Source organism: Bacillus sp. R45 (genome assembly GCF_021729365.1).
Classification (GTDB): Bacteria; Bacillota; Bacilli; order Bacillales; family Bacillaceae; genus Bacillus; species Bacillus velezensis.
The window spans coordinates 1,359,874-1,590,559 of sequence record NZ_CP091421.1; the positions used below are offsets into that span (position 1 = coordinate 1,359,874).

The following is a 230,686-nucleotide window of genomic DNA, read 5'->3' on the forward strand; positions in this document are numbered from 1 at the left end:
ACATAAAGAAGAGACATTAAAGGAAGTAGGGGATTTCTATGAAATCAATTGGTGTAGTAAGAAAAGTAGACGAACTCGGGCGTATTGTCATGCCGATTGAATTGCGAAGAGCATTGGATATCGCTATTAAAGATAGTATTGAATTTTTCGTTGACGGAGACAAAATTGTCTTAAAAAAATACAAGCCGCACGGCATTTGCTTAATGACCGGGGAAATTACCCCCGAAAATCAGGAGTACGGCAACGGCAAAATTATTTTAAGTCCTGAAGGAGCGAAAATGCTGCTTGAGGAAATCGAAGAAGCGTTAAAAGATAGATCATAATCAGCAAAAAGGGCGGGGCATCATTCCGTCCTTTTATTATGAACTTGTGCAAAAACTCACGGGAAAAGTAAGCGAACCTGCTCAATTAATTGGGAATAGTTATCATTTTTTAGTCAATAATGCAGTCAACAATGTTACAATATATGTAGAAATGTTAGCGGCAGGTGGGACTATGGGAAAATATCAAGCGCGTATCATTTCCTTAATCTTGGCAATGATTTTTATTATGTTTTGGGATTATTTATTTTATATGATTGAACGGAATCCGATTAACTGGCCCGTTGACATCACCTTTACCGCCGTCACATTAATCAGCGTCTGGCTGCTGGCTTATTATGTGGACAATAAAAAGCAGCTGCTGGCGGAGCTGAAGGACAGCGAGCAGAAAGCAAAGGCGCTTTCAGATGAGAAAAACCGGATCATGGACAATCTGCAGGAAATCGTTTTTCAGACGGATTCACAAGGGAATATTACATATTTGAATCAGGCCTGGACGACGATTACGGGCCACTCCATCAGCGAATGTATGGGCACGATGTATAATGATTATTTTATAAAAGAAAAACATATCATTGATTATATTATCTCCCAAATCAAGCAGCAGTCCCCGTCAGGAATGTTTACGGCCAAATATATTAAAAGAGACGGCACGATCTTTTGGGGAGAAGTCCATTATAAGCTGTATTATGACCGCAGACAGAAATTTGTCGGAAGCCTGGGGACGATGTCTGATATCAGTGAACGGAAAAAAGCGGTCGACGAGCTTCTGGAAACGAACGAACGCCTTGCCATGCAATCTCAAAAGCTGGCCATTGCCGGGGAGCTTGCGGCAGGAATCGCCCATGAAGTAAGAAATCCTTTAACGTCAGTCAGCGGCTTTCTCCAGCTGATGAAAGCCCAGTATCCGGAAAGAACGGATTATTTCGATATTATTTTTTCGGAGATTAAAAGGATTGATCTCGTGCTGGGGGAGCTGCTTCTGCTCGCCAAGCCGCAGACCGTGACGTTTACCGCTCATCATCTCAACCATATTTTAAGGCAGGTGGCGACGCTTCTTGACACGAACGCGGTGCTGTCGAACACTGTGATTGAGAAGGATTTCAGGCAGACTGAGTCCTGTATGGTCAACGGGGACGAAAACCAGCTGAAACAGGTATTTATCAATATTATTAAAAATGCGATTGAAGCGATGCCTGACGGCGGGAATATTCATATTTATACAGAACGGGATGAAGAATACGCGGTGATCAGCATACAGGATGAAGGAAACGGCATGTCGAAAGAAAAGCTTGAAAATATCGGGAAACCGTTTTTCTCCACAAAAGATCAGGGAACGGGTCTCGGGCTTCCGATTTGTTTACGAATTCTGAAGGAGCATAATGGTAAACTTAACATTAAGAGCAAAAATGGAGAAGGCAGTACGTTTCAGGTGATTCTGCCGTTAGAAGCGGCTGCTGTCCAAAAGGAGGAAAAATAACTTGCTTCTTTTTGTATACGGTTTGTTACGGAAGCGTGAAGAAAACCATGAACTGCTGAAAGGTGCTCCGTGTGTGTGCGAGCAGGCCGCGATAAACGGTGTGCTGTACGAAACGGATAAAGGTCAGCCTGCGGCGTCTTTAGCAGAAACAGCTTTTGTGTACGGGGAATTGTATGAAACAGATCATCAGATGATCCGTAAGCTGGATATGTATTATGCTGATTTTGACCGGAAAGAGGTTGCCGTGACGACGGATGCCGGGAATAAAACCGCCTTCGCATATGTCGTAAAGCACGGCCAGTGTGCCTCATTCAGCCGTATCAAAAGCGGAGACTGGAAAGAATATCGTTTTATGAAACGGGAGGATGACAGTCCGGTTTATTATTTCGCTTACGGCTCCTGTATGGACAATGCCCGGTTTAAACAGGCGGGGGTCGACCACTTCTTTGCCGAGCCGGTCGGAGGGGCGGTTGTTGAAGGGTATTCGACGAGATTCACGTTAAGGCGTCCTGACGGTTCCAGAGCCGATCTTGTTGAAGACGGGGGACGAACTGAAGGCGTGCTGTACAAGCTCCCGTTTGAAGCGGCAACCTATCTGTACAAAAGAGAAGGTGTTGATAATCACACATACCGTCCCGCGTTCATAGAAGTGTGTGCCGGCGGCCGTGTATACAGAGGCGTCCTGACGTTTCTGGTTCTTGATAAAGCTGAGGAAATTGCGCCTCCGGGTCACTATCAGGAAGAAATCGAACGCGGAGCGGACCTGTATTTATCACCCGCCTTTTCAGAAAAGCTTAAACGCTATATGAACTCATTGCCGAAAATGTGATACTATTCCTATTAGAGATATTGTTTAAAGGAGTACTGTTATGAGAAAAGAGTTTGCCGTTATCGGTCTCGGACGCTTCGGCGGAAGTATTTGCAAAGCATTAAGTGAAGAAGGCCTTGAGGTCATGGCGATGGATATTGATGAAGATAAAGTAAATGAATACGCCAAAATCGCATCACACGCGGTCATCGGCGATTCAACCGATGAATCGGTGCTGAAAAACTTGGGGCTGCGCAACTTTGACCACGTCATTGTGGCAATCGGCGAAAATATACAGGCGAGCATTTTAACGACGCTGATCTTAAAGGAACTCGGCGTGAACACGATCACGGTTAAAGCGCAGAACGATTATCATGAGAAAGTACTTGCGAAAATCGGGGCCGATCACATCGTCCACCCTGAACGTGACATGGCAAAACGCATCGCCCACAACATCGTATCAAATAATGTGCTTGATTATTTGGAGCTGTCCGACGAACACAGCATTGTGGAGATCGTGGCCAACAGCAGGCTTGCGGGCAACACACTGCTTGATCTGGACATCCGGGCGAAGTACGGCATTAATATCGTGGCCATCAAGAGAGAAAAAGAAGTGATCGTATCTCCGCTGGCGACTGAAATGATCCAAAAAGAAGATATTCTCATCGTTATCGGCTCTCTTACGGACATTTCCCGATTTGAAAAAAGAGTGCTTCATACAAAGTGAAAAGCCGTCCGTAAAAGGACGGTCTTTTATTATGTCAGAATAGAAAGACATTTATCATGTAAGCGGTATATTCTGCAATTTTTATTGACTATGATCAGGCGATCCGATAGCATATTGTACCATATAAAGAAAAAGAGGAGGCCTCATTTTGAACAAAGAAACACTGGCTGAACGGCTGAATGCATCAGCCGGCAGACAAAAAGTCGATACCGTCATTAAAAACGGAAAAATCATGGATGTATTTAATCAGGAATGGATTTCTGCAGATATCGCCATTACGGGCGGAGTGATCGTCGGGCTGGGCGAATATGAAGGGGAAGAAGTTATTGATGCAGAAGGCCAAATGATCGTTCCGGGCTTTATTGACGGACATGTTCATATCGAGTCCTCTATGGTTACTCCGATTGAATTTGCTAAAGCCGTCCTCCCTCACGGAGTGACTACTGTCATTACTGATCCTCACGAAATTGCGAACGTTTCCGGAGCAAAAGGCATTTCATTTATGATAGAGCAGGCGAAAAAGGCGCCGCTGAACATCCGTTTCATGCTTCCTTCCTGTGTTCCCGCCGCTAGCTTTGAACGCTCAGGAGCTGTATTAAAAGCCGAGGATTTAAAGCCTTTTTATCAGGAGAAAGAGGTGCTCGGGCTTGCGGAAGTAATGGATTATGTGTCTGTTGCGGAAGGTGAAGAGGATATGCTTCAGAAACTGCTTGATGCCAAGCGTCACGGAAAGCGGATCGACGGGCATTTAGCCGGACTGTCTTCAGATATCATCAATATATACAGAACCGCAATGGTGTCAAATGATCATGAAGTGACGACAAAAGAAGAAGCGCTGGACAGAATCAGACGGGGAATGTACGTCATGCTGCGCGAAGGATCGGTGGCAAAAAATACGCTCAATGTGCTGCCGGCGGTGAATGAAAAAAACGCACGCCGCTTTTTCTTTTGTACGGATGATAAGCATGTAGATGATCTGCTTTCAGAAGGAAGTGTGAACCACCAAGTCAAAATGGCGATAAAGGCGGGACTTGATCCATTCCTTGCGTATCAGCTCGCCAGCTTAAATGCGGCTGAGTGCTACGGCCTTGAAACAAAAGGGGCGGTAGCGCCGGGTTTTGACGCAGATCTGCTGTTCATTTCAGATGTACGGGAGGCTGCCGTCACGAAGACCATGGTCGCCGGCCGGACCGTTGCCGAGAACGGACGGACGGTTTATGAACAGTCTGCCGGTTCCTATTCGCCGGACCAGGCACTGTTGGATACAGTGCGGCTGAAAGCGCCGCTGACTGAATCGGATTTTCATATACCGATTCAAGAGGGCAGGAAAATGAATGTAATCGAAATGATACCGAATCATTTGGAGACGAGAAAAAAAGAAGTGCCTGCACCGTCTGCTGACGCGTTTCGTCCTGATACAGATAATGATTTATTAAAAATCGCCGTCGCAGAGCGGCACAGCGGCGAAAAAATGATAGGACTCGGGATTGTACAAGGATTTGGGTTAAAAGAAGGCGCCATCGCCACAACCATTTCTCACGATTCCCATAATATCATCGCCGTCGGTACAAACGATGCTGATTTGGCAAAAGCAATCAACAGGCTCCGTGACACCGGAGGCGGATTAACAGCCGTGAAAAACGGAGAATTGCTTCACTCCGTTCCGCTTCCGATCGCCGGGCTTTTGTCTGATAAGTCGGCGGAATGGGTTAATGACAGCTTGGGCGTGCTTCATGAAAAGCTTCCTCTGCTTGGATTCACCGGTGATTTCAATCCGTTTCTCACCTTATCGTTTTTAGCCCTTCCGGTGATTCCGGATATTAAAATGACGGCGGCCGGTCTGTTTGATGTCAAAGCCTTTCAGCATATTCCGCTGCAATAAAAAAACTGCACTCGTAATGAGTGCAGTTTTTTTAGACCTCCATAATGATCGGAAGGATCATCGGGCGGCGTTTTGTTTTTTCGTATAGGAACGGAGCAAGCGTATCGGTAATTTCATTTTTAATTTCGGACCACTGCGTTGTTTTCCGATCCATTACTTTCTCCAGATGGTTCGAAATGAGCTGCTGCGCGTCATTGATCAAATCACCGGATTCTCTCATATATACAAAACCTCTTGAGATTAAATCAGGTCCCGCCGAAACCTTAAAGTCGTCCATATTGATGCTGACAACAACGATAACAAGGCCTTCTTCTGAAAGAATGCGGCGGTCGCGGAGCACGATATTGCCGATATCACCGATTCCGCTTCCGTCAATGTAAACGGAGCCTGACGGAATTTTGCCTGCCACAGCGGCTTCTTCGCCTTTGAGGGCCAGCACTTCGCCATTATCCATGATAAAGCAGTTTTCTTCAGGTATGCCGCAATCAGTCGCGAGTTTGACGTGCATTTTCTGCATTCTGTACTCACCGTGAATCGGCATAAAGAACTTCGGTTTGATCAGGCGGAGCATTAATTTCTGCTCTTCCTGTCCGCCGTGTCCGGAGGTATGAATGTCATTCAATGAACCGTGAATGACTTCTGCGCCCGCACGGTACAGCTGGTTGATGGTGCGGCTTACGCTGATTGTGTTTCCGGGTATCGGAGAGGAAGAAAAGACGACCGTATCTCCGGGATTAATGGAAATCTGCCGGTGCGTCCCGTTAGCGATGCGTGATAACGCCGCCATCGGTTCACCTTGGCTCCCCGTACATAAAATCGTTACCTTATTGGCAGGCATACGATTGATTTCGTTATGCTCAATAAACGTATTTTTAGGACAGGTAATGTAACCGAGATTTTGTCCGATTTCAATAGCCGATTCCATACTGCGTCCGAATACGGCAACTTTTCTGCCGTTTAAAACGGCTGCTTCAATCACCTGCTGAAGACGGTGTATATTCGAAGCGAATGTCGCAAATATAATTCTGCCGTCCACTTTTCGGAAAATATCGTGAATGCTTTCGCCTACGCGGCGTTCTGACATGGTGAAATCAGGCACCTCACTGTTTGTACTGTCAGAAAGCAGGCACAAAACGCCTTCTTTCCCGATTTCAGCCATCTTTGTCAAGTTGGCCGGTTCGCCTACCGGTGTGAAATCGAACTTAAAGTCCCCGGTATGTACGATATTGCCCGGCGGTGTTTTGACGACGATTCCGTATGAATCCGGAATGCTGTGTGTCGTTCTGAAGAAGGATACAGACGTCTTGCGGAACTTCACGATGTCGTCTTCACCGATGATGTTTAATTTGGTCTGTCTTAACAGCCCGTGCTCTTCAAGTTTATTCCGAAGTAAGCCGATCGCGAGTTTACCGCCGTAAACGGGAATATTTACTTGTCTGAGCAGGTACGGAATACCGCCGATATGGTCTTCATGACCGTGGGTGATAAACAGACCTTTAATTTTATCTTCATTTTTTACTAAATACGTGTAATCGGGGATTACGTAATCAATGCCGAGAAGTTCATCTTCCGGGAACTTGATTCCCGCATCAATCAGTACAATTTCATCCTGAAACTGCACCCCGTACGTATTTTTCCCGATCTCGCCCAATCCGCCGAGGGCGAAAACGGCAGTCTGGTCATTTTTTACAAATTTCATTCCGCTCATAACTCCAATACTTTAAAATTTTCGCTCTGCTTCTCATATTCTAAAAAAGCACCGTCCACAGGCTGAACAAATTCAATGTTGTATTTCTGATCTTTCAGTTTCGTTCTGACGTCCCGTTCTGAAACGCCCTCAATGTAAAGTGAATCTGTTTTTTCCCGAACAGGTACTTCGTCAGCCTTCTCTTGATAAAATACCTTATAAATCATCCAAATCTCTCCTTAAATGCCGTATGTTAGACTCGCTTATTCTATTATATTCGAAAACGGATTATAAGGAAAGTCTCGAGCAAAAAAGGGACTTTCAAAAACCGAAAGATCCCTTCTATGCGATGACTTTTTTCCGGAGCATTCCGCCCCACTGTCTTCTGAGTTTCTTCCGTAATCGGCGCAGCATCGTATACCTCCTTTAAAGCCCTTTATAGCAGTAGTATGCGGAAAAAATGAATTTGTTTTCGTGGGTAAAACTGGAATTTCATCAAGGCGGTTTTCCGGAAGAAAAACTTTCTGTATGATGATATTGAAAAAGACACGACTGATAAACGGGAAAAAGGAGAAATTGACATGAAACCAAAACTGATCTTTTTTGATATTGACGGCACGATCTATGACCATGATAAACATATTCCCGATAGCGCAAGAAACGCCGTGACGGCGCTTAAAGAGGCTGGCCATCACGTTTTTATCGCCAGCGGAAGGTCCCCGTTTATGGTAAAACCGATTCTGGAAGAGCTTGAGATTGAATCATTTATTTCATACAACGGCCAGTATGTCGTATTTGAAGGTGAGGTCATTTATAAAAATCCGCTTCCTGAAGATGCGGTTGCGCGTTTATTAAAGCAGGCGGCAGAAGGGGAGCACCCCGTCGTATTTATGGCGGAAGACACGATGAAAACGACCGTCCCCGGACATCCGCACGTCTCGGAAGGTATCGGCAGTCTGAAAGCGCCTTATCCCGAAGTTGATGAAACATTTTATAAAGGAAAAGAAATTTATCAGCTGCTTTTATTCTGCCGCGGACATGAAGAAAAAGCATATGCCGCTTTTCCGGAGTTTGATTACGTCCGCTGGCATGAATTGTCAACGGATGTGCTTCCGAAAGGCGGTTCAAAAGCGGAAGGCATTAAAAGAGTGCTTGAGCGGCTTCCGTACGGCGTAAGTGACACTTATGCATTCGGCGACGGACTAAATGACCTTGAGATGATCCGTTTTGCCGGCACCGGGGTGGCGATGGGAAATGCGGTTCCGGAATTAAAAGCTGCCGCCGATTTCGTCACAAAGCCGGTGGATGAAGAGGGAATCAGCTGGGCCGTCAAAGAACTGGGCCTTTTGAAATAAAGAAAACCGGCACTTTGGGAAGTGCCGGTTTTTTTAACGGTCAATGGCAATGGCGTTTTCAGGTTCTTTGAACGGATTTTCTTTATCGATATGGTCGTAAAACATCACGCCGTTCAGATGATCGATTTCGTGCTGAAACACGATGGCCGGAAAACCTTTGAGGCGGATGTCAATCTGTTCTCCTTCAAGCGTCACCGCCTTTACGCGGATGCGGGCGTAGCGCGGCACATAGCCGGGAATGGGTTCGTCTACCGACAGGCAGCCTTCTCCGCTCGTCAAGTAGCTTTTTTCCACTGAGTGGCTGACGATTTTAGGGTTAAAAAGAGCATAGCTGTATAAAGTGCCTTTCGCATCTTCTGCATGGACGGCGATCATCCGTTTTTTTACGTCTGTTTGCGGAGCGGCAAGACCGACGCCCGGACGAAGCTTGTATTTCTCGGCTAATTCAGGATTTTGGCTGTTTTTCACAAACTCAATCATATCAGCAAGATGCTGTTTTTCTTCGTCGGAAGCGGGAAGCTGAACCTCTTCAGCGATCTCTCTGAGCGCGGGATGTCCGTCGCGTACAATATTTTCCATAGTAATCAAGAAACTTCACTCCTAAAGCTTAATATGTAAATTATAGCGAATTTCTTTATCGCGGCGCAACGAAACAATTGGCCGGCCATAGCAGGCCGGCCGATTTTCATGGTGTATAAGGTCAGCAGCCGCAGCCTAAATAAGCGGCACCGACGATGATTAATAAGATAAACAATACGACGATTAATGCGAATGTGCGGCCATATCCGCCGCCGCAGCCATAACCGTAACCGCCATAACCGTATCCGCCGCAGCAACCGCCGCCAAATCCGCCGCCAAATCCATATCCGTACATAAAAAAACCTCCTCTTTTAATTACGCTGACCCTTTGTCAGCAGGGCCGGCGTCTACTATAAACTATGTAAAAGCCAAAAAGATGTATGGTCATCCGCCCTGTTTTCTCAATTTTTTACGCAAGTATTCTTTGACAGCACCGTAAGCATCTTTTTACCCGGTCATGCCAATTACAGCTCAGCTATTGTCAAAAAGCGTTCGGGCTTCTATAGTGGAAATTGTCAAGATTGGGGGATTTTAAGTGAATATGATTCAAAAAAAGGTATTAGCAGGAATCGGAGCGCTCGGCGCCGCAAGTATGCTGCTTGCGGGCTGCGGGGGAAAAGATCCGGTTGAATCGCTTCATGTCTCGATGGAAAAAGCCGTTCAAGCGGAAAAACCGTTTCAAAAAGAGCAGAAAACATTGGAAAAATTGGAGAAAAAAGAGCACAAGCTTTACGACAGCGCGGTTAAACTGAATATGGACGATTACAAGAAAATCGTCACACTGTCTGATCAGGCTCTGAGCAATGCAAATCAGCGAAAAAAACATCTGAAAGCAGAAAAAGACAGTATTGATGATTCAAAAAAAGCATTTGAATCCGCAAAAAAAACTTCTCATGAAATAAAGGATAAGAAAGTAAAAGAAAAAGCCGGGCATGCTGTCGCTTTAATGGAAAAAAGGTATGCATCTTATGATCTTTTGTACAAAAAGTACGAAAAAGCCATTTCACTTGATAAGGACCTTTATAAACTGATTAAAGATAAAAAGCTCACATTATCGCAGCTGGAAGAGCAAATCGGCAAAGTAAACTCAGTTTACGAAAAAGTGCATAAACAAGCAGATGAGTTCAATCAATTTACTAAAGACTACAACAAAGAGAAAGAACTATTATTCCGCGAATAGTATAGTGAAGGCATATCGGCATGGGCTGATGAACTGATAACAACCGAGTTCAGCCGCCTGTAAAACGGCGGCTGAAGAATTGGTATATACGTGTGTTTCCCATTGACAACATGTAAATCATGGTATAGTATTTATTTAGGGAAATATTCACATAAAACCAATCGTTGTTTCGGCACGTTGGGATGTTTTTATTATATTGATATATAAAAAACAGAATGAAAATGCGGTTTTAATTATCGGAAAATTCTATCTATTTAGATTTGCGGCAATATGATCTTTGTACATGCTTTTTGCTTTTAAACCTTTATCCGGCATAAAGGTTTTTTTATTTTGCTTCGTAATGCTTATTAAGTAATGGTGCCGGGTGCTTAGAGTAAATGACAATTTTAAAAATTGAAGTGAAAAATGTTAATCAAATCACAATCGGAACGAAAAGAAACGGCAGAAATACGGAACAAGGAGGAAAACAAATGCTTGCTTACGTCTTTCCCGGACAGGGAGCGCAGTTTAAAGGAATGGGCAGAGACTTATTCGATGAATTCAGTGAGCTCATTAAAAAGGCAGATCATATTTTAGGATACTCCATAAAGGATTTATGCCTTTCAGATGAAAAAGAGAGGCTCACTGATACGAAGTATACACAACCTGCAATTTATACAGTGAGCGCACTGCAATATTTAAAGGGTTTAAAAGAAGGTCATACTCGCCCTGATGCTGTTGCAGGACATAGTCTGGGTGAATATACTGCGCTTTTTGCGGCCGGTGTTTTTAATTTTGAAACAGGTCTCCGGCTGGTTGCTAAAAGAGGCGAGTTAATGAGTGAGGCTTCCGAGGGCGGAATGGCTGCCGTGATCGGACTGGATGAGCATCACATAAAAAAAATACTTCAAAAGTATGAATTCGGCCAAATAGATATCGCCAATTACAATACATCTTCACAAATTGTGATAGCAGGGGCTGCAGAAGAGATAAAGCGTGCAGCCTCTTTTTTTGAAAAAGAAGGGGCGAAAGCTTATATCGTATTGCAAGTCGGCGGAGCTTTTCATTCTCGTTTCATGGAAAGTGCACAGCGTGAATTTGCGGAATTTATCGAGGAGTTTCATTTTTCTGAATTGAATTTCCCGGTCATCTCTAACTATACGGCAAGACCTTATAAACAAGAAGATATCAAACGGAATTTAATTGAACAAATAACAAACTCGGTGAAATGGACTGAAAGCATCAGGTACTTAATGGGACAAGGCGTCACTGTGTTTGAAGAGATCGGTCCCGGAAACATTCTGACTAAATTAATTCAAACCATACAAAGAGATGAGGAACCGCTTAATATTAGTGCGCCAAAAGACAGTCTCTTGTTTTCTGAAGGGAACAAGGACAATTCCGAAAGCGGGAAAGAGAAGGGCCTCATGGCCGAAAATATAGAAAGCGTTGCGGCTTCACCGGTGTCCCGATTGGGTGATCAATCTTTCAAAGAAGATTACGGTTTGACATACGCGTATTTGGCAGGTGCGATGCATAGAGGGATCTCTTCCGCTGAAATGCTGATCCGCCTCGGGAAGAAAGGGATGCTGGGGTTCTTTGGCACAGCGGGTTTAACTATAAGGGAAATTGAACAGGCCCTTATTTCTATTAAGGAGACACTCAAAAATGGCCAGCCCTACGGAATGAATCTGCGATTTGAGCCGGATCATCAAGATAGAGAAAAGGAATTGATAGATTTATATATCAAGCATGACGTACGGGTAATAGAAGCGTCTTCGTATCTTTCCGTCAGCGCGCCATTAATTTATTACAAAGCGCATCAGTTGAAGATGGACAAAAGCGGCAGGGTCATACCTCATAATCGGATCATTGCCAAAGTTTCACGGCCGGAAGTTGCGGCCGCATTTCTGAGTCCGCCTCCCCAAAGTATCGTAAAGAGAATGTGTCAGCACGGTATGCTGACGGAAGAGCAGGCGGAGTGGCTCAGCCGTGTTCCGGCAGCAGACGATATCATTATTGAAGCAGATTGCGGCAGTAATACCGAACAGGGCTCATTGACGGCGATGCTGCCGTTTTTTGTTAACCTGCGGGATGAAATGATGGAAACACATAAATACGCAAGGAAGATCAGAGTCGGGGCCGCGGGAGGAATCGGAACTCCCGAGTCTGCGGCGTCTGCTTTTTTAATGGGCGCTGATTTTATTATGACGGGATCCATTAATCAATGTACAGTTGAAGCCGCAACAAGCGGTTTTGTTAAAGAAATGCTGAGTGAGACAGAAATATGCGATACTGCTTATGCGCCTTCGGAGACTCTGTTTGAGTTCGGAACAAAGGTTCAGGTGCTGAAAAAGGGCACGCTGTTTCCGGTCAGGGCAAATAAATTATTTCAAATCTACCAACAATATGAGTCTTTGAGTGAGATAGATGAAGAGACAAAGATTCAGCTCGAAAATGTTTATTTTAATAAGACTTTTGATGAAATCTACGAAAGCATAATAGAAAAACAGCCGAACCTGGCCCAAAAAGCGGAGCGCAATCAAAAATATAAGATGCTGTTACTATTTAAGTGGTATTTGCAGAGAGGATGTCTGCTTGCTTTGGAAGGGGAGGAAGAACAAAAGGTGAATTTCCAAGTTCATTGCGGCCCGTCTTTAGGCGCTTTTAACCATTGGGTAAAGGGCACGGAGTTGGAATCATGGAGAAACAGACATGTCGATGACATTGGTGAAAAAATGATGAATGAGACCGAAAGTCTGCTAAGACGCAGATTGGATACGTTATTTCTACACTAAAAAAGGGGCGGGTGGAGGCCAATGGTTCACTTGAATAAACAGAGTGCGGATATCGCGATAATCGGGGTTGCTTGCAGATTCCCCGATGCAGATCATTATCATGAATTCTGGGAAAACATAAATAGCGGCAAAGATTCCATCCGGGAAGTGCCGATTGAACGGTGGGATCCCGATCTTTATTACTCAGCTGATATCAGTATACCGAACAAAACAATCAGCAAGTGGGGAGGTTTTATTCATAAAGCTGACCATTTCGACCATAAGTTTTTTAATATCTCTCCCCGGGAAGCGAAAAACATGGATCCTGAGCAAAGAATCCTTTTAGAAGAAACTTGGCGGTGCATCGAAGATTCCGGGGTCTCTTTGCGGGATCTCCAACGTAAAACCACTTCTGTTTTTGCGGGTATTATGAATTCTGACTACCGGCAGACAGGTCATGAATCGGAAATCGACAGTTACGCCTGTTTAGGAAGTTTCGAAGCTATGCTCTCCAACCGGCTTTCATACACATTCGGTTTGACCGGAAAAAGCATGTCTGTAAATGCCGCTTGTGCATCGTCGCTTGTTGCTTTACATGAAGCGGTTAAGTCATTGCGGACAAAAGAAAGCGATTATGCAATTGCATCGGGAGTAAACTTGAATTTCCAACCCGGAAAATATATTTCTTTTTCTAAAGCCAGAATGCTGAGTCCTGACGGCAAATGTAAAACCTTTGACGCAGCGGCGAACGGGTACGTTCCCGGAGAAGGGGCAGGCGTTGTATTGCTGCAGCGCCTTGGTGATGCAGTAAAAGCCGGTCACCATATATACGGGATCATAAAAGGGACGGCTGTTAATCATGGCGGTAAATCCCGTTCCATAACCGCTCCCAGAGCAGAAGCGCAGTGCCGGGTCATCTCAGAAGCTTTACACAACGCTGCTGTTGATGCTGCGACGGTTTCTTATGTAGAAGCACATGGCACAGGTACATCTCTGGGCGATCCGATAGAAATAGAAGCATTGACAAAAGCATATCGGCAATATACTGAGGATACTCAATATTGCAGAATCGGAAGTGTGAAAACAAATATCGGTCATACAGAAGCAGCGGCGGGAATGGCCGGATTGATAAAAGTTCTAATGATGATGAAACATCGGAGGGTGCCGAAAAGCCTGAATGTACATACGGTAAATCCAATTATACAGTTTGAAAAAACACCGTTTAGGCCGGCGCTTGATTCAAGTGATTGGAAGGCGGCAGACGGGGGGCCGCTCAGGGCGGGAATCAGCTCCTTCGGTTTTGGGGGTGTTAACTCTCACGTCATCATCGAAGAATTTATACATACAAATGACGAAACTGACAGAAAGGGAAGGGTTCCCTTCCTTTTTTCCGCTAAAAGTGAAGAAAGCATGAAACAAATGATACATAATTGGAGAACCTTTTCTGACGATTCTGAGGAATTTTGCAAAATATCAAATGAAGCGATCAGCAGCACCCTTTTAACAAGGACATCGTTTGATTACAGGGCGGGTTTATTGGCAGGCAGCAAGGAGGAATTTAAAAATCAGCTTAAAGAGGGATTAAGTTTTCGGAGGAAACATGATTCTGAATGGGCGCTTGCCATCGGTGACTTCAAATGGGAAAGTTATAAACAATTTGCCGTTTTGAAACGCGTGTTCCCTGATCTAGAAAAGAACGTAAGGTCGGTGCTGAAGGGTATACCAGCATTGCACAGTTCATTTAAAAGAAAATGGACGCCTGAGAAAATCCGCTTGTATTCTTTAGTTATCAATACGGAAATCATAAAAAGTATCCTGGCATCCGGTTTTAAGCCAAGTCTCATTACAGGCGCCGGAGACGGATATTACGTCGCTCTTGCAGCAGCGGATATCATCAAAATTGAAAAGGCCATTTCTGTCATCACAGGCGCTGAAAAACCTTCGCACTTATCCTGTGAGCCGCCGACCATTCCATTTGTCAATCCGTACACTGCAAAAACGTACCCACCGGTTCGATTAAATGAAGAATATGTAAGGATGCTGCTGAACGGTCTGAGCTTCCCGGCTGATTTTACAGACCGCCTGTACGGGAAAACACGGCTGCTTCTTGAGCACCAATATACGTTTAAAGGGTTTTTAGAAGAGTGGGATAAAGCGGGAAAGACTCAGGAAATCGAGATTTTATCTTATATTGTGAATCGCACGGCGGATAAAAGAAACGCATTGCCGGCTGATGAGGAAGCGGCGATCATGGCTATCCTTGCCTCTATGAGAAGACTGTATAAGAGATGGGATTTAACAGATTATGATGGATTCTTTGATAATGATTATGTTCTGGAAATATTAAATTTACTGGATGAAGGAATCTTGTCTAAAGAACTTTTTCTGAGCATGTTATTGAAAAAGCAAGACGGAATTAAACAGGCTGTTGCTTGTATGAATGAGCATCCGTCAGGTTTTTATAATAAGGCCCGTTTTCCGCTGATGACAGAATACAATCAGATGGATGCCGTGTTTCAGGAGATAGCTGACCATATGCCGCTTCACACGGAAGAAAAGGGAACGGAGCCGGATGTGAATATCTCTGATTTTTCAGTTTTTCAATTCGGATCGCTCCCTCCATCAGCAAAACTAAACAAAGCGGCTGCTTTTGAAGCGGACAAACCAGCCGATGAGGCTCTTTATCATTCATTTATGCAAATGTGGCTTTCAGGAGAAGAGATTGAATGGGCGAAACTAGGTGATTATCATAAAAGAAAAGCCCCGCTTCCGCCTTATCCGTTTGAGCGCTCTCAATTTTCTTTAAACCCTCAGCCGGTAAAATCAGACGCGGCTTTTTCAGAAAAGAAGAATCAGGCACTTTATACGCCGGTATGGAAAGAAACCGCACTTGAGAATGAAGCGGGCAGCGGACAAGCCTGTACTATTTTGTTGTTCTCCGGGAATAAAGACTATTTTGAAGAGCTGAAAAAAAGAGAGAATACGTCCGCATATCTTATTATGCCCGGTGACCGTTTAGAGCAGATAAGCGACAGTGTTTTCACCATCAACAGGCAGTGTCCCGAAGATTATCAAGGTGTCATTCGTCTGTTAAAGGAAAAAGGCGCAGCGCCCGATGCAATTTTGCATACTTGGTCTGAAAAACAGCCTGAACTGGAAGAAACACTCGCATCAGGAATTTATTCTGTGTTTTATCTGACTAAGGCTTTAATCAGCGAGAACCTTATAAACAAAGTAACGTTCATTTATACATTCAGCGCAGATCAAAAAGAAAAATTGCCGTATTTTGAAGGTGTGAACGGTTTTTTAAAATCGGTAAAACAAGAGTACCCGCAGCTGCATTGTAAGACGGTTTGCTTTGAATATGATTCTGCATCCGTTTCATGTTCAGAGAAGGCTGACATTCTTTATAAAGAAATAAACACAGCGCCTGATCGGCATATTCATATCACTTACAGAGGCTGCGTAAGATATGCACGGATGTTAGAGAAGCAGAGAGAAACAAACAGAAAGACCATTCAATACCCTGAAAAAGATAAAGTATATTTAATTACAGGGGGATTTGGGGGGATTGGCAGTAAAATCGCTGAATATTGCGCGAAAACTGAAAGATCCACTATTATCCTATCGGGGCGATCTGTTTTAAACGGAGATAAGCAGAAACATTTAGAATACCTGAACAGCTTTAAAGCCAAGGTTTATTATATACAGGCGAATATATCCGATAAAGAAGCGGTAAAAAAAATGATTGACGGTATTACCGATCAGCATGCAGGTCTTCATGGCGTCATTCATTGTGCAGGAGTTATCAGAGACTCGCTGCTTTTTCGAAAAACAAAGCATGAACTTTCAGAGGTGATTGCTCCGAAAGTTCATGGCGCATTGAATCTTGATCATGCAACGAAGTCGCTCGAATTAGATTTTTTCGCCGTTTTTTCTTCAGTCGTCTCTATTGCAGGCAACGAAGGTCAGTGTGATTATGCATATGCAAACGGCTTTTTAGATCATTTTGCCGAATATCGGGAACAGAAACGGCAAAATTCTCTGCGCAGCGGCCGCACCCTGACAATCAATTGGCCTTTATGGCAAGACATCGGAATGGGGGCGAACCTGTCAGGGCAAGGGCGGACGTCTCTTTTTCATGGTTCAGGGCTCGAAGAACTTCCTGCTGAAGACGGAACGCAATGGTTTTCGCGGATTGTAACTTCGGGTCAGCTGCATAATATTGCAGTCTGCGGGGATCATGAACGCTTTGAACAATTTATGCAGCAGAGATTTTTGACGGACGAAACAGAGACAGGCAGTGCCGTTCCTTTGGCTCAAGGCGATATTTTGGATCAGACAGTTTTGTTTTTAACCAATATCATCTCCTGTGAGGTCGGTGCAGAACGGGAAGAGATCGATCAAGATGTGCATCTGGCTGAATATGGAATGGATTCCGTTATGATTCATCAATGCAACACAAAGCTGGAGCAGTCACTGGGAGCAATTTCGAAAACGCTTTTATTTGAATTTCATACAATCAGAGATTTAGCAGATCATCTTGTAAAGGAATACCCGGATCGGCTGGGACGTTTATTTTCACGGGAGGAAAAAGGAAAACAGATTCAGAGCATTACCCCCGCCAGGCCGGAACAAAACACCACTGCACCTGCGGCGGAGGAAAAAGAACATCTTGACGGGATAGCGGTAATCGGTATCAGCGGCCGTTATCCCGGGGCTGAAAATATCGAAGAATTGTGGGATCTTCTATCAAAAGAGAGAACCTCAATCACAGAAATTCCGAAAGAACGATGGAATTATGAGACCTACTATGATCCAGATCCCGCTAAAGCGCATGAGGGGAAAATTTATTGCAAATGGGGCGGATTTTTAAAGAATGCTGAATCATTTGATTCTTTGTTTTTCCAAATATCGCCGAGAGAAGCAGAAGCGATGGATCCTCAGGAACGAATATTTCTCGAAACCGTATGGAAAGCATTTGAAGATTCGGGATATACCATTGAAGGGTTGAGAAAGCAGACCGAAAAACATGTCGGTGTATTTGCGGGAGTTACAACCAATTCTTACAAGCTGCTCGGCGAAAGAATACCGACGGACAAAAACGATGTACTTCCAAATTCGTTCCCGTGGTCTCTCGCGAACAGAGTGTCTTACACATTTGATTTTACGGGTCCCAGTATCCCTGTAGATACGGCTTGCTCTTCATCCTTAACGGCAATTCACATGGCTTGCCAAAGTTTAAAAAAAGGTGAGTGCTCGGTTGCGGTTGCGGGAGGAGTAAATTTGTATCTTCATCCTTCTGACTATTTATACCGGTGTCAGATGGGAATGCTTTCAAAATCGGGAAAATGCAGAAGTTTTGGAGAAGGCGGCGACGGTTTCGTGCCCGGAGAAGGTGTCGGGGCCGTTATTCTTAAACCGCTTAAAGATGCCATACGTGATAATGATACTGTGTACGCCGTCATAAAAGGAACGGCAATTAACCATGGCGGAAAGACGAATGGCTATACGGTGCCTAATCCTGCCGCACAGGCGGATTTAATTCAAGGAGCTCTTAAAGCGGCCGGTTGGAGCGCCAGAAGTGTCAGCTTTATTGAAGCACACGGCACGGGAACGCCGCTGGGTGACCCGATTGAAGTCCGAGGTCTGACCAAGGCGTTCAGAGCTTATACCGAAGATGTTTCATATTGCTCTCTCGGATCGATTAAATCTAACATCGGTCATCTCGAAGCGGCCGCGGGAATTGCCGGCCTGACAAAGATTATTTTACAAATGAAGTATAAAAAAATAGCCGCAACACTGCATGCTGAACGGGTGCATCCGGATCTTTATCTGGAAGAGACACCTTTTTGTCTCCAGCGGGAAACCGCCGACTGGATAAAACCCGCGAATGAAAAACATTCTGACAGCAAATATCCGCGGCGTGCGGGATTAAGTTCTTTCGGAGCGGGCGGGGCAAATGCTCATATCCTTGTGGAAGAGTATGAGTCTGCTGCTGACTGTCAAACGGGGCGTGAGGAAAGTGAAGAACTTATCGTACTCTCAGCCAAGCATTCACTGAGTTTACGGGAATCAGCAAAACAGCTGGAGGGATATCTTCAAAAGGCTCGTCATAAGCAGGGCGAGTGTTTACAGCCGGCGGGAACAAATAAGCCGCTTCACCTTTCTGATATTGCATATACCCTTCTTGAAGGGCGGGAAGCCATGCCGGAAAGGCTTGCTGTCATTTCGAAAAATATCGATGACCTGATGTTGAAATTAAATCACTTTTATAATGGAATTGACGATCACGAAATATTCAGAGGGAAAAAACCGAATCATAAACGCGGACAGCGGCAATCGGATCTTCCGCTCAAATCCGGCAGAACCACATTAGCCGACATGGCTGAATTCTGGGTATCGGGAGGGAGTTTAAGCTGGGAAGATTTCCGCACCGGCAGAAAACCGGCAAAAATTGCGCTGCCGACTTACCCTTTTTTAAAAAACAGACTGTGGGTGTCAAATAAGGCGCAAACAACATCAGCAGCCGGTACAGCTCCTTTATTTGATTTTTCTGCAGGTGAGTGCCGATTTTATAAAACGCTTTCAGATTCTGAATATTATTTAAAAGACCATGTTGTGCATGGGAATATGGTTCTGCCCGGAGCGGCAATCATCGAAGCGGCCAGAGAAGCGGGAGAGAGGCTGTACGGAAAATCAGTCATAAAACTGAGTCAGGTTGTATGGGCGGTTCCGATAACCGTTGAAAAAGAAAAGACGATAATGATAGATCTGCTGCCGAATCAAAAAGACGGCAGATTTGTGGTAAAAACCGATATGCAATCTGAAGCGGCAGTTCATTGCCAAGGAAACATTATGACATGCGGAGATAAAGACGCCTCTCATACAGAGCATTTTAAATTGGACAGCTGGTTAACCGGACAGAAAAGATTAATCAGCGGCGCTGAGTGTTATAGAAACTTCCGGCAGAGCGGTTTGGACTATGGAGCCGGCTTTCAGGTAATAAAACAGCTGTTTATCCATGAAAATGCTGTTCTTGCACGAATATCACTTCCTGAGAGCATTGATAAAAAATCCGGCGCGCTGCTGGAACCGTGTTTATTGGATGGCATTTTTCAATCCACAATCGGGTTTACGTCCGCTCAGGAAGACGATCATACCGCATATTTGCCTTTTGAATTAGGTGAGCTGGAGATTCTTCACCCACCTTCGGCAAACGGCTATGCTTACATTACTGCTGCCGATGAAAGACAACATGATGATGTCAAAAGGTTTCATATACTATTTATGGATGAACACGGATCTGTAAGTCTTAAAATAAAAAACTTAGCGTTGAAGGCATTAAGGGCTGCACCGCAGACTCAAAATGAGCGGCATTCAGCTAAGTATTACACTGATATGTGGAAGCGGGCCCCTATGCTTCATCAGCCTGAAGGCAGCGGTTTAAACAGCTGCCTTGTAATTTCACTCCGTCAGGATATATCAGAACCGCTGATCCGCCAGGCATATAAAGATATCGGCCTGAACATGATCTTTGTCCGCCATGGCGGAAGTTTTCAAGAAAAAGAAGCTGATTCCTTTGAATTGAACAGCGTCAAACTTGAAGGCTATAAGAAATTGCTGGCGATTCTTAAAGAAAGACAAGTGACAATTGACCGCGTCATTTTAATCGGGATGAGCCCTGAAACGGGAATTGAGCATAACATTCATGAAAAGCTGGAAGAGGCTGTTTTGCCGGTTTTCAATGTAACGAAAGCTCTGTTAGCAACAATCCCAAGACATAAAATTCTGATATCACATGTATTTTTCACAAGGAACAATCAAATCTTACCTTATCAAATGGCAATCAGCGGCTTTTTTAGGTCGCTTCATTTAGAACATCCAATGTTGTCCGGTAAAAATATTGAAATACACAGCGATGAAATTCAGTTACAGCTGAACACCGGTCTGCCTGAATTAAAAAACCTTGTGAAAGAAACAGTCATCAGCGATGATGCTTCAGAGATCAGATACAGAGATGGAATCAGGCAGGTAAAGCACTCTGCAGAAATTGAAAGGGCAGAGCCCCCCAAAAAGATGGAAGTAAAAGAAGGGGGAGTTTACCTTATTACAGGAGGAACAGGCGGCCTGGGTCTGATTTTTGCCAGACATCTTGTGCGAAAAGGGAGAATAAAACTTGTGCTTATCGGCAGGTCAGAGCTTTCTGAGGAAGCCGTAAGCAATGTAAAAGAGCTCGAAAAAAACGGATCAGAAGTTTTTTATGTAAGAACCGATATTTCTGATAAGGAAAATGTCAACAACCTGATAAAACTCGTCAAAAACAAATTAGGTCCTGTTAAAGGAGTTATTCACAGCGCCGGTGTGATAAAAGATTCATTACTCATCAATAAGCGTGAAGAGGATCTCGATTCAGTCCTGGCCAGCAAGGTTTACGGAACGATATGGCTTGACCGGTATACAGACAGAGAACCTCTGGACTTTTTTGTTATGTTTTCATCTATCAGCGCAATAATCGGGAATGCCGGACAAACTGATTATGCTTATGCAAACCGGTTTATGGATTACTTTGCGGAAATGAGAGCGGCGGAAAATAAACCTGGAAAAACAGTCTCGATTAATTGGCCTTTATGGAAAGAAGGCGGTATGCAAATTGACATTCATTCAGAGAAGTTCCTTTATGACCGTTTCGGAATGCTGCCTCTGGGAAAACGGGAAGGCCTTGCAGCATTTGATCAAGCAATGACAGGGTGTGAACATCAAATAATGGTATTTAGCGGTAATGAATTAAAGCTGGAACGAATGATAACGATTGACAGCGGAAAAAGTGACCCGGCAATCGCCGACGAAAATCACGAACCGAAAGAGCTGTCAAAAACTGAATCTTTAAAAAGCACTTTGACGCGCATCATCACCGGCGTATTAAAAATTGAAGAACGGGAATTTGATTTTGAACTGCCGATAAGTGAATACGGATTTGATTCAATTATGTTTACAATGCTGGGCAACGAATTAAACGAAACATTAGGAATATCAATGATGCCGTCAGATTTTTTCGGTCTTACTGATTTTAATGAACTTCTTGAGTTTTTAAAGAGTGAGTATTCCGAAGAGCTTCATCTCTGCGGATCTTTTTCTTCAGATGAATCTGCGGCGAAAGACAGGAGAGAAAATCTGATTGAGGGCATCGCAAAGATGATGTCCAGTATTTTAAAGATTGACAGAAAGGAAATGGAAGAAGAGACTTCATTCGGCGAGTACGGATTTGATTCTATTACGTTTACCAGACTCGGAAATGAAATCAATCAACAATATGGTACGGAATTATTGCCGTCCATTTTCTTTGAATGCAATTCACTGGCTGAACTGACTGATTATGTAATCGAGCAATACGGAGAAATCCTTTTTGCTGAGACAGAACCTTTTTCTGCAGCAGACGAAAAAACATTGTACAGCACGCCTCCGCCGGAATCCTATGAACATTCCCCTGAGCCTGAAAACAAAACCAGGCAAGAGGAAAGACATATGAATGAGCCGGTTGCAATAGTGGGAATAAGCGGCCGTTTCCCCCAAACAGATACGCTGGAAGACTTTTGGGAAGGAATTGAAAAAGGGCGGGATATGATTACAGACATTCCTGAAGACCGTTGGGACTGGAAAGAGTTTGACGGCGATCCGATCAGGGACGTCAATAGAACAAAAATAAAAAAAGGCGGATTTATCAAAGGCGCGGACAGTTTTGATCCGTTGTTTTTCGGGATTTCTCCCGCCGAAGCAGAATTAATGGATCCCCAGCAAAGAATTTTTATGGAGACTGTATGGAAAACAATAGAAGATGCGGGCTATAAGCCGTCAGATCTGGCAGGGACGAAAACCGCGGTGTTTGCAGGGGTCGCCACAACGGACTATGCGGAACGTCTCAATGAAAATGGCGTCTCTGTTCAGGCGCAGACCGCAACCGGTTTAAATCATTGTATATTGGCTAATCGTATTTCTTACCAGCTGAACCTGACGGGTCCGAGCGAACCGATTGACACTGCCTGTTCAAGTTCGTTAGTTGCACTCCATCGTGCGGCTGAGGGGATTCAAAGAGGCGATTTTGAAATGGCGATTGCAGGCGGAGTGCATGTTATGACAAGCCCTACTCTGTTTATAGCTTTTGATAAAGCAGGTATGCTTTCCAAAGACGGAAAGTGCAAAACGTTTGATAAAAGCGCTGACGGCTATGTAAGGAGTGAAGGGGCGGCTGCAGTACTGCTTAAGCCGCTCAGCAAAGCACAGGCAGACGGTGATCATATTTATGGTTTGATTAAAGGGTCAGCTGTAAATCACGGCGGCCGCGCCAATTCTTTGACAGCTCCGAATCCGAACGCACAGGCGGACTTATTAACCGAAGCTTGGCGGAAGGCGGGGGTCAGTCCCGCCACTGCGGGATATATAGAAGCGCATGGCACAGGGACAAGTCTTGGCGATCCGATTGAAGTAAACAGCATCATAAAGGCATTTAAAACGTTATATCAAGAATGGGACATTCCTTTTGAGAAACAGAAAAGCTGCGGAATCGGGTCTGTCAAAACAAACATCGGCCATCTCGAAACCGCTGCCGGAATAGCCGGAGTGCTGAAAGTGTTACTGGCTTTTAAATATCGCAAACTTCCGGGACTCGCCCATTTTTCAGAACTCAATCCATACATCAAACTGGAAAATACGCCATTTTATATCACAGAAACCGCTCAAAAGTGGAATCCGATAAAAGATGAAGAGAACAACGATCTGCCGAGGAGAGCAGGTGTCAGCTCATTCGGATTCGGCGGTGTGAACGCGCATATTGTTTTAGAGGAATATAGGGAACCTCAAAAAGAAGTACCGGAAAACAACGGTAAAACACACATTTTTGTTTTATCTGCGAAAACCAAAGATCAATTACTTGAGTATATCCGGCTTATGGTTCAGTACTTGGATCGCGTGATTGCCGGTGACATGACCGTTAATGCCAGTGACATGGAATTTACATTGCAAAACGGCCGGGAAGCAATGAACGAGAGAATTGCCGTATGTGCAGTGAGTCTGACTGAGCTGAGAGATAAATACGTCAGCTTTCTTGATAAAAGCAAGGTGCAAAATGGCGTATTTATAAGCGAAAACACTGAAGAGCGCGCAGCTGTTTCTGAATATATGATTCAGGAGGCTCTTCAAAGCGGAAAAGAGGAGCTGCTCGCACAATGGTGGGCCAATGGAGCCGAGTTTGAATGGAAGACCATCGGCAATGAGAAATTGAATAGAGTGCCGCTGCCGTCTTATCCGTTTGCAAAAGAGAGTTATTGGTTTACTCCGAAAAAGAACAAAAGCGAGGTTAATAGCAAAAGTCTTCACCCATTAATCAGCGAGAATGTCTCAACATTAAAGAAACAAGCATTTAAAACTGTTATTTCCGGAACTGAATTTTTCGTCACTGATCACCTTGTTTCAGGAGACTGTGTGTTGCCGGGAGCCGCTTCGCTTGAAATGGCTCTAGTTTGTGCGGAAATAAGCGGAGAAAGTAAAGTATATAAAATAAAAGACGTGATGTGGAACAGACCTATATTATATAAAGGAAAAACGCTGCACATTTATACCGGCTTGGAAATGAAACAAGATAAGTTGAACGCAACGATATGTAAAGAGGGCCCGGATGGCGTGCAGCAAATCTGCACACAATGTGAAACAGTATTCGGAGACATAAACAGCAATCCTGAGTATGTCGATATTGATCAGTTCATACGCAGCAGTAAAACGGTCATAAGCCGGAAAGAGTGTTATCACCGCTTCAGTCGTATGGGCCTGACATATCAGAGCGGTTTTCAAACGTTGAAAGCCGTATATCGCGGTGATGTGGAGTTAATGGCAGAATTGGAGCTTCCGGATCATTTAGCGAACGGGTTTTCACATTTTACACTCCATCCTTCATTAATTGACGGCGGTTTTCAAGCGGCTGCATTTTTGTTAAGAGAAAATGAGAAAGACGGCTTATTTGTTCCTTATTCACTTAGAGAGCTTCACATTAAGAGGGCGCTTACTGCCCGATGCCATGTTTCGGTGAGAGAAACCGGTTTTTATACGTATAACATTGATTTTATTAACGAGAGCGGCGAAGTAGCCGTGAGCATGAAAGACTTCTCTGTCAGAAAAGTGACCGGGGGAGAATTAACCGCAGGTCATAAAAATGAAGATCAGGAAATTCTCTTCTTATTGGAACAATTGAAAAACGGTGAACTTTCTGCTGACCAAGTTTATCAGCTGCTGGAGGGAAAATAGTGCAGATCAAACAAATACTTTCCTTAATTGAAGAACAGCAAATGTCTCCTGATGCAGGACTGGAGCTAATTCGTACTTACAGAAAACAACAAATGGAAAAAAAGGCGGAGCCGGAATCACAAGCTCCGTCCCCAACCATTTTTTTTAAGACCGATTGGGTCAGGACAAATCACATTGATATGCCGAATCAGCAGGCACCGGGGAATATGCTGATTTTTGATCAGGATAACCGTCTTTTTCAGCATGCCGAGATGATGAATGGAGAACATAACCGTGTCATTCTCGTAACGCCCGATTCTGATTACAGAATTGAACGGAATAGATGCACAATCAATCCTTCTGATGAACATCATGTCGAAATGCTGCTTTCTGATTTGGCTGAAAACGGATTTACACCTGATGTCGTGCTTTATTTATGGGACGGAGAAATCAGAGAATTCACTGAAGAATCTGTTAATGAAACTCTTCGCAGAGGGATAAACTCGCTCTTTTTATTATCAAAAGCTTTAATGCGAAGAAACGAACCTGTTACGTTATTGCATATTTATTGGACAAGCGGTCTGAATCAGCCGTTTCATGAAGCTGTCGGAGGGTTCGTGAAAACGGTAAACATGGAAAGCTCCAAGCTTAAAGCGAAAACCATACAGATACGCCACGAGGATTCTGACATAAATCCTCCGGTTTCCGAGATGTGGGATGTTGCAATCAGTGAAATGCAGTGCATTCAAACGGATGAATGTGAGGTTTTAATAGACTCATATACCCGTTATGTGAAAGGACTGCAGCCTATTGATATTCCGGAACACGATAACGGATCTGTAACGTATCAAAAAGGCGGCATATATATCATTACCGGAGGAGCCGGAAAACTCGGGCTGCTGTTTGCGGAACACATCGCTAATGAAAATCAAGCCGTGATTATACTTACAGGCCGTTCTTTTTTAACAGCTGATCAAAAAGAACGGATCAGTAAGCTTAATGAGAGCGGCTCTATTGTTGAATATCAGCGGACGGACATAACAGATCGAACAGAGGCAGAGCGATTCATTTTCGGCGTTAAAGAGCGGTACGGCAGCATAAACGGGATCATCCATGCTGCCGGCATCCTTCGTGATTCATTTCTTGTAAATAAAAGTCTCGGTGATTTTACGGACGTACTGAAACCGAAAGTTTACGGGACAATCTGGCTGGATGAGCTGACAAAAGACGAAGATCTTGATTTTTTTGTTCTCTTTTCTTCTTTTTCCGCTTACGGAAATGCCGGCCAAAGTGACTATGCGTACGCAAATCATTTTATGGACAGTTTTGCAGTGCTTCGATCCCAGCTCTCTCGAAACGGAAAAACACTATCAATCAATTGGCCGTTATTGAAAGATGGCGGAATGAGTCTCGACAGCAGTGGAATCGTTCAAATAAAAGAAAAATACGGAATGACTCCGATGCGAACTTCCTCTGTTCTGGAAGCGTTTCTGAAAATGCTGCGGTCTTCATTTACCAGCTTAATGCCTGCAGAAGGTGAGCGGGATAAAATGATAAAGGCGCTTTCGATTCAAAGAAATACAGCTGCAGCAGATCAAGATACACTCACGGCGGAACACGATGAAGAAGCGGAATATGCTGCGAAAGAAAAAGTCAATGACTATTTAATCAAGATCATCAGCGGTGTCTTGAAAATCCAAGCTCATAAAATAAATGCGAAAGACTCTTTTGAGAAGTTCGGAATCAACTCACTTATGATCATGTCACTTATTGCAAAGCTTGAAGATACTTTCGGGGATCTTCCGAAAACAATCTTTTTTGAATATCAGAACATTGAAGAGCTTTCAAACTTCTTCCTAACATCTTTTAAAGAAAAAGTGCTTAAGGCCGCAGGGGCAGCTCCGGTAACAAGAGTACAGAAGAAAAGAGAAAATCCGAGTAAAAAACAGCACCGGCAGCAGAAGGATACACCTGCACCGAGCATGGATCAGCCGGGGGAGGATATTGCCATTATCGGTGTGAGCGGAAGATATCCGAATTCCGATACTCTTGAGGAGTTCTGGGAAAACATTGCCGGAGGGAAAAACTGTATTATTGAAATCCCCGAGGAACGTTGGGATTTCAGATCGAATTACAGTCCCGACAGAATGGAGAAGGGGAAAATCAACAGTAAGTGGGGCGGTTTTATCAGCGGTGTTGATCAATTCGATCCGCTGTTTTTCCACATTTCTCATAAAGAAGCTGAGCTGATGGACCCTCAGGAGCGAATTTTTCTCGAAACCTCCTGGCATACGTTTGAAGATTCAGGATATACAAAAGAGAAGCTTAACGGTATGAAAGCCGGTGTGTTTGTCGGAGCCATGTACGGACAATATCAATTATTCGGCGCAGAAGAAACTGCGCGGGGCAATCCGATTGCGCTCAGTTCCTTCTTTTCATCTATTGCCAACAGGGTTTCGTACTTTTTTAATCTCTCCGGCCCGAGCATTGCACTGGATACGATGTGTTCATCATCGCTGACGGCCATTCACTTGGCATGTGAGAGCATTAAAAGAGGGGAAAGTGAAATTGCGCTTGCAGGCGGCGTTAATGTATCCATACACCCCAGCAAATACCTTTGGCTGAGTCAAGGTAATTTTGTTTCCACCGAAGGATTGTGCAGAAGTTTCGGAGAGGGCGGAGACGGCTATGTCCCGGGAGAAGGTTCGGGAGCCGTTCTGTTGAAACCTCTGGAAAAAGCAATTGCTGATCAGGATCATATATACGGAGTGATTAAAGGAACATCTGTAAATCATGGCGGAAAAACCAATGGATTTACGGTTCCGAATCCGAATGCACAAGCTGAGCTGATTGCTGAAAATTTCAAGAAATCGGGCATCAGTCCGCGATCCGTCAGCTACTTGGAAGCACACGGAACGGGTACCTCGCTCGGAGATCCGATTGAGATCGCAGGATTGACAAAAGCTTTTGAGAAATTTACGGATGATAAACAATTTTGTGCCATAGGTTCAGTGAAGTCTAATATCGGACATTTGGAGTCTGCCGCAGGTATAGCAGCCCTTACAAAAGTTCTTTTACAATTTAAGCATCAGAAGTTGGCGCCATCCATTCACTCGGAACAGCTGAACCAAAATATTCGATTTGAAAAGACGCCTTTTTACGTTCAGCAGAAAGAAGAAGAGTGGCGGAAAGAATCAGGCGCCTCTAACAGGAGAGCAGCAATCAGTTCGTTCGGAGCGGGAGGAGCAAATGCCCATGTCATTGTGGAGGAATATCAAAACCATGCGGACACACAAACAATAAGCGGTCCGTTTGCCGCAGTTCTTTCTGCCAAAAATGAAGACAGACTGAAAGAATACGCCCGGCGCCTTCTGCAATTCACAGAGCGGGAGACAATAGCCTCGGCAGCTGATATCGCTTTTACATTGCAGACATGCAGGGAGCCTATGGAAGACAGACTTGCTGTTGTAGCTTCCGATTTGCCGGAACTTAAGGAGAAGCTGAGAACTTTCTGTACTGAAGGAACAATTGGAGAGGGCGTATACAAAGGCAATGTTACAAAAGATTTTGATAAAGTCTTTATCTTTCATGATCAAAAGATGAAAGATAAATTCCTCGAAGTGATGATGGAGACAAAGGACTTGAATCTTCTAGCAAAATTATGGTCTTTCGGGGCTGATATTCAATGGAGAGAGTTATATGAAGAGTATACCCCGCAAAAGGTCAAGCTTCCTTTATATCCATTTGCTGAGGAGTCTTACTGGGTGCCTCGAAATCAAAGCGCAATATTTCCGGAAATATTGCCGCGGCAGTCTTCACTGCACCCGCTTCTGGATTCGAATGAATCTACTCTGGAACAGCAGTTTTTTAAAACGACATTAAGAGAAAAAGAGATTTGGTTAAAAGACCACATCGTAAAAAACAAGAGCATTCTCCCGGCAGCTGCTTTTCTTGAAATGGCATGCGCAGCGGGAACGCGGTCATATCGAAAGAAAGAGGTCACTCGTTTAAAAAACGTGATATTTGCAAGACCGGCCATGCTTTTGCAAGAAAGCCTGACCATTTACACTCACATTTCCGTAAAAGACGGCAAAATATTATTTAATATGTCATCTGACGAGGATGCTGCTGTAAGGAATGGATTTGTGACGGGGGAATTAGATTATGATCATCATTACGATGATGATATAGAGAATATCGACAGACAAGAGATGATAAACAGAAGTGCTTTTGTCCGTGAACAAGATGAATGTTACAAGTATTTTCGGGAAAACGGGTTCCTGTATGGGCGCGCTTTTCAGCCGATTCAACGTTTATGGGGCGGAAAAACAGAAGCGGTTGCACACTTATTGCTGCCAAAAGAAGCCGCATATGCTCTTGAAAATTATACATTGCATCCGTCTTTAATTGATGGGGCTCTGCAATCTTTGTTCGGAATTACGGACGGAAGAGAAGAGGCATCTGTTTATGTTCCTTTTTCAATAGGAGAGATTACGATTCGGAAAAAAGTTTCAGCAGAATGCTGGGCATATGCGCGTAAAACAGGCCAAAAAGGTCAATCCGAGCTTATTTACGATATTCAGCTGCTTAATGAACAAGGAGAAAGACTTGCAGGTTTGAAGGATGTAACCATTCGTAAAAAAGAAACGTTTTCCGCGGAGGCACAGACTCGTGCAACAGCGGATTCCAATGGAAAGAACGAGAGAGTAAAAGAGCTCCTGAGACAATTAAAAGCGGGCGAACTGACTGCCGAAGAAGCAGATTATGCGCTGGAGCATATGCAGGATTAGTTTATCATTTTGCGGCAGTGCCATTTGTAAAGGGGATGAAGATTTTTATGAAAGAAGCCCGTCATATTAGAAAAAAAGTACTTTCTGACATAGAAAGCGGCAACATTTCTTTGGAAGAAGGAGTAAAGCGGATACAGCAGCTTGGTTCTCATTCCGCAGGGGGTAACGGACAGGCGATATATTATCAGACGGTCTGGCAGCGGACAGATCTCAGCATTCATGTAAAAGGCGGCCGGCGTGAGGGCAGCCTTTTATTATTTGATAAAAATGAAGATGTGAGTAAAGAACTTGCTGCATTGCATGATACAAGGGTTATTTTGGTTAAGCCGGGGAAAGAGTTTCGAAAAACCGGGGACGGTGTATTTGAAATCGACCCCCGCTCTGAAAAAGATTACATAAACCTGTTAGGATGGCTTATAGAAGAAGAGAAGTCAGATATACGGGAAGCGGTGCATTTATGGTCAGACATGCCGTTTGAAAAAACAGAGAGAGCAATTCGTGAACAATGCGACAGCGGAGTCTATTCTTTGTTTTTATTACAACAGGCGCTCTTCAAAAATAACTGCCGCAAACCGATCAAGCTGTTATATGGATATTTTTCGCATCTTTCCGGAGAACAGCCTCTTTACGCGGCGGCAAGCGGATTTTTGCGGACATTACAGCTGGAAAATCCGTTAATCTCAGCAAAAAGCATTGAAATGGAGCAGTCAATAGCAGCCGTTCACGCAGCTGATATCATACGCAATGAGCTGAGTGATTTCCAGCCTTCAGATGTAGAGATCCGTTATAAAGACATGCAGCGTTATGTCAAACAGATCAAAACGTATGAACCCGAAAAAAATTCCGGAAGCGGAGCTGTGCCGCTGAGAGAAAATGGAGTATATATTATCGCGGGCGGCGCGGGCGGATTAGGATTTACCTTTGCAGAATATTTGGCTTTTCAAACAAAATGCTGCCTTGTTTTAACAGGTAGATCTCCGCTTTCAGATCATATAAGAAAACAGCTGAGGCGATTGGAGGATGCCGGTTCTTCAGCTGTTTATGTTCAGGCTGATATTACCAATAAGGAAGAAGCCGAATATGTAGTCAAAAAAGCCAAAACTTCTTATGGAAAAGTAAACGGGGTCATTCAGGGCGCGGGAATCATCCGGGACTCTTTCCTTCTTAACAAGTCACGAGAGGAATTCGATCAGGTAATCAGACCGAAAGTATTGGGTACGATGTGGCTGAATGATGCTGTTGAGAAAGAAAATCCTGACTTTTTCATTTGCTTCTCCTCTACTTCCGCAGTGTTGGGAAATGTCGGGCAATCTGATTACGCGTTCGGAAACAGTTATATGGATCATTTTATGAATATGCGTTCTGCCCAGCATTCTGATACGATTTCTCTCTCTCTGAACTGGCCGCTGTGGAAAGAAGTCGGCATGCAAGTGGATGAGCGAACGGTAGAGACAATGAAAAAGGCGGGTTTTTATCCTTTAGAAAAAGAAGAAGGTAAAAAAGCGTTTGCCGTCGCATTGTCCTCCGGTTTTTCGCAATTTACTGTATTTTACGGAGATGAGCAAATTGACAATCATGTTAATCAATTATATGAACGAAAAGACAATATTCAGGCAGATGAAGGAACAGGGAGAAATATCGAATCATTTGATTCAGAGAAACTGACAGCTGAAACATCTGATTTTATCATAAAAATAATTGCTGCAGAATTCAGGATGCCTGTGGACAAAATAGATGCAGAAGAGGCATTGGAAAAGTACGGACTTGATTCCGTTATGATTATCAATATGACGAATGAGCTTGAAAAACATTTCGGCGCGCTCTCAAAAACGCTGTTATTCGAATATCAGACTGCGGCAGAATTGTCACAGTATTTCGTTGAGGAGCACAGGGATACTCTTCTTCATAAACTCCGGTTAGGAGAAAGCGGGAGCGGCACCCCATCTCAGAAGAAAAAAGATAATAAACAGACAGCCGATCTTAACAGGAAACAGAAAATCCAGATGAAAAATCAGGTGCAGCAGGAGAAGTATCATGACAATGATATCGCTATTATCGGTATCAGCGGACGTTACCCGATGGCAAATGATCTTGATACTCTGTGGGAAAACTTATTGAACGGTAAAGACTGTATAACTGAGATACCTGAGGATCGGTGGGATTCGAGGCTGCACTATCAGCCTGCGGCGGGCGACGAAGTAAAAAACCAAAGCAAATGGGGGGGATTTATTGACGATGTGTATCATTTTGATCCGTTGTTCTTTAATATTTCTCCTGCCGAAGCTGAATTAATTGATCCGCAGGAGAGACTGTTTTTAGAGACGGTTTGGCACACCATAGAAGATGCCGGGTACGCAAAGAAAACGCTTGAAAGAAAAAACGTCGGTGTTTTTGCAGGGGTTATGTACGGCCAATATCAGCTGTACAGCGTTGGTCACGAAGCGGCCGTTTCTTCCTCATTTGCATCAATCGCAAACCGGGTATCCTACTTCTTTAATTTCAGCGGGCCAAGTATTGCTTTGGACACGATGTGTTCCTCATCATTAACGGCTGTTCATTTTGCCTGTGAAAGTTTAATCAGGAATGAATGTGAAATTGCAATTGCAGGAGGCGTCAATTTATCCATTCATCCTCATAAATATGAACTCCTGACTCAAGGAGGATTTTTATCCAGTGATGGCCGGTGCAGAAGCTTCGGTTCAGGAGGAGACGGCTATGTGCCGGGAGAAGGGACAGGTGCCGTGCTGCTGAAACCGGTAAAAAAGGCTATTGCCGACGGTGATCAGATTTATTCAGTTATTAAGGCAACAGCGATCAACCACGGTGCTAAGACGAATGGATATACCGTGCCGAATCCAAAAGCTCAAAGTGAGGTCATTGCGAGAGCCTTAAAAAAAGGATTTATTGATCCAAAAAGCATCAGCTATATAGAAGCTCACGGAACAGGCACCGCGTTAGGAGATCCGATTGAAATCACCGGTCTGACCAAAGCATTTTCAGGTGCCGAACGCGATAAGAAGACATGCGCGATCGGGTCGATTAAATCAAATATCGGACATCTTGAGGCTGCTGCAGGCATAGCGGGCATTACGAAAGTTATTCTTCAAATGAAACATAAAACGCTTGTTCCGTCACTGACTCATTCTGCTGAATTGAATGAGAATATACCGTTTCAAAAAACACCTTTTTATGTACCGGACAGAGCCGAAAAATGGGAGTCATCCGTTCCCAGGCGTGCCGGAATCAGTTCTTTCGGGGCAGGAGGAGCTAATGCCCATGTTATTTTAGAAGAATTTGCGGATGAAGCTATCTCTCCTCTCGCGGCGGCTGAAGAACCTGAACAGCTTTTATTTGTTTTTTCTGCAAAAAATACCGACAGGCTGGCAGAATATGCAAAACGCGCAAAAGAACAAATAGCAGCCAGAGATTATTCATTAGAAACACTTAGAAATACAGCATTTACTTTACAAACCGGGAGAGAAGAAATGCCGCACAGATTGGCTGTTATCGCCTCCACAAGAGATGTATTGCTTAAAGGGCTGACAGACTATACTCTCGGAAATGCGAGGGATCATATTTTTACAAGCGGCAAAGACACAACAGAAGCTCAAAGGATGAACAAAGCTGAAATTGAAGAAGCAGCCGCAAACAGGGATCTTGTGAAGATTGCTGAATACTGGGTTGGCGGTAACGGAGTAGATTGGCCGTCACTTTATAAAGATGTCACTTTGAGACGGGTATCAGCACCGGGATATCCATTTGCCAAAGAGCTATGCAGAATAGATGCGCAAAATACGGGAAGCACCCGGATGAACGTAAATAACGATCTGCATCCTTATATTTCATGCAATATATCTGATTTTAAAGCCCAGAAGTTTCTTATCAATGTAAGCGATACCGATTTGTATATAAAAACAAAGTATCAAGACAAGGAAATGTTTCCGTTTCTCAGCCAGATTGAAATGGCGAGAGCTGCCGGAGCGATGGCTTCAGGGAATCCGATTATTAAATTAACTGAGCTCTCCTTTAGAGAACCGATGTTACAAAGCGGAAGCAATGAGCAGATCCGGATTGTATTAACCCCGGATAATCAGGGTGCATCGTATTCTATAGAAAAACAGAGCGACTCATCCATTTATTCCTCAGGGCGGCTCAAATTAGAAGGCGGGGCGTACGAGAACGGAAATATTCATCTTGAGCCGTTCCTGTCTCAGGGCGCAGACCGTATACCGTACGAAGCGTTTTATCAGCGGCTTGCCGAATTCGGATACAGCTGCAGTGACAGTCTGAAAGCCGCAGAGCACTGCGTCAGCAGGAACGGACAGGTGCTTTTAAAGATAAAAGCAAAGGCCGGGCCGAAAGGGTGCATAATCAAACCGGAAGTGATTGAGAGCGCATATCAAGCCGTCGTATACCTTGCGGGGGAAAATGCCGGAGAGACCCCGGAAAATATTAAAGAATGTACGATTTTTGATCATGAGACTGAACCCGTTTATGTATATGCAGAACAAACTGAAGAAAGCGATTCGGCTTATGATGTGTATGTATTAGACAATGCCGGCGGGATTTTGATGGAACTGAGCGGGCTGGTTTTTGGCGAAAAGCCTAATAAAAATGTACGTTTTTATGAGCATGAGTGGGATCAAAAAAACCCTCTGATTGAAAAGAAAGATAGGGAGCCAAAAACAATTCTGGTTTTTGCAAAAGATGAAGCATTGGCTGGAGCTCTGAAAAATCAATCAGACAGCCGTGTCATTCTCGTCACGCCGGATCAGCGGCAGACCGATCAAAATCTGCTGACATTCTGTATAAACCCGGAAGTGACGTCAGATTATATTCGTTTATTTGAAGAATTGGAGAAAAAGGGGTTTTCTCCTGATGTCATCTTGCACACGGGAGAAACATTTTACGCGGGTGACCGCCTTCTCAGCGGCCTGGAATCAATTTTTTATTTATTAAAAGCCCTGAGCGCCCGCAGTGACGCCTCTCTTTATCTTCATTCTCTGCTTCTTGTTCACTCTTTTAAAGAAGGCGTGAATGATCCGTATACGGGCGCTCTTGCAGGCTGTTTAAAAACGGCAAATATGTTGGTGCCATCCGCAGAGAATGTGAAGTCAATCGGTTTTTCAGAACGTATATCAATTGAAAAAATGGCTGAATTTTGTCTTAACGAAATGGTTTCAGGCGTGGAACGGCAGGCGGAAGAAGTTAAATATATAAATGACAAGAGGTATGTTAAGACATTAAAGGAGTATGTATTCAATCATACAGAGCACTCTCATCAGCTGAAACAGAAAGGGATTTACCTCATAACGGGCGGTTTGGGCGGTCTGGGCCTGATTTTTGCAAAATATTTAGCCTCTCAGTATCAAGCAAAATTAGTATTGACGGGAAGATCACCGTTAACAGCTGATAAACGACATAACATTGACCGGCTGCAGGCGCTTGGAGGAGACGCGGTATATTATCAAGCTGATGCCGCAGATCAAAAGACGATGGGATGGGTCATAGAAGAAACGAAACGGACTTGGGGATCCATTCAAGGCGTTATTCATTCAGCTGGTCATGCCGATGATCGGTTATTTACAGAGATGAATCTGACTGATTTTACGGAAGGCATGACTGCTAAAATTGAAGGAACGGTATGCTTAGATGAATTAACGAAAGATGAGCCGCTTGATTTCTTTATCGTATTTTCTTCTATTTCTTCGGTCTTCGGAGATTTTGGACAGGTTAACTATGCGATGGGCAATTATTTTCAAGATCAATATATAAATTGGAGATCCGAACAGAGCAGCCGGCAAGAGAGACAAGGCAAGAGCATTTCGATTAACTGGCCGTTGTGGCGTAAAGGCGGAATGCATTTAAACAAAGAAGCTGAAGACGCATATCTTTCCGCATCCGGGTTTGATTATTTGGAAACGGAAGAAGGGATAGCGGCTTTTGAGACAATTTTGGCAAGTGACTGTCCGCAAATTTCGGTTGTTACCGGGGATGCCGGAACAACACCAGCAAAAAAAGATCTGCCGCATCAAAAAGTAAATACGCTTCCGGTTCGTCAAGAGGAAAGTTCTTATAGAGGACCGGATTCTGCAGACAATGTCCTTGAAGAACTGAAACAAATGGTGTCGGAATTATTGAAAATTAACATTGAACAGCTGGATACGGCAGAGAATTTCGGCAATCTCGGCTTTGATTCTATCAGTTTGAAAACATTAGCTGTCAGACTGAATAAAAAATACAAGCTTAAGCTGACACCTGCCGTTTTCTTTACTTACAGCCATATAAAGTCTCTTTCAGAATTCCTAAACAGTGAACTGCGTACTGTTGCAAAAGGGAATACAGGTGCAGAAAAAAATATTTCTGAAAAAAGGAAAGTGCACGCCGGGAAAACCGCAGGGAAAACCGTGAAGCCGCCGCGAAGTTTTCCGTTTGAAAAAAAGACAGCAAGACAGGCTGACCATCATCCGGAGAAGCAGCCGGTTGCCATTATCGGGATGAGTTGTGTTTTTCCGGGAGCAAAAAATGCAGATGAGTTTTGGATCAATTTAATCAATGAAAAAGATTCGATTCAGGAAATTCCCCCGGATCGATGGGATTGGAAAAAATACGCCGAAGGCAAAGGAAGCAGCGAAGTACATTCGAAATGGGGCGGATTTATCACAGATGCCGATAAATTTGATGAGGCGTTTTTCAATATTAATCCGCGGGAAGCAGAACTCATGGATCCTCAGCACAGAATTTATTTGCAGGAAACCTGGAAAGCGATAGAAGATGCGGGTTACAAAGCTTCAAAGCTGTCCGGCAAACATATCGGGGTGTTTACGGGCATTCAATTTAATGATTACCGCCAGCTGCTGATGAGGCATTCGGACGGGGCGCATGCGTTTGCGGGAACCGGAAACAGCCAGGCGCTCATCAGCAATCGTGTATCCCACTATTTTAATTTCAGAGGTCCGAGTGAGTCCATTGATACAGCCTGCTCAAGCAGTCTTGTAGCAATCCACAGAGCTGTGCGCTCGATTCAAAATGGCGAAAGTGAGCTGGCGGTAGCAGGCGGGGTTTCGCTGCTCTTAGATCCAGTCACGCATATGTATACCGATAAACTCGGTATTTTGTCTAGGGACGGCCGGTGTAAGACGTTTGATAAACTTGCCGACGGTTATGTCCGCGGTGAAGGTGCAGCTGTTCTGTTATTGAAACCATTGCAAGCGGCAATGAATGACAGAGACAATATTTACGGAGTCCTGAGAGGAACCGGAGAAAATCACGGAGGAAGATCTGCTTCATTAACCGCTCCGAACCCGGAAGCTCAGGCAGAACTGTTAACGTCTGTTTACAAAAATGCCGATATTCCTGTTGATACGATATCTTATATTGAAGCACACGGAACCGGAACAGAACTGGGAGATCCGATTGAGATTGAAGGCTTGAAAAAAGCGTTTGGATCTTTTGAGCCGCATCCAGGAAAGAATCATGACCAATATTGCGGCATCGGTTCAGTAAAAACGAATATCGGTCATTTAGAGCCCGCCTCTGGAATGCCGGGGCTGATTAAAGTATTACTATCCATGAAGTATAAAACATTGCCTGCCACACTTCATGTTAAGGAGCTGAATCCTTACATTCAATTAAGCGGAACACCGTTTCATATTGTCAATAAAACTATGAAGTGGGCCAGATTAAAAGATCGAAAAGGAAATGAAATTCCGCGCCGCGCCGGAGTCAGTTCCTTTGGATTCGGCGGGGCAAATGCTCATGTCATCGTGGAAGAATTTGAATACGGACAAGATAAAGCAGTAACTGCCGAGCGGGATCAAATCATTGTTCTATCGGCCAAAACAAAGGAAAGGCTGATGGTTAAAGCCAAAGAGTTAACAGCGTTTTTACATGAAGAACTATCAGTTCAATTCAGTCATCAAGAGGTGCAGGAACGTGATGTGCAAGAGGCGGTTCGGGAAGCGGCAGCGGGTATCCTGCGTTTAGATACCGCAAATATAGATGCAAAGACACCTCTTTCAGAATTCGGATTTGATCCGTTGGCTTATTCCGAATTAATCTCTTATATAAACCAAATGTACGGCACAGAAATATCACTAGATATATTTCAGGAATTAATGACCCTGAGTGAGCTGTGCCGCTATATCAGCAGCGTCCGGAATCGATCAGCTGATAAACCGTATAACGGCAATTTTAGAGAAAAGTCCGGAATCGGTCTTGAAGAAATAGCATATACGCTGCAAACCGGAAGGGAACCATTTGAATGCCGCCTTGCGATCACTTGCTCGAATACCGGAGATCTTCTTGAAAAATTAAACGGTTACATTCAGGGGAGCAGACTGCAAGGTGTTTATGAAGGAAATGTAACGGATTTTGATAGTCTGTACGCTCCTTTATTCGGCGGCCCCGAAGGTCATGCATATGTTCAATCACTGATTCAGCAAAACAAGCCGGCCAAACTGGCTCAGTTGTGGACGATCGGTTGTGAAATCAGCTGGGAAGACTTGTATGAGGAGGAACTCAAACCGGTTAAACTGCCTCTTCCTCTTTATCCTTTCAGTAAGAACAGACATTGGATTCATTTAAATAAAGATGAAGCGCAGAAGATTGAGGCTTTCTCGAACACTGAGCTTCACAATTCAAATAAAGATACAGCAGATGGAGAAATCATGTCGCTTCTTGAAAAAGCACAAACAGGTGAGATGAATACGAAAGAGACGTCAGAGCTGATAGAGGAGTTGCTTTTCCATGAATGAAAAAACGATGCAAATTGAGCAAATCGTGAAAAAGGTGAAAGAAGGCAGCCTGACGCGTGAAGAAGGGCTGGAATTAATTAAGAGTTTGGGGAAAACCCATCTATATGAAATGGTATGGGATAGACATGAATTTAAAGGCAGTGAAAAATTCCCGAATACGAAAGAGCCAATTTTATTTTTTTGCAAAGACGACAGCATGTATACCGTAATGAAGAGACAGCTTGAAGGCTATGAGGCGCCTTTCATTTACGTGACTTCCGGCGAGCGTTTCGAAGATTGCCGGAACGGTCGTTTTAAAATGAACTTTGCAAATGATGAGGATTATGATGCGCTATGCGGGGTTCTGCGTTCTCAAAATATAAGACCCCGCCATATTATTCATTTTTTAGCTGCCGGGCTCTTCAAAAATACAGAAGATGCAATAAGAAAGCAGCTCAATAAAAGTCTGTTTTCCTTGTTTCAAATGTTTCAGGCTTTCATGGCGAACAAACTTTGTCCGAAAGCAGAAGTTTTGTATCTGTATGAAAATGCCGAGGGCGAGGTTCAGCCCATTTATAACGCGGTTGAAAGTTTTCTTAAGACCGTACAGGCCGAAAATCCGAATTTCACATGTAAGGCTGCAGAGCTGAAATCAATGTTTGACGAGCCGTTTACAAAGCAGCATATTGCAGATGTCATCTCTTTTGAATGGAACAATCAATGCAAGACGGACCACTTTACCTGTTATGAGCCGAGGCATTATTATAAAAGGCAGCTTAAAAGAGTAAAAAAAGAAGATGGGGAGAAACATAGTTTCAGTGTAAAAAAGAACGGTGTGTATTTAATTACGGGAGGAGCCGGAGGCCTCGGGTATCTGTTTGCGGAATATCTGGCGAAACAGGCGGAAGTCAAGCTGGTATTAACCGGGCGTTCTCCGGCGTCCCGTGAAACGGCGCAAAAATTGAGCGCGCTTGAAAATCTCGGCGCTGAAGCCTTATATGTCCCGGCAGATATTTCAAAGGAAAAAGAGGCGGACGCGTTAATTAAGCACATTAAGCAGACATTCGGAGAATTAAACGGAATTTTGCACAGTGCCGGACTTGTTAAGGATGCATTTATCATAAAAAAAGCGAAAGAAAGCATAGAAGAAGTTATAGCGCCTAAAGTATTCGGAACCGTTTGGCTGGATAAAGCAGCTGAAGAAGAGCCTCTTGATTTCTTCGTTATGTTTTCATCCCTTTCGGCCGTTCTGCCTAATGCGGGTCAGAGCGACTACGCCTTCGCTAACGGATGTATGGACGGATTCACCCAGTATCGAAGCATTAAGGGACGTCCCGGGAAAACACTTTCTATTAATTGGCCTTTATGGGATGCGGGGAATATGACAGTTGGTCCGGCAGAGCTGCAGGCTTTAAGACACACGGGGCTGGAACTTTTATCTGCCCAAGCAGGGCTTGCCGCTTTTCAGGACAGTATGAGCCGTTCTGCTTCTCAGCTGGCTGTTATCAGCGGAGACAAAGATAGAATAAGTGAATTACTCTCAACTGACCATAAAAAGATAGAGACTGTGCCTGAAAACAACAGTCTGCCGCAATTAAATGAAAAAGATCTGAAAAAGCAAACGATCCGTCTTTTGACAGAGATTGTCGGTGCGGAAACGGGAAGACCGGCGGACAGCATTTTACCCGAGGATACATTTGACCGTTACGGAATTGATTCTCTAACAATTTTAGGTCTTAACTCCCGTCTGGAAAAGTATTTTGGAAGAGTGTCTAAGACTCTTTTCTTTGAATACAGCAGTGTTGAAGAGCTGTCAGAGTATTTTCTTGAACACTATCAACATGAGTTGAAGAAGGCGTTTTTACCGGCAGCCGAACAGCGAATTGATCATTCGGCGCCGGCGAAACGGGAGAAGCTTTCCGTTTCCCGCATACCATCCGCACCTTCCGAGGAAGATATTGCAATTATCGGTATAGCCGGCCGCTACCCGATGGCGAAGGATGTGGAACAGTTTTGGGAAAATATTTCTTCCGGAAAAGATTGTATAACGGAAATACCGAAAGAGCGCTGGGATTTTCGGAAATATTATCACACAGGTGACAATGCCCGTCATGACAGCAAATGGGGAGGTTTTATAAAAGACGCTGATAAATTCGATCCGCTGTTCTTCTCAATTTCGCCTCGTGATGCCGAGTTAATTGATCCTCAGGAACGGTTATTTTTAGAGACAGCATGGCACACGTTTGAAGATGCGGGTTACACAAAGAAAAAGTTGAAACGGCATAAGACAGGGGTATTTGTCGGCGTCACCTACAGCCACTATCAGTTATTTGCAGCCGGTGCTTCAGATGATGAGGGACGTCAGGCGCTCTTGTCTTCTTATTCGTCTATCGCAAACCGGGTGTCATATTTCTTTGACCTGCACGGACCCAGCCTTGCAATTGATACAATGTGTTCTTCTTCACTTTCTGCTGTTCATTTTGCATGTGAAAGTTTAAAAAGGGGAGAATCCACCCTCGCCATAGCCGGAGGAGTGAATTTATCCTTACACCCGGATAAATATACTTTACTTTCACAAAATCATTTTGTTTCAAGCGATGGGCGCTGCAGAAGCTTTGGAGCGGGAGGAGACGGATATGTGCCGGGAGAAGGAGTCGGGGCCGTTCTTTTGAAATCGCTTTCTGCCGCAAAGGCTGACGGGGACAGGATTTACGGTGTGATTAAGGGAACATCTGTAAATCACGGCGGAAAAACAAATGGATACACTGTGCCAAATCCGGGCGAGCAGGCAAACGTCATCAGTGAAACTCTTGATAAGGCGGGGATTGATGCAAACAGCATAAGTTATATTGAAGCGCATGGCACAGGGACATCTTTGGGAGACCCGATTGAAATTTCAGGTTTAACCAAAGCTTTGCACAGCTCAAAAAGCGATTATCGTTGTGCAATTGGTTCGGTTAAGTCAAATATCGGACACCTAGAGGCCGCGGCGGGAATTGCTTCTATCACAAAAGTGCTGATGCAAATGAAGTATAAACAGCTTGCTCCTTCCCTTCATTCCGATAACTTAAATCCTAATATTGATTTTGAGGAAACACCGTTTTACGTGCAGTCTGAACTGACCGATTGGGAGACGCCGCAAAATCAAGCCAGAAGGTCGGGTATCAGTTCTTTCGGCGCTGGAGGATCTAATGCCCACATTATCATCGAAGAGTACAAGAATGAAGAAAAGATGGAAACGGTACAGAGCAACAAGACGCAAATTATTCTGCTTTCTGCCAAAAATGAAGAACGGCTCAGACTCTTGATTGATGCATATATAAAAGAACTGGAGCCAAAAACGTCACTAGCTGATGCCGCGTACACCTCGCAGACCGGGAGAAACGCTATGGAAGAGCGGCTTGCTGTTGAGGTTAGCAGCATTGACGATCTTCGCGATAAGCTGACGATGTATTTGCGGTCAGATCATAAGTTAAACGGTTTATATAGGGGAAACGCCCGCCGAGGCGCCGGTCAAAAGAATGCCCTGTCAGCCGCTCACTTTGAAAATGCAAGAGATATGGCCATTCACTGGGTGAACGGAGGAGACGTTGAATGGGAAGAGATGTACACTGCGGAATTACCGAAGCTTATTTCTCTTCCTGCATACCCTTTTGAACGGAACAGATATTGGGTGCCTGCCGCAAAAGCAGCACAGAAACAGAAAACAGGTGTACCGCAGAGTCTGCCCCATGCACCGACTGACTTATCATTTGATGTATTAAAAAAATCGTGGAAAAAACAAAAGGCTGCGCCTTCCGCTTTTACGAAAGGACAGGTGATGATCCTGGCTAATAGTGAAAGTGAGCGGCTTGCATTCGAATTGTTTGATTCAGATCCTCTGATTGAACCCGCTGTCATTTGCGCAGATAACTGGGATCATTCGGATGGGGAAGCCAAAAAAACGGCTCTAGCAGTCATAGAAGAAAATCCGGAAATCATCGGCATGATTGACCTGTCAGATTTGCGGAGTAATCAAAACGGGGCACGCACCGGCACAATCGGGAAGCTGACACTGCTGCAGGAAATCATAAAGACACGTAAACAGCTTTTCGTTTTACATGTGACAAGAGGGCTGCAGACATTTCTGAATGACAAGCCGTCGTTAGCCGGAGCCGAAACAGCCGGACTATATAAAATGCTGAGCGCGGAGTATCAAAAGATAAAATCAAAAACAATAGATGTAGACGGGCATGTCGGGACTGCGGCGGAACTGAGACAGGTAATCACAGATGAAGCTTGCGCTGACGGGCTGTATAGTGAAATCTGCTACCGGAACGGTGAACGTTATATTCCATACGTCGAGAAATTACATGCGGCGGAAATAAACCGGAACCTATCCGGTCTGCCGGTCTGCCGTACGGATCAAACCTTGGTTATTACAGGGGGAACAAGAGGGATCGGAGCAGAACTTGCCAGACATTATGCCGGCAAGGGAGTCAAAAAACTTGTGCTGATGGGAGTAACCGACCTTCCGGAATCTGATAAAATAGCCGGCATGTTAGAAGACACCGATGAAAAGTCACCTCTTTATTCGAAATTACAACTGCTGCATGAGTTGGATCAAAAGGGAGTTCAGGTGGAAGTGTATTCCGGGCCGCTCACGGAAAAAGAAAAATTACATCGCTTCTTTTCAGAGGTGCGAATGAAGTTCGGCAAAATCGGTGGGGTGATTCATTGCGCTGGTGCAGCCAATCATTCGAATCCGGCTTTTATTCATAAATCTGATCAAGAAATAAGAGAAGTATTTGAGCCAAAGGTGCAGGGGATGCAAGTACTTCATGACGTTTTTATTGATGACGAACTTGATTTCTTCATTTTGTTTTCATCTGTTGCGAGCGCTTTTCCTTTATTAGGCGCCGGAACAAGTGACTATGCCGCGGCTAACGCTTTTATGGATTACTTTGCGGCGTATCAGCATGCAGCCGGCAGAACATATTATCAATCAATTAACTGGCCGAGCTGGAAGGACATTGGGATGGGCGAGGTGACAAGTCCATCATATCAGGCACTCGGTTTACTTTCACACTCAACAGAAACAGGTATTTCCATGCTGGATGAAATCATGACGATAAACGGATATCCATGCCTTATACCGGCAAAGACACATCCGGAGAAATTCAAGCTGCAGCAGCTGCTTCAGACAAGAATTCAAGCGGCTAAAAATAACCTGGATGCTGAGGAAAAAGTGGTCTCTGGTGATGGAGACAATGAAGCTATGATCAGGAAGTTAATGGAGATTTTTTCCGCGGAGCTGAAAATACCTTACGGGAATTTAGATCAGGATACGTCTTTTGCGGATTACGGAGTTGATTCAATCTTACTGGTTCAGCTTGTCAAAAAAGCGGAAGATGCATTTCAAATAAAAATTGAACCTTCGGCTTTTCTGGAGTATCCGAGTTTTTCACAACTGGGCGTCTATTTAAACGAATTATTTGCAAGTGAGGGGATCAGTCCTCAAATTGATTCAGAAAACATTGAGGGTCGGAAAAAAGAGCAACATATAAATCAAAATGCTCCCGAAGTACAGGGCAACGGATCTCAAATGCAACCAACCAGTCTGAATCAAATCGCTATTATCGGAATGGGCTGTGAGTTTCCGGATGCTCCGGACACAGAAACATTCTGGAGAAATTTGAAGAAAGGACAAAATAGTGTCCGTGAAGTCCCGGCGTCGCGATGGGATATTTCTTCATACTACTCTGACACCTATGAAAAAGGAAAAAGTATCAGTAAGTGGGGCGGATTTCTTCAAGATATTGAGTCTTTCGATCCCGCGTTTTTTAATATGAACAAAAGTGAGGCATCAGAGCTTGATCCGTTAATCAAAAAATGCCTTGAGGTCAGCGTCCAGACATTAAGAGACGGCGGCTATACAAAAGAAGAAGTATCAAACAAAGAAGTCGGCGTCTTCATCGGTTCGCGCACCGGGACGTTTATGTCCAAAATAGGTTCCCCTTCAAAAAATACGATCGTGGGTATAGGACAAAATTTCATAGGCGCGCATATCTCACACTTTTTTAATCTGAAAGGACCGAATCTGGTTGTAGACACGGCTTGTTCTTCTTCATTGGTCAGCGTCCATCTCGCTTGTCAAAGCCTAATGTCAAAAGAGTCAGATATGGCAATTGCGGGCGGGGTTGACATTTTGCTGGATCAAAAGCCTTACGTCATGCTGAGTGAGGCTCGGGCGCTTTCACCTGAAGGAAAATGTCATACATTTGATGAGAAGGCAGATGGATTTGTACCGGGAGAAGGATGCGGCGCAGTCCTTTTGAAAAGACTTGATGACGCCCTTGCCGAAGGTGACAGAATTTACGCGGTAATTGACTCCTCCGCGGTTAATAATGACGGACAGACAATGGGAATGACAACACCTAATCCGAAAGCGCAAAGCGCAGTGATAAAAAAAGCCCTGAAAAAAGGCGAAATTGATGCAGATACTCTCAGTTATGTCGAAACGCATGGCACCGGTACGATGATAGGAGATCCGATTGAATTAAAAGCGCTGACTGAAGTGTTCCGGGAGGTTACGGAAGAAACGCAATTTTGCGGAGTAGGCAGCGTAAAAACGAATTTCGGACATTTAATGAGCGCAGCGGGGATAGCGAGTATTATAAAGGTTGCCTTATCCATAAAAAATCAGATGCTCCCGCCGACACTACATTGTAAAACGCCAAATCCGCGTTTTAAATTTGATCAGTCGCCTTTCTTTCCGAACACGTCTTTAAAAGAATGGCGTCCCAGAAAAGGGGTTTTGAGAGCCGGAATCAGTTCTTTTGGATTCGGGGGCACGAACGCACATATGATATTGAGCGACAGCCATCTCACATTAGGATATGGAGAGACAAAAAGACACCCGCTTTCTCCGGTTATATTCAATAAGGAACAATGCTGGATCGACAATGGAGAAGCTCCAGAAAAGGAAGAGTCAGAATTGCTGATTCCTTTACTTGATTTCAAAGAATTATAAAGAAAAGAAAAGGAATGAGACAGGTGGCCAGTAATCAAAACTATCAGTTCACATTAACAATTAAACATACGGACTATATTGTCAGGGATCACCGGGTGCATGGCACCCGGATTATACCCGGTGTCACATTTTTAGATATGATATACCGTATGGCGCTGAGTAAAGGTTTGCCTATTGAAGAACTCGAGTGTCAGAATATTTTGTATTTGGAACCTGTAGCAACATCGGATACCTTTGACAGAGAAATCCGCATCCGTTTTCAGGGATTGGAACAGGGATGGGGAATCCAGGCGAAGAGCAGAAAGGTAAAAGATGACCGGATTCTGGATGAAAGCTGGGATGAGAATATGAACTGCAGGCTCATGCAGAAATTCCCGGAAAGCATGAGTTCAATTCATATCGATGAAATCAAACATGCCTCCGTCCGTGAAGCCGATATGGAGATATGTTATGACTATTTAAAAAAGGTTGAGATAGAGCATTTTGAATTTATGAAGAGTCTGGGGAAGGTTTATGCGTCTGATCATTCTGTACTTGCAGAGTTGTCGCTCAGCCAAATTGCCAAACAATATACCGGCTATTTTCAATTGCATCCCACTTTTCTTGATGCGTCTACCATCATATCGATCCTTTATCAGGCATGTCCCGAATATTTTACACAAGGATCTCCGGCAAGCCGGATGAAAACGTATATTCCCATTCATATTGAATCTTTCCGTATGACGAAGCGCCTGGAAGACAGGTGTTATGTGTACATAGAGAAGCAAGACCAAAATCATGATTCAGGGGATGTCATCCAAGTCAGTTACGGTTTGTACGATGCACACGGGGAGATGATCGCTTATTTTACCCGGCTGTCTGTGAAACATATTCGCTCAAAAGATTTAATTGAAAATCTGAAGCAGACTCGTTTAGAAACTGAAGCGGCTTCTCAGCCAAAAGACGGCCTGATGAGAAAAGATTCAATCATAGATCGAAGCGAAAGCATTGAGACACACCTTAAAGAATTAATATCCGGGGTTTCAAATATAGATCTGCGTGACATAAGGACAGACATTGGTTTTTATGAACAAGGCCTGGATTCCGCTTCTTTGCTTGCCATTGTCAAAGAACTTGAAAACAAAACAGGGGAACAGCTGTATCCTACACTCCTGTTTGAGCAGAAAACGATCCGGGAACTCGCCGCGTATATTAAAGAAAATCAAAAAATGTCCAGTTATTTCTTAACGCAAAATCAACCGGCTGAAAAGCCTGACATGAAAGAAAGTAAGAACGAAAATCTTTCCGCTCTTATAACAGAAGGAGACATTCAGCAGCTGATCGCAGACATCAAAGGGACTGCCCCTGAAACACTCTCTGTGGTAAAAGGTTTTTATGAACAAGGCCTGGATTCCGTCACACTTATGCAAGCCGTAAAAGCATTGGAGGAGAAAACAGGCAGGGAACTGTATCCTACTTTATTGTTTGAGTATCCGACGATTCAAAAACTTGCAAATTATTTTGCGGAGAGCGGGGAAAAGACTTCCGTTGACAAAGACCTCCCTCTACATCATGGAGAGAATCATACGGCTCTGACCTATTTAACGCCGTATTGGAGACAAAAGGCTGCCGCTTGGGACCCGCATTGCGGAAATAAAAAGAAAAGAACATGTCTGCTGTTTCAATATGACAGAGAGCTTTTTCATTTTATGCGGGAAAATGCTGAAAATGGATTCGAAAATACACAGATCATTCTCGTTTTATCAGGGAATCGTTTCTCCTATCACGGAGACGGTGTTTATGAGATAGATCACAGGGAGGAAGCCCACTTTGACAGGCTTGCAGCTGATCTGAAAAAAAGGGGGCAAATGCCCGACACCGTGGTGTACGGGTGGCCGGAAGGATCATTTGCCGGCCCGGAAAAAATAAGTGAACAGCTTTATAAAGGGGCTTACCCGCTATTCTTTTTCAGCCGGGCATTGATGCGCAGCAAGGCGGAAAAAAAGGTTGTATCGCTTTTCCTTTATCCGGCGGACCATAAAAATGATCAGCCGCTTTACGCTTCAGTCCATGGCGCAGGGCAGTCTATTTTGCTTGAGAACCCGAAACTGGCCCTTAAGACAATCGGGATATCAGTTTCAGACAAGACATCGTTGCCGGCTCTTACAGCTGAAATCATCAGATGCGAATCAACTGAAGCGCATCCGGGAGAAACCGATCTTTATTATGAAGGAAATGTGCGCTGGGTCCGTGCCTTACGGGAAGCGGAACCGGCTCAAAACTCAAGTTTCTCCTTTAAAGAAAACGGAGTATACATGATTACAGGAGGGGCCGGCGGCTTAGGCCTTATATTTGCAGAACATATCGCAGCGCAAACGAAAGCCAATATTATTTTAGCGGGCCGTTCTGAACTGACGGAAGACAAAAAGAACAAAATCAGCCGAATGAAAGCAGGCGGTTCTTCCGTTCAATATATAAGAGGAGATTTTTCAGATAGCCGCGATGCAGAGCGAATCATAAAAACTATTAAAAGGAAATTCGGAGAAATCAACGGTGTGATACACAGTGCCGGTGTGACGCACGACGCTTTATTGATTCAAAAATCAAAAGATGAAATTCAGGAAGTGATCGCTCCGAAAATAAATGGGACGGTCTTATTGGACAGCTTGCTGCAAACCGAACCTTTGGACTTCTTTGTGATGTTTTCATCAAGCAGCTCGATGTACGGGAATATCGGACAGACGGATTATGCATTGGCTAACCGGTTCATCGATCTTTTTGCTGAGTGGCGTGAAGGAATGAGGCGGAAAAAAGAACGCTCCGGCGTCTCAGTAGCCATCGGCTGGCCCCTATGGGAAGACGGCGGCATGAAAGTGGATAAACAAACTGAAAAATGGATGAAACAAAAAATCGGTATGGTTCCCCTTAGTAAAACCAATGGGATCAAAGCTTTTCAAGATTCACTCTCTCTGAACGCATCACAGCTGATCGTGTTTGAAGGTGACAAAGAAAAATTGGAATCTGCACTTCAAGATACCTTCAAGGAGGATGAAAGCCCTGAGATCCAAATAAATGAAACAGCTGATACAAGGCATCAAGACATTGCCATTATCGGTTTAAGCGGAAAGTATCCGATGGCTGAAGACTTACCTGAATTTTGGGAGAATTTAAAGAGCGGAAAAGATTGTATTACAGAAATCCCGCCTGACCGTTGGAATATAGATGATTTCTTCAGCGAAGACAGAGATATGAAAGGGAAGTCTTACAGCAAGTGGGGAGGTTTTATCAGCGGAGCCGATCAATTTGATCCGCTTTTCTTTCATATTTCCCCAAGGGAAGCAGAACTTATGGATCCCCAGGAAAGGCTCTTTTTAGAAACGGCCAAAAATTGTTTTGAAGACTCAGGGTACCCGAGAAACATGCTGGAAAAGATGAAAGTCGGTGTATTTGTCGGTGCAATGTGGGGCCAATATCAACTATTTGAAGGAGAAGAAAACGGAGCGGCTTTCTCGCCGGCTTCCGTCTATTCTTCAATTGCCAATCGGGTGTCTTATTATTTTCATTTAAAAGGTCCGAGTTTGGCTCTGGATACAATGTGCTCTTCATCATTGACCTCTATTCATTACGCATGCCAAAGCATACATTGCGGAGAGAGCGATGTGGCATTAGCCGGCGGAGTGAATTTGTCAATACATCCGAATAAATATAAGTTCCTCAGCATGGGACAGTTTCTATCAAGTGACGGCAGATGCCGGAGTTTTGGAAAAGACGGAAGCGGTTACGTTCCCGGTGAGGGAGTCGGAGCCGTATTGTTAAAACCATTGAAAAAAGCAATAGAAGATCAAGATCAAATATACGGCGTGATTAAGGGAAGCGCCGTTAACCATGGAGGAAAGACGAGCGGGTATTCCATACCGAATCCGGATGCGCAGGCGGAGGTCATTTCAGAAGCGCTTCGTAAAGCTGACATTGATCCGAACACCGTCAATTATATTGAAGCGCATGGAACAGGGACATCATTAGGCGATCCGATTGAAATTCAAGGACTCAAAGATTCCTATCAATTGAACCATCCTTGCGCCATCGGTTCGGTGAAATCCAATATCGGACATTTAGAATCTGCGGCAGGAATCGCTGCGGTAACGAAAGTGCTTCTCCAAATGAAGAATAAGCAGCTTGTTCCTTCTCTGCATTCCGATATTGTTAATCCGTTTATAGATTTTGATCAGGTTCCTTTTCAAGTGCAGCGGAAAGCGGCTGAATGGAATATTCCGCAAAACAGCCATGCTGTTCATCCTTTGAGAGCCGGGGTAAGCGCTTTTGGGGCAGGAGGAACAAACGCGCATCTTATATTGGAAGCGTATGAACCGCCAAAAGCTTTTGATCATCAAAGCGGCCGAGTGATCTTTGTTTTATCGGCTCAAGACAAACAACGGCTGATAAAATATGCAAAGGTTATGGCTGATTTTCTATCAGAAAATGAATCGAAGGATAACAATCATAAACTGCGTCTTCAGGATATTGCCTATACACTTCAGACGGGACGTGATCATATGGAAGAACGGCTGGCGATAGTGGCAGATTCCGGGCAGGTCATTGCTGAAGAGCTTTCAGCTTATATCAGGGGTGAAAAAAGCAGCTTGAGCCATACCGGTAATACATTCGAATCAGAAGTTCACAATGAAATGCCTCACGTTTGTTCAGATTACGCCGAAGCAGCATCCAAATGGGTAAATGGAAGAAAGATAGATTGGGAGACTTTTGAGGTGAATCGGAATGCCCGCAGGATTTCTATTCCGGGACAACCGCTGATCAAACAGCGGTATTGGATAGCGGAAAAAGGGGAAGCACTTGTTTCAGCGGATGTGAGTAAGACGGGTCACCCTTTCTTGGGGAGTAACACGTCCGATTTTCATCAGTTCAGTTTCACGAAAAAAATCAGCCGTAATCATCCGTTCGCACTAAGTCTGTCTGAAGGAAACGTGTCCTTTTTCCCTTATGCATCTTTGGCTGAAATGGCTATCGTCAATGCAGCGGCGGCATTTGGACAACCAGTTCAAACATTGACCGATTTATTGTGGAACGAAAGCATGAACGGAATGACAGATATACGGGAACTGATGATTACGCTGACGCCTGAGCGTGACTTTGCGCGGTTTGACATATATGCAAACACAAAAAATGAGAATAAAGTACGTCTTGCCAGCGGAAATGCGCATATGGTTAAGCCTGAAAGCGGTATGCTTCCTGAAGCGCTTGATATTGCTGAAGTCAAATCAGAAATGACTGAACATCCGGCTGAAGCGCCTTTTGTCATTGAATCAGCGAAAAACAGTTACGGAATGCTGTCGCTTCATTCAATGCCGGATGAGCTTTATGCAAAAAGAGAAAATTTTACGATTTCTCCTGAAGCGCTTGAGTCCGCGATTCAAGCCAGTGCATTTTTTGTCAGCGGAGAAACCTTCCCGGAATTGATCGGAATGGGAGCGGCGGATGTCTATCAGCCTCTCGCTCAAAATTTTTACGTTTATACTCAAAAAGTGAACCGGCAGAACAGCCGTGATGTAACGTGTCATATGACATTTACAGATGGAAACGGAAGCATTCTGGCGGAGTGCAGAGATGTGAGATTCAGATATGATCATGAAAAAGACACTGTTCAGACGGACGATGAACTCATTCGTCTCCTGCGTCAATTGGAAACCAATGATATTGATCAGAAGGCTGTATTGAAACAATTAATGGGGGAAGAATGATGAACGGAAAACGTGAACAAATCAGCGATATTCTTGATCTGATTCAAACAGGACAAATGTCGGCTGACGAAGGCTATGCCCGTGTGACATCCATTCAGAATCAAAAATCACGGGCATCGAACCATCCTCTTTTATATTACAAGCCGGAATGGACAGAATCGTTCATTCCGAGTACGAAGAGCGTACCCTTGACGGGATTGCTCCTGATTTTTGCAGAAAATGAACGGCAAATACAAGAATTGAGCGGTTTGTTTAAGGACTGCACTCTCTTGTTTGTCATCCGCGGAGAAGAATTTGCTGTTTTACATGATGATAAGATTTGTATGAACCACGTGAAAAAAGACGATTATCTAAAGCTGTTCCGATACATTCATGATCATTATCAGCCGCCCGAAAAGATTCTTCACTTGTGGTCTGATTCTCAGGCTGACATGAGTAAGGGAGGTATACAGAAACAATTGGAAAACGGATTGTTTTCTCTTCTGTATATTACACAGGCGCTGATTGAATTAAAATGGAAAAAGATAATAAAACTGACGCATATTTTTCAAACTCAGAATAAAGAACAACTGCCGCTGCATCATGCTCTCGGCGGATTGGTGAAAACCGTTCACCAGGAACACCCCAATTTTCACTATCAGATTATCAATATCACTCAATCAGAGGGTGCGGGAGCCGCTCTTCCAGCAATAGCTGATATATATCAGAGAGAGTGTGACGAAAAACGGGATTTCCATTTTGAAGTGCGCTATGAAAACGGCAGACGTTTTACGAAAAGCTATAATAAAGCCGGCTCATTCGATTTAACCCAGCCGCTGAAACATCATGAAAATTATCTGATTACAGGAGGCCTGGGCGGTCTCGGTTATATACTGGCAAAACATCTGTCGGAAAAATGGAAAGCGAATCTCATATTGACAGGGCGCTCTGATTTAACTGAAGAGCAGAAAAAAAAGATCGAATATTTAAGAAGTTCAGGTTCAACAGTTGAATATATCCGATCTGATGTTTCAAAACAAAGTGATGCTGAACGGATGTTTGCTTTTGCAAAAGAGCAGTTCGGCACCTTACATGGAGTATTTCACAGTGCCGGCGTACTCCGTGACTCTTTTATCTTAAGAAAGACAAAAGAAGAAATCGATCAAGTCACAAGTTCGAAAGTTTATGGCGCGCTCTGGCTGGCGGAAGAAATCAAAAAAATGAAAGTTGAATTACTTGTCTTGTTTTCATCCACATCGGCAGTCTTCGGATCAGCCGGCCAATGTGACTATGCTTTCGCCAATGCCTTTTTGGATCAGTATGCAGCAGTTATGACCGCAAAAGAGTCTGCCGAAAGGGTGGTGTCAGTCAATTGGCCGCTATGGACTTCCGGCGGGATGAATATTGACGATGAAGGAATATCCTACATGAAACAGGAACTCGGCCTTGACCCGCTAGATGACGGTGACGGAATAGAGGCTCTGGAGAACAGCTTGTGTCAATCATCTGAACAGCTGATCGCCCTGAAAGGCCGAAAAGAAAAGATTGAGGATGTGCTGAAGCGTGCCGGCACAATCAGCTTACATTCAGACCAGCAGGAAGATGCCGATTTACAAAGCGATGAATTAAGACAAAATATCATCAGCTATCTAAAAAATATAATGTCAGAGGAATTGAAATTACCGGCCTCACTCATAGATGAAAAACAATACCTGGAGAAATACGGCATTGATTCAGTGATGATCATGCGTCTGACCAAAAAGCTGGAGCAAAGTATCGGCAGATTGTCGAAAACATTATTTTTTGAATATCATTCCATATCGCAGTTAGCCGAATATTTCCTGAGTCATCACAGCGAACGAATGATGAAACTGCTGAACCCGGCCGGCAAATCTGAACTTGTTTCATATCAAAAAAAGCAAAAAAGAAAACCAGTGGAAACAAAAGCGCCGGCACGCTCTGAAGGAGAAGGTTCAAAAGAGCACATTGCGGCCGATCCCCTTTCTGCTGATATAGCCATTATCGGTGTCAGCGGCAGATATCCGGGTGCGGAAAACATCAGAGAGTTCCAGAATGTGCTGATGAATGGACGGGATTGCGTAAGCGAAATTCCTGATGACCGGAAGGAAATGCTCGAGGGAAGCTGCTATAAGTGGGGAGGTTTTCTGAAAAATCCAGACCGGTTTGATCCTTTATTTTTCCGGATATCACCGAAAGAAGCTGCTTTTCTTGATCCTCAGGAACGTCTCTTTTTAGAGACAGTGTACAATACCATAGAGGATGCGGGTTATAAACCTTCAGATCTGACCCGCAAAAAGGTCGGAGTATTTGCAGGCGTCACATATGGAAGCTATCAATTTTTCGGCGTTGAAGAATCACTTAAAGGAAATGAACTGGCCGTCGGGTCTCCATTTTCTGCAATAGCAAACAGAATATCGTATTTCTTTAATTTTAAGGGGCCGAGTATGGCGGTGGATACAATGTGTTCATCCTCTCTTAACGCCATTCACTTAGCCTGTGAAAGTATACGAAGAGGAGAAAGCACACTTGCTGTTGCGGGCGGGGTCAATCTTACGCTTCATCCGAATAAATATACATTATTAAATCAAAGCCGCTTCTTTGCAAGTGATGGCCGATGCCGTACATTCGGCGAGGGCGGTGACGGTTATGTACCGGGAGAAGGAGTGGGCTCCGTACTTTTAAAGCCGGCGGCGGAAGCGGTAAGGGACGGAGATCATATTTATGCGCTGATTAAAGCGACAGCGGTCAATCACGGAGGGAGAACAAACGGTTTTACGGTTCCTAATCCAAATGGTCAGACTGAACTGATACAGGACGCGCTTCAGAAAGCTTGTATTGACCCTCGTACAATTAGTTATATTGAAGCTCACGGAACGGGAACTTCTCTGGGAGACCCGATTGAGATCACCGGATTAACAAAAGCGTTTCGGGAATTTACGGAGCATACTCAATATTGTTCAATCGGTTCTGTCAAATCAAATATCGGTCATCTTGAGGCCGCAGCGGGAATTGCCGGTTTGACAAAGGTTCTTTTGCAAATGAAACTGAAAAAACTGTTTCCTTCCATACATGCAGAGACGTTGAATCCAAATATTGATTTTAAAGCATCTCCCTTTTATGTACAGCGGTCATTGCAAGACTGGAAGAAACCGAAACTGCAGGAAAACGGAAAAACAGTAACTGTTCCGAGAAGAGCGGGAATCAGCTCATTCGGAGCGGGAGGAACGAATGTTCATATCATTATAGAAGAATATGAAGAAACAAACGTCTCAACAGAACATGTTGAGAACGAACCGCATATTGTCCTGTTATCTGCCAAAGACAATGAACGTCTTCTTGAGTATGCCGAAAACATGAAAGATTTTATTCAGCGTTCACTAAGTCCTGAAGTAAAGGATAAACAGCCTGATATGAAAGAAAAGGTGAATGAAGTACTCAAACCGTTTGTTTCGGAATTGCTTCATATTCATCCGGAAGAAATTAATATTTCTGATCACCTGAGTGAATTTGGCGTAGGTCCTTTGGAATTAAGCCGGATGGCGGATTTTATTAACGAAATGTTTCATATTGAACTCACGATGTATGAATTAACGGATTGCCCCTCCATTCAAGCGGTTACTGAATACTTACTGAAGGAATATGCCGGAGCGATAAGAGACATGTTCCCGAATGAAGTGATGGAAGGCGGCCAATCGGAAAGCGTCGTTTTACGGGATCTGGCATACACTACACAATCGGGCAGAGAAGCGATGGAGGCCAGAGCGGCGATTACCGGTACCTCTCTTAAAGAAATGAAAGATAAATTATCTCAGTTTTGCCGCGGTGACAAGCAAGTTCCAGGCGTATATGTTAATCAGCAATCAGATGCATTTGCTGAAAAAATGAAGGCGTTAACGGAAGGCAGAGCAGGCGAATTGTTTGTAAAGACCATTATTGAGAACGGTGAAGCGGAAAAGCTGGCTCAATTATGGGTTTGGGGGGCGGATATCGACTGGAAATCCGTTCATCAACATTTACAGCAGCCGGGTAAACGGATCTCAATTCCGACTTATCCGTTTGCAAAAGAACGTTATTGGGTTCCGTCCAGGACTGAGAAGGCAGAGATCCCTCAGCATTCTTCTCAACATCACTTGCAAAAAAAATGGAGGGAGAATCCGTTTGTAAATCCATCCGAAACAAAAGAGTACGGACTGACAGTCGCATTTGTGAATCAAGACACAGAATCAATTGCCCGCACCATTTGTCCGGATATAGATCAGGAGAATCTGATTGTCATAAAACATCACTCTTCATTTATAAAACACTCTGATCAAATGTTTGAGTGTTCTTTATTAGATGAAACCCACGCATACGACGTTATCTGTGAGATCTTCTCGGGCGGTGAGCGGCAGGTCGAAAATATATTTGATTTCTCAGATATCGGAAACCAGAGTGAAAATCAGAACGGCATCCCATATGGTAAATTCTTATTTATACAAGAAATAATTAAGCGGAGTAAAAAGGAAACACCATTATCCATTTTACAACTAACCAATGGCTTGCAGGTATTTAAAGCGGAAAAACCAAAGCTGACGGGTGCAGAATCAGCGGCTTTTCTGAAAGCCCTTTCTGCGGAATACGGCTTTGTTCATGTGAAAACAATAGATATAGACAGCATGAAAGAAACGCATAAGCTGAAACAAATCTTTGAGATTGAAAGGGCGCAATGTACAGGAGAGAATGAAGTATGCTACCGCAGCGGCGTCAGGTATGTTCCGTATTTTGAAGAAGAAAGAATCCATACCGGCGGGCCGGTTTCATTTCCTGCGGATAAAGCCATCGTCATTACCGGCGGGACAGGGGGCATTGGCAGAGCAATAGCTGAAGATTTGGTGAAACGGGGAGTGAAAAAACTCGTGCTGACGGGTACGCGTCCATTACCTTTGCGAAGTGAATGGGATCATTTGCTGAAAGAGGGCAGACAGGACGAAAAGACAATCAGCAATATAAAACTGTTTCAAAGTTTTGAAGAAAAAGGTGTCGACTATCTGTATTACAGCGGCTCTCTCACAAATGAAGAGAAGCTTCGTTCATTCTTTCACCAAGTAAGCCTTGAATTTAAAGATATTAGCGGTGTCATACACTGTGCCGGACTGCACAGCGGCGGAAATCCGGCCTTTATTCATAAAAGAATGAGTGAATTTAAGACGGTGTACGGGCCGAAAGTCACTGGACTTCAGAATTTGGAGCGGATTTTTAATAATAGGCCGCTGGATTTCTTTATTCTGTTTTCATCAATTGCAGCACAGTCACCCAAACTGTCGAAAGGAATGACTGATTACGCGTCTGCAAATGCATATATGGACTATTTCGCGGCTTATCATTTTCAAAAGGGGAGAACGTATTTCACGTCCATCAATTGGCCGAGCTGGAAAGAAGTCGGAATGGGTACAGTGACGAGTCCTTTATATGATGAATTGGGATTGGACTCTCTATCCACGCGGGAAGGACTGGCGATTTTGTATCATGCACTGGAGAAAAAATCGGCCAATATCATTCCTATCGTGAAAAAAGGAACAGTGTTTCATGCAGACAGTCTCCTGAACATCAATAAAACCGGCAAGGCTTCATTTCCAACCCGAAGACAGGAGACTCCCGGCACTTTTGATCATTCAGAAGGGCTTGTCAGTGAACTTTCTGCCGTATTTGCCGAGGAATTGAGCATACCCCTTGAAAAGCTTAACCCAAATACGGATTTTCAGGAATACGGTGTGGATTCTATACTTCTTGTCAGCATTATACATCGTATAGAAGCAATGATTCAGAAAAAAATCGACCCTACTGTGCTTCTTGAACACAACACGATTCATGGTCTCGCGGAATATATCGGTAAGACGGCGCCGCCGTTGAAAAAACAAATCGAACAGACTGATTCTCAAAGCAGCAATCAGCATGATATGCAGTCTGTGACGAGCCGAAATACAGAACCGCAGACGGCTTCCACTGCAAAGATAGCTGTTATCGGAATCGGATGTAAGTTTCCGGGCGCGGCTGATAAAGAGGAATTTTGGGACAATCTGAGAAAAGGGAAGAATCATATTAAAGAAGTACCTGATTCCCGGTGGAATATAGAAGAACATTACTCTCCGGTGCAGCAAAAGGGAAAAAGCATCAGCAAATGGGGAGGATTTATTAATGGAATCGGCAGCTTCGATCCGGAGTATTTCCGTATGGAAGAGGAGAAAGCCATCCAAACGGATCCGCTGATAAGACATTTCTTAGAAACGAGTGTACAGACTGTACGTGATGCCGGTTATGAAGAAACAGAATTATCGGGAAAAAAAGTCGGCGTATTTGTCGGTTCCAGAATGGGCGGCTACGGTCACAAACTGCCGAAAGAAAGCAGCAGCCACATCGTCGGGCTTAGTCAAAACTTTATTGCTTCACATGTGTCGCATTTCTTTAATTTTCACGGTCCAAGCATGGTGTCTGATACCGCTTGTTCTTCTTCATTAGTCAGCATTCATTTAGCCTGCCAAAGCATAAAAAACGGTGATTCAGAAATGGCGCTGGCAGGAGGGGCGGATCTGCTTTTGGATGAAATTCCTTACCTGATGTTAACAGAAGGAGGAGCTCTTTCGCCGGACGGTCAGTGTTTTACTTTTGATGAAAGGGCAAACGGCTTTGTACCCGGAGAGGGTTTTGGCGCTGTTCTGTTAAAACCGCTGGAGAAAGCAAAAGCTGACGGAGATCGGATATACGGTATCATTGAAGCATCAGCTATTAATAACGACGGTGCGACAATGGGGATTACGACTCCGAATCCTAAGCTTCAAGAGCAGGTTATTCAAGATGCATTTGAAAAAGCCGATATCACTCCCGGATCAGTCAGCTACGTCGAAACTCACGGCACAGGCACGATGATTGGAGATCCGATTGAGCTTCAGGCTCTGACAAAAGTATTCCGAAGAGACACAAACAAAACGCAATTTTGCGGAGTAGGAAGTGTAAAAACCAATATCGGACACTTATTAAGCGCCGCCGGAGCGGCAAGTTTCATTAAAGTGATTTTATCAATATGGCATAAGGAAATTCCGCCTACATTGAATTGTGAAACGCCAAATCCCCGCTTTGAATTTGAAAAGTCGCCTTTTTATCCGAATACAGAACTGAGAAGCTGGAAGGATGGAAAACGGAGGGCGGGCATCAGCGCTTTCGGTTTCGGCGGAACAAACGCCCACCTTTTGGTAAGCGGCCTGGATGATTCATATCATTCCGTCAGAACTCCGCTGCCGCCTGCCGAGTTTGTCAGAAAAGAGTACTGGCCGGATTCAAATCGAAAAAAACAAATCAAACAGAATAAAAAACGGCTTCTTGAAATTATTGATGAAACAGAGTAGCACCTGCTCTGTTTCTTTACTTTGTAAAAGAAGAAAGGTTGTCGAGTTGCATGAGGTTCAGCGTATTAGTCAAACATGACGATTATATTGTTTCAGACCATGTCCTTCATCAAGTGCGTACGATACCCGGCGTAACGTATCTGGATTTAATAACACGATTTTTAGCTGAGAAAGGGATATCACCCCGAAGTTTTGAAATCAAACATGTTTTATTCCGTGAACCTGTTGCGACGTCAGTCCATTTTGATAAAAAAGTCACCTTCCAGTTTACGGAACAAGAAAACGGCTGGCTTGTTGAAACAACAAGCAGGAAATGGGTCGCTGAAAAGGCGGAAGGTGAAGCGTCAGTCAACTTGCAGGCGGAAATCATAAGAAAAAATGCGATAGACGAAAAGACAATTTCAATCGAAGCATTAAAGAAAGGGGCCGTCCGGACTTCGAATGCTGAAGCCGCCTATCGTAATTTGCGCAGGGGCGGCCTGATTCATAAAGATTTTATGAAATTGGAAGGTACAGTATATGAAGGTGAAAATTATATTCTGGGAGAGGTCAGTTTAAGCGGACTTTCAAAAGAATATACAAATGACTTTTATATGCATCCCGCATTTTTGGATGGATCTCTCAGCCTGTTGGGAATCCTTACATCAGACTTGCCGGATGAAGGAACAAATGCGTTTATCCCTATATATATTGAGACATTCCGGGCACTGCATAAAACAACCGGGTCTTGTTTTGTGTATATTGATAAAAACAGTATAACGCAGCCGCCTTCTAAAGACATTTTATATGCGGACATAGAAGTATACAGGCCTGATGGAGAGCTTGCTTTTTATTATGAGCGATTCGGTGTGAAAAGAGTCAGAAATGAAAAATCAATACAAAGGCTGGAGCATTCCCAAAAAGCTAAAGAGGTCGGCAGCGTAACGAACAATAAAGAAATGATCAGAAATAATTTAATCCAAGAGATAGCCGGCATGATTGAAAAGCCTGCTGAAACGGTGAAGAATGATATTTCCTTTTACGAGATGGGCTTGGATTCTAAACAATTATTAGACTTATCCAAAAAATTAGAACTGTTGTTAGGTTCAAAGCTGTACCCGACTTTATTATTTGATTACTCCACAATCGGTGAATTGACGGAATATCTGCAGGAGAAATACGGAGCTCGCGTTACAGACTCTATCTCTGATACAGTTCAGCACCAAGACAGTCAAAAAACATTAACAGATGAGCTGTCATCCATTATTGGAGATGTGACAAACACGCCGCCAAATAAAGCGGACAAACATCAATCTTTTTACGAACTGGGTCTTGACTCAAAACAGCTGCTTCATATATCGAAAATGCTCGAGGAAAGATTAGATACACAACTGTATCCGACATTGCTTTTTGATTATAACAATATTCATGATTTAGCAGCTTATTTAGAAGAAAAATATGATGTGCGTAATACGCCGGCCGCAGCTTTTAAAGAAAAAACGCAAACGAAAGAGCCGTCTGAAAAGCCGATGCTTGAATCTTTATATTTACAAAAAGAATGGATAGAATCGCCATTAAAGTCCGGAGAAGTGCCTAAGGAAAATACATTGATTTTCGATTTCGGCAGTTCATTGAGTGATGAAATCCGAAAGTACATCGGCAGTGAAAATGTTATTTATGCGGAAGCCGCCGCTGAATATGAAATGGTAAATGAAAAGCATTATAAATTTAATCCGGAGCAGTCTGCTCATTACACCAGACTGTTAGATGATATGAAAAAGTCCGGAGCGTCTCCGGCGTCAATCATTCATTACCTGTCAAAAAAAGCTTATACTGAGGCAGCGTTAGATTTGACTCACAGCTTTTATTCAATCCTTTATTTAAGCAAAGCGTTGATCCGTCAAAAAATAAAAGATAACATCAACCTTTTGTACGTACATGACAAGGATCAATATACAAATCCGATTTACGCCGCGATTGGAGGCTTTTTTAAAACGCTTAATGCGGAGCAGCCGAATATAAAGTGTAAAACGGTTGAGATTTCTTCAAGACAAACCATTGAAAAAGCATCTTTGCTTCTCAATGAATTAAGTGCCGGACATCATGAGGCTGTGAAATATGACGGCGATCAAAAAAGGCGGGTGACAGCATACAAAGATGCTTCGCTGCAACCAGGGCAAAAGGCCGCAAAGTTTGTAAAAAACGGAGTGTATCTCATCATCGGAGGGTTAAGCGGCATCGGCTGGATTATTTCAGCGTTTATTTATGCAAATCACGGAGCCAGCGTTATCATTGCCGGACGATCGAAAATGACAGCAGAAATGGAAGAAAAATTAGACAGCATCCGATATGACGGGGCAAACATTTCTTACATCCAGGCTGACATGTCAGATAAACAGCAGGTCATCAATTTAGCGGAAAAAATTCATGCTGATTATTCCGAAATCAACGGGGTCATTTACAGTGCAGGCGTGTTAAAAGACTCTTTCATTCTGAATAAAACAGACGCGGAAGCTCAGGCGGTGCTGCAATCAAAGGTCAATGGTGTGATTCATTTGGATGAAGCGCTCAGAAATATGCCTTTAGACTTTTTTGTTTTGTTTTCTTCCATCTCTTCAGAAATCGGAAGTCTGGGTCAAGCCGATTACGCCTACGCCAATCGTTTTCTGGAGCATTTTGCCGAGTGGAGGGAATGTATGAGAAAGGAGGGGGAGAGATCAGGAAAAACCATCGCTGTAAATTGGCCTTTCTGGAAAGACGGAGGCATGTCAGTTGATCCCGGCATTCAAGACATTATGAAAACCGAGTACGGACTTCACCCATTAGAAAATACTGCCGGAATCAAAGCTTTTGAACACTCGCTTCTCGGCCAAGGCCACCAGCTGATCGTGTTATACGGAGAAAAAGAAAAAATACAAAATAATTTCAATCCGTTATCCGCCCGTTCAGCACCGCCTCTGGTAAGAGATTCAGCGATTGCAGCCGATTTTGATGCTTCGTCAATCGTTACGGAAGAAGAAGCTGAAAGTCCTTTCCGAATACTCGGCACAGCTTCCAATCGTCATCTAGACGATTATTTGCATTATTGGAGCAGACTGAAGAAAGGAGCCCTTCAGCACGATCAAAGCGATGCCGCAAAAAAACTCATCGCTTTTTACCAGACAGAAGAAACGGAAACCGTTCATTTTCTGGCTAACACAGAAAATGCCCGGCATATGGAAATATTGATGAGCGGTAAGGGTGAAACAATTTTACTGATTTGCGGTTTTGCTACCACTGCTTACATGTGGAAAGAACAAATGAAGGAGTGGGCAGACCAATTTAATGTAATTGTCATCCACACACCGGGTTACGGGCTGAGTGAGGGGAGCGCCGATTTTACACTGAGCGGGCTGGCTCAGACTTTTATTGAAGTGCTGAACGAGATAGGGGTTGCTTGGCCGATCCACATTGCGGCAGCTTCTTGGGGAGGCATGATAGGACAGAGGATAGCCTATGAATACCCTGAAAAAGTAAAAACACTCATTCTTTCCGGAAGTTACACCGAATACGAAGAAGACCCTGAAAGCAGTGTTGAGGAAAAACTGAAAAATGATTTTATAGCTATAGGAAAATCGCATGAATATGAAAGTTTATACAGGAATCAATTCTTAAATGCTTCTATTGAACGTTTTATGAAGATACATCAACAAGAAGGCTATTCTACGATCGGCTTTTTAAAAGACATTCATACAAGAACGCTTATCCTTACGGGTGAGAAGGAAAGCGTAGTTGATCAGAAAGAAACAAAAAGGCTGAAGAAACTGCTGAGCAATGCAGAATTAAAGAAAATTAAGGGAGCGGGGCATCTTCCGAACATCACACACCCGGAAGAATTTAATAAAGCGGTGTCAGAATTCATCAAGAAATCAGTAAGTAAGGGATGAAAACGATACATACAGTACAGGGGGAGAAAACAATGAAACAAACAATAAGCAATCCGGCATTTGATATGAAACAAATTAACGCTCTTAACAGCCATTATCAGACGATGATAGACAATGGAGATCTGCAATGTGCGAGTTATATGATATCAAGAGGAGGCGAGGTTTTTGCGGCTGAGTCGTTAGGGGAATTTACCGGCGGACAAAAAGAAAAGCAAACATTTCAGCTTGATACAATCAGAGAAATCGGTTCTTTGACAAAAGTGTTTACCGCTGCAGCCGTCATGCAGCTCGTCGAAAAAGGTCTGCTCGATCTGAAAATGCCGGTCAAGCTCATTTTGCCTGCATTTGATAAACCGGGTTTCGGAGACATTAAAATTTTACACCTTTTGACTCATACGGCGGGATTAAGTTTTGAGCTGGATATTCAAAAGGCTGAAGGCATTGACTTAACGAATGAGGAAGAATGGATAAGCTATCTGGTCAGTACGCCTTTAGAGTACGGAGTGGATGAAGCATGGAACTATTCCAGAACCGGCTTTGTCATACTTGGCATCATTATTTCCAAAGTAACAGGCATGTCCTACGAACAGTATGTAACAAAGCATATTATTGAAGCGCTCGGATTAGAAAGAACGTTTTTTTATGTGCCTGATGCTTTAAAAGAAGAAGTTTGTGTGATCAATGAGCACGAGTGCGTACAGCTGGAAAAAAGTCATCACCCGTATTTTCCGAATAAAGCGACAAGCGGTCTGTACTCTTCATTGGAAGATATTTGGAAGTTAGCTGAAATGTTTAGAAATAAAGGCAGATTGAAAGATAAGAAGCTGCTTGGAAGAAAAACAGTCGAGGCCATGCTGAGAAATCAAATAAAGCCCGGTCTTCCTTTTTACTTCTTCGGAGCGCCAAGAGAGGAGGGCGGCTTTGGTTTAGGCATTAATTTGTGGCCGGCCGGTGACCATTATTTCATGACAGAAGGCACGTTCTCACATCTTGGAATGGGTTGGTGCGGCATGTTTTCTGATCCAGCCGAAGATTTTACGTATGTATTTTTCACTCCGATTTCCGAGTTTCATCCTCATGCCGTACTGACGCCGCTGAATATCGTGTGGGCGGGTATTGAATAATTAGACAAAAGCATCGTCCCGCCTGTCCGGCAGGCGGGACGATTGCTAACTGCCCGTTTTTATCCCGCGGCACCTTCTCAAAGCCCGCCCTCAAAGTTAAATAACTTAATTTACTCTTTGTAATTTTTTTTAATTATAGTACAGTAGAGCGTTTTTATAATACAGTTTAAAGTCTTTTATAGTACAGTTTGACGCAGTATGATCTTAAGTTTTATAAGCGGTTTCAAAATAAGGTTATAAATAATTGACGGCTTTGTTTAATTACTGTAAACTATGGTTGTTGATCATATTGTACTAATAAAAAATCTTTTTTTATTAGTACAGTTTAAACGTCATTATCTTTGCTTAAGCGCTATGTGAATTTCTGAATGATTAATTTTAGAATTGCAGAGCATGATAAGACTGTTTTTAATACGGATGGCTAAACGGTATCCTAACCCTGTTAAATCAAAAGAAGAGGTGGTTTAAAAAATGGCTGCAAAGACAAAAACTTCAATTGTTGATAGCAAAAAACAATTTGATGCTATTAATAAGCAGTTTGAAACGTTCCAAATTTTAAATGCTGAAGGAGAAGTCGTAAATAAAGACGCAATGCCTGATCTTTCAGATGATCAGTTAAAGGAATTAATGAGAAGAATGGTGTATATCCGCATTTTAGACCAGCGTTCAATTTCTCTTTCCCGTCAAGGACGTTTAGGTTTCTATGCACCGACAGCGGGCCAGGAAGCTTCTCAAATTGCATCACACTTCGCGCTTGAACAGGACGACTTTATCCTTCCGGGTTATCGTGACGTTCCTCAGCTGATTTGGCACGGGCTTCCTTTACATCAGGCATTCCTGTTCTCAAGAGGCCATTTTAAAGGTAATCAGATGCCTGAGGGAGTAAACGCTTTATCACCTCAAATTATTATTGGTGCTCAAATTATTCAAACCGCAGGTGTAGCTTTAGGTCTTAAAAAGCGCGGTAAAAAAGCGGTTGCTATTACTTACACTGGTGACGGCGGAGCTTCTCAAGGTGACTTCTATGAAGGAATGAACTTTGCCGGAGCATTTAAAGCGCCGGCGATCTTCGTTGTTCAGAATAACCGCTATGCGATTTCAACTCCTGTAGAAAAGCAATCATCCGCACAGACAATTGCCCAAAAAGCAGTTGCCGTCGGTATTACAGGTGTTCAAGTAGACGGAATGGACGCACTAGCCGTTTACGCTGCAACTGCAGAAGCACGCCAGCGCGCAATTAACGGTGAAGGTCCGACTCTGATTGAAACTCTTACATTCCGTTACGGACCTCATACAATGTCCGGTGACGATCCGACTAAATACCGTACGAAAGAAATAGAAAATGAATGGGAGCAAAAAGACCCGCTCGTACGTTTCCGCAAGTTCTTGGAAAACAAAGGACTATGGTCTGAAGAAGAAGAGAACAAAGTGATTGAACAGGCCAAAGAAGAAATCAAACAAGCTATCAAAAAGGCTGACGGCGAATCAAAACCGAAAGTAACAGAGCTGATTGAGAATATGTTTGAAGAGCCGACGTTCAACTTGAAAGAACAACTTGAAATTTACAAAGCGAAGGAGTCGAAGTAAGCCATGGCGCAAATGACAATGATTCAAGCGATCACTGATGCGTTACGCACAGAACTGAAAAACAATGAAAACGTTCTGCTTTTCGGGGAAGATGTAGGCGTTGCCGGAGGCGTATTCCGTGCAACTGAAGGCCTTCAAAAAGAATTCGGTGAGGACCGCGTATTTGACACGCCGCTTGCTGAATCCGGTATCGGCGGTCTCGCTCTCGGTTTAGGCCTGCAAGATTACCGTCCTGTTATGGAAATCCAGTTCTTCGGATTCGTATATGAAGTAATGGATTCAATCTCAGGACAAATGGCTCGTCTCCGCTACCGTTCCGGCGGACGCTGGACTTCTCCGGTGACAATCCGTTCTCCATTCGGCGGAGGGGTTCATACACCTGAACTTCACGCAGACAGTTTGGAAGGCCTTATCGCTCAGCAGCCGGGTATTAAAGTTGTTATCCCTTCCACTCCTTACGATGCAAAAGGACTGCTGATTGCCTCTATCAGAGACAATGATCCGGTTGTTTTCTTAGAGCATATGAAACTTTACCGTTCTTTCCGTCAGGAAGTTCCTGAAGAGGAATACACAATCGAGCTTGGCAAAGCTGATGTGAAACGCGAAGGTACTGACCTTTCTATCATCACATACGGCGCGATGGTTCATGAGTCGCTTAAGGCTGCTGAAGAGCTTGAAAAAGAAGGCGTTTCTGCTGAAGTTATCGACCTTCGCACTGTAAGTCCGCTTGATATTGATACGATTATTGCTTCTGTTGAAAAAACAGGCCGCGCAATTGTCGTGCAGGAAGCTCAAAAACAAGCCGGCATCGCTGCCAACGTTGTAGCTGAAATCAATGACCGCGCGATTCTGAGCCTGGAAGCTCCGGTTCTGCGTGTTGCGGCGCCTGATACAGTATTTCCTTTCTCGCTTGCTGAGAGCGTATGGCTTCCAAACCATAAAGACGTTCTTGAAACTGCGAAAAAAGTTCTTGAATTTTAATCAGGCATCTTAAAAGACGGTAAAGAGAGTCCTTTTCTCTTATGATGAAGGAGTCTGTTTACTAGGTTCAATGCTTGCGTATGCATAACTAAAATTTGCTTAATCAACTAGGAGGTCGAAAACTGTGGCATTTGAATTTAAACTTCCGGATATCGGGGAAGGTATCCACGAAGGCGAAATCGTAAAATGGTTTGTGAAGCCGAACGACGAGGTAGAAGAAGACGATGTTCTGGCTGAAGTGCAAAATGATAAAGCAGTGGTAGAAATTCCTTCACCTGTTAAAGGAAAAGTATTAGAATTAAAAGTTGAAGAGGGAACAGTTGCAACTGTTGGACAAACGATTATTACGTTTGACGCACCTGGTTACGAAGATCTTCAATTTAAAGGAAGCCATGATTCAGGAGAGGCGAAAACTGAGGCTCAAGTTCAGTCGTCTGCTGAAGCAGGGCAGGATATCTCTAAAGAAGAGACTCCTAAAGAGCCTGCAAAAGAAACCGGCGCAGGACAGCAGGACCAAGCGGAAGCTGATCCGAACAAACGCGTGATCGCGATGCCTTCCGTACGCAAATATGCCCGTGAAAAAGGCGTGGATATCCGTAAAGTAACAGGTTCTGGAAATAATGGACGTGTTGTAAAAGAAGATATCGACAGCTTTGCAAATGGAGGAGCGGCTCAAGAAGCGGCACCGCAAGAAACAGCTGCACCTCAGGAAACAGCTAAACCTGCAGCGGCTCAGGCTCCTGAAGGCGAATTCCCTGAAACACGCGAAAAAATGAGCGGTATCCGTAAAGCGATTGCGAAAGCAATGGTGAACTCTAAGCATACTGCACCGCACGTAACTCTTATGGATGAAGTTGACGTAACAAATCTTGTTGCTCACCGTAAACAGTTCAAACAAGTTGCTGCTGATCAAGGCATCAAGCTGACTTATCTGCCTTACGTCGTCAAAGCATTAACATCCGCTTTGAAAAAATTCCCTGTTTTAAACACATCGATTGATGATAAAACAGATGAAGTGATCCAAAAACATTACTTCAACATCGGAATTGCAGCGGATACCGAAAAAGGCCTGCTTGTGCCGGTAGTGAAAAATGCCGACCGTAAAGCCGTTTTCGAAATCTCTGATGAAATCAACAGCCTTGCTACAAAAGCGCGTGAAGGCAAGCTTGCACCTGCGGAAATGAAAGGCGCTTCTTGCACGATCACAAATATCGGTTCTGCCGGAGGCCAATGGTTCACACCGGTTATCAACCACCCAGAGGTTGCGATTCTCGGTATCGGCCGTATTGCTGAAAAAGCGATCGTCCGTGACGGTGAAATTGTAGCTGCTCCTGTCTTAGCTCTTTCTCTCAGCTTTGACCACCGTATGATTGACGGAGCAACTGCACAAAATGCGTTAAACCACATCAAGCGTTTACTGAACGATCCACAACTTATTTTAATGGAGGCGTAATGTTATGGTAGTAGGAGATTTCCCTATTGAAACAGATACTCTTGTGATTGGTGCGGGACCCGGCGGCTATGTAGCTGCCATCCGCGCTGCTCAGCTTGGACAAAAAGTAACAGTCGTTGAAAAAGCAACTCTTGGAGGCGTTTGTCTGAACGTCGGCTGTATTCCTTCAAAAGCGCTCATCAATGCAGGCCATCGTTACGAGAATGCAAAACATTCAGATGACATGGGAATCACTGCTGAGAACGTAACGGTTGACTTTACAAAAGTCCAAGAATGGAAAGCTTCTGTTGTAAATAAGCTTACCGGCGGTGTTGCAGGTCTTTTAAAAGGAAATAAAGTGGACGTTGTAAACGGGGAAGCTTATTTCGTAGACAGCAACTCTGTCCGCGTAATGGATGAGAACTCTGCGCAAACATACACATTTAAAAACGCGATCATTGCTACCGGTTCTCGTCCTATCGAATTGCCAAACTTCAAATATAGCGAACGCGTTCTGAACTCTACAGGCGCACTGGCGCTTAAAGAAATTCCGAAAAAGCTCGTTGTTATCGGCGGCGGATATATCGGTACTGAGCTTGGAACAGCGTATGCGAACTTCGGAACTGAATTGGTTATTTTAGAAGGCGGAGATGAAATTCTTCCTGGCTTCGAAAAACAAATGAGTTCTCTCGTTACCCGCAGACTGAAGAAAAAAGGCAACGTTGAAATCCATACAGGCGCCATGGCTAAAGGCGTTGAGGAAAGACCTGACGGCGTAACAGTTACATTCGAAGTAAAAGGCGAAGAAAAAACGGTTGATGCTGATTACGTATTAATCACTGTCGGACGCCGTCCGAACACTGATGAGCTCGGCCTTGAGCAAGTCGGTATCGAAATGACTGACCGCGGTGTCATTAAAACAGACAAGCAGTGCCGCACAAACGTACCGAACATTTACGCAATCGGTGACATCATTGACGGACCTCCTTTGGCTCACAAAGCGTCTTACGAAGGTAAAATCGCTGCGGAAGCTATTTCAGGAGAGCCGGCTGAAATCGATTACCTCGGTATTCCGGCGGTTGTATTCTCTGAGCCTGAACTGGCTTCTGTCGGTTACACTGAAGCACAGGCGAAAGAAGAAGGCATTGAAGTCGTTGCAGCTAAGTTCCCGTTTGCAGCAAACGGACGTGCGCTGTCTCTTAACGAAACTGACGGCTTCATGAAGCTGATCACCCGTAAAGAAGACGGTCTTGTAATCGGTGCGCAAATTGCCGGCGCAAGCGCTTCTGACATGATTTCTGAATTGAGCCTGGCGATCGAAGGCGGAATGACTGCTGAAGATATCGCAATGACAATTCACGCTCACCCGACATTGGGCGAAATCACTATGGAAGCTGCCGAAGTAGCAATCGGAAGCCCGATCCACATCGTAAAATAATGATGTAACAAAGAAACAGCCCCCGTTTGTAAAAGCGGGGGCTGTTTTTATTGTGCAAGCACATGCTGCATAGGTTTGATGATATCCTCTTTTTTCTTTACGGATCCCTCAATCTTCATGACCACATGCCGATGATTGATCACCATCAGCGCAGGGAACGTGTTGATTTCCTCTTCCCATCCCTTTCTGTTGTCATAAACCTTCATTTGATCGACATGATGGGGATATTTCTTTTCTAAATCAAGAATCGCATCGTAATAAGGAACTTCTTTATCTATATGATTTTCATCGGAAAAAAACAAGATTTGAGTGTGATGAATGCTGTCGATCCGGTTATTTTTGAATGGACTGACAGTAGAAACCGAACAGCTTGACAGAACGAACAGCATCAAAAAAAAGGGAATCACCGTACGGTAGCGCATCTATCTTACTCCTCTGTTTTATATAATATATTGGTTCATCCATTTATAAGGACTATATCAAGTGTATCACGAGAGGTGAAAAACCTAAGGCTTGTTACTGAATTGTTATATAATTGAAACCGTTTTTAATGAAGAAATAATACGTGTGACAACTTGCACAGCCGATGTGTAAAAAAGGCACATTGTTTTTCGTGAGAGCGCTGTTTTTTCGTTATACTGGGGGCAAAACCATATCAGGAGGGATTGCATGTATAAAGCCATTACAGCCGTCATATGTATGTGCTTACTCGCCGGCTGCCAATCAAATGAAAAGCTGCAAACAAACAAACCCCATTCTCAAGCCGCGGCCAATCATGCCAAACGGGAAAACCATCATACAAAAGAGAAAAAACAGAAGGCGGAGCCCCGTTACTATATCAATCCGAAAACCTTTTCTGTGGAAAAAATGGATGAACAGAAAGAGAAAAAACCGATCGCATTGGTAACGATCGATGACGCCCCTGATCAGCATGCCGCTGAGATTGCGAACAAACTGCATGATCTCAATGCGTCAGCGATCTTTTTTGTAAACGGACATTTTTTGAAAAAAGATGAAAATAAGAAAGCGCTTAAGCATATTCATGAGTTAGGTTTTATGATCGGAAATCATACAATGACTCATCAAAACTTAAAAGATCTTTCCGAACAAAAACAACGGGAAGAAATCATTGGCGTCAATAAAGCGGTTGAAAAGGTAATAGGAGAGAAACCCGCATTTTTCAGGGCGCCTTTCGGAAGCAATACGGACTATAGTGACAAACTTATAAAAAAAGAAGGAATGGTGAAAATGAACTGGACCTTCGGGTATGATTGGGATCAGAAATATCAATCCAAAAAAGCGCTTACCGATATCACCCTGAGCAGTCCTTACCTGCGGGACGGCGCCAACATATTGATGCATGACCGGAAATGGACGGCTGAAGCCATGCCGGACATTGTAAAAGGATTGCGTCATAAAGGATATACCGTGATTGACCCTCGAGCTATAAAAAGACCGTAAAAAATAAATGTGTTATACAATTTATCGGTTGACATATTAAATGTGACATAATAATATAATAACAACAAGTAAAAATTAAGCGTTTTCAAATTCTGAGAAATGGGGAATGACAGATGGGTACAATTGTTTGCCAAGACTGTAACGAAGCGATTCATTACTTTGAGGATGAGAAGGTCACGACGTTATACGGAACATGCTGCGGACAATGCCAGTGTCATCTTGAAGAAGAGTAAAAAGCGTAAAAGGCCCGAAACGATTTCGTTTCGGGCTTCTTTATGTTTATTGGATGGCTTTTTGCTCTTTGATGACTCTGATCATTTCAAGCGTGGCATCTTCGGGACCCTGCACAGGAAGGCCGGCGTCCAAGTTTTTAAAAATGTAGCTGATATTTTCTTCAGTAATGATCTCACCCGGAATAAAGATCGGAATTCCCGGCGGGTACACCATGACAAACTCTGCAATGATCCGCCCCGCGGATTCTGTTAACGGAATGACTTCCGTATTTGCGTAAAACGCGTCTCTTGGCGTCATCGCTAACAGAGGAATCTCAGGAAGCAGAACTTCCGTTTGCTGATGAGCATAATCATTTGCGGAAGCCTGCTTTGAAATGTCTGTAAGCGCGCTTACAAGACGGTCGGCATCTCCTGCTCTGTCTCCGGGTGTAAAAATACATAAAATATTATACAAATCGGACAGCTCGACTTCGATATTAAATGATTCGCGGAGCCATTTTTCAACGTCATGACCCGTCAGGCCGAGGTTTTTGACCGAAATGATTAATTTAGTCGGATCATAACTGAAGGCAGCTTTAGACCCTGTGATTTCTTCGCCGACACAGCGGATGCCTTCAATTTGATTGAGACGTTCCCGTGTCTGATCCGCCAGCAGAATCGTATCTTCAAGAAGATCGCGGCCTTCTGTAGCGAGGCGTTTTCTTGCGACATCCAGTGAAGCGAGAAGCAGATAGGATGTTGACGTTGTCGTCAGCATGCTTAAAATCGACTGTACTCTTTCTTTGGAAACAAGGCCTTCTCTCACATTTAAAATGGAGCTCTGCGTCAGGGAGCCTCCCAATTTGTGCACGCTTGTGGCTGCCATATCAGCGCCCGCCTGCATGGCGGACAGAGGAAGCTTATCATGAAAATGAATATGCACGCCGTGCGCTTCATCGACAAGAACAGGCACATCGAAAGAATGCGCGAGCTTTACAATGCTGCTCAAGTCAGCTGCCACACCGAAGTATGTCGGATTTATGACAAGCAGGCCTTTTGCGTCAGGGTGTTCCGTCAAAGCCCGCTCGGCGGACTCAAGCGTAATGCCGTGAGAAATTCCGAGCTCATCGTCAATTTCCGGGTGTATAAAAATCGGCACCGCTCCGGAAAATACAATGGCCGACATAATGGATTTATGAACGTTTCTCGGAATGATGATTTTATCTCCGGGTCCGCATACGGCCATGACCATCGTCATAATGGCGCCGCTCGTCCCTTGTACGGAAAAGAAGGTATGGTCTGCGCCGAATGCTTCCGCGGCCAGATCCTGGGCTTCTTTAATGATGCCCTTTGGCGCATGTAAATCATCCAGGGGTTCAATATTAATTAAATCTATGCTTAACGCGTTTTCTCCGATAAATTGTCTGAATTCCGGATCCATTCCCGCGCCTTTTTTATGGCCCGGAATGTGGAATTGGACAGGCTGTCTGTCCGCGTGCTTTTTCAGTCCGCTGTACAGGGGTGTTTCATGTTGCGGCAATTGTTTTCCCACCTTTATCATAATACCTACGGATTAGTTTGTATTACATTCAGTTTTATTACCCGTTTTTTAAACGTAAAACAAATGAATTATATTATGAACTTGAAAGAAAGTAAAGAACAATTTATGATCTATGGAAGATGCTTATTTTTGAGCATGATCATAAAGGAGTGAAGACATTTGGAATATCAATATCCGATGAATGAGGACTGGACGACAGAGGAGGCCGTGGATGTCATTGCTTTTTTTCAGCAGGTGGAAAACGCCTATGAAAAAGGAGCTGACCGAGACAGACTTCTGAATGCGTACCGCCGCTTTAAAGAAATCGTTCCCGGGAAAGCGGAAGAAAAGAAAATCTGCAGCCGATTTGAAGCTGACAGCACCTATTCCCCGTATCGGACTGTGAAACAGGCGAAACAATCAGATCAAGCGATTATCAAAATGTAGACAAAAGCGAGCCGGCAATCGGCCCGCTTTTTATGTTATGAGACTTTCTGAGTCAGTGTGTATAAAAAGGAAAGCTTCCTAAAAGCATCTTCAATGGTTTGCAGGAATTCATTGTTGTTCATGTTGATCACGTCTTCTTTTTGCAGCTGAATGCCGCATAAAAGCTCTGCTTTTTTCACTGTCTGCAGGCGTTCAAATAATGTTTTCAGCTGCTCCTGATCCATGTCGGACTGCTTGTACGCACCTGGCTTCGTATGATCCGGCGACCATACAAAATGACCGGGAATCTGTTTTGTGATTTCCTCCTGCTTCGCTTCCAGCAATCTGCCGTATTCCTCTTTTATCGGAGATTCATAAATGATGGCAAACCATACAAACATATGGGTGTCCCATAAACCGATCTGAAAGTGAGGGAGTTTCTTATAGCCGCGTTTGCTGTTGGCAAAGGCAACCCAGCTGTCAGCCGGCGGGTTGACAGATCTTCTCGCGTGCTTGGCGACATGCGGGAACATTTCATCTCCTGTCAATGCTGACAATGTCGGTGCGAAATGCTCTCCTAACAAGGTCAGCTTCGGACGGACTTGTTCTTTTAACACCTCCATGCGCGGATCTAAACCTTCTATTGTAAATGTATCGAAGTCTTCTTTTGTAAAACGCATCTGAGTCATCTTTTTCCTCCTTAACGTAAGTATTCATATTTTACCACAGCCGCCGCCGGCCGCAAAAACATTGAGAACGTTTGAGCCGAGAGGAATGGTGGTAAAAAACGAATAGGTAAACACACAATTTTAAGAATGTTGTTACAGCCGAATATAAGTTTCCATACGATATAAGAAGTATCATTAATGAATTGGAAAAATGGGATGCTTTTTTAACAAATGATCTCTGGAAGGGGCGAAAGACAATGAGGCAAGTGGTGAAGGAAGGATTCAGGGAGGAAAAAAATAACCGTGTAGCTGTCTGGAGACTAGAGGTTGATTATGAATTGGCAACCCTGTATGAGGCCATGCAAAAAGAGAATGAAGATCAAATCGATCTCAGCAAAAGAAAACTGGAACGTCTCAGAAAAGAATGGATTCGGCTTAACGGATAAAGAATAGTAAAAACGAACCGCAGGAAATGGTTCGTTTTTACGTGAGAAGGCATTTTTTTCATTTTCCTTGCTTTTTCATCGCCTTTATCAGTATGCTATAGAATAAGCTATACATAGAAAAGAGGTACACGGTATGACAAATTGGACGGAAATTGATGATATCGCAAAACAATGGGTAAAAGAAGCCGGAACGAGAATCAGACAATCCATGCAGGAAAGCTTGACGATTGAAACAAAATCAAATCCGAATGATTTAGTCACAAATATTGATAAAGAGACGGAGCGCTTTTTCATTGACCGTATACAAGGAACTTTTCCCGGACACCGGATTCTCGGAGAAGAAGGGCAGGGGGATAAACTCCGCTCCCTTGACGGAATCGTCTGGATCATTGATCCGATTGACGGGACGATGAATTTTGTCCATCAAAAGCGGCATTTCGCGATCTCCATCGGCATCTTTGAAGACGGAAAAGGCAAAATCGGCTTAATTTATGATGTGATGCAGGACGAACTGTATCACGCATTCAGCGGAAAAGGGGCTTATCTGAATGATACGCCGCTTGCTCCTTTAAAAGAAGCTTCCATTGAAGAAGCCATTATTGCAATCAATGCCACATGGGTGACGGAAAACAGAAGGATTGACCCGAGTATTTTGGCGCCGCTCGTAAAACGGGTCAGAGGAACGCGTTCCTACGGTTCGGCGGCACTTGAGCTGGCCGGTGTTGCGGCCGGCCGCATTGACGCATACATTACGATGAGGCTCGCGCCGTGGGATTACGCTGCCGGCTGCGTGCTGCTGAACGAAGTCGGGGGCATTTACACGACCACAGACGGCGAACCGTTCACGTTTTTAGACAACCACAGCGTGCTTGCGGGCAATCCGGCTATACATAAAATTATCTTTGACGACTATTTACATGCTGACAGGTAGAGATTTTGAAGAAGAAGATCTCGGGTTTCTGGAGCAGCTGGCGGCATCACACCCGGTGTGGAAAAACGAAGAGTTCGGAACAAAAAATGCGGCGGAGTTTATGCTTGCATACTCCATGTACAATGGAACGTGGCTCGTATGGGAGATTGACGGCGCTCCTGCCGCCGTCAGTTTTCATTTGGAATGGGCCCCTTCAAACGGAAAACCGTGGCTCGGAACCGTGGCCGTCGCTCCGGAGGCAAAAGAGAAAGGAATCGGACGCACGGTCATTGAAGAGATTGCGGGCCGGCTGAGAGGAGAGCATAAAGCGATGTTTTCAGCCCTTCCCCTGGACAGGCAGGAATGGGTTTTGTTTTTAAGCCAATGCGGCTTTGAACAGCTTAAGCTTGAAAAAGACGATCGGGAAAAGACATATATGATCATGGTGAAGCCATTGTGAAATGTTCAGATATAAAAAAGAGACCGGATTTCTCCGGTCTCTTTTCTTGTTTACAAGCCGACCGCATTCCAGGCCGCTTCTACGCTTGCAGCGTCTTGAGAGCCGTAAAGGTCCCGCGCTGATTGAATCAAAGCTGCTTTTGCATCTTTAAAGCTTGATGACGGAGTGAGATATACCGTCAGTGCGCGATAGTAAATCTGCTCCGCTTTTTTCACGCCGATTTTTGTAATCGTGTTGTAAGCGGCTTTGTTCGGAATTCCGCTGTTTGTATGCACGCCGCCGTAGTCACCGGCATCAGTGTTCGGAAGGTTTTGATAATTTTTGTAATGGTCGGGCTGTCCGTATTTTGTCGGATTGGATAAGCTGCGGAGAGCCGGCTGGCTGACCGTAATATCCTCACCGATATCCCAGTCCTCAGTATCGGTGAAGTACCCGAATACATCGGAGAAGGATTCGTTTAAAGCGCCCGGCTGATTTTCATAGTTCAGGTTGGCTGTTTCCTGTGTAACGCCGTGTGTCATTTCATGGGCCGTTACGTCCATTGAACCGGAAAGAGGCGAGAAGAATGAGCCGTCACCGTCACCGTAAATCATTTGGTCGCCGATCCAGGCCGCGTTATTGTATCTGCTGCCGTAATGAACGGAAGATACGATTTTGCCGCCTCTATTGTCGTAGCTGTTGCGTTTAAACGTCTGATAGAAATAATCATACACTTTGCCGAGATTGTAATGCGCATCAACCGCAGCGCGCTGAGAAGAAGTTGTGAACTGGTTTGTAGTGCTTGATACGAGCGTGCCCGGCAGGTTATATTGTCGGTTTTGCAGATCGTACGTAATAATTTGTGTTCCGGTAGGCTTCGAAAGATCACGCATTACATATTTGCCGTTTTCAGAAGAAATATTTAATGAGACCGTTTTTCCTTTAAGAGTCGTACCTGTTCCGGTTGCAGCGGCATGCTCCACTTTGTTTTGCTTTTTCAGGACTTTCCCTGTTTCCGCATCAACGGTTACTTCCCAGTTAGCTGGTTCCGGTTCGATGTAGCGGATGGTTACATCATAGGCGAGTCGGTATTTACCGTCTTTTGTGGCCGCTGCTTTCAGCTCGGCTTTGTTTTTGTTTGCAACGTTGCCGTTAGAGACGGCTTCAGGTGATTTGCCGATTGCTTTAAAAGCATGATCCAGCGCCTGATTTGCAGATAATTTTTTGCTGTTTGCCGTTTTGGCAGAAGCATCGTTGTTTAATTCACCGTTAATCGCATAGACATTGTTGGATTTATCGACGTGAATAATGACTTGCGAGTCTTTCACAGGCACACCGTTAACGACAGGCACATAACGGAAGTGCTTGTAGCCGAGATCATCGGTCGTGTGGTCAATCAGCTTCAGTCTCTCAGAAGGGTTGCCTTTGAAGACTTTGCCGTTTTGTTTCAAGTATTGCTTGATTGCTTTGTCACTGACTGAAGGCAATTCAGATTGCACCAAAGAATGCTTCGGCACAAAGTTCGTCAGGTTTTCTTTAAGCTGAGGATTCTCAGCGGCCTGAACACCCGGAAGACTGATGGTTAAACTCATAAAGGAAGCGGCGACAGCAACAGACAATTTCTTACCTAAACCCACAATAAATCCCCCTTTTTGAAAATAATGAAAACTTATATTGTTATAATAAACCAGCATTCTCTCATTCTGCAATATAAAACTAGACTTCGCTGATGAATTGATAGAATCGTCCCGTAAAGGCTTCAGGCGGGCAGCGTCAGGGGATAAGCCGAGAGGCACGTGTTGAATCAAACATGAGTCGAATGATGCGATTTATTCTGAAAAAAATGACAAATGAAGTCGGGAGAAATGATAGAGGAAAAATGTTCCGATCTGTAAAACTTTTTTTATAGCCGTTTGTCTAAACAGGTGAGGCCTTAATAAACGAAAAGGATTGTTTCAGATGTCAGAGATTTTCAGTCATTTTATTCAGCATTTCGACAGATATTTCAAGAGTGTCTTACGAAGAGATTGCTGATGTTTTGGACTGGAGTCTTTCGAAGGTGAAGAGCACTCTGTACAGGGCGAGAATGCAGCTGAAACAGCACTTGGCGGAAAAAAGGAAGGACGGACAGATATGACTTGCTGTTTAGTGAGAGATTTACTCCCTTTATATATTGAAGGCGATTGTGAAACAGAAACGGAGCGGTTTATTTCCCGCCATCTTGAATCATGCGGTAAGTGCGAAACTTTATATCATATGATGAAGGAGCCGCTTGACCTCGGCAGCCCCGAGATGAAGGCGCCCGCCTGTTATGCAGAAGAAGAAAGGCGGTTTAAGGAACGGTATTACGGGAAGCTGCTGATAAAAGCAGCCTGTTTGTTCGGCGATGTTTTCTTTATCATGCTGATCCTTAAACTGCTGATTTAAAAAAACGCCCGGCTGCATGACATGACCGGGCGTTTTATCCGTTTACTCAGCCGGATGAAAGGCTGTATAAATCCCTTCAAGCAAGTCCTGGGGCAGTGAATTAAAGAATTCGGCACACAGCTTTGCTTCTTTTTTTCCTGCTCCTGCTTTTTCAGCAAGGTCCTGATCAAACGTATACACACCGTCTTCTTCAATCAGCGCAGATTGAAGGATATGAAGACTTTGGGAAAAAGCGGTGAACAGCTGATCAACGATAAGGGCCTCTTTTTCCGTAAATCCGAGCTCCACCGCTTTTTCTTTATTAAATGTATATTCGCCGTCCGTTTTCTCAATACATTGAGAAAGAACGGTTAAAAATTCGGTTGAACTGTCCCACAGCTTTTGAATGGTCTGTGCGGCTTCTTTATCTAATCCCAATTCCACCGCTGTTTCACCGTCAAAATAATAGACGCCGTCTTTTTCGTAAATCGATTGGCCAATGATGTCAATGAGTTTTGCCGCGTCTTCCGGTGTTTTCTCTGCGGAAGCCTGCAGGGCATGCGGTTCATTTGCCTGGATCGTTTTTGCGCCGGCAGAATCAAGCGGACTGAATGCAAGCAAGGCGGCTGAGGCGGTTGCGGCGGCAGTTACAGCGGTTTTCTTCAAAAAAGATGTTTTCATTTCATTCTCTCCTTGTCATGTGTATTTGCTTACAGTCACAAGTATAAAAAGACAATGATGGAATTGATATAGGAGGTATGGTATTTTCTGCATAACGATGCCGGACTATTTCAGACTGTATATTCTGAGGGAATCTGCTGATGTAACTAGAATGGGGGCCGTCATGCCCGGCTTCCTGACTAGACGGCGGGGGAGATAAGCCTTACATCTGCAGTCTGTTTTTGAGGAGGTAAAAAAGCCTGAATCTTTGATTCAGGCTTCATAAGATATTGTCTTTCCATGTTTACGGAATTTTGCAAAGGGTCATGCTTTTAATCAAGCAGTCCCTGTTCGCGCATTTTTTTCTTTACGGTGAAACCGCTTCCCATCATGGCGATAACGAGAACAATGCTTCCGATAATACCCCATGCGCTTTTCTCAGCGATTGATACGCCGATCAGCATCATGCTGAAGACTGCTGCGAATGCAAATAATAATAAGAGCCAATTCAATTTTTTCATATTTCCATCCCCTTTAACGTCATACTTTCAGTTTACAGAAAAACGTAACGCTTTTAAAGAGGATGTGTGGTATAATATGAAAGTTATCTAATTTTTTTAGGAGATGAAAATGTGAAACTTCGAAACGATCTTCGCAACATCGCGATTATTGCCCACGTTGACCATGGGAAAACGACTTTGGTAGACCAATTGCTTCACCAAGCCGGAACATTCCGTGCCAACGAAAATATTGCCGAACGCGCAATGGATTCAAACGATCTTGAACGTGAACGCGGTATTACAATTCTTGCGAAAAATACTGCGATTAACTATAAAGATACACGCATTAATATTTTGGACACTCCGGGACACGCCGACTTCGGCGGAGAGGTAGAACGGATTATGAAAATGGTTGACGGCGTTCTGTTAGTCGTTGACGCATATGAAGGCTGCATGCCGCAAACCCGTTTCGTACTGAAAAAAGCCCTTGAGCAGAACTTAAATCCGGTTGTCGTCGTAAACAAAATCGACCGTGATTTCGCCCGCCCGGAAGAAGTCATTGATGAAGTGCTTGATTTGTTCATCGAGCTTGACGCAAACGAAGAACAGCTTGAGTTCCCTGTCGTCTTCGCTTCTGCGATTAACGGAACGGCAAGTCTGGATCCGAAAAAGCAGGACGAAAACATGGAATCACTGTATGAAACGATTCTTGAACATGTCCCTGCCCCGGTAGATAACGCCGAAGAGCCTCTTCAATTCCAAGTGGCGCTGCTTGATTACAATGATTATGTCGGCCGTATCGGTATCGGACGCGTTTTCCGCGGCACGATGAAAGTGGGTCAGCAGGTTTCATTGATGAAACTTGACGGAACGGTTAAATCATTCCGTGTAACGAAAATCTTCGGTTTCCAAGGATTGAAACGCGTGGAAATTGAAGAAGCGAGAGCGGGAGACCTTGTTGCCGTTTCGGGCATGGAAGACATCAACGTCGGTGAAACGGTTTGTCCGGCTGACCACCATGAGCCGCTGCCGGTTCTGCGCATTGATGAGCCTACGCTTCAAATGACATTTGTCGTAAACAACAGCCCGTTTGCAGGCCGTGAAGGCAAATATGTCACAGCCCGCAAAATTGAAGAGCGTCTGAATGCGCAGCTTCAAACTGACGTCAGTCTTCGTGTCGAACCGACTGCATCACCAGACGCATGGGTTGTTTCAGGACGCGGTGAGCTTCACCTGTCCATTTTAATTGAAAACATGCGCCGTGAAGGCTATGAGCTTCAAGTGTCTAAACCTGAAGTTATCATTAAGGAAATTGACGGCGTCAGCTGCGAGCCTGTTGAGCGCGTGCAGATTGACGTGCCTGAAGAGCATACTGGTTCTGTTATGGAATCAATGGGTGCGAGAAAAGGCGAAATGCTTGATATGATTAATAACGGAAACGGCCAGGTCCGCCTGATCTTTACCGTACCTTCACGCGGACTCATCGGCTATTCTACTGAGTTTCTGTCACTGACACGCGGTTTCGGTATCCTGAACCACACGTTTGACAGCTATCAGCCGATGCAAAAAGGCCAAGTCGGAGGCCGACGTCAGGGTGTGCTCGTTTCCATGGAAAACGGAAAAGCGACATCTTACGGAATTCAAGGTATTGAAGACCGCGGCGTCATCTTCGTTGAGCCCGGAACAGAAGTGTATGAAGGCATGATTGTCGGCGAACATAACCGTGACAATGACCTTGTTGTCAATGTCAGCAAAATGAAACAGCAGACAAACGTACGTTCCGCTACGAAGGATCAAACGACTACGATTAAGAAAGCGCGCATTATGTCGCTTGAAGAATCACTCGAGTACTTAAACGAGGATGAATACTGCGAAGTAACGCCGGAATCCATCCGTTTAAGAAAGAAAATCCTGAATAAAAACGAACGTGAAAAAGCGGCGAAAAAGAAAAAAACAGCAGGAATGTCTTAATCACTTGCAGAATTTGAAAAGGTAGAACCCGAACGGAAAAGGGGAGGGGGATCTTTTTGAATGAAGTAAGTGAACGGCTGTCGTTCTTTGCGGCTCTTTACCAAGTGGATGAGCATCCGCTGGCGGGAATGTGGCTGTTATACGGAACGATCGTCGTGCTTTCGGTGATTGTATTTAAACTCGGCTTTGCCAAACGGCTGCCGGTTTTGAAGGCTGCGGCAGTTTATCTCTTTCTCGTGCTCGGCTGCACCGTGCTGACTTTTTTCGGTGTGTTTCTGCCGGTCGGAGAAGGGCTTGTTGTCGCCGCCTTGATTTTGATCATTTACAAAATCCGTCTGCACCAGTCCAAAAAAAGCCAGTCAGCTAAACCGCAATAAAAAAATGACCTTGCCTTCCGGCGGGTCATTTTTTATTGCGGTTTATTTTTTCAGTTTATCTTTTTTCGCTTTTTGTCCAGGATGAAAGGAAAAGTGTCCGGTATTCAGCCGCGCCTCCGTTTTGATTTTGATTCGGTCATGGCATTCCCGGCACATATATGTATGAATCGGACGATTGCGGAGGCGTTTGGCTGTCAGTGTTTCATCATCAATTTGTTCGATTTTGTCGCAAATGGAACATTTTACTCTCATTGATTTTCACCTCTTTCACTATGACAAGCATTATATCATGGATGCCCCTCCTGCCAAAGGGAAAGAAAGCAGCGCCCTTCTTTTGGAGCGGGCGCTGCTTTTTACTGGCGGTTTTTCATATGATGATCCGATTGATCGTTCTGTTCGTTCTGCAGCTTGTTCTGGTCTCTTTGGTTCAGCTGATCATCATTCGATTGAGTCGGTGATTCTTTTTCATTGTCGGTCACATCATTCGGGACTTCCGGCATGACACGACCGACGATGGCGGCAAGTTCATCCAAAATGCCTGAAACGGGGCGGCCGGCTTTAATGTCGCTGCCCATGCCTCTCAGACGGGAAACCGTATCAGGATCAGCCACGACAACGGCATTGGCGCCGTAAGGATCGTTTTTTAACGCCTGGGCGACCGTGTATTTAATGCTCTCCACTTTGCTTCTTTCTAAATTGTCATCCACATCGATTCCGACAACGGAGTATCTTCCGAGTACAACCGCGGTGGCATCTGAAATGCCGGGGATTTTTTCGGTTACCTCGACGAGATGCTTAGCGATGTCTGTCCGGCCGGGATTTTCAGCTGTCTCAGGAGCCGTATTTTTCACATGAATCGGTTTTGCATCACGCTGATCGGTTGATTCGTTCTGAATATTGCGGCCGCGGCCGTCCTGTACAGCAGTGCAGCCGGTCAGGATAAACAAGGCTTGTATGATAATGAAAAGAATTCGCACGTCAGATTCCCTCCTTGAATGCTTTCATTTATTTTATTGTTGAATTAACCTTCTATCTTTATTCACCAAATCATATATTTTAGCAGGCATCCCCGTTTTTCGCGGAAAGAGAAGCACACGATGGGCTTTGATCCTTATTTCAGGAGGCTGAGACTTGAGTAAAATTTATGTGTTAGATACGAATGTACTTTTGCAGGATCCTAACGCCATTTTTTCCTTTGAAGAAAACGAAGTTGTCATCCCCGCCGTCGTGCTGGAAGAGGTCGATTCAAAAAAGCGGTATATGGACGAGGTCGGGAGAAATGCGAGGCACGTATCTAAGCTGATAGACGGGCTCAGGGAGAAAGGAAGGCTGCACGAGAAAGTTCCGCTTGAAAGCGGAGGAACGCTCAGAATTGAACTGAACCACCGGTCATTTCATCAGCTCCAAGAAATTTTTATCGAAAAAACGAATGATAACCGCATTTTGGCGGTGGCAAAAAATTTAAGCCTTGAGGAGGAAACGAAAGAAAACGGCCGCCTCGTCATCCTGGTCAGCAAAGATGTGCTTGTCAGGGTAAAGGCGGATGCCATCGGGCTTTTGGCGGAGGACTTTTTAAACGACAGAGTCGTTGACCATGATGAAATATATAGCGGGTACAAAGATATATTTATGAATAAAGAGCGGTTTGCCTCGTTTTATAAAAACAAACAAATTCCAGTCAAGGAGCTTCAGCAGCATCAGGTTTATCCGAATCAATTTGTGCTGATGAAAGATGAATTAGGAGGATCTTCGTCTGCGGTCGGCATGGCGGATAAGAAAGGAGAGACCGTCAAAAGACTCGTTTTCGATGATGAGCACGTATGGGGGATCAGGCCGAAGAACGTCCAGCAGACAATGGCGCTCGAACTCCTGCTGAGGGAAGATATCCCGCTTGTCACCCTGATCGGAAAAGCGGGAACGGGAAAAACCTTGCTTGCTCTCGCGGCAGGGCTTCTGCAGACGGAGGATCTCGGTATTTATAAAAAGCTGATCGTCGCGCGTCCCATCGTCCCGGTGGGAAAGGATATCGGATATTTGCCGGGCGAAAAAGAGGAAAAGCTCAAGCCGTGGATGCAGCCGATCTTTGATAATCTTGAATTTTTATTCAATGCGAAAAAGCCGGGTGAACTTGAAGCGATTTTGGCAGGAATCGGATCGATTCAGGTGGAGGCGCTGACATACATTCGGGGAAGAAGCATTCCGGATCAGTTTATTATTATTGATGAGGCTCAGAATCTGACGAGGCACGAGGTCAAAACGCTTTTGACAAGGGTGGGAGAGGGCAGCAAAATTGTCCTGATGGGCGATCCGGAGCAAATAGATCACCCATACTTAGACAGTTTAAACAACGGACTTGCTTATGTTGTAGAGCGGTTTAAAGGACAAACCGTCTCCGGCAGCGTGAAGCTTGTGAAAGGTGAGAGATCCGGCCTTGCACAGCTTGCCGCCGATTTGTTATAAAACTTCGATTTCTGTGACGCCCATTATCGGTTTTTCAAAGTCTCCGTCCACGTAAAAATGGACCGGACCGCCGTCTTGAAGCGGTTTCCCCGCATCGCTGAAATGCGCGATTGCGTCCATCGCCTTTTCAAGCGGCACTTCGGTTCTTTCTGATTTTGAAATAAATGCGCACAGGACAGCGCTTTCTTTCGGCTCGGCATTTGCTAAAACAGCGCCGAGCTTCATGGCGAAGCTGCCGTTCATCAGTCTTTCTTTTTCATAACGTTTTTCACTTTTTAAAGTCGGCGGCGAAATGCGCCCTTCTCTGATCACCCGTTCAGGATCAAGCGTATGCTCCTGGGTTTCTGCAGAGCCGTCCGGATGAACAGGCTGATTGTTTTCAAACGGAAATTTGCGGTCATCGAAAATCCAGACACTCGGATCAATTGTAATCGGGTATGTAACATTGCCTTTTACTTGAATAACGCTCATGTTGAAGCCCCCCTTTACTTAAAGTATAAAAGTTTTCGCATGAATTGTCACTTTGCGTTGCAAATTAGATGTATACAACGGCAGCGAAGTGAGGATGATCGACATGGTATGCCGGCATTACCAAGAGCTGGACGCATTAGTTCAGGAAGCGAAAAAAAGAACCGAAGAAGGCAAAGTAGCAGACTATATTCCGGCTCTGGCTGAATCTGAACAAGACAGCCTTTCGGTCACGATTTATCATGCGGAAAATACATGTCTGACGGCAGGAGACGCCGACCGGACATTTACACTGCAGAGCATTTCGAAAGTGCTTTCTCTGGCGCTCGTACTGATGGATTACGGAAAGGAAAAGGTGTTCAGCTGCGTGGGTCAGGAGCCGACCGGCGACCCGTTTAACTCCATGATTAAGCTTGAAACAGTGAATCCGGGCAAGCCTTTAAATCCGATGATTAATGCGGGAGCTCTCATCGTTACGGGTTTAATTAAAGGGCATTCGCCGAAAGACCGCCTGGATTACCTGCTCGGATTCATCAGAAGACTTGCGAACAATCAGGACATTACATATTGCAGACATGTTGCGGAATCGGAATTCAAATCTTCCATGATTAATCGGGCCATGTGTTATTACATGAAGCAGTATGACATTTTTAAAGGCGATGTTGAAGAGGTCATGGATTTGTATACAAAACAGTGCGCGATTAAGATGAGCAGTCTGGATTTAGCCAAAATCGGCTGTGTATTCGCCCTTGACGGCAAGCATCCGGAAACCGGGGAGCAGGTCATTAAAAAAGATGTGGCGAGAATCTGCAAGACGTTTATGGTGACATGCGGCATGTACAATGCGAGCGGGGAATTCGCAATCAAGGTCGGCATTCCCGCTAAAAGCGGCGTTTCGGGAGGAATCATGGGCATTTCGCCGTACAACTTCGGAATCGGTATATTCGGTCCGGCGCTTGATGAAAAAGGCAACAGCATCGCGGGTGTGAAGCTTTTGGAAATCATGTCTGAGAAATACAGGCTGAGTATTTTTTGAAACATTTTTTATCATAACATCTGCTTAAATCCTCTTGCAATTTCATCTGATACCCTTTATGATAAATAGAAGAATTAGGTACTCGCCTGGGGAACGGAGGGATACTTTTGGCTTCAGAGATTATAGTTGACCATCAGCAGAAAGCATTCGAGCTGTTGAAGTTAGATGCTGAGAAGATTTTGAAGCTGATCCGAGTACAAATGGATAACTTAACGATGCCTCAATGTCCTCTGTATGAAGAGGTCTTGGATACTCAGATGTTCGGACTGTCGAGGGAAATCGATTTTGCTGTCCGCCTGGGATTAGTTGACGAAAACGACGGCAAAGAGCTGTTGGACAGACTTGAAAGAGAACTGTCTGCTTTGCATGACGCGTTTACAGGAAAATAAATGATCAAACTCAAACTATTCAACGGTTTGGGTTTTTTTATAACCGTAAACCGTTTTTTTGCATCTTCTTTTCGTAAGACGGTCTCTTAATCTGCATTTCATCCGAAAAACTATAAAGAAACTGCGTAAATTGTTTATGAATTATAGTAAAATATAATACGCAATAGGTATTAAACGTAAGCTTTAAGCAGGAAAGAGGATGTTATGTTTAAAAGAATGTTAAAATCTTACGATTATTCATTGATATGCGCTATCATTCTGCTGTGCAGTTTCGGATTGGTAATGGTATACAGCTCAAGCATGATTACCGCCGTTATGCGTTACGGCGTGAGCAGCGACTATTTCTTTAAACGGCAGCTGTTCGCCGTCATCGCGGGGTTTGTGCTGTTTATTATCGCGGCCGTTTTTCCGTACAAAGTGTTCGCACATCAAAAGATTCAGAAAATCATACTGCTTGCGTCAGTGGCTGCGCTTTGCGCGCTGTTTGTTTTCGGACATGTTGCCGGAAATGCGCAAAGCTGGTTTAAAATCGGCGGAATGGCCATTCAGCCGGGGGAATTTGTCAAGCTGACCCTGATACTGTATCTTGCCGCGGTGTACGCAAAGAAACAAAGCTACATCGATCAGCTTTTGACGGGGGTTGCGCCGCCGGTGATCGTCACCGTAGTCATTTGTGCGCTTATCGCTATTCAGCCCGACTTCGGAACGGCGATGATTATCGGTCTGATCGCGTTTTGCGTCATTATGTGTTCGGGATTCAGCGGAAGGACCCTGCTCAGGCTGGTTCTCATGGCGGGAATCGTATTACTCCTTATCAGCCCGATCATTTATCTGAAATGGGACGATATTTTGACACCCGGGCGTATGAGCCGGTTTGAAAGCCTTGAAAATCCATTTAAATACGCCAGCACATCAGGTCTGCAGATTATAAATTCGTATTATGCGATCGGCTCAGGCGGTTTTTTCGGTCTCGGTCTTGGAGAAAGCATTCAAAAATACGGTTATCTGCCTGAATCGCATACAGACTTTATTATGGCGGTTATTTCAGAGGAGCTCGGCATTTTCGGCGTCCTGTTTGTCATTGTGCTGCTGGCTTTTGTGGTGTTAAAAGGTTTTTATATTGCGAGAAAATGTGAAGATCCGTTCGGAAGCCTTTTGGCAATCGGGATATCCAGCATGATTGCGATTCAGACCTTTATCAATCTCGGCGGTGTCAGCGGTTTAATTCCGATCACAGGTGTTCCGCTGCCGTTTATCAGCTACGGGGGATCATCAATGTTTTTGTTATTGACGAGCGCCGGTATATTGGTGAATGTCAGCATGCATGTCAAGTACTCAGAAAAGAAGAAAAAGAGGGAGCCCGTTCCGTCTAAAGGGGTAAAAAGACGGCAGACGGAAAAATCTGTGTATCTCTAAAAAACAAGTGTATACACAGGGCGGATATTCCTTTATTATAAACTACATATTTATTAGGCCAAGGGGGAGAAAAGTTTGTCACAACAATCCATCCAAAAAGTGTTAGTAGCAAACAGGGGAGAAATTGCGATCCGGATTTTCCGGGCGTGCACAGAATTGAACATCAGAACGGTAGCCGTTTATTCAAAAGAAGATTCGGGCTCCTATCATCGCTATAAAGCGGATGAAGCTTATCTTGTGGGCGAAGGCAAAAAACCGATTGACGCGTATCTTGATATTGAAGGGATTATTGAGATCGCAAAAAGAAACGGCGTTGATGCCATTCATCCGGGCTACGGATTTCTCTCTGAAAATATCCAATTTGCGAGACGCTGTGAAGAAGAGGACATCGTATTCATCGGACCGACGTCAGCGCATTTGGATATGTTCGGAGATAAGGTAAAGGCGAGGGAGCAGGCGGAAAAAGCCGGTATCCCCGTTATTCCGGGGAGTGACGGACCGGCTGAAACATTAAAAGATGTCGAACAATTCGCAAAAGTCCACGGATTTCCGTTTATTATTAAAGCATCGCTCGGAGGCGGAGGCCGCGGCATGAGAATCGTCCGAAGCGAAAGCGAATTGAAAGAATCGTTTGAGCGGGCCAAATCAGAAGCGAAAGCCGCATTCGGAAATGATGAAGTGTATGTTGAAAAACTGATCGAAAATCCTAAGCATATTGAAGTTCAGGTGATCGGAGATAAAGAAGGCAATGTCGTCCATCTGTATGAGCGGGACTGTTCCGTTCAGAGACGCCATCAAAAGGTCATTGAAGTGGCGCCGAGTGTATCTTTGCAGCCTGAATTAAGGGACGAAATCTGTGAAGCGGCTGTGGCGCTTGCGAAAAATGTCGGCTATATCAACGCGGGGACCGTGGAATTTCTCGTAGCGGGCGGTGAATTTTACTTTATTGAAGTGAACCCGCGCGTACAAGTGGAGCATACGATTACGGAAATGATAACGGGGGTTGATATCGTTCAGACGCAGATTCTCGTCGCGCAGGGCCACGGACTGCACAGCCGCGCTGTCAATATCCCAGAGCAGAAAGACATTTTTACAAACGGGTATGCGATACAATCACGTGTGACCACTGAAGATCCGCTGAATGACTTTATGCCTGACACGGGTAAAATTATGGCTTACCGCTCAGGCGGCGGTTTCGGCGTCCGCCTTGATACGGGAAACAGCTTCCAGGGCGCCGTCATCACGCCTTATTATGATTCACTGCTCGTCAAGCTGTCGACATGGGCGCTGACGTTTGAACAGGCATCAGCGAAAATGGTCCGCAACCTGCAGGAATTCAGGATCAGGGGCATTAAGACCAATATTCCGTTTCTTGAAAACGTGGCAAAGCATGAAAAATTCCTGACGGGCCAATACGACACATCGTTTATCGACACAACGCCTGAGCTGTTTGTTTTCCCAAAACAGAAGGACCGCGGAACAAAAATGCTTTCCTATATCGGCAATGTCACGGTGAACGGTTTTCCGGGAATCGGGAAAAAAGAAAAACCTGCATTTGATAAGCCTCAGACCGTTACGTTAGATATCGGGGAAAAGCCGGCAAGCGGTACGAAACAGATCCTTGATGAAAGAGGCGCCGAGGGGCTTGCAGACTGGGTGAAAGAGCAAAAATCCGTGCTCCTGACCGATACAACGTTCAGGGATGCCCATCAGTCCCTGCTCGCAACACGGATCAGATCCAATGATTTAAAAAAAATCGCGAATCCTACGGCTGCCCTGTGGCCTGAACTGTTCAGCCTTGAAATGTGGGGAGGCGCGACATTTGATGTAGCGTACCGTTTCTTAAAAGAAGACCCTTGGAAACGCCTTGAAGATCTCCGTAAGGAAGTGCCGAACACATTGTTCCAGATGCTCCTTCGTTCATCAAATGCCGTCGGTTATACAAACTATCCCGACAATGTCATCCAAAAATTTGTCCGGCAGTCAGCGGAGTCCGGTATCGACGTATTCCGGATCTTTGACAGCCTGAACTGGGTAAAAGGGATGACGCTGGCCATCGATGCCGTCCGTGAAACCGGAAAAGTGGCGGAGGCTGCGATTTGTTACACGGGAGATATTCTTGATAAGACCCGGACGAAATATGATTTGCAATATTATCTTTCTATGGCGAAAGAGCTTGAGGCGTCTGGTGCGCACATTCTCGGCATTAAAGACATGGCCGGTCTTTTGAAACCTCAAGCCGCATACGAACTTGTCTCAGCGCTGAAGGAAACGATTGATATTCCCGTTCATCTTCACACGCATGATACGAGCGGCAATGGCGTCTTTCTCTATGCCAAAGCTGTTGAAGCGGGTGTGGACATCGTGGATGTCGCCGTCAGCTCAATGGCGGGTCTGACTTCACAGCCGAGCGCAAGCGGATTTTATCATGCGCTTGAAGGAAACAGCCGCCGTCCTGAAATGGATGTCCGGCAGGTGGAAAGACTGTCACAATATTGGGAATCCGTCCGTCAATATTACAGTGAATTTGAAAGCGGGATGAAGTCTCCGCATACTGAGATTTATAATCATGAAATGCCGGGCGGCCAGTACAGCAATCTGCAGCAGCAGGCAAAAGGAGTCGGCCTGGGCGATCGTTGGAATGAGGTGAAAGACATGTACAGCGTCGTCAACCGCATGTTCGGCGACGTCGTGAAAGTAACACCTTCCTCCAAAGTCGTCGGAGATATGGCGCTTTACATGGTGCAAAACAATTTAACAGAACAAGATGTTTATGATAAAGGCGAAACGCTTGATTTTCCGGATTCAGTCGTTGAGCTCTTTAAAGGGCAGATCGGTCAGCCGCACGGCGGATTTCCGGAAAAACTGCAAAAGCTCGTTCTGAAAGGACAGACGCCGATCACGGTAAGACCGGGTGAGCTGCTTGAACCGGTATCTTTTGAAGGCATTAAAGAAGAATGGAAAGAAACGCATCAGATGGAATTGAGTGATCAGGACGCAATCGCGTATGCTCTTTATCCGAAAGTATTTACTGAATATGTTAAAACGGCTGAACGCTTCGGTGATATTTCCGTATTGGACACACCGACTTTCTTCTACGGCATGACACTCGGTGAAGAAATCGAAGTGGAAATCGAGCGCGGAAAAACGCTGATCGTGAAGCTTGTATCTATCGGTGAACCGCAGCCAGATGCGACACGTGTCGTTTATTTCGAATTGAACGGCCAGCCGCGCGAAGTGGTCATTAAAGATGAAAGCATTAAATCGTCCGTACAGGAAAAATTAAAAGCAGATCGGACAAACCCAAGCCACATTGCGGCATCCATGCCGGGAACGGTTATTAAATTGTTAACGGAAACCGGGGCAAAGGTGAATAAAGGCGATCATCTGATGATTAATGAAGCGATGAAAATGGAGACGACGGTACAGGCGCCGTTCTCCGGGACAATACAGCAGATTCATGTGAAAAACGGTGAACCGATTCAGACAGGCGATTTACTGATTGAAATTGAAAAAGCGTAAAAAATAAACATAAAAAACCTGATCCGCCCCGTGTGCGATCAGGTTTTTTATATGTAAAAAGGCCGAAGCTCTGATGCTTCGGCCTTTTCATGTGCCTCAGATGTTCCGCTGTTTTGATTCATAGCGGAAGCGGGCGATTAATAATAAGAAATAGCATAAGACGCCGAACAGGCCGGCAATAAAGAGCGAATGGGCAAGTGCAAAGCCGGTGGCCATTTCTGAATAAACAACCATGATTCCGGAGAGCGCCTGTAATACAACAAAGGCAAGAGCCGCTATCCAGCCCCCAAGAATCTGTTTTTGGTCTTTGTAGGAGCGCACCGCATGCGCAAAAGCGACAAGAATCCATACGAACAGAAGCAGCGCTGCCGTTCTGTGGCCCATCTGCACCCACTCCTGAAAATGAGACGGAAACCCGTGGTTCAGCCTGCTGCAAAGCGGAACGTCAGGACAGGCAAGGCTTGATTTCGTATGGCGGACGTAAGCCCCCGTATAAACGACGATATACGTGTAAATCGAAAGGCCGATCATATGAAACTGCATTTTCCTGCCGATTCTGAGCGGCTTGACGAGCTTTTTGTCTGATTTATCAGCTTCAAATATGAGCAGCGTCAAAATCAGAACAGAAGCGAAAGAAATCAGCGATATACCGAAATGAAGCGCCATAACGAGCGCATTTGATCCGAAAACAACCGCTAATGCGCCGAGAAGCGCCTGTAAAAATAAAAAGATAATGGACATAATGGCGAGAAAGGTTGTTTCACGGAAAACAGGCGTGACTTTTCTCCATGCCCAAAAAGCGAGACTCAGCACGAGAACGATTGAGACACCGCTTGCGAGTCTGTGGCTCCATTCAATGATAGAAGCGGCGTTAAGCTCCGGGAAAAACCGGCCGTGGCAAAGCGGCCACTGCCTTCCGCATCCGAGACCCGATCCTGTTTTTGTGACAAGAGCGCCGCCGATCAGCACGACGAGCATAACGAACGTCGTCAGCACGCCGAGCGCTTTCAAAGCTTTATTCATTTTACATTCACCTTCTTAACAAACTGGACAAAATGATATACGTACCAAGTGTAAGCGAATATGTGTTTTGTGGCAATTCTCAATTCTGTTTGTTCACAAAAATATAATAGAATCAGGACTTCTTAGATAATGGGGTTGATTATTCCAGATGGGTCTGATAGAAATAAAGTAACCGCTTTATTATGAAGCCGGCGGATTTGGTAAAATTCATAAAAAGTTCACAAATAAATTCCTGTTTCTCGTTTAATATTTAAGAGGATGTTTTTTTACAGGTCATTATCTTGTATGATAGAGTTGCAGGTCTTAAAAAACCTGCTTTAGGTTTGTAAGGGAGGTTTACGTTATGGCTAATTCCAGAATTTTAAACGATACAGCTATAGACGGACAGATTGAAGAGACGACGGCATGGAAGGATTTCCTTTCGCTTATCAAAATAGGAATCGTCAATTCGAATTTAATTACGACTTTTACCGGCATGTGGCTTGCGTTACATATATCCGGTCTGAGTTTTTTAGGCAATTTAAACACCGTGCTTCTTACATTAATAGGATCTTCTTTGATCATCGCCGGTTCTTGTGCGGTTAACAACTATTACGACCGTGATATTGATCATTTAATGGAACGCACGAAAGTAAGACCGACGGTAACCGGAAAGATTCAGCCGAATCAAGCGCTGTGGTCAGGAATTTTACTCATTGCTTTAGGACTTATCATGCTTTTGATGACCACCGTGATGGCAGCAGTCATCGGTTTTATCGGCGTGTTTACGTACGTTGTTCTTTATACAATGTGGACGAAACGCCGTTATACGATTAATACGGTTGTCGGAAGTGTATCAGGCGCCGTGCCGCCGTTAATCGGCTGGACAGCGGTTGAAGGGCACATCGGTGTTGTCGCGTGGGTTTTATTCATGATTTTATTCATCTGGCAGATTCCGCACTTTTTAGCGCTTGCGATTAAAAAGACGGAAGATTACAGAGCAGCGAATATTCCGATGCTTCCGGTAGTGCACGGCTTTGAAGTGACGAAAAGACAGATTATCGTCTGGGTCGCATGCCTGCTGCCGCTTCCGTTTTTCCTCGGCAGTCTCGGTCTTCCGATCGTCATTCTCGGCACTTTGCTGAATGTCGGATGGCTTGTTCTCGGACTGATGGGATTCCGCATGAAAAACATCATGAAGTGGGCAACCCTTATGTTTGTCTATTCGCTTAACTACATGACCATTTATTTTGTAGCGATGGTGGTCTTCACGCTGTTTTAATTGAATAATGAGCTTGTTTGATCGCCAAAACAAACAATGACAACTAGTAAACGCCGCCTTGACCTTTTGTTTAATCAGGCGGCTTTGCTTTTATACATAGATGGAATTTTAAGTAAAAAATCTCATATTTTAAGAAATGAGGAAATGAAGTATTTCGGCTGGAAGCAGATTTACTGCTTGTGCATCTCGTACTGATTCAAAAAAGGGGTTGGGTGAAATGTTAAAGCGTTGGCGTCTTTTATCATTATTAGCCTTAGTGCCGCTTTTATTGAGCGGCTGTGGAAAACCGTTTCTGTCCACACTCAAGCCTGCCGGCGAAGTGGCTGATAAACAATATGATCTGACGGTGCTCAGCACACTTATCATGGTTGTCGTCGTTGCGGTCGTAGCAGTTATTTTCTTTTACGTCATTGTGAGATTCAGACGGTCGCGTATAGGGGAAGACACGATACCGAAACAGGTGGAGGGGAACCGTTTTTTAGAAATCACCTGGACCGTTATTCCGATCCTGCTTCTGATTATTCTTGTCATTCCGGTTGTCATCGATACATTGGCACTGGCGGATACGTCGCCGATGGATAAGAAAAACCGTAAAGCAGAGGATGCGCTCGTGATTAATGTAAGGGCGAATTTATACTGGTGGGAATTCGAGTATCCCGATTACGGGTTTGTGACAAGTCAGGAGCTGATCGTTCCCACAGATGAACGCGTCTATTTCAAGCTGAAGTCCTCAGATGTGAAACACTCTTTCTGGATTCCGTCAGCCGGGGGAAAAATCGATACGAATACGGATAATGACAACACTTTCTTTCTGACCTTCGATTCTAAACGCAGCAAAGAAGCGGGAGAATATTTCTTCGGTAAATGCGCGGAGCTGTGCGGACCTTCACATGCGCTGATGGATTTCAAAGTGAAACCGCTGCCGTCAAAAGAATTTAAACAATGGACGAAAGCGATGAAAAATTATAAGCATACAACAGATTCCGGTTTAGCAGCACAAGGAGAAGAGCTGTTTAAGGAAAAAAACTGCCTGAGCTGTCATGCGGTTGAGCCCAATGATAAACGGGCTGAAGCGGCAAGAACGGCTCCGAACCTCGCTACCTTCGGTGAACGGGTCAAAGTGGCCGGCATTAAGGATGCGAATAAAGAGAATATAAAAGCCTGGCTGAAAAATCCGGACAGCATTAAACCGGGCAATAAAATGACAGGCACTTATCCGAAGCTCTCGGACGCTGAAACGGATGCGCTGTATGAATATTTAAAAGGGCTGAAAGCGGAGAACAAGTGAGGACAGGGAAATATCAGGGGGGAGGTCGCAAATGATGAATACGCTTACAGGACAGCAAAGAAAAAGCTCTTTGCTTTGGGATTATTTGACGACGGTTGACCATAAAAAAATCGCGATTTTATATATGATCGCCGGGGGATTTTTCTTCGTCGTCGGCGGACTTGAGGCCATGCTTATCAGGATTCAGCTCTTGAGGCCGGGGAACGATTTTATGGGTGCTCAGCAGTTTAATGAAATTATGACGATGCACGGCACGACAATGATCTTCCTGGCGGCGATGCCGCTGTTATTCGGGCTGATGAACGCGGTTGTGCCGCTGCAGATCGGGGCGCGTGACGTATCATTCCCATTTTTGAATGCGCTCGGATTTTGGCTGTTTTTCTTCGGAGGCATCTTTTTGAATCTGAGCTGGTTTTTAGGGGGCGCTCCTGATGCAGGCTGGACGTCGTACGCGTCGCTTGCGCTGAATTCGAAAGGGCACGGCATAGACTTTTTCGTGCTCGGCCTGCAAATATCAGGCTTAGGTACGCTCATTGCGGGGATCAATTTTCTCGCCACGATTATTAATATGAGGGCGCCGGGTTTGACGTATATGAGACTGCCGCTGTTTACGTGGACGACATTTGTGGCGTCGGCACTCATTTTATTCGCATTTCCTCCGCTCACCGTCGGTTTGGCGCTGATGATGCTGGATCGTTTGTTCGGAACGAATTTCTTTAATCCTGAATTGGGCGGCAATACGATTATCTGGGAGCATCTGTTTTGGATTTTCGGGCATCCGGAAGTATACATTTTAATTCTTCCCGCCTTTGGGATTTTTTCAGAAATCATTCCCGTATTTGCGAGGAAACGTCTGTTCGGTTATTCGTCTATGGTCTTTGCGATCGTGCTGATCGGCTTTCTCGGGTTCATGGTATGGGTTCACCACATGTTTACAACGGGACTCGGACCGATCGCTAATGCGATATTTGCGGTTGCGACGATGGCGATCGCGGTGCCTACCGGCATTAAAATTTTCAACTGGCTTTTGACCATCTGGGGAGGAAACGTCAAATTCACGACGCCTATGCTGTATGCCGTCGCCTTTATTCCTTCTTTCGTACTCGGAGGAGTCACGGGTGTCATGCTGGCGGCCGCAGCGGCAGATTATCAGTTCCACGATACGTATTTTGTCGTAGCGCATTTCCACTACGTCATTATCGGCGGCGTTGTGTTCGGCATCCTGGCGGGCGTGCATTTCTGGTGGCCGAAAATGTTCGGGAAGGTGCTTCATGAAACGATGGGGAAAATTTCGTTCGTCTTATTTTTTATCGGGTTTCATCTTACCTTCTTCATTCAGCATTTTCTCGGCTTGATGGGAATGCCGCGCCGCGTTTACACATATCTGCCCGGCCAGGGGCTTGATACCGGCAACCTGATCAGTTCAATCGGCGCGTTTTTCATGGCAGGCGCGGCCGCTTTACTCGTCGTCAATATTATTTATACCTCAATAAAGGGGAAATACGTCGGGAACGACCCGTGGCTGGACGGTCGTACGCTTGAATGGGCGGTCTCTTCGCCGCCGCCGGAATATAATTTTAAACAGCTTCCGTTTGTCCGGGGACTTGACCCGCTGTGGATTGAAAAGCAGGCCGGAAATGAAGGGATGGCGCCTGCAGAGCCTGTAGAGGACATTCATATGCCGAACGGCTCCATCATGCCGTTTATCATATCTTTCGGGCTGTTTGTCGCAGCGTTCGGGTTTTTATACCACTCCGATTATTCATGGGGGCTTCCGGTTATCTTCATAGGGCTCGGCATCACATTCTTTACCATGCTGCTTCGCTCTGTGGTCGATGATTACGGCTATCATATTCACAAAGAAGATCTGCCGAATGATGATAAAGGGGTGAAGGCGTAATGCAGCTGCAGGAAAAAATGACGGCTGAAACCTTTCCGGCTTCTCCTGAAAAAGCAACGCTGGAGGGGAAAAATAAGTTTTTGGGATTTTGGCTGTTTCTCGGCGGCGAAACGGTTCTGTTCGCCTCGCTATTTGCGACATTCCTTGCTTTACGGGAATCTAAAGCCGGAGGGCCGTCAACGGCTGAGATGTTTGAGCTGCCGATCGTGTTTATCGCGACGATGCTTCTTTTGACGAGCAGCTTAACGAGTGTGTATGCGATGTATCATATGAAAAATTTCTCCTTTAAAAAAATGCAGGTGTGGCTTCTGGTTACCGTATTATTGGGAGCGGGATTTTTAGGGGTTGAAATCTATGAATTTATGCATTACACTCACGAGTTCGGATTTACCATTACAAGCTCTGCGCTCGGCTCAGCGTTTTACACGCTCGTCGGCACACACGGAGCACACGTGGCGTTCGGGCTGTTGTGGATCAGCGCGCTCATGATCCGGAATGCGAAAAGAGGGCTCAGCCTTTATAATGCGCCGAAATATTATGTGGCCAGCTTATATTGGCATTTTATCGATGTCGTGTGGGTCTTTATCTTTACCGTTGTATATTTGATGGGGATGGTGGGATAACGATGGACGATAACAAAAACAGAGAGACTGTCAGTACGGATCTTGAATATCGGAGAAGGAAAAATGCCGAGGAGATGAAATATCAGGTCATCTCCTTCGGCTTGATGATCGGCCTTACGCTTGTCGCGTTTTTGACGGTGGCTGCAGACGGCATTGCCGGATGGTTTACGATGCCGTTTCTGATCCTGCTTGCGGTCATTCAGGTCATCTTTCAGCTGTTTTACTTTATGCATATGAGCCAGAAGGGGCATGAAGCGCCGTCATTATTTCTGTATTCGGGAATATTTGTCGCGTTTATCACCGTGCTTGCATTTGTCACGATTATTTGGTGGTAATCGGGGCGGCGGGGAGTGAGAGATTTGATTAAGTTGGAAATGTTCGGGTTTCGCGCAATGTGGAGCCCGTATCTGTTTTGTATAACTGCCGTGATAACAGGTGTTTACTTTTACTGGTGCAGCCGGCATAAAGGACGTGTGGCCGTTAAGGAGAAGGTGCTGTTTGTGCTTTCCGCGCTATTTTTTTACGCGGCTGCGGGAAGTCCGGTTGATTTATTGGGCCATGTGATGTTCAGCGCCCATATGGCGCAGATGGCGGTTCTGTTTTTAGTCGTACCGCCGCTGTTGATCTCCGGAATTCCCGGCTGGGCATGGAAAAAACTGATCTTCCGTCCTGTCGTAAAGCCGCTGTTTTCGTTTTTTTCAATGCCGCTTATCGCTTTAGTGCTGTTTAACGGTATTTTTTCGCTGTATCACATCCCGTTTATATTTGATTTCGTCAAAACGGATTCGCTGTATCACACGCTGATGAACGGACTCATCTTTGTAACGGCGTTTTTTATGTGGTGGCCGCTTGTGCATAAGGTGGACGGTCTGCCCCGTCTCAGCGGTTTAATGAAGCTGGGGTATATTATGGCGGACGGGATTTTGTTAACGCCGGCCTGCGCGCTCATTATGTTCAGCGGGGCGCCCATGTATGCCACGTATACAGATCCGGCGGCTTGGGCCGAAGCAATGAAGCTTTGCGTTCCTTTAGATTTGCTGGAGGAGATCCCTTTATCCGGGCCGGAGATGTTTAACACGCTACCTCCTCTGGAAGATCAGCAGCTTGGGGCAGTGCTGATGAAAATCATTCAAGAGGCGGTCTACGGAATATATTTGGCTGTCATCTTTTTTCAGTGGGTCAGAACGGAACGGGAAAAAGATACGCTGTCAGAGCCGCCGTATATCGAGCATACCGTCTCATAAAAAAAGTACAGCAGAATATGCTGTACTTTTTTATTACATTTGCACTGTTTTTAATGACTCTTCCAATTCAAGCAGTAAAGCTTTGCTTTCAGCGACGACATGTTCCGGAAATTCTTCAGCGCTGCCGTATTCTACGCCGTGCGGATAATAATGCTTTCCTAAAAGAGGGGCCTTCAGCTGAATCACGGCCCGTCTGCCGCCGACATCGCCCTCTTTTGCCGTTCCTTGAATCCGCAGATAAAATGTCCCCTCAGGTACTGAAAACTTTTTGTCGTAAGTCACTCTTTCATAATCCCATTGTCCAGCCAGAATGAGCCCTTTGCCTTCCATCAGATCGTTCAAGCGGCTGAGCTCCGCTGTTACCCCTTCAAGACCGCTGTTTTCAAACTTCAAACCTTCCCCCTCCTTTTAAAAATGCCCTTTCCTGACAATCATAGTATGAAAGCGTTACACTTTCAATGATTCATACGGTGAAAGTATGCAAAAACAAAAATTTGACGACAATAGTAGCAGAAAAAAGGAGGAATTCCGCAATGACAAAGATCAATAAGCTCATGACGTCAGACTTGCAATATTGTACAGTATTAGATAATGTATATGAAGCTGCGGTGAAGATGAAAGACGCGGATGTCGGCGCCATTCCGATAGTGGATGAAGACGGCGCCACACTTGTCGGGATCGTGACAGACAGAGATCTCGTATTACGGGGAATTGCTTCAAAAAAGCCGAACTCGCAAAAAATAACCGACGCAATGACAGAGCGGGTTATCAGTGCAGAAGAAGACGCCTCTGTGGAGGAGGTGCTCCATTTGATGGCTGAACATCAGCTCAGAAGAATTCCCGTCACAAGGGATAAAAAACTGGTCGGCATTGTTACGCTCGGCGATCTTTCGTTGGCCGAGCAATCAAATGAGCAAGCAGGCCGGGCGCTGTCTGACATTTCTGAAGACGGAGGTCCGGAGGGGTTTATCCATTAAACATAAATCACGGACGATGCAAATAGGCTGTACTGTATAAGAGTACACAAAAACAGAACGGTTTGATGATATGGGGGTGAGAGGTTGAAAAATATTGCAAGGGCTCTCGTTATCCTTTTGCTTATTTACGGAGCGTATGTTCTGTTTATACAATATGGATCGGCTCCTCAGAAAAAGACCAATCAGGAGGAGCCTCAGGTTTCCAATGAAGAAGAGAGCGGAAAACGGCTGAAAATGCCGTCATCCGGACTGCTTTCTCTCATGGGGAAATCTGCCGCCGATGTGAAAAAGAAACTTGGGGAACCGTCCCGGAAAGATCCTTCTGCCTACGATTACGAGTGGTGGGTGTACAACCAGGGGAAAGACCAATACGTACAAGTCGGTATTTTGAATGATAAAGCCGTGACTTTATACGCTTCGGGAAGCGGCATCAACGCAAAACCGTTTAAGATCGGCGAATCGACGGGCGAAGTTTTTAAAACGACGCAGGTTTCTCCTTTTGTCAATGTGACTGACAAGGGAAACACGTATCGGTTTGAGTTTTCCGAAGAAGATATCAATACCCGTCCCACCGTCAAGATAGGCGGAATGTATGTTCAGCTGTACATGGACAAATTTGACGGGAATCTGTCAAGCATCAGGGCTTTTGATGCGGAAACGCTGGTGAAACAAAGGCCGTATGAGGTCATGTACAGGGGAAAGCTGACAGAACCCGATCCAGTTTCTGATAAAAAATGGAGCGACATTGAACGAGCGAGTGAACAGCAGATTCTCGACATTACAAATGTCATCCGCGTGAAACACGGACTGGCAAGGCTGAAATGGGACGAAGGCGCCGCGAAAGTGGCATTCGGCCACAGCAAGGACATGAAGGATAACAAGTATTTCTCTCACGTCTCAAAGAAATACGGGACTCTGAAGGACCGCTTGGAAAAAGGCGATGTGAAATACCGGGAGGCCGGTGAAAATATTGCCTACAACTATGTGGACGGTCCTGCAGCCGTGGAGGGCTGGCTGAACAGCGAAGGCCACAGGAAGGCGCTGTTAAGCCCGGATTATACGCACCTCGGTGTCGGCGTGGACCGGAAGTATTATACGCAAAACTTCATTAAGCCTTGGCAGTAAAAAACCGCAGAGGGGCGCGTCCCCCGCGGTTTTTTTATGTTTTTTCGCGAGCGGCGCTCCTGCTGAAAAAAATATACCTGCTTTTTTTCGCAATTTAGGCGAACATTAAGGCGCATGAACCGATACATTATAGCAGGCAAAACTTTTCGGAGGGGGTGAGAATTGTGGCGAATCAGCAATCACGGCAATCAATCGATGATTTTAAACAATTCGTAAAAAAGCATCCCAAACTGATCCAAAATGTTCGCAAGGAACAAAGAAGCTGGCAGGAAGTCTATGAAAACTGGGTTCTCCTGGGCGAGGATGATTCGATGTGGGATCCTTTTAAAGACGAGGCCGTTCAGCCTTCTTCCGACGCGGAAACCAAACAGGAACCAGCTGAAAAGAACGATTTCGTTTCAAAAATGGTCACTGCCGTCAAAAAGATGGATATCAACCAAATGAATGAGCAGATCAATAAAATGAGCCAGTCCATTTCATCATTGCAAAGCCTTTTAAGCCAATTTTCGGGGAGCAGCACGAAGCAGCCCCGGCAAGGCTCCGGACAACATCCTTTTTCATTCAGAAAGGATTAAAGAAGGGGATCGTGTATGCGAAAAGAGGTTCAGGAATTCATATCCGCAGATGAGGAACGGAAACGGTTTATACGGCAGCGTCCCGTCTGGTACCGCAGACTTGCGAGAAAACCGGACGATCTCAATTCCTTTCAGCTTGACATGATGAATTTTTATGAAAAGACGATACCGCATCGGGTAAGTCAATTCTCAAACGGGATTCAAATGGCGCAGATGATGATGCAGATGGTACACGCCATGCGTTCGCAGGATTAAAAAGCGTTTAAACGCCGCATTTTCCAATTGGGTGGTTTCATGGTAAACTAGCAACTGGAGGTGCGTATTTATGTATGCAACAATTGAGTCCGTCAAGCTTCAAAGTGAAGCGGAGCAGCTTGCCGGCATGATTCTGCAGTCTGAGACGGCTGAAAATTACCGCGATTGTTACAAGCGTCTCCGTGAAGATGAAGAGGCAGGGCGGATCATTCGTTCTTTTATGAGCGTTAAAGAGCAGTATGAGGATGTGCAGCGCTTTGGCAAATACCATCCTGATTATAGAGAGATTTCCCGCAAAATGAGAGAAATGAAGCGGGAGCTCGATTTAAACGATAAGGTGGCCGAATTTAAAAAAGCGGAGACTGAGCTTCAGTCGCTGCTTGACGAGATCAGCATTGAACTCGGAACGGCCGTCTCGGAGCATGTAAAAGTGCCGACGGGGAATCCTTATTTTGACGGCCTGTCATCCTGCGGCGGCGGCTGCGGTTCCGGCGGCGGCTGCGGATGCAAAGTTTCCTGACGAGACGGCCGTCTCGTCTTTTACATAAAATGAACAGAAAGTCAGGCGGGTGATCATGATGGAAAATAAGCGCCAAGGCATAATCGTATATCTGCATTCTTTAAAACACAGCAAAATGCTGAGAAAATTCGGCAACGTTCATTATGTTTCCAAGCGGCTGAAATACGTTGTGCTGTATTGCGATATGGACCTGATCGATAAAACAATGGAAAAGATTTCTTCTTATTCTTATGTGAAGAAGGTAGAGCCTTCTTATAAACCTTTTTTAAAGCTGGAATTTGAATCAAAGCTTGATAAAGCGAAAGAGTACGATTATAAAGTCGGTATATAAAAAAATCCCCGCAGATACCTGCGGGGTCCTTCTATTCCTTAACAAGTTAAGGAGAAGGAAAAGGGAGAGGAGAAACCGGAGGAAGAACTTATGGGGAAACGTAAGTCTTCTCCGCGGTTGGCAACAACATCATTCATTGATGCTGTTACATGTAGTCTTGACAGGAATGTGAATATGTATACACGTTTTTCACGTTCATTGTTTGAAAGAATGCTTTATGATAAGATAGGGATTGTTTTTATACATAACGGCTCAGCCGATGAGAAACATCAAAGTTTTCAGAAAAAGTGGTGTGAATAATGAGAGTAATTTCCGGTTCAAGAAAAGGACGAGCCTTAAAGGCGGTGCCGGGCACATCAACAAGGCCGACGACGGATAAAGTAAAAGAGTCTATTTTTAATATGATCGGCCCGTATTTTGACGGAGGAACGGGGCTGGATTTGTTTGCGGGGAGCGGCGGTCTCGGGATTGAAGCGCTGTCGCGCGGATTTGACCGCTGTATCTTTGTGGACCGTGATTTCAAAGCCATCCAAACGGTAAAAGCGAATATCAAAGCGCTCGATCTGCTGTCTTCATCGGAAGTATACCGCAATGATGCAGAGCGGGCCCTCTATGCCGCGGCGAAACGGGAAAAAGGTTTTGACGGAATTTTCTTAGATCCTCCGTATAAGGAACAAAAGCTGAAAGCGCTTATCGAAATGATTGATGAGCAGAACATGCTGAATGAAGACGGTTTTGTCGTAGCCGAGCATGATAAAGCCGTTGTGCTTCCTGAAGCCGTCGGCGCGCTTTCTGTAACAAGAAGGGAAATTTACGGGCTTACAGGAGTGACGATATACCGAAATAGGGGGTAATGATGTGGCAAGTATAGCTGTATGTCCCGGAAGTTTTGATCCCGTCACCTACGGACACCTGGACATTATCAGACGGGGGGCAAACGTATTTGAGCATGTGTACGTATGCGTGCTCAATAATTCTTCTAAGCAGCCGCTGTTTACAGTCGAGGAACGCTGTGAGCTGTTAAGAGAAGTGACAAAAGACATTCCGAATATTACGGTCGAGACGTCACAGGGACTGTTAATCGACTATGCGAAAAAAAAGCGGGCGAAGGCGATTATCAGGGGGCTCAGAGCTGTTTCTGACTTCGAATATGAGATGCAGGGGACTTCCGTCAACCGCGTGCTTGACGAATCAATAGAAACTTTTTTTATGATGACGAACAATCAGTACTCTTTTTTAAGTTCAAGCATCGTAAAAGAAGTCGCAAAATATAACGGGCCTGTTTCAGAGTTTGTTCCTCCGGAAGTTGAACAGGCGCTGAAGCAGAAATTTAAAGGATGAGAAGCGCTGATCGGCGTCTCATCCTTTTTTTGTCCGTGCTGACAGCCTGTAACAATAAATCAATGCGTATACGGCGAGAGCTGTCAGCGTGATGGCGGGCCCGGTTTCAACAAGTGTATTCCATCCGCTGACGGCAGCAGATCCCGCGTCCTGATCGCGGAAAGGGAGGAATACGGACTGGTAAGGTTCGTCCAATGCAAGGTAAAGCGGCTTCCACAGTAAAAGAATAAAGAGTGCAGCATAAATGCCCTGAAGGATACGCGCCGCGAAAAACGGTTTAAAGCGGATATCTGTTTCCGATAAAATGCCGGCTACCTGGGCCTGTACGGAAAGGCCGCTGAAACCGAGAATAAAACTCACAATCATGGCTTTCGGCAGCAAGGCGGCATCAGCTTCACTGACCAGCTTGCTCCCAAGTGTAATTTCAAACATTCCGCTGATAAGAGGGATGTCCAGATTTGCCGGAAGATGAAAAAGGGAAAGCAGCGCGTTTGTAAATACAGAAAGCACATCCATGACTTGTACGATTGATAATAACCGGCTGAAAACCGAAAACAATATAATAAAACCGCCCACCATCAGCAAGGTTTGTACAGAAGAGGTGACGGCGTCGCCCAAAATTTTTCCGAGCGGCCGCTTTTCCGAAAGCCGCGCCTTGTGGAGGGCCAGAAATGCTTCCTTCAGAGAAGGGAGAGCGATCGTCTTTTTACCGGTATACGCCGCTTCTTCTTTCCGTCCGTATGAACGCATCGTCAGGCCGACGGCGATGTTTCCGAGATAGTGAGCCGATGCCAGCAGAATGCCGAGAGACGCGTTATGAAAAAAGCCGACCGCCACGGCAGCGAATATAAATAACGGATTGGATGAATTGGTAAAAGAGACGAGGCGTTCAGCCTCTACTCTGGAGATTTGTTTATCCTGGCGCAGCCGTGCAGTCAGCTTCGCGCCGGCCGGATTGCCTGAAGCCATGCCCATAGCCAGTACAAATCCGCCGACCCCCGGCACTCTGAAAATGGGACGCATAAAGGGTTCGAGTAAAAGGCCGACAAATTTGACAATGCCGAATCCGATTAAAAGCTCAGATAGAATAAAAAACGGAAGCAATGAAGGAAAAACGACCTCCCACCACATGGAAAGACCGGTTTTGGAGGCTTCGAATGAGGCCTGAGGGTGTGAAATAACCGTCGCCGTCAAAAAAATGAAAAACAATGAAATCAAAAATGTATGAAACTTAGACAAATTCATTCTTACCTCCCCGATGCTAAAATTGCACACTGACATTTATATCATGATAAAATATAGAACAGACCTTAAAGGCGGCCGGGCAAGTACCTATTTGTCATCCTGTACTAATATACGAGCATAGGGGTTCAATTTAGACCATAGAATTCATGTATAGGATGTCTATTAGGGGGTTCGTCGCGTTGGCCAAACCTACAATCGGGTTAGCGTTAGGTTCGGGAGGGGCAAGAGGCATCGCTCATCTCGGAGTGTTATCCAGTTTACATAAGCATCAGATTCCAATTGATATGATTGCCGGCAGCAGCATGGGAGCATTAGTCGGGAGCTTTTATGCGGCCGGGCATGACGTGGCTACGATGAAAAAAGTCGCCAAAGCATTTAAGCGGCGGCTGTATGCGGATTATACGATGCCGAGGCTCGGATTTTTAAAAGGAGACCGCATCAGGCAGCTCGTTCATGCCTATACGTACGGCAAGCCGATAGAAGAACTGCGGATCCCGCTCGGCATCGTGGCCTGCGACCTTCAGACCGGCGAAAAACTCGTTTTTACGAAAGGTTCAGTATCCGAAGCCGTCCGCGCGAGCATCAGCATACCGGGCGTTTTCGTCCCGCAAAAAATGAACGGACGTATGTTAGTCGACGGCGCGGTGGTCGACAGAATACCGGTGTCCGCCGTAAAAGACATGGGTGCTGATATCGTCATCGCCTCTGACGTATCCCGGGTGAAAAAAACGGAAAAAGCGGCACATATTTTTGATGTAATCATGCAAAGTATGGATATACTGCAAAATGAATTGGTCCGTCACCAGACCATTGCCGCAGACGTCATGATCCGCCCTTCTCTTGAATCATTCAGCTCAAGTTCTTTTGCCAACATTGATCATATGATCACAGCGGGCGAAGAAGCCGCAGACCGGATGATCGGCCGGATTAAACAAGAAATAGAGAACTGGGAGGGCTAACTCATATGAAAGCAAAACATTTTCGCTGGGTGTTTATCATCCTGATCTTATTAATTGCTGTTACATTTATTAAGCTTCCGTATTACATTACACAGCCGGGAGAAGCATCAGAGCTGAGACCGCTGATTAAGGTGGACGGAGGCTATCCTGAAAAAGGAAGCCTTTCCTTGATGACTGTCAAAGTAGGCCCCGCCAATCCGTATACATATCTTTGGGCGAAAGTGCATCCTTACGATGAAATCGTCCCTGATGAAAGCATAAAAGAAGAGGGCGAATCGGACTCGGATTATATGAAGCGCCAGCTGCAAATGATGAAAAGCTCCCAAGAAAACGCGGTCATTGCCGCTTATCAAAAAGCCGGGAAACAGGTGAAATACTCATTTAACGGGATTTTCGCCAGCTCAGTCGTCTCTGACATGCCGGCAAAAGGAAAAATAGAGGTCGGTGATAAAATCATCAGCGCGGACGGGAAAACATACGAATCCGCTGAAAAGCTGATTGATTATATCAGCAGCAAAAAAGCGGGGGAAAAAGTAACGTTTCACATTGAACGGGACACGAAAGAAAAGACCGTTGACATTGTGCTGAAATCATTCCCGGACGACCCGAAAAGAGCGGGAATCGGCGTCGCGTTATATACGGACCGGAACGTGAAAGTGAAGCCGGATCTCCATTTCAGCATTGAAAATATCGGCGGGCCTTCTGCGGGTCTCATGATGTCTTTAGAAATTTACAACCAGCTGACAAAACCTGACGAAACAAAAGGCTATAATATAGCCGGAACGGGGACAATCGACGTGGACGGCAAGGTCGGACCGATCGGCGGAATCGATCAGAAAGTCGTCGCCGCAGACAAAGCGGGAAAAGATATTTTCTTTGCGCCGAATCAAAACGGAGCTGAAAATTCTGATTACAAAAATGCGGTAAAAACGGCGAAAGCAATCAAGTCCGATATGAAGATCGTCCCTGTCGACACCATGCAGGACGCACTTGACTATTTGGATCAGCTGAAAGTAAAAAGCACCTGATACAGGCAGGTGCTTTTTTTACGCATTCAAAAAACGCTGTTCGTCTTCATCAAAGCGGATCGGCGCTTGTGAAAATTCCTGTTTCTCAAACAATGTGCGTTCAGGTTCTTTTATCGGCAGGCTGTAAACCCGTCCCGCCAGTATGTCCAGATCCAGAGCGGGATGAGAGAAAGAAGAGAGCTTGCTGACGAGAGGTGCGGTAAGCTCTTTTTTCTTTGCCGACAGGTACGCCTGTCCTTTTTTCGTCATTCCGAGAAGACGGATATAAGGAGCGCTTGAAGGCTGTAAGAGCCGATGCATGTCCTCCTTTTTCGTCCGTGTCAGAATGTGCGTGTTCATCCGTTGCAGCCTCGTCCACGTGTATCGTTTTGTTTTCAATCGTTCCATCATTTCGCGATAGGATCGGGCTTGTCTGATGGTGCGCAGAATTCTGTGCTCAAGGCCTTCTTCCACTTCATAGATTCGGCTCAATTCTTCAGCGGACAGAGTGCTGAGGCTGTATTTTACATATGAAAAATAGTCTTCGGTGCTGTGCCATATCCCGTATGAATTTCTGTATGCCTCCAGCTCACGCGCAGACGCTTCCGGGAGAAAGCTCCTTGCGGCCGCCGTTCCTTTTTCTATCAGCGCTTTCCGGATGCTTGTTGCGCTGGCTATCCGGCTGTTATCTCCGGGAAGCTCGGCGTCATGATACTGGGAAGCGATTCTGGCTGTCGTATAAGGCTTCATAGCGGAACCGAAGGCGTGTATCGCTCTAACGTAGTGAAAACCGAGAATATTGTTCGGCTTGGACAAATCGAGCATGTCCCGCCCTCTGAATATGTGTGAAAAAGCTTTTGAGGCGGCGGCCGGATAGCTGAGACCCTTTTTCAGCTCCTCTTTCAGAATCAGGCTGCAGTCATCTTCCTTTCGGCTGAACGCTTCAGACGCTTCAATAAAGGGTTCGATCCGCCCGTTTTCGCTGCCGAAAAACAAGCTGCTGCATCCTAAATGATGAAGAAGCGAAACGCTGCCGCGCGCGAATAATTCCGCTTTTTGTACGGCATACATATAAGGGAGCTCAATGACGATATCCACGCCGTTTTCCAACGCCATTTTTGTCCGGGCCCACTTTGAGACGGCGGCCGGTTCTCCGCGCTGCAAAAAAGGGCCGCTCATCACCGCCGCCGCGACGCTGCTGTCCGTTTTGATTTTTGCTTGTTCCGCATGATAGCGGTGTCCGTTATGAAAGGGATTATATTCAACAACCAGGCCGACTGCTTTCATATTTGTCCCGCCTTTCTTGCTATGTTTTGCTTCGTGTGGTACATTTGCAAATGAAGTGCATATTTTAGTCCGTTTCGTTTAGTGTATGCATAGCCTATCCGGCTGTCAACGATTGCATGACGGCGGCATTATGCTGTAAAGAAAAAATATTGACAAAAACATTCTGAAAAGCTATAATCATGTTTGTTGCTTTCCTGAGGTGATACAAATGAAATGGACGATTTATCAGCTTCATCAAATGGCGAAAAAGAGCTTTGAATTTGATGAAACAGTTGAGTTAAATGAGCTGACAAAATTGAATTCTGACATCCGCCGCATTTCTCCCGTCCGGGTGAAGGGCCGCGCGGAGATTGAATCCAAGCAAGTTTCGTTTGACTTTACGATTTCAGGCGAAATGGTTTTGCCGTGCTCAAGAACTTTAGTTGATGTGCCGTATCCATTTACAATCGCGACAAAAGAACTGTTTAGATTTCATAAGTCGGATGATATAGAAGATGAGGACGTTCATATTGCTGAAGACGATATCGTCGACTTAACTCCGATCGTAAAAGAAGAGATTCTTTTAGAAATTCCTATGCAAGTCTTTTGTGAAACTGAACAAAAAGAAGGAGCCGCTCCCCAAGTGGGGAAGGATTGGCAAGTGATTTCTGAGGAAGACAAGAAAAATCAAATCGACCCCAGACTTGCGGATCTGAAAAAGCTCTTAACACAAGATGATGAATCTTAACTCTTTAAGGAGGTGGGAATAATGGCTGTACCTTTTAGAAGAACTTCTAAAATGAAAAAAAGATTGCGCCGTACACATTTCAAACTAAATGTACCTGGTATGACAGAATGCCCGTCATGCGGAGAGATGAAATTGTCTCACCGTGTATGTAAAGCATGCGGATCATACAACGGCAAAGACATAAATGTTAAAAGCAATTAATGTATGAAGAAAAGCGCGGGAATCTCGGTTCCTGCGCTTTTCTTTTTTTTTTGCCCCTCCGGCCTGCTTCCGCCGAAAAAATTGTGAGCGCCAGTAGTCTATCTAATCTATCAGCGGCATATGTATGAGGTAAATGAGCAAATATGGAGGGAGATACGATTGACGATAACGAGACAAGACGCGTGGACGCAAGATGAAGATTTGCTGCTGGCCGAAGTGGTGCTCAGGCATATTCGGGAAGGCGGGACCCAGCTTTCCGCTTTTGAAGAAGTCGGCAGAGCGCTGACGAGAACGGCTGCCGCCTGCGGGTTCAGATGGAATTCTTATGTCAGAAAACAATATCAGTCAGGGATAGAACTGGCGAAAAAACAGCGGAAGGAATTAAGAAAGCAGATCGGGGTGCATTCCGCCAATCTGCCGGGAACCGTCAAACAGCCTCCGATCCGCAGGGCGGAAGGAGAAAAAGAGCTGTCCATTGATGATGTCATTTTGTTTCTTCAGCAATTTAAAGAGTCGCCGGCCGCAGCGGATGTTCGTCATGAAAAAGAAAAACTCACAGAACAGCTGACCGCGCTGCAAAAAGAAGTCGAGGATCTGCGTGAGGAAAATGAAAGCTTGAGAAACAAGCTGGAGATGACGGAAGAAGATTATAAAGCGTTAATTGACATTATGGACAGAGCGAGAAGGATGGTCAATTCAAAAGAAGACGACAGGAAATCGGCGCAGAGCCTGTAAAATGAACCGGCCTGAGGGCGGCGGCCCGGCCGGTTTTTTATTATGCCGTTTCTCCGGATGTCATTTCACCGTCCATATCGGGATGCCAGATGTAAGGATTTTCTCCTTTATCACGCGCCATATCATATTTAACGGGCTCGAAATTCATCTTATCCCAGAATTCTGCTGATTTCATGCGTGAATTTGTCCTGATCGGCATTCTGAAGGATTTTGCAAAATCAACAAGCGCTTTTCCGTATCCGTTGTTTTGATAGCCCGGAAGAACCTCAAGCTTCCAAAGTTCCAAAAAGTCCTGACGCTGATCAAAATACGGATTCGCGCCTCCGTTTACCTGATATAAACTCATTCTCGCCACTAGTTTATCCCCGAAGTAAATCCCGTAAAAAGGCGAGGTGCTGTCATTTTCAATGATATTATCCTGAAGATCTTCAAGCATCGACAGCTCCTGCATCCCGTATTCCTTAAACCTTTTAAATTCTTCGAGTGTCTTAAAGTTGATGAGCAGGCGCTCTATTTTCAACACAAACTCCCCCTTTGTTGTGTTCTACCATTATTGTAAACGCTTTAATTGAAAATTCCAACTATAATATGCTTGCCTGTCTTTTTGCTCAAAACGAAATTGAAGTAATTTGCGGCGGCTTCTGCTATGATAATATGGAAAAATGCAGATATAGGGTGTGACAGTGTGAAAATCGGAATTATCGGCGGCGGAGCGGTAGGCCTTTTATGTGCTTACTACTTATCGTCCCGCCATCAGGTAACAGTCATTACGCGGCGGACGGAGCAGGCTGATGCGATTAACTCAGGCGGTATACGGCTTTTGAAAGACGGAATAGAATGTACGGCGGCATGCAGATCGCAAACAGGTCTCACTTCCGGATTCGACCTCTTAATCGCAGCCGTTAAACAGCACCAGCTCAGTGCTGTGCTGCGGGATCTTGAGACGGTAAAAGGGACGAATGTGCTGTTTTTGCAAAACGGCATGGGACACATACACGACATTAGAGATTGGCATACGGATCATTCGCTTTATGCCGGCACAGTTGAGCACGGAGCAAAAAAGATATCGGATCATGCCGTTGAACATACGGGAGCAGGAGCCGTAAGATGGAGTGTATTCAGCGCATCCCGGCCGGAAACGCTCAAAAGCATCTTTTCCGGCATGCACCGGGATTTTCCCGTATATGATGAAAACGACTGGTATCGGCTTTTAACGGGAAAACTGATCATCAATGTATGCATCAACCCGTTAACTGCATTGCTGCGCGTGAAAAACGGAGAGCTGTTAAGAAATGACGCTTACAAAAAATATATGAGAAACGTGTTTGAAGAAGCGGAGACAATACTTGGCCTCGCCGATAGAGAAAAAGCGTGGAACAAGGTTTGCGAAGTTTGCAGACTGACGGAAAAAAATCATTCTTCCATGCTCGTCGATATCATGGCAGGCAGGCGGACCGAGGCCGATGCGATTATCGGCTACCTTGTAAAAGAAGCGGAAAGCCGCGGATTGCCGGCCGTTCATCTCACGTTTTTACACCGCAGCATAAAAGCGTTAGAAAGAAATTGAAACAAAGTCTTTTGAGGTTTTCCGGTAACATGCTATACTCATTTCGGAAACCTAACTATTTATTGGAGAAAGGAAGTTCCAGACAGATGCAGCTAACTGAACTTTCCATCAAAAGTCAAAATAAGTTTGTGCAGCACTATATAGATGGAGAAAACATGTCTTCATTTTTTGATTATGATATTCATTCAGAGGACGTATGGCAAAAGCGGCTTCATGACTTGTCTTCGCGGCCGTTTGCCAGAGAGGAATTAGCGGATTATTTATCCTCCTATCACGAAAAATTTCATTCCGACGCCATGCAGGCCTCCATCGAAAAACTGAGAGATCCAAAAAGCGCAGCGGTTGTAGGCGGCCAGCAGGCCGGTCTTTTAACGGGGCCTCTTTACACCATACATAAAATTATCTCCATTATCGTACTTGCCAGACAGCAGGAAGAGGCGCTGCAGATTCCTGTCGCTCCGATTTTCTGGGTGGCGGGTGAAGATCACGATCTGGAAGAAATTAATTATGTGCATACGTCAACAGAGAATAAAGGTCCGGTGAAGCGGAAACTGCCGCAGTCGTACTGGAAAAAAACATCGGCGGCTAAAACCGAGCTTGATCAGGAAAAATGCGCGGCTTGGATTGATGAAGTGTTCGCTGCTTTTGAGGAAACGGATCACACAAACACACTCCTTCAAAACGTGAAGCGATGTTTACGCTCATCAGAGACATTCACGGACTTTTTTGAGCTGTTGATCGCCGACTTGTTTCAAGAAGAAGGCCTTATTCTGATGAATTCGGGAGATCCGGGGATTAAAAAGCTGGAAACGGGTATGTTTCAGCAGATTTTAAAACACAATCACGAGCTTGCCAAAGCCGTGTCAGACCAGCAGCGTCTTATGCGGGAAGCCGGTTATCACCCGATTATTGAATCGGACAAAGATCAGGCTAATCTGTTTTACGAACACGAGGGAGAGCGTTTCTTAATTGAAAAAGAAAACGGCGTTTTTGTCATTAAGGAGCTTGACCTGAAGTGGACGAACGACGAGCTTCATACCCATATGGAAGAAAAACCGGAATGTTTCAGCAATAACGTTGTGACAAGGCCGCTTATGCAGGAGTTTCTCATCCCGACTCTGGCGTTTATCGCGGGACCGGGGGAGATCAATTATTGGGGTGAGCTGAAGCAGGCTTTCTCATTAATGGGCTTCCGCATGACGCCGGTAGTGCCGAGACTGAACATTACGATTCTTGAGCGCCATATTGAAAAGAAGCTTTCAGAACGGAATATTCCGCTTCAGGAAGCGATCGAACACGGCACCGGACACCTGAAAGACGCTTATTTTGAAGAGCAGATTCCGGAAGAGTTTTCTTCTGTAATGGAACAGGCGAAGTCGCAGATTGAAGCTGTCCATAAAAGCGCAAGGAACGAAGCGCTGAAGGTCGATTCAAGCCTTGAGCCGCTCTTACAGAAGAATGCCGCCTTCATTCAGGATCAGCTCTTGTTTTTAGAACGGACGGTAACGAAAAGAATTGAAGAAAAAGAAGGTTTTGTGCTGCGTGACTATGAAAGAATCCAAAACAGCATCAGACCGCTCGGCGCTCCGCAGGAACGGATTTGGAATGTAATGTATTATTTGAACCGTTATGGTCCAAAATTCTTCACAACCTTCAAACATCTGCCATTTTCTTTTCAAAACCAACATCAGATTGTCAAACTTTGAAATAAAGTTTTAAAGAACCCTGAATAGTTCAGGGTTTTTTTTTATGTGTAAACAGTGTAAAATGAGGTTGTGGAGAGAAGTGGCGGATAGTGGTGAGTTTAGGGGAGAAAGTGGGGGTCCTTATCATGTTTATGGGTGAATACCAGCATACAATTGATGCAAAGGGCCGCATGATCGTACCCGCAAAATTCAGAGAAGGCCTCGGTGAGCAGTTTGTGCTGACAAGAGGACTTGACCAATGCCTTTTCGGCTATCCGATGAATGAATGGAAGCTGATTGAAGAAAAGCTGAAGGCTCTGCCGCTCACCAAAAAAGACGCCCGCGCATTTACCCGATTCTTTTTTTCCGGTGCGACCGAATGCGAACTGGACAAGCAGGGAAGGGTTAATATTGCGTCATCTCTTCTGAATTACGCAAAACTGGAAAAAGAATGTGTTGTCATCGGGGTTTCCAATCGAATTGAATTGTGGAGTAAGGTAATATGGGAACAATACACAGAAGAGCAAGAAGATTCATTCGCTGAAATTGCTGAAAACATGATTGGATTTGATATATAATGGATCTTCGTGCATCACAACAACAACTGACAATTCAATTCATTCCTGATAAAGGTGGGACCGACACAAATGTTTCAGCATAAGACAGTACTTCTTCGTGAAACCGTCGACGGTTTAAATATCAAACCGGACGGAACCTATGTGGACTGCACCCTTGGTGGCGCCGGGCACAGTACATATTTATTGCAGCAATTATCGGAAAAAGGACGCCTGATCGCCTTTGACCAAGATGACACGGCGCTTGAAAACGCACAGAAAACATTGTCCGAATACAAAGGACAGCTCATTCTGGTAAAAAGCAACTTTCGTTATTTAAAAGAGTGTTTACATGAACACGGCATTACGAGTGTCGACGGAATTTTATTTGATTTAGGAGTATCCTCTCCGCAGCTTGATACACCGGAACGGGGATTCAGTTATCATCATGACGCACCGCTGGACATGAGGATGGACCAGTCGGCCGCCCTTACGGCGAAAGAAGTCGTAAATGAATGGCGGTATGAGGACCTTGTGAGGATTTTCTTTAAATACGGAGAAGAAAAATTCAGCAAGCAGATCGCCCGGAAAATTGAAGAGGCAAGAGAAAAATCGCCTATTCAAACAACCGGCCAACTGGTCGATCTAATAAAGGACGCGATACCGGCTCCGGCAAGAAGAAGCGGAGGTCATCCGGCCAAACGTGTATTCCAAGCCATTCGAATCGCCGTAAACGACGAGCTTCAGGTATTTGAAGAGGCCCTCTTGCAAGCGATAGAGGTGCTGAAGCCGGGCGGAAGGGTGTCTGTGATCACTTTTCACTCGCTGGAAGACAGAATGTGCAAGACGACATTCAAGGAAAAATCATCACTTCCCGAACTGCCTCCGGGTCTTCCCGTGATACCGGAAGAATTTGAACCGGAATTAAAACTGATTACGAGAAAGCCCATTACGGCATCAAAAGAGGAGCTTGAAGAAAATAACCGCGCCCGGTCAGCGAAGCTCCGCATTGCGGAGAAACGAAAATAACGGGCAGCAAATGACAACATTAAAGGAGGTCATCAGCCTATGAGCAACTTAGCTTACCAGCAGGAAAAACAACAACGGCCAGTGATAAGTCCCGAAAAAAAGGTGATTGTCAAAAAGAGGGCTTCCATTACACTCGGGGAAAAGGTGCTGCTCGTCCTGTTTGCCATTGCCGTTCTCTCCACATCAATGTTTATCGTATCAAAGGCATACGCGGCGTACCAATCCAATATTGAGGTGCAAAAACTGGAGGAGAAAGTATCTGAGAAGAATAAGCAGATCGGTGATCTCGAAAAGACGGCTGCTGACTTAAGCCAGCCGCAGCGCCTGATGGATATCGCTAAAAAGCACGGTTTGAATCTGAAAGATAAAAAAGTGAAAAACATACAGGAATGATAACCCATGCCGAAAAAAAATAAGTTTATGAACAGAGGAGCAGCGATACTCAGTATTTGTTTCGCTCTCTTTTTCTTTGTCATTCTCGGGAGAATGGCGTACATTCAATTAACCGGTAAAGCAAACGGAGTAGAACTTGCAACAAAAGCGACCGAGCAGCACGAAAAAAAGCGGACGATAGAAGCGAGCCGCGGCTCTATTCTTGACCGGAACGGCAAAGTGCTTGCAGAGGACACGGCGACATATAAGCTCATTGCCGTGCTTGATAAAAAAATGACGAGTGATCCGAAGCATCCTCAGCATGTCAAAGACAAAGAGAAAACGGCGGAAAAACTGGCGACCGTTATCAATCTTGATAAAAGCGAGATTCTGGACATCTTAAACAGGAATGGCGCGAAGCAGGTGGAATTCGGTTCAGCCGGCCGCGATATCTCTTATGCGAAAAAACAAAAGATCGAAAAAATGGATCTTCCGGGTATTTCTTTCTTAAGAGATACGAAGCGCTACTATCCGAACGGCATATTTTTGTCAAATGTTCTCGGCTATGCCGATGTGAATGAAAAAACAAACGAGATACAAGGCTCTTTAGGGCTTGAAAAAATACTGAATAACTATCTGACGGAACGTGACGGGTCCGTCACTTACGAAAGTGATAAATCCGGCTGGAAACTTCCGAACAGCAAAGAAAAAATCACCGCACCTAAAAACGGTGACAATGTATATTTAACCATTGATCAGAAAATTCAAACCTTTTTAGAAGACAGCATGACGAAAGTGGCGGAAAAATATAAACCGAAAAAAATTATGGCGGCTGTCGTAGAACCGAAAACAGGCAAAGTGCTTGCGATGGGGCAGCGTCCGAGTTTTGACCCGAATATCAGAAACGTCACCAATTATTACAACGACTTAGTGTCGTACGCATATGAACCGGGATCGACGATGAAGATCTTTACGCTTGCCGCGGCGATTCAGGAAAATGTGTTTTCCGCAAACGAGAAATATAAATCAGGAACATATAAAGTGGGAGGCGGACCTGTTAAAGATTGGAACGATGGCGCCGGATGGGGTATGACAAGCTTCCATGACGGCCTCATGAGGTCATCGAATGTTGCTTTCGCCAAACTGGCCAATGAAAAACTGGGGTTTGACCGGTTTAATGAGTACCTGCACAAATTCGGGCTCTATCAAAAAACAGGGATTGATCTGCCCGGTGAAGTATCAAGTAAAATTAACTACAAATATGATTTTGACAAAGCGTCTACGGCTTACGGCCAAGCATCGGCGATAACACCGATCCAGCAGCTTCAGGCCGTCACGGCGATTGCTAATAACGGCAAAATGATGAAACCTTACGTCATTGATCATATTGTCGACCCCGATACGAAAAAAGTCGTCAAGCAGACAAAACCAGAGCAAGTAGGCACGCCGATTTCAGCCGATACGGCGAAAAAAGTCCGGAACCTGCTCGGAGAAGTCGTGACATCAGACATCGGAACGGGGAAACCTTATAAAATTGAAGGTTTTGACGTCGCGGGTAAAACGGGAACCGCACAAATCGCCGGGACGGGCGGATATTTAAGGGGAACGAGCAACTATGTGTTTTCATTCATGGGCATGGCGCCGAAAAATGATCCTAAGCTCGTCATCTATGTAGCCGTGCAGCAGCCGCAGTTAAAAGCGGGTCAAAGCAGCTCTGATCCTGTTGCGGAAATCTTTAACCCGACGATGAAAAACAGCCTCCACTACATGAACATCGAACCGACGGAAAAAACAGATTCCGGTCAGGAAGAAACGAAAAGCCAAAAGATGCCTGACCTGACAGATAAGACAGTCACGGGCGCTGAGAAGGAAGCGAAAAATGAACATCTCACACCGATTGTCATCGGCAGCGATGTTGCCGTAAAAGAGCAGTATCCGACAGCCGGAGAAGATGTGATCACCAATCAGAAAATCTTCTTAAAAACAGACGGAAAGATGACGATGCCGGATATGTCCGGATGGTCGAGACGGGAAGTGCTTCAATTCAGCAAAGTATCAGGCATTCACATCGATGTGAGCGGTGAAGGTTACGCTTCAAGCCAAAGTGTGAAAAAAGGCAAAGAATTGAAAGAAAATACCGTGATCAAGGTGAAATTTAAAAATCCTGATTAAAGGGACAGAGAAGTCCGCGGATGTCCGCGGGCTTCTTTTTTATGCGCCGCCGTTCTATGTGTCCAAGCTGAGGCATAAATTGAAACAAGCCTAAATAAGGAGTGGACGGTCCCTTGCGCGTTTCAAATGTAACGGTTCGAAAACGTTTATTACTGGTTTTGCTTTTTGGCGTAATCATTTTTTTGATCATTGACAGCAGATTAGGCTATGTCCAATTTGTGATGGGAGAAAAGCTGACTTCACTGGCTAAGGATTCCTGGAGCCGGAATTTGCCGTTTGAGCCTGAGCGGGGAGAGATCCTTGACCGAAACGGCGTGAAGCTGGCTACGAATAAAAGCGCGCCGACCGTCTTTGTCGTACCGCGCCAGATTCAAAATCCCATAAAAACGGGCAAGCTTCTCGCGTCAGTTTTAAATATGTCGGAAGAGAAGGTCTACAAACATATTACTAAGAAAACCTCCATAGAAAAAATCTCACCCGAGGGGCGGAAAATTTCCAATAAAAAAGCGAAAGAAATCAAAGCGCTCGACTTAAAAGGGGTTTATGTGGCTGAAGACAGCATCCGTCATTATCCGTACGGAAGCTTTTTGTCCCATGTTCTCGGTTTTGCCGGTATTGATAACCAGGGCCTTCTCGGATTGGAGGCTTATTATGATGATGACTTAAAAGGTGTCAAGGGATCTGTGAAATTTTATACGGATGCCAAGGGGAAGAAAATGCCTGATGAAGCGGATGATTACACCCCTCCGAAAGACGGACTTGATATGAAATTGACGATTGACGCCAAGGTTCAGACGATTATAGAAAGGGAGCTCGACAATGCAGCGGCGAAATATAACCCGGACGGAATGATTGCGGTCGCAATGAATCCGAAAAACGGGGAAGTGCTCGGCATGTCAAGCCGTCCTGATTTTGATCCGGCTGACTATCAATCGGTGGATCCGTCCGTTTACAACCGGAACCTGCCGGTATGGAGCACATATGAACCGGGTTCGACCTTTAAGATTATTACGCTTGCGGCGGCTCTCCAAGAGCAAAAAGTAAACTTGCAAAGAGACCACTTTTATGACAAAGGATTTGCCGAGGTTGACGGCGCCCGCCTCCGATGCTGGAAAAAGGGCGGCCACGGTTCGCAATCTTATCTTGAAGTCGTTCAAAATTCCTGCAACCCCGGGTTTGTACAGCTGGGGGAACGGCTCGGAAAACAAAAGCTGTTTCAATATATTAAGGACTTCGGCTTTGGAAAGAAAACAGGCATTGATCTGCAAGGGGAAGGAACGGGGATTTTATTCCCGCTTGACAGAGTCGGCCCGGTCGAACAGGCGACAACCGCTTTCGGACAAGGGGTTTCCGTCACGCCGATTCAGCAGGTGGCAGCCGTTTCCGCAGCAATAAACGGCGGAACGCTTTATACTCCGTTTATCGCCAAAGAGTGGGTTGATCCCGTTACGAAAAAAACTGTTAAGAAACAATCGCCGATTGCGAAAAGGCAAGTTATTTCCCAGGAAACGTCAAAGCAGATCAGATATGCTTTAGAAAGCGTCGTCGCTCAGGGAACGGGGCGGAATGCCTTCGTGGAAGGATATCGCGTCGGCGGAAAAACAGGTACCGCACAAAAGGTCAAAGACGGCAAATATCTCGAAAACAACCATATCGTCTCCTTTATCGGTTTTGCGCCGGCTGATGACCCGAGTCTCGTCGTGTATGTCGCGGTTGATAATCCGAAAGGCACGATTCAATTCGGGGGAACCGTCGCCGCGCCGATTGTCGGAAATATGATGAGAGACAGTCTGCCGGAGCTCGGCGTGAAACCGCGAAAAAATCAAATCGAGAAAAAATATCAATGGAACGACACAAAAACAATAGAGGTTCCGAATGTTGTAGGGATGTCTGTCTCTGATCTTGAGTCGCTGCTTGTCAATTTGAATATTGACTCCTCAGGAAAAGGAAGCAAAATTGTGAAACAATCACCTGCAGCCGGAACGAAAGTAAAAGAAGGCTCAAAGATCCGTGTTTACTTGAGTGAAGAATGAGTCTTTTTGAGGCAGCCGATTGTTTTCGGCTGCCTTTTATCATAAAGAGAAAAAAAGAAGATAACTTTTAAGATTAACTGGATGTATCCTTTTATTTACGCTAAAATATGAACTGTATGTTTAAAAGCCATTCTGACTTTTATAAACGGTTATCATGATAAAAGAATGAATAGAATTTCTGAGAGGTTTGATACAATGAAACTTACAAAGCTGCTTACATATTTAATGGCCGAACCTGTTCAAAATGACTTTCATGACCCTGACATAACTTCAATTGAGATGGACTCCAGGGAAGTGAGAAAAGGGAGTCTTTTTGTGTGTATAAAAGGGTATACGGTAGACGGACATGATTTCGCCCAAAAAGCCGCAGAAAACGGCGCAGCGGCCATCGTTGCCGAGAAAGAGCTTGACGTCGATGTTCCTGTCATTATCGTCCGCCGGTCACAGCGGGCGCTCAGCGTTCTTTCTGACGCGTTTTACGGGCAGCCGACAAAGCAGCTTCAGCTTATCGGCATCACCGGCACAAACGGCAAAACATCAACGACGCACATGGTTGATGAGATTTTCAAAAAAGCGGGAAGACAGACCGGTTTAATCGGAACGATGTACATTAAAATCGGGGATGAGACATTCCCGGTCAAAAATACAACGCCCGAAAGCGTCACACTGCAAAAAACGTTCAAGAAAATGAATGATGAGCATGTTGACACAGCTATTATGGAAGTGTCATCTCACGCTCTGTCACTCGGCAGGGTTCACGGCTGCGATTATGATATCGCCGTATTCACGAACCTGACGCAGGACCATTTAGACTATCACAAGACGATGGAAGACTACAGACAGGCTAAAAGCCTCCTGTTTTCCCAGCTGGGCGGCTCCTTTAACCATGAAAAGCCGAAGCGGGCCGTTTTAAACGCAGATGACAAAGCAAGTGCTTATTTTGAAAAAGTGACGGCGGCGCACATCCTTACATACGGAATCGAGAACGATGCCGATGTCATGGCGAAACAAATCGAGATCTCTGCGCAAGGCACAAGTTTTGAACTCGTTACGCCGAAAGGAACAAAGCAGATCACGGTTTCACTCGTCGGCCGCTTCAACGTGTATAACGTACTGGCTGCAGCGGCGACAGCGATCGCAGCGGGTCTGCCGTTTGATACGATCACAAGCGCTCTTGAAGAGCTGCAAGGTGTCAGAGGCCGGTTTGAACTGGTGAATCATAATCAGCCGTTTCCTGTGGTCGTCGATTACGCGCACACGCCTGACAGTCTGGAAAACGTTCTGAATACATGCAAAGACATGACAGAGGGCAAGCTTTTCGTCGTCGTCGGCTGCGGCGGAGACCGGGATAAAACGAAACGCCCGAAAATGGCGGAAATTGCGGTGCGGATTGCCGACGAACCGATTTTCACTTCAGATAACCCGAGAAGCGAGGACCCGCTGGCCATATTAAGAGATATGGAAAGAGGGGTAGAAGGCACCTACTATCACAGTATCGCAAACCGCGAGCAGGCTATCTTTTTTGCTATTGCCAACGCGAAAAAGGGAGATGTGGTTCTGATTGCCGGGAAAGGGCATGAAACCTATCAGCAGATCGGCAATGAAACATTCGACTTTGATGACGCCGAAGTAGCGGGAAGAGCTATTGTTGAGCTGAATAAAAAGTAAAACAGGAAAGAGTGTTAGAATGAGGGAAATGAAAAGAATTACGGGGACACAATGTGAATATGATAAATACGTATGTCGTTTGAACGAAACGGGAGGAGAAAAGAGCAATGCTTGAGCAAGTGATTTTATTTACAATAATAATGGGATTTTTAATCAGTGTTCTGATATCTCCGATTCTTATCCCGTTTTTAAGACGTTTAAAATTCGGCCAAAGTATCAGGGAAGAGGGGCCGAAATCACATATGAAAAAATCAGGGACGCCGACGATGGGCGGGGTCATGATTATCGTATCCATCGCCATTACGGCGATTGTCATGACGCAGAAATTTTCGCATCTGAGCGCGGAAATGTTTCTTCTGCTGTTTGTTACGATCGGATACGGCCTGCTCGGCTTTCTGGATGACTATATTAAAGTAGTAATGAAACGGAATCTCGGATTGACGTCGAAGCAGAAATTGATCGGCCAGATCATTATTGCCATTGTATTTTACGGAGTATATCATTATTGCCATTTTTCAACCGGCATCAGGGTGCCGGGCACACATCTGTCAATCGATCTCGGCTGGGGATACTTTATCCTCGTTCTCTTTATGCTTGTCGGAGGTTCAAATGCCGTCAACCTGACAGACGGTCTGGACGGTCTCTTGTCCGGTACCGCGGCTATCGCATTCGGCGCTTTCGCCATCCTTGCGTGGAACCAGTCACAATATGACGTTGCGATTTTCTCGGTTGCCGTTGTCGGCGCCGTTCTCGGTTTTCTTGTATTCAACGCCCATCCCGCCAAAGTATTTATGGGGGATACCGGTTCGCTTGCGCTCGGAGGAGCGATCGTGACCGTTGCCATTCTGACGAAGCTTGAAATTCTGCTCGTCATTATCGGCGGAGTTTTTGTTATTGAGACCTTATCTGTTATCTTACAAGTCATCAGCTTTAAAACGACAGGAAAACGAATCTTTAAGATGAGTCCGCTTCACCACCATTACGAATTGGTCGGATGGTCTGAATGGAGAGTTGTCGTCACATTCTGGACTGCGGGACTGCTGCTTGCCGTTTTAGGAATTTACATCGAGGTGTGGTTATAAGTGGAAAACGAACTTTTTTTGCAAAAACAAAACTTTCTGGTCCTCGGACTGGCGAAAAGCGGATATGCGGCTGCGTCGATTCTTCATGAAAAAGGCATTAACGTCGTCGTGAATGATCAAAAAGCCTTTGAAGAGAACGAACCTGCCAAAAGGCTTTCAGAAAGAGGAATCGAGGTCATCTGCGGTGAGCATCCGACGTCACTTTTTGACCAGCATCACATTACCATTCTGATCAAAAATCCCGGAATCCCGTATGAAAATATCATGGTGGAGGAAGCGCAAAGAAGAGGCATCCCGGTCTGGACGGAAATCGAGCTTGCGTATTATATCACCAATGCAAAATTCATCGGCATTACAGGTTCAAACGGGAAAACAACAACGACGACCCTGATTTATGAAATGCTGAAAGCTGACTCGATAAAGGCGCTGATCGCAGGAAATATCGGCACTGTCGCCAGTGAAGTGGCTTATCATGCTGACGGTGATGAATGGATCGTCACAGAGCTTTCTTCGTTCCAACTTATGGGGACTCATGCGTTCAGACCTGAAATCGGCCTGATTTTAAATGTGTTCGACGCTCATTTGGATTACCATCACAGCCGTGAAAACTATGAAAAAGCCAAGCAGAACGTGTATCTTCATCAGCTTGAGAGTGATACGGCCATCGTGAATCAAAGCGATGAAACAGTCGTGCGGCTTGCCGAAAGCGGAAAAGCCGGCACCGTTCCGTTTTCAGTGCACCAGGAACTGTCAAGCGGCGCATTTATTAAAGACGGAATGCTGATGTTCGGCGATGAAGCGATTCTGCCTGTTGATGACATCGTGCTGCCGGGCGCGCACAATTTAGAAAATATATTGGCCGCTGTAGCCGCGGCAAAAACGGCGGGCGCGTCTAATAAAGCGATTCAGAAGGTGCTGACAAGCTTTACCGGTGTCAAACACCGTCTGCAGTATGTAACAGCAATCCGGAATCGTAAATTTTATAATGACAGCAAAGCGACGAATATTTTGGCCACAAGCAAAGCGCTCTCCGCGTTCAAAGCACCGGTTATTCTTCTTGCAGGCGGACTGGACCGCGGCAACGGTTTTGACGATCTGAAACCGTATATGGACAATGTCAAAGCGGTCCTGACGTTCGGACAGACAGCGCCGAAGATAGAAAAACTGGGCAATGAGCTGGGAATACAACATGTCAAACGTGTCGATAATGTTGAACAAGCAGTATCTGCGGCGTTTGCGCTCTCAAATGAAGGAGACGTCATCCTCTTGTCACCCGCGTGTGCGAGCTGGGATCAGTTCAAAACATTTGAAGAACGCGGTGACATGTTTATAGATGCCGTGCATATGCTTAAGTAAGGGCTTGTCTCTGTTCATCGGCAGCCCTAAATGACTTATGCTTGGGGTGTCGATTGCTTTGACTACTAAAAAAACAGCGCCTGATTTGTTATTAGTTATCATTACGTTATTGCTTTTAACAATAGGATTAATTATGGTCTACAGTGCAAGTGCGGTATGGGCGGATTATAAATTTGACGACTCGTTTTTCTTCGCGAAACGGCAGCTGCTGTTTGCGGGGATCGGCGTCATTGCCATGTTTTTCATTATGAATGTGGATTATTGGACATGGCGCACATGGTCGAAGCTGCTTCTGATCATTTGTTTTTTTCTGCTTGTGCTTGTGCTGATTCCGGGAGTCGGAATGGTGCGGAACGGTTCAAGAAGCTGGATCGGAGTGGGAGCGTTCAGCATTCAGCCTTCGGAGTTTATGAAACTCGCGATGATTGCGTTTCTGGCTAAATTTCTTTCTGAAAAACAGAAGAATATTACGTCATTCAGACGCGGATTCGTTCCCGCGCTCGGAATCGTGTTTTCTGCATTTATTATTATTATGTGCCAGCCGGACCTGGGAACGGGGACGGTAATGGTGGGCACGTGCATCGTGATGATTTTTGTATCCGGTGCGCGAATCGCTCATTTTGCGTTCCTCGGACTCATCGGTTTAAGCGGATTTGCGGCGCTTGTTCTGTCCGCTCCTTATCGGATTAAACGGATTACCTCTTACTTAAACCCGTGGGAGGACCCGCTTGGAAGCGGATTTCAGATCATTCAGTCGCTCTATGCCGTAGGTCCGGGGGGACTGTTCGGGATGGGGCTCGGCCAAAGCCGGCAAAAGTTTTTTTACCTGCCGGAGCCGCAAACCGATTTCATTTTTGCTATTTTATCTGAGGAACTCGGCTTTATCGGCGGTTCGCTCATATTGCTGCTGTTCAGTATTTTATTATGGCGGGGCGTCAGGATTGCCCTCGGCGCGCCGGATTTATACGGAAGCTTTGTCGCCATCGGTATTATTTCTATGATAGCTATTCAAGTCATGATTAATATCGGCGTTGTGACGGGGCTGATCCCGGTAACAGGAATTACGCTGCCGTTTTTAAGCTACGGAGGCTCATCACTGACGCTGATGCTCGCAGCGGTCGGCGTGCTTTTAAATGTCAGCCGGTACTCGAGGTATTGATCTGTATCTTGCCTCATCACTCATGATCTATACGTTATCTATAAAAAAACAGACAACATCAATAACCCTGTCCTAAAAAACAGGGTTATCGCTATGTGATTAAGGGGGACATACGAATGCGTATTGCAGTAAGCGGAGGCGGAACCGGAGGACATATTTATCCGGCCCTGGCCTTTATTAAAGAAGTTCAGCGCCGGCATCCGGATGTGGAATTTTTGTATATCGGAACAGAGAACGGTCTGGAGAAAAAAATTGTTGAACGGGAAAATATCCCGTTCCGCGCCATTGAAATTACAGGTTTCAAACGAAAACTTTCTTTTGAAAATGTAAAAACCGTCATGCGTTTCTTAAAAGGCGTGAAGAAAAGTAAATCATATTTAAAAGAGTTTAAACCGGATGCCGTTATCGGTACAGGCGGCTATGTATGCGGTCCGGTCGTATACGCGGCGGCAAAAATGGGAATTCCGACGATCATTCATGAGCAAAACAGCCTGCCCGGCATCACAAATAAGTTTCTCTCGAAATATGTTAATAAGGTGGCAATTTGCTTTGAAGAAGCAAAATCGCATTTTCCTGCTGAAAAAGTTGTGTTTACGGGAAACCCGAGAGCCTCTGAAGTCGTCTCAATTAAGACAGGCCGCTCATTAACTGAGTTCGGGCTGAAAGACAATCAAAAAACGGTGCTCATTTTCGGCGGAAGCAGAGGCGCGGCTCCCATTAACCGTGCCGTGATAGATATGCAGGAAGAATTGAAAACGAGACCTTACCAAGTGCTTTATATTACCGGGGAAGTGCATTACGAGAAGGTAACGGCTGAGCTGAAAGGCGGAAAAGCCGCTGATAATATGGTGACAAAACCGTTTTTGCACCAAATGCCGGAGTACTTACAATCAATTGATGTCATTGTGGCAAGAGCCGGAGCGACGACGATTGCGGAGATCACCGCTCTCGGCATTCCGAGCGTGCTTATTCCGAGCCCGTATGTGACAGCCAATCACCAGGAAGTCAATGCGAAGGCGCTCAGCCAGCATGACGCTGCAATCGTACTGAAGGAAACCGAGCTCAGCGGAGAAAAACTGATCGCTGCGCTGGACAAAATCGTCATGAATGAAGAAACCTTAAAAGACATGAGTGAGCGGACAAAATCACTCGGTGTTCCGGATGCGGCAGCCAGACTGTACAGTATCATGGAAGACATAAAAAAATAGAGCAAATGGAATGCGGAGGTTTATGATGGAGAACGTAATTCAGGAATTAAGAGACCGCGAAGTCGGCAAAGTGCTGGAACAAGAACCGCTCGCGAACCATACAACGATGAAAATCGGCGGCCCGGCGGACATTTTGATCATCCCCAACAGTGTGGAAGCGGTCAAAGATATTATGGATATTGTGAAGAAACATGATCTGCCATGGACGGTTATCGGCCGGGGTTCAAATCTGCTCGTGCTTGATGAAGGCATAAGAGGAGTTGTCATCAAACTGGGCGCGGGTCTGGATCATTTGGAGATTGACGGTGATCAGGTGACGGTCGGAGGCGGCTATTCGGTCGTCCGGCTTGCGACTTCCATGAGTAAAAAAGGAATGTCCGGTCTCGAATTTGCAGCGGGCATCCCCGGATCAATCGGCGGGGCCGTCTATATGAATGCCGGGGCGCACGGATCTGATATGAGTGAAATTCTTGTGAAAGCGCGTATCTTATTTGAAGACGGCACAATCGAATGGCTGACAAACGAAGAGATGGATTTCAGCTACAGAACGTCTGTTTTGCAGAAAAAACGCCCCGGCGTCTGTCTCGAGGCAGTTCTTCAGCTTGAGCAAAAGGAACGGGAAGCCATTACGGCGCAAATGCAGCAGAACAAAGATTACAGAAAAAATACGCAGCCGTATTCAAGCCCATGCGCCGGAAGCATATTCAGAAATCCGCTGCCGAATCATGCCGGAAACCTCGTTGAAAAAGCGGGATTAAAAGGACATCAGATCGGCGGAGCGAAAGTATCCGAAATGCACGGGAATTTTATCGTCAATGCCGGCGGAGCGACTGCCAAGGACGTTCTCGACCTGATTGAGTATGTGAAAAAGACAATCCGTGAGCAGTATGATGTTGACATGCATACGGAAGTTGAAATCATCGGAGGGAATCGTTAAAAGGTTCTCTGATTTCCATGAGCTCATGTGATATACTTTTAACAAATGTCAAACGGCATCACAGCATGCCGTTTGTTTTTCAATCAGACGAATGTCAAGCTGTTTCATTCTTAGTGAGGTGGACAGGCAGTGAACCCAAATCATGAAAGAGAAAAAATCGTAAATATTGAAGAGCGGATTCCGAAAATCAAAGAGCAGCGGAAACAAAAAGCAAACCGCCGGCTGATTTCATTCATTGTGCTCTTTTTTATGATGGTGCTGATCATCGTGTACTTGCAGATGCCGATCAGCAAAGTGTCTTCTGTCACCGTTTCCGGGAACGAAAACGTGTCTGTAAAAGAGATCAACGCGCTTTCTGATATACATAACGGACAAACCGAGTTCTGGAGTCTGAACAAGAAAAAAACAGAAGAAAAGATTGAGCAGAATAAACTGGTGAAAAAGGCGGATCTTTCAAAAGTATTTCCTAATAAAGTCAGCATTCACATTGAAGAATACAAGACGATCGCGTATCTGCAGCGGAATGATGTGTATTATGAAGTGCTGGAGAACGGCACCGTGCTGCCGAACGAAGTCACGCCGGATGACGCGGGCCCGATTTTGGTTGACTGGACAAACGCGAAAAAGCGGGTCAAAATGGCGGAGCAGCTTGATAAGCTTTCCGGTTCGCTAAAGCAGTCGATTTCTGAAATCTATTATACACCGGTAAAAATGGACCAGGACCGGATCAAGCTGTATATGAACGACGGGTATGTAGTTACCGCTTCTATTAAAACATTTGCCGACCGGATGAAGACCTATCCTTCTATCGTTTCCCAGCTGGACGGCGGGAAAAAGGGGATTATCCACTTAGAAGTCGCTACGTATTTTGAAGAATTTAACAAAGGTAAATCCGGCAAGAAAAAAGAAAATGATTAATAGTTCTAAAGAACTAATTTTAAGGTGATTCAAAAGAATCTATTACAATCAGCGGGGCAGCCGATATAACCGATAGCGGAATAATTATGACTATGTTTGTTTTTGCCCGGGATATGGCTGCCGGACAAGGGGAAAATTCTCAATGCAATGGGCGTGTCTTCTTCAATGAACATTGCATTTGGAATTTTCCTCCTGTTTCTTCTTTTTTTGGATGTTTCTGGCAATATCTATAGCTTTTCTGGAGGTTCATCTTAGTGTAGACTAATGGAAAGCGGGTATATTTGCATCTGGTTTGCACATTATGGCACCGTGACAAGAAATCTTACGGTAAGGTGGGCCGTCTCTAAAAAAAATAAAAAAAATGCGATATAAAAGAGGATATACATAGAATATAACGAATAGTTTCATTAAACATAAATTGTGAGAAATCAGATAAGAATTTGTTGATGCTGTTGTTTTTGTTACACACTTGTAAAGCCACATTCATTGTATTGTTGTTCCGCAAATAATAGAATAGAATTTGATCGAAATGTGAGGAGGTGCCATAGAATGAACAACAATGAACTTTACGTCAGTCTTGACATCGGTACGTCCAATACAAAAGTGATCGTCGGAGAAATGACAGATGATTCCCTTAACATTATCGGAGTGGGAAATGTACCGTCTGAAGGGTTGAAAAAAGGCTCAATCGTTGATATAGATGAAACCGTTCATTCTATAAGAAAAGCGTTTGACCAAGCTGAAAGAATGGTAGGTTTTCCGCTGAAAAAAGCCATTGTCGGCGTTAATGGAAATTATATTCATATTCAAGATACGAACGGCGTTGTCGCTGTTTCCAGTGAAAACAAAGAAATTCACGTTGAAGACGTCCGCAGGGTAATGGAAGCGGCACAGGTCGTGTCGGTTCCGCATGAGCAGCTGATCGTTGACGTCGTTCCGAAACAGTTTATCGTTGACGGAAGAGACGAAATTACCGATCCGAAAAAAATGCTCGGAGTGCGCCTGGAAGTAGAAGGCACGCTGATTACCGGCTCCAAAACGATCTTACATAATTTACTTCGCTGTGTGGAGAGAGCGGGCGTTGAAATTACTGATATCTGCCTGCAGCCGCTTGCGGCCGGTTCGGCGGCTTTGTCAAAAGACGAAAAAAACCTCGGAGTCGCCATGATTGATATCGGCGGCGGCTCGACGACGGTGGCGGTATTTGAACAGGGGCACCTGAAGGAGACAGCCGTCATTCCGCTCGGAGGCGAAAACATCACGAAAGATGTATCGATCGGATTGCGCACTTCCACCGAAGAGGCTGAAAGAGTAAAAAAACAATTCGGACATGCATTCTACGATGAGGCTTCAGAAGATGAAGTATTTGAAGTCACCGTCATAGGAACGAATCAAAAGCAATCTTTTACACAGCAGGAAATTGCCAATATTATTGAAGCAAGAGTGGAAGAGATTCTTGAGATTGCCGCAGCCGAAATTGAGCATATGGGAATTACAGATCTGCCCGGCGGCTTTGTGCTGACCGGCGGACAGGCCGCAATGCCCGGAGTGCTTTCATTGGCACAGGAAGTGCTGAGGCACAATGTAAGGGTCGCAAGCCCGAATTACATCGGTGTAAGAGACCCTCAGTATATGACGGGTGTCGGCTTGATACAATTTGCCTGCCGAAATGCCAGAATTCAGGGAAGAAAAATAGGCTTTCATATGCCGGAAGAAGCCGTGCAGGAAATCGCGGTCTCTCACGAAGAAGAACATCATCAGCGGCCAGAGGCGCAGCAGCGTCCAAAAGCAAAACAAAAAACACAAGCCGAACACAACAAACCGAGCAAAATGAAAAAACTATTAAGCATGTTTTGGGAATAGATTGATAGTCATTCGGCAGATTAGGAGGATTTAGCATGTTGGATTTCGAAACAAACATAGACGGCTTAGCATCAATTAAAGTAATCGGAGTAGGAGGCGGCGGTAATAACGCGGTCAACCGAATGATTGAAAATGAAGTGCAGGGTGTAGAGTATATTGCGGTAAACACGGACGCGCAAGCTCTTAACCTGTCAAAAGCGGAAGTGAAAATGCAGATCGGGGAAAAGCTGACCCGCGGTCTCGGAGCGGGAGCGAATCCGGAAGTCGGCAAAAAAGCCGCTGAAGAAAGTAAGGAACAAATCGAAGAAGCGTTAAAAGGCGCTGACATGGTGTTCGTTACAGCCGGAATGGGAGGCGGTACCGGAACGGGAGCCGCACCGGTGATCGCTCAAATCGCAAAGGACTTAGGCGCTTTGACTGTCGGTGTCGTAACAAGACCGTTTACATTTGAAGGAAGAAAACGCCAGCTGCAGGCTGCAGGCGGTATCACGGCAATGAAAGAAGCCGTTGACACACTGATCGTTATTCCGAATGACCGCATTCTTGAAATTGTCGATAAAAACACACCGATGCTTGAAGCATTCCGTGAAGCTGATAACGTGCTTCGCCAAGGGGTGCAAGGTATCTCTGACCTCATCGCAACGCCTGGTTTAATCAACTTGGACTTTGCCGATGTCAAAACCATCATGTCCAACAAAGGTTCAGCATTGATGGGTATCGGGATCGCTACAGGAGAAAGCCGTGCTGCTGAAGCCGCCAAAAAGGCGATCTCCAGTCCGTTACTGGAAGCGGCAATCGACGGAGCGCAAGGTGTTTTGATGAACATTACGGGAGGTACAAACCTGAGCCTCTACGAAGTGCAGGAAGCAGCCGACATCGTCGCTTCTGCCTCTGACCCTGATGTCAATATGATTTTCGGTTCAGTTATCAATGAAAATCTGAAAGATGAAATCGTCGTCACCGTTATTGCGACCGGTTTTATCGAACAGGAAAAAGATGACTCAAAACCGCAGCGTCCGACTTTAAACCAAGGATTGAAGTCTCAAAGCCAAAACGCTGCGAAACGTGAGCCGAAACGAGAAGAAACACAGCATCAAAACACGGTGAACCGCCATACATCACAACCGGCGGATGATGCCCTCGACATTCCTACATTTTTAAGAAACCGCAACAAACGCGGCTGATGTAAAAAAGGACAAGACCACATGGTTTTGTCCTTTTTCTTTTTTGTGCACAGTCTTCCTTCCTATCCCCCATGATCTATACAGTGAAAAAAGAAGCTTTATACCTATGACGAATTGATTGTTTTTTAGTTTCATACGGCTTTCTACAGAATGTGACAATATCTGGATGGAAGATTGTCTACATTTAACGTACAGCATCGAAATGACAAACGATTCCAATTATGAAGGGGGGATACACATTTTATAGGGCGTTACCAAATAAGGGGGGATACGATTGAAGAAAAAAACGAGAAACAGATGGACAGGCTCCGTTTTAAGCGCGATTGTCGTCAGTTCACTGTTGTTTCCGGGTGCAGCCGGAGCGAACAGCACACCGGGGGCAGTTTCTTTCACCAAAGATCTTTCTTCCTCTAAGAGCATTCAGCATAAGATTTCCGATTCAGTCAAGAAGCGTTTTGAAAAAAATGATAAAGTCACGTTTCTTATCAAATTTAAAGAGAAAGCCAATACGAAAAAAGCGGTCAAAGAAGCAGAAAAAAATGCCGAGTCTCATTCGCTTTCCGCAGCAAAAACCGAATATCAAAAGCGGTCAGCCGTTGTTTCTTCTTTAAAACTGGCAGCTCATGATGCGCAGCAGAATCTGAAAACATATTTGGAAAAACAAAAAAAGAAAGGAAAGGCTGATCACATCCATTCCTATTATATTGTCAACGGAATGGCAGTCACTGCTTCGAAAGAGGTAATGGAAAAAGCCGCCTCATTTCCTGAAGTAGAAAAAGTTCTTCCGAATGAAAAACGTCAGCTTACTCAACGGCAATCAAAAGCTCCTTTTCAAATGAAGAAAAAACAAAAAGAGGTCAAAGCAAAGGAAGGCATCGAATGGAATATCAGCCAAATTGATGCGCCGCAGGCCTGGGCCTCAGGATACGACGGAACCGGCACGGTTGTCGCCTCCATTGATACGGGAGTTCAGTGGGATCATCCCGCGCTTAAGGAAAAATACCGGGGTTACGATCCTGAAAATCCAGCAGCGCCGAATCATGAAATGAACTGGTATGATGCCGTGTCCCATAAAGACGCTCCCTACGATGACCTTGAACACGGCACTCATGTAACAGGGACCATGACGGGTTCAGAACCTGACGGCTCAAATCAAATCGGTGTGGCTCCGGGGGCGAAATGGATCGCAGTAAAAGCATTTTCAGATGACGGAGGAACCGATGCCGATATTTTGGATGCCGGTGAATGGGTGCTTGCGCCTAAAGATAAAAACGGCACGCCGCATCCCGAGATGGCGCCGGATGTTGTCAATAATTCCTGGGCGGGCGGTTCGGGAATGGACGAGTGGTACCGCGATATGGTGAATGCGTGGAGAGCGGCAGGGATTTTTCCGGAATTCTCTGCGGGAAATGAAGACTTATTTACACCGGGAGGACCGGGTTCAATCGCAAATCCGGCCAATTATCCTGAAGCATTTGCGACAGGTGCGACTGACATCGACAAGAAACTCGCTGATTTCTCACTTCAAGGCCCCTCACCGTATCATGAAACAAAACCGGACATTTCGGCTCCGGGCGTGAATATCCGTTCTTCTATTCCTGGAGGAACATACGAAGGCGGCTGGGACGGAACTTCAATGGCCGGGCCGCATGTGGCGGCGACGGCGGCTTTGTTAAGGCAGGCGAACGCCTCTATTACGGTCGATGAAATGGAAGACGTTTTGACGCGCACCGCCGAAAAGCTGACAGATTCCGTTTTTCCGGAATCACCGAATAACGGTTACGGCCACGGTCTCGTTAACGCTTTTGATGCCGTTTCTGCCGTAACGGACGGAATCGGAAGCGTAGAAGGCAAGGTATCTTCTGCGGGCGAAGATCACAATCCGCCCAGCTTTCATCATGAACCGGTCTCAGAGGCTTACAAAGGGGCAAACCTTCCGTTAACGGTTACAGCAGAAGATGATGTAAGCGTAACTGAGGTGATCCTTTCCTATCAGTTTGATGAAGGAGAGTGGAAAACGACAGCCGCCGTTCAAAAAAGCGGTGATGAAAAAAAGGGAACATACCAGGCGGAGATTCCGGACATAACGGGAAGCAAGATAAGTTATAAATGGACCATAAAAGATTTCGGAGGTCATTCTGTAGAATCTGATACGTACCGGGCTGACGTGAAACCGAGCATTACGGCGGGATACAAAGAGGATTTTGAATCACAGCCGGCGGGCTGGTCCAGTTACGGGACACATGATCAATGGGAATGGGGTATCCCGGGTTCAGGGCCCGGCGCCGCATTTTCCGGAGATAAAGTGTATGCGACGAATCTGTCCGGCCCTTATGCCGATTCGGCCAACATGAATCTCGTGATGCCTCCGATTCAAGTTCCGGAAACAGGGCGGCTGTTTTTACAATTTAAAAGCTGGCACAAGCTCGAAGAATTTTTTGATTACGGGTATGTGTTCGTTCTGCCGGAAGGGAAATCAAATTGGGAGCAGGCGGCCGTTTACAATGGTGATTCCGCAGGATGGAATGATGAAGAGGCGGATTTATCTGCGTATAAAGGCCAAAACATAAAGCTCATGTTTAATATGCAGTCTGACGAAGTACTCAATGAAGACGGATGGTATATCGATGATGTCCGGCTTTCAAGCAGCCCTCTCGGCAAGGCGGCTAAAAAAAGTAAACACAATAGACAAACACCTCCCGGCCACCTGAAGAAAAAAGCCATCAGTCCGAAACAGGCCAAACCGGCAGTGAGATCACCCGGAAAAAGAGTGAAACGTGAAACAAACCTCCTGCCGCTCAGAGCGCAAATCAGTGTCGCCGAGACGGGGAAATCCGTATATTCCGACCCTGCAAGCGGAAGCTACAGCCTGTCACATAAGGCGGGAAGCTATACGCTGAAAGCCGAGGCTTACGGATTTAAGTCCGCTTCGAAACAAGTTTCTATTCAATCAGACAAAACCGCACAGGCAGACTTTACACTGGAGCAAATGCCGTCCGGCACGCTAAAAGGAACCATCACCAATCAGTCCACAGGCGAACCGGTAAAAGGGGCTGCGCTTTATGTGGCCGAGGATGCCGCAATTGAGCCGGCGGTGACAAACGATAAAGGGGAATATTCGCTTAAGGCGTATGAAGGCTCCTACACAATCAAAGTAGCGGCAAAAGGCTTTTACAATAGCGAATTTTCTGTCGACATCAAAGGAGATGCTGAAAAAAACGTCAAGCTTAAGCCGTATGTCGGTTATGAAGGAGAAATCGCCTATGATAACGGGACGGAAGAAGCCGCGCTGTCATATTTTAAAGCCGGCAGCAAATCTGCCGTTAAGATGACCCTCAAAGACGGAAAAGAACACGGTATGCTGACGGGAGGCCTTTTTAAATTTTGGGGCGCCGACTGGCCTGATCCGGGCGGTACCGAATTTCAAGCAGAAGTATATGATGCATCCGGCCCTGATGGAGCTCCGGGCAGCAAAATTGCCGGCCCGTTCCAAGCTGAAGCACTTCGAAACGGCGAGTGGACCAAAGTGAATCTCAGCTCAAAAGGAATCGCGGTCGGAAAGGATTTTTATCTTGTGTTCCGTCAGACGAAACCCGATCCTTATACACCTGCCCTGTCATCTGATGACGGCAGTCCGTACTCGAACAGAAACTGGCAATACCTCGACGGCCGCTGGTCAAAAGCCGATAAATCAGACGGAAACTTTATGATCAGGGCTTTGGTCGACTACGAAGCTTCTGTGCCTGAGATAACGTCGCCTGAAGACCGGTCATTTACAAACAAGAAGTCAATCACGGTGAAAGGAACGGCTTCACCAAAAACCGCTGTCCGTCTTACCAATAACGGTAAAACCGCCGCAGAAACGAAAGCAGATGCAGACGGCAGTTTCCAGGCCGGTGTCACACTCACTAAAGATGGCAATCGGCTGACAGCGGCATCTGTGACAGACAGCGGGTCAACCGATGAGTCACGCCCTGTCACGGTCATACTGGATGAGGATAAGCCTGATGTGACGATTGACAGTCCGGCAAACGGTGATAAAACAAATAAAGAAGCAGTGACTGTAAAAGGAAAAGTGCACGACGCCCATTTAAAATGGGTAAAGGTGAACGGAAAAAAAGCTGAAGTAAATAACGGTTCTTATCAAGCGAGAACCCTTCTGGAAAACGGCAGCAATGAGATCAAGGTCACGGCCTCAGATAAAGCGGGTAACAAAACAACGAAAAAGACGGTAATCGATGTCAATTACAATGCTCCCGTCATTTCCGGATTGGTTCCCGGAGCGGATAAGGAATTAAAAGCCGGAGAATCAGTGAAAATCGCTTTTTCAAGCGGAAAGAAATTAGACGCTTCCTTCGTGATCCGTCTGCCTCTGACAAACGCCCGGGCAGGGAGCCAAAACGCAACAGAGCTTCCGCTGAGAGAAATTTCTCCGGGACGATATGAGGGTTACTGGACGGCGGCTTCTTCCATCAAAGCAAGCGGAGCAAAAATTGACGTTATCGCAAGAGATGACTACGGAAATGAAACGAGACAGACGGCTAAAGGAAAACTTTATATCAATGAGTAAAAACAGAGCGCTGCCAAATCACGGCAGCGCTTTTTTAGTTGAAGGGGACAATAGAAAATCAACCTTTTCGGCCCTCGACAAATAAAACGGTTATCCCTTAAAAATTGTACTTTACCCTCAACATTAATTGACAGACTTTCCCACAGAGCTTGCTTTATACTTATGAAACAAGAGAGAGAAACAGATATGTAAGACAAAAGAGGAAAGGGGTCAGATGTGAAAATCTATCTGGATGTCATTTGGCTGTTGAACTTTTGTTTTGATTCTCTTTTGCTTTTATTGACCGCCTTTATTTTAAAACGCCAGGTGAAAAAAAGAAGAGTGGCCGCCGGCGGTTTCATCGGGTCAGCCATTGTGCTTCTGATGTTTACGCCTGTTTCTCCCTTTGTGGAGCATCCGGCGGGAAAAATGGCGTTTTCGGTAGTCATCGTGCTTACGGCTTTTGGCTTTAAACGGTTCCGATACTTTTTTCAAAATTTGTTCGCCTTTTATTTCGCGACTTTTCTCGTCGGCGGGGGAATGATCGGCGTACATTCCCTGCTGCAGACAGAATCAATTGTGCAGCAAGGCGTAATGGTCACAAGCCAGACCGGATTCGGCGACCCGATCAGTTGGATGTTTGTAGTTATCGGATTTCCGGCCATATGGTTTTTTTCGAAAAAGAGAATTGAAGACATCGAGACGAAGTCCATTCAGTACGATGAACTTGTCATGGTGCAGGCGGAATTCAGCGGACAGACAATCCGCGCGAAAGGATTGGTGGATTCCGGGAATCAGCTGTATGATCCGCTGACGAAAACGCCGGTCATGATCCTTCACATTGACAAATTCGCTCTGATTCTCAGCGAAAAGGAAACGGACCTCATCAAATCCGCCAGTCCGCTTGAAGTGATAGAGCAGCTTGATGATTCGTTCCGTCATGCGGATAAGCTGAGGCTGATTCCATACAGGGGCGTCGGCCAGGACAATCAATTTTTACTCTGTTTAAAGCCGGATTACGTCACGATTTTAACAAAAGACGAGATGATCGCATGTGAAAAATGCCTGATCGGCATCAGCACGAAGCCATTATCCGCTGACGGTGAATTTGACGGAATCGTTCATCCGAAGATGCTGACAGGGAAGGCTGTAAAACATGTTTCCTGACGAAAAGTCTGTTATTCATCATACTCAAAACGCGTGGTATTTAGAAGGGGGAGGAAGATGAAAAAACTTAAGCTGCGTCTGACATATTTGTGGTATAAATGGCTGATGAAACTCGGACTGAAAAGCGATGAAGTGTATTACATAGGAGGAAGCGAGGCGCTGCCGCCGCCTTTGTCTAAAGAAGAGGAGCAGGTGCTCTTATTAAAGCTGCCGAGCGGGGATCAGGCGGCGCGGGCCATCCTGATTGAGAGAAACTTACGTCTTGTCGTTTACATTGCCCGCAAATTCGAAAACACCGGCATCAATATCGAGGACTTAATCAGCATCGGCACCATCGGTTTGATCAAAGCGGTAAACACGTTTAATCCGGAAAAGAAAATCAAACTCGCCACCTACGCATCGCGATGTATTGAAAACGAAATTTTAATGTACTTGCGCCGAAACAATAAAATCCGTTCAGAGGTGTCCTTTGATGAACCGCTGAACATTGATTGGGACGGAAACGAACTGCTGCTTTCGGATGTGCTCGGCACAGATGATGATATTATTACGAAAGACATTGAAGCCAATGTGGATAAAAAACTTTTGAAAAAAGCGCTTGAGCAATTAAACGAAAGAGAAAAGCAGATTATGGAACTGCGTTTCGGGCTTGTCGGAGAAGAAGAAAAAACCCAAAAAGATGTAGCCGACATGATGGGGATTTCACAATCTTATATCTCCCGGCTCGAAAAGCGGATTATCAAAAGACTGAGAAAAGAGTTTAACAAAATGGTGTAAAATTTTTTCCATCTGACAGCCCTTACTGCTGCAAGGATTGCCGCCGCCGGATGTTTATTTCTGTAAAATGGCGGTGCATATTTTTCCCACCCGAGGAGATACTTAACGTTGTACAGCAGCTCCTAGTGGGAGGGAAAAACGTGTCAAGAAATAAAGTCGAAATTTGCGGGGTGGATACCTCCAAATTACCGGTGCTCAAGAATGAAGAGATGAGAAAGCTGTTTAGGCAATTGCAGGATGAGGGCGATGATTCAGCGAGGGAAAAGCTTGTAAACGGCAATCTGCGCCTTGTCTTAAGCGTCATTCAGAGGTTTAACAACAGAGGAGAGTATGTTGATGACTTATTTCAGGTCGGCTGCATCGGACTAATGAAATCCATTGATAATTTTGACCTAAGCCATAATGTTAAGTTTTCAACATACGCTGTACCGATGATCATCGGAGAAATCCGCAGATATTTGCGGGATAACAATCCGATCCGCGTCTCGAGGTCGCTTCGCGATATCGCATATAAAGCGCTTCAAGTAAGAGAGCGGTTAATCAGTGAGACAAGCAGGGAGCCGACAGCAGAGGAAATCGCCAAAGTTCTTGAAGTGCCCCATGAAGAAATTGTGTTTGCCCTTGACGCCATCCAGGATCCGGTTTCACTGTTTGAGCCGATTTATAATGACGGCGGCGATCCGATCTACGTGATGGACCAGATCAGCGATGAGCGCAATAAGGATACACAATGGATTGAGGAGCTCGCTCTGAAAGAAGGCATGAGAAGACTGAACGAACGGGAAAAAATGATTTTGCGAAAGCGCTTTTTCCAAGGGAAAACCCAAATGGAAGTCGCTGAAGAAATCGGGATATCCCAAGCTCAGGTCTCAAGGCTTGAAAAGGCAGCCATTAAACAAATGAATAAAAATATCCATCAATAACGGAAAAAGCCTTTAACCTTGTTTAAAGGCTTTTTTCATGCGATGGTTTACGTTTGCAAAAAAGTGATGTATTCTAATGTGTAAAAGTTTTTAGAAAATTTAAATAAAGTAAACGGGGGAAACGGCAATGATTTTACAGCTGGACAGTGTGTCATTAAAAAGAAACGGAAAATGGATTTTGAAAGATATTAACTGGCGCGTCGAGAAAAACGAAAATTGGGTGCTGTACGGATTAAACGGAGCCGGAAAAACGGCTTTGCTGAATATGTTATGCTCTTATTACTTCCCCACTTCAGGAGAGATGCAGGTGCTCGGCCATCAGTTCGGCAAAACAGAGCTCGGTGACAGGCTCAGAAGGAAAATCGGCCTTGTTTCGGCAGGTCTTCAGCACAAATTATATGCCGCGGACTCCGCTTTTGAAATCGCCCTCAGCGGCGCGTACGCCTCAATCGGGCTGTACGAAACTCCGAGTGAGCAGGTAAGGGAAAAAGCGATCGGTCTTCTGAAGGATTTGGGCGCCATCAGTTACGCCGACAGACGGTATGAAACATTATCACAAGGGGAAAGACAAAGAGCGCTGATTGCGCGGGCGCTTATGGCTGATCCCAAACTGCTGATTTTGGACGAGCCCGTGACGGGTCTTGATTTTATGGCAAGGGAGCAGCTGCTGGACACGATTACGTCGATCGCCGAAAAAGAAAATGCGCCGTCCATCCTTTATGTCACTCATCACGCTGAAGAAATTCTGCCGGTATTTGATCAGGCGCTGCTTTTAAAACAAGGCGAGGTGTTCGCCTCCGGGGAAATCAGGGATATGCTTTCTGACGAGCGGCTTACAGCGTTTTTCGATACGCCTGTCAATGTCTTATGGAACAATGGCCGCCCGTTTTTAACACGTGCAAAAGAGGCATCATCCGTAAAATAACATCAATTCACCCTGGGGGTGCTGCCATGCGGCTGAGAGAGACGTTGTCTCAACCCTTAACGGACCTGATCCGGATCATGCCGGCGGAGGGAAGCGGTGAAAAAAGCGGAGGAAGATCCGTTTTTTACCCGTTTCATTTTAATGAAACGGGTTTTTTGATACAGCCAAAGGGGAGATTTCCAATGCATCAGATTGATATGCTGTTACACCAGGCGGATAAACGGCGGGGCGATTTAATACAAATAGCTGAAAGGTTGATCGCCTTTCCGACACCGGACCCGCCAGCAAGAAATACGGCAGAAGCCCAAAAGTGGGTGGCCGGCTTTTTAAAAGAAACGGGCTGCTCGGTCGATATGTGGGATGTGTATCCGGAAGATCCGAATGTAGTCGGTGTTTTAAAAGGGACAGATTCAAGCAGGCATCAAAGCCTGATTTTAAACGGACACATTGATGTGGCAGAAGCCGGGGGCGAAGACTGGAACTCTGACCCGTTTCAGCCGCTCGTAAAAGACGGCATGCTGATCGGAAGGGGCGCCGCTGATATGAAAGGGGGGTTGGCGTGTGTTCTTTTCTCTCTGAAGCTGATCCATGATGCCGGCATTAAGCTTCCGGGCGACCTCATTGTACAGTCTGTAATCGGAGAAGAAGTCGGCGAGGCGGGGACGCTGGAATGCTGCAAACGCGGCTATCACGCGGATTTTGCGGTTGTCGCGGATACGAGCAGCCTGCATATTCAAGGGCAGGGCGGTGTCATCACCGGCTGGATAGAATTGAAAAGCAAACAAACATTTCATGACGGCATGAGGCGCAATATGATTCATGCGGGCGGAGGCACATTCGGAGCGAGCGCCATCGAAAAAATGGCGAAAATCATCACTGCCTTGGGAGAGCTGGAGCGCCACTGGGCGGTAACGAAAAGCTATCCCGGCATTGCGCCCGGCACCAATACGATCAACCCCGCCGTCATTGAAGGCGGAAGACACGCAGCGTTTGTCGCCGATGAATGCCGGTTATGGATCACCGTCCACTTTTATCCGAACGAAACGCACGAACAAGCAGCCGCAGAAATCGAAGACTATATTAATCGTGTCGCTGACAGTGATCTGTGGCTCAAAGAAAACAGGCCGGTGTTCAAATGGGGCGGATCTTCGATGATTGAAGACAGAGGAGAGGTGTTCCCGGCGCTGGAAATCGATCCGGATCATCCGGCAGTTTCTGTCTTGGCTGCTTCACACTCTGCCGTCAAAAAACAGGAGCCCGTCATTGATGTTTCCCAAACCGTAACAGACGGAGGATGGCTTTATCAGGCCGGGATTCCGAGCGTCATATACGGCCCCGGCGATTTAAAAAACGCCCACTCCGTAAACGAGGAAGTGTCCGTTGATGAGCTTATGGACTATACGAAAATCATGCTGAGATTTATTCTCGGCTGGTGCAGCCGCAAAAAAGATTGCCCGATGTGACAAGGTTCAGCCCGGCCGTTCATATAATAGGAAAAAGAACGGGCAAAGGGCGTGATACGGATGATCAGCATATCTGAATTTCAAATAAAAGATGTGGTAAACGTGTCGAACGGAAAAAAACTCGGAAGCATCGGGGATATTGATATTAACGTGACAACGGGAAAAATTCAGGCGATTATTTTAGGCGGCAGCGGAAAAGTTCTCGGTTTTTTCGGAAAAGAAGAGGAAATGATCATTCCTTGGCGAAATATAGTTAAAATTGGGGAAGATGTCATCTTAGTGCGTGTAAATGAACCAAAGGGGGGAGCGTAATCCTCCCTTTACTTGTAAAAAGCCGGAAATCTCAATGTTTCCGGCACATTTATTTATCTCATTTTTCAATCAGCCGCTAAACGTATGCTTAAAATTGTGTTAAAATGAGTGGGAAATTACGCTTTTTTAATGTTTGTCGAAAGGTTGGATCTCCATGAATACATATCACCCGTTTAGTCTTACCACCCCCTCGGCACTCATGATAGAAGACTGGAACTGTGTGAATCAGCTTAACACAAAGGTCATCGCCGGATTCACAACGAAAAACGGCGGTGTCAGCAATCCTCCGTATGAGTCATTAAATACCGGGTTGCACGTCCGGGACGAAGCTCATGATGTTGTGACAAACCGTGAAGTCATAGCGTCCTTATGCGGTACTGATCTGGATTCCTGGGTGTTCGCCGACCAGACACATGAAAACCGCGTCCGGCGCGTGACAGCCGGGGATAAAGGAAAAGGAGCGAGAGACTATTCTTCCGCATTCCGCGGGACGGACGGGCTCTACACGAAAGATGCGAATCTTTTTTTGGCCCTTTGTTTTGCGGACTGTGTGCCCTTGTATTTTTATGACCCGGTGAAATCCATTATCGGCGCTGCCCATGCCGGATGGAAGGGGACGGTCAAACAAATCGGACGCATCATGACGGAACGCTGGGTAAACGAAGAAGGCTCCCGTTTAACAGATATTCAGGCTGTCATCGGTCCGTCCATCAGCGCGGGAAGCTATACAGTCGACGACCGCGTCATCAATGAAGTGCGGGCGCTGCCCTTTACGGCTGAATCCGCCATATGCGAAACGGAAAAAGGCCAGTATCAGCTTGATTTAAAAGAGGTCAACCGTCTTCTTCTGATACATTGCGGCATTCCGGAAGAAAACATTTCAGTCAGCGGATTATGCACCGAACGAGAGCATGAACTATTCTTTTCACACCGCCGCGACAAAGGGAAAACGGGACGCATGATGTCCTTTATCGGAATGAAGGAGGCATTAGATCTTGCGTGTTGCTGATCAATTACGACATATAAACGAAAGAATAAACGAAGCATGTAACAGATCGGGCCGAAGCCCCGAAGATGTTACCGTCATCGCGGTTACAAAATACGTATCAGCTGAAAGGGCTCAAGAGGCCGTTGATGCCGGTATTACAAGTCTGGGAGAAAACCGGGATGCCGAGCTTATCCATAAGCAGGAAGTCATCAAAGGAAGCCCGAAGTGGCACTTTATCGGCAGTCTTCAGTCCAGAAAGGTGAAGGCCGTCGTTGACCGTGTATCTTATATTCATTCCTTAGACAGACTGTCATTGGCAAAAGAGATTGAAAAACGGGCGCAGCATACGGTTCGCTGTTTTGTGCAGGTGAATACTTCGCTTGAGCCGTCTAAGCACGGTTTGAAAACAGAGGAGGTCATCCCCTTTATCAGAGAGCTTTCTGAGTTTAGAAACATTTCTGTAGAGGGCCTGATGACGATGGCTCCCCTGACAGACGATACAGAAACGATCAGAGCCTGCTTCCGGCAATTGCGTGATCTGAGGGATCAGGTGCAAAAACTGAATCAGACAAACGCGCCGTGCCGGGAACTGTCAATGGGCATGTCAAATGATTATGAAATCGCTGTTGAAGAGGGCGCAACTTTTATCAGAATCGGCTCTTCATTAGTCGGAAATGAACCGGGGGGTGTAAACAAATGAGCATGAAAAATAAACTGAAAAACTTTTTCTCAATGGATGAGGAGGAGTACGAGTACGAATACATTGAAACGGAGCAGGATCATCAGGAAGAGCATGAACAGCAGAAAGATAAACAGCCTGCTTACGCTCAGAAGCCGCAGGGCAAGCAGAACGTAGTAAGCTTGCAAAGTGTTCAGAAATCCTCTAAAGTGGTCTTGAGTGAACCGCGTGTATATGCGGAAGCGCAGGAAATCGCCGATCATTTAAAGAACAGGCGGGCGGTTGTCGTCAATCTGCAGCGCATCCAGCATGATCAGGCGAAAAGAATCGTCGACTTTTTAAGCGGTACCGTCTACGCCATCGGCGGCGACATTCAGAGAATCGGTTCAGATATTTTTCTGTGCACGCCTGATAATGTCGACGTTTCCGGCACGATTTCGGAGCTTATAAATGAAGACGAACATCAGAGGTGGTAAAGCAGGATGATTCTTTATCAAATTTTTTCCGTTCTGAGTTATTTAATTTACATCTACTCGTTTGCCCTGATCATCTATATCTTTATGTCATGGGTGCCGAGTACGAGAGAAACGGCGGTCGGACGGTTTCTCGCAGCGATTTGCGAACCGTATTTAGAGCCGTTCAGAAGGATCATTCCGCCCATTGCCATGCTGGATATATCCCCGATTGTAGCGATTATCGTGCTTCGGTTTGCCACGACGGGACTTTGGGGCCTATACCGCATGATCGCAATGTATACTTGAATGCGACAGTTTGATACGGGCTTGGCACCAGCCAAGCCTCTTTACATAGAAAGGAAAGAACATGAGCGATATTTACCAGCACTTCAGACAAGACGAGCGGCCTTTTATTGATCAGGTGCTTGAATGGAAACAGATTGTCCTGGACCAGTATCGGATGAAGCTGACTGATTTCTTAGATCCCAGGGAACAGGTGATTGTAAAAGCCGTTATCGGCGACGCCTGCGGTCTTGCGTTTTTCGGAGGATATGACAGAGCTGAGCGCAAACGCGCGATTTTATACCCTGAATATATGGAACCTGAACAGGATGATTTTGAGCTCCGGGCTTTTGACGTTCAATACGCTGAAAAATTCGTCAGCATTGACCACCGCTCTCTTCTCGGATCATTAATGGGGATCGGCTTAAAGCGGCAGAAATACGGCGATCTGATTTTCTCAGAGGAAGCCGTGCAGCTCATCATCTCCGGTGAAATCGCCGATTTTGTCAGCACTCAGCTGACCAAGGCGGGCAAAGCGCCGGTAAAGCTTGAGAAAATCGAGCTTTCCGCTCTTCACATTCCCGCTTCAGATGTCGAAATAAGGGATGACACGGTTTCTTCATTGCGTCTCGACGCCGTCTGCGCTTCAATGAGCAGGCAATCCCGGCAGAAAGCGCAGGCGCTTGTGAAAAACGGGCTCGTTAAGGTGAATTGGAAAGCTATTGAAGATCCGTCTTATCAGGTTGCTGAAGGGGACATGCTCTCGATTCGCGGCTTCGGACGATGCAGTTTGGCAAAAGTTGACGGAAAAACGAAAAAAGACAAATGGAAAGTTACATTTGAACGGCAAAAATGAGTCGTTTTTTCAGTTTTTTTCTCCATCTGTGCCGTATTTGTTTTATAATGTGAACTAGATAACCGTACTGAAATGTAAAAATGGAGGTGGCAATATGCCATTAACGCCGAATGATATCCATAACAAAACGTTTACAAAAGGTTTTCGCGGATATGATGAAGATGAAGTAAATGAATTTTTAATGCAGGTCAGAAAAGATTACGAAATCGCACTCCGTAAAAAAACGGAGCTTGAGGCGAAAGTGAACGAGCTGGACGAAAAAATCGGCCACTTTGCCAATATCGAAGAAACGCTGAATAAATCAATTCTCGTAGCCCAGGAAGCAGCAGAAGACGTAAAGCGCAACTCGCAGAAAGAAGCGAAGCTGATCGTCCGTGAAGCAGAAAAAAATGCCGATCGCATCATCAATGAGTCGCTTTCCAAATCAAGAAAAATCGCAATGGAAATCGAAGAGCTGAAAAAACAGTCTAAAGTCTTCAGAACACGTTTCCAAATGCTGATTGAAGCGCAGCTCGACCTGCTGAAGAACGATGATTGGGATCATCTGCTGGAATACGAAGTCGACGCGGTATTTGAGGAAAAAGAATAATTTTCTGATTTTCTTGACATTCTTCGGCCCGTTCGAATATAATACGTTCATAAATTCAGATGAAAAGACGATTGAAAGGGACCGGCATGACTCAAAACAGGCTATAAAGCGAACCGGGGAAGGTGAAAGCCCGGGATGGCCGGAATCATGCAGATCAGCCCTTTAGTTTCCTTTCTGAACCTAGAGTAGGAAAGGACGTTCCATCACGTTACGATGTTCGAGAGGAAAAGACGGATGATCCGTTTTTTCTAAAAGGGTGGTACCGCGAGATAAGCTTTCTCGTCCCTTATGGGATGAGAGGGCTTTTTTTATTTTCTGAAAAATGTTGTGGAGGAATGAAAATGGATTACAAAGATACGCTGTTAATGCCGAAAACAGATTTTCCGATGCGGGGAAATCTGCCGAATCGTGAGCCGGACATGCAAAAAGACTGGGAGGAGCAGGATATTTACCGTCTTGTTCAAGAACGGACGAAAGACCGCCCGAAATTCGTGCTGCATGACGGACCTCCTTATGCAAACGGAGACATCCACATGGGCCATGCCCTGAACAAAATCCTGAAAGACTTCATCGTCCGCTATAAATCAATGAGCGGCTACAACGCACCGTACGTGCCGGGCTGGGATACGCACGGACTGCCGATTGAAACGGCGCTGACGAAAAACAAAAAAGTAAACCGGAAAGAAATGTCCGTCGCTGATTTCCGCAAGCTTTGCGAAGATTATGCATGGCAGCAGATCGAAAGACAGCGCGAACAATTCAAGCGTCTCGGCGTCAGAGGCGATTGGGAAAACCCGTATGTTACGCTTCAGCCTGAATTTGAAGCGCAGCAGATCCGCGTTTTCGGCGAGATGGCGAAAAGAGGCTATATTTATAAAGGTCTGAAGCCGGTCAACTGGTCGCCTTCAAGTGAATCTGCCTTAGCAGAAGCGGAAATTGAATATCAGGACAAACGTTCCGCGTCTATTTATGTTGCGTTTAAAGTGAAAGACGGTAAAGGCGTTCTGGAAAACGGAGAAAGCTTCATCATCTGGACGACGACGCCGTGGACGATGCCTGCCAACCTCGGAATTTCCGTTCATCCTGATCTTGAATACAATGTCATCAAGGTTGGAGACAAGCGTTATGTAGTGGCGGCTGAACTGATCGAAAACGTAGCGGAGGCATGCGGCTTTGAAAATCCTGAAGTTGTCGCATCATATAAAGGCAGAGAATTAGAATACATCACTGCAGAACATCCGCTGTACGGCAGAGATTCACTCGTCATGCTCGGTGACCACGTCACAACCGATGCCGGAACAGGCTGTGTTCATACTGCCCCGGGCCACGGGGAAGATGACTTTATCGTCGGCCAAAAGTACGGCTTAGAAGTACTGTGCCCTGTTGATGAAAAAGGAAACATGACCGACGAAGCGCCGGGCTTTGAAGGAATGTTTTACGATAAAGCCAATAAACCGATCACGGAGAAGCTTGAAGAAAACGGCGCGCTTTTGAAACTCGAGTTTATTACACACTCCTATCCGCATGACTGGAGAACGAAAAAACCGACGATCTTCAGAGCGACTGCGCAATGGTTTGCGTCAATTAAAGATTTCAGATCCGATCTGCTTGATGCCATCAAACAAACGAAGTGGGTGCCGGAGTGGGGCGAACAGCGCCTTTACAACATGGTGCGCGACCGCGGTGACTGGTGTATCTCAAGACAGCGCGTCTGGGGTGTTCCGATCCCGGTATTTTATGCAGAAAACGGTGAGCCGATCATCACTGACGAAACGATTGAACACGTGTCTGAGCTGTTCAAACAGCACGGCTCAAACGTATGGTTTGAAAGAGAGGCAAAAGACCTCCTGCCGGAAGGATTTACACATCCGGGAAGCCCGAACGGAATCTTCACGAAAGAGCAAGACATTATGGATGTATGGTTTGATTCAGGTTCTTCCCATCAGGCCGTTCTTGAAGAACGAGATGATCTTGTCCGTCCGGCTGATTTATACCTTGAAGGCTCTGACCAATACCGCGGCTGGTTTAACTCATCTCTTTCCACCGCTGTTGCAGTCACCGGCAAAGCGCCGTATAAAGGCGTATTAAGCCACGGATTTACACTTGATGCAAACGGCCGTAAAATGAGTAAATCACTCGGCAATACGATTGACCCGACAAAAATCGCAAAACAGCTTGGAGCTGAAATTCTGCGTTTATGGGTATCTTCCGTAAACTATCAGGCCGATCACCCGGTTTCTGAAGATATTCTGAAGCAGGTCGCGGAAGTATACCGGAAAGTCCGCAACACGTTCCGCTTCCTTCACGGCAACCTGTTCGATTTTAATCCAAGCATCAATGCCGTGGATGTAAAAGATCTCCGCGAAGTGGATCAATATATGCTGATCAAGCTGAATAAGCTGATCGATAAGGTGAAAAAAGCGTACGATGAATACGAATTTGCGGTTGTTTATCACAGCATTCACAATTTCTGTACGATCGAGCTCAGCTCCTTCTATCTTGATTTTGCAAAAGATGTTGTGTACATCGAGCATGCGGATCATCCGGACCGCCGCAGCATGCAGACCGTCTTTTATGAAACGCTGCTGGCGTTAGTGAAACTGACAGCGCCGATTCTCCCGCATACGGCGGATGAAATGTGGTCTCACTTATCATTTGTTGAAGAAGCGAGCGTGCAGCTGACAGATATGCCGGAAACCATTGCTGTTCGGGACAGTCAGGCGACAGAAGAAAAATTCGACCGCTTCATGGAGCTTCGAAACGACGTGCTGAAAGCTTTGGAAACAGCCCGTAACGAAAAAATTATCGGAAGATCATTGGAAGCGAGCCTGACTTTGTATCCGAACAAAGAAAACCGCGACCTCTTGTCATCCATTAAAGAAAACATCGCGCAGCTGTTTATCGTCTCAGAACTGACAGTAAAAGACGAAAGTGAAGCGCCGGAAAACGCGCAAAGCTTTACAACAGGAAAAATGACCGTAGAAAAAGCGGAAGGCCAGATGTGTGAGCGTTCCCGCGTAATTTCTAAAGATGTCGGAGCCAATCCGAAATATCCGACATTATCACTGCGCAATGCGGAAATCGTTGAAAAATATTATCAAAAATAATAAATGAGAAAGCGCCCGGTGTCAGCCGGGCGCTTTTTTACATGCCAGCAATGTCATCGATTAGAACGGCAGGAAAATTCTTATGGGCTTCAAATGGCGCTCTGAGGGCAACAATAAAGCTATAACATCAAGAGCAGGAGTTGTGATGAATGAATGATCAACTGACCGCAATCCACACGGAGCTTCTCATGATGAAAGAAGAACTTCAATCAAGATTATTCGAATATTCTTGCTTTCAAATGTCAGCATCTGTTGAACCTTCAATGAACGACCAAGAAGCAACTCTGATCTATCATATAAAAGAAGAACTTCAGGATGTTCTTCTTGCCCTGTCTAAGTTTGAAAACAATACGTACGGTTATTGTGAAAAAACAGGCGCCCCCATTCCGATTGAAAAACTTGCGGTGCTGCCGACGGCCAGAACCGCTGATGATTTTTATTATCCCGCTCAATTTGAAAAGAAAACCCTTCCATACTGGGTAACCGGAGATTATGCATATGATCAGGCGCTGTATGAGTGACAGCGTCTGTTTGTATACGCTTATGATCTGCCTTTACTCCGGCATCTTTTACTGATAAAATTCATAAAGGATAAAAGTAACTGTATACTGGAGGAACGTGTGTGCTTTATTATCTTATCGCTCTTTTTATTATTATTGCCGACCAATTGACCAAATGGCTTGTCGTCAGCCATATGGAATTGGGACAAAGCATACCTGTCATCGACCAGGTGCTTTATATCACACCTCATCGCAACACGGGAGCAGCGTGGGGGATTTTAGCCGGCCAAATGTGGTTTTTCTACGTCATTACCATCGCCGTGATTATCGGAATCGTTTATTACATACAGCGTTATGCAAAAGGGCAGATGTTACTCGGAATTTCTCTCGGCTTAATGCTGGGAGGTGCGGCCGGAAACTTTATTGACCGGGCGGCGCGCCAGGAAGTGGTGGATTTTATTCATGTCATCATCGTGGATTATCACTATCCGATTTTTAATATCGCGGACTCCTCACTGTGCGTCGGTGTAATACTTTTATTTATTCATATGCTGTTTGACAGCGGGAAAAAGAAGGAGCAATAACATGAATCAATTTGAGATAACCGTTCAGCCTGAACAAAAGAGCGAACGGATTGATAAATTTTTGGCTTCAACGGGAGAAAACTGGTCACGCACTCAAGTGCAGCAATGGGTAAAAGAGGGACTGGTATCCGTTAACGGCAAATCCGTAAAAGCGAATTATAAAATGCAGCCCGGCGATCAGGTAAACGTCACCATTCCTGAACCGGAAGAATTGGACGTGCTTGCAGAGCCGATGGATTTGGACATTTACTATGAAGACCAGGATGTCTTGGTTGTGAACAAACCGCGGGGCATGGTCGTACATCCGGCTCCCGGCCATGTGACAGGGACGCTCGTAAACGGACTGATGGCTCACTGCAATGATCTTTCAGGCATTAACGGCGTCATGCGCCCGGGAATCGTCCACCGGATTGATAAAGATACCTCCGGCCTGTTAATGGTCGCCAAAAACGATATGGCGCATGAATCACTCGTTAATCAGCTCGTCAATAAAACTGTGACGAGAAAGTACACAGCGGTTGTCCACGGGTTGATTTCACATGATGACGGTACGATTGACGCTCCGATCGGGAGAGATAAAAAAGATCGTCAAAGCATGACCGTAACAAGAGAAAGCAGCAAAAACGCCGTCACGCATTTCCACGTGCTTGAGCGGTTTCAAGACTTCACGCTCGTAGAGTGCCGTCTTGAAACCGGAAGAACGCATCAGATCCGTGTTCATATGAAATATATCGGGTTTCCTTTGGCAGGCGACCCGAAGTACGGACCGAGAAAAACCATTGATTTCAACGGTCAGGCGCTTCATGCCGGAATATTAGGTTTTGACCATCCGCGGACGGGCGAATACATGGAGTTTGAAGCGCCCCTTCCTGAAGATATGAAAAAACTCATTGAACATTTGAGAAATAGCCATTGACAGCGAGTTTCTTTTCTGAAATAATAAAAACAAGCTGAATAGATTCTTTAACACAGTCCGGAGAGGCTGAGAAGGATAACGGATAGGACAGAAGAGATACACGTGTGTCTTGGTCCTGGAAAGGAACCCCTCTATGCTCTGGCAGGAGGGGTTTTTTCTTCTTATATACGAATGGAGAGGTGTCACGAGTGAATCAAAAAGCTGTTATTCTCGACGAACAGGCCATCAGAAGGGCGCTGACAAGGATAGCCCATGAAATGATCGAACGGAATAAAGGAATGAATGACTGCATTCTTGTAGGGATTAAAACAAGAGGTATTTATTTAGCGAAGCGGCTGGCCGAGCGGATCGAACAGATTGAAGGAAATCCGGTCACCGTCGGGGAAATCGATATCACCCTTTACCGTGACGATCTCACAAAAAAAACGAGCAACGAAGAGCCGCTTGTAAAAGGCGCGGACATTCCGGCCGATATCACAGACCAAAAGGTCATTGTGGTTGACGATGTGCTTTATACCGGCCGGACGGTGAGAGCTGCGATGGATGCTCTCGTTGATGTCGGGCGGCCGTCATCGATACAGCTTGCCGTGCTTGTCGACAGAGGACACCGGGAGCTGCCGATCAGAGCGGACTATATCGGGAAAAACATTCCGACCTCAAAAGCTGAAAAAGTGATGGTTCAGCTGAGCGAAGTTGATCAGACTGATATGGTCGCCATTTACGAAAATGAATAATCACCCTTTTTAAATGCATTCCAGAGAGTTTGCAAAGAGGATTTTAAAACACAAAGCCGGGCGGATCGACGCGGCCGGGCTTTGTATGCCTCTTTGCGCAAAAAGCAAAGAGGTTTTTTTATACCATTTGAAAGTCAACCGGGAGGAAAACGCCATGAGTAAGAAAAAAGTAAACCTGGGAGTCAGGGACGTCCCCAATCCATTGTCCTGGCTGTCATTCAGCCTGCAGCATTTATTCGCCATGTTCGGTTCAACCATACTCGTGCCGAAACTGGTCGGAATGAGCCCGGCAGTGGCGCTTGTCACGAGCGGAATCGGGACACTCGCCTATCTCTTGGTGACAAAAGGCCAGATTCCCGCTTATCTCGGCTCATCATTCGCCTTTATATCACCGATTATCTTGGTGAAGGCGACGGGAGGGCCGGGGGCTGCCATGGTCGGCGCTTTCCTGGCGGGAATTGTGTACGGCCTGATCGCGCTTCTCATCAGGCAGCTTGGAACGGGGTGGCTGATGAAGCTGTTGCCCCCGGTGGTCGTCGGGCCGGTCATCATCGTCATCGGTCTCGGACTGGCAAGCACAGCCGTCAATATGGCAATGTATGCTGATCCGAATGCGAAGGAACTCGTTTACAGCCTGAAACATTTCAGTGTAGCCGGCGTCACTTTGGCCATCACCATTATCTGCGCCATCTTTTTACGGGGATTTTTAAGCTTGATTCCGGTATTGATCGGCATTATAGGCGGATATCTGTTTGCGCTGACACAGGGCATCGTCAATTTTCAGCCGGTCATTGATGCAAAATGGTTCGCCGTTCCTGAATTTATCATCCCTTTCAAAGACTACACGCCGTCAGTGACATTGGGCATTGCCGCTGCGATGGTGCCGGTCGCTTTCGTGACGATGTCAGAACATATCGGCCACCAAATGGTGCTGAGTAAAGTCGTCGGACAGGATTTTATTAAAAAGCCGGGACTGCACCGCTCCATAATGGGGGACAGCGTAGCGACGATTATCGCTTCGTTAATCGGCGGCCCGCCGACGACAACATACGGCGAAAACATCGGTGTCCTGGCAATTACGAGAGTTTTCAGCGTCTTTGTCATCGGCGGCGCAGGAGTGATTGCGCTGTGCTTCGGATTTATCGGCAAAGTTTCAGCGCTGATCAGCTCTGTTCCGTCCGCGGTTATGGGAGGCGTTTCCTTCCTGCTCTTCGGAATCATTGCCTCCAGCGGCTTGAGAATGCTGATTGACAACAACATTGATTATGAAAACAAGCGAAATTTAATTATCACATCCGTCATCCTCGTGATCGGCGTCGGAGGGGCTTTTATTCAAGTATCAAAAGGCGGGTTCCAAATATCCGGCATGGCGCTTGCGGCAATCGTCGGAGTCATCCTGAACCTTATCCTGCCGCATGCAAATGAAGAAGACGCGATTGCATCAGAAAAACCAAATCATATGTAAACCTTTTAAAGAAAGTCCAGAGAGGCTTGGAAGGGTTATAACGGGAAGACGCTGTACGGCTCTTCTCTCTTTAACCGCACCCCGAGTCTATAGACCGGGGTGTTTTTTACGGCCTTCAAGCGGAAACGGAGGAGAAAAAACATGAATCATTTAACGGCGATGTCTGAACTGAGCGCGGCTGAAATTACAGAACTGCTGCGAGAGGCAAAAGCGATTAAAGAGGGTGCAGTCCGTCCCGATCTCGCGGGAAAATTCGTTGCGAATCTGTTTTTTGAACCGAGCACGAGAACGCGGTTCAGCTTTGAAGTGGCGGAAAAGAAACTCGGGATGAACGTGCTCAGCTTAGACGGTACGAGCACAAGCGTTCAAAAAGGCGAGTCCTTATACGACACGGTCAAAACACTGGAATCAATCGGAGCGGACGCCTGCGTCATCAGGCACAGCACAGATGAATATTACAAAGATCTGACCGGCAGAGTCAATATTCCGATCTTAAACGCAGGAGACGGCTGCGGACAGCACCCGACTCAGTCATTGCTTGATTTAATGACGATTCAAGAGGAATTTGAGACCTTTCAGGGCCTGACGGTTTCCATTCATGGCGATATCAAACACAGCAGAGTGGCAAGGTCAAATGCCGAGGTGCTGACAAGGCTCGGCGCACGTGTGCTGTTTTCCGGGCCGCCGCAGTGGCAGGATGAGAAAAACGCCTTCGGCACCTGTGTTCAGACGGATGAAGCCATACAAGCTTCAGATGTCGTCATGCTGCTCCGCATCCAAAATGAAAGGCATCAGACAGAAGCCGACCAAAAAGGCTACCTGGAAGCATACGGGCTGACCGAAAAACGGGCGGAGAGCATGAAGCGGCATGCTATCATCATGCATCCCGCACCGGTGAACAGAGGAGTCGAAATTGACACAGCATTAGTGGAATGCGGAAAATCAAGAATCTTTAAACAAATGGAAAATGGTGTGTATATCAGAATGGCAGTCTTAAAAAGAGCACTGCAAACCAATGTGAAAAGGGGAGAAGCGGCTTATGTCTTATCTCATTAAAAACGGCTGGATATTAAATGAACAGGGAGAAAAAGCGGTACAGGATATCCGGGTAACGGGTGAATTCATTTCGGAAACCGGGCTTCTGACAGCGAAAGACGGAGAAACGGTGATCGACGCTGAGGGACTGTTCGTTTCACCTGGGCTCGTAGACCTTCATGTCCACTTCAGAGAACCGGGCGGCGAGAAAAAAGAAACCATTGAGACGGGCTCTAAAGCCGCGGCGCGCGGCGGTTTTACCACAGTCGCCGCCATGCCGAATACAAGGCCGGTGCCGGATACGAAAGAGCAGATGGAATGGCTGCAAAACAGGATCAAAGAAACCTCATCTGTCAGGGTCCTTCCTTACGCATCGATTACGATCAGACAAACCGGCGAAGAAATGACAGATTTTGAGGCGCTTCATGAAGCGGGCGCATTCGCCTTCACCGATGACGGCGTCGGCGTTCAGACGGCCGGAATGATGTATGAAGCCATGAAACGGGCGGCTTCAATAAATAAAGCGATTGTCGCTCATTGTGAGGATAACTCGCTTATTTACGGAGGGAGCGTGCATGAAGGTTCTTTTTCAAAAGCGAACGGCCTGAAGGGTATACCTTCCATTTGTGAAGCGGTACATATCGCCCGTGACGTGCTGCTGGCGGAAGCAGCGGGCTGCCATTACCACGTGTGTCATATCAGCACGAAAGAATCCGTCAGAGCCGTAAGAGACGCAAAAAAAGCGGGAATCCGCGTGACGGCGGAAGTATCGCCGCACCACCTGCTGCTTTGTGACGAAGATATCCCGGGACTTGATACCAATTTTAAGATGAATCCGCCGCTTCGCAGCAAAGAGGACAGAGAGGCGCTGATTGAAGGGCTTTTAGACGGCACGATTGATTTCATCGCCACTGACCATGCGCCGCATACAGAAGAAGAGAAAAACACGGATATGAAGCTTGCGCCTTTCGGTATCGTCGGTTTAGAAACTGCCTTTCCGCTTCTGTACACACATTTTGTGAAAAACGGGGCGTGGACGCTGAAGCAGCTGGTTGATTTCATGACGGTAAAACCTTGCGAGGCATTCGGTCTTCCGTACGGAACGCTTGCACCGGGGGCGCCGGCTGACATCACCCTGATTGATCTGGACAAAGAAGCGGCCATTGACAAAGATACATTTTTATCTAAAGGAAAAAATACGCCATTCAACAAGATGAAGTGCTTCGGCTGGCCTGTTGCAACGATGGCTGCCGGTAAGCTTGCATATGAAGAAGGGAGACTCGTCAAATGAAAAGAAGACTAGTGCTGGAAAATGGAGCGGTATTTGAGGGTGAAGCATTCGGGAGCCTGGAGCATACCGCGGGTGAAGTCGTATTCAACACGGGAATGACCGGTTATCAGGAAATTTTATCAGACCCTTCTTACTGCGGGCAGACCGTGACGCTGACGTATCCGCTGATCGGCAACTACGGAATTAACAGAGATGACTTTGAATCCATCACTCCTTTTGTAAAAGGGCTGATCGTAAAAGAACTGTGCGAGCTGCCTTCCAACTGGCGCTCGGCTTACACGCTTGATGAGTATCTGAAAATGAAAAATATCCCCGGCTTACAAGGGATCGACACGCGAAAACTCACCAGAATGATCCGCACGGCCGGCGCATTAAAAGGAACGTTTGCATCAAGTGAGGAGAATGTCGGAGAGGTTCTTGCAAGGCTGAAAGAAACGGAACTGCCGAGAAATCAAGTTGCTCAAGTATCGGCGAAAACGGCATATCCGAGTCCGGGCCGCGGCAAACGCATCGTGCTCGTCGATTTCGGTATGAAGCACGGCATCTTAAGAGAGTTAAACAAAAGAAAATGCGATGTCATCGTTGTGCCGTACAATGTAACGGCGGAAGAAGTGCTTCAGCTCAAGCCGGACGGCATCATGCTTTCTAACGGACCCGGAGATCCGAAAGATGTGCCGGAAGCCATTGAAATGATAAAAGGCATACTCGGGAAGGTGCCGTTATTCGGAATCTGTCTCGGCCATCAATTATTTGCGCTGGCATCGGGAGCGGAAACGGAAAAAATGAAATTCGGACACAGGGGTTCCAATCATCCGGTTAAAGAGCTTGCGACAGGGAAAGTCGCTTTAACAGCCCAAAACCACGGATATACGGTTTCTTCAATAGATGAGACAGAGCTTGAAGTGACGCACATTGCGATCAATGATCAAACGATCGAAGGACTCAAGCATAAAACATTGCCGGCATTTACGGTTCAGTACCACCCTGAAGCTTCACCGGGACCGGAAGACGCCAATCACTTATTTGACAGATTCATTGACTTGATCGAAACAACTGAGAAAGAAGGGGAAGCGGTATGCCAAAACGCGTAGATATTAAAAAGATTTTAGTGATCGGATCAGGCCCGATTATTATCGGACAGGCGGCGGAATTTGATTATGCGGGCACACAGGCGTGTCTCGCTTTAAAGGAAGAAGGCTATGAAGTCATTCTCGTCAACTCGAATCCGGCAACGATTATGACGGATACGGAAATGGCTGATCGGGTATACATAGAACCGCTGACGCCGGAGTTTCTCACGCGTATTATCAGAAAAGAACGGCCGGACGCCATCCTGCCGACTCTGGGAGGACAGACCGGACTGAATCTTGCCGTCGAGCTGTCTGAACTCGGGGTTCTTGAGGAATGCGGAGTGGAAGTGCTCGGCACAAAGCTGTCCGCCATCCAGCAGGCGGAAGACCGCGACTTATTCCGTACGCTGATGAATGAGCTGAATGAACCGGTGCCGGAAAGTGAGATCATCCGCACTTTACAGGAAGCCGAGGAATTTGTCGGCCGGATCGGGTTTCCGGTTATCGTGCGCCCCGCTTACACATTAGGCGGAACGGGCGGCGGCATCTGCTCGAATGAAGCGGAACTGAAAGAGATCGTCGAAAACGGATTAAAGCTCAGCCCCGTCCATCAGTGCCTTCTGGAAAAAAGCATCGCCGGTTACAAAGAGATCGAATATGAAGTCATGAGAGACAGCAGAGATCACGCGATCGTCGTCTGCAACATGGAAAATATCGATCCGGTCGGCATCCATACGGGCGACAGCATCGTCGTTGCCCCGAGCCAGACTTTGAGCGACCGGGAATATCAGCTTTTGCGCAATGTTTCATTAAAGCTGATCCGCGCGCTCGGCATTGAAGGCGGCTGTAATGTTCAGCTCGCGCTCGATCCCGACAGCTTCCAATATTACATTATCGAAGTGAATCCGCGGGTGAGCCGCTCATCTGCCCTCGCTTCAAAAGCGACGGGTTACCCGATCGCAAAGCTTGCGGCGAAAATCGCAGTCGGGCTTTCTCTTGATGAAATGATGAATCCCGTAACGGGAAAAACATATGCGGCTTTTGAGCCCGCGCTTGACTATGTCGTTTCTAAAATCCCGCGCTGGCCGTTCGACAAATTTGAGTCGGCAAACCGCAGGCTCGGGACGCAGATGAAAGCCACCGGAGAGGTCATGGCCATCGGACGCACCCTTGAAGAATCGCTGTTAAAGGCGGTCCGCTCACTGGAAGCCGATGTCTATCACCTGGAACTGAAGGATGCGGAAGAGATTTCTGACGGGCTTTTGGAAAAACGGATCAGAAAGGCCGGAGATGAACGGCTGTTTTATCTTGCAGAAGCGTTCAGAAGAGGCTACACAGTGGAGCAGCTTCATGAGTTTTCCGCAATTGACGTATTCTTTTTGCACAAGCTCTGTAAGCTGGTCGCTTTTGAAACCGAGCTGAAAGCGGAAAAAGGCAGCCTCGCCGTCCTGCAGACAGCGAAGGAACTCGGTTTCTCCGACAAATATATCAGCCGGGAATGGAATATGCCGGAACAAGAGCTGTATCAAATGCGAAAAGAAGCAGCCATCAAGCCTGTATATAAAATGGTGGATACATGCGCGGCGGAATTCGAATCAGAAACCCCGTACTTCTACAGCACATATGAGGAAGAAAACGAGTCTGAGGTAACATCAAGAAAAAGCGTCGTCGTCCTCGGCTCCGGCCCGATCCGCATCGGACAGGGCGTCGAATTTGACTATGCGACCGTTCACTCTGTCTGGGCGATTAAGCAGGCAGGATATGAAGCGATTATTATCAACAACAACCCTGAGACGGTGTCCACTGATTTCAGCATATCAGACAAACTGTATTTTGAACCGCTGACGGTAGAAGATGTCATGCACATCATTGATTTGGAACAGCCGGAAGGCGTTGTTGTCCAATTCGGCGGCCAGACGGCGATCAACCTTGCGGAAGAATTGAGCGCCCGCGGCGTCAAAATTCTCGGTACATCACTTGAAGATTTAGATCGTGCGGAAGACCGGGATAAGTTCGAGCAGGCGCTTGAGGCGCTGAATGTGCCGCAGCCGCTCGGAAAAACCGCCGTGTCGGTGAACGAAGCGGCCAAAATCGCTGCATCCATCGGCTATCCGGTACTTGTCCGCCCTTCGTATGTGCTCGGCGGCCGGGCGATGGAAATCGTCTATCACGAAGAAGAACTGCTTCACTATATGAAAAATGCGGTCAAAATCAACCCGCAGCATCCGGTGTTAATCGACCGTTATCTGACGGGGAAAGAAATCGAAGTCGATGCCGTATCTGACGGCGAAACAGTCGTTATTCCGGGGATTATGGAGCATATCGAGCGGGCCGGCGTCCATTCAGGGGATTCAATCGCCGTCTATCCGCCTCAGTCTTTAAGCGGAGACATTAAGAAAAAAATCGAACAATACACTGTTGCCTTGGCAAAAGGCCTTAACATCATCGGGTTGCTGAACATCCAGTTCGTACTTTCGCAAGGTGAGGTGTATGTGCTTGAGGTAAATCCGCGGTCAAGCAGAACCGTGCCGTTCTTAAGCAAAATCACTAAGATTCCGATGGCGAATCTGGCGACAAAGGTCATTCTCGGCCAAAAGCTTGCTGATTTCGGCTATCAAGAGGGGCTGCAGCCTGAACAGCAGGGGGTGTTCGTGAAAGCGCCTGTCTTCTCATTCGCGAAGCTGAGAAGAGTGGATATCACGTTAGGCCCTGAAATGAAGTCGACGGGAGAGGTCATGGGCAAAGATTCAACCTTGGAAAAAGCGCTCTATAAAGCGCTGATTGCCTCAGGCATTCAAATCCCGAACTACGGTTCAGTGCTGTTGACCGTTGCTGATAAAGATAAAGAAGAAGGACTGCTGATCGCCAAGCGGTTCCACGCCATCGGCTATAAAATCTTGGCGACGGAAGGAACGGCGGCTTATTTGAAAGACGCTCAGATTCCGGCTCAAGTCGTCGGGAAAATCGGCGAAGAAGGGAAAAATCTGCTCGATGTGATCAGAAACGGAGAAGCGCAATTTGTCATCAATACGCTGACAAAGGGCAAACAGCCGGCCAGAGACGGCTTCAGAATCCGCCGCGAATCCGTTGAGAACGGAGTCGCCTGCCTGACATCTTTAGATACGGCCGAAGCCATTTTGCGGGTATTGGAAAGCATGACATTCCGGGCGGATCATATGCCTGCATCCGAAACCAATCAAAAGGCGGCAGTCACGATATGAAAAAAGCGCATTTGACTGTTCAATCCAACTTAGAAATTGCCGACCGGATTTATAAGATGGTGCTGAAAGGAGAGCTTGTCCGGCACCTTACCGAGCCGGGACAATTTCTTCATCTGAAGGTGAGTGACGCGGTCACACCGCTATTAAGAAGACCGCTCAGCATTGCGGACGTCAATTTCGCCGCGGATGAAGTATCCGTTATCTACAGAGCTGACGGTGAGGGAACGCGCCTTTTGTCCGGGAAAAAAGAGGGCGGCAGAATAGACGTTCTCGGCCCTCTCGGCAACGGATTTCCCGTGCGGCGGATTGAACCCGGCAAAACCGCGCTGTTAGTCGGAGGCGGAGTGGGGGTTCCGCCTTTGCAGGAACTGTCAAAGCGCCTGACGGAAAAAGGCGTAAACGTCATTCATGTGCTTGGATTTCAATCAGCAAAGGATGTTTTTTACGAACAGGAATGCCGTGCGTACGGAGACACTTATGTGGCGACGGCTGACGGAACATATGGAGAGAAAGGATTTGTCACCGATATCATCCGTGAAAAGCAGCTCGAATTCGATGTCCTGCTAAGCTGCGGACCGACACCGATGCTGAAAGCTCTGAAGCAGCAGTACGGCCATAAAGAGGTTTATCTTTCGATGGAAGAGCGGATGGGCTGCGGCATCGGGGCCTGCTTCGCCTGCGTGTGCCGCACGGGTGAAAGCGATACATCCTATGTAAAGGTCTGCCTTGACGGGCCGGTATTTAAAGCTGAGGAGGTGGCGCTGTAATGTTAGAGGTGAATCTGCCGGGTCTCCAATTGAAAAACCCGATCATCCCCGCTTCCGGATGTTTCGGTTTCGGGAAAGAATATGCCGGATTTTACGATTTATCATGCCTTGGAGGCATTATGATTAAAGCCACGACGAACGAAGCCCGCTTCGGAAATCCGACGCCGAGAGTGGCGGAGACAAGCGCGGGAATGCTGAATGCCATCGGACTGCAAAATCCCGGCCTTGAGCATGTGCTCAATCACGAGCTGCCTTGGCTCGAACAATTTGACACGCCGATTATCGCAAATGTCGCCGGTTCTCAGGTGGACGACTATAAAGAAGTGGCCGAGCACATCAGCCAAGCGCCGAATGTGCATGCGCTTGAGCTTAACATTTCATGTCCGAATGTCAAAACGGGGGGGATTGCTTTTGGTACTGATCCCGTCATGGCGGCCGAACTGACAAAAGCGGTGAAAGAAGTTTCCGCAGTGCCTGTGTATGTGAAGCTTTCGCCTAATGTCGCAAACATAACCGAAATTGCCAAAGCGATTGAAGCGGCCGGTGCTGACGGTCTGACGATGATTAATACTCTCATCGGGATGAGGCTCGATCTCAAGACGGGCCGGCCGATTTTAGCAAATAAAACGGGCGGACTGTCAGGCCCGGCGATCAAACCGGTCGCCATCCGGATGGTATACGAAGTCAGCCAGGCCGTTCAAATTCCGATTATCGGGATGGGCGGCGCTCAGACCGCAGAGGATGCATTAGAATTTCTTCTTGCGGGAGCGAGTGCGGTTGCCGTCGGCACGGCGAACTTCGTCAATCCGTTCGTCTGCCCGGAAATCATAGAACAGCTCCCCCATGTGCTGCGCCAACACGGCTTTCAATCTGTAAGTGAATGCATCGGAAGGAGCTGGAAACATGAAAAACAACCTGCCCATCATCGCGCTTGATTTTGCATCAGGGGAAGAGACTTTAACGTTTTTAGACTTGTTTAAAAAGGAAAGGCTCTTTGTCAAAACGGGGATGGAACTTTTTTATCAGGAAGGCCCCGCCATCATTCACCAATTAAAAGAACGGAACTGTGATATATTTTTAGATTTAAAGCTTCATGATATCCCGACTACGGTCAATAAAGCGATGAAGCGGCTGGCCGGCCTCGGCGTTGATCTCGTCAATGTGCATGCGGCAGGGGGTGCACGCATGATGCGCGCGGCCCTTGAGGGGCTTGAAGAAGGCACGCCGGCAGGCAGAAAACGCCCGTCTTTAATCGCGGTGACTCAGCTGACCAGCACTTCAGAGCAGGTGGCGAGGGAAGAGCTTCTGCTGCATAAGCCGCTGTTAGAAACGGTTGTGCATTACGGCAAAATGGCGGAAGAGTGCGGGCTGGACGGAGTGGTATGTTCGGTCCATGAAACAAAAGCCATTTATGAAGCGGTCCGGCCTTCATTTCTGACAGTCACGCCGGGCATCCGCACCGCCAGTGACGCAGCTGACGATCAAGTCCGTACGGCGACTCCGTCATTTGCGAAAGAAAACGGTTCGTCAGCCATCGTCGTGGGCCGCTCAATTACAAAAGCGGAAAACCCCGTTAAAGCATATGAAGCAATTAAACTGGAATGGGAGGGCGTTCGCCGATGAAACAGGCTATCGCAAAACATCTATTACACATTGAAGCTGTCTTTTTACGCCCGAATGAGCCGTTTACGTGGGCGAGCGGCATTTTATCACCGATCTATTGTGACAACCGTCTGACATTGTCGTATCCAAAAGTGAGAAATGATGTGGCGGACGGGCTCGGCAAACTGCTGAAAGAGCATTTTCCCGAGGCGGAGATGATCGCGGGCACTGCAACGGCGGGCATTCCGCATGCTGCGCTTCTCGCAGACCGTACAGGCGCGCCGATGTGCTACGTCAGAAGCAAACCGAAAGCGCACGGCAAAGGAAATCAAATAGAAGGCGCCATTAAGAAAGGACAAAAAACAGTCGTGATTGAAGACTTGATTTCTACCGGGGGCAGCGTGCTTGAAGCTGCGGCGGCCCTTCAAAGAGAGGGCGCGGAAGTCCTCGGCGTCATTTCCATTTTTACATACGGACTGCCGAAAGCAAAAGAAGCCTTTAAAAAAGCGGGTCTTCCTTATTACTCGTTAACCGATTATGACACGCTGATTGAAGTTGCGCTTGAAAACGGTACGATACATTCAGCTGACATTGAAAAACTGAAATCATGGAAACTGAATCCCGAGTCAAAAGATTGGTTTAAAAAATAATGATAATAAAAACAGGCCTCAGGGCCTGTTTTATTATTCCTATCAAAAAACTCGGGTTGACTTCTGTTAGAATTGTGCTAAAATTTAGTACAAATCTAAAAAGCTTATCAAGAGCGGCTGAGGGACTGGACCGATGACGCCCGGCAACCTGCGTGTATTGCAAGGTGCCGCATCCAGAAAAATGCACAGCATTTTGAAGATAAGGGCTATACCGGGTCACTGTCTTTCATTCCGCTGGATTGAAAGTTTTTTATATGAAAAAAAGATTGAGGGATAAGACAACCGGCAGAGAACAACAGCTGTTTGATTGTCTCCGGGAGGAGGAAAGAAAAAATGCTAACGTATGACACATGGGAGGAACCGGCGATTACATTTCCGGAAGACGATTCCTATAAAGGCGCGCTGTCCGTTTTAAAATGGGCATACGGCCACTACGGAGACCAGCTTGTTTACGCGTGCAGCTTCGGGATTGAGGGCATCGTCCTGATCGATTTAATTTCTAAAGTAAAGAAAGACGCGGAAATCGTGTTTCTCGATACGGGTCTTCACTTTAAAGAAACATATGAAACGATCGAAAAAGTGAAAGAACGTTATCCGGGGCTGAACATTATCCTGAAAAAGCCCAGCCTTACTCTCGAGGAACAGGCCGAGGCTCACGGAGATAAACTGTGGGAAAGAGAACCGAACCAGTGCTGCTACATCAGAAAAATTCTGCCGTTAAGAGAAGCGCTCGCAGGGCATCCGGCATGGCTGTCCGGCCTTCGCCGGGATCAAGGGCCGAGCCGGGCGAATACGAATTTCCTGAATAAAGACGACAAGTTTCAATCGATTAAAGTATGCCCGCTGATCCATTGGACATGGAAAGACATCTGGAGATATACTTCCAAGCATGAGCTGGATTACAATATCCTCCATGATCAGGGGTATCCGAGCATCGGCTGTGAACCGTGCACTTCACCTGCGTTTACCGCGGAAGATTTGCGGAGCGGCAGATGGAACGGCATGGCGAAAACAGAATGCGGACTGCATGAATAAAGGAGCTGCCCGATGGAATTAGCCGCTATTTTATTCTGTCTGTTTTTTGCCATGAATATCGGAGCCAGCGGAGCCGCGGCATCAATGGGAGTCGCTTACGGGTCCGGCGCCGTTAAAAAGAAAACGTATGCGCTGATCATCTGCGCGGCCGGAGTCCTGTCAGGGGCGGTTATCGGCGGCGGTGAAGTCGTTAAGACGATCAGCGGCGGAATCATTCCCGAACAAACCATTACGCTCACCATTGTCTGCATTATAATCGGAGCGGCGGCGCTATCGTTATTCACGGCGAATGTGCTCGGCATTCCGCTGTCGACGAGTGAGGTCACTGTCGGGGCGATTGTCGGTGTCGGCGTCGCGTACAAAGTATTGTTTTTACAGCATCTTTTGGTCATCGTGATTTTTTGGGTGCTCGTACCGTTCGTCGCGTTCTGTTTCACTTTTCTCGTATCGAAGGTATTCAGTTCTCTGAATATTCGAGTCATTTCGAAACGGAAACAGAAGATTTTAGGAATTGTGCTGCTTTTTGCGGGTTTTTGGGAAGCTTTTTCAGCCGGAATGAACAATGTCGCAAATGCGGTGGGCCCTTTGGTGGCTGCGGGCGTACTCAGCGTGTCAAAAGGAACGCTGTACGGAGGCATCTTTGTCGCTCTCGGCGCTCTGCTTTTAGGACGCAAAGTGCTTGAAACCAACGGGAAAAAGATTACGAGGTTTTCAGCCGGAGAAGGCATACTGCTTTCAGGAACCGGTGCGGGGCTTGTCATTATCAGTTCCGTCTTCGGTCTGCCGGTCCCATTGGCGCAAGTCACATCATCATCAATTATCGGTATCGGAATGGCCAAAAACGGGCCGAACGTTTTTCATAAAGAAGTCGTGAAAACGATGCTCAAAGTATGGGTTGTTTCGCCGTTTTTGTCACTGTCGATTTCGTATCTGCTTGTCTCCCTGCTGTTAAAAGGAGATTACTATTCCATCTTTATGATGGCCAGCGTGCTTTTGGCAGCTGGCGGAGCCGCCAGTCTGATGAAAGCCATCCGAAAAGAGAAACGCTCTGTCCATGAACAAGGCGGGGGCATTTAACTATTAATCTGAGTTTGTTTATCTGTTAACTGGGAGGAATCATGTATTATGAGTTTAGCACCGCACGGAGGAACATTAATTAATCGGGTGAATGAGCAGTATGATCTTACATCCGTCCACAAAGAAATTGAGCTTGATTTGATTTCGTTCGCTGATTTAGAGCTGATCGGGATCGGGGGGTACAGCCCGATTGAAGGATTTTTCACAGAAAAAGATTACGTATCAGTCGTTGAAAATATGCGTCTAGCATCAGGGGTTGTCTGGTCCCTGCCGATCACGCTTCCGGTCGATTCAGAAAAAGCGGCTGAGCTTGCCGTCGGCGACACGGTGAAACTGACTTACGGCGGAGAAACATACGGCGTCGTCGACATCGAAGATATTTATACGCCGGATAAACAAAAAGAAGCCGTTCACGTATATAAAACCGATGATGCCGCGCATCCGGGCGTGAAAAAATTATTTTCACGCGGCGATACGTATGTCGGCGGGCCGATCACATTAATTAAAAAAGCGTCAAAGCAGTTTCCTGAGTTTACATTTGAACCTGCCGATACAAGACGAAGCTTCGAAGAAAAAGGCTGGAAAACCATCGTCGGTTTCCAAACGAGAAATCCGGTCCACCGCGCCCACGAATATATCCAAAAAACCGCGCTTGAGACGGTTGACGGCCTGTTTTTGAACCCGCTCGTCGGTGAAACAAAATCAGATGACATTCCGGCGGATGTCAGAATGGAAAGCTACCAGGTGCTGCTCGATCATTATTATCCGAAAGACCGCGTATTCCTCGGCGTGTTTTTGGCGGCAATGCGGTATGCGGGGCCGAGAGAAGCCATTTTCCACGCGCTTGTCCGCAAAAACTACGGCTGCACGCATTTTATTGTCGGCCGCGATCATGCCGGCGTCGGTGATTACTACGGCACATATGAAGCGCAAGAGCTGTTTGATCAATTTACAGCGGATGAACTCGGGATTACACCGATGAAATTCGAGCACAGCTTCTTCTGCCAGAAATGCGGCAACATGGGAACGGCCAAAACATGTCCGCATGACAGAAAAGACCACGTCATTCTGTCAGGAACAAAGGTCAGAGAAATGCTGCGAAGCGGCGTCATGCCGCCGGCGGAATTCAGCCGTCCTGAAGTTGTCGAGGTGTTGATTAAAGGGCTGAAAACGAAAGAAGAAGCAGGCGTTTCTTAAGGAGGAAAATAGAGTGACAAATCGTGATATCGTATGGCATGAAGCCTCAATAACGAAAGAAGAATACCAGCAGAAAAACAAGCATAAAAGCTCTATCCTCTGGCTGACGGGCTTAAGCGGTTCAGGGAAATCCACAATTGCAAACGCCGCAGCGCGCGAGCTGTTTGAACAAGGCTATCAAGTCATTGTGCTTGATGGTGATAACATCCGCCACGGCTTAAACAAGGACTTAGGTTTTTCCGATGATGACCGCAAGGAAAATATACGCCGCATCGGGGAAGTGGCGAAGCTTTTCGTTCAGCAGGGAACCATCGTCATCACGGCTTTTATTTCTCCGTTCCGTGAGGACAGAGATCAGGTGAGAGAGCTTGTGGCAGAGGGCGAATTTAATGAAATCTACGTGAAATGCGACCTCGATATATGTGAAAAGCGCGATCCGAAAGGGTTATATAAAAAAGCAAGAAATGGTGAAATTCCGTTCTTTACGGGGATCGACTCACCGTATGAAGAGCCGAAAGCGCCTGAGCTCGTACTTGATTCAGGCAAATTTGAACGTGAAGAATGCACCGGAAGACTGGTTGACTTTGTGAAAAACAGCTTAGCATAATAGGTCCAAAAAGGCCGCGCAATCAGCCGGATATCCTCCGCAATGGCGGGATATGGTAAAATAGCTGAAGTGCGGCCTCGCGGCTGTTCTGGGAAGATTTCAAAACGGATCGGGGAGACATGCTATGGGGAAAGTATTTATCGTTGGAGCCGGTCCGGGAGATCCGGACTTATTAACGGTGAAGGCAATGAAAGCCATACAGAAAGCGGACGTTATATTATATGACAGATTGGTAAACAAAGAGATTTTACAGTACGCCGGCGAAGAAGCGGATCTGATTTACTGCGGCAAGCTCCCGGATTTTCACATTATGAAACAGGATACAATCAACCGTTTCCTTGTGAAGTATGCGAAAAAGGGAAAAACCGTTGTAAGGCTCAAGGGGGGCGACCCGTTTGTTTTCGGCCGCGGAGGCGAAGAAGCGGAGGCTCTCGCGCAAAACGCCATTCCGTTTGAGATCGTTCCCGGCATTACATCAGGAATCGCGGCTGCTGCTTATGCCGGCATTCCGGTGACGCACAGAGAGGCGAGCTCCAATGTCGCATTCGTTACGGGACATTATAAACAAGAAGACGACTTTGAAGAAAAATGGAAAGCGCTGGCGACGGGCATTGATACGCTGGTGATTTATATGGGAATTAAAAATATCCGGCAGATTGAAAGAATGCTGCTGGAAAACGGCAGAGACGGCGGCACTCCGGCAGCCTTTATTCATTGGGGGACGACGGACAGGCAAAAAACAGTCGTCTGCACCGTCGGCACGCTTTCAGACACAGTGATAAAAGAAGAAATCAAAAACCCGAGTTTAATTGTTATCGGTGATGTCGTCAATTATCACTGCACACTGGACTGGTATGCATCTGATCAGAAAAATCCGGATTTGAGCGAGGCGTTGTAAATGAAGCAGGCGATTTTATATATCGGACACGGAAGCAGGCTGAAAAAAGCGCAGACAGAGTCGGCGGCGTTTTTAAAAGGGTGCATGCCGCACGCTGACGCTCCCATTCAGGAAATCTGTTTTTTAGAACTGCAGGAACCGTCTATTGAAGCGGGATTTGAAGCTTGTGTCAGACAAGGCGCCACTCATATTGCGGCTGTGCCTTTGCTGCTGTTGACCGCTGCCCACGCGAAACATGACATTCCGGCTGAAATCGCCCGTGCGGCGGCCCTGCATCCCGATATAAAAGTGACATATGGTGTTCCGATCGGAGTGGACGATGAAGTCGTAAAAGCCGTGCATCATCGCATTGAAGATACCGGAGTGTCCATTGAGCAGGCGAAAGTGGTGCTGATCGGAAGAGGAAGCACAGATCCGGCAGTTAAAAGCGCAGTCAGTGAGATTGCCGGAAAACTTGAGGCGATTACACCTGTTAAAGAAGTCATCCCTTGTTTTTTAACAGCATGTGACCCGCACTATAAAGAAGTGTTTGCCGGCCTTGGAGAGGATGACGGAGCACCCGTTTTTATCGTTCCATATCTTCTGTTTACCGGGCTTTTAATGACTGAGATTGAACGGGAAGTTCAAAAGCTTCAAACGGTCAATCAAAATGTTCATCTCGCTTCATACTTAGGTTTTCACCCGCATATTAAGCAGGCGTTTTTGAACCGTGTGACGGAAGCTGTCCGAAACCCCGGCGGGCAGTTTGATTTTAAGGGGGGACAGTATGCTGCCTCTGCACATTAATCTCAGCGGAAAAAGAATTGTCATCGCGGGCGGAGGCAATGTTGCCTTAAGAAGACTCAAAACAGTGCTTCCGGAAGGCGCGGATATTACTGTAATCAGTCCCGATGCCCTGCCTGAAATTAAACAGCTGGCGGATGAAGGACGTATCCGCTGGGTTTCCCGTAAAATTGAAATGAAGGATCTTGCGCCCGCTTTTTTCATCATTGCCGCGACAAATGACCGCAGCGTGAATCGGGAGATAGCCGAGGGCGCTTCTGAAACGCAGCTGGTCAATTGTGTAAGCGAGGCTGAACGGGGCAGCGTGTATATGCCGAAGATCATCCGCAAAGGGCGCATTCAAGTATCCGTATCAACAAGCGGCGCAAGCCCTGCACATACGAAAAGACTGGCTGAGGACATAAAGCCTCTCATTACTGCTGATTTGGCTGAAGAAGTGGATCGATTATTTGAGAAAAGAAGAAGACCATAAAAAACACCCTGTCTGTCATCAGGCAGGGTGTTTTTTATACTGTCCTGACAGTCCGCCGAATGTGAAAAATTCAAAACGAAAGCGGGCAGTTTGAATGGTATATGCCGACAAGCGGTCAGGATTGCGAAGTGATGCGGAATATGTATGTGATCCTGATGCCGCCTGGATTTCGCCCGCATACAAAGGAAAGGTCAGAGACCCGCCCGGATGTGCTCAGGTTCGGCGAGGGAAGGTGAAAGTATCCGCCGCCAAATCAGGTGTGACCGTTTAAATCACAGACGGCCCGGCGGATCATGCAGACATGACGGGAAACTGATCAGATACTGTAAAGATCGGTTCTGACGGCTGGGAGAGTTTCGTCTCCGTTTATACGTAATAAAAAACACCTCCAAGCCGAGTGCGGGTTTCAGCTTGGAGGTGCGTTTATTTTTTCAGCCGTATGACAAGGTCGGCATCAGGTGTGACAAATACGGTATGCTGGCTGTCATAGGTGACAAATCCGGGCTTTGCGCCGTTTGGCTTTTTCACATGTCTGATTTTTGTATAATCAACCGGAACGGAGCCGGAATCTTTCGCTTTGGAAAAATAAGCGGCGATCGCAGCCGCCTCCAGTATGGATTGTTCATCCGGATCGCTGCTTTTAATCACAACGTGGGAACCCGGAATGTCTTTCGTGTGGAACCATAAATCATCCCTCGCGGCAGCTTTTGTCGTTAAGTACTCATTTTGTTTATTGTTTTTGCCGACAAGAATCGTCAATCCCCGTGAAGATTCATATTGCTCCAAAACAGGAACGTGCTGCTTCTGTTTTTTCTGTCCTCTCTGCTGTTTCGGCCGCAGATATTTGCCTTCCACAAGCTCTTCCCTTATTTCGTGAATATCCTTTGTGGAGGCGGAGGAGAGCTGCTGGATCAGCTGATCGAAATAAGCGATTTCCTCCTCGGCCAGACGGATCTGTTCTTTTACCACCTCGACGGAATTCTTCGCCTTTTGATACTTTGTAAAATACATCTGCGCGTTTTCTGACGGTGTTTTGTTCGGATTTAAAGGGATGGTCACCGTCTTACTTTCTTCATCATAATAATTGATGACTTCCGCTTCTTTGTCACCTTTTTTCAGCATATACAAATTTGCCGTCAGCAGTTCGCCGTATAGCTGGAATTCCTTCGCATTCTCTGAGTAGTCGAGCGTCTTTTCCAGCTTTTTTATCTTATTGGCATTCTTTTTCCGTTCATTTGCGACAAAACGCTCGAGATCCTGAGCCTGCTGTTTGACGCGGTCGCGTTCCGCTTTGCCGAAATAAAACCGGTCCAACAGCTCACTCAGTGAGTGAAAGGTGCGCTCCTCTCCGTTTACATGTGTGAGAGACAGGAGATAAAAGTATTCCTTTCCGCCGGCTGTCGTAATGTTCGGTGTAAACCTGCAATCTTTCACGGCATGGAACATTTCAATCAGCGTCTTCGGCAGCGTTATTTTGTTAGCGAGACCCGCTCTGTGCACGGCTTCTTTTGCAAACAGCGGAGAAACACCGGAGAAATGTCTGACGATCTGCTGGTCAAGCCGTCCTTCCTGAAAACTGAGATAACGCAAAACGTCCTCTTCATCCGCGGCAAGCGGCGAAACTTTTTCCTGAGCGGGAGGAAGCTTGTAATCATAACCCGGCAGAACGGTCCGGTAGCTGTTCATTGACGGAGATAAATGCTTCAGCCCGTCGATGATGGATCCTTCTCCGTCAGTCAGAATAATATTGCTGTGCCGTCCCATAATTTCAACATACAGCGTTCTTACGGTTTCGTCGCCGATTTCATTTCTGCTTTTTATGCGGAATATCATAATCCGGTCTAATCCGGCCTGTTCTATTTTCTCAATAAATCCGCCTTCTATATGCTTTCTGAGCAGCATACAAAACATCGGCGGCTCGCTCGGATTTTCATAGGCCTGGTTTGTCATGTGCACCCGTGAATAGCTCGGATGCGCCGACAATAATAATTTGTGGTTTGTTCCGTTGGCGCGGATATGGAATATCACATCGTGCTTAAAAGGCTGATGGACTCTCGTGATCCGTCCTCCGGTGATCCGGCTGTTTAATTCATGTGTCATTCCGTATGTAAACATGCCATCAAAAGACATATAAAACACCCTTTCCTTCTTCCTGCATTCGATAATTATAGCATGAAAAGGGACGAGTCAGAATAAGCTTGTTTACAGAGTGACATCTCTAAAGCGAGGCAGGGGAGTGGACGAGAAGAATGAAGTTTCATGAAATGGGACAAACCGATTTGCTGAAAGCAACAAATACGTCCATTAAACAGGGGTTGACCGAAAAAGAGGTGAAAAAACGCCTTGAAAAGCACGGGCCGAACGAGCTTCAGGAGGGCAAGAGGACACCGGCGATCGCCGTGTTTTTCGCCCAATTTAAAGATTTTATGGTGCTCGTGCTGCTGGCGGCAACCTTAATATCCGGGTTTTTAGGCGAATATGTAGATGCCGTAGCGATTATGGCGATTGTATTTGTCAATGGGGTTCTCGGTTTTTTTCAAGAGCGGCGGGCGGAAAAGTCTTTACATGCATTAAAAGAGCTGTCAACGCCGTATGTGTCAGCGTTGCGGGACGGGAGCTGGAAGAAAATTCAGTCCAAGGAGCTCGTTCCCGGCGATATCATGAAATTTTCAAGCGGCGACCGGATTGGCGCGGATGTGCGGATCGTTGAAGCGAAAAGCCTTGAAATTGAGGAATCGGCGCTGACCGGGGAATCAATTCCGGTGGTTAAACAAGCCGATAAATTGAGAAAGCCGGATGTTTCGTTAGGCGACATCAGCAATATGGCGTTTATGGGTACGATCGTAACGCGCGGCAGCGGTGTCGGCGTCGTCGTCGGTACAGGAATGAATACGGCAATGGGGAAAATTGCCGATATGCTGGAATCCGCCGGCAGCCTTTCAACACCGCTGCAGCGAAGACTTGAAGAGCTCGGCAAAATTTTAATTATCGTCGCGCTCCTTTTAACGGTATTGGTCGTTGCAGTCGGCGTCTTACAGGGACATGATCTTTACAGCATGTTTTTGGCCGGGGTGTCATTGGCCGTCGCCGCAATTCCGGAAGGGCTTCCCGCCATTGTTACGGTGGCATTATCAATCGGCGTCCAGCGCATGATCAAACAAAAATCAATTGTCAGAAAGCTCCCGGCGGTTGAAACATTGGGCTGCGCCTCTGTCATTTGTTCTGATAAAACCGGCACGCTGACACAAAACAAAATGACCGTCACCCATATGTGGTCAGGCGGCAAAATTTATAAAGTGTCGGGCATCGGCTATGTGCCGGAGGGCGTTTTCACCCGAGATGAGCGGGAAATCAAGCCGAAAGATGAGAAGATTCTTGAACAGATGCTGGTTTTCGGCGCGTTGTGCAACACATCTGAAATCGCACTGAAAGACGGCCGTTATGTACTCGACGGTGATCCGACAGAAGGAGCGCTGCTGACGGCTGCAAGAAAGGGCGGCTATTCAAACGATTGGCTCAGCGGGCATTACCGCGTGGTTGCCGAGTTTCCGTTTGACTCCGTCCGCAAAATGATGACCGTCATTGTAGAGGATCAGGAAAAAAAGCAGTTCGTCATCACTAAAGGAGCGCCCGATGTGCTGATTGACCGCTCATCACATCTGATGCACGGCGCAAGAAGTACGCCTTTTTCAGGAGAAAAGAAAGCAGAAACGGAAGCGGTTCTGAAAGAGCTGGCGTCGCAAGCTTTGCGTACGATTGCGATTGCTTATAAACCGCTTAAGCCCGGAGAAAAGCCGACAATGGAGCAGGCGGAAAAAAATCTGACGATGCTCGGCTTGTCAGGCATGATTGATCCGCCCCGTCCGGAGGTCAGACAGGCCATTAAAGAATGCCGTGAAGCCGGCATTAAAACGGTTATGATCACAGGGGATCACGTCGAAACGGCAAAGGCCATTGCAAAAGATTTGCGTCTTCTTCCGAAAAAGGGGCGTGTGATGGACGGCAAGACGCTGAATGAGCTTACGGACAAAGAACTTATCGAAACGGTCGATGATGTCTACGTCTTCGCACGCGTGTCACCTGAACATAAATTGAAAATCGTCAAAGCGTTCCAGGAAAACGGACACGTCGTCGCCATGACGGGAGACGGGGTTAATGACGCGCCGGCCATAAAGCAGGCGGATATCGGTGTTGCCATGGGCGTGACGGGAACGGATGTGGCAAAGGAAGCCTCTTCTCTCATTCTGGTAGATGATAACTTTGCTACGATTAAATCAGCTATAAAAGAGGGACGGAATATCTATGAAAATATAAGAAAATTCGTCCGGTATTTGCTGGCCTCCAACGTCGGTGAAATTTTAGTGATGCTGTTTGCGATGCTTCTCGCTCTGCCGCTGCCGCTCGTCCCGATTCAGATATTGTGGGTGAACTTAGTCACTGACGGGCTGCCGGCGATGGCCCTCGGTATGGATCAGCCGGAAGGAGACCTGATGAGGCGGAAGCCGCGGCATCCGAAAGAAGGAGTGTTTGCGAGAAAACTGGGCTGGAAAGTCGTATCAAGAGGGTTTTTAATCGGAGCCGCAACCATTTTAGCGTTTATCATCGTCTATCACCGCAATCCTGAAAATCTGCCCTACGCACAGACCGTTGCATTCGCGACTCTTGTCCTGGCTCAGCTTATACACGTGTTTGACTGCCGGAGCGAAACGTCTGTTTTCTCCCGGAATCCGTTTGAAAATATCTATCTGCTCGGCGCCATCATTTCTTCTGTCTTCCTGATGGCCATCGTCATCTATTATCCGCCGCTGCAGCCGATTTTCAAAACAGTGCCGATTACGCCGGGCGATTGGATGCTGATTATCGGGATGTCTGGCATACCTACTTTTTTGCTGGCGGGTTCACTTTTGACAAGAAAAAAATAATTCCATATGATATAATCTTAGGGGTAATAGCATGTCTATTGCCCTTTTATTTTGATAACGGGAAAGAATTGGGTGTTTCATATGATACGGAGTATGACAGGCTTCGGCAGCGCAAGCAGCACAAAAGGCGATCTCTCGGCAACCGTTGAATTGAAATCCGTCAATTACCGGTTCAAAGAAGTGAACGCCCGCCTGCCACGGCCTTTGCTATATGTAGAGGATAAGCTGAAACAAACGATATTGCAGCATATACAGCGCGGAAGAGTAGAGCTGTTTCTCACTGTAAACAGTGACGCGCTCATAAAAAGAAGCCTGAACATCGATTGGGAGCTCCTTGATGAATATGTGAGCGCCGCACGCGCCATGAAAGAGCGCTACAGCCTGGCCGCAGAACCCGATGCAATGGATTTCTTTAGATTTGAACATATTGCGCAGATTCACGAAGAACAGATGCGTGATGACAAGCTTGAAGAAGTCATCAGGGAAGCCGCTGAGCTGGCTGTAAAGGAACTTTGTGACATGAGGGAAAAAGAAGGCCGGCTTTTGGCGGAAGACTGCTTTCTGCACATTGAGCGGCTTGAGACGCTGTCCGAACAGGTGAAAGAGCGCGCTTCGGCCGTTGTTATTCAATACCGCGAGCGTCTTTACGCCCGAATGAAGGAATGGACGGAGGACGCGCTCGACGAAAGCAGGCTGATCACGGAATGCGCCATTTTCGCCGATCGTTCTGATATAACGGAAGAAATTACCAGATTAAAGAGCCATTTTGTTCAATTCCGTGATATATTAAAAGAAGGCGGGGCAGTCGGCCGCAAACTTGATTTCCTTGTTCAGGAGCTTAACCGGGAAGCGAACACGATCGGCTCAAAAGCCAATGATCATCAAATCACAAAGCTTGTCGTTGAAATGAAAAGTTCTATTGAAAAATTGAAGGAACAAGTGCAAAATATAGAATAGCGACTGTGCGTATTGTTTACAGACGGTCTCTTCAGGTTATACTAGAGACGTCTATTTTACAGGGGGAACGTAGAAGATGACGATTAAACTGATTAATATCGGATTTGGCAATATCATCTCCGCCAATCGGATGATTTCGATTGTCAGCCCGGAGTCTGCGCCAATAAAGCGAATGATCCAGGATGCAAGAGACCGCGGCATGCTAATAGACGCTACATACGGACGAAGAACCCGTGCAGTTGTCGTCATGGATAGTGATCACATTATCTTATCTGCCGTCCAGCCTGAGACAGTTGCACACAGACTTTCTGTGAAAGAAGAAATTATGGATGAAGGGCAGGGGTAATTGCCGCATGAAAGAAAGAGGGTTATTAATCGTTCTCTCAGGTCCCTCCGGAGTTGGAAAAGGAACGGTTCGGCAAGCAATATTTTCACAACAGGACACGAAATTTGAATACTCAATTTCAGTCACGACGAGAAACCCGAGAGAGGGCGAGGTCGACGGCGTCGATTATTTCTTTAAATCCAGAGATGAATTCGAGCGCATGATTGAAAACAACAAACTGCTTGAGTGGGCAGAATATGTCGGCAACTATTACGGTACGCCCGTTGATTATGTCGAACAGACGCTTCAAGAAGGAAAAGACGTCTTCTTAGAGATTGAAGTGCAGGGCGCGCTCCAAGTGCGGAATGCATTTCCGGAAGGCCTGTTTATCTTCTTAGCGCCGCCGAGTCTTTCTGAGCTGAAAAACAGAATCGTGACAAGAGGGACTGAAACCGACGATTTAATCGAAAACAGAATGAATGCCGCAAAAGCTGAAATCGAAATGATGGACGCGTATGATTATGTCGTTGAAAACGACGATATCCAAACGGCTTGTGATAAGATTAACGCAATCGTTCTCGCCGAGCACTTAAAACGTGAACGCGTTGCTCCGAGATATAAGAAAATGCTGGAGGTAGAATAACTTATGTTAGATCCGTCAATTGACTCTTTAATGAATAAATTAGATTCTAAATATACGCTGGTGACCGTGTCTGCAAGACGCGCGCGTGAAATGCAGATCAAAAAGGACCAGCAGATTGAACATACCATTTCTCACAAATATGTAGGCAAAGCTTTAGAAGAAATTGACGCGGGCCTGCTTTCGTTTGAAAGAGAAGACAGCGAATAACAAGCACACGTAGCAACCTATCTCTACATAGGTTGTTATTTTTTTCCGTTTGGGATTTGTCCAATGCTTTCATAAAGGGGAGAAGACTTCATGAAAAACCGAAACATTTTGCTATGCGTAAGCGGGGGAATTGCCGTTTATAAAGCTTCCGCACTCACGAGCAAGCTGGTTCAGGCCGGCGCAAATGTCAAAGTGATTATGACTGAGTCCGCGCGTGAGTTTGTTTCTCCGCTGACATTTCAGGCGCTGAGCCGGAATGAAGTGTATACAGATACATTTAATGAACAAAATCCGAAGGTGATTTCTCATATTGATGCCGCTGACTGGGCGGATTTAATTATTGTCGCGCCCGCTACGGCAAATATCATCGGCAAGCTTGCCAACGGAATTGCTGATGATATGCTCACAACGACGGTGCTGGCGGCTGAGGCCCCGGTCTGGGTGGCGCCTGCGATGAATGTCCATATGTATGATCATCCGGCGGTGAAACGGAACATTTCTGTGCTTTATCAGGACGGGGTCCGCTTTATCGAGCCGAGTGAAGGCTATTTGGCATGCGGATATGTCGGCAAAGGAAGGCTGGAGGAGCCGGAGCTTATTGTTGAGCGTGTCAGAGAGCATTTTAAGGAGCCTGAAGACGATGCGCCGCTGAAAGGAAAACATATTGTCATTACGGCCGGTCCGACGCGCGAAGCCGTGGACCCTGTCCGCTTCTTCACAAATAAATCCACCGGCAAAATGGGCTACGCTGCTGCTGAAGCCGCCGTCCGTCTCGGGGCGCGGGTGACGCTGATTTCAGGCCCGGTGTCAATAGAGCCGCCAGTCGGGCTGTATCAGTTTCTTCCTGTGCAATCGGCAGCCGATATGAGAGAAGCCGTGCTTTCTGTGTTTGATTCATGCGACATGGTGATTAAGACGGCGGCCGTGGCCGATTTTACGCCGGCGGCTGTTTCTGATCACAAAATGAAGAAGAAAGACGGTTCGCTCGTGATCGAATTCAACCGTACGGCAGACATACTGAAAGAACTCGGCGAACGGAAAACACACCAGCTGCTGGTCGGATTTGCGGCTGAAACGCAAGACGTCGAACGCTATGCGCGCAGAAAACTCGAACAGAAAAACCTTGATATGATCGTTGCGAATGATGTGAAAGCGGAAGGGGCCGGATTTGGCACGGATACGAATGTCGTCACCTTCTATTTCCGGGACGGAAGAAAACGGGAGCTTGCGCTTATGTCTAAACTTGACGTTTCCTTTGAAATGCTGAAGGAAATGACAGCTTTGAAAGCCGAGGACCGAAAACCCGTATGAATGTAGCAGAAGTCATTGTCGATGTCAGCTCCAAAAACATTGACAGACCCTTTGATTACAAAATTCCCGATCATTTAAAAGGGATGATCGAAGTCGGCATGCGGGTGATTGTCCCGTTTGGCCCGCGCAAGCTTCAAGGATTTGTGACCGGTTTGAAAGATTCGTCCGAATTAAACGGCGGCTCAATGAAGGAAGTCGAGAAGCTTCTTGATTTGACGCCCGTTCTGACTGAGGAACTGATGCAGCTGTCTTCATGGCTTTCTGACAAAACGCTGTCGTTTAAAATCACGGCGCTTCAGGCAATGCTGCCCGCCGCATTGAAGGCGAAGTACGAGAAAGAGCTGAAAGTCGTTGACGAAGAAGCGCTGACACCGGACATCAAACAGCTTTTCAGGAATCAAAAAAGTCTTCTGTACTCGGATATTACCGATGAAAGCATTCTTTCGTCACTTCAGAAATTCGTGCGTAAAGGAAGCATTGATGTCACATATAAAGTCGCCCAAAAAACGAATAAAAAAATGATCCGCATGATCGAAGCGGGGGCAGACAAAGAAGAACTCGCCCGGCACGCAGATTCATTGACAAAGCAGGCTTCTAAACAGCTCGCCGTGCTTACTTATTTTATCGGCGGGGGAGAAAAGATTTCCGCGGCTGAACTTTGCCAAAAGACCGATTCCAGTTCCGCGACGCTGAAAACGCTTCTTAAAAAGGGGCTTCTTACGGAAAGCTTTGAGGAGGTTTACCGTGATCCTTATCAGGACAGAATGTTCAAAAAAACAGAGCCGCTCTCTCTTACAGAAGAGCAGCAGGCCGCTTTTGAGCCGATTAAACAAGCTGTAGCCGACCATGTCCATCACGTCTTTCTGCTTCACGGCGTCACGGGAAGCGGCAAAACGGAAATTTACCTGCAATCCATTGAAAAAGTGCTGGCAAAAGGAAAAGAAGCCATCGTGCTCGTTCCGGAAATCTCGTTGACACCGCAAATGGTCAACCGTTTTAAAGGCCGCTTCGGCTCACAGGTTGCGGTCATGCACAGCGGATTATCCACAGGTGAAAAATACGATGAATGGCGGAAGATTCAGCGCAAGGAAGTCCGGCTTGTCGTCGGAGCCAGATCGGCCATCTTTGCCCCGTTTGAAAATCTCGGCATGATCATTATTGATGAAGAGCACGAATCTTCCTATAAGCAGGAGGAAATGCCGCGGTATCATGCAAAGGACGTAGCTATCCGCCGGGCCGAGCATCACAGCTGTCCGGTCGTCCTCGGGAGCGCCACGCCGACATTGGAGTCATTTGCGCGGGCGAAAAAAGGCGTTTATGAGCTGCTTCCGTTAAAACATCGCGTAAACCGCCAGCTCATGCCTGACGTTTCTCTCGTTGATATGAGAGAAGAACTGAGAAACGGCAACAGATCAATGTTCTCAAGAGAGCTGATGGAACAGCTGGAAGAGAAGCTTGCAAAAAAAGAGCAGGCCGTCCTTTTTCTGAATAAACGGGGGTATTCCTCGTTTGTGATGTGCCGGGATTGCGGTTATGTGCCGCAATGTCCGCATTGCGACATTTCCATGACTTATCACCGCTACGGACAAAGGCTGAAATGCCATTACTGCGGCCATGAGGAACCTGTCCCGGGGACATGCCCGGAATGCGGCAGCGAACATATCCGCTTTTTCGGCACGGGAACGCAGCGTGTGGAGGAGGAGCTTACCAAAGTGCTGCCTCAGGCGCGTGTGATCAGGATGGATGTGGACACCACTTCAAGAAAAGGCGCCCATGAAAAACTGTTGTCAGCGTTCGGTGAAGGGAAAGCGGATATCCTGCTCGGTACGCAGATGATCGCAAAAGGGCTTGATTTTCCGAACGTGACGCTTGTCGGAGTATTAAGCGCCGATACGACGCTTCACATCCCAGATTTCAGGGCCGCGGAGAAGACATTCCAGCTGCTGACACAGGTAAGCGGACGGGCCGGGCGGCATGAAAAGCCGGGAACGGTGGTCATTCAAACGTATACACCGTCTCATTACAGCATTCAGCTGACGAAAACGCACGACTATGAAACTTTTTTTCAGCAGGAAATGGCGCACAGACGGACCCAATCATACCCGCCGTATTATTACGTGGCGCTGGTGACCGTTTCTCATGAAGAAGCGGCAAAAGCCGCGGTCACCGCAGAAAAGATTACAAACTATTTAAGAGCGGGATGCGGGCCTGATACGAAAATTCTCGGGCCGGCGGCTTCCCCGATTGCCAGGATCAAAGATAGATATCGCTATCAATGCGTGATAAAATACAGACAGGAAAACGAGTTGCAGATTCAGTTGAAAAAGATACTGGAGCACTATAAACGCGATATTGCGCAAAAGCATGTAATGATTTCAATTGATATGAATCCGTACATGCTGATGTAACATTAGTTTTTGGAGGGCAAAATTTTGGCTGTAAAAAAAATCGTCACACACCCGGCGGAGGTTCTGGAAACACCCGCCGATGAAGTGACAGTGTTTGATAAAAAATTAAAAAAACTGCTTGACGATATGTACGATACGATGCTCGAAATGGATGGCGTCGGTCTCGCCGCGCCGCAAATCGGCATTTTAAAAAGAGCGGCCGTCGTGGACATCGGTGAAGAAAGCGGCCGGATCGACCTTGTAAATCCGGTTATTCTTGAAAAGAGCGGTGAACAGACCGGAGTCGAGGGCTGCTTAAGTTTTCCCGGGGTTTTCGGTGATGTCACCCGCCCGGATTACGTAAAGGTAAAAGCCCACGACCGTAAAGGAAAACCGTTTATTTTAGAAGCGGAGGGTTTTTTGGCCAGAGCCGTTCAGCATGAAATGGATCATTTAGACGGCATTTTATTCACATCAAAAATTACGGCTTACTACACTGAAGAAGAACTGGCAGAAATGGAAGGATGATTGGATGACAAGGATCGTTTTTATGGGAACGCCCGACTTTTCAGTTCCCGTCCTGCGCACGCTTATTGAAGACGGATATGAAGTGGTTGGTGTCGTTACGCAGCCTGACCGCCCGAAAGGCAGAAAAAAAATCATGACGCCCCCTCCTGTAAAGGCTGAAGCTGAACGTCACGGCATTCCCGTGCTTCAGCCCGAAAAAGTAAGGCTCGAAGAAGAAATAGAAAAAGTGCTAAGCCTGAAGCCGGACCTGATTGTTACGGCGGCATTCGGACAGATCCTGCCCAAGCAGCTGCTGGACGGCCCGAAATACGGCTGTATCAACGTACATGCGTCACTATTGCCTGAATTAAGAGGCGGAGCGCCGATACATTATTCGATTCTCCAAGGCAAGAAGAAAACAGGCGTGACGATCATGTATATGGTTGAAAAGCTTGATGCGGGCGATATGATTTCTAAAATCGAAGTGGAAATTGATGAAACGGATAACGTCGGCACGCTGCACGACAAATTAAGCATAGCGGGGGCAAAGCTTTTGTCAGAGACCGTCCCGAACGTCATCTCCGGAAATATTAAACCGATCAAACAGGACGAATCAAAAGCGACTTACGCGCCTAACATTAAGCGTGAGCAGGAGCGGATTGATTGGGCAAAGCCCGGAGAAGAGATCTACAACCAGATCAGAGGTTTAAACCCTTGGCCTGTCGCCTATACAACTTTGAACGGTCAAACTATTAAAGTATGGGCTTCTGAAAAAGTTGCGGCAAAAACTGATGCTGCGCCCGGAACAGTCATCCGCACGGAGCAAAACGGCATTGTCGTCGCATCAGGAAACAGCACCGCCCTTTTAATCACTGAGCTGCAGCCGGCGGGGAAAAAACGGATGAAGGGCGAAGATTTTGTAAGAGGCAAAAATGTGCAGCCCGGTGACGTGTTAGGAGCAGCAAATGAAGAAAATTAATGTCCGGGAGCTCGCCCTTGAAGCGCTTGAGAAGCTTGAGCAAAATCAGGCATACAGCAACCTGCTTCTTACATCGGTTATCAAAACGAACACGCTCAGCGATCAGGACAGAGGACTGCTGACAGAGCTTGTCTACGGAACGCTGCAAAATAAAATCGCCTTAGACTATATGCTGAAGCCTTTTATCCGCAAGCCGAATAAGGTGAAGCCGTGGGTGATTCAGCTGCTTCGTCTGTCCGCGTATCAAATGGAGTATTTAGAAAAAATTCCGGATCGCGCCGCCATCCATGAAGCGGTTGAAATCGCCAAAAAACGCGGGCATAAGGGCATTGCGTCCTTTGTCAACGGCATTCTCCGCTCCCTGCAGCGTGAGGGGGCGCCGTCATTTGCTGAAATTGAAGACCCGGTTCTCCGTCTTTCTACAGAGACAAGCCATCCCGAATGGCTCGTAAAAGAGTGGGTCGAGGCGTACGGCTTTGAGGCGGCTGAAAAAATCTGCCGGATTCATCTCATTCCGCCGAAGCAGACGCTCCGTGTCAATCACATAAAGAGCGACAGGGAAACGGTGCTGAATGAGATGGAGAATGCCGGTCTGGAAGCGGAAGCCGGAGACCTTTCTCCTGATGCGATTAAGCTTTTGAAAGGAAGCATCGCGAACACGGCATTTTTCCAAAACGGCCGGGTATCCATACAGGATGAAAGCTCAATGCTTGTCGCGCGGGCGCTGGACCCGAAGCCGGGCGAAACCGTTTTAGATGCATGCGCTGCACCGGGCGGAAAGTCGGCTCACATTGCGGAACTGATGGAGAACGAGGGGAGCCTCACATCGCTTGATCTTCACCGCCATAAAGTGAAGCTGATTAAAGAGGGCGCAGAACGGCTCGGACTTACGATCATCGACGCGCAAACGATGGATGCGCGAAAAGCGGGAGAGGCCTTTGGCGCAGAACGGTTTGACCGTATTCTCGTTGATGCCCCTTGCTCAGGTTTCGGCGTCATCAGACGAAAACCCGATATGAAATATACGAAGACGCCGGAGGACAGCAGACGGCTGTCAGAAATCCAGCTCGGCATTTTAAGGGAAATCGCCCCATTAGTAAAAAAAGGTGGCACACTCGTATACAGTACGTGTACAATGGATCGGACAGAAAATGAAGAAGTTATGCATGCGTTTATACAAGAACACCCTGAGTTTGAACCCGATTTGTCTCTTGAAAAGCGGCTGCCTGAAAAGGCGAGACCCTTTGTTCAGGATGGAAGCCTTCAAATTCTTCCGCATTATTTCGGAACAGACGGTTTCTTTATTAGCAGCATGAGAAAGAAGGGATAAAAATGACACAATTAAAAAAGACAAGCGTACGGAAAGAGCTGCGGACTGAGCAGCCGTCCATTTACTCTTTTGAATTAGATGAAATCAAACAATGGCTGACCGAGAATGGCGAAAAGCCGTTCCGCGCAGCACAGATTTTTGAATGGCTCTATGAAAAGCGGGTTTCTTCATTTGATGAAATGACGAACCTCTCAAAAAGCCTGCGTGAAAAACTCGAGAGCAATTTTGTGCTGACAACGCTGAAAACGGCTGTAAAACAGACATCTCAAGACGGCACGATGAAATTTTTATTTGAGCTTCATGACGGTTATACGATCGAAACGGTTTTAATGAGACACGAGTATGGTAATTCTGTATGTGTAACGACACAGGTCGGCTGCCGGATCGGCTGCACATTTTGCGCGTCAACGCTCGGCGGTCTGAAACGGAATCTTGAAGCGGGAGAAATCGTCGCTCAAGTCGTGAAAGTGCAAAAGGCGCTTGATGAAACGGATGAACGCGTCAGCTCAGTCGTCATCATGGGAATCGGAGAGCCGTTTGATAATTTCAATGAAATGCTCGCTTTCTTAAAAATCATTAACCACGATAAAGGGCTGAACATCGGAGCGCGTCATATCACAGTTTCCACCAGCGGAATCATTCCGAAGATTTACGATTTCGCCGATCAAAAAATGCAGATCAATTTCGCGATTTCTCTGCATGCTCCGAATACGGAAATCAGAAGCCGTCTGATGCCGATTAACAAAGCATATAAGCTTCCTGACCTTATGGAGGCCGTCAAATATTACATCGAGAAAACAGGCAGACGGATCAGCTTTGAATACGGGCTGTTCGGCGGCGTAAATGATCAGGTCGAACATGCAGAAGAGCTTGCAGAACTGTTAAAAGACGTGAAATGCCATGTCAATTTAATTCCGGTAAACTATGTGCCTGAACGGGATTACGTCCGCACACCGAGAGATCAGATTTTCGCATTCGAAAAAACGTTAAAATCCCGCGGTGTAAATGTCACGATCAGAAGAGAGCAAGGCCATGACATTGACGCGGCCTGCGGTCAGCTTCGCGCGAAGGAGCGTCAAGACGAGACGAGGTGAAGAGGTTGATTACAGCCTTGAAAACAGATACAGGTAAAGTCCGCCGGCATAATGAAGATGCGGCGGGCATTTTCACAAAAGAAGACGCGGTGCTTGCGGTTGTCGCCGACGGCATGGGCGGTCATCTTGCCGGAGATGTAGCGAGCAGGATGGCGGTTGCGGCGATGGAAGAGCAGTGGAACCGGACCGAAACGGTTCCTTCTCTGCCGTCTGCTTGCGAGGATTGGCTGAAAGACCGGATTCATGAGGCGAATGTCAAAGTGCATGACCACGCTAAAGCCAATGAAGAATGCCGGGGAATGGGCACCACCATTGTTTGCGCCTTATTCACGGGGAAGTTTGTCACTGTGGCTCATATTGGTGACAGCCGGTGCTACCTGCTTCAAGAGGGGGAATTCACTCAGCTGACTGAGGACCATTCGCTTGTGAATGAGCTGGTCAAGACGGGGGAAATTTCGAAAGAGGACGCCGAGCACCATCCGCGGAAAAATGTATTGACGAGAGCGCTGGGGACAGATGAAACCATCAGCCCCGACGCCCGTTCTTTTGAACTGTCTGACGGCGATCAGCTGCTTTTATGCTCTGACGGACTGTCAAATAAAATAGAAGATCACGAGATCAAACAAATGCTTCAAGCCGAATCTGATCCTCAGGAAAAAGTAGACCTTCTCATCAGCAAAGCAAATCAAAACGGCGGCGAAGATAACATCACGGCTGTGTTGATTGAGTTTTCCGCAGATGCAAAAGAGGGTGAAGACAAGTGCTAACCGGCAAGCGGATCAGCGGGCGTTATCATATCCTCCGGCCCATTGGCGGCGGCGGAATGGCAAACGTTTTTTTAGCTGAGGACATCATTCTCGAACGTGAAGTCGCAATTAAAATTCTGCGGTTTGACTTTGTGAATGACATTGATTTTATCAGGCGTTTCAGAAGAGAAGCACAGTCGGCATCAAGCCTCGATCATCCGAATATCGTCAGTATTTACGATATCGGGGAGGAAGGCGATATTTATTACATTGTCATGGAATATGTGGAAGGCATGACATTAAAGGAATACATAACCGCACACGGACCGCTTCATCCGAAAGAAGCGCTGTCCGTTATGGAGCAGATCGTCTCGGCCATCGCCCATGCCCATCAAAACCATATCGTGCATCGGGATATTAAACCGCACAATATATTGATAGATCATTTAGGGCATATCAAGGTGACGGATTTCGGCATCGCCACAGCGCTTACGTCTACGACAATCACACATACGAATTCTGTGCTGGGCTCGGTTCATTATTTGTCTCCGGAGCAGGCGAGAGGCGGCCTGGCAACGAAAAAATCAGATATTTACGCGCTCGGCATCGTGCTGTTTGAGCTTTTAACAGGCAAAATCCCTTTTGACGGAGAATCAGCCGTCAGCATAGCGCTAAAGCACCTGCAAACAGAAACGCCTTCCGCCAGAAAGTGGAACCCTTCCATTCCGCAGAGCGTTGAAAACATTATTTTAAAGGCAACCGCCAAAGACCCGTTTCACCGCTATGAAAGCGCCGAAGACATGGAGGCGGACATCAGAACGGCTTTTGACGCCGGCAGGCTGAATGAACAAAAATTTTCCGTGCAGGATGATGAGGAAATGACAAAAGCCATTCCCGTTATTACTGACGGCGCAAAAGCCGCGTCTCAGGCGGAAACGCCGGGGGAGACGGATGATAAGGAACAGCAGCCAGCCAAAAAGAAAAAACGGAAATGGCCGTGGGTTTTGCTGGCCGTCTGTTTCATTTTCATTATGGCGGCTGTTCTTGCGGTCACCGTGTTCCCGTCTTTATTTATGCCTAAAGATGTAAGCGTCCCCGACGTACGGGGCATGAAGTACGAAAAAGCGGAAGCCCTGCTTGAAAAGAACGGGCTCCGGGCTGATCCTGATATAACGGATATTGAAGATGAAAAAATAGAAGAGGAATTAATGGTCAAAACGGACCCAAAAGCGGGGTCTACCGTTAAAGAAGGCTCTTCTGTAAAACTGTACAAAAGCATCGGAAAACCGAAAACCCAGCTGATCGACGTGAAAGGACGGCAGATCGGCGACGCAAAAAAAGCGCTGAAGGAAAAAGGTTTTAAACATGTCAATGTCAAAGAAGAAAACGATGACAGCGAGGCCGGCACCGTAATTGATCAGGACCCGTCAGCCGGCACCGATATGGTCGCAAGCGATGATGAAGTCAATCTAACGGTCAGCCTCGGCCCGGCGGACGTTACGCTGAGGGACTTAAAGACTTACAGCAAAGAAGCGGCTTCAGGGTATCTTGAAGATAACGGCCTGCAGCTTGTTGAAAAACAAGCCCATTCAGATGACGTGCCGGAAGGACAAGTCATGAAACAAGAGCCGTCAGCCGGTACTGCGGTTAAGCCGGGAAGTAATGTTGAAGTGACGTTCTCGCTCGGACCTGAAGAAAAACCGGCGAAAACGGTAAAAGAAAAAATCAGCATTCCTTACGAACCCGAACATGAAGGGGAAGAGCTTGAAGTGCAAATCGCCATCGATGATAAGGACCACAGCATCTCTGATACGTATGACTCATTTAAAATAAAAGAGCCGACCGAAAAAACAATTGAACTGAAGATTGATCAGGGACAGAAGGGGTATTATCAAGTGATGGTCGATCATAAAGTCGTCAGCTACAAAACGATTGAATACCCGAAAGATAATGACTGATAAGGAGGGACCCTATGCCTGAGGGCAAAATTATAAAAGCGTTAAGCGGATTCTATTATGTCTTGGATGAATCACAGGACAAGATCATTCAATGCAGAGGCCGGGGCATTTTCAGAAAAAATAAAATAACGCCCCTGGTCGGCGATTATGCCGTTTATCAGGCTGAAAATGATAAAGAAGGCTACCTGCTGGAAATCAAAGAACGAACAAATGAGCTGATCAGGCCGCCGATTTCAAATGTCGATCAGGCCGTTCTCGTCTTTTCTGCCGTTCAGCCGGCGTTCAGCACGTCTTTATTGGACCGTTTTCTCGTCCTTGTGGAAGCCAACGGCATTCACCCGATCATCTGCATAACCAAAATGGACTTAGCTGCAGACGGGGAATCGAAAGAGGCGATACTTTCTTACGTGAAAGACTATCAGGCGATCGGTTATGACGTATATGTGACGTCATCAAAAGAAAACAGCGGCTTAACAGGCATTGTGAAACACTTCGAGGACAAAACGACGGTGTTTGCCGGTCAGTCCGGAGTCGGAAAATCTTCGCTTTTAAATGCGATCAGCCCGGAGCTTGAGCTGAAAACAAACGAGATTTCCGCGCATTTGGGACGCGGAAAACATACGACGCGCCATGTGGAGCTCATTCATACATCAGGCGGTCTGGTTGCGGATACTCCGGGGTTCAGTTCGCTTGAATTTACCGGCATTGAGGAAGAAGAGCTGGGCAGCACGTTCCCTGAGATCAGAGAAATAAGCGCCTCTTGCAAATTCAGAGGCTGTCTGCATCTTAAGGAGCCGAAATGCGCGGTAAAGCAAGCGGTGGAAGAAGGAGAGATTCAGCCGTACCGCTATGAGCATTACAAAGAATTTATGCAGGAAATAAAAGAGAGAAAGCCGAGGTATTAATATGATTAAGGTTGCGCCATCAATTCTTTCCGCCGATTTTGCTTCACTGGGCGAGGAAATTAAAGACGTGGAAAAAGGAGGGGCGGACTATATCCATATTGATGTCATGGATGGCCATTTCGTCCCTAACATTACAATCGGGCCGCTTATCGTTGAAGCCGTCCGTCCGGTGACTGATCTGCCGCTGGATGTCCATCTTATGATTGAAAACCCGGACCGCTACATCCCGGCATTCGCAAAAGCCGGTGCGGACATCCTTTCCGTTCACGCTGAAGCGTGTCCGCATCTTCACCGGACCATTCAATTGATAAAAGAGCAAGGGGTAAAAGCGGGAGTTGTGCTTAATCCGCATACGCCCGTCCAAATGATTGAACATGTGATCGAGGAGCTTGACCTTGTGCTGTTAATGACGGTTAACCCCGGTTTTGGCGGACAGCGCTTCATTCATTCGGTTCTGCCGAAAATCCGTCAGGTCAAACAGCTGGCTGAGGAGAAAGGCCTGTCTGAGCTTTTAATCGAGGTGGACGGAGGCGTTAATAAAGAAACAGCCCCTTTATGCGCTGAAGCGGGCGCCAATCTGCTTGTTGCCGGGTCTGCCGTATATAATCAGCCGGATCGGAAAAAAGCTATCGCTGACATCCGAAACGCATCATAAACATGCTGAAAAAGAGCCCGGTGAAAGCCGCCGGCTCTTTTCGCGTCTAAGAGAGAGGATAGCATATGAAGACAATCAATATCGTTGCGGGCGGCCCGCGGGAGCTTATTCCCGATCTATCCGAATACACAGACGGAGATACGACGTGGGTCGGAGTTGATAAAGGGACGGTTGCTCTTTTGGAGGCCGGAATCATTCCGCAGGAAGCTTTCGGTGATTTTGACAGCATTACGGAAGAGGAGCTCATGCAGATTCAAAAAGCGGCGCCGGCCCTCCATGTGTATCAGGCGGAAAAAGATTATACCGATCTTGAACTCGCCCTTGACTGGGCTTTACAAAAAGAACCGGAAAATATTCGGGTATTCGGTGTGACGGGCGGAAGAGCCGATCACTTTTTAGGGAACATCCAGCTGCTGTATAAAGCCTTACATAAGCATACCGATGTCAAGCTGATCGACCGGCAGAATGACATTCAGATGTTCGGGCCCGGCCGTTATACAATTGAAGAAAAAGCGCGCAGACGCTATATTTCTTTCATTCCGTTTACGGAAGCGGCAGACGGCCTGACACTCGACGGTTTTAAATATCCCCTTGATAATTGTCATATTCCTCTGGGTTCCACACTATGTATTAGTAACGAACTCATTCATTCACGAGGTACTTTTTCGTTTGCAAAAGGCATATTAATAATGGTAAGGAGCGCGGATTAGAAAAGCGGCTTCTGCCATATGCGGAAAAAACCATGAATCCTAAAGTGATGAACGCAGCGGATACGGGACTTATAGGAGGGGACAAAATGAAATTTTATACCATTAAATTGCCGAAGTTTTTAGGAGGAATTGTCCGGGCGATGCTGGGCTCATTTAGAAAAGAGTAAGCCTAAGAAGCTGAAATCGCCCTCTTTGAACGCATAAAAAACGCCTGCCGCATAAAAGGGCAGGCGTTCATTTTTGCTTATACACGCTCAACTTTACCGGATTTTAAAGCCCGGGCAGATACATACACTTTTTTAGGTTTGCCGTCAACGAGGATGCGGACCTTTTGAAGGTTGGCGCCCCAAGTACGCTTAGAAGCGTTCATTGCGTGAGAACGGTTGTTTCCGGCTTTTGTTTTTTTACCTGTAATAAAACATTTACGTGCCATTTGTTTCCCTCCTAACTGCGCGAAACATCTTTTTAAACATAGTGTCTCAGATGCTTTCGTTATACAATACTTTAAATAATTTACCACAGCTAAAAACCGTTTGCAACTATTGTTTCCCTTACTTTCAAGAAAAATCACTTGACATGTAAAACCAATCACATTTCCGCGCTGAAGGCCGCTGTCTGTATCTTTTCTTTTCATAATGGGATACATATAGTAGAATAATGATAACTCTATGCACCTGAAGGAGGAACCTGTGTGTCCATTGAAATGAAGACAAAATACGGACAGATTGATATATCCAACGAAGTCATCGCAATGGTTGCCGGAGGCGCTGCCATTGACTGTTACGGAATAGTGGGGATGGCCTCAAAAAACCAGATTAAAGACGGTTTGTCTGAAATCCTCCGGAGAGAGAACTTCGCAAAAGGCGTACATGTCCGTCAGGAAGCCGAACAAATACATATCGACATGTACATTATTGTCAGCTACGGCACTAAAATATCCGAAGTAGCCCACAATGTTCAGACGAAGGTAAAATACACAGTAAATCAAACAATCGGACTTGCAGTTGATTCTGTAAATATTTATGTCCAAGGCGTACGAGTAACGAACCCGTAGTGAGGAGGATGAGTATTGTCTAGACGAAACTTAGATGGGAGAGCTTTTGCGGCAATGATTCTGGCGGGGGCTGAGACATTGTCTCAAAACGCATCCGCGGTGGATGCGCTGAACGTGTTTCCCGTGCCTGACGGCGATACCGGAACAAATATGAATTTATCGATGTCATCCGGTGCAAGAGAGGTAGAGCACATTGACTCACCCGACATCGGCAAAGTCGGCATCGCCCTGTCAAAAGGCCTGCTTATGGGAGCGAGAGGAAACTCAGGGGTGATCTTGTCCCAATTGTTCAGAGGTTTCACAAAGAGCATTGAAAACAAAAACCAAATTGACGCCCAAGAGTTTGCCGCAGCACTCCAAGCGGGAGTGGATATGGCATATAAGGCGGTTATGAAACCGGTTGAAGGAACGATTTTAACCGTGGCCAAGGATGCGGCTAAAAAAGCGGTCGCCTCGGCCAAAGAAGAAACCGATATTATTTCAGTCATGGAGGCCGTTATTGAAGAAGCGGAAGCGTCGCTCAACCGCACGCCGGATCTGCTTCCTGTTTTAAAGGACGTCGGTGTCGTTGACAGCGGCGGAAAAGGTCTGCTTTGTGTATATGAAGGCTTTTTGGCTGCTTTAAAAGGAGAGGCCGTACCGAAAAAAGCGGTTCTTCCGGCACTCGATGATATGGTGAATGCCGAGCATCATAAAAGCGCGCAGAGCATGCTGAGTACAGAAGACATTGAATTCGGATTTTGTACGGAAGTGATGGTGAGGCTGGATCAAGATAAACGGACGTTCAAGGAAGAGGCGTTCAGAAACGAACTGAGCCGTTTCGGCGATTCATTGCTGGTCGTGGCTGATGATACGCTGGCGAAAGTTCATATTCATGCCGAAGAACCAGGGAACGTACTCAATCTCGCACAGCGTTACGGCGATCTGATTAAAATTAAAATTGAAAACATGAGGGAACAGCATACTTCAATCATCAGCCAAGAACATGATGAAAAAAAGCCGGCCGGCGTTATGAAAGAAGCCCGCAAGCCTTTTGGCATCGTGACTGTGGCAATGGGAGAGGGCATTTCTGAATTGTTTACGAGCATCGGCGCTTCACACGTAATCGAAGGCGGCCAGACAATGAATCCGAGCACGGAAGATATTGTTGAAGCCGTTCAGTCTGTCAATGCGGAGACGGTTTTCATTCTTCCGAACAATTCCAATATTGTGATGGCTGCCAATCAGGCGGCGAGCGTAGCTGAAGAAAATGTCATTGTCATTCCGGCAAAAACGGTCCCTCAAGGCATGACCGCCCTGCTTGCGTTTAACCCTGACCAGCCGGCTGATGTAAATGAAGCCAATATGCTTGAGGCCATCCGGAATGTGAAAAGCGGACAGGTGACATATTCAGTCAGAGACACCCATATTGACGGCAAAGAAATTAAAAAAGGTGATTTTATCGGCATTTTAAACAGTTCAATTATCGGCAGCGCCGAAGATCGGATAAGTGCGGCGAAATTGCTGCTGGATGAAATGATCGGGGAAGAAGATGAAATCGTCACCATCCTGTACGGAGAGGACGCGCCGGAAGAAGAAGCTGAGAAACTCGCTGAGTATATTGCTAGCGTCTGTGAAGATATCGAGGTTGAAATCCATAACGGCAGACAGCCTCTGTATCCATATATATTTGCGGCAGAATAGAAGGGCTTATCAGGCCCTTCTATTCTTATGCCTTTATTTACCTGCGGCAGTGCGGCAGTGTGCCTGCTTGCCAATTGAGAAATGTTCAATTAGTCTAAAGAAAAGCGCTGAATGAAGTGATGTTAAGGAGGAGCAAACCAGCATGAAGTATAGAAGCGTTTTTGATATTATCGGCCCGGTCATGATCGGTCCGTCCAGTTCACATACCGCAGGCGCCGCCCGGATCGGCAGAGTGGCCAGAAGCTTATTCAGGCGGGAGCCCCGCCGGATCGTTGTGTCTTTTTACGGATCATTTGCAGAAACGTATAAGGGTCACGGCACTGATGTCGCGATTATCGGCGGCCTGCTTGATTTTGATACATTTGATGAACGGATTAAAACAGCGATTCAAATTGCGGAAGAGAAGGGCATATATGTAGAGTTCCGTACAGAGGATGCCGTGCCCGTTCATCCGAATACGGCGCGTATCGTCATTTCTGATGATGAGGGAGAGCTTGCCCTTACCGGTATTTCCATCGGCGGCGGAAAAATAGAAATCACGGAGCTTAACGGCTTTGAGCTGCGACTTTCCGGAAACCACCCGGCTATTTTAGTCGTTCACAATGATAAATTCGGCACGATTGCAGGCGTTGCCAATGTGCTTGCGAAATTCTCCATCAACGTCGGACATATGGAAGTGGCGCGTAAGGACGTCGGCCAGCTTGCGCTGATGACGATTGAGGTCGATCAGAATATTGAAGAAGAAGTGCTTGACGAGCTTTCAACACTTCCTAATATTATACAGGTTACTAAGATAGCTGACTAAAAAGTCAGGAGGAAAATGACATGTTTCGTAATGTAAAAGAATTAATAGAAATCACTCAAGAAAAACAAATTCCGATTTCGGAAGTGATGATCACCCAAGAGATGGAAGTGACGCAAAAAACACGAGAAGAAATCTTTCAAGGAATGGAGCGCAATCTCTCCGTCATGGAAGCAGCTGTTGAAAAAGGGCTGAAGGGCGTCACGAGTCAGACCGGTTTAACAGGCGGAGATGCCGTGAAACTTCAGGCATACATCCAATCGGGAAGAAGCCTGTCGGGCAATCTGATTTTAGACGCCGTTTCTAAAGCTGTGGCGACAAATGAAGTCAATGCGGCGATGGGAACGATCTGCGCTACACCGACCGCCGGCTCTGCCGGGGTTGTGCCGGGAACGTTATTCGCCGTAAAGCATAAGCTGAACCCTACGACAGAACAAATGATCCGTTTTCTGTTTACAGCCGGCGCGTTCGGTTTTGTCGTAGCAAATAATGCGAGTATTTCAGGAGCGGCAGGAGGCTGTCAGGCGGAAGTCGGATCAGCATCAGGCATGGCAGCGGCCGCGATTGTGGAAATGGCGGGCGGAACGCCTCAGCAATCAGCGGAAGCAATGGCGATTACACTGAAAAATATGCTCGGTCTCGTATGTGACCCGGTCGCCGGATTGGTAGAAGTGCCGTGTGTCAAACGAAACGCAATGGGAGCATCCAACGCGATGATCGCGGCGGATATGGCGCTGGCCGGGATTACAAGCCGCATTCCTTGCGATGAGGTGATTGACGCGATGTACAAAATCGGCCAGACAATGCCGACAGCACTGCGTGAAACGGGACAAGGCGGTTTAGCTGCGACACCGACGGGAAGAGAATTAGAGAAAAAAATTTTCGGAGGAGCGCTGAAATCAAGTGACACACCATCAGCAAACTAGTATAGCGGAAATTAAGGGCATTGGGCCGGAAACAGAAAAAACATTGCACGAACTTGGTATCTATGACATTTCTGATCTTCTGAATTATTTCCCTTACCGTTATGACGACTATGAGCTGAGGGATTTAGAAGAAGTAAAACATGAAGAAAGAGTGACGGTAGAAGGGAAGGTTCATTCAGAACCTTCTCTTACCTATTACGGCAAAAAACGAAACAGGCTGACATTCAGGGTGCTTGTCGGCAATTATTTAATTACCGCGGTCTGCTTTAACCGTCCCTACTTAAAAAAGAAACTGACGTTAGGTTCTGTCGTCACGATATCTGGGAAGTGGGATAAACACAGACAGACCGTTTCCGTGCAGGAATTAAAAAACGGTCCTCATCAAGAAGATAAAAGCATTGAGCCTGTTTATTCCGTTAAAGAAAACGTCACCGTAAAAATGATGAGACGGTTTATTAAGGAAGCGCTGCAGCATCATTTGGACAGTGCGGCCGATCCGCTTCCTGAAAAATTAAGAATCCGCTATAAGCTGCCTGATTACAAACATGCCCTGCAGACGATGCATCAGCCTGAAACGAGGGAATCGTTACAGCAGGCAAGACGCCGGTTTGTTTATGAGGAATTCTTATTATTTCAGCTGAAAATGCAGGCGTTCCGTAAAGCGGAAAGGGAACAGTCAAAAGGCATCAGCCATGTGTTTCCTGCTGAAAAGCTCACCGCTTTCACAGACAGCCTGCCGTTTTCACTCACGACCGCACAGGCGCGCGTGCTTCGGGAAATTACCGCTGATATGACATCCCCTTACCGAATGAACCGTCTGCTGCAAGGTGATGTCGGTTCAGGGAAAACGGCCGTCGCCGCCATCGCTTTGTACGCTGCGATTCTGTCGGGGTATCAGGGGGCATTAATGGTGCCGACTGAAATTCTGGCCGAACAGCATGCAGATTCTCTCGTATCGTTGTTTGCAAATGAAGATGTAAATATCGCGCTTTTGACGAGTTCTGTAAAAGGAAAGCGGCGCAGGGAGCTTTTGGAGCGGCTTGCTCTCGGAGAGATTGATATTTTAGTAGGGACCCATGCTTTAATCCAGGATGAAGTGGAATTCAAAGCGCTGAGTCTTGTTATTACGGACGAGCAGCACCGGTTCGGGGTCGAACAGCGCAAAAAACTCAAGAATAAAGGTCAGGATCCGGATGTGCTGTTTATGACAGCCACTCCGATTCCGAGAACGTTGGCCATTACCGTCTTCGGAGAAATGGATGTTTCCGTGATAGATGAAATGCCCGCGGGGCGAAAACAAATCGAAACGTATTGGGTGAAACACGACATGCTGGAGCGGATTTTGGCTTTTATAGAAAAAGAGCTGAAGCAGGGAAGGCAAGCCTATATTATCTGCCCGCTCATTGAAGAGTCGGATAAACTGGATGTACAGAATGCGATTGACGTATATAACATGCTGTCTGACGTTTACCGCGGTAAATGGAATGTCGGCCTGATGCACGGGAAGCTCCATTCTGATGAAAAAGATCAAGTGATGAGAGAATTCAGCGCCAATCAATGTCAGGTACTTGTGTCAACAACCGTCGTAGAAGTCGGGGTGAACGTGCCGAATGCGACGATTATGGTCATCTATGACGCCGACCGTTTCGGATTATCTCAGCTCCATCAGCTCCGCGGCCGGGTCGGGCGGGGAGACCACCAATCTTTCTGCATCTTGATGGCCGATCCGAAATCCGAAACCGGGAAGGAACGGATGAGAATCATGTCAGAGACAAACGACGGCTTCGAGCTGTCTGAAAAGGACCTTGAACTGCGCGGTCCCGGTGATTTCTTCGGAAAAAAACAGAGCGGTATGCCCGAGTTCAAGGTGGCGGATATGGTTCATGACTACAGAGCTTTGGAAACGGCCCGCCAGGATGCGGCCAATCTGGTGTCTTCAGAGGCTTTTTGGAAAGATGACGAATACCGCATGCTGCGCGGTCAATTACTTTCAAGCGGCGTCTTAGAAGGGGAGAAATTAAGCTGATTCTGTAAAATTCGGCGGCTTTCAAAAAACAATCATTGCATTCCAATCTATGAGATTATATACTACTATTAGTACCTAGTCTTAATTGTCCGGATGGTGTTTACAGATGAGAAGAAGCAAGAAAGAACGCCAAAAATTATTGCAGCAGACGATCAAATCGACACCCTTCATCACAGATGAAGAATTAGCGGGGAAATTCGGCGTCAGCATTCAGACGATCCGTTTAGACCGCTTAGAGCTCTCAATACCGGAGCTGAGGGAAAGAATTAAAAACGTGGCAGAACAAACGCTTGATGATGAAGTGAAATCATTGTCTTTAGACGAAGTGATCGGTGAAATCATTGATCTGGAGCTTGACGGCCAGGCCATTTCCATATTAGAAGTAAGACGCGAACATGTCTTCAGCCGCAATCAAATTGCGCGGGGGCATCATTTGTTTGCGCAGGCGAACTCACTCGCCGTAGCCGTCATTGATGATGAGCTGGCGCTGACCGCAAGCGCAAATATCCGCTTTACAAGACAGGTGAAAGAAGGCGAGCGCGTCGTTGCGAAAGCCAAAGTGACGGCAGTCGAAAAAGAAAAAGGCAGAACGGTAGTTGAAGTCAACAGCTATGTGGGAGAAGAAGTCGTGTTCTCCGGCAGCTTTGATATGTACCGTTCAAAACAATCATAAAGGTGGAGCATGCATGAGAATAGCTGTAGATGCAATGGGAGGCGACAACGCACCCAAAGCTGTTATTGACGGAGTAATGAAGAGTATTGAGGCATTTGACGATCTTCATATTACGCTGGTCGGTGACAAGACAACGATAGAATCACACTTGCCAACAACATCAGACCGCATCACTGTGTTGCACGCCGATGAAGTGATTGAACCGACGGATGAACCGGTCCGCGCCGTACGCAGAAAGAAAAACTCTTCTATGGTGCTGATGGCGCAGGAAGTGGCTGAAAACAGAGCGGACGCCTGTATCTCAGCGGGGAATACGGGCGCACTCATGACAGCGGGACTGTTTATCGTCGGCAGAATTAAAGGAATCGACCGGCCTGCGCTTGCGCCGACGCTTCCGACCGTTTCAGGCGACGGTTTCCTTCTTTTGGACGTGGGAGCCAATGTCGATGCCAAACCGGAGCATCTCGTCCAGTACGGAATTATGGGATCTGTATATGCCCGGCAGGTCCTCGGAATCAGCTCGCCCCGCGTCGGATTGTTAAATGTCGGCACGGAAGAAAAGAAAGGAAACGACCTGACAAAAAAGACGTTTGAATTATTAAAAGAAACAAACGTGAATTTTGTCGGAAACGTTGAGGCGAGAGACTTGCTCGAAGGCGCTGCTGACGTCATCGTCACAGACGGCTTTACGGGCAACGTCACGTTGAAAACATTGGAAGGTTCAGCGTTATCGATTTTCAAAATGCTGAAAGATACACTGACTTCAAGTTTTGTTTCTAAGCTCGCAGCGGGAGTGCTGAAGCCGAAGCTGATGGAAATGAAACTGAAAATGGACTATTCTGAGTACGGCGGGGCGAGTCTTTTCGGTTTGAAAGCGCCCGTCATTAAAGCGCACGGCTCTTCTGACGCACGCGCTGTTTACCATGCGCTGCGCCAGGCGAGAGAAATGGTCAGCCAAAACGTGGCCGCATTTATAGAAGAAGAAGTAAAAGAAGAAAAAACAGATGAGTAGTCTGGAGGTTACCGCATCATGAGTAAGATTGCATTTTTATTTCCCGGACAGGGATCACAATATATCGGTATGGGAAAAGACCTGTACGAACGCGAAGAAGCGTCAAAACGTATTTTTGATGAAGCGGATGAAACGCTTGAAACAAAGCTGAGCTCGCTCATTTTTGAAGGTGACGCCGAAGAATTGACCCTTACATACAATGCGCAGCCTGCGCTGTTGACAACGAGCATCGCCGTATTGGAAAAGTTTAAAGAATCCGGCATCACCCCTGATTTCACCGCCGGCCACAGCCTCGGAGAATATTCGGCGCTTGTTGCGGCGGGAGCGATGACATTTAAAGATGCCGTTTACACGGTAAGAAAACGGGGAGAATTCATGAATGAAGCCGTGCCGGCCGGAGAAGGCGCCATGGCAGCGATTCTCGGAATGGATGCGGAGTCCTTGAAAAAGGTGACGGATCAAGTGACGGAAAACGGTCATCTCGTACAGCTTGCAAATCTGAACTGCCCCGGCCAGATCGTCATTTCCGGAACGGCAAAAGGCGTGGAGCTGGCTTCAGAGGAAGCGAAAAACAACGGAGCAAAACGGGCGATCCCATTAGAAGTAAGCGGACCGTTCCATTCTGAATTAATGAAGCCGGCAGCGCAAAAACTCGAGGAGGTGCTCAGCGCCTGTGAGTTAAAAAATGCGGCTGTTCCCGTGATTTCAAACGTTTCGGCTGACGTTATGACAGAAAAAGACGATATCAAGAAAAAACTGATCGAACAGCTGTATTCGCCTGTTCGCTTTGAAGAAACCATTAACAAACTGATTGACGAAGGCGTCACGACGTTTGTTGAAATCGGGCCTGGAAAAGTGCTTTCAGGCCTTGTGAAAAAAGTGAACCGCCGCCTGAAAACAATCTCGGTTTCTGACCATGAAACCATCGAACTGGCGATTCAAACGCTGAAGGAGGAGAATCAGGATGCTTAATGAAAAAACAGCAGTGGTAACGGGAGCGTCCCGCGGAATCGGGCGGGCGATCGCGCTTGATCTTGCGAAAAACGGCTGTAATGTAGTAGTCAACTACTCCGGGAATGAAGCGAAAGCGAACGAAGTCGTAGATGAGATCAAATCTTTGGGCCGAAACGCGATCGCCGTAAAAGCCGATGTATCAAATTCCGAAGAAGTACAAAACATGATGAAAGAGGCTGTCGCTGCATTTTCTTCAATCGACATTCTCGTGAACAATGCGGGGATCACAAAAGACAATCTTCTGATGAGAATGAAAGAAAATGAATGGGATGATGTCATTAACATTAACTTAAAAGGTGTATTCAACTGCACGAAAGCCGTTACAAGACAGATGATGAAACAGCGCTCCGGCCGGATTATCAACGTATCATCAATCGTCGGCGTCAGCGGAAACCCCGGCCAGGCAAACTATGTGGCGGCAAAAGCCGGTGTAATCGGCTTAACGAAGTCATCAGCCAAAGAGCTTGCGAGCCGAAATATTACGGTCAATGCCATTGCTCCGGGCTTTATTTCCACGGATATGACGGACAAGCTTTCTAAAGAAGTCCAAGATGAAATGCTGAAGCAGATTCCGCTCGCGCGTTTCGGTGATCCTTCCGATATCAGCAGCGTTGTTACGTTCCTTGCTTCTGAAGGATCGCGTTATATGACGGGCCAAACCCTTCATATTGACGGCGGAATGGTGATGTAAAGATTTGTTTTTAAAATTTCATCCTAGTTTCTCTAGTTTTTTAAAAACGAATCCTCTATAATACTTGAGGGGAGGTGAATTGCTATGGCAGATACATTAGAGCGTGTAACGAAAATCATCGTAGACCGCCTTGGCGTTGATGAAGCTGACGTCAAACTTGAAGCTTCTTTCAAGGAAGACTTAGGTGCTGATTCCCTAGATGTAGTTGAGCTTGTTATGGAACTTGAAGACGAGTTTGATATGGAGATTTCTGACGAAGATGCTGAAAAGATTGCAACAGTCGGCGACGCTGTGAACTACATACAAAACCAGCAATAAGCTGATGCTAAAAGTCCCGCCTGACAGCGGGGCTTTAGCCCTTTAATCGTTCGGTTACCGGCGTCTGACGCTGTACGCGCTGCTGATTCCGTTTACGGCGGGGAGCGCGGTGAACCTGATGTGCCTATGGAGGTTACTATGTCAAAACACTCACATTTTAAAGATAAAAAAAAGTTCTATAAAAAAATAGAGCAATTTAAAGAGTTCCAAGAACGGATTTCGGTTCATTTTCAAAACGAGAAACTTTTGTATCAAGCATTTACACATTCATCTTATGTGAATGAGCATCGGAAAAAGCCGTATGAAGACAACGAAAGGCTTGAATTTTTAGGTGACGCTGTTTTGGAACTGACGATCTCCCAATTCTTATTTGCCAAATATCCGGCCATGAGTGAAGGAGATTTGACGAAGCTGAGAGCCGCTATCGTATGCGAGCCGTCACTCGTCTCACTTGCCCACGAATTGTCATTCGGCGATCTTGTTCTCTTGGGAAAAGGAGAAGAAATGACGGGCGGCAGAAAGCGTCCTGCACTTTTAGCGGATGTGTTTGAAGCGTTTATCGGCGCACTGTATCTGGATCAGGGCCTTGAGCCGGTTCAGCAATTCCTGAAAGAGTACGTGTTCCCTAAAATAAACGATGGTGCTTTTTCTCATGTGATGGATTTCAAAAGCCAGCTTCAAGAATTTGTACAGCGGGACGGAAAAGGATCGCTTGAGTACAAAATTCTCAATGAAAAAGGGCCTGCCCACAACCGGGAATTCGAGGCGCTCGTCTCTCTTAAAGGTGAGGCGCTCGGTATCGGGAACGGACGTTCCAAAAAAGAAGCCGAGCAGCATGCGGCACAGGAAGCTCTTGCAAAATTGCAAAAACATCATACGAAACAATAAAATCCCCCTGTATCCCTAGGGGGATTTCAGTATGTCTGCGCCTGATATAAGCGGGTGATTATGATAATATTGAGATACTTATACGATAAGGAGGATCTGGGATGTTCCTCAAACGTTTAGACGTTATAGGATTTAAATCATTTGCAGAACGGATATCCGTTGACTTTGTAAAAGGCGTCACGGCCGTTGTCGGTCCGAACGGCAGCGGAAAGAGCAACATTACCGAAGCCATCCGCTGGGTGCTCGGTGAACAATCAGCCCGCTCGCTTCGGGGCGGAAAAATGGAAGATATCATTTTTGCGGGAAGTGATTCGCGCAAGCGGCTGAACCTTGCCGAAGTCACGTTAACGCTTGATAATGAAGATCATTTTCTCCCGATCGATTATCACGAAGTCAGCGTGACGAGGCGGGTGTACCGTTCCGGAGAAAGTGAATTTCTCATCAACAATCAGCAGTGCCGCCTGAAAGACATCATTGACTTATTTATGGACTCCGGGCTCGGAAAAGAAGCATTCTCCATTATCAGCCAGGGGAAAGTCGAAGAGATTCTCAGCAGCAAAGCGGAAGACCGCCGCAGTATTTTTGAAGAAGCGGCCGGCGTGCTGAAATATAAAACACGAAAGAAAAAAGCGGAAAACAAACTGTTTGAGACGCAGGATAACTTAAACAGGGTGGAAGATATTCTCCACGAGCTTGAAGATCAGGTCGAACCGCTGAAAATCCAGGCATCAATCGCCAAAGACTACTTAGAAAAAAAGAAAGAGCTTGAGCATGTCGAAATTGCCCTTACCGCCTTTGACATCGAACAACTGCATGGCAGATGGTCGGGTTTAAAAGAAAAGGTGCAGACGGCAAAACAAGAAGAATTGGCGGAATCATCAGCTCTGTCCGCAAAAGAAGCGATGATAGAAGAGACGAGAGATAAAATCCACGCGCTTGATGAATCCGTCAACGAACTGCAGCAGGTTCTGCTCGTGACAAGTGAAGAGCTGGAAAAGCTGGAAGGCCGGAAAGAAGTGCTGAAAGAGCGCAAAAAAAACGCCGCGCAAAACCGGGAACAGCTAGAGGAATCCGTTACACATTACACGAACAAAGAAGCCGAACTGAAAGCGGACATTGAAAAACAGTCTGCCGTCTATGATAAACTTCGTGCGGAAGTGAAGCGATTAAACGCCCAGGTGAAAGAAAAGCAGCAGGCTCTCAGTCTGCATAATGAAAATGTAGAAGAGAAAATCGAACAATTAAAAAGCGATTACTTTGAATTGTTAAACAGCCAGGCGTCGATTCGCAACGAGCTGCAGCTTTTAGATGATCAGATGTCCCAATCTGCGGTCCAGCAGGCGAGACTGACCGCAAACAATGAAAAATACCTTGAAGAACGTAACGATATTGCAGTCCGCAAAGCGGCGTGCGAAGAGGAATTGGCCGCCGTTGAAGAGGATATTCACAATCAGGTCGTCCGCTTTCGCGAAGTCCAGACAGCATATGAACAGAAAAAACGCCAGTATGAAAAGAAAGAATCAGCGCTGTATCAGGCATATCAATTCGTCCAGCAGGCCAGATCCAAAAAAGATATGCTTGAAACGATGCAAGGCGATTTTTCAGGATTTTACCAAGGCGTAAAAGAAGTGCTGAAGCAGAAAGAGCAGCTCGGCGGCATCCGCGGCGCCGTTCTCGAACTGATTGCGACCGAACAAAAATATGAAACGGCGATTGAGATTGCACTCGGCGCAGCGGCGCAGCACGTTGTCACAGACGATGAGCAGGCGGCGCGGAAAGCGATTCAATATTTAAAACAGAATTCCTTCGGCCGCGCGACGTTCCTGCCGCTTACGGTTATGAAACCGCGCCAGCTTCAAACCCGTGATGAACAGACGGCTTCAAAGCATCCGTCTTTCCTCGGCACAGCGAGCGGGCTTGTCACATATGATGCGGCGTATCGGAATGTCATTCAAAACCTTCTCGGCACCGTGCTGATCACTGAAGATTTAAAAGGCGCGAATGAACTGGCCAAGCTTCTCGGGCACCGCTACCGCATCGTGACGCTTGAGGGCGATGTCGTCAATCCAGGCGGATCAATGACAGGCGGCGCGGTTAAAAAGAAAAACAATTCTCTGCTCGGCAGAAGCCGCGAGCTTGAGACGGTGACTGCGCGGCTTGCCGAAATGGAAGAAAAAACAGCTCTGCTCGAAAAAGAGGTCAAAGCGCTGAAGCAGGCCATTCAAGAGCTTGAACATACGCTGAGCGGCCTCCGTGAAGACGGTGAGGCTTTCAGAACAAAGCAGCAGGATGTAAAAGGCAGGCTGTATGAACTCGAAGTTGCTGAAAAGAACATCAATACCCATTTGGAGCTTTACGATCAGGAGAAAGCATCACTGACGGAAAGCAGCCGGGAAAAAGAGACGCGCAAATCAGCTTTGGAAGAACAGCTGAGTGAGGCATCCGGCCAGCTGAAAGAGCTTGAGGAAGAGATGGAAAGGCTGACAAAACAAAAGCAGACCCTATCCTCAACAAAAGAAACGCTCTCTCATGAACTGACGGAATGTAAAGTGGCCGCTGCGAAAAAAGAACAGGCGTGCTCGAGTGAGGAAGACAACCTCAAAAGGCTGAAAAAAGAGCTTGAAGAAACGCAGCTCGCTCTGAAAGAAACACGGGAAGATTTAAGCCTCCTGACCTCAGAGATGACGTCCAGCACAAGCGGTGAGGAGCAGCTTGAAGAAGCAGCCCATCATAAGCTTCACGATAAAACGAGAACGATCGAATTGATCGCCAGCCGGCGCGACCAGCGTGTGAAGCTCCAGCGGGCGCTTGATACGAACGAGCTTGAGCTGAAAGAGATGAAGCGTCTGTACAAGCAAAAAACGGACATTCTGAAAGATGAAGAGGTAAAACTCGGCCGGATGGAAGTTGAGCTTGATAATCTCTTGCAGTATTTACGCGAGGAGTACAGCTTATCCTTTGAAGGGGCAAAAGAACAATATCAGCTTGAACTCGAGCCTGAAGAGGCGAGAAAACGGGTCAAACTGATCAAGCTTTCAATTGAAGAGCTCGGAACGGTCAATCTCGGCAGCATCGATGAGTTTGAAAGGGTAAACGAACGGTATCAGTTTTTAACAGAGCAGAAAAATGACCTGACGGAAGCGAAAAACACACTGTTTCAAGTCATTGAAGAAATGGATTCTGAAATGACGAAGCGATTCCATGAAACGTTTATCCAGATCCGTTCTCAATTCAACGACGTGTTCCGTTCTTTATTCGGAGGAGGACGGGCTGAACTGAAGCTGACTGATCCGAATGATCTTCTTAATTCCGGGGTGGACATTATCGCGCAGCCTCCGGGCAAAAAACTGCAAAACTTAAATCTTTTGTCAGGGGGAGAACGGGCGCTGACTGCCATTGCCCTTTTATTCTCTATTCTGAAAGTAAGGCCCGTGCCGTTCTGCGTCCTTGATGAAGTGGAAGCTGCGCTTGATGAAGCCAATGTATTCAGGTTTGCGCAATATTTAAAAAAATACAGCGGCGACAGCCAGTTTATCGTCATCACCCACAGAAAAGGCACCATGGAAGAAGCGGATGTCCTCTACGGTGTTACGATGCAGGAATCCGGCGTTTCCCGAATGGTTTCGGTCAAACTGGAAGAAACAAAAGAATTCGTTCAGTAACGAGGAAAGAGGTTGAAAGATGAGCTTTTTTAAAAAATTAAAAGAGAAAATCACGAAACAGACAGATTCCGTCTCTGAAAAATTTAAAGATGGTCTTGAAAAAACAAGAAATTCCTTCTCAAATAAAGTGAACGAACTCGTCTCCCGCTACCGGAAAGTCGACGAGGATTTCTTCGAGGAGCTTGAGGAAGTGCTGATTGGCGCTGACGTAGGTTTTACAACCGTCATGGAGCTGATTGATGAGCTCAAAAAAGAAGTGAAGCTGAAAAACATTCAGGATCCTCAGGAAGTGCAGTCCGTCATTTCTGAAAAGCTTGTCGACATTTATAACAGCGGCGACGAACAGATTTCTGAATTAAATATTCAGGACGGGCGCCTGAACGTTATTCTGCTTGTCGGGGTAAACGGCGTCGGAAAAACGACAACGATCGGAAAACTTGCCCATAAGCTGAAGAATGAAGGCAAATCCGTTGTGCTCGCTGCCGGAGACACCTTCAGAGCCGGGGCGATTGAACAGCTTGAAGTGTGGGGGGAGCGTACAGGTGTGCCTGTCATTAAGCAGGCTGCCGGAAGCGACCCTGCGGCGGTTATTTATGATGCCGTACACGCGGCTAAAGCAAGAGGAGCGGATGTGCTGATTTGTGATACGGCCGGCCGCCTTCAGAATAAAGTTAACTTAATGAAAGAGCTTGAAAAGGTCAAACGCGTCATCGAACGCGAAGTGCCTGAGGCTCCGCATGAGGTTCTCCTTGCGCTGGACGCGACGACAGGCCAGAATGCGATGGCGCAGGCGAAAGAATTCTCCAAAGCGACGAATGTGACGGGTATCGCATTAACGAAGCTTGACGGCACCGCAAAAGGCGGTATCGTCCTGGCGATCCGCAATGAGCTTCACATCCCCGTGAAACTGGTCGGCCTCGGAGAAAAGGTTGACGATCTCCAGCGGTTTGATGCAGAATCTTACGTATACGGTCTCTTTTCGGATTTAGTTGAAAAAGCCGAAGATTAATGAATAAAAAACGAGTATAAAATGGACGGTTTTATACTCGTTTTTTTATACGCATTGATAGATCGGAATGGAGGGGGCAGTTGTTGGACAAATGGCTGAAAGCTGAATTGGAAAGTAAGATCGGCGCGATAAACCATATGTCGCTGCTGGATGAACAGGGAGGCACTTCAACCGTTCGAAAAATAGTGACCGGCCAAGACGCATTTTTGCTGAAAAGTTCTTTTCAACAGAAGTATCGGGAATGGTTAATGAGAGAAGCCTTCGTTTTACAACAACTGACGGAAACTCGTCGTCTGCCTGTTCCTATTTACTATGGGATGATACAGGAACAGCATGCCAGCCATATCATCATGTCATTTGAGGATGGAATCACCCTGACTTCGGCTTTAAGAAAAGCCAAAGGGGATACTGAAAAGAAAAAGCTGATCAAAAGTTTCGGCCAGTTTCTGCAGCGGCTGCATGAAACCGAAATGGTCTCTGGTTTACAGCCGGAAACAGACTGGCTCGATCTGCAAATCAAACGAGCCGGGGAATATGTCAAAAAAGGACAAGCTGAAGGAAGTGCAGAGCTATTGAAGGAATTGGACAGGTACAGGCCTGTTCCTGTTCAGCAGACAATGATTCACGGTGACTGCACGACTGATAATGTGCTGGTGAGAGACGGAGAGGTCTATCTGTTTATCGATGCTGCGGGAATATCGGCGGGAGATCCGCGTTATGATGAATCATTAGCGATCAGTCGTTTTGTCACAAATGAATCATGTCTCAATGCTTTTTACGAAGGCTATTGCCGCTATCGTGTATCAAAACAAGAATTCGAGTATTTTAACGACGGTCTGTATGAATTTTTTTGAAAACACTTATTATGTAAAAAGAGCATCCTGCTTTGACAAGATAAAAACTTGACACACGCTCTGAAACCATGTAAACTAAGTTTTTGTAAAGGGATTTGACTTAACAAAGGGGAGAGCTCAAATGTCGCTCGAAAAAACGACGAGAATGAACTATTTGTTTGACTTCTATCAGTCGTTGCTGACGTCAAAACAAAAGAGCTATATGTCGCTTTATTATCTGGACGATTTCTCCCTTGGTGAAATAGCCGAAGAGTATGACGTTTCAAGGCAAGCCGTTTACGATAACATCAAACGGACTGAAGCGATGCTTGAACAATATGAAGAAAAACTGCTCCTTTTTAAAAAGTTTCAGGAGCGTAAAGAAATGTTTACAAAGCTGAAAGAGCTTGCTTCCGGCTTGCAGGAAGAGGAAAAAATGACGGCTCTGATTGAAGCGCTTGAGAAATTAGATTAGGAGGCGGCAAACAATGGCATTTGAAGGATTAGCCGACCGACTGCAAAAGACGATTTCAAAAATCCGCGGAAAAGGAAAAGTCAGCGAACAAGATGTAAAAGAGATGATGCGTGAAGTCCGTCTTGCGCTTCTTGAGGCTGACGTTAACTTTAAAGTCGTAAAGGATTTTGTGAAAAAAGTAAGTGAACGGGCTGTCGGGCAGGACGTCATGCAGAGTCTGACACCCGGTCAGCAGGTTATTAAAGTCGTAAAAGAAGAGCTTACCGAGCTGATGGGCGGCGAAGAAAGCAAAATTGCCGCCGCCAAACGCCCGCCGACCGTTATTATGATGGTCGGGCTCCAAGGTGCCGGTAAAACGACAACCACGGGGAAGCTTGCCAACCTGCTGCGCAAAAAACATAACCGCAAACCGCTGCTCGTGGCTGCGGATATTTACCGCCCCGCCGCGATTAAACAGCTGGAAACACTGGGGAAACAGCTTGATATGCCGGTCTTTTCGCTTGGCGATCAGGTCAGCCCGGTGGAAATTGCCAGACAGGCGATTGAAAAAGCGAAGGAAGAGCATCATGATTATGTGATTTTAGATACCGCCGGACGGCTGCACATCGATCATGAACTGATGGATGAGCTCTCCGGCGTAAAGGAAGTCGCAAATCCTGAGGAAATTTTCCTTGTCGTCGACTCAATGACCGGTCAGGATGCGGTAAACGTCGCCAAAAGCTTTAATGACCAGCTCGGTTTAACGGGCGTCATTTTAACAAAGCTTGACGGGGATACCCGCGGAGGTGCGGCGCTTTCTATCCGCGCGGTCACCGAAACGCCGATTAAATTCGCCGGAATGGGAGAAAAGCTCGATGCTCTTGAAGCGTTCCATCCTGAACGGATGGCATCCCGGATTCTCGGAATGGGTGACGTGCTGACGCTGATTGAAAAAGCTCAGGCGACCGTTGATGAAGACAAAGCCAAAGAGCTTGAGCAGAAAATGAGAACGATGAGCTTCACATTGGATGATTTTCTGGAGCAGCTCGGCCAGGTCCGAAACATGGGGCCTCTTGACGAACTGCTGCAAATGATGCCCGGCGCAGGCAAAATGAAAGGCTTAAAAAACATCCAAGTCGATGAAAAACAGCTGAATCATGTGGAAGCGATCATTAAATCAATGACTGTTCTTGAAAAAGAACAGCCGGATATTATTAACGCCAGCCGGCGGAAGCGGATTGCAAAAGGAAGCGGAACATCCGTTCAGGAAGTCAACCGTCTTTTAAAGCAGTTTGAGGAAATGAAAAAAATGATGAAGCAGATGACCAACATGTCAAAAGGGAAGAAAAAAGGCTTTAAATTACCTTTTATGTAATCGGTTATACATGATAAAACCGTTGTTAAGAAAAAACACTTTACAAACACTTTTATCATTGTTAATATACTATCTTGTTGAAATATTTTCGGAGGTGCTAGTAAAATGGCAGTAAAAATTCGTTTAAAACGTATGGGAGCAAAAAAATCTCCTTTCTATCGTATTGTTGTAGCAGATTCTCGTTCACCGCGTGACGGCCGTTTCATCGAAACAGTCGGCACATACAACCCGGTTGCAAAGCCGGCTGAAGTGAAAATCAATGAAGAGCTTGCTCTTAAATGGCTTCAAACAGGAGCTAAACCTTCTGATACAGTCCGCAACTTGTTCTCAAGCCAAGGAATTATGGAAAAATTCCACAACGCTAAACAAGGCAAGTAATGACTGATCAGAACTTGGAAGATTTGATTGTCAGCATTGTGGCTCCGCTTGTCGACCATCCGGAAGACATAACGGTCACAAAGGAAGAGACTGATCAAAAGATTGCGCTGCGCTTATCTGTCAATAAGTCGGATACCGGTAAGATTATCGGAAAGCAAGGCCGGACTGCAAGAGCGATTCGAACCGTCGTTTTTGCAGCTGGCGCACAGTCTTCTAAGAAAGTTCAATTTGAAATATTTGACTGAAAAAGGGAGAGGGCCGGCACCTCCCCTTTTTTTACACGTAAAAAAGGCAAATGAACAGAAATATGTTGGAAGAGTGGGGAGTCTGGTCCTATGCAGATTATTCACAGGGTAACCGTTATGCAGGTTCTGACCGAGCAAAGCAAGGAAAAGCTTTTGGCCTCTTTTGCAGAAAAAAAGCAAACGCTTGAACGAGAATGCAGCCAGCTCTATTTTCAGCTTAGAAAACATGAAAAAGATCAGCAGAATCCCGATGTAGCGGAATCTTTTAAAAAAGCCATTGAAAAAAGACAAGATAAAATCAAAATGATCGATTTCCAAATAAGCCAGACAGAGTCGCTCCCGCTTGGAAGCGAAGTGAAGGAAAAGGAGATCGATGCGCTGCTTTCAATCAACGTCGGTGATAACTGGCATGAAAAAACAGCGGCAAATACCATCGTCATAAAAGACGGGGTAGTAATTGAAATCCGCCCGAGGTGATAATATGACAAACAGATGGTTTAATGTAGGCAAAATTGTAAATACCCACGGCATTAAAGGCGAAGTGCGGGTCATTTCTAAAACGGACTTTGCCGAAGAACGGTACAAGCCCGGCAATACGCTCTATTTGTTTGCGGAAGGGGCTGCGGAGCCAATCAAAGTAACGGTCAGCGCCCACAGGCTTCACAAGCAGTTTCACCTGCTGCAATTCAAAGAAATGCCGAGTCTCAATGAAGTCGAACACCTAAGAAACATGGTGATCAAAGTTCCTGAAGAAGACTTGGGAGAGCTTGAAGAAGATGAATTTTATTTTCATGAAATCATCGGCTGCGAGGTTGTGTCAGAAGACGGGGAACTGATCGGCACAGTGAAGGAAATCTTGACGCCCGGGGCTAATGACGTATGGGTGGTTGCAAGAAAAGGCAAAAAAGATGCGCTCATTCCGTATATAGCTTCTGTGGTGAAGGATATTAATATAAATGAGAAGAAAATTAAGATTCATGTAATGGAAGGGTTAATAGACGAATGAAAATCGACTTTTTAACACTGTTTCCCGAAATGTTTCAAGGGGTGCTCGGTTCATCCATTCTGCAAAAAGCACAGGAAAAAGAGGCTGTCCGTTTTGACGTCATCAATTTCCGGGCTTTTTCGGATAATAAACACCAAACGGTTGATGATTACCCGTACGGCGGGGGAGCCGGGATGGTGTTAAAGCCGCAGCCCGTATTTGATGCGGTTGAAAAGCTGACAGCCGGTACGGACGCCAAGCCGCGCATTATTCTCGTCTGCCCGCAAGGTGAGCGTTATACGCAGAAGAAAGCCGAGGAGCTGGCGGAAGAGGAACATCTCATGTTTATTTGCGGGCATTATGAAGGGTATGATGAACGGATCCGGGAACATCTTGTCACTGATGAAATCTCCATCGGGGATTTTGTGCTGACCGGGGGAGAGCTCCCTGCCATGATGATTGCCGACAGCGTTGTCAGGCTTTTGCCGGGCGTCCTCGGAAAAGAAGCATCCCACGTGGAGGATTCCTTCAGCACGGGGCTTTTAGAGCATCCTCACTATACGAGGCCAGCCGATTATAAAGGCTTAAAAGTGCCTGAGACCCTTTTGTCCGGCAACCATGCCAAAATACAAGAATGGCGCAATAAAGAATCAATCAGAAGAACCTTTTTAAGACGTCCGGATCTTCTTGAAAACTATCCTCTCACTGATGAGCAAAGAAAATGGATTTCCGAGTGGGAAAACGAATAGATTCTATTGCGCAGGTGATGAAGATATGATAAGATACTACTTGTGGCTTAAGGAGGCTTATCCTTCAGAAGCTTGAAAACGATGTTCCGCTGTGCCTTGCAGTTGTGGCCAAGAGCATCTGTTGGAAGGAGTTGAAAACGATGCAAAAACTAATTCAAGATATCACAAAAGAACAGCTTCGCACTGATCTTCCTGCGTTCCGTCCTGGTGACACTTTACGTGTACACGTAAAAGTTGTTGAGGGTAACCGTGAGCGTATCCAGATCTTCGAAGGTGTTGTGATCAAGCGTCGTGGTGGTGGAATCAGCGAAACGTTCACAGTTCGTAAGATTTCTTACGGTGTTGGCGTTGAACGTACATTCCCTGTACACACACCAAAAATCGCGAAAATCGAAGTTGTACGTTACGGTAAAGTACGTCGCGCTAAGCTTTACTACCTGCGTGAACTTCGCGGAAAAGCGGCTCGTATTAAAGAAATCAGACGATAATGATAACGAACGAAAAGAGCTTGTTACCCGTAACAGGCTCTTTTTTTATATGAAATTTGTAAAAGCGGAACAAGCAACGTAAAATACATAAGAGATCATCGGAACATCCGGTTCCGGTAAATAAGGCAGGTGTCGAAGTCACATGACCATTCAATGGTTCCCGGGCCATATGGCTAAAGCGAGACGGGAAGTAACAGAAAAACTGAAATTAATTGATATCGTATACGAATTGGTGGATGCGAGAATCCCGATGTCATCGAGAAATCCGATGATTGAGGAGATTTTAAAAAATAAGCCGCGCATTATGCTTTTAAATAAAGCCGATAAGGCGGATGCGGCTGTGACTGCCCAGTGGAAGGACCACTTTCAGGAACAGGGCATTCCCTCTCTTTCAATAAACTCCGTTAACGGGCAGGGACTGCATCAAATCGTGCCGTCCTCGAAAGAGCTGCTGAAGGATAAGTTCGATAAAATGAAAGCAAAAGGTGTTAGGCCGAGAGCAATCCGCGCATTAATCATCGGCATTCCGAATGTCGGCAAGTCTACGCTCATTAACCGGCTGGCCAAAAAAAACATTGCCAAGACGGGAGACAGGCCCGGCATTACCACTTCACAGCAGTGGGTAAAGGTAGGCAAGGAATTAGAGCTGCTCGATACACCGGGAATTTTATGGCCTAAATTTGAAGATGAGCTTGTCGGCTTGCGCCTGGCGATCACCGGGGCGATTAAAGATACGATTATCAACCTGCAGGATGTGGCTGTTTTCGGGCTGCGCTTTCTGGAAGAGCACTATCCCGACCGCTTGAAGGAGCGCTACGGACTTCAGGAAATCCCTGAGGATATCGCCGCTCTTTTCGACGCGATCGGTGAAAAACGCGGCTGTTTGATGGGCGGCGGAATGGTTGACTATGATAAAACAACGGAAGTCATCATTCGGGACATCCGGACGGAAAAATTCGGCAGGCTTTCATTTGAAGCACCATCAGAATAAAGACGCGCAGCGATGCGGGTCTTTATTTTTTCCGCAGAATACCGATATACATAATGTAAGGGAGAAGAGAACGTGAATACATTAACCGTAAAAAGCGTAAAAGAACGCCTGCAAGAGATCAGGGACGAAAGCGACCCCTTCCTTGCCCAATGTGAGAAAGACCCGAGAAAAAGCGTACAGACGCTTTTAGAGCAATGGCTGAAAAAGCATGCGAAGGAAAAAGCTCTTAAAGAGCAATGGCTGAACATGACGGCATACGAAAGACTGTCATCCAAAAAGGGCTTCCGCCTGATTGCGGGTGTTGACGAAGCCGGAAGAGGGCCGCTTGCCGGACCGGTTGTCGCCGGCGCCGTCATTTTGCCGGCAGAATGCGAGATTCTCGGTCTCACGGACTCGAAGAAATTGTCGGAAAAGAAGCTCGAGGAGTATTACAGCCGGATCACGGAAGAAGCGGCGGCTGTAGGAGTCGGCATTGTCCATGCGGACGTTATTGACCGGATCAACATTTATGAGGCCGCGAGACTGGCGATGGTAAAAGCCGTCAATGCTTTAACGGAAACACCTGATTATCTGCTTGTTGATGCCATGACCCTTCCGCTTGACATTCCGCAGTCATCAGTTATAAAAGGGGATGCCAAAAGCGTGTCAATTGCCGCCGGAGCCTGCATAGCAAAAGTAACGCGGGACCGTCTCATGGCTGAGTACGCCAAAACTTACCCCATGTACGGCTTTGAAAAAAATAAAGGCTACGGAACGAAAGAACATCTTGAAGCTCTTCAGGCATACGGACCGACAACTATTCACCGAAAAACGTTCGCTCCCGTTCAATCTTATTGTTAGAAAAGAGGCTTAAGACATGAACATTAGCGGCGAAATCCAAGCGGCTTTCAGACAGCTGACGGCGGAAATCCCTCCGGACCGGCAGGACGGCGGTAAAGACAGCGGTACTCAAAGGCTGCTGTTAGGGAAGGTTCTCCGTTTGCTGGACGATCAAAGCGCTCTTATCCAGATCGGCGGCCGGACGATGCAGGGAAAGCTTGAAACCGCCCTCCGGCCGCAGGCGTATTACTGGTTTTCTTATGACAAACAGCCGGCGGAAAAAACGGGCCGGCTTCATGTCATCGATCAATTCGAAGGAAGCCCGAAAACCGTTCAGGAAGCGGCGGGTAGACTGTTAAACGCTCTTTCCGTCAAACCGGGCCCTGTGTCTCTGCAGATTGCCGAAACGTTTATGCAGCAGAAGCTGCCGATGACGGAAAACAGCCTCAAAGCCTGCATCCGCTGGGCTGAATCGCTTCCGGCCGCCGAATTGAAAAAAGCGGCGGAAACAATCGTATTTGCGCTGAAACGGGAACTGCCCGCACATCCGGAAGTCTTGTCATCCATTCATGCCGTTAAATATCCGGTTCCGACCCGTCGCCTCCTCTCAGGACTGCTTCAGGCAATCAATCAGGCTCCGCAATCGGCAAAAGAGCTGTCTGTGCTCAAAGAGGCGGTTTCTGACGTATTAAACGCGGAAACGGATCTTCATGCAGAACGTCTCTTGAAGAAGCTTGCCGAGGCTGCACGCATGCCGATCCCAGAAACCGGGCTGATGGATGAAGAAGAACGGACGGAATCAAAACAATCACCATTTGTCCGAGAGACTCGTGAAAACGGAAAGGCAGTCTCAAGCCAACCTTCTCCTCCGAGTGCGCGGACAGATCAAAAACTTCCTGAAAAAACGGCAAAACAGATTATAGAGAAATTAATGACATCGGCAGAAAAAACTGAAAACCGCCCCGTAAAAGTAACGGCGGAGATCATTAAGGCTTTCATTTCTCAAGAAAAAACATTTAAAACAGCACCTGTTCTTCAAAAAGCACATCTGACAGAACAGGAGGCGGCTGTTTTCGAAAAAGCCGTTCAGCTCACCGAATTGAAATATGCGGAAAAACATGATGTATTAAGCCTTTTGCAGAAAATCAAAAAAGGATTGGGCACGCGTGATGAATTATCATTCATTACAGCGCTTGAAAAAGGCGTATCTCCGCAGCCGGAGAAACAAGCGCTGAAAACGGCCCTCCAAGCCGTCCGGACGCTTCAAGAAGCGCCCCAATCCGTTAAACAAGAGGCGGAACCGCTTATTCATAAATTAAACGGCCAGCTGCTTATTGAGCAGCATAACCCTTCTTTTACGCAGATGGTGCTGTCATTTCCGCTGGGAGCGTCCGCGTATGAGAATGACATCACAGTTCTCTTTAAAGGACGGAAGAAGCCGGACGGAAAACTCGATCCGTCACATTGCAGGCTCCTGTTTTTGCTGCATCTTGAAACACTGCAAGAAACCGTTGTGGACTGCATGATTCAGCAAAATGTAATGACCATTACGGTTGAGACTGATTTTGAGCTTCAGGCGGCCATCGACCCTCTCGTACCGGCTTTAAAAGAAGCCGTAAAAGAAACGGGCTTCAGCCTGTCAGGCGTCACGTCTAAAAAACGGCGCCCGAAAGACCAGAGCGCTCTTGTGGAAGAGTTTATAGAAAAAGACGGCGGAAGAAAAGTGGATGTGAAAATATGAAAGAGCAAACGCCGTTAAGAAGAGCTGTCGCCCTGCATTACGACCGGCAGAAAGATCAAGCCCCGAAAGTTGTCGCAACAGGCAGGGGGCATGTGGCGGAAAATATTATAAAAGAAGCTGAGAAGGCTGGGGTCCCCATTCAGGAAGACAGAACCCTTGTCGAATTAATGCGCCATTTGACGGTTGACGATCACATACCGGAGGCGCTTTATGAAACCGTTGCCGAAATTTTTTCATTTGTTTACAGACTGGACGAAACCCTGAAAAACGAAAAATAAGGACCATTCATTTCCCGGACTCCGTTTAAATTTATATTTTCAATAAAATAAAAGTTAGAATGTTTGGAAGGATATAAAGATTTTGTTTTGAACCCTAGACAATTCTTCCAGTATTATATAGAATGAAAGCGCAGTCTATTTTTAGTTTTGCTACATAAGTTAGGAGGATGGGAAATGAATATCCATGAGTACCAGGGAAAAGAAGTCCTCAGAAAATACGGGGTGTCTGTTCCTGAAGGTAAAGTGGCTTTTACAGCAGAGGAAGCAGTTGAAAAAGCAGAGAGCCTGTCAAGCTCGGTTTATGTCGTAAAGGCGCAAATCCATGCTGGCGGCCGCGGCAAAGCTGGTGGGGTAAAGATTGCAAAAACAAAAGATGAAGTGAAAGAGTATGCCGAAGAACTGTTAGGCAAGACGCTCGTCACACATCAAACCGGTCCGGACGGACAAGTAATAAAACGCTTACTTATTGAAGAAGGCTGCGATATTAAAAAGGAATACTATGTCGGGCTTGTACTTGACCGCGCTACTTCAAGAATCGTTTTAATGGCGTCTGAAGAAGGCGGAACGGAGATTGAAGAAGTAGCGGAAAAAACACCTGAAAAAATTAAAAAAGCGGTAATTGATCCGGCTGTCGGCCTTCAGGGCTATCAGGCAAGGGAAATTGCATTCGCAATTAACATCCCGAAAGAGCTTGTCGGCAAAGCCGCTAAATTTATGCTCGGTTTATATAAAGCATTTGTTGAGAAGGACTGCTCCATCGCTGAGATCAACCCTCTCGTCGTTACGGGGGACGGAAACGTCATGGCGCTGGATGCTAAGCTGAACTTCGACAGCAATGCGTTATACAGACAAAAAGACATTATGGAATACAGAGATTTAGATGAAGAAGATCCGAAAGAAATCGAAGCGTCAAAATACGATTTAAGCTACATTTCCCTTGATGGAAATATCGGCTGTATGGTAAACGGCGCGGGTCTTGCAATGTCTACAATGGATATCATTAAACACTACGGCGGAGAACCTGCAAACTTCCTTGATGTCGGGGGCGGCGCAACCGCAGAAAAAGTGACGGAAGCTTTTAAAATCATTCTTTCCGATCAAAACGTAAAAGGAATTTTCGTTAATATTTTCGGAGGCATCATGAAGTGTGATGTCATCGCCGAGGGCGTTGTTGAAGCGACGAGACAAGTCGGATTGACATTGCCGCTGGTCGTGCGCCTTGAAGGGACAAACGTAGATTTAGGAAAGAAAATCCTGAATGAATCAGGCTTAAACATCACATCTGCGGAATCAATGGCAGACGGCGCACAGAAAATCGTATCCTTAGTTTAGGAAAGAATGAAAGGCAGGGGACCAGATAATGAGTGTTTTTATCAATAAAGATACAAGAGTTATTGTACAGGGGATTACAGGTTCTACCGCTTTATTTCATACAAAGCAGATGTTGGAATACGGCACGAATATCGTTGGCGGTGTAACACCTGGAAAAGGCGGAACGGAAGCGGAAGGCGTACCGGTATTCAATACGGTCGCAGAAGCGGTTCATACAACGGGCGCTGATGCGTCAGTCATTTACGTGCCGGCTCCGTTTGCGGCGGACGCAATTATGGAAGCGGTTGACGCGGAAATTGATCTTGTCATTTGTATCACTGAGCACATTCCGGTTTTGGACATGGTGAAAGTGAAGCGCTTTATGGAAGGCAAGAAAACGAGATTAATAGGGCCGAACTGCCCGGGTGTTATTACACCTGAAGAATGCAAGATCGGCATTATGCCGGGATACATTCATAAAAAGGGTCATGTAGGCGTTGTATCCCGTTCAGGAACATTGACATACGAGGCCGTCCATCAGCTTTCAGAAGCCGGCGTAGGCCAGTCTACCGCTGTAGGGATCGGCGGCGATCCGGTCAACGGCACGAACTTTATTGACGTGTTAAAAGCGTTCAATGAAGATCCTGAAACACATGCCGTCATCATGATCGGAGAAATCGGCGGCACAGCTGAAGAAGAAGCGGCTGAGTGGGTGAAAGCGAACATGACGAAGCCTGTTGTCGGCTTTATCGGCGGTAAAACCGCGCCTCCGGGAAAACGCATGGGCCATGCGGGCGCCATCATCTCCGGAGGAAAAGGCACGGCAGAAGAAAAAGTCAAAACGATGAACGCCTGCGGCATTGAAGTCGCGGAAACCCCTTCTGTAATGGGTGAAACGCTGATTAAGGTGTTAAAAGAAAAAGGCTTATTTGAAACGTGCAAAACGCACTGATCGAAGCAGGGGCAGCCGTAACGGCTGTTCCTGTTTTTGCTGAAAAAAGAGGAGGTTGCCCGATTTGGATCAAGCATCGCGCTGTTTAATGGTCTGCAGTATTAATCAAATCATTTCCCCGTCTCTTCTATTAAAATGGTGGAAAGCTGATCACTCTCTGTCTTTTTTACCGGATCCGCATCCATTAACTGTTTTATCAGAAGGGAAAACAGCCCCGGAAGCAATTTTTCGGGAAATAGAGCGCAAGGATCCGGAACTTGATGAAGTTCTGTCCGATTACCGCCGCGAAGGCATTACTGTCATTCCGATTTCATCAAGCCGCTACCCAACATGGCTTAAAGCGATTTATGATCCGCCGGCTGTCTTGTATGCAAAAGGGAACACACCGCTTCTTGAAAAAGGCAGAAAAATCGGGATTGTAGGAACGCGGAAACCGACGGAAGACGGAATAAAAGCGGCTGGGCATCTTTCCGCCGAACTCTCAAAAAAAGGCTGGGTCATTGTAAGCGGGCTTGCATCCGGTATAGACGGTTTGTCTCATAAGGCGAGCATCAGGGCAAAAGGGCTTACGATCGGCGTGATAGCCGGCGGATTCCATCACATCTATCCCCGGGAAAATCTCCTGTTAGCAGAATACATGGCTGAACACCATCTCCTACTCTCAGAACATCCTCCTGAAACAAAGCCGAAAAAATGGCACTTTCCGATGAGAAACCGCATAATCAGCGGACTAAGTGAAGGAATTGTGGTCGTGCAGGGAAAAGAAAAAAGCGGTTCATTAATCACAGCTTACCAGGCCCTCGATCAAGGCAGAGAGGTATTTGCCGTTCCGGGTTCCATATTTAATCCATATTCCGGAGGACCTATAAAACTCATTCAAGAAGGGGCGAAAGCTGTATTATGCGCAGAGGATATTGACGGAGAGCTGACCGCCCGATGCGTTCAGTATACGGAACCCTTTTGAAATATCGTTTGACAAACGGTATTGTAATATTTAATAATAGTGAGGATTTAAAGTTGCATATTATTTTCATGTATAAAATGACGTTCATCATAAAGAATGAAATGTTGAAAGCCATAAAAAGGCAGCTCTAAAATGAATTGATACTTGAAAAGAGAGAGAACACCTCTTGAGGGGGATGAAAATGTCTGATTATCTAGTCATCGTGGAATCGCCGGCAAAGGCGAAAACGATTGAACGTTATTTAGGGAAGAAATATAAAGTCAAAGCTTCAATGGGACATGTCCGGGATCTTCCGAAAAGTCAAATGGGAGTTGACATCGAACAGAACTTTGAACCGAAATATATTACGATCCGCGGAAAAGGCCCTGTTTTAAAAGAATTAAAAACAGCGGCAAAGAAAGCAAAAAAAGTCTATCTCGCGGCCGACCCCGACAGAGAAGGGGAAGCGATTGCATGGCATCTCGCACACAGCCTTGATCTGGATCTCAGCTCTGACTGCCGGGTCGTCTTTAATGAAATAACGAAAGACGCCATTAAAGAATCATTTAAACATCCGCGCATGATTAACATGGATCTTGTCGATGCGCAGCAGGCGCGCCGCATACTAGACAGACTCGTCGGATACAAAATCAGCCCGATTCTTTGGAAAAAAGTAAAAAAAGGCCTCAGTGCGGGCCGTGTGCAATCCGTTGCGCTCCGGCTGATCATCGACCGGGAAAAGGAAATCAATGACTTTAAACCTGAAGAGTACTGGACGATTACCGGCTCATTTTTAAAGGGAAAAGAGACGTTTGAAGCCGGATTTTTCGGGAAAAACGGCAAAAAGCTTCCTTTAAAAAGCGAAGAAGACGTAAAAGCCGTCCTTGCTCAGCTGAAAGGCAATAAGTATACAGTTGACAAGGTGACGAAAAAAGAGCGCAAACGAAATCCCGCTCTGCCGTTTACAACGTCCACTCTGCAGCAGGAGGCTGCCAGGAAGCTGAATTTCAGAGCGAAGAAAACGATGATGATCGCTCAGCAATTATATGAAGGAATTGATCTCGGCAAAGAAGGGACAGTCGGACTCATCACGTATATGAGAACGGACTCAACGCGGATTTCCAATACAGCCGTTGAAGAGGCGTCAGCTTTTATTGATCAGGCATACGGAAAAGAGTACTTAGCGGGAAAACGGAAACCGGCAAAGAAAAATGAAAACGCTCAAGATGCCCACGAAGCGATCCGCCCGACTTCGGTGCTCAGAAAACCTGCCGACTTAAAAGCGGTGCTTGGAAGAGACCAGCTCAGACTATACAAGCTGATTTGGGAGCGTTTTGTTGCAAGCCAGATGGCGCCTGCCGTACTTGATACGATGAGCGTCGATCTCAGCAATAACGGATTGACATTCCGGGCAAACGGAAGTAAAGTCAAATTCGCCGGCTTCATGAAAGTCTATGTAGAGGGTAAAGACGATCAGCTGGAAGAAAAAGACCGCATGCTTCCGGACCTTAAAGAGGGAGACACGGTTTTATCAAAAGATATTGAGCCTGAGCAGCACTTTACTCAGCCGCCTCCGCGTTACACAGAGGCGCGCCTGGTTAAAACGCTTGAAGAACTGGGGATCGGCCGTCCTTCGACATATGCGCCGACTCTTGACACCATCCAGCGCCGCGGTTACGTGGGATTAGACAATAAACGGTTTGTGCCGACTGAGCTTGGGCAGATCGTGCTGGATCTTATCATGGAGTTTTTCCCGGAAATCATCAACGTTGAATTCACGGCTAAAATGGAAAGGGACCTTGACCATGTTGAAGATGGCGAGACAGAATGGGTTCAAATCATTGACAGCTTCTATACCGATTTCGAAAAACGCGTGAAAAAAGCGGAAGCTGAAATGAAAGAAGTGGAAATTGAACCTGAATACGCAGATGAAGATTGTGAATTATGCGGCTCCCGGATGGTTTATAAAATGGGCCGATACGGTAAATTTATGGCGTGTTCCAACTTCCCTGACTGCCGGAATACAAAACCGATTGTTAAACAAATCGGCGTAAAATGTCCTAAGTGCCATGAAGGAAATATTGTCGAACGAAAATCAAAAAAGAAACGCGTCTTTTACGGCTGTGACCGTTATCCTGAATGCGACTTCGTATCTTGGGACAAACCGATTGAACGAAAATGCCCGAAATGTGAAAATATGCTCGTAGAGAAAAAGCTTAAAAAAGGCATACAAGTCCAATGCGTCGAATGCGATTATAAGGAAGAACCACAGAAGTAGCGGTGAGCAGAGCCTTGCTCACCTTCTTTGTGTGGAAGGGACAAACAACAGGAGATGAAAAGAAATGAACCAGCAAACAGTTAATGTAATCGGAGCAGGCCTTGCCGGAAGTGAAGCGGCATGGCAGCTTGCAAAACGAGGAATTCAAGTAAAACTATACGAAATGCGGCCCGTCAGGCAGACGGCAGCCCATCATACCGATAAATTCGCTGAACTGGTATGCAGCAACTCCCTCCGTTCAAATACACTCGCCAATGCGGTAGGCGTATTAAAAGAAGAAATGCGGGCGCTTGACTCAGCAATCATTCAATCTGCTGATAAATGCTCGGTTCCGGCAGGGGGAGCGCTTGCCGTTGACCGCCATGAATTTGCGCAAAGCGTGACGGATCTCGTGAAAAACCATCCGAACGTAACGGTTCTTACTGAGGAAGTAACAGAGATTCCGGAAGGCCCGACGGTTATCGCGACCGGACCGCTTACATCAGAATCGCTTTCACAGCAGCTGAAAGAGCTCACGGGAGAAGAGTATCTGTATTTTTATGACGCGGCGGCGCCGATTGTCGAAAAAGACAGCCTTGATATGGATAAAGTGTACTTAAAATCCCGTTATGACAAGGGAGAAGCGGCATACTTAAACTGCCCGATGACAGAGGAAGAGTTTGACCGTTTCTATGAAGCATTGACGACGGCTGAGACGGTTCCTTTAAAAGAATTCGAGAAAGAAATCTTCTTTGAAGGCTGCATGCCGATTGAAGTCATGGCGAAAAGAGGCAAGAAAACGATGCTGTTCGGACCGATGAAACCGGTCGGACTGGAAGATCCGAAAACAGGCAAGCGCCCTTATGCAGTCGTTCAGCTCAGACAGGATGACGCGGCGGGAACGCTTTATAATATTGTAGGTTTTCAGACACATTTAAAATGGGGAGACCAAAAAGAAGTGCTGAAACTGATCCCCGGCCTTGAAAATGTTGATATCGTCAGATACGGCGTCATGCACAGAAACACATTTATCAACTCGCCGAGCCTTTTGAACCCGACATATCAATTTAAACAGCGGAACGATCTGTTTTTCGCGGGCCAAATGACCGGTGTAGAGGGTTATGTTGAATCTGCCGCTTCAGGTCTTGTAGCGGGAATCAATGCCGCCAAACTTGTGCTCGGTCAGGATCTTGTGACATTCCCGCAGGAGACGGCGATCGGAAGCATGGCTCACTACATTACGACGACAAATCAGAAGAACTTCCAGCCGATGAATGCAAACTTCGGCCTCTTAAAAGAATTGCCTGTAAAAATTAAAAACAAAAAAGAACGAAATGAAGAATACGCTAAACGCGCAATTGAGACTATTCAAACTATTTCGAAAACGATATAGCTTTTCATTGCAACTTCGATGCATTATATGATACCATTTAAAAGCCCTTCGGAGAGGGAGGTCTTCATAATGACTGAGAATGTTAACTTTTTTTTAAAGTTATTCGTTGAATATTTACAAATTGAAAAAAATTATTCACAATATACTATTGTGAATTATGTTAATTCGATTGAAGAATTTGGGATGTTTCTGCATGCTCAAAATATAAATGGAATGAAAGAAGCTGCATATCATGATGTGAGAATATTTTTGACAGAGGCTTATGAAAAAGGCCTGTCAAGAAGAACAATCAGCAAGAAAATTTCAGCTTTGAGAAGCTTCTATAAATTTTTAATGAGGGAAAAGCTTGTTGAAGAGAATCCGTTTCAGCTTGTTCATCTGCCGAAACAAGAGAAACGGATTCCGAAGTTTCTTTATGAAAAAGAACTTGAGGAACTATTCGCTGTCTCAGACAGAAGTCAGCCGTCAGGGATGCGCGATCAGGCCCTGCTTGAGCTTCTTTATGCGACCGGAATGAGGGTCAGTGAGTGCTGTACGCTCACTGTCGGCGATCTTGACCTGTTCATGGATACGGTGCTCGTTCACGGGAAAGGCAAGAAGCAGCGCTATATCCCGTTCGGCTCATATGCCCGTGATGCGCTGGAGCTGTATATCAACAGCGGAAGGCAGTGCCTGCTTGAAAAAGCAAAAGAGCCTCATGATGTGCTGTTTGTCAATCAAAGAGGCGGCCCGCTGACCGCCAGAGGAATCCGGTATATTTTAAGCGGGCTTGTAAAAAAAGCATCCGGCACTTTACATATACACCCGCATATGCTTCGGCACACGTTTGCGACTCATCTGCTGAATGAAGGGGCTGATTTAAGAAGCGTCCAGGAGCTTTTGGGCCATTCCAATCTGTCTTCTACGCAGATATACACGCATGTATCGAAGGAAATGCTGAGAAACACATATATGTCCCACCACCCGAGAGCTTTTAAAGAAAATTAAAAGGAGGCCCTTCTCATGTCATCTTTTCATGCGACAACGATTTTTGCCGTCCAGCATAACGGGAAAAGCGCTATGTCAGGAGACGGCCAGGTCACATTCGGTCAGGCTGTAGTCATGAAACATACCGCGAGAAAAGTGAGAAAGCTGTTTAACGGAAAGGTTCTGGCCGGATTTGCGGGATCTGTTGCAGACGCTTTCACACTTTTTGAAATGTTTGAGGCGAAGCTTGAAGAATACAACGGCAATTTAAAACGTGCGTCGGTTGAGCTTGCGAAAGAATGGCGCAGCGATAAAGTGCTGCGCAAGCTGGAAGCCATGCTGATTGTCATGAACCAGGATACCTTGCTTCTCGTATCGGGAACAGGTGAAGTGATTGAGCCGGATGACGGCATTTTGGCAATCGGCTCCGGCGGAAACTACGCCCTGTCAGCAGGAAGAGCGCTGAAAACCTATGCCGGAGAGAATCTGTCCGCCAAAGATATTGCAAAAGCCGCTTTGAAAATCGCAGGCGAGATTTGTGTGTACACAAACGATCAGATCATTTTGGAAGAACTTGAATAGAAAGGACTTGAGGCGCATGGAAAACAAACCGTTAACACCGAGACAAATCGTAGATCGGTTGGATCAATACATTGTAGGACAGCAGGATGCGAAAAAAGCTGTCGCCGTGGCATTAAGAAACCGCTATCGCAGAAGTCTTCTTGATGAAAAACTGAGAGACGAGATCGTTCCCAAAAACATCCTGATGATGGGCCCGACCGGGGTGGGGAAAACAGAGATCGCCAGACGGATCGCCAAGCTTACCGGTGCGCCATTTATAAAAATTGAAGCGACAAAATTTACAGAAGTCGGCTATGTAGGCAGAGATGTCGAATCAATGGTCAGAGACCTCGTTGAGACATCCGTGCGGCTCATTAAAGAAGAAAAAATCAGCGAAGTGAAAGAACAGGCTGAAGAAAATGCAAACAAACGTATCGTGCGGCTTCTCGTTCCGGGAAAGAAAAAACAAGCGGGTGTGAAAAATCCGTTTGAAATGCTTTTCGGAGGAAGTCAGACGGCAAATGATGATGAAGCCGATCAGCAGGAAGAAGCAAGCCTTGAAGAAAAAAGAAAACGCATGGCGCATCAGCTCGCATTGGGAGAGCTCGAAGACCATTACGTCTCCGTAGAGGTGGAAGAGCAGCAGCCGTCGATGTTTGACATGCTGCAAGGCTCCGGGATGGAGCAGATGGGCATGAATATGCAGGATGCGCTGAGCAATCTGATGCCAAAAAAGAAAAAACGCCGCAAAATGACGGTCAGAGAAGCAAGGAAGGTTCTGACCAATGAAGAGGCAGGCAAATTAATCGATATGGATGAAGTCGGCCAAGAGGCCGTGTTAAGAGCTGAAGAGGGCGGCATTATCTTTATTGACGAAATAGATAAAATCGCAAAAAACGGAGGGGCTTCTTCCTCAGCAGATGTATCGAGAGAAGGCGTTCAAAGAGATATCCTTCCGATTGTCGAAGGATCTACCGTCGTCACGAAATACGGCTCCGTCAAAACAGATCACGTGCTGTTTATCGCAGCCGGGGCATTCCATATGGCCAAACCGTCTGATCTGATTCCGGAGCTGCAGGGCCGCTTTCCGATTCGTGTAGAATTGAGCAAGCTGACGGTGGATGATTTTGTGAAGATTCTCGTCGAACCCGATAACGCGCTGTTAAAACAATATCAGGCTTTATTGCAGACAGAAGGTATATCTCTTGAATTTTCTGACGAAGCTATTCGTAAGATCGCCGAAGTGGCTTATCATGTGAATCAGGATACGGACAACATCGGAGCGAGAAGGCTTCACACGATATTGGAACGTCTCTTGGAAGACCTGTCGTTTGAAGCGCCGGACGTGACGATGGAAAAAGTTGCCATCACGCCGCAATATGTTGAAGAAAAGCTCGGAACGATTGCAAACAACAAAGATCTAAGTCAATTTATATTGTGAAAATTTAATAAGAGGAATTCTAGGAGGATTATTTATCATGGCTTTACTACAAAAAACACGAATTATTAACAGCATGCTGCAGGCTGCGGCAGGCAAACCCGTAAACTTTAAAGAAATGGCTGAAACGCTTCGTGACGTCATTGATTCTAATATTTTCGTCGTCAGCCGCAGAGGAAAGCTTTTGGGCTACTCTATTAATCAGCAGATTGAAAATGACCGCATGAAAAAAATGCTTGAAGACCGCCAGTTCCCGGAAGAGTACACGAGAAATCTGTTCAATGTTCCGGAGACGTCTTCAAACCTTGATATCAACAGCGAATACACGGCGTTTCCTGTGGAAAACAGAGACCTGTTCCAAGCGGGCTTAACAACGATCGTGCCGATCATCGGCGGAGGAGAGAGACTGGGCACGCTGATTCTGTCCCGTCTGCAGGATCAATTTGAAGATGATGATCTCATTCTTGCTGAATACGGAGCAACCGTTGTAGGAATGGAGATTTTAAGAGAAAAAGCGGAAGAAATCGAAGAAGAGGCGCGAAGCAAAGCGGTTGTTCAAATGGCGATCAGTTCTCTGTCTTACAGTGAACTTGAAGCGATTGAGCATATCTTTGAAGAGCTTGACGGAAATGAAGGCTTGCTTGTGGCAAGTAAGATTGCGGACCGTGTCGGCATTACGCGTTCAGTAATCGTTAACGCGCTGAGAAAGCTGGAAAGCGCAGGCGTCATTGAATCCAGATCATTGGGAATGAAGGGGACGTACATTAAAGTTCTGAACAACAAATTCCTTATTGAATTGGAAAACCTTAAATCTCATTAAGACAAAAGCAGGATCCCTGAAAATGGGGGTCCTGCTTTTTTTATGGACAATAGGTGAAAAGTTGCAGTTTAAAGTTGCTTATTGGAAGCTGATCTGAGATAATCCATCTTGCTGTGTGAAAAAAGGAGGAAGATACAGAAATTCTGCTATTTTCAGTCTTATATTAAACAAATGCTTGTAGTCCAAATACTCTAGGACTTAATACCTACATGCAAAATAGATATAATTGAGCACTTTTTTTTAGCCTAACTTCATAGACTTTAAGCCTGTTATTTCTTACAATAAGCATATGGTTTTACAATTCTCGACAAGGATTTTTAGGAGAAAAATATCTGAAATGGAGGTAAGTGGATTTGGACTTATTTTCTGGAACTATTCAAAATCTTGAGAATGCCTTGGGGAGAGCGGACATTAAGCAAAAAGTCTTAACTAATAACATCGCCAATATAGATACACCGAACTATAAGGCGAAAAAAGTCTCTTTCCGAAATTTGTTAGATCAGGAAACATCCAATCTTGAAGCGGTAAAAACCGACTATCGGCACGTTGACTTTACGGGTTCAGGGGACGATTATTCTATCGTGTCCAGCAGTGATACATCGTACCAGCAAAACGGAAACAATGTCGATATCGACAAAGAAATGACAGATTTAGCCGAAAATCAAATTAATTATCAGGCTTTGGTTGAAAGAATGAGCGGCAAATTCAATTCTCTGAAAACCGTCTTGACAGGAGGAAAATAATGAGTGGCTTTCAAAGCTTAAATATTTCGGGCTCCGCTTTAACTGCACAGCGTGTCCGGATGGACGTCGTATCGTCCAACCTGGCCAATATGGACACAACGAGAGCGAAGCAGGTAAATGGCGAATGGGTGCCTTACAGAAGAAAGCTGGTATCTCTCCAATCCGGAGGCGAATCATTTTCGTCCCTTTTACATTCCAAGATGAACGGAACAGGAAGCGCGGGAAATGGCGTAAAGGTATCTGGCGTTACGGAAGACCCGTCCGCTTTTAATCTCGTTTATGATCCGGAGAATCCTGATGCGAATAAAGACGGATATGTACAAAAACCAAATGTAGACCCATTAAAAGAAATGGTGGATCTTGTCAGCAGCACGAGATCATATGAAGCAAACGTAACTGCATTAAACGCCTCCAAAGGCATGCTTTTGAAGGCTTTAGAAATCGGAAAGTAAGGTGATGTAAGTGGTTAACGCTATTACTCCTTTTCAGCTTCAACAAACCCAAAACACTCAAAACGTAACGAATCAATTAAACCAAACTCAAAAAACTGATTCTTCAAACCAAACAAGCTTTTCGGAGCTTTTAAAAAACTCTATTGATTCGTTAAATGAGTCACAAGTAAAATCTGACCAAATAACGAACGAACTGGCTGCAGGAAAGGATGTAAACCTTGACGAGGTCATGATCGCTGCCCAAAAAGCAAATATCTCTCTGACGGCCGCTACCGAATTCCGCAATAAAGCCGTGGAAGCCTATCAGGAAATCATGAGAATGCAGATGTAGTGGTCAGATTGAAGAGAATGACTGGAATGACCGGGGGTTAACATGAATCGTACTCTAATGCAAATGAAAACCAAAACGGCAGCGTTTTGGAACAACAGATCAAAAACACAGAAGATACTCATGGTAAGCGGCTTGGCCGCATTCATTATTTTACTCATCGTCGTTATTATTTTTACTTCGTCTGAAAAGATGGTGCCTCTTTATAAAGATTTGTCCGCGGAAGAAGCGGGGAAGATTAAAGAAGAGCTCGATACGAAAAAGGTGTCTTCTGAACTTGCTGACGGCGGCACGGTCATTAAGGTTCCTGAGAGCCAAGTGGATTCACTTAAAGTCCAGCTTGCCGCGGAAGGCCTGCCGAAAACGGGATCAATTGATTATTCGTTTTTCGGACAAAATGCGGGCTTCGGCCTGACAGATAATGAGTTTGACGTTTTAAAGGTTGAGGCGACTCAGACAGAATTGTCAAACCTGATAAATGAAATGGACGGTATTAAAAGCTCGAAGGTCATGATCAATATGCCGAAAGAAGCCGTGTTCGTCGGTGAAGATCAGCCGGCAGCGTCCGCATCCATCGTTTTGCAGATGAAACCGGGCTACTCGCTTGATCAAAACCAGATCAACGGGCTGTACCATCTCGTTTCTAAAAGTGTTCCGAACTTAAAAGAAGATAATATCGTCATAATGGATCAAAATTCTACATATTATGACAAAAGTGACAGCGGTGCAGGGTCCGTTTCTGACAGTTATGCATCTCAGCAAGGTATTAAGTCGCAGGTCGAAAAGGACATTCAAAAACATGTTCAGTCACTGCTCGGCACAATGATGGGGCAGGATAAGGTCGTTGTTTCTGTAACGGCGGATATTGACTTCACGAAGGAAAAACGCACTGAAGACACTGTCGAACCTGTAGATAAAGATAACATGGAAGGCATAGCGGTAAGCGCCGAAAAAGTTGCGGAAACGTATAAAGGCGACGGTGCGGCCAACGGCGGCACGGCCGGAACGGGAAGCAATGACACCGCGAACTATGCCGAGACAAACGGCGGTTCAAACAGCGGGGACTACGAAAAAAGCAGCAATAAAATCAACTATGAAGTCAACCGCATTCATAAAGAAATCGCGGAAAGCCCGTATAAAGTGCGTGATTTAGGCATTCAGGTCATGGTGGAGCCGCCTAATCCGAAAAATGCCGCTTCCTTATCGGCACAGAGACAGGCTGATATACAGAAGATTTTAGGAACGGTCGTCAGAACGTCTCTTGATAAAAACGAAACGCAAAATCAAAACCTGACAGACAATGATATCAACAATAAAATCGTTGTATCCGTTCAGCCGTTTGACGGAAAAACAAGCCTGAACACAGATTCGGCACAATCTTCAGGTCTTCCGATCTGGGTATATATTACAGGCGGCGTACTGCTTGCGGCCATTATTCTGCTTATCATTCTCCTCATCAGAAAGAAACGCTCACAAGAGGTTGAATACGAAGAATATGAATATGAAACACCGCCGGAGCCGGTTCGATTGCCTGATATCAACGAAGAGAAAATTGAAACGGAAGAAACAGTCAGACGAAAACAGCTTGAAAAAATGGCTAAAGAAAAACCGGAAGACTTTGCTAAATTGCTTCGAAGCTGGCTGGACGAGGATTAGGGGGAATGGAAAATGGCGAAACGTGATCAGAACAAGCTTACAGGAAAACAAAAAGCAGCCATCCTCATGATTTCCTTAGGCCTTGATGTATCAGCTTCTGTGTACAAGCATTTGTCTGAAGAAGAAATTGAAAGGTTGACTCTCGAGATTTCGGGAGTCAGAAGCGTCGATCATCAAAGAAAAGATGAAATCATTGAAGAATTTCATAATATCGCAATCGCTCAGGACTATATTTCACAAGGCGGTTTAAATTACGCCCGCCAAGTGCTTGAAAAAGCGCTCGGAGAAGACAAAGCGGTAAGCATTTTAAACAGGCTCACCTCTTCTTTGCAGGTAAAGCCGTTTGATTTTGCGAGAAAAGCGGAGCCCGAACAGATTTTAAATTTCATTCAGCAGGAACATCCGCAAACGATGGCGCTGATTTTATCCTACCTTGACCCGGTGCAGGCCGGACAGATTTTGTCTGAGCTGAACCCGGACGTTCAGGCTGAGGTGGCAAGAAGGATTGCGGTTATGGACAGAACGTCTCCCGAAATCATAAATGAAGTGGAGCGGGTCCTTGAACAAAAGCTGTCCTCCTCCTTTACGCAGGATTATACGCAGACCGGCGGCATAGAAGCCGTTGTTGAAGTGTTAAACGGCGTAGACAGAGGAACGGAAAAAACGATCCTTGATTCATTAGAAATCCAAGATCCTGAATTGGCGGATGAAATCAAAAAACGGATGTTTGTCTTTGAAGATATTGTCACCCTTGATAACCGTGCGATTCAGCGCGTGATCAGAGATGTTGAAAACGACGACCTCCTGCTTTCATTGAAGGTTGCGAGCGAGGAAGTCAAAGAGATTGTCTTCAGCAATATGTCACAGCGTATGGTTGAAACATTTAAAGAGGAAATGGAAATTATGGGGCCTGTGCGTTTGCGTGATGTGGAAGAGGCGCAATCAAGAATCGTGGGCGTCGTCCGCAAGCTGGAAGAAGCCGGAGAAATTGTAATCGCGCGAGGCGGAGGAGACGATATTATTGTCTAATATCATTAAACAGCAATCATCATTTTCTCCTGAACAAAAACGGCGCAAGCTTTCCTTGCAGGAAGTCAGGAAAACACATTCCCAGCCAGACCGGGAGGAACCTGAAAATCCGGAGGCGCTCATGGCCTTTGCCAAGGCCGAAGCCGACAGGGTGTCTGAAGAAGCCAAAAGTCAATTGGATCACACTCTTCGGCAGATTGAAGAAGAGAAAAACCGCTGGACGGAAGAAAAACAAAGATTGATTGAAGAAGCGAAGGCAGAAGGATATAAAGAAGGCATGGCATTGGGAAAAGCCGATGCTCAAGCAGAATATGCCAATCTCATCAGCCGGGCCAATGCCGTTATGGAAATGGCCAGACAATCAGTCGAGGACAAACTGGAAAGCGCTGAGGAAGAAATTATTGAGCTTTCCGTTGCGCTCGCTAAAAAAGTATGGCGGCAAAAAAGTGACGATAAAGAGGCTTTCCTTCTGCTGGTCAAACAGGTAGTAGCCGAAGTAAAAGATTATGATGACATCTCCATCTATGTGGACCCTGAATATTATGAGACGGTTCATCAGCATATGGACGAAATTCAGCAGCTGTTATACAAAGAATGCAGATTAAGCTTATATGCCGATGAAAAAGCCGCGAAGGGAACGTGCTCGATAGAAACTCCGTTCGGACGTGTTGATGCAGGCATAGACACCCAGCTGATGCAATTAAAGCAAAAGCTTTTAACGGCGCTTGAGGCGGGAGCGGAGCAATGAAGACACAGTATTTAATAGACTCAATTGAAACAGCGGATCCGTACAAACGCTACGGCAAGGTTAAACGGGTCATCGGGCTGATGATTGAATCAAAAGGGCCCGAAAGCTCAATCGGAGATGTTTGTCTCATTTATCCGAAAGGCCATGCGAAAAAAGCGATTAAAGCTGAGGTTGTAGGCTTCCAGGATGAAAACATTCTGCTAATGCCTTATCTGGAAGCGGCCAGCATCGCGCCGGGCAGCATTGTGGAGGCCACTGGCGAGTCGCTCCGCATCAAAGTAGGGGCGGGTTTAATCGGACAAGTTGTCGACGCGTTCGGCGAACCTCTTGACGGCCGGGCGCTTCCGAAAGGTTTGTCCCCCGTTTCGACGGAACAGCCGCCGCCAAACCCGATGAAACGCCCGCCGATACGGGAAAAGATGGGTGTCGGCGTCAGATCGATTGACAGTCTGCTGACGGTAGGAAAAGGGCAGAGAATCGGGATTTTTGCCGGAAGCGGAGTCGGAAAAAGCACCTTGATGGGAATGATTGCGAAGCAGACTGAAGCTGATTTAAACATTATCGCACTTGTCGGTGAACGGGGGCGCGAGGTGCGTGAATTCATCGAGAAGGATTTAGGCGAAGAAGGCCTGAAACGCTCGATAGTCGTAGTCGCGACCTCTGATCAGCCTGCGTTAATGCGATTGAAAGCGGCGTATACGGCCACCGCCATTGCGGAGTATTTCCGCGATAAAGGCCGGAATGTGATGTTCATGATGGACTCCGTCACGAGGGTCGCGATGGCTCAGCGGGAAATCGGCCTGGCAGCGGGAGAACCGCCGACAACAAAGGGATATACACCTTCTGTGTTCGCTATTTTGCCCCGTTTGCTGGAAAGAACGGGCGCGAATGAACAAGGAACGATAACCGCTTTTTATACGGTTCTCGTTGACGGAGATGACATGAACGAACCGATTGCCGATACGGTGCGCGGAATATTAGACGGGCATATCGTTCTCGATCGGGCGCTTGCCAACAAAGGACAGTTCCCGGCCGTGAACATCCTGAAAAGCATCAGCAGGGTCATGTCTAATATTTCAGACACAGCGCACATAGAGGCGGCCAACAAATTCCGCGATCTTCTGTCAACTTATCAAAACTCTGAAGATCTCATTAATATCGGAGCTTACAAAAGAGGGTCATCAAGAGAAATTGATGAAGCGATTCAGTTTTATCCGCAGCTTATTCAATTTTTAAAACAAGGAACGGAAGAACCTGCTCAATTGGAAGACAGCATTGCGGCATTGACGAGTCTGACAGGAAAAGAGGAATAAACATCATGGCGTACCAATTCAGATTTCAAAAGCTGCTGGAATTAAAAGAAAATGAAAAAGACCAAACATTGACTGAATACAGACAATCGGTTTCTGAATTTGAGACAGTGGCTGAAAAACTATATGAAAATATGAGCAAAAAAGAATTGCTCGAAAAAGACAAAGAATCAAAGCTGAAATGCGGGATGAGCGTTCAGGAAATGAGACATTATCAGCAATTCGTTTCCAATCTTGAGAACACCATCTATCATTATCAAAAGCTTGTCATCATGAAACGAAATGAAATGAATGAGAAGCAGGAACAGCTCACCGAAAAAAACATTGAAGTAAAGAAATTTGAAAAAATGCGGGAAAAACAATTTAATATGTTCGCACTTGAAGACAAAGCTGCAGAGATGAGGGAAATGGACGACATTTCAATCAAGCAGTTTATGATTCAGGGGCATTAGGAGCGAATGAAATGGCCGATAAAGAAAAGAGATCTGGAAAGTTCGGTTCAATCCTGCTTTTTATCATGATCCCGCTGATTTTTCTGATCATCGTCGCAAGCATCATCCTTTGGGCTGCCGGCGTTGATGTGATGAAGCCGATTCAGGAAACAGCCGCTAAAACGCCTGTTTTAAAAGAATTGGTTCCCGAAACGAAAGAAATGAAAAGCGCGGCGGAAAAGCAGAAGGAAGACAGAACGGCTTCTCTTGAAAAGACCATAAAGGAACAAAAAAGTGAAATTAACATTTTGAATAAAGATTTAGATACAAGCAAGTCCGAAATCGATAATCTGAATCAGAAAATCCGTTCGCTGAAACAGGAAGCTGAACAGCAGCAGAAAACGAAGACGGATGAAACGAAAAAAGACGCTTCGGATTCAGCCGGAAAAGATAAAATGATCAACATCTATAAAAGTATGGACAGCGGTAAAGCGGCAAGCATTATCGTAAAGCTGAAAGAAAAAGAAGCCCTCGATATTTTAAACGGATTAAGTAAAAAGCAGCTTGCTGAAATCTTGACGAAAATGACTCCTGAACAAGCGGCTAAATATACAGAAAAACTATCCGCTGACGGAAATAAGGAGTGATGTAAGTTGAAGCTGCTTGAATTAATGGGTAATCGTACGCAGACTGCGCAAAACAGCAATGTGAAGATGAATGTAAACAGCTTAGGTCTATTTCAGAACTGGCTCCTGTCGGAAATCACTTCTCCCCGGCAGCCCGGAGATGAAACAAAAACAAGTGACGCAGAGCTAAATGATGCCCTATCGAAAATCGGTGATTGGCTGAAAGCCGGCCCGGAAGATAAAGAATTGCAGCTTAAACAGCTGCTTGAGGCGGTAAAAGCTCTTGAAGGAAAGCAGACGGCTGAAACAGCTCTTCCTTTATTGAAACAGCTTGCCGAATCCGTTGAAGACATGTTAGCGGGAAAACAGCATGGGGCGAAGCCTGAAACGAATGAGCCGGATTCTTCCGCAAAAGACGGGGATTCCGTCAAGGATGCGCTTGAGAAGGGCCTGCTTTTCATTCAAGAAGCCGTATCCCAGCTCTTCACATCTCAGCAGGAACTGCCGGACAGCACGCAGGCAAAGGCGGTTTACCAGGAAGGCGCCCGTTTATTAGAGGCATTGAAAAAACAAGGCGTTCCGGACCGCGTGATTCAAGACCTGCGGCAGACATTTTTTCCGAAAAACGAATCTGCATCTAAACTTTACTCCATGACAGCCGCTGAGCTGAAGAGCTTTCAAAGCGTCGCGGAGCAGCTTGCGGGCCTTTCTCAAAAGGGAACAAAGGAATGGGATATGGCTGAAACTGAGCTGAAAGCTTTTGTGTTATCTCAATCATCTGAATCATCCCAAGAGTCAGCCGGGAAAACGGAACAGCAAAACGGCGGCACGGTTTCTCACGCAAAGGCGCCTGACAGCAAATTGTCTGCACATATACTGTTTTCGGGAACGAGAAGCCTTGCCGGCATTCAGCAAGCGTCCGCAGGAGCTGAACAGCAGCCGGCAGAAAATAAACCGTTAACGGATCAGGTCATCAGCGGTTGGAAACAGATGAAATACACGCCTTTCGGGAAAACAACCGGAAGCTTTACGATTCGTCTTAATCCCGAGAACCTCGGATTTGTCACAATTAAGGTGACAAACGAAAACGGGATGTTTCAAAGCAAAATAATCGCATCCAGCCAGTCCGCGAA

The 230,686-nt window shown here is 46.1% G+C and carries 187 protein-coding genes, 2 riboswitches and 1 other annotated feature (1 of these 190 cut by a window edge); of the genes, 167 read left to right on the plus strand and 20 right to left on the minus strand.

From position 1 onward, the window contains the following. The first annotated feature begins 38 nt into the window (after window positions 1-38). From L3V45_RS07110 to ade, 5 genes are all read left to right on the plus strand, one after another. Window positions 39-323, plus strand: coding sequence for a transcriptional regulator AbhA (locus L3V45_RS07110; protein ID WP_003154557.1), 285 nt, complete (start codon window positions 39-41; stop codon window positions 321-323). A 172-nt stretch (window positions 324-495) separates the two neighbouring features. Further along, window positions 496-1,800 carry an ATP-binding protein gene (locus L3V45_RS07115; RefSeq protein WP_014304932.1) on the plus strand — a complete coding sequence of 435 codons (1,305 nt, stop codon included), beginning with the start codon at window positions 496-498 and terminating at the stop codon, window positions 1,798-1,800. A gap of 1 nt (window position 1,801) precedes the next feature. Further along, window positions 1,802-2,629, plus strand: coding sequence for a gamma-glutamylcyclotransferase family protein (locus L3V45_RS07120; protein ID WP_025851463.1), 828 nt, complete (start codon window positions 1,802-1,804; stop codon window positions 2,627-2,629). Window positions 2,630-2,669: 40 nt separating this feature from the next. Beyond that, entirely contained in the window at window positions 2,670-3,335 is a 666-nt protein-coding gene (gene ktrC, locus L3V45_RS07125) for a Ktr system potassium transporter KtrC (RefSeq protein ID WP_003154554.1), read from the plus strand. Between the two features lie 148 nt (window positions 3,336-3,483). Beyond that, window positions 3,484-5,217 (plus strand): adenine deaminase, encoded by a 1,734-nt coding sequence (gene ade / locus L3V45_RS07130; RefSeq protein WP_236837317.1) that lies wholly within the window; start codon window positions 3,484-3,486, stop codon window positions 5,215-5,217. 31 nt (window positions 5,218-5,248) lie between these two features. Here the strand turns inward: ade and rnjA are convergent, their stop codons facing one another. Beyond that, on the minus strand, window positions 5,249-6,916 hold the full coding sequence (rnjA, locus tag L3V45_RS07135) for a ribonuclease J1 (RefSeq protein WP_003154550.1): 1,668 nt from the start codon (window positions 6,914-6,916) through the stop codon (window positions 5,249-5,251). Between the two features lie 5 nt (window positions 6,917-6,921). Then, window positions 6,922-7,131 (minus strand): DNA-dependent RNA polymerase subunit epsilon, encoded by a 210-nt coding sequence (locus L3V45_RS07140; RefSeq protein WP_003154548.1) that lies wholly within the window; start codon window positions 7,129-7,131, stop codon window positions 6,922-6,924. A 354-nt stretch (window positions 7,132-7,485) separates the two neighbouring features. On the opposite strand from L3V45_RS07140, the gene L3V45_RS07145 reads away from it, so the two are divergent. Then, window positions 7,486-8,259 (plus strand): Cof-type HAD-IIB family hydrolase, encoded by a 774-nt coding sequence (locus L3V45_RS07145; protein WP_003154546.1) that lies wholly within the window; start codon window positions 7,486-7,488, stop codon window positions 8,257-8,259. 33 nt (window positions 8,260-8,292) lie between these two features. On the opposite strand, the gene def (L3V45_RS07150) is transcribed toward L3V45_RS07145, so the two are convergent. Together def (L3V45_RS07150) and L3V45_RS07155 are read right to left on the minus strand one after the other, a co-directional pair. Then, window positions 8,293-8,847 (minus strand): peptide deformylase, encoded by a 555-nt coding sequence (def, locus tag L3V45_RS07150; RefSeq protein WP_003154544.1) that lies wholly within the window; start codon window positions 8,845-8,847, stop codon window positions 8,293-8,295. A gap of 112 nt (window positions 8,848-8,959) precedes the next feature. After that, window positions 8,960-9,133, minus strand: coding sequence for a YjcZ family sporulation protein (locus L3V45_RS07155; RefSeq protein WP_003154542.1), 174 nt, complete (start codon window positions 9,131-9,133; stop codon window positions 8,960-8,962). Between the two features lie 246 nt (window positions 9,134-9,379). Here L3V45_RS07155 and L3V45_RS07160 point away from each other — a divergent pair, with 246 nt between their 5' ends. The 14 genes from L3V45_RS07160 to lpdA all read left to right on the plus strand — a co-directional run bounded on the left by L3V45_RS07160 (window position 9,380) and on the right by lpdA (window position 69,165). Continuing rightward, window positions 9,380-10,018: a YkyA family protein gene (locus tag L3V45_RS07160; RefSeq protein WP_236837431.1), complete on the plus strand. Its 639-nt coding sequence runs from the start codon at window positions 9,380-9,382 to the stop codon at window positions 10,016-10,018. 470 nt (window positions 10,019-10,488) lie between these two features. After that, window positions 10,489-12,795, plus strand: a complete 2,307-nt coding sequence (gene fabD, locus L3V45_RS07165) for an ACP S-malonyltransferase (RefSeq protein ID WP_057079998.1) — start codon at window positions 10,489-10,491, stop codon at window positions 12,793-12,795. Between the two features lie 21 nt (window positions 12,796-12,816). Then, entirely contained in the window at window positions 12,817-25,068 is a 12,252-nt protein-coding gene (locus tag L3V45_RS07170; protein ID WP_236837319.1) for an SDR family NAD(P)-dependent oxidoreductase, read from the plus strand. Beyond that, on the plus strand, window positions 25,068-29,837 hold the full coding sequence (locus tag L3V45_RS07175) for a type I polyketide synthase (RefSeq protein ID WP_236837320.1): 4,770 nt from the start codon (window positions 25,068-25,070) through the stop codon (window positions 29,835-29,837). The genes L3V45_RS07170 and L3V45_RS07175 overlap by 1 nt, the downstream gene beginning before the upstream one ends. Window positions 29,838-29,884: 47 nt before the next feature. Further along, entirely contained in the window at window positions 29,885-38,593 is an 8,709-nt protein-coding gene (locus L3V45_RS07180) for a type I polyketide synthase (RefSeq protein ID WP_234949671.1), read from the plus strand. Further along, window positions 38,586-45,584 carry an SDR family NAD(P)-dependent oxidoreductase gene (locus L3V45_RS07185; protein ID WP_236837321.1) on the plus strand — a complete coding sequence of 2,333 codons (6,999 nt, stop codon included), beginning with the start codon at window positions 38,586-38,588 and terminating at the stop codon, window positions 45,582-45,584. Before L3V45_RS07180 ends, L3V45_RS07185 begins: the two co-directional genes overlap by 8 nt. 23 nt (window positions 45,585-45,607) lie before the next feature. Beyond that, complete coding sequence (locus L3V45_RS07190) at window positions 45,608-51,319, plus strand: type I polyketide synthase (protein ID WP_336885295.1); 5,712 nt, start codon at window positions 45,608-45,610, stop codon at window positions 51,317-51,319. Then, window positions 51,319-58,698 (plus strand): SDR family NAD(P)-dependent oxidoreductase, encoded by a 7,380-nt coding sequence (locus L3V45_RS07195; RefSeq protein WP_236837323.1) that lies wholly within the window; start codon window positions 51,319-51,321, stop codon window positions 58,696-58,698. The genes L3V45_RS07190 and L3V45_RS07195 overlap by 1 nt, the downstream gene beginning before the upstream one ends. Window positions 58,699-58,748: 50 nt before the next feature. Continuing rightward, a complete protein-coding gene (locus tag L3V45_RS07200) occupies window positions 58,749-62,603 on the plus strand; it encodes an alpha/beta fold hydrolase (RefSeq protein ID WP_236837324.1) in 3,855 nt (1,284 codons plus the stop codon). A 32-nt stretch (window positions 62,604-62,635) separates the two neighbouring features. Then, window positions 62,636-63,727: a serine hydrolase domain-containing protein gene (locus L3V45_RS07205; RefSeq protein WP_024085261.1), complete on the plus strand. Its 1,092-nt coding sequence runs from the start codon at window positions 62,636-62,638 to the stop codon at window positions 63,725-63,727. A gap of 471 nt (window positions 63,728-64,198) precedes the next feature. Continuing rightward, window positions 64,199-65,314: a pyruvate dehydrogenase (acetyl-transferring) E1 component subunit alpha gene (gene pdhA / locus L3V45_RS07210; protein WP_003154530.1), complete on the plus strand. Its 1,116-nt coding sequence runs from the start codon at window positions 64,199-64,201 to the stop codon at window positions 65,312-65,314. 3 nt (window positions 65,315-65,317) lie between these two features. Next, window positions 65,318-66,295, plus strand: coding sequence for a pyruvate dehydrogenase complex E1 component subunit beta (pdhB, locus tag L3V45_RS07215; protein WP_003154528.1), 978 nt, complete (start codon window positions 65,318-65,320; stop codon window positions 66,293-66,295). 124 nt (window positions 66,296-66,419) lie between these two features. After that, entirely contained in the window at window positions 66,420-67,748 is a 1,329-nt protein-coding gene (gene pdhC / locus L3V45_RS07220; RefSeq protein ID WP_003154526.1) for a pyruvate dehydrogenase complex dihydrolipoyllysine-residue acetyltransferase, read from the plus strand. Window positions 67,749-67,752: 4 nt separating this feature from the next. Then, window positions 67,753-69,165, plus strand: coding sequence for a dihydrolipoyl dehydrogenase (gene lpdA / locus L3V45_RS07225; RefSeq protein ID WP_003154524.1), 1,413 nt, complete (start codon window positions 67,753-67,755; stop codon window positions 69,163-69,165). Between the two features lie 47 nt (window positions 69,166-69,212). On the opposite strand, the gene L3V45_RS07230 is transcribed toward lpdA, so the two are convergent. Continuing rightward, complete coding sequence (locus tag L3V45_RS07230) at window positions 69,213-69,587, minus strand: hypothetical protein (RefSeq protein WP_003154522.1); 375 nt, start codon at window positions 69,585-69,587, stop codon at window positions 69,213-69,215. Window positions 69,588-69,834: 247 nt separating this feature from the next. On the opposite strand from L3V45_RS07230, the gene L3V45_RS07235 reads away from it, so the two are divergent. After that, the gene (locus L3V45_RS07235; protein ID WP_003154520.1) at window positions 69,835-70,626 is read left to right on the plus strand and encodes a polysaccharide deacetylase family protein; all 792 of its coding nucleotides are present in this window, start codon (window positions 69,835-69,837) and stop codon (window positions 70,624-70,626) included. Window positions 70,627-70,739: 113 nt separating this feature from the next. Then, window positions 70,740-70,859 (plus strand): GapA-binding peptide SR1P, encoded by a 120-nt coding sequence (locus tag L3V45_RS07240; RefSeq protein ID WP_003154518.1) that lies wholly within the window; start codon window positions 70,740-70,742, stop codon window positions 70,857-70,859. Window positions 70,860-70,905: 46 nt separating this feature from the next. Here the strand turns inward: L3V45_RS07240 and L3V45_RS07245 are convergent, their stop codons facing one another. Beyond that, a complete protein-coding gene (locus L3V45_RS07245) occupies window positions 70,906-72,378 on the minus strand; it encodes an aminotransferase class I/II-fold pyridoxal phosphate-dependent enzyme (protein WP_015388285.1) in 1,473 nt (490 codons plus the stop codon). A gap of 180 nt (window positions 72,379-72,558) precedes the next feature. Here L3V45_RS07245 and L3V45_RS07250 point away from each other — a divergent pair, with 180 nt between their 5' ends. Further along, entirely contained in the window at window positions 72,559-72,825 is a 267-nt protein-coding gene (locus L3V45_RS07250) for a UPF0223 family protein (RefSeq protein WP_003154515.1), read from the plus strand. Window positions 72,826-72,860: 35 nt separating this feature from the next. On the opposite strand, the gene L3V45_RS07255 is transcribed toward L3V45_RS07250, so the two are convergent. Further along, a complete protein-coding gene (locus L3V45_RS07255; RefSeq protein ID WP_014470447.1) occupies window positions 72,861-73,493 on the minus strand; it encodes a DUF1054 domain-containing protein in 633 nt (210 codons plus the stop codon). 236 nt (window positions 73,494-73,729) lie between these two features. On the opposite strand from L3V45_RS07255, the gene L3V45_RS07260 reads away from it, so the two are divergent. The 3 genes from L3V45_RS07260 to L3V45_RS07270 all read left to right on the plus strand — a co-directional run bounded on the left by L3V45_RS07260 (window position 73,730) and on the right by L3V45_RS07270 (window position 75,288). Continuing rightward, window positions 73,730-73,918, plus strand: coding sequence for a hypothetical protein (locus L3V45_RS07260; protein ID WP_003154513.1), 189 nt, complete (start codon window positions 73,730-73,732; stop codon window positions 73,916-73,918). A gap of 133 nt (window positions 73,919-74,051) precedes the next feature. Next, the gene (suhB, locus tag L3V45_RS07265; RefSeq protein WP_003154512.1) at window positions 74,052-74,849 is read left to right on the plus strand and encodes an inositol-1-monophosphatase; all 798 of its coding nucleotides are present in this window, start codon (window positions 74,052-74,054) and stop codon (window positions 74,847-74,849) included. Further along, window positions 74,836-75,288 carry a GNAT family N-acetyltransferase gene (locus L3V45_RS07270; protein ID WP_236837325.1) on the plus strand — a complete coding sequence of 151 codons (453 nt, stop codon included), beginning with the start codon at window positions 74,836-74,838 and terminating at the stop codon, window positions 75,286-75,288. The genes suhB and L3V45_RS07270 overlap by 14 nt, the downstream gene beginning before the upstream one ends. A 50-nt stretch (window positions 75,289-75,338) precedes the next feature. Here L3V45_RS07270 and L3V45_RS07275 read toward each other — a convergent pair whose 3' ends face one another. Next, the gene (locus L3V45_RS07275; protein WP_003154510.1) at window positions 75,339-76,904 is read right to left on the minus strand and encodes a M4 family metallopeptidase; all 1,566 of its coding nucleotides are present in this window, start codon (window positions 76,902-76,904) and stop codon (window positions 75,339-75,341) included. A gap of 374 nt (window positions 76,905-77,278) precedes the next feature. Between L3V45_RS07275 and L3V45_RS07280 the strand changes: the two genes are divergently transcribed. Next, on the plus strand, window positions 77,279-77,404 hold the full coding sequence (locus L3V45_RS07280) for an RNA polymerase sigma factor (protein WP_072589054.1): 126 nt from the start codon (window positions 77,279-77,281) through the stop codon (window positions 77,402-77,404). After that, the gene (locus tag L3V45_RS07285; protein WP_236837326.1) at window positions 77,401-77,694 is read left to right on the plus strand and encodes an anti-sigma factor family protein; all 294 of its coding nucleotides are present in this window, start codon (window positions 77,401-77,403) and stop codon (window positions 77,692-77,694) included. The genes L3V45_RS07280 and L3V45_RS07285 overlap by 4 nt, the downstream gene beginning before the upstream one ends. A 42-nt stretch (window positions 77,695-77,736) precedes the next feature. Here the strand turns inward: L3V45_RS07285 and L3V45_RS07290 are convergent, their stop codons facing one another. Both L3V45_RS07290 and L3V45_RS07295 read right to left on the minus strand, forming a co-directional pair. After that, a complete protein-coding gene (locus L3V45_RS07290; RefSeq protein ID WP_236837327.1) occupies window positions 77,737-78,354 on the minus strand; it encodes a hypothetical protein in 618 nt (205 codons plus the stop codon). Window positions 78,355-78,665: 311 nt separating this feature from the next. Further along, entirely contained in the window at window positions 78,666-78,854 is a 189-nt protein-coding gene (locus tag L3V45_RS07295) for a YlaF family protein (RefSeq protein WP_003154504.1), read from the minus strand. 111 nt (window positions 78,855-78,965) lie between these two features. On the opposite strand from L3V45_RS07295, the gene typA reads away from it, so the two are divergent. Then, complete coding sequence (typA, locus tag L3V45_RS07300; protein ID WP_236837328.1) at window positions 78,966-80,804, plus strand: translational GTPase TypA; 1,839 nt, start codon at window positions 78,966-78,968, stop codon at window positions 80,802-80,804. A gap of 56 nt (window positions 80,805-80,860) precedes the next feature. Next, window positions 80,861-81,181, plus strand: a complete 321-nt coding sequence (locus L3V45_RS07305) for a YlaH-like family protein (protein WP_014304952.1) — start codon at window positions 80,861-80,863, stop codon at window positions 81,179-81,181. A 42-nt stretch (window positions 81,182-81,223) separates the two neighbouring features. Here the strand turns inward: L3V45_RS07305 and L3V45_RS07310 are convergent, their stop codons facing one another. Further along, the gene (locus L3V45_RS07310) at window positions 81,224-81,433 is read right to left on the minus strand and encodes a YlaI family protein (RefSeq protein WP_003154499.1); all 210 of its coding nucleotides are present in this window, start codon (window positions 81,431-81,433) and stop codon (window positions 81,224-81,226) included. Window positions 81,434-81,534: 101 nt separating this feature from the next. Further along, entirely contained in the window at window positions 81,535-82,158 is a 624-nt protein-coding gene (locus L3V45_RS07315) for a YhcN/YlaJ family sporulation lipoprotein (RefSeq protein WP_003154498.1), read from the minus strand. A 154-nt stretch (window positions 82,159-82,312) separates the two neighbouring features. Here L3V45_RS07315 and L3V45_RS07320 point away from each other — a divergent pair, with 154 nt between their 5' ends. Further along, window positions 82,313-83,641 (plus strand): PhoH family protein, encoded by a 1,329-nt coding sequence (locus L3V45_RS07320; protein ID WP_003154497.1) that lies wholly within the window; start codon window positions 82,313-82,315, stop codon window positions 83,639-83,641. On the opposite strand, the gene L3V45_RS07325 is transcribed toward L3V45_RS07320, so the two are convergent. Next, window positions 83,636-84,112 carry a hypothetical protein gene (locus L3V45_RS07325; RefSeq protein ID WP_025851416.1) on the minus strand — a complete coding sequence of 159 codons (477 nt, stop codon included), beginning with the start codon at window positions 84,110-84,112 and terminating at the stop codon, window positions 83,636-83,638. The two genes, L3V45_RS07320 and L3V45_RS07325, sit on opposite strands and share 6 nt — an antisense overlap. A 103-nt stretch (window positions 84,113-84,215) precedes the next feature. Here L3V45_RS07325 and glsA point away from each other — a divergent pair, with 103 nt between their 5' ends. From glsA to pyc, 4 genes are all read left to right on the plus strand, one after another. Continuing rightward, window positions 84,216-85,145: a glutaminase A gene (gene glsA, locus L3V45_RS07330; RefSeq protein WP_003154495.1), complete on the plus strand. Its 930-nt coding sequence runs from the start codon at window positions 84,216-84,218 to the stop codon at window positions 85,143-85,145. Window positions 85,146-85,252: 107 nt separating this feature from the next. Then, window positions 85,253-85,534, plus strand: coding sequence for an Fpa/YlaN family protein (locus tag L3V45_RS07335; RefSeq protein ID WP_003154494.1), 282 nt, complete (start codon window positions 85,253-85,255; stop codon window positions 85,532-85,534). A 204-nt stretch (window positions 85,535-85,738) separates the two neighbouring features. After that, window positions 85,739-86,950, plus strand: a complete 1,212-nt coding sequence (locus tag L3V45_RS07340; RefSeq protein WP_025851413.1) for an FtsW/RodA/SpoVE family cell cycle protein — start codon at window positions 85,739-85,741, stop codon at window positions 86,948-86,950. 75 nt (window positions 86,951-87,025) lie between these two features. Beyond that, on the plus strand, window positions 87,026-90,472 hold the full coding sequence (gene pyc / locus L3V45_RS07345; RefSeq protein ID WP_003154490.1) for a pyruvate carboxylase: 3,447 nt from the start codon (window positions 87,026-87,028) through the stop codon (window positions 90,470-90,472). 96 nt (window positions 90,473-90,568) lie between these two features. Here pyc and ctaA read toward each other — a convergent pair whose 3' ends face one another. After that, window positions 90,569-91,495, minus strand: a complete 927-nt coding sequence (ctaA, locus tag L3V45_RS07350) for a heme A synthase CtaA (protein ID WP_014304955.1) — start codon at window positions 91,493-91,495, stop codon at window positions 90,569-90,571. Window positions 91,496-91,838: 343 nt separating this feature from the next. Between ctaA and cyoE the strand changes: the two genes are divergently transcribed. The 6 genes from cyoE (at window position 91,839) to ctaG (ending at window position 97,811) form a co-directional block, all read left to right on the plus strand. Next, entirely contained in the window at window positions 91,839-92,756 is a 918-nt protein-coding gene (cyoE, locus tag L3V45_RS07355; protein ID WP_003154486.1) for a heme o synthase, read from the plus strand. 217 nt (window positions 92,757-92,973) lie between these two features. Continuing rightward, window positions 92,974-94,044 carry a cytochrome c oxidase subunit II gene (coxB, locus tag L3V45_RS07360; protein WP_003154484.1) on the plus strand — a complete coding sequence of 357 codons (1,071 nt, stop codon included), beginning with the start codon at window positions 92,974-92,976 and terminating at the stop codon, window positions 94,042-94,044. 31 nt (window positions 94,045-94,075) lie between these two features. After that, window positions 94,076-95,944 (plus strand): cytochrome c oxidase subunit I, encoded by a 1,869-nt coding sequence (gene ctaD, locus L3V45_RS07365; protein ID WP_007611227.1) that lies wholly within the window; start codon window positions 94,076-94,078, stop codon window positions 95,942-95,944. Further along, a complete protein-coding gene (ctaE, locus tag L3V45_RS07370; protein ID WP_003154482.1) occupies window positions 95,944-96,567 on the plus strand; it encodes a cytochrome c oxidase subunit III in 624 nt (207 codons plus the stop codon). The genes ctaD and ctaE overlap by 1 nt, the downstream gene beginning before the upstream one ends. A gap of 2 nt (window positions 96,568-96,569) precedes the next feature. Continuing rightward, window positions 96,570-96,902: a cytochrome c oxidase subunit IVB gene (gene ctaF, locus L3V45_RS07375; RefSeq protein WP_003154481.1), complete on the plus strand. Its 333-nt coding sequence runs from the start codon at window positions 96,570-96,572 to the stop codon at window positions 96,900-96,902. A 24-nt stretch (window positions 96,903-96,926) separates the two neighbouring features. Continuing rightward, window positions 96,927-97,811, plus strand: a complete 885-nt coding sequence (gene ctaG, locus L3V45_RS07380; protein ID WP_234949678.1) for a cytochrome c oxidase assembly factor CtaG — start codon at window positions 96,927-96,929, stop codon at window positions 97,809-97,811. 33 nt (window positions 97,812-97,844) lie between these two features. Here the strand turns inward: ctaG and L3V45_RS07385 are convergent, their stop codons facing one another. Then, on the minus strand, window positions 97,845-98,204 hold the full coding sequence (locus tag L3V45_RS07385; protein ID WP_003154479.1) for a YugN family protein: 360 nt from the start codon (window positions 98,202-98,204) through the stop codon (window positions 97,845-97,847). Window positions 98,205-98,344: 140 nt separating this feature from the next. Between L3V45_RS07385 and L3V45_RS07390 the strand changes: the two genes are divergently transcribed. From L3V45_RS07390 to coaD, 9 genes are all read left to right on the plus strand, one after another. Further along, window positions 98,345-98,788 carry a CBS domain-containing protein gene (locus tag L3V45_RS07390; RefSeq protein WP_003154478.1) on the plus strand — a complete coding sequence of 148 codons (444 nt, stop codon included), beginning with the start codon at window positions 98,345-98,347 and terminating at the stop codon, window positions 98,786-98,788. An 84-nt stretch (window positions 98,789-98,872) separates the two neighbouring features. Next, entirely contained in the window at window positions 98,873-99,913 is a 1,041-nt protein-coding gene (locus L3V45_RS07395; RefSeq protein WP_234949679.1) for a CAP domain-containing protein, read from the plus strand. A 164-nt stretch (window positions 99,914-100,077) separates the two neighbouring features. Continuing rightward, complete coding sequence (locus tag L3V45_RS07400; protein WP_014304959.1) at window positions 100,078-100,488, plus strand: YlbD family protein; 411 nt, start codon at window positions 100,078-100,080, stop codon at window positions 100,486-100,488. A 15-nt stretch (window positions 100,489-100,503) separates the two neighbouring features. Continuing rightward, window positions 100,504-100,743, plus strand: coding sequence for a YlbE-like family protein (locus L3V45_RS07405; protein WP_003154475.1), 240 nt, complete (start codon window positions 100,504-100,506; stop codon window positions 100,741-100,743). Window positions 100,744-100,813: 70 nt separating this feature from the next. Continuing rightward, entirely contained in the window at window positions 100,814-101,263 is a 450-nt protein-coding gene (locus L3V45_RS07410; protein WP_003154472.1) for a regulatory iron-sulfur-containing complex subunit RicF, read from the plus strand. A 58-nt stretch (window positions 101,264-101,321) separates the two neighbouring features. Continuing rightward, window positions 101,322-101,594, plus strand: a complete 273-nt coding sequence (locus L3V45_RS07415; RefSeq protein ID WP_025851397.1) for a YlbG family protein — start codon at window positions 101,322-101,324, stop codon at window positions 101,592-101,594. A gap of 90 nt (window positions 101,595-101,684) precedes the next feature. After that, entirely contained in the window at window positions 101,685-101,894 is a 210-nt protein-coding gene (locus L3V45_RS07420) for a hypothetical protein (RefSeq protein WP_236837329.1), read from the plus strand. After that, entirely contained in the window at window positions 101,894-102,448 is a 555-nt protein-coding gene (rsmD, locus tag L3V45_RS07425; protein WP_003154468.1) for a 16S rRNA (guanine(966)-N(2))-methyltransferase RsmD, read from the plus strand. The genes L3V45_RS07420 and rsmD overlap by 1 nt, the downstream gene beginning before the upstream one ends. Before the next feature lie 4 nt (window positions 102,449-102,452). Next, a complete protein-coding gene (coaD, locus tag L3V45_RS07430) occupies window positions 102,453-102,935 on the plus strand; it encodes a pantetheine-phosphate adenylyltransferase (RefSeq protein WP_003154467.1) in 483 nt (160 codons plus the stop codon). An 18-nt stretch (window positions 102,936-102,953) separates the two neighbouring features. On the opposite strand, the gene ylbJ is transcribed toward coaD, so the two are convergent. After that, window positions 102,954-104,180 (minus strand): sporulation integral membrane protein YlbJ, encoded by a 1,227-nt coding sequence (gene ylbJ / locus L3V45_RS07435; RefSeq protein WP_003154466.1) that lies wholly within the window; start codon window positions 104,178-104,180, stop codon window positions 102,954-102,956. Window positions 104,181-104,359: 179 nt separating this feature from the next. On the opposite strand from ylbJ, the gene L3V45_RS07440 reads away from it, so the two are divergent. Beyond that, complete coding sequence (locus L3V45_RS07440) at window positions 104,360-105,139, plus strand: patatin family protein (RefSeq protein ID WP_014304961.1); 780 nt, start codon at window positions 104,360-104,362, stop codon at window positions 105,137-105,139. 5 nt (window positions 105,140-105,144) lie between these two features. Beyond that, on the plus strand, window positions 105,145-106,167 hold the full coding sequence (locus L3V45_RS07445) for a SepM family pheromone-processing serine protease (RefSeq protein ID WP_003154464.1): 1,023 nt from the start codon (window positions 105,145-105,147) through the stop codon (window positions 106,165-106,167). Window positions 106,168-106,185: 18 nt separating this feature from the next. Here the strand turns inward: L3V45_RS07445 and L3V45_RS07450 are convergent, their stop codons facing one another. Beyond that, window positions 106,186-107,433 carry a nucleotidyltransferase gene (locus L3V45_RS07450; RefSeq protein ID WP_058906004.1) on the minus strand — a complete coding sequence of 416 codons (1,248 nt, stop codon included), beginning with the start codon at window positions 107,431-107,433 and terminating at the stop codon, window positions 106,186-106,188. Window positions 107,434-107,641: 208 nt separating this feature from the next. Here L3V45_RS07450 and L3V45_RS07455 point away from each other — a divergent pair, with 208 nt between their 5' ends. The 3 genes from L3V45_RS07455 to gerR all read left to right on the plus strand — a co-directional run bounded on the left by L3V45_RS07455 (window position 107,642) and on the right by gerR (window position 109,096). Continuing rightward, window positions 107,642-108,160: a YceD family protein gene (locus L3V45_RS07455; RefSeq protein ID WP_003154459.1), complete on the plus strand. Its 519-nt coding sequence runs from the start codon at window positions 107,642-107,644 to the stop codon at window positions 108,158-108,160. Between the two features lie 21 nt (window positions 108,161-108,181). After that, complete coding sequence (rpmF, locus tag L3V45_RS07460) at window positions 108,182-108,361, plus strand: 50S ribosomal protein L32 (RefSeq protein ID WP_003154457.1); 180 nt, start codon at window positions 108,182-108,184, stop codon at window positions 108,359-108,361. 159 nt (window positions 108,362-108,520) lie between these two features. Continuing rightward, a complete protein-coding gene (gene gerR / locus L3V45_RS07465; RefSeq protein WP_003154450.1) occupies window positions 108,521-109,096 on the plus strand; it encodes a sporulation-specific transcriptional regulator GerR in 576 nt (191 codons plus the stop codon). A 40-nt stretch (window positions 109,097-109,136) separates the two neighbouring features. On the opposite strand, the gene L3V45_RS07470 is transcribed toward gerR, so the two are convergent. Next, window positions 109,137-109,619 carry an N-acetyltransferase gene (locus L3V45_RS07470; RefSeq protein ID WP_015388272.1) on the minus strand — a complete coding sequence of 161 codons (483 nt, stop codon included), beginning with the start codon at window positions 109,617-109,619 and terminating at the stop codon, window positions 109,137-109,139. Window positions 109,620-109,781: 162 nt separating this feature from the next. Between L3V45_RS07470 and L3V45_RS07475 the strand changes: the two genes are divergently transcribed. The 50 genes from L3V45_RS07475 (at window position 109,782) to L3V45_RS07720 (ending at window position 166,859) form a co-directional block, all read left to right on the plus strand. Further along, entirely contained in the window at window positions 109,782-110,663 is an 882-nt protein-coding gene (locus tag L3V45_RS07475) for a 2-dehydropantoate 2-reductase (protein WP_058906005.1), read from the plus strand. Between the two features lie 86 nt (window positions 110,664-110,749). Further along, window positions 110,750-112,369, plus strand: a complete 1,620-nt coding sequence (gene bshC / locus L3V45_RS07480) for a bacillithiol biosynthesis cysteine-adding enzyme BshC (protein ID WP_025851385.1) — start codon at window positions 110,750-110,752, stop codon at window positions 112,367-112,369. 125 nt (window positions 112,370-112,494) lie between these two features. Next, complete coding sequence (mraZ, locus tag L3V45_RS07485) at window positions 112,495-112,926, plus strand: division/cell wall cluster transcriptional repressor MraZ (RefSeq protein ID WP_013352164.1); 432 nt, start codon at window positions 112,495-112,497, stop codon at window positions 112,924-112,926. A gap of 69 nt (window positions 112,927-112,995) precedes the next feature. Further along, complete coding sequence (rsmH, locus tag L3V45_RS07490) at window positions 112,996-113,931, plus strand: 16S rRNA (cytosine(1402)-N(4))-methyltransferase RsmH (protein WP_003154444.1); 936 nt, start codon at window positions 112,996-112,998, stop codon at window positions 113,929-113,931. A 39-nt stretch (window positions 113,932-113,970) separates the two neighbouring features. Further along, a complete protein-coding gene (ftsL, locus tag L3V45_RS07495) occupies window positions 113,971-114,324 on the plus strand; it encodes a cell division protein FtsL (protein ID WP_003154442.1) in 354 nt (117 codons plus the stop codon). 6 nt (window positions 114,325-114,330) lie between these two features. Then, entirely contained in the window at window positions 114,331-116,475 is a 2,145-nt protein-coding gene (gene pbpB, locus L3V45_RS07500) for a penicillin-binding protein 2B (protein WP_046559578.1), read from the plus strand. Between the two features lie 113 nt (window positions 116,476-116,588). After that, window positions 116,589-118,508 carry a stage V sporulation protein D gene (locus L3V45_RS07505; protein WP_003154438.1) on the plus strand — a complete coding sequence of 640 codons (1,920 nt, stop codon included), beginning with the start codon at window positions 116,589-116,591 and terminating at the stop codon, window positions 118,506-118,508. 195 nt (window positions 118,509-118,703) lie between these two features. Further along, window positions 118,704-120,176 carry a UDP-N-acetylmuramoyl-L-alanyl-D-glutamate--2,6-diaminopimelate ligase gene (locus L3V45_RS07510; protein ID WP_003154436.1) on the plus strand — a complete coding sequence of 491 codons (1,473 nt, stop codon included), beginning with the start codon at window positions 118,704-118,706 and terminating at the stop codon, window positions 120,174-120,176. A 107-nt stretch (window positions 120,177-120,283) separates the two neighbouring features. Next, window positions 120,284-121,258: a phospho-N-acetylmuramoyl-pentapeptide-transferase gene (gene mraY, locus L3V45_RS07515; RefSeq protein ID WP_007409707.1), complete on the plus strand. Its 975-nt coding sequence runs from the start codon at window positions 120,284-120,286 to the stop codon at window positions 121,256-121,258. Continuing rightward, window positions 121,259-122,614: a UDP-N-acetylmuramoyl-L-alanine--D-glutamate ligase gene (gene murD, locus L3V45_RS07520; protein ID WP_015388268.1), complete on the plus strand. Its 1,356-nt coding sequence runs from the start codon at window positions 121,259-121,261 to the stop codon at window positions 122,612-122,614. 58 nt (window positions 122,615-122,672) lie between these two features. Further along, window positions 122,673-123,773: a stage V sporulation protein E gene (gene spoVE / locus L3V45_RS07525; protein ID WP_003154430.1), complete on the plus strand. Its 1,101-nt coding sequence runs from the start codon at window positions 122,673-122,675 to the stop codon at window positions 123,771-123,773. 116 nt (window positions 123,774-123,889) lie between these two features. Continuing rightward, complete coding sequence (gene murG / locus L3V45_RS07530; RefSeq protein WP_003154428.1) at window positions 123,890-124,981, plus strand: undecaprenyldiphospho-muramoylpentapeptide beta-N-acetylglucosaminyltransferase; 1,092 nt, start codon at window positions 123,890-123,892, stop codon at window positions 124,979-124,981. Between the two features lie 25 nt (window positions 124,982-125,006). Beyond that, window positions 125,007-125,918, plus strand: a complete 912-nt coding sequence (gene murB, locus L3V45_RS07535; protein ID WP_014304967.1) for a UDP-N-acetylmuramate dehydrogenase — start codon at window positions 125,007-125,009, stop codon at window positions 125,916-125,918. A gap of 129 nt (window positions 125,919-126,047) precedes the next feature. Beyond that, on the plus strand, window positions 126,048-126,836 hold the full coding sequence (locus L3V45_RS07540; RefSeq protein WP_024085278.1) for a cell division protein FtsQ/DivIB: 789 nt from the start codon (window positions 126,048-126,050) through the stop codon (window positions 126,834-126,836). Window positions 126,837-127,385: 549 nt separating this feature from the next. Beyond that, the gene (ftsA, locus tag L3V45_RS07545; protein ID WP_003154425.1) at window positions 127,386-128,699 is read left to right on the plus strand and encodes a cell division protein FtsA; all 1,314 of its coding nucleotides are present in this window, start codon (window positions 127,386-127,388) and stop codon (window positions 128,697-128,699) included. Between the two features lie 35 nt (window positions 128,700-128,734). Further along, complete coding sequence (gene ftsZ, locus L3V45_RS07550; protein ID WP_003154424.1) at window positions 128,735-129,883, plus strand: cell division protein FtsZ; 1,149 nt, start codon at window positions 128,735-128,737, stop codon at window positions 129,881-129,883. A gap of 274 nt (window positions 129,884-130,157) precedes the next feature. Further along, the gene (locus tag L3V45_RS07555) at window positions 130,158-134,453 is read left to right on the plus strand and encodes a S8 family peptidase (protein ID WP_069013477.1); all 4,296 of its coding nucleotides are present in this window, start codon (window positions 130,158-130,160) and stop codon (window positions 134,451-134,453) included. A gap of 216 nt (window positions 134,454-134,669) precedes the next feature. Next, the gene (gene spoIIGA / locus L3V45_RS07560; RefSeq protein WP_007409713.1) at window positions 134,670-135,599 is read left to right on the plus strand and encodes a sigma-E processing peptidase SpoIIGA; all 930 of its coding nucleotides are present in this window, start codon (window positions 134,670-134,672) and stop codon (window positions 135,597-135,599) included. 57 nt (window positions 135,600-135,656) lie between these two features. Beyond that, window positions 135,657-136,376, plus strand: a complete 720-nt coding sequence (sigE, locus tag L3V45_RS07565) for an RNA polymerase sporulation sigma factor SigE (protein WP_007409714.1) — start codon at window positions 135,657-135,659, stop codon at window positions 136,374-136,376. 140 nt (window positions 136,377-136,516) lie between these two features. Next, window positions 136,517-137,299 carry an RNA polymerase sporulation sigma factor SigG gene (gene sigG / locus L3V45_RS07570; RefSeq protein WP_003154420.1) on the plus strand — a complete coding sequence of 261 codons (783 nt, stop codon included), beginning with the start codon at window positions 136,517-136,519 and terminating at the stop codon, window positions 137,297-137,299. A gap of 127 nt (window positions 137,300-137,426) precedes the next feature. Next, on the plus strand, window positions 137,427-138,224 hold the full coding sequence (locus L3V45_RS07575; RefSeq protein WP_024085281.1) for an ABC transporter ATP-binding protein: 798 nt from the start codon (window positions 137,427-137,429) through the stop codon (window positions 138,222-138,224). Between the two features lie 4 nt (window positions 138,225-138,228). Further along, window positions 138,229-138,333, plus strand: a riboswitch (TPP riboswitch). A 73-nt stretch (window positions 138,334-138,406) separates the two neighbouring features. After that, window positions 138,407-139,687 (plus strand): acetylornithine deacetylase, encoded by a 1,281-nt coding sequence (locus tag L3V45_RS07580; RefSeq protein WP_236837330.1) that lies wholly within the window; start codon window positions 138,407-138,409, stop codon window positions 139,685-139,687. Window positions 139,688-139,747: 60 nt separating this feature from the next. Beyond that, entirely contained in the window at window positions 139,748-139,999 is a 252-nt protein-coding gene (locus tag L3V45_RS07585; RefSeq protein ID WP_003154415.1) for a YlmC/YmxH family sporulation protein, read from the plus strand. Between the two features lie 154 nt (window positions 140,000-140,153). Then, window positions 140,154-141,008 (plus strand): peptidoglycan editing factor PgeF, encoded by an 855-nt coding sequence (gene pgeF / locus L3V45_RS07590; protein WP_236837331.1) that lies wholly within the window; start codon window positions 140,154-140,156, stop codon window positions 141,006-141,008. Next, window positions 140,995-141,687 carry a YggS family pyridoxal phosphate-dependent enzyme gene (locus L3V45_RS07595; RefSeq protein WP_024085283.1) on the plus strand — a complete coding sequence of 231 codons (693 nt, stop codon included), beginning with the start codon at window positions 140,995-140,997 and terminating at the stop codon, window positions 141,685-141,687. The genes pgeF and L3V45_RS07595 overlap by 14 nt, the downstream gene beginning before the upstream one ends. After that, a complete protein-coding gene (gene sepF / locus L3V45_RS07600; RefSeq protein WP_003154410.1) occupies window positions 141,684-142,142 on the plus strand; it encodes a cell division protein SepF in 459 nt (152 codons plus the stop codon). The genes L3V45_RS07595 and sepF overlap by 4 nt, the downstream gene beginning before the upstream one ends. Window positions 142,143-142,148: 6 nt before the next feature. Next, on the plus strand, window positions 142,149-142,427 hold the full coding sequence (locus tag L3V45_RS07605; protein ID WP_003154408.1) for a YggT family protein: 279 nt from the start codon (window positions 142,149-142,151) through the stop codon (window positions 142,425-142,427). Window positions 142,428-142,488: 61 nt separating this feature from the next. Continuing rightward, window positions 142,489-143,259, plus strand: a complete 771-nt coding sequence (locus L3V45_RS07610) for a YlmH family RNA-binding protein (RefSeq protein ID WP_071543326.1) — start codon at window positions 142,489-142,491, stop codon at window positions 143,257-143,259. 94 nt (window positions 143,260-143,353) lie between these two features. After that, entirely contained in the window at window positions 143,354-143,848 is a 495-nt protein-coding gene (gene divIVA, locus L3V45_RS07615; RefSeq protein ID WP_003154406.1) for a septum site-determining protein DivIVA, read from the plus strand. A gap of 61 nt (window positions 143,849-143,909) precedes the next feature. After that, window positions 143,910-144,138 (plus strand) — a binding site (T-box leader). A gap of 51 nt (window positions 144,139-144,189) precedes the next feature. Beyond that, entirely contained in the window at window positions 144,190-146,955 is a 2,766-nt protein-coding gene (ileS, locus tag L3V45_RS07620) for an isoleucine--tRNA ligase (RefSeq protein ID WP_236837332.1), read from the plus strand. Between the two features lie 149 nt (window positions 146,956-147,104). Continuing rightward, a complete protein-coding gene (locus L3V45_RS07625) occupies window positions 147,105-147,476 on the plus strand; it encodes a TraR/DksA family transcriptional regulator (RefSeq protein ID WP_014304976.1) in 372 nt (123 codons plus the stop codon). A gap of 101 nt (window positions 147,477-147,577) precedes the next feature. Next, window positions 147,578-148,039 (plus strand): signal peptidase II, encoded by a 462-nt coding sequence (lspA, locus tag L3V45_RS07630; protein ID WP_236837333.1) that lies wholly within the window; start codon window positions 147,578-147,580, stop codon window positions 148,037-148,039. Between the two features lies 1 nt (window position 148,040). Continuing rightward, window positions 148,041-148,955, plus strand: coding sequence for an RluA family pseudouridine synthase (locus tag L3V45_RS07635; protein WP_003154395.1), 915 nt, complete (start codon window positions 148,041-148,043; stop codon window positions 148,953-148,955). Between the two features lie 188 nt (window positions 148,956-149,143). Next, window positions 149,144-149,689, plus strand: coding sequence for a bifunctional pyrimidine operon transcriptional regulator/uracil phosphoribosyltransferase (gene pyrR, locus L3V45_RS07640; protein ID WP_003154392.1), 546 nt, complete (start codon window positions 149,144-149,146; stop codon window positions 149,687-149,689). A gap of 154 nt (window positions 149,690-149,843) precedes the next feature. Further along, window positions 149,844-151,154, plus strand: coding sequence for a uracil permease PyrP (gene pyrP, locus L3V45_RS07645; protein WP_003154389.1), 1,311 nt, complete (start codon window positions 149,844-149,846; stop codon window positions 151,152-151,154). A gap of 141 nt (window positions 151,155-151,295) precedes the next feature. Further along, on the plus strand, window positions 151,296-152,210 hold the full coding sequence (locus L3V45_RS07650; RefSeq protein ID WP_052585887.1) for an aspartate carbamoyltransferase catalytic subunit: 915 nt from the start codon (window positions 151,296-151,298) through the stop codon (window positions 152,208-152,210). After that, complete coding sequence (locus tag L3V45_RS07655; RefSeq protein WP_025851354.1) at window positions 152,194-153,480, plus strand: dihydroorotase; 1,287 nt, start codon at window positions 152,194-152,196, stop codon at window positions 153,478-153,480. Before L3V45_RS07650 ends, L3V45_RS07655 begins: the two co-directional genes overlap by 17 nt. Continuing rightward, a complete protein-coding gene (locus L3V45_RS07660) occupies window positions 153,477-154,571 on the plus strand; it encodes a carbamoyl phosphate synthase small subunit (RefSeq protein ID WP_236837334.1) in 1,095 nt (364 codons plus the stop codon). Before L3V45_RS07655 ends, L3V45_RS07660 begins: the two co-directional genes overlap by 4 nt. After that, complete coding sequence (carB, locus tag L3V45_RS07665; RefSeq protein WP_236837335.1) at window positions 154,556-157,771, plus strand: carbamoyl-phosphate synthase (glutamine-hydrolyzing) large subunit; 3,216 nt, start codon at window positions 154,556-154,558, stop codon at window positions 157,769-157,771. Before L3V45_RS07660 ends, carB begins: the two co-directional genes overlap by 16 nt. Next, window positions 157,768-158,538: a dihydroorotate dehydrogenase electron transfer subunit gene (locus L3V45_RS07670; RefSeq protein ID WP_014304981.1), complete on the plus strand. Its 771-nt coding sequence runs from the start codon at window positions 157,768-157,770 to the stop codon at window positions 158,536-158,538. Before carB ends, L3V45_RS07670 begins: the two co-directional genes overlap by 4 nt. After that, window positions 158,538-159,473 (plus strand): dihydroorotate dehydrogenase, encoded by a 936-nt coding sequence (locus L3V45_RS07675; RefSeq protein WP_025851348.1) that lies wholly within the window; start codon window positions 158,538-158,540, stop codon window positions 159,471-159,473. The genes L3V45_RS07670 and L3V45_RS07675 overlap by 1 nt, the downstream gene beginning before the upstream one ends. Beyond that, window positions 159,442-160,161: an orotidine-5'-phosphate decarboxylase gene (gene pyrF, locus L3V45_RS07680; protein ID WP_015388255.1), complete on the plus strand. Its 720-nt coding sequence runs from the start codon at window positions 159,442-159,444 to the stop codon at window positions 160,159-160,161. Before L3V45_RS07675 ends, pyrF begins: the two co-directional genes overlap by 32 nt. Further along, window positions 160,158-160,790: an orotate phosphoribosyltransferase gene (pyrE, locus tag L3V45_RS07685; protein WP_007611309.1), complete on the plus strand. Its 633-nt coding sequence runs from the start codon at window positions 160,158-160,160 to the stop codon at window positions 160,788-160,790. Before pyrF ends, pyrE begins: the two co-directional genes overlap by 4 nt. A gap of 101 nt (window positions 160,791-160,891) precedes the next feature. Then, window positions 160,892-160,996: riboswitch (SAM riboswitch) on the plus strand. A 127-nt stretch (window positions 160,997-161,123) separates the two neighbouring features. Next, on the plus strand, window positions 161,124-161,825 hold the full coding sequence (locus tag L3V45_RS07690) for a phosphoadenylyl-sulfate reductase (protein ID WP_003154369.1): 702 nt from the start codon (window positions 161,124-161,126) through the stop codon (window positions 161,823-161,825). Between the two features lie 12 nt (window positions 161,826-161,837). After that, window positions 161,838-162,902 carry a sulfate permease gene (locus tag L3V45_RS07695; protein ID WP_003154367.1) on the plus strand — a complete coding sequence of 355 codons (1,065 nt, stop codon included), beginning with the start codon at window positions 161,838-161,840 and terminating at the stop codon, window positions 162,900-162,902. Window positions 162,903-162,950: 48 nt separating this feature from the next. Next, the gene (gene sat, locus L3V45_RS07700) at window positions 162,951-164,099 is read left to right on the plus strand and encodes a sulfate adenylyltransferase (protein ID WP_014304985.1); all 1,149 of its coding nucleotides are present in this window, start codon (window positions 162,951-162,953) and stop codon (window positions 164,097-164,099) included. A gap of 13 nt (window positions 164,100-164,112) precedes the next feature. Next, a complete protein-coding gene (cysC, locus tag L3V45_RS07705; protein WP_003154363.1) occupies window positions 164,113-164,706 on the plus strand; it encodes an adenylyl-sulfate kinase in 594 nt (197 codons plus the stop codon). Window positions 164,707-164,830: 124 nt separating this feature from the next. Then, complete coding sequence (gene cobA / locus L3V45_RS07710) at window positions 164,831-165,604, plus strand: uroporphyrinogen-III C-methyltransferase (protein WP_025851340.1); 774 nt, start codon at window positions 164,831-164,833, stop codon at window positions 165,602-165,604. Next, entirely contained in the window at window positions 165,605-166,390 is a 786-nt protein-coding gene (locus L3V45_RS07715; protein ID WP_236837336.1) for a sirohydrochlorin chelatase, read from the plus strand. After that, window positions 166,371-166,859 carry a precorrin-2 dehydrogenase/sirohydrochlorin ferrochelatase family protein gene (locus tag L3V45_RS07720; RefSeq protein WP_024085291.1) on the plus strand — a complete coding sequence of 163 codons (489 nt, stop codon included), beginning with the start codon at window positions 166,371-166,373 and terminating at the stop codon, window positions 166,857-166,859. The genes L3V45_RS07715 and L3V45_RS07720 overlap by 20 nt, the downstream gene beginning before the upstream one ends. 423 nt (window positions 166,860-167,282) lie before the next feature. On the opposite strand, the gene L3V45_RS07725 is transcribed toward L3V45_RS07720, so the two are convergent. Further along, the gene (locus tag L3V45_RS07725) at window positions 167,283-168,989 is read right to left on the minus strand and encodes an Rqc2 family fibronectin-binding protein (protein WP_236837337.1); all 1,707 of its coding nucleotides are present in this window, start codon (window positions 168,987-168,989) and stop codon (window positions 167,283-167,285) included. Window positions 168,990-169,108: 119 nt separating this feature from the next. Here L3V45_RS07725 and L3V45_RS07730 point away from each other — a divergent pair, with 119 nt between their 5' ends. From L3V45_RS07730 to spoVM, 17 genes are all read left to right on the plus strand, one after another. Further along, on the plus strand, window positions 169,109-171,781 hold the full coding sequence (locus tag L3V45_RS07730; protein WP_014304989.1) for a calcium-translocating P-type ATPase, SERCA-type: 2,673 nt from the start codon (window positions 169,109-169,111) through the stop codon (window positions 171,779-171,781). An 81-nt stretch (window positions 171,782-171,862) separates the two neighbouring features. Beyond that, on the plus strand, window positions 171,863-172,738 hold the full coding sequence (locus L3V45_RS07735; RefSeq protein ID WP_003154356.1) for a YicC/YloC family endoribonuclease: 876 nt from the start codon (window positions 171,863-171,865) through the stop codon (window positions 172,736-172,738). A gap of 76 nt (window positions 172,739-172,814) precedes the next feature. Beyond that, on the plus strand, window positions 172,815-173,084 hold the full coding sequence (remA, locus tag L3V45_RS07740; protein WP_003154355.1) for an extracellular matrix/biofilm regulator RemA: 270 nt from the start codon (window positions 172,815-172,817) through the stop codon (window positions 173,082-173,084). A 7-nt stretch (window positions 173,085-173,091) separates the two neighbouring features. Then, window positions 173,092-173,706 carry a guanylate kinase gene (gmk, locus tag L3V45_RS07745; protein WP_003154347.1) on the plus strand — a complete coding sequence of 205 codons (615 nt, stop codon included), beginning with the start codon at window positions 173,092-173,094 and terminating at the stop codon, window positions 173,704-173,706. A gap of 3 nt (window positions 173,707-173,709) precedes the next feature. After that, window positions 173,710-173,913 (plus strand): DNA-directed RNA polymerase subunit omega, encoded by a 204-nt coding sequence (gene rpoZ / locus L3V45_RS07750; RefSeq protein WP_003154346.1) that lies wholly within the window; start codon window positions 173,710-173,712, stop codon window positions 173,911-173,913. 90 nt (window positions 173,914-174,003) lie between these two features. Then, window positions 174,004-175,224 carry a bifunctional phosphopantothenoylcysteine decarboxylase/phosphopantothenate--cysteine ligase CoaBC gene (gene coaBC, locus L3V45_RS07755; RefSeq protein WP_003154345.1) on the plus strand — a complete coding sequence of 407 codons (1,221 nt, stop codon included), beginning with the start codon at window positions 174,004-174,006 and terminating at the stop codon, window positions 175,222-175,224. Further along, a complete protein-coding gene (gene priA / locus L3V45_RS07760) occupies window positions 175,221-177,632 on the plus strand; it encodes a primosomal protein N' (protein ID WP_234949686.1) in 2,412 nt (803 codons plus the stop codon). The genes coaBC and priA overlap by 4 nt, the downstream gene beginning before the upstream one ends. Before the next feature lie 24 nt (window positions 177,633-177,656). Then, window positions 177,657-178,139 carry a peptide deformylase gene (gene def / locus L3V45_RS07765; protein ID WP_003154343.1) on the plus strand — a complete coding sequence of 161 codons (483 nt, stop codon included), beginning with the start codon at window positions 177,657-177,659 and terminating at the stop codon, window positions 178,137-178,139. Window positions 178,140-178,143: 4 nt separating this feature from the next. Beyond that, a complete protein-coding gene (gene fmt / locus L3V45_RS07770) occupies window positions 178,144-179,097 on the plus strand; it encodes a methionyl-tRNA formyltransferase (protein ID WP_003154342.1) in 954 nt (317 codons plus the stop codon). Continuing rightward, window positions 179,084-180,427, plus strand: a complete 1,344-nt coding sequence (gene rsmB, locus L3V45_RS07775) for a 16S rRNA (cytosine(967)-C(5))-methyltransferase RsmB (RefSeq protein WP_003154341.1) — start codon at window positions 179,084-179,086, stop codon at window positions 180,425-180,427. The genes fmt and rsmB overlap by 14 nt, the downstream gene beginning before the upstream one ends. 2 nt (window positions 180,428-180,429) lie before the next feature. After that, the gene (rlmN, locus tag L3V45_RS07780; RefSeq protein WP_003154339.1) at window positions 180,430-181,521 is read left to right on the plus strand and encodes a dual-specificity RNA methyltransferase RlmN; all 1,092 of its coding nucleotides are present in this window, start codon (window positions 180,430-180,432) and stop codon (window positions 181,519-181,521) included. A gap of 5 nt (window positions 181,522-181,526) precedes the next feature. Next, on the plus strand, window positions 181,527-182,288 hold the full coding sequence (locus L3V45_RS07785) for a Stp1/IreP family PP2C-type Ser/Thr phosphatase (protein ID WP_015388247.1): 762 nt from the start codon (window positions 181,527-181,529) through the stop codon (window positions 182,286-182,288). Continuing rightward, the gene (gene pknB, locus L3V45_RS07790; protein ID WP_069448728.1) at window positions 182,282-184,225 is read left to right on the plus strand and encodes a Stk1 family PASTA domain-containing Ser/Thr kinase; all 1,944 of its coding nucleotides are present in this window, start codon (window positions 182,282-182,284) and stop codon (window positions 184,223-184,225) included. Before L3V45_RS07785 ends, pknB begins: the two co-directional genes overlap by 7 nt. A gap of 14 nt (window positions 184,226-184,239) precedes the next feature. Then, complete coding sequence (rsgA, locus tag L3V45_RS07795; RefSeq protein WP_003154333.1) at window positions 184,240-185,130, plus strand: ribosome small subunit-dependent GTPase A; 891 nt, start codon at window positions 184,240-184,242, stop codon at window positions 185,128-185,130. 1 nt (window position 185,131) lies between these two features. After that, on the plus strand, window positions 185,132-185,785 hold the full coding sequence (gene rpe / locus L3V45_RS07800; protein ID WP_003154331.1) for a ribulose-phosphate 3-epimerase: 654 nt from the start codon (window positions 185,132-185,134) through the stop codon (window positions 185,783-185,785). Between the two features lie 65 nt (window positions 185,786-185,850). Continuing rightward, complete coding sequence (locus L3V45_RS07805; RefSeq protein ID WP_003154330.1) at window positions 185,851-186,495, plus strand: thiamine diphosphokinase; 645 nt, start codon at window positions 185,851-185,853, stop codon at window positions 186,493-186,495. Between the two features lie 86 nt (window positions 186,496-186,581). Beyond that, a complete protein-coding gene (gene spoVM / locus L3V45_RS07810) occupies window positions 186,582-186,662 on the plus strand; it encodes a stage V sporulation protein SpoVM (protein WP_003154329.1) in 81 nt (26 codons plus the stop codon). 77 nt (window positions 186,663-186,739) lie between these two features. Here spoVM and rpmB read toward each other — a convergent pair whose 3' ends face one another. Beyond that, window positions 186,740-186,928, minus strand: coding sequence for a 50S ribosomal protein L28 (gene rpmB / locus L3V45_RS07815; protein WP_003154328.1), 189 nt, complete (start codon window positions 186,926-186,928; stop codon window positions 186,740-186,742). A 258-nt stretch (window positions 186,929-187,186) separates the two neighbouring features. Between rpmB and L3V45_RS07820 the strand changes: the two genes are divergently transcribed. From L3V45_RS07820 to L3V45_RS08040, 45 genes are all read left to right on the plus strand, one after another. Further along, complete coding sequence (locus tag L3V45_RS07820; protein ID WP_003154327.1) at window positions 187,187-187,549, plus strand: Asp23/Gls24 family envelope stress response protein; 363 nt, start codon at window positions 187,187-187,189, stop codon at window positions 187,547-187,549. A gap of 15 nt (window positions 187,550-187,564) precedes the next feature. After that, window positions 187,565-189,232: a DAK2 domain-containing protein gene (locus tag L3V45_RS07825; protein WP_014304994.1), complete on the plus strand. Its 1,668-nt coding sequence runs from the start codon at window positions 187,565-187,567 to the stop codon at window positions 189,230-189,232. A gap of 142 nt (window positions 189,233-189,374) precedes the next feature. After that, a complete protein-coding gene (gene sdaAB / locus L3V45_RS07830; protein ID WP_003154325.1) occupies window positions 189,375-190,037 on the plus strand; it encodes an L-serine ammonia-lyase, iron-sulfur-dependent subunit beta in 663 nt (220 codons plus the stop codon). Between the two features lie 20 nt (window positions 190,038-190,057). Continuing rightward, a complete protein-coding gene (gene sdaAA, locus L3V45_RS07835) occupies window positions 190,058-190,960 on the plus strand; it encodes an L-serine ammonia-lyase, iron-sulfur-dependent, subunit alpha (protein ID WP_003154324.1) in 903 nt (300 codons plus the stop codon). Next, window positions 190,938-192,986 carry an ATP-dependent DNA helicase RecG gene (gene recG / locus L3V45_RS07840; RefSeq protein WP_139890252.1) on the plus strand — a complete coding sequence of 683 codons (2,049 nt, stop codon included), beginning with the start codon at window positions 190,938-190,940 and terminating at the stop codon, window positions 192,984-192,986. Before sdaAA ends, recG begins: the two co-directional genes overlap by 23 nt. 106 nt (window positions 192,987-193,092) lie before the next feature. Further along, window positions 193,093-193,659, plus strand: coding sequence for a transcription factor FapR (gene fapR / locus L3V45_RS07845; RefSeq protein WP_003154320.1), 567 nt, complete (start codon window positions 193,093-193,095; stop codon window positions 193,657-193,659). A 13-nt stretch (window positions 193,660-193,672) separates the two neighbouring features. Further along, window positions 193,673-194,671 carry a phosphate acyltransferase PlsX gene (gene plsX, locus L3V45_RS07850; protein ID WP_003154319.1) on the plus strand — a complete coding sequence of 333 codons (999 nt, stop codon included), beginning with the start codon at window positions 193,673-193,675 and terminating at the stop codon, window positions 194,669-194,671. 18 nt (window positions 194,672-194,689) lie between these two features. Continuing rightward, window positions 194,690-195,643, plus strand: coding sequence for an ACP S-malonyltransferase (gene fabD, locus L3V45_RS07855; RefSeq protein WP_003154316.1), 954 nt, complete (start codon window positions 194,690-194,692; stop codon window positions 195,641-195,643). Further along, window positions 195,636-196,376, plus strand: a complete 741-nt coding sequence (gene fabG, locus L3V45_RS07860) for a 3-oxoacyl-[acyl-carrier-protein] reductase (RefSeq protein ID WP_003154312.1) — start codon at window positions 195,636-195,638, stop codon at window positions 196,374-196,376. Before fabD (L3V45_RS07855) ends, fabG begins: the two co-directional genes overlap by 8 nt. Window positions 196,377-196,460: 84 nt before the next feature. Then, on the plus strand, window positions 196,461-196,694 hold the full coding sequence (gene acpP, locus L3V45_RS07865) for an acyl carrier protein (protein ID WP_003154310.1): 234 nt from the start codon (window positions 196,461-196,463) through the stop codon (window positions 196,692-196,694). A 138-nt stretch (window positions 196,695-196,832) separates the two neighbouring features. Further along, a complete protein-coding gene (rncS, locus tag L3V45_RS07870) occupies window positions 196,833-197,582 on the plus strand; it encodes a ribonuclease III (protein ID WP_003154303.1) in 750 nt (249 codons plus the stop codon). Between the two features lie 101 nt (window positions 197,583-197,683). Further along, window positions 197,684-201,244, plus strand: coding sequence for a chromosome segregation protein SMC (gene smc, locus L3V45_RS07875; protein WP_069013486.1), 3,561 nt, complete (start codon window positions 197,684-197,686; stop codon window positions 201,242-201,244). A 19-nt stretch (window positions 201,245-201,263) separates the two neighbouring features. Then, on the plus strand, window positions 201,264-202,253 hold the full coding sequence (gene ftsY, locus L3V45_RS07880; RefSeq protein WP_003154301.1) for a signal recognition particle-docking protein FtsY: 990 nt from the start codon (window positions 201,264-201,266) through the stop codon (window positions 202,251-202,253). Between the two features lie 83 nt (window positions 202,254-202,336). Next, window positions 202,337-203,107: a phosphotransferase family protein gene (locus L3V45_RS07885; protein ID WP_025851293.1), complete on the plus strand. Its 771-nt coding sequence runs from the start codon at window positions 202,337-202,339 to the stop codon at window positions 203,105-203,107. 121 nt (window positions 203,108-203,228) lie between these two features. After that, the gene (locus L3V45_RS07890; protein ID WP_003154299.1) at window positions 203,229-203,561 is read left to right on the plus strand and encodes a putative DNA-binding protein; all 333 of its coding nucleotides are present in this window, start codon (window positions 203,229-203,231) and stop codon (window positions 203,559-203,561) included. Window positions 203,562-203,574: 13 nt separating this feature from the next. Further along, window positions 203,575-204,915 (plus strand): signal recognition particle protein, encoded by a 1,341-nt coding sequence (gene ffh / locus L3V45_RS07895; RefSeq protein ID WP_003154298.1) that lies wholly within the window; start codon window positions 203,575-203,577, stop codon window positions 204,913-204,915. 105 nt (window positions 204,916-205,020) lie between these two features. Then, the gene (gene rpsP, locus L3V45_RS07900; RefSeq protein WP_003154296.1) at window positions 205,021-205,293 is read left to right on the plus strand and encodes a 30S ribosomal protein S16; all 273 of its coding nucleotides are present in this window, start codon (window positions 205,021-205,023) and stop codon (window positions 205,291-205,293) included. After that, entirely contained in the window at window positions 205,293-205,538 is a 246-nt protein-coding gene (locus L3V45_RS07905) for a KH domain-containing protein (protein ID WP_007611392.1), read from the plus strand. Before rpsP ends, L3V45_RS07905 begins: the two co-directional genes overlap by 1 nt. A 90-nt stretch (window positions 205,539-205,628) precedes the next feature. Next, on the plus strand, window positions 205,629-206,015 hold the full coding sequence (locus L3V45_RS07910) for a YlqD family protein (RefSeq protein WP_003154291.1): 387 nt from the start codon (window positions 205,629-205,631) through the stop codon (window positions 206,013-206,015). A gap of 4 nt (window positions 206,016-206,019) precedes the next feature. Continuing rightward, a complete protein-coding gene (rimM, locus tag L3V45_RS07915; protein WP_003154290.1) occupies window positions 206,020-206,544 on the plus strand; it encodes a ribosome maturation factor RimM in 525 nt (174 codons plus the stop codon). Next, window positions 206,541-207,272: a tRNA (guanosine(37)-N1)-methyltransferase TrmD gene (trmD, locus tag L3V45_RS07920; RefSeq protein WP_003154289.1), complete on the plus strand. Its 732-nt coding sequence runs from the start codon at window positions 206,541-206,543 to the stop codon at window positions 207,270-207,272. Before rimM ends, trmD begins: the two co-directional genes overlap by 4 nt. A gap of 140 nt (window positions 207,273-207,412) precedes the next feature. Further along, on the plus strand, window positions 207,413-207,760 hold the full coding sequence (gene rplS, locus L3V45_RS07925) for a 50S ribosomal protein L19 (RefSeq protein ID WP_003154288.1): 348 nt from the start codon (window positions 207,413-207,415) through the stop codon (window positions 207,758-207,760). Between the two features lie 142 nt (window positions 207,761-207,902). After that, on the plus strand, window positions 207,903-208,751 hold the full coding sequence (gene ylqF / locus L3V45_RS07930; RefSeq protein ID WP_003154287.1) for a ribosome biogenesis GTPase YlqF: 849 nt from the start codon (window positions 207,903-207,905) through the stop codon (window positions 208,749-208,751). Between the two features lie 72 nt (window positions 208,752-208,823). After that, window positions 208,824-209,591, plus strand: a complete 768-nt coding sequence (locus L3V45_RS07935) for a ribonuclease HII (RefSeq protein ID WP_094246942.1) — start codon at window positions 208,824-208,826, stop codon at window positions 209,589-209,591. Between the two features lie 16 nt (window positions 209,592-209,607). Then, window positions 209,608-211,311 (plus strand): glycosyl transferase, encoded by a 1,704-nt coding sequence (locus tag L3V45_RS07940; RefSeq protein WP_236837338.1) that lies wholly within the window; start codon window positions 209,608-209,610, stop codon window positions 211,309-211,311. Further along, entirely contained in the window at window positions 211,308-211,589 is a 282-nt protein-coding gene (locus L3V45_RS07945) for a FlhB-like flagellar biosynthesis protein (RefSeq protein WP_003154284.1), read from the plus strand. Before L3V45_RS07940 ends, L3V45_RS07945 begins: the two co-directional genes overlap by 4 nt. Before the next feature lie 174 nt (window positions 211,590-211,763). Then, a complete protein-coding gene (gene sucC / locus L3V45_RS07950) occupies window positions 211,764-212,921 on the plus strand; it encodes an ADP-forming succinate--CoA ligase subunit beta (RefSeq protein WP_003154283.1) in 1,158 nt (385 codons plus the stop codon). 28 nt (window positions 212,922-212,949) lie between these two features. After that, a complete protein-coding gene (gene sucD / locus L3V45_RS07955; protein WP_003154281.1) occupies window positions 212,950-213,852 on the plus strand; it encodes a succinate--CoA ligase subunit alpha in 903 nt (300 codons plus the stop codon). 64 nt (window positions 213,853-213,916) lie between these two features. Beyond that, window positions 213,917-214,816 carry a DNA-processing protein DprA gene (dprA, locus tag L3V45_RS07960; protein ID WP_015388238.1) on the plus strand — a complete coding sequence of 300 codons (900 nt, stop codon included), beginning with the start codon at window positions 213,917-213,919 and terminating at the stop codon, window positions 214,814-214,816. A 181-nt stretch (window positions 214,817-214,997) separates the two neighbouring features. After that, on the plus strand, window positions 214,998-217,073 hold the full coding sequence (topA, locus tag L3V45_RS07965) for a type I DNA topoisomerase (RefSeq protein WP_003154274.1): 2,076 nt from the start codon (window positions 214,998-215,000) through the stop codon (window positions 217,071-217,073). A gap of 64 nt (window positions 217,074-217,137) precedes the next feature. Further along, window positions 217,138-218,445, plus strand: coding sequence for an FADH(2)-oxidizing methylenetetrahydrofolate--tRNA-(uracil(54)-C(5))-methyltransferase TrmFO (gene trmFO, locus L3V45_RS07970; RefSeq protein ID WP_003154273.1), 1,308 nt, complete (start codon window positions 217,138-217,140; stop codon window positions 218,443-218,445). Window positions 218,446-218,514: 69 nt separating this feature from the next. Continuing rightward, the gene (gene xerC, locus L3V45_RS07975) at window positions 218,515-219,432 is read left to right on the plus strand and encodes a tyrosine recombinase XerC (RefSeq protein WP_043867088.1); all 918 of its coding nucleotides are present in this window, start codon (window positions 218,515-218,517) and stop codon (window positions 219,430-219,432) included. A gap of 15 nt (window positions 219,433-219,447) precedes the next feature. Continuing rightward, the gene (gene hslV, locus L3V45_RS07980; protein WP_003154267.1) at window positions 219,448-219,993 is read left to right on the plus strand and encodes an ATP-dependent protease subunit HslV; all 546 of its coding nucleotides are present in this window, start codon (window positions 219,448-219,450) and stop codon (window positions 219,991-219,993) included. A gap of 16 nt (window positions 219,994-220,009) precedes the next feature. Continuing rightward, window positions 220,010-221,413, plus strand: coding sequence for an ATP-dependent protease ATPase subunit HslU (hslU, locus tag L3V45_RS07985; RefSeq protein WP_014305002.1), 1,404 nt, complete (start codon window positions 220,010-220,012; stop codon window positions 221,411-221,413). Window positions 221,414-221,450: 37 nt separating this feature from the next. Beyond that, window positions 221,451-222,230, plus strand: a complete 780-nt coding sequence (codY, locus tag L3V45_RS07990; RefSeq protein ID WP_003154263.1) for a GTP-sensing pleiotropic transcriptional regulator CodY — start codon at window positions 221,451-221,453, stop codon at window positions 222,228-222,230. A gap of 353 nt (window positions 222,231-222,583) precedes the next feature. Next, window positions 222,584-222,973, plus strand: coding sequence for a flagellar basal body rod protein FlgB (flgB, locus tag L3V45_RS07995; protein WP_003154260.1), 390 nt, complete (start codon window positions 222,584-222,586; stop codon window positions 222,971-222,973). Next, window positions 222,973-223,425, plus strand: a complete 453-nt coding sequence (gene flgC / locus L3V45_RS08000) for a flagellar basal body rod protein FlgC (RefSeq protein WP_003154259.1) — start codon at window positions 222,973-222,975, stop codon at window positions 223,423-223,425. Before flgB ends, flgC begins: the two co-directional genes overlap by 1 nt. A 10-nt stretch (window positions 223,426-223,435) precedes the next feature. Further along, window positions 223,436-223,756 carry a flagellar hook-basal body complex protein FliE gene (gene fliE / locus L3V45_RS08005; protein ID WP_007409777.1) on the plus strand — a complete coding sequence of 107 codons (321 nt, stop codon included), beginning with the start codon at window positions 223,436-223,438 and terminating at the stop codon, window positions 223,754-223,756. Between the two features lie 42 nt (window positions 223,757-223,798). After that, the gene (fliF, locus tag L3V45_RS08010; protein ID WP_234949687.1) at window positions 223,799-225,409 is read left to right on the plus strand and encodes a flagellar basal-body MS-ring/collar protein FliF; all 1,611 of its coding nucleotides are present in this window, start codon (window positions 223,799-223,801) and stop codon (window positions 225,407-225,409) included. A 12-nt stretch (window positions 225,410-225,421) separates the two neighbouring features. Then, a complete protein-coding gene (fliG, locus tag L3V45_RS08015; protein WP_003154256.1) occupies window positions 225,422-226,438 on the plus strand; it encodes a flagellar motor switch protein FliG in 1,017 nt (338 codons plus the stop codon). Further along, on the plus strand, window positions 226,431-227,186 hold the full coding sequence (gene fliH, locus L3V45_RS08020) for a flagellar assembly protein FliH (RefSeq protein ID WP_234949688.1): 756 nt from the start codon (window positions 226,431-226,433) through the stop codon (window positions 227,184-227,186). The genes fliG and fliH overlap by 8 nt, the downstream gene beginning before the upstream one ends. Beyond that, on the plus strand, window positions 227,183-228,499 hold the full coding sequence (gene fliI, locus L3V45_RS08025; RefSeq protein ID WP_003154254.1) for a flagellar protein export ATPase FliI: 1,317 nt from the start codon (window positions 227,183-227,185) through the stop codon (window positions 228,497-228,499). The genes fliH and fliI overlap by 4 nt, the downstream gene beginning before the upstream one ends. 5 nt (window positions 228,500-228,504) lie before the next feature. Next, window positions 228,505-228,948 carry a flagellar export protein FliJ gene (gene fliJ / locus L3V45_RS08030; RefSeq protein ID WP_003154253.1) on the plus strand — a complete coding sequence of 148 codons (444 nt, stop codon included), beginning with the start codon at window positions 228,505-228,507 and terminating at the stop codon, window positions 228,946-228,948. Between the two features lie 11 nt (window positions 228,949-228,959). After that, a complete protein-coding gene (locus L3V45_RS08035) occupies window positions 228,960-229,574 on the plus strand; it encodes a MotE family protein (RefSeq protein WP_015388236.1) in 615 nt (204 codons plus the stop codon). A gap of 6 nt (window positions 229,575-229,580) precedes the next feature. Beyond that, on the plus strand, window positions 229,581-230,686 hold the 5' portion of the coding sequence (locus L3V45_RS08040) for a flagellar hook-length control protein FliK (RefSeq protein ID WP_234949689.1). It continues 238 nt past the right edge of the window; 1,106 of the gene's 1,344 nt are visible here — the first part of the coding sequence; its start codon is at window positions 229,581-229,583; its stop codon lies beyond the right edge, outside the window.

What these genes read in the sequence shown, in the direction of transcription:
- sdaAB (WP_003154325.1), top strand. Translation starts at nt 189,375, where the DNA reads ATGAAGTATAGAAGCGTTTTTGATATTATCGGCCCGGTCATGATCGGT.
- ctaE (WP_003154482.1), top strand. Translation starts at nt 95,944, where the DNA reads ATGCAGCTGCAGGAAAAAATGACGGCTGAAACCTTTCCGGCTTCTCCT.
- cyoE (WP_003154486.1), top strand. Translation starts at nt 91,839, where the DNA reads ATGGCTAATTCCAGAATTTTAAACGATACAGCTATAGACGGACAGATT.
- fliJ (WP_003154253.1), top strand. Translation starts at nt 228,505, where the DNA reads ATGGCGTACCAATTCAGATTTCAAAAGCTGCTGGAATTAAAAGAAAAT.
- rsmB (WP_003154341.1), top strand. Translation starts at nt 179,084, where the DNA reads ATGAAGAAAATTAATGTCCGGGAGCTCGCCCTTGAAGCGCTTGAGAAG.
- ctaF (WP_003154481.1), top strand. Translation starts at nt 96,570, where the DNA reads ATGGACGATAACAAAAACAGAGAGACTGTCAGTACGGATCTTGAATAT.
- fliF (WP_234949687.1), top strand. Translation starts at nt 223,799, where the DNA reads ATGAATCGTACTCTAATGCAAATGAAAACCAAAACGGCAGCGTTTTGG.
- L3V45_RS07290 (WP_236837327.1), bottom strand. Translation starts at nt 78,354, where the DNA reads ATGAAAACATCTTTTTTGAAGAAAACCGCTGTAACTGCCGCCGCAACC.
- codY (WP_003154263.1), top strand. Translation starts at nt 221,451, where the DNA reads ATGGCTTTACTACAAAAAACACGAATTATTAACAGCATGCTGCAGGCT.
- ftsY (WP_003154301.1), top strand. Translation starts at nt 201,264, where the DNA reads ATGAGCTTTTTTAAAAAATTAAAAGAGAAAATCACGAAACAGACAGAT.
- L3V45_RS07160 (WP_236837431.1), top strand. Translation starts at nt 9,380, where the DNA reads ATGATTCAAAAAAAGGTATTAGCAGGAATCGGAGCGCTCGGCGCCGCA.
- L3V45_RS07725 (WP_236837337.1), bottom strand. Translation starts at nt 168,989, where the DNA reads ATGTCTTTTGATGGCATGTTTACATACGGAATGACACATGAATTAAAC.
- L3V45_RS07510 (WP_003154436.1), top strand. Translation starts at nt 118,704, where the DNA reads ATGAAACTTACAAAGCTGCTTACATATTTAATGGCCGAACCTGTTCAA.
- fmt (WP_003154342.1), top strand. Translation starts at nt 178,144, where the DNA reads ATGACAAGGATCGTTTTTATGGGAACGCCCGACTTTTCAGTTCCCGTC.
- sepF (WP_003154410.1), top strand. Translation starts at nt 141,684, where the DNA reads ATGAGCATGAAAAATAAACTGAAAAACTTTTTCTCAATGGATGAGGAG.
- xerC (WP_043867088.1), top strand. Translation starts at nt 218,515, where the DNA reads ATGACTGAGAATGTTAACTTTTTTTTAAAGTTATTCGTTGAATATTTA.
- ylqF (WP_003154287.1), top strand. Translation starts at nt 207,903, where the DNA reads ATGACCATTCAATGGTTCCCGGGCCATATGGCTAAAGCGAGACGGGAA.
- L3V45_RS07805 (WP_003154330.1), top strand. Translation starts at nt 185,851, where the DNA reads ATGAAGACAATCAATATCGTTGCGGGCGGCCCGCGGGAGCTTATTCCC.
- ftsL (WP_003154442.1), top strand. Translation starts at nt 113,971, where the DNA reads ATGAGCAACTTAGCTTACCAGCAGGAAAAACAACAACGGCCAGTGATA.
- fliI (WP_003154254.1), top strand. Translation starts at nt 227,183, where the DNA reads ATGAAGACACAGTATTTAATAGACTCAATTGAAACAGCGGATCCGTAC.
- rpsP (WP_003154296.1), top strand. Translation starts at nt 205,021, where the DNA reads ATGGCAGTAAAAATTCGTTTAAAACGTATGGGAGCAAAAAAATCTCCT.
- mraZ (WP_013352164.1), top strand. Translation starts at nt 112,495, where the DNA reads ATGTTTATGGGTGAATACCAGCATACAATTGATGCAAAGGGCCGCATG.
- coxB (WP_003154484.1), top strand. Translation starts at nt 92,974, where the DNA reads ATGTTAAAGCGTTGGCGTCTTTTATCATTATTAGCCTTAGTGCCGCTT.
- sat (WP_014304985.1), top strand. Translation starts at nt 162,951, where the DNA reads ATGAGTTTAGCACCGCACGGAGGAACATTAATTAATCGGGTGAATGAG.
- L3V45_RS07655 (WP_025851354.1), top strand. Translation starts at nt 152,194, where the DNA reads ATGTCTTATCTCATTAAAAACGGCTGGATATTAAATGAACAGGGAGAA.
- priA (WP_234949686.1), top strand. Translation starts at nt 175,221, where the DNA reads ATGAATGTAGCAGAAGTCATTGTCGATGTCAGCTCCAAAAACATTGAC.
- L3V45_RS07695 (WP_003154367.1), top strand. Translation starts at nt 161,838, where the DNA reads ATGGAATTAGCCGCTATTTTATTCTGTCTGTTTTTTGCCATGAATATC.
- rsgA (WP_003154333.1), top strand. Translation starts at nt 184,240, where the DNA reads ATGCCTGAGGGCAAAATTATAAAAGCGTTAAGCGGATTCTATTATGTC.
- L3V45_RS07635 (WP_003154395.1), top strand. Translation starts at nt 148,041, where the DNA reads ATGAATCAATTTGAGATAACCGTTCAGCCTGAACAAAAGAGCGAACGG.
- rplS (WP_003154288.1), top strand. Translation starts at nt 207,413, where the DNA reads ATGCAAAAACTAATTCAAGATATCACAAAAGAACAGCTTCGCACTGAT.
- fabD (WP_057079998.1), top strand. Translation starts at nt 10,489, where the DNA reads ATGCTTGCTTACGTCTTTCCCGGACAGGGAGCGCAGTTTAAAGGAATG.
- fabG (WP_003154312.1), top strand. Translation starts at nt 195,636, where the DNA reads ATGCTTAATGAAAAAACAGCAGTGGTAACGGGAGCGTCCCGCGGAATC.
- rpmB (WP_003154328.1), bottom strand. Translation starts at nt 186,928, where the DNA reads ATGGCACGTAAATGTTTTATTACAGGTAAAAAAACAAAAGCCGGAAAC.
- ftsZ (WP_003154424.1), top strand. Translation starts at nt 128,735, where the DNA reads ATGTTGGATTTCGAAACAAACATAGACGGCTTAGCATCAATTAAAGTA.
- suhB (WP_003154512.1), top strand. Translation starts at nt 74,052, where the DNA reads ATGACAAATTGGACGGAAATTGATGATATCGCAAAACAATGGGTAAAA.
- L3V45_RS07945 (WP_003154284.1), top strand. Translation starts at nt 211,308, where the DNA reads ATGAAAGAGCAAACGCCGTTAAGAAGAGCTGTCGCCCTGCATTACGAC.
- L3V45_RS07155 (WP_003154542.1), bottom strand. Translation starts at nt 9,133, where the DNA reads ATGTACGGATATGGATTTGGCGGCGGATTTGGCGGCGGTTGCTGCGGC.
- coaBC (WP_003154345.1), top strand. Translation starts at nt 174,004, where the DNA reads ATGAAAAACCGAAACATTTTGCTATGCGTAAGCGGGGGAATTGCCGTT.
- sdaAA (WP_003154324.1), top strand. Translation starts at nt 190,058, where the DNA reads ATGTTTCGTAATGTAAAAGAATTAATAGAAATCACTCAAGAAAAACAA.
- smc (WP_069013486.1), top strand. Translation starts at nt 197,684, where the DNA reads ATGTTCCTCAAACGTTTAGACGTTATAGGATTTAAATCATTTGCAGAA.
- rsmH (WP_003154444.1), top strand. Translation starts at nt 112,996, where the DNA reads ATGTTTCAGCATAAGACAGTACTTCTTCGTGAAACCGTCGACGGTTTA.
- L3V45_RS07445 (WP_003154464.1), top strand. Translation starts at nt 105,145, where the DNA reads ATGAAAGCAAAACATTTTCGCTGGGTGTTTATCATCCTGATCTTATTA.
- L3V45_RS07310 (WP_003154499.1), bottom strand. Translation starts at nt 81,433, where the DNA reads ATGAGAGTAAAATGTTCCATTTGCGACAAAATCGAACAAATTGATGAT.
- L3V45_RS07195 (WP_236837323.1), top strand. Translation starts at nt 51,319, where the DNA reads ATGAACGGAAAACGTGAACAAATCAGCGATATTCTTGATCTGATTCAA.
- L3V45_RS07200 (WP_236837324.1), top strand. Translation starts at nt 58,749, where the DNA reads ATGAGGTTCAGCGTATTAGTCAAACATGACGATTATATTGTTTCAGAC.
- carB (WP_236837335.1), top strand. Translation starts at nt 154,556, where the DNA reads ATGCCAAAACGCGTAGATATTAAAAAGATTTTAGTGATCGGATCAGGC.
- ftsA (WP_003154425.1), top strand. Translation starts at nt 127,386, where the DNA reads ATGAACAACAATGAACTTTACGTCAGTCTTGACATCGGTACGTCCAAT.
- L3V45_RS07450 (WP_058906004.1), bottom strand. Translation starts at nt 107,433, where the DNA reads ATGAAAGCAGTCGGCCTGGTTGTTGAATATAATCCCTTTCATAACGGA.
- L3V45_RS07650 (WP_052585887.1), top strand. Translation starts at nt 151,296, where the DNA reads ATGAATCATTTAACGGCGATGTCTGAACTGAGCGCGGCTGAAATTACA.
- pdhA (WP_003154530.1), top strand. Translation starts at nt 64,199, where the DNA reads ATGGCTGCAAAGACAAAAACTTCAATTGTTGATAGCAAAAAACAATTT.
- L3V45_RS07140 (WP_003154548.1), bottom strand. Translation starts at nt 7,131, where the DNA reads ATGATTTATAAGGTATTTTATCAAGAGAAGGCTGACGAAGTACCTGTT.
- L3V45_RS07340 (WP_025851413.1), top strand. Translation starts at nt 85,739, where the DNA reads ATGTTTAAAAGAATGTTAAAATCTTACGATTATTCATTGATATGCGCT.
- L3V45_RS07410 (WP_003154472.1), top strand. Translation starts at nt 100,814, where the DNA reads ATGTATGCAACAATTGAGTCCGTCAAGCTTCAAAGTGAAGCGGAGCAG.
- pgeF (WP_236837331.1), top strand. Translation starts at nt 140,154, where the DNA reads ATGAATACATATCACCCGTTTAGTCTTACCACCCCCTCGGCACTCATG.
- lpdA (WP_003154524.1), top strand. Translation starts at nt 67,753, where the DNA reads ATGGTAGTAGGAGATTTCCCTATTGAAACAGATACTCTTGTGATTGGT.
- pyrF (WP_015388255.1), top strand. Translation starts at nt 159,442, where the DNA reads ATGAAAAACAACCTGCCCATCATCGCGCTTGATTTTGCATCAGGGGAA.
- rpoZ (WP_003154346.1), top strand. Translation starts at nt 173,710, where the DNA reads ATGTTAGATCCGTCAATTGACTCTTTAATGAATAAATTAGATTCTAAA.
- L3V45_RS08035 (WP_015388236.1), top strand. Translation starts at nt 228,960, where the DNA reads ATGGCCGATAAAGAAAAGAGATCTGGAAAGTTCGGTTCAATCCTGCTT.
- rsmD (WP_003154468.1), top strand. Translation starts at nt 101,894, where the DNA reads ATGAGAGTAATTTCCGGTTCAAGAAAAGGACGAGCCTTAAAGGCGGTG.
- L3V45_RS07240 (WP_003154518.1), top strand. Translation starts at nt 70,740, where the DNA reads ATGGGTACAATTGTTTGCCAAGACTGTAACGAAGCGATTCATTACTTT.
- L3V45_RS07670 (WP_014304981.1), top strand. Translation starts at nt 157,768, where the DNA reads ATGAAAAAAGCGCATTTGACTGTTCAATCCAACTTAGAAATTGCCGAC.
- L3V45_RS07610 (WP_071543326.1), top strand. Translation starts at nt 142,489, where the DNA reads ATGAGCGATATTTACCAGCACTTCAGACAAGACGAGCGGCCTTTTATT.
- plsX (WP_003154319.1), top strand. Translation starts at nt 193,673, where the DNA reads ATGAGAATAGCTGTAGATGCAATGGGAGGCGACAACGCACCCAAAGCT.
- L3V45_RS07905 (WP_007611392.1), top strand. Translation starts at nt 205,293, where the DNA reads ATGACTGATCAGAACTTGGAAGATTTGATTGTCAGCATTGTGGCTCCG.
- rncS (WP_003154303.1), top strand. Translation starts at nt 196,833, where the DNA reads ATGTCAAAACACTCACATTTTAAAGATAAAAAAAAGTTCTATAAAAAA.
- divIVA (WP_003154406.1), top strand. Translation starts at nt 143,354, where the DNA reads ATGCCATTAACGCCGAATGATATCCATAACAAAACGTTTACAAAAGGT.
- L3V45_RS07205 (WP_024085261.1), top strand. Translation starts at nt 62,636, where the DNA reads ATGAAACAAACAATAAGCAATCCGGCATTTGATATGAAACAAATTAAC.
- ctaD (WP_007611227.1), top strand. Translation starts at nt 94,076, where the DNA reads ATGATGAATACGCTTACAGGACAGCAAAGAAAAAGCTCTTTGCTTTGG.
- L3V45_RS07455 (WP_003154459.1), top strand. Translation starts at nt 107,642, where the DNA reads ATGAAATGGACGATTTATCAGCTTCATCAAATGGCGAAAAAGAGCTTT.
- cobA (WP_025851340.1), top strand. Translation starts at nt 164,831, where the DNA reads ATGGGGAAAGTATTTATCGTTGGAGCCGGTCCGGGAGATCCGGACTTA.
- rnjA (WP_003154550.1), bottom strand. Translation starts at nt 6,916, where the DNA reads ATGAAATTTGTAAAAAATGACCAGACTGCCGTTTTCGCCCTCGGCGGA.
- L3V45_RS07230 (WP_003154522.1), bottom strand. Translation starts at nt 69,587, where the DNA reads ATGCGCTACCGTACGGTGATTCCCTTTTTTTTGATGCTGTTCGTTCTG.
- pbpB (WP_046559578.1), top strand. Translation starts at nt 114,331, where the DNA reads ATGCCGAAAAAAAATAAGTTTATGAACAGAGGAGCAGCGATACTCAGT.
- murB (WP_014304967.1), top strand. Translation starts at nt 125,007, where the DNA reads ATGGAGAACGTAATTCAGGAATTAAGAGACCGCGAAGTCGGCAAAGTG.
- L3V45_RS07585 (WP_003154415.1), top strand. Translation starts at nt 139,748, where the DNA reads ATGATCAGCATATCTGAATTTCAAATAAAAGATGTGGTAAACGTGTCG.
- L3V45_RS07180 (WP_234949671.1), top strand. Translation starts at nt 29,885, where the DNA reads ATGAAAGAAGCCCGTCATATTAGAAAAAAAGTACTTTCTGACATAGAA.
- L3V45_RS07730 (WP_014304989.1), top strand. Translation starts at nt 169,109, where the DNA reads ATGAAGTTTCATGAAATGGGACAAACCGATTTGCTGAAAGCAACAAAT.
- sucC (WP_003154283.1), top strand. Translation starts at nt 211,764, where the DNA reads ATGAATATCCATGAGTACCAGGGAAAAGAAGTCCTCAGAAAATACGGG.
- pyrE (WP_007611309.1), top strand. Translation starts at nt 160,158, where the DNA reads ATGAAACAGGCTATCGCAAAACATCTATTACACATTGAAGCTGTCTTT.
- L3V45_RS07580 (WP_236837330.1), top strand. Translation starts at nt 138,407, where the DNA reads ATGCATCAGATTGATATGCTGTTACACCAGGCGGATAAACGGCGGGGC.
- pyrP (WP_003154389.1), top strand. Translation starts at nt 149,844, where the DNA reads ATGAGTAAGAAAAAAGTAAACCTGGGAGTCAGGGACGTCCCCAATCCA.
- fapR (WP_003154320.1), top strand. Translation starts at nt 193,093, where the DNA reads ATGAGAAGAAGCAAGAAAGAACGCCAAAAATTATTGCAGCAGACGATC.
- L3V45_RS07720 (WP_024085291.1), top strand. Translation starts at nt 166,371, where the DNA reads ATGCTGCCTCTGCACATTAATCTCAGCGGAAAAAGAATTGTCATCGCG.
- fliG (WP_003154256.1), top strand. Translation starts at nt 225,422, where the DNA reads ATGGCGAAACGTGATCAGAACAAGCTTACAGGAAAACAAAAAGCAGCC.
- L3V45_RS07625 (WP_014304976.1), top strand. Translation starts at nt 147,105, where the DNA reads ATGAATGATCAACTGACCGCAATCCACACGGAGCTTCTCATGATGAAA.
- L3V45_RS07110 (WP_003154557.1), top strand. Translation starts at nt 39, where the DNA reads ATGAAATCAATTGGTGTAGTAAGAAAAGTAGACGAACTCGGGCGTATT.
- ctaA (WP_014304955.1), bottom strand. Translation starts at nt 91,495, where the DNA reads ATGAATAAAGCTTTGAAAGCGCTCGGCGTGCTGACGACGTTCGTTATG.
- trmFO (WP_003154273.1), top strand. Translation starts at nt 217,138, where the DNA reads ATGAACCAGCAAACAGTTAATGTAATCGGAGCAGGCCTTGCCGGAAGT.
- hslU (WP_014305002.1), top strand. Translation starts at nt 220,010, where the DNA reads ATGGAAAACAAACCGTTAACACCGAGACAAATCGTAGATCGGTTGGAT.
- ileS (WP_236837332.1), top strand. Translation starts at nt 144,190, where the DNA reads ATGGATTACAAAGATACGCTGTTAATGCCGAAAACAGATTTTCCGATG.
- L3V45_RS07390 (WP_003154478.1), top strand. Translation starts at nt 98,345, where the DNA reads ATGACAAAGATCAATAAGCTCATGACGTCAGACTTGCAATATTGTACA.
- glsA (WP_003154495.1), top strand. Translation starts at nt 84,216, where the DNA reads ATGGTATGCCGGCATTACCAAGAGCTGGACGCATTAGTTCAGGAAGCG.
- topA (WP_003154274.1), top strand. Translation starts at nt 214,998, where the DNA reads ATGTCTGATTATCTAGTCATCGTGGAATCGCCGGCAAAGGCGAAAACG.
- ffh (WP_003154298.1), top strand. Translation starts at nt 203,575, where the DNA reads ATGGCATTTGAAGGATTAGCCGACCGACTGCAAAAGACGATTTCAAAA.
- L3V45_RS07910 (WP_003154291.1), top strand. Translation starts at nt 205,629, where the DNA reads ATGCAGATTATTCACAGGGTAACCGTTATGCAGGTTCTGACCGAGCAA.
- L3V45_RS07145 (WP_003154546.1), top strand. Translation starts at nt 7,486, where the DNA reads ATGAAACCAAAACTGATCTTTTTTGATATTGACGGCACGATCTATGAC.
- mraY (WP_007409707.1), top strand. Translation starts at nt 120,284, where the DNA reads ATGCTTGAGCAAGTGATTTTATTTACAATAATAATGGGATTTTTAATC.
- sigE (WP_007409714.1), top strand. Translation starts at nt 135,657, where the DNA reads ATGAAAAAACTTAAGCTGCGTCTGACATATTTGTGGTATAAATGGCTG.
- L3V45_RS07235 (WP_003154520.1), top strand. Translation starts at nt 69,835, where the DNA reads ATGTATAAAGCCATTACAGCCGTCATATGTATGTGCTTACTCGCCGGC.
- rpe (WP_003154331.1), top strand. Translation starts at nt 185,132, where the DNA reads ATGATTAAGGTTGCGCCATCAATTCTTTCCGCCGATTTTGCTTCACTG.
- sucD (WP_003154281.1), top strand. Translation starts at nt 212,950, where the DNA reads ATGAGTGTTTTTATCAATAAAGATACAAGAGTTATTGTACAGGGGATT.
- L3V45_RS07405 (WP_003154475.1), top strand. Translation starts at nt 100,504, where the DNA reads ATGCGAAAAGAGGTTCAGGAATTCATATCCGCAGATGAGGAACGGAAA.
- L3V45_RS07420 (WP_236837329.1), top strand. Translation starts at nt 101,685, where the DNA reads ATGGGGAAACGTAAGTCTTCTCCGCGGTTGGCAACAACATCATTCATT.
- rpmF (WP_003154457.1), top strand. Translation starts at nt 108,182, where the DNA reads ATGGCTGTACCTTTTAGAAGAACTTCTAAAATGAAAAAAAGATTGCGC.
- flgC (WP_003154259.1), top strand. Translation starts at nt 222,973, where the DNA reads ATGAGTGGCTTTCAAAGCTTAAATATTTCGGGCTCCGCTTTAACTGCA.
- L3V45_RS07170 (WP_236837319.1), top strand. Translation starts at nt 12,817, where the DNA reads ATGGTTCACTTGAATAAACAGAGTGCGGATATCGCGATAATCGGGGTT.
- rimM (WP_003154290.1), top strand. Translation starts at nt 206,020, where the DNA reads ATGACAAACAGATGGTTTAATGTAGGCAAAATTGTAAATACCCACGGC.
- L3V45_RS07255 (WP_014470447.1), bottom strand. Translation starts at nt 73,493, where the DNA reads ATGACTCAGATGCGTTTTACAAAAGAAGACTTCGATACATTTACAATA.
- spoVM (WP_003154329.1), top strand. Translation starts at nt 186,582, where the DNA reads ATGAAATTTTATACCATTAAATTGCCGAAGTTTTTAGGAGGAATTGTC.
- L3V45_RS07940 (WP_236837338.1), top strand. Translation starts at nt 209,608, where the DNA reads ATGAACATTAGCGGCGAAATCCAAGCGGCTTTCAGACAGCTGACGGCG.
- L3V45_RS07185 (WP_236837321.1), top strand. Translation starts at nt 38,586, where the DNA reads ATGAATGAAAAAACGATGCAAATTGAGCAAATCGTGAAAAAGGTGAAA.
- acpP (WP_003154310.1), top strand. Translation starts at nt 196,461, where the DNA reads ATGGCAGATACATTAGAGCGTGTAACGAAAATCATCGTAGACCGCCTT.
- fabD (WP_003154316.1), top strand. Translation starts at nt 194,690, where the DNA reads ATGAGTAAGATTGCATTTTTATTTCCCGGACAGGGATCACAATATATC.
- L3V45_RS07270 (WP_236837325.1), top strand. Translation starts at nt 74,836, where the DNA reads ATGCTGACAGGTAGAGATTTTGAAGAAGAAGATCTCGGGTTTCTGGAG.
- bshC (WP_025851385.1), top strand. Translation starts at nt 110,750, where the DNA reads ATGCAGCTAACTGAACTTTCCATCAAAAGTCAAAATAAGTTTGTGCAG.
- L3V45_RS07295 (WP_003154504.1), bottom strand. Translation starts at nt 78,854, where the DNA reads ATGAAAAAATTGAATTGGCTCTTATTATTATTTGCATTCGCAGCAGTC.
- L3V45_RS07890 (WP_003154299.1), top strand. Translation starts at nt 203,229, where the DNA reads ATGTCGCTCGAAAAAACGACGAGAATGAACTATTTGTTTGACTTCTAT.
- ktrC (WP_003154554.1), top strand. Translation starts at nt 2,670, where the DNA reads ATGAGAAAAGAGTTTGCCGTTATCGGTCTCGGACGCTTCGGCGGAAGT.
- L3V45_RS07415 (WP_025851397.1), top strand. Translation starts at nt 101,322, where the DNA reads ATGGAAAATAAGCGCCAAGGCATAATCGTATATCTGCATTCTTTAAAA.
- rlmN (WP_003154339.1), top strand. Translation starts at nt 180,430, where the DNA reads ATGACACAATTAAAAAAGACAAGCGTACGGAAAGAGCTGCGGACTGAG.
- L3V45_RS07715 (WP_236837336.1), top strand. Translation starts at nt 165,605, where the DNA reads ATGAAGCAGGCGATTTTATATATCGGACACGGAAGCAGGCTGAAAAAA.
- L3V45_RS07660 (WP_236837334.1), top strand. Translation starts at nt 153,477, where the DNA reads ATGAAAAGAAGACTAGTGCTGGAAAATGGAGCGGTATTTGAGGGTGAA.
- murG (WP_003154428.1), top strand. Translation starts at nt 123,890, where the DNA reads ATGCGTATTGCAGTAAGCGGAGGCGGAACCGGAGGACATATTTATCCG.
- L3V45_RS07605 (WP_003154408.1), top strand. Translation starts at nt 142,149, where the DNA reads ATGATTCTTTATCAAATTTTTTCCGTTCTGAGTTATTTAATTTACATC.
- hslV (WP_003154267.1), top strand. Translation starts at nt 219,448, where the DNA reads ATGTCATCTTTTCATGCGACAACGATTTTTGCCGTCCAGCATAACGGG.
- L3V45_RS07575 (WP_024085281.1), top strand. Translation starts at nt 137,427, where the DNA reads ATGATTTTACAGCTGGACAGTGTGTCATTAAAAAGAAACGGAAAATGG.
- L3V45_RS07735 (WP_003154356.1), top strand. Translation starts at nt 171,863, where the DNA reads ATGATACGGAGTATGACAGGCTTCGGCAGCGCAAGCAGCACAAAAGGC.
- ylbJ (WP_003154466.1), bottom strand. Translation starts at nt 104,180, where the DNA reads ATGAATTTGTCTAAGTTTCATACATTTTTGATTTCATTGTTTTTCATT.
- remA (WP_003154355.1), top strand. Translation starts at nt 172,815, where the DNA reads ATGACGATTAAACTGATTAATATCGGATTTGGCAATATCATCTCCGCC.
- trmD (WP_003154289.1), top strand. Translation starts at nt 206,541, where the DNA reads ATGAAAATCGACTTTTTAACACTGTTTCCCGAAATGTTTCAAGGGGTG.
- L3V45_RS07115 (WP_014304932.1), top strand. Translation starts at nt 496, where the DNA reads ATGGGAAAATATCAAGCGCGTATCATTTCCTTAATCTTGGCAATGATT.
- gmk (WP_003154347.1), top strand. Translation starts at nt 173,092, where the DNA reads ATGAAAGAAAGAGGGTTATTAATCGTTCTCTCAGGTCCCTCCGGAGTT.
- L3V45_RS07675 (WP_025851348.1), top strand. Translation starts at nt 158,538, where the DNA reads ATGTTAGAGGTGAATCTGCCGGGTCTCCAATTGAAAAACCCGATCATC.
- L3V45_RS07260 (WP_003154513.1), top strand. Translation starts at nt 73,730, where the DNA reads ATGAGGCAAGTGGTGAAGGAAGGATTCAGGGAGGAAAAAAATAACCGT.
- L3V45_RS07285 (WP_236837326.1), top strand. Translation starts at nt 77,401, where the DNA reads ATGACTTGCTGTTTAGTGAGAGATTTACTCCCTTTATATATTGAAGGC.
- L3V45_RS07325 (WP_025851416.1), bottom strand. Translation starts at nt 84,112, where the DNA reads ATGAGCGTTATTCAAGTAAAAGGCAATGTTACATACCCGATTACAATT.
- L3V45_RS07690 (WP_003154369.1), top strand. Translation starts at nt 161,124, where the DNA reads ATGCTAACGTATGACACATGGGAGGAACCGGCGATTACATTTCCGGAA.
- pdhB (WP_003154528.1), top strand. Translation starts at nt 65,318, where the DNA reads ATGGCGCAAATGACAATGATTCAAGCGATCACTGATGCGTTACGCACA.